We start from the raw sequence: 223968 nt of genomic DNA, 5'->3' as shown, positions 1-223968 counted from the left end.
CCTCGACCACATCACCACGCGTCAGGGCCGAGACGCTTTCTATGGTGCCCTTCCCTTCGGACCCATAGGGGTGATCGCCATAGGCCATGGCCGAGAAATTGCGACCCGCAATGTCATTGGGATCGGTCGCATCCGACCGCAGCGCCGACACAATCTGCGCTTTGACCCGATCCACCGCGTCCTGATCAAACCGGGGCTCGTGGATGGTGGTCCGCAACAGATCCGTCACCTCATCCCGGTTTTCGGTCAGAAACCGGGCCGAGATCGAAACGCTGTCATCCGAGGCGTTGTAACTGAACGATGCGGCCAGAGCCTCCAATTCACGCGCATAGGAGCGCGAATCCATGTCTCCGGCACCTTCTTCAATCAGCCCACTCATCAGGTAAACCGCGCCGCGCTTGTCGGGATCGTCCAGCGATGTTCCGCCGCGAAAGCGCAGTTCCAGCGCTGTAAAGGGGATCGAATGATCCTCGACCAGCCAGGCGGTGATGCCCCCGGGCGAGGTGACCTCTTTGATCTCGATCTCGGCCCAGGCCGGTAAAGCGAACAAAAGCGCGATCAGGGGGGCAAAAAACCGTTTCATTGCGTCACCTCATCTTCGCGCATCAGCCAGCCGGTGACCGACGCCTCGCGTTGCAACACGTCGCGCGCGGCGGCGATGATCTCATCGCCCGTCACCGCTTGCAGAATATCGGGCCAGGCCTGCACGTCCTCGACCGTCAGACCACTGGTCAGGGCCCGGCCATAGCGGTTGCCGATGCCGTCCACATTGTCGCGCGCATAGATCTGGGACGCGCGCAGCTGCATCTTGATCCGGTCCAGATCCTCTTCGTTCACACCCTCGGCGATGAAATCGGCCACGGCCCGATCCATGGCATCCTCGGCCTCTTGCAGGGACACGCCTTCGGCTGGAACCACCAGCAGATCAAAGGTCGTGTCATCCAGCGAAACCCCGCGGTAGAAGGACCCGGCATAGACGGCGATCTGCTGATCCAGTTGCAGCTTTTCATTCAAGTAAGAGGTTGTGCTGCCCCCCAAGAGTTCCGCCAGCAGGAACAGGGCCGCTGCCGTTTCCTGCGCGCCCGGATCGCGTTCAGGGGCCAGATAGCTGCGCTGCACATATGGCTGCGCCACGCGCGGGTCCTTGAAGGTCAGGCGGCGTTCGGCGGTGTGCGGCGGTTCTTGCGACCGCACCCGTTCGGGCAGGTCCGGGTTGGCCGGGATCACGCCATAGTACTTTTCGGCCAGCGCCCGCACCTCATCTGAATCCACATCCCCGGTCACGACCAGAATGGCGTTGTTGGGCGCATAATGGGTTTCGTAGAAGGACAGCGCGTCCTCCATATCCAGCGTCTCCATCTCGCGTTTCCAGCCGATGATCGGTACGCCGTAGCGGTGGTTCAGGTACTGGGCCGCGTTCATCTGCTCGCCGAACAGGGCGCGCGGATTGTTCTCGGTGCGCTGGTTGCGTTCTTCCAAAATCACGTCGCGCTCGGTCAGGATGTCATTTTCCGACAGGCGGATATTGCGCATCCGGTCCGCTTCCATCCGCATCATCAGTTCAAGCCGGTCGGCGGCGACACGCTGGAAATAGGCGGTATAGTCATACGAGGTGAAGGCGTTGTCATTGCCGCCATTGGCCGCCACGGTGGCCGAAAACTCACCCGGGGCCAGCGTGTCCGTGCCCTTAAACAGCAGATGCTCCAGAAAATGCGCAACACCGGACGAGCCGACGGGTTCATCGGCAGACCCCGCGCGATACCAGACCATATGTTGCACGACAGGGGCGCGGTGATCTTCGATCACCACGACGTCCATGCCGTTGTCCAGCGTGAAGGTTGTAACCGCCTCTTCCTTATCCGCAAAAAGGGGCGTCGCGGCGATCAGGGCAGCCGACAGGGCAAGGGCCCGAACCATGGGGCATCCTCCGTTTCGTTATCCGACTAAAACTACGGTGGTGCGCGGCAGGTTCAAGGGAGATGACAGAAAGTTAAGAATTATTCATCCGGCGGTGACGACGGTGTCTCAAACCCTGCGCGGCGGGCGGCTTCGGTTTCAGCCTGCGGGTTGATCGACTGCCGCTCATAGACCTGTGCGTACCGATCCACAGGGAACAGGCGCAGGCCGGTCCAACGGCCGCGGCGTTTGCGGAACGCATCATCTTCGGCCTGAACCACCTGACGCGTATCAGGCGGCACACCGTAACGGCCCGATGCAGCCACCAGCGCGGCATCAGACGAAGGAACCGCCCCGTTCGGGTTCAGCGCGCCAGCGTTTCCGCCCAGCGCCGCAACCACATCAGCCTGCGGGTTCGGATCGGTCAGGTTGCCCCCACCCGGAGTGGGCGCAGGCAGGAACGCATAATCCTGTGGCTGTGTCAGCGGTTTGACCGGCAGGACCGAGAATTCATCGGGCCCCTGCCCCGGCGGTTCCAGCGTGCGCAAACCAGAGTTCGAGCACGCCGCAACAGCGACGGCAAAGATCAAAGCAATTGGGGCGCGCGACAACCGCATCAGAGTCTCCAGCCTGTTTGGGCCGTTTTATCGCATATCCTTGGGCGCGTCACGAGGGCTTTTTTCCATCGAACAAAACCAGCCCGATCGCGCCCGCAAAGACGAAAACATCCGCCAGATTAAAGACATAGGGGTTGTTGATGCCGCAACACGACATGTTCAGGAAATCGAGAACAAAGCCATACAGCACCCGATCCACCACATTCCCCAAGGCCCCGCCGATCAACAGACCGCCGCAGATCAGCATCAGTTTCGACGGCGTGGTACGCCGCAGCCAGACAAAAACGGCAACACAAATGGCAATCGAAATGCCGATCAAAACCCAGCGCGCGGCATCGGAATCGCCCTGAAACAGGCCGAAATTGATGCCGCGGTTTTCGCCGTATTTGAACACCACCAAGGGCGGCAGCACATCGATACCGCCGGGCTGTTCCGCCACGCGCATGACACGAACGACCAGAAACTTGCTGATCTGGTCGATCGCGATGGCCAAAAACGCGGCCCAGTAGAACAGCCGATACGACATCAGTGACGGAAGTGACGCATGCCGGTGAAGACCATGGCCAGACCGGCCTCATCCGCCGCCGCGATCACCTCATCATCCCGCATCGAGCCGCCGGGTTGGATGACGCAGGTTGCACCGGCTTGCGCCGCCTCCATCAGCCCGTCGGGGAAGGGGAAGAACGCGTCAGACGCGACAGCCGAACCGATGGTCAGCGGTTGCGGCAGACCCAGCACGTCTGCCATGCGCTCGGCCTTTTTGGCCGCTATGAGCGCCGAGTCCACACGGCTCATCTGCCCAGCGCCCACGCCCACGGTCGCGCCGTCCTTGACGTAGACAATGGCGTTGGACTTGACGTGTTTAGCCACTTTCCACGCAAACAGCAGATCGCGCATCTGGTCGTCGGTCGGGACCTTCTTGGTGACCACCTTCAGGTCATCCATGCCGACAAAGCCGTTATCCTTGTCCTGCACCAGCAAACCGCCCGCCACCTGACGCACGGTCTTGCCGCCGGTGGTCACATCCGGCAGCGCCTCGGTCGTCAGCAGGCGCAGGTTTTTCTTGGCGGCAAAGATCGCCTTGGCCTCGTCCGAGGCACCGGGGGCAATCACAACCTCGGTGAAGATGCCGGTGATTTCCTGCGCGGTTTCGGCATCCAGCGGCTGGTTCAGCGCCACAATGCCACCGAAGGCCGAGGTGCGGTCACAGTCGAAAGCGGCCTTGTACGCCTCGAGCAGCGTCGCGCCCTTGGCCACGCCACAGGGGTTGGCGTGTTTGATGATTGCGCAGGCGGCGGTGTCGGCGGGATCGAACTCGGCCACCAGTTCAAAGGCGGCGTCGGTGTCGTTGATATTGTTGTAGCTCAGTTCCTTGCCCTGGTGCTGCACGGCGGTCGCCACGCCGGGGCGGTTCGTGCCATCGGTATAAAACGCCGCCTGCTGGTGACTATTCTCGCCATAGCGCAGGGTCTGTTTCAGCTCACCGGCAAAGGCGCGGCGGCGTGGAGCCTCAGCGGCGAGCGCATCGGCAATCCAGTTCGACACGGCCGCGTCATAAGCGGCGGTGCGGGCATAGGCCGTCTGCGCCAGATATTGCCGGAAAGCGTAAGAGGTCTGACCATCATTCGCCTCCAGCTCGGCCAGCAGGGCATCATAGTCCTGCACATCCACCACCACATTGACGAAAGCGTGGTTTTTCGAGGCCGCACGGATCATCGCCGGGCCACCGATATCGATATTCTCGATGCAGGTGTCATAGTCGGCACCTTTGGCCACGGTCGCCTCAAACGGGTAGAGGTTCACCACCAGCAAGTCGATCGCGCCGATACCGTGCTCGTTCATCGCCGCCACATGGCCGTCATTGTCCCGCAGCGCCAGCAGGCCCCCATGCACCATCGGGTGCAGGGTTTTCACGCGGCCATCCATCATCTCGGGGAAACCGGTGATCTCGCTCACGTCCTTCACGTCCAACCCCGCATCGCGCAGCGCCTTGGCGGTGCCGCCGGTCGATAGCAGTTCAACCCCGCGCTCGGCCAGTGCCTTTCCCAGATCAATCAGACCGGTCTTGTCGGATACGGAAAGCAGCGCGCGGCGCACGGGGTGAAGGTCGGTCATGGGTCCAAAGGTCCTTTTGGCGTCAGTCAAACTCGGGCTCGTCCCGGTGAATGTCACGCACGGCATAGGCAGTATCCTGCGCCTTGCTCAACGTCCACTGGATGCGCGTCGCATACTCCATTGCGCGGCCAGATAGAACGATCTGTTTTGTCGCGCGTGGCTTCAGGCGGCCTTTTTCAAGGTAAACGCTTGGCTCGACAGACAATTTTCCAACGCCATCATGGCGGAACACCCAAATCTCACCGCTTTTGAGCGCCATCGACACCGCCGCGCCACCCAGATCAATGGCCGCATCGACATCCGGGTGCAGGTGAAACCGGATGTCAAACCCGATACCCGAAAGCCCCGAGGCATCCAACGCCCTGTCAAACTGCCGCTTGGCCTTGTCGGTCGCGGTCAGCAGAATATCTTCGCCGGTCAGTTCTCGCCCGTCAAAGCGCAGCTCGTATGTGCGGGCATGGGTCAGACCGAAGGTTTTGGCATAGCCGTCATGCCCGGCCATGAAGCGAATACCTTCGAATGCGTCTTCGAACTCAACCGGAACCTCACGCGGGGCGTCCACCAGCGCCTGATGCTCGCTGCCCGGTGTCGGCTTGGCCAATCTTGCGCTGGAATAACCGTCCAGACACAGCGTCGAATGGGACGGGGTCGCCCGACCCGCCCGCCGCCAGTCCAACCCGAAACTGGCCCCGGACCCGCAATTCACGATCAAAGGGCGACGGCCCGAGGTCACCTCGAACGCCAGTGTCGAGGCATGGGCGTTCAGTGACGCGGCCCCAGCGGGCGGAGAGCTTGCATCGACAATCACAGTCGTCCGCGCGGCGGATAGTCTTGCATAGCCCATCGGCAGTTCGGTCGCGGCCTTATGCTTGACCCCGCTTTGCGCAAGCGCCTGTTCCAGCCGACCTTCGACTCCGCGCCCACCGCCGTGGAACCGGGCCAGCGCCCCGTCCGCGTGGCGCAAGCTGCGCAGCGTGGGAGCGATCCGCTTGATGGCAGTGGCCTGAGCCACCGGCGTGCCACGCCCCACATCGTTCAGCGCGGCCGAGGTCCAGCTGAGCAGCGTGAACACCTCAAGCAATTCCTCCGGGTTGCGGGTGGGAATGCCACCCTGGGCGTCCACCTGACGTTCACATTCGCGGGCCAAAGCACGCAGGGCCGGATCGGCCATTGCCTCAAGCCCTTCGAGCACCAGTCCGGATTGCACCAGACCGGCCAGCGCTTCGAATCTTGGCAGGCCCGGCGTGGCGGCCTGCCAGCGTTTCGACAGGAACCAGGTTTGTTGCGCAAGGGATCGGAAGAACAGCTTGCTGTGTTTGTCATCAACGCCGCGCAACAGAAAGATCGCGTGGTTGATCCAGCGCATGACCCGCCGCCCGGTCAGGTCCGGCACCCATCCCGGACCATGGCCACGCCCATGCGCCTCGATCCAGCCCCAGACCCAGCGCTGCGCCTTTTCCCGCGCCCGCATGTCACCCACAGCTGCCAGATCATCCAGCCATGCAAAACCGTGGCGCTCATCGTCAAATCCCACGCTGGGGGCTGCGACCTCCCACAAGCCGGTATCCTGCGCCTCGACCAGATAACCGGCGAACAGCAGGTTCCCGGCGACCAGTTGGCGGCCTCGGGCGAACGACCCGACAGTGCGCGGTTCGGGCTGCGATACAAACCCCGTGACCGCCTTTTGCCGCTGGCTCAGGCGCGCGTAAAAACGGTTCTGAAACCGCATCCACCGGCTGGTCATGGTGTCCGTTTCTGACATGACGCGTGTTACTCTGCCCCTTGCGCTCTGCTGGCGCTTGAGACCCAACGATAGACCGTGCCGATCGTCAAGTCATCGAAAAGCGTGTGCTCAGGCGGATTTGGTGAGGCAGGCGATATAGAACCCGTCCATACCACCGCGATCCGGCCAGTAATCGGGGCGCAGACGCAGGCCACCTTCTTCGGTGATCCAGTCCGGCTCGACCCCGTCGATGTTCAACGCGTCGCGGTTGACGGTCATGCCGGGGAACATGCCCAAGGCTTCCTCAACCTGCACCTCGCCTTCGTCGGGCAACAGCGAACAGGTGCAATAGACCAACCGCCCGCCGGGTTTCAGCAAGGTCCAGGCACGGGCCAGCATCTGCGCCTGCAACTCGATCAACCCGCCGAATTCCGAACCGTCCTTGGCAAAGGGCAGATCGGGATGGCGGCGGATGGTGCCGGTGGCGGAACAGGGCGCGTCCAGCAGGATGGCATCGTATTGGCCTTGGTGGTCCAGCGCATCGCCTGCGATGACATTTGCCTTCAGCCCGGTCCGCGCAAGGTTTTCGCGGACGCGTTCCAGTCGCCCTTCCGAGATATCCAGTGCCGTGACCTCGGCCCCGGCAGCGGCAAGTTGCAGCGTTTTGCCGCCCGGTGCGGCGCAGAGGTCCAGAATTTTCTCACCGGCATTGGGTGCCAGAACACGCACCGGCAAGGCCGCCGCTGCATCCTGAACCCACCAATCGCCCGTGTCGAACCCCGGCAGGGCCGACACCTGCCCCGCAACCCGCACTCGCATCGACCCCGTTGGCAGAGCGTCACCGGGTCCGCTCGCACCGGGTTTCAGCGACAAGTCCAAAGGCGCACCGGCGAAATGGGCCTGCTCCATGCCCGCGACGGCCTCGGCCCCCCAGGCCATAACCAGCGGGTCGCGCAGCCATTCGGGCAAACGCGGCACCCGCATCTTCGGCCAGGCCTCCGGGCCTTCGGCGGCGACTTTGCGCAGCACGGCGTTCACCAGCCCCTTGAGACGCCCGTGCTTGCGCGACCGGCCGACAATCTCGACCATCGAGTTCACAACACCATGCGCGGCCTCGCCGTGACACAGCTCGACCGCGCCCAAACGCAGGGCATTGTGCACCGTCAGGGCCGGGGTCCGGTTCAGGTGATTGTCCAGCAGCCGGTCCGCACGCTCCAACCCGCGCAGGGTTTCCAGCGTCAGGCGCTGCGCCCGCGCGCGATCTTCGGGGTCCAGCCGATCCAGCGCACCTGCGGCCAGACATTCGGACAACAGCCGCCCCTCTCCCAGAATCTGATCCAGCAGATAGATCGCGCTGCGTCGCGCTGCCGTTGCGTTATCGGACATGGAACCGCCTTTGATGTGACCCTCGCCCGCATTGCCAAGGGCGGACGGGGGCGTATATCAAGCCCCTGCACGGAAAGGAACCCGATGTCATGAGTGACGACCGCACAGACCTGCCCCCCGCCGCCCAGCGCGCATTGGCCGAGGCCGAGGAACGCCGCAAACAGGCCGAGGCAAAAGAGATGCCCAAGGAATTGGGCGGGCGCGACGGACCCGACCCGGCCCGCTATGGCGATTGGGAGAAAAAGGGCATCGCCATCGATTTCTAGGCGCTCAACCCCGCAGCGCCTGAAGAAAATCACCAATCAGGGCGCGTTGTTTTTTCGATTTGGCCCGGTCCTCGGGCCATGTCAGCCAATAACCATCCTTGGTCTGCAATTCGGGCAGGTCCAGCCTGCGCAACCGTCCCGCCTGCAAATCCGCCTGCGCCAGAGGCACCGAGCCCAGCACCACACCCATCCCCTGACGGGCCGCTGACAGGGCATGTTCCATCGAATCAAAACTGACCTGAGACGGAGGCAATTCCGCCTGCCCCGTCTTCCGCGCCCAGTCCCGCCAACCGGGCCGTTCGCCGCGCAGATCAATCAGCGGCGCGCCCCAGCCAATACCGGGCGCGGCCATCGGCACCAGCACCTCGGGCGCGATCAATTCGGCATCCCGCCCCGGCCACGCCCCTCGGCCATAGCGGATTTGCAGCCATGTCCGTTCCTCATCCAGCGAGGACCGGCGCGCCACGGAATCGGTCATCACCCGCACCTTGGGCCGCATGTCGTGAAACCGCGCCAGACCGGGCAGAACCAGCGCATGGATGTTCGAGGCCAGCCCGGCCACCCGCAATTCGCGCGGAGATTTGCCGAACAGATCCTCGGTATTGCGTTCCAGCGCCTGCAAACTGTCCTGCACCAGCGGCAGATAGCTTTCGCCCTCCACCGTCAGCGACACGCCGCGCGCCTCGCGCACAAACAGGGTCCGGCCCAACCAGGCCTCAAGATTGCCGATCCGCTGGCTGACTGCCGCCTGAGTCAGTCCGAACTCTTTCGCCGCCGCCGAGAAGCCGCCCAGCCGACCAGCGGCCTCGAACACGCGCAGCCAGTCCAGCGGGGGCAATCCGATCTTTTTCTTACCCATAAGTTTTTCCAAGCCTCAGCCGAAAGAAGGATTAATTGTCGTAATGCCACGGGGCGCGTATTTCCTCAACCAAAGCCGCGCTGAACAGGAGATCCCCCAATGCTGCGCACCGCCACCCATGACGCCTCGGTCGTGACTGTCGCGTTCGACACCGGCACCACGGCCCGTTTCCACGCCATCTGGCTGCGCGACAACGCGCTGGACTCTGAGACCCGCGCGCCGGGCAACGGTCAGCGCCTGATTACCATCGGTGATATTCCCGCCGATATTTCGGTCAGCGCGGCACAGGTTGTGAACGGCGATCTGACCGTGACCTTCCAGCCCGAAGGCAAAACCGTCACCTTCCCCGCCGGTTGGTTGGCCGATCACAGCTATGACCGCGCCCATGCGCAGGACATCGGCCGCACCGCCCCCGGCATCACCACCTGGGAACGCGGCATAGCCGCACCCAGCGGCGATTGGGATCAGGTCCACGCCAACCCGACCGCCAAACGGGATTGGCTGGCTGCTGTGGCCGAATACGGTTTCGCCAAGCTGACCGGCGGCCCGACCGAGCCGGAATCGCTGCTGAAAGTGGCCGATCTGTTCGGCTACGTGCGCGAGACCAATTACGGCCCCTATTTCGAGGTGCGGACCGAGGTGAACCCGACCAACCTCGCCTATACCGGGCTGGGTTTGCAGGCGCACACAGATAATCCATACCGCGACCCGGTGCCGACTCTGCAAATCCTTTATTGCCTTGAGAACTCAGCCGAAGGTGGCGATTCCATCGTGGTTGACGGCTTCCGCGCCGCCGAAAAGCTGCGTGAACAGAACCCCGAAGGCTTTGCCCTGCTGGCAGGCTACCCCGCCCGGTTCGAATACAAGGGCTCGGACGGCGTCTGCCTGCGCTCGCGCCGCCCGATGATCGAGTTGTCGCCGGATGGGGAGTTGATCGGCATCCGCTTCAACAACCGCTCATCCGCGCCGTTCGTGGACATCCCGTTCGACCATGTGGAGGCCTACTACGCCGCCTATCGCCAGTTGGGCGAGATCATCGACGATCCGGCCATGGGCGTGTCGTTCAAACTGGAACCGGGCGAGAGCTTTATCGTCGACAACACCCGCGTCCTGCACGCACGTCTGGGCTATTCCGGCGCAGGCTCGCGCTGGTTGCAGGGCTGCTACGCCGACAAGGACGGATTGCTGTCCACGCTGGCAGCGATGGAGATGGCACAGCCGGAGGCCGCGGAATGAAACCGGATTTTTCGACCCTGAACCGGGACAATATCGTGGCCTTCATCGGCGATATCTTCGAGCGTCGCGGTGGTGAGGAATATCTGGGCGAACCCGTCACCATGGCCGAACATATGCTGCAAGGTGCAACGATTGCCGAGCAGAACGGCCAGCCCGAGGAAATCATCGTCGGTGCCCTGCTGCACGATATTGGTCACTTCACCTCGGAATTCGGCACCTATCACCCCGACGACACCGAAGACCGCCATCACGAGGACGCGGGCGCCGAGGTGCTGGAGCATTTCTTCCCCTCGGTCATCACCGATTGCTGCCGCTATCACGTGGCGGCCAAACGCTATCTCTGCGCCACCAAGCCCGAGTATTTCAACCGCCTGTCTGCCGCCTCGGTCCATACGCTGGAATTGCAGGGCGGCCCGATGAGCACCGAGGAAGTCGCCGCATTCGAGGCCAACCCGAACCTGAAGGAAATCATTCAGGTCCGCTATCTGGACGAGGCTGGCAAACACGCCGATATGGAGACGCCCGATTTCGCCCATTTCGCGCCGATGGTTCAGCGCATGGTCGATAAACATCTGGGGTCGGCATGAGCGCGCCGGAGTATATCTTTGAGGCCAGTTCCAAACCCTCGTTGCCATGGCATGAGGTGCCACTGATCCGCGCGACAGACACATCGGTCAAGGGATACGGCTGTCTGGTCGATGACCCCGACACATTCGAAATCGAGATCACCCGCTGGCCGCAGCAAGGCTGGCGGCCCATCGACGAGGGCACCGGCGACGAAGGCGGCTGGGTCGAGGGGACGTTCAAATGCGACTGGCAGGGCGATGTGCTCTATGGCGAGAACGAGGCAGTCAAGGGCCATTATGTCCTCGGCTGGTCCGCTGACCCTCAGCAGGCACAGACCGACCGGCAAACCGCACCCCGCGACCAGGTCTTGCTGTGGCATATGAACTATCACCCCGATGGCGGGCAGATGTTCTGGCCGCTGGACAACAAACCCTTCATCGTCCCCGCCGCCCTGCCCGGAGACAACCTGACGCCCGACAAAGTGGTGGCGTTCTGGTGCGACGGCTCTCGCGGGCTCTATATCCATCCCGGCATCTGGCACGAGGGGATTTTCCCGGTCGAAGACAATCAGCGATTCCTTGACCGGCAGGGACGGGTTCATGCCCGCGTCAGTGCCGATATCGGCAAAGAGTTCGGCCTCTATCTGGCTTGTCCTCTCAGGGCGGACAAGATCAGGGATGTGTGACCAGCACTCCTTCATGGCCCGAACGCTTACGCATGATCCATATCTGAACGATCAGCAGATAGGGTACAAAGAACGCAAAGTTCTGCACCAGATCGAAAGGGCCCGAGAAATCGGGCTCTGACCCAATCCCTCCGGTCAGCAGATACCAAAGCGTATAATGCACCCGGTAGAGCCACGACCCCAGCGCCAGCCAGAACAGTCGTAATCCCCAGGCCCAATGGCCCGCGCGATCCCGAATGATCGCCATGCGCGCCAACATCAGCGCCGAGGTAAACAGGCACAGGCCGTACAAGAAAAAGCCCGCGGACATATCCGGGCCGCCGATTGTTCCGCGCAAGGGGATATAGGTCATCCCGGCCAGCCCGGTGATCAGAGCCAGCGCAATCAGCATCGTCCCCAATGCACGGTGAAACCCATTGAACCTCTGCCGAAGGGGGCGGATCAATTGCAAGGGCACCAGCGTCACCAACACCGTTCCGGCAAAGATATGCAGAATCATCGCCGCGTTTCCGACGCTCTGACCGTCCGCAAACAAATAGCTTTGCGCGGGCGCATTGTGCGACAGCCCAAGGCCGATCATTCCGAACCCATGCACCACAAACGGCAGCAGCGTCAGATAGAACACTGCCAACAACAATCCGATTGCCAAACGAGATTTCAGGATCCGCATAAGCAGACCTTAGCGCCTTAGGGCGATCCGTCTATGGGCCTACAACCCCAACACATCCACCATGTCATACTGACCCGGCGCTTTGCCCTGCCCCCACAGCGCCGCCTTCAGCGCGCCGCGGGCAAAGATGGCGCGGTCCGAGGCCAGATGGCGCAAGACGATGCGCTCTCCGGGTGCGGCGAACAGGACGTCGTGTTCGCCAACCACATCTCCGCCGCGAATGGCGTGAAAGCCGATATCGCCGCGTTTGCGCGCGCCGGTGATGCCGTCGCGGCCCCGGTCGGACACATCGTTCAGCTTGACGCCGCGCCCCTCGGCGGCGGCCTCGCCTAACATCAGCGCGGTGCCCGAAGGCGCATCGACCTTGTGGTGGTGATGGCCTTCTATGATCTCGATGTCGAAATCCTCATCCAGCGCAGCGGCGACCTTTTTGGTCAGTTGCATCAACAGGTTGACGCCAAGGCTCATGTTGCCCGCCCGCACGATGACCGCATGGCGCGAGGCCGGTTCCAGCGCCGCGATCTGTTCGTCTGTCATGCCGGTGGTGCCGATCACATGCACGCAACGCGCCTGTGCGGCCAGTGCGGCAAAATCCAGCGTCGCCTCGGGCGCGGTGAAATCGATCACGGCCTGCGCCTGCGCGAATGCCTCCAGAGGGTCGTCCGTTACAGTCACGCCCAATGCCTGACCGCCCATCGCTTCACCGACGTCCTGACCGATCCAGTCGTGGCCTTTACGCTCGACCACACCGACCAGACGCGCCTGATCGCTATCAGACACGGTCTTGATCAGCATCTGCCCCATACGGCCCGAAGCCCCTGTGATGACGATCCCCGGAATATGGGTCATTGCGCTGGTCCTTTTCGCTAAGTCGGCTCAAAGCCTCCTACCCCGTTCGCGCCCGCTTGGCAAAGCCCTGCTTTGCGCTTAGATCGGGAATATGGCAAAGAACAAATTCCACGATGGCCCCGGCCCGTCCCAACGGCAACTGCGTGTCGGCGAACTGATCCGCCGCACCCTGTCCGAGGTTCTGGCGCGCGGAGATGTCCACGACCCCGACCTGAACCGCATGTCGATCACAGTGGGTGAGGTGCGCACCTCGCCCGATCTGAAGATCGCCACCGCCTATGTGCTGCCCCTTGGCGGCAAGGGGCAGGAGGACGTGATTGAACTGCTGGCCCGCAACAAAGGTGAACTGCGGCGCGTGATTGGCAAGAAACTGAACCTGAAATTCTCGCCCGATCTGCGGTTCCGTCTGGATGATACATTTGACCGTCTGGACGATACCCGCCGCATGTTCGAACAGGACGCGGTGCGCCGCGATCTGGACGAGTGATCCGTACCCTTGTCACGTTGGGCGCTGCCATGTGGGCGGCGCAGGCGGGCGCGGTGACCTGCGAAAAGCTGACCCATGAGGACAAGCGGTATACCGTCTGCGAAGTGGACACCGCCAATGAAGACCTGCGCCTGTTTCTGAATGATGAAAACGGCGCGGTGCTGGGGCATTTTTCATCCGTGAACGAAGCGCTTGCGCCCAGCGGTAAGCAACTGGCCTTTGCGATGAACGCGGGCATGTACCACGACGACCGCTCGCCCGTCGGGCATTATGTCGAAGAGGGACACGAGCAAATGCGCGTGATCCCGAATGCAGGCCCCGGCAATTTCGGCCTGTTGCCCAACGGCGTATTCTGCATCCGTGACGGTCGCGCCGATGTGTATGAGACATTGACCTATGTCGATCAGGCCCCCGATTGCCGGTTCGCCACCCAGTCCGGCCCGATGCTGGTGATCGACGGAGAACTGCATCCGCGTTTCCTGCCCGATTCGACCTCGCTCTATGTGCGCAACGGGGTGGGCACCAGCGCCGATGGAACGCAGGCGGTGTTTGCGATCTCGGAGGATTACGTGACCTTTCACGAGTTCGGCAGCCTGTTTCGGGATGTGATCGGCACCCCGAATGCGCTGTTCTTCGATGGCAATATCTCGCGCATGTATGATCGGGCGGGCGGGCGTTCGGATCTGGGGTTCTCGCTGGGGCCAATTGTGGGTGTGGTGGAAGATACGCCCACAAATTGACAGCGGCAAAACGATCCGCTAACCCGCGCGCCTCAGCAAAAGGCAAGGTGCAAGATGGGACGCAAACGCAAGGGCCGCGACATTTCCGGTTGGCTGGTGGTGGACAAGCCTGCGGGCATGACCTCGACATCCGTAGTCAACAAGGTGCGTTGGGCGATGGATGCCAAAAAGGCGGGCCACGCGGGCACGCTGGACCCCGAGGCAACCGGCGTTCTGGCCGTGGCTTTGGGTGAGGCGACCAAGACCGTTCCTTACATCACCGACGCCTTGAAAGCCTACACCTTCACCGTGCGTCTGGGTCAGGCCACCAATACCGACGATGCCGAAGGCGAGGTGATTGCGGAAAGCGATGCACGCCCCTCGGATGACGATATCAAACAGGCGCTGGCTCCGTTTCTGGGCGACATCATGCAGGTGCCGCCCAAGTTCTCAGCCGTGAAGATCGACGGACAGCGCGCCTATAAGCTGGCCCGCGATGGCGAGGATGTGGAACTGTCTGCCCGGCCCCTGTGGGTCGAGGAACTGGTGGTGGTCGACCGCCCCGACGAAGACCACGTGGTGCTTGAGATGACCTGCGGCAAAGGCGGCTATGTCCGCTCGATCGCGCGCGATCTGGGTGCAGCGTTGGGATGTTACGGCCACGTCAAGGAACTCCGCCGCATCTGGTCCGGCCCGTTCGAGGCCGAAGACGGCCTGTCCATCGAACAGATCGACGAGATGGCCAAGACCGAGGCACTGGACGAGTACCTGCATCCGCTGGAAACCGGCCTGTCGGACCTGCCCGAGCTGAAATGCACCCCCGAGGGTGCCACCCGCCTGCGCAACGGCAATCCGGGCATGGTGCTGGCGTCGGACGTGGAATATGGCGACGAAGCCTGGGCCTCGCTCGATGGCAAGGCCGTGGCCGTGGGCATCTACAAATCCGGCGAATTGCATCCCAGCCGGGTGTTCGTCGCTTGAACGCTGTGCTAGCCGAAAGACATGATCACACGCACCCATACCAAGGGCGACGCGCCCTCGACCGCCATCTATTCGGATTGCGAGAAGTATCGCTATAGCCTGACCCGCGTTTGGGATGCGTCGGGGCGCAAGGCGCTGTTTGTGATGCTGAACCCCTCAACCGCGACCGAGGTGCAGAACGACCCCACCGTTGAACGCTGCGAACGCCGCGCGCGGGCGCTGGGGTTCGGGGCGTTTCAGGTGACAAATATCTTCGCCTGGCGCGACACTGACCCGCGCAAGATGCGCGCCGCTGCCGATCCGGTGGGGCCCGAGAATGACGCCGCAATTCTGGACGGCGTGCAATGGGCCGATCAGGTCATCGCCGCCTGGGGCACCCATGGCGCGCATCTGGAACGTGGCCCGGCGGTGGAAACCCTGCTGCGCGGCACCGGCCAGCCTCTGTTTCATCTGGGGCTGACCAAGGACGGGCACCCCAAACACCCGCTTTATATCGCATACACCCAGCAGCCCGAGGCGTGGTGACAAAGGGTTAACCACGGACTCAGGCTTGCTTTGACCAAACCGGGAGCCGGATGGGATAGTTCAACCTCGGAGCAGTGTGCTTTCGGAGGGTTCCCATGTTTTTGGCCGGATTGCTTGGATTGGCCGCCGTCGGCGGCGCGGCTTACGCCATGAGCGACGTGTTCGCGACCGAAGAGGAACCCGAAGACGACGAACCGATAAACGACACGCCCGAGGAACCAACCGAAGGCGAATTTCTGGATATTGGCGAGAACGTTGAAGAACCTGAAACACCCGAGGGTCCGGAGATCTCAACCGGCACCGTGATCTCAGAACATCTTGGCGATCTGGTGATCGCAGGCTCTGACGGCACGGATGAAATCACCGGGCAGGAGGGGGACGACCAGATCAACGGCTATGGCGGAGACGACATCATCAATGGCGGTTGCGGCGATGACGTTCTGCACGGGGGCGACGGTCAGGATGTGATGTCCGGCGGGCACGGGTCGGACATTCTGCATGGCGAGGCGGACGACGACCTGCTGTCCGGAAACGAAGGAGACGACAAGCTGTATGGCCATTTCGGCGCCGATGAGCTGGACGGCGGCGAGGGCGCGGATGCGCTCTACGGTGGTCAGGGCGACGACAGGCTGGCAGGCGGCGCAGGCGATGACGCGCTGCACGGTGGCTATGGCAACGACACGCTGTCCGGTGGCGAAGGCGAAGATGTGCTGTTCGGCGGTGATGGCGATGACCTGCTGTTTGGCGGCGAAGACGGCAATACGCCCAGCACCGACTTTCTGAACGGTGGCACCGGCGACGACACGATCCTGGCCCAGGGCGGTGATGTGGCCAATGGCGGCCAGGGGGCCGACCAGATCATCCTCGACACCGAAGGGGATGACGAAAAGGTCACCGTCATGGGTTTCCAGCCCGGTGAGGACAAGTTGCTGATCACATGGGACGCCTCGGACGATCCCGACATTCAGATCCAGCAGGACGAAGAGAACACCAACCTGACCCGCGTTGTCATCGACGGGCAGGAGGTTGCGCATCTTTACGGGGCCGACGGGATGACCAGCGACGACATCCGATTGATTACCGAAGCCCAGCTGGCCAAGTACGGGCAGACGCACTAGCCTCGCAGAATCCCTTTGCCATTGGCAGAAAAAGCGCCTATACGCGCCCATCCGCATCGGAATCGGTGCGGGTTTCTCCATGGGCCTGTGCTGGACGACATCCCGGCCTGCGCCATTAACTCTAACCTTTAAAGGAGACCCCGATGTCGATCACTACTGCTGAAAAAGCACGCGTCATGAAAGAATTCGCAACCAAAGAAGGCGACACCGGTTCGCCTGAAGTTCAGGTTGCGATCCTGACCTCGCGCATCAACACCCTGACCGAGCACTTCAAGACCCACAAGAAAGACAACCACGGTCGTCGCGGTCTGCTGAAAATGGTTGCTCAGCGCCGTAAGCTGCTGGACTACCTGAAGGGCAAGGAAGAAGCGCGCTATCAGGACCTGATCAAAAAGCTGGGCATCCGCCGCTAAGCGTTTGCACGTCTCGTCCCAAGCGCGAGACCCGGTTCAAGAAAACGCGACGCCCGCCAACAGGTGGGCGTTGGTGCATTTGGGCAACCCTTTGCACACCGCAAATCGTCAAGAAATTGCCGATCAAGCGACAGGCTAATGACACGATCATCATTAGTAGTATTATAAATTTGGCAGTTGCGCTTAACCGGTCCTTAAGCGTGCGACTGCAAGTTGGGTAACAAGTTTTGTGAGTAGGCGCGATGGCGACACTGGATCAGGCCATATGGCTGGATGGTACGGGCACGGCCCAGGATGGCAGCACCGTTGTATCGGACGGGGCAAATTCTACAACGATCACGGCAGATTTCACCGGTGATTGGGTGAGCGACAACCCCGGAAATTCGGGCGCAGACATCAACTCCAACTTTGCGACCACTCCGAACACAGCGGATTTCAGCTTTTCAAACCCCGTAAACAATCTGTCGTTTGATCTTGGGGGGGTAAACGCCAGCGGGTCATTCAACGACGGGTATCAGATTCTGATTCTGGATGAAGACGGAAACCCAATCCCATTGTCCGAAATCACGATCACTCAAAGCGCCGGCGGGACGATCAACATCACCCAGGACGCCGCAGGCAACATTCTGATTGACCCGGATACCGCAATCCCTAACGTCCTGTCGTTTTCGACCGCTGGTCCGGTGTCTCAGGTCATCATTACCTCGACCCCGTCGCCTGATGGCTCATCCACAGGCGGCTCGGGGATTGGCGACTTCTCGTTCGACGTTCCCCCGCCGCCACCCTGTTTTGCGCGTGGTACGATGATCGAAACCCCGGACGGGCCAGTTGCTGTGGAAGATATTCAGGCCGGTGATCTGGTGGTCACCAAGGATAACGGCGCGCAGCCGGTCCGATGGATCGGATCACGCCGCGTTCCCGGCAAGGGCAATCGGGTGCCGGTGGTGTTTCAGGCCGGCACAATCGGCAATGACCGTGACCTGACGGTCTCGCAGAACCATCGCGTTTTGCTGTCCGGCTGGAAGGCCGAGATGTTGTTTGGCGAAACCGAATGTCTGGTTGCGGCGAAAAGCCTGATCAACGGCGAAACGATTTACCAACAGCCTTGCGCCGAGGTCGAATACTTCCACATCCTGTTTGACCGGCACGAGATCATTTTCAGCGACGGGGCCGCAACAGAAAGCTTTCTGCCCGGTACCGTTGGCTTGTGCAGTCTGGATCATGACCTGCGCTCGGAAATTCTGGACCTGTTCCCAGAGTTGGGGACATCGGGCAGCAACTCCTACAGCCCGGCCAGACCCCTGTTGAAGTCTTTTGAGGCGGTTGCCCTCTGATCCGGTTGCGACAGACCAAAAGAAAACGCCCGCCGATTGGCGGGCGTTTCTGTGACTAAAGGTGCTTACATCTTGGCGTGCTCTGATTTCAACGCCAACCACAGGCAGTAGCACATCATCAGCACCACCAGCGTGAATGGAATGCCCGTCGACACTGCCGCCCCTTGCAGCGCGGACAATCCGCCGCCCAGCAACAGTGCAATGGCCACCAGACCTTCCAGCGTGCACCAGAACACGCGCTGAACAACAGGCGCATCCATCTTGCCACCCGCCGTGATCGTGTCGATCACCAGCGATCCCGAGTCGGACGAAGTGACAAAGAACACCACGATCAGGATCAGCGCGATCGGAGCCACGATGCCATAAAGCGGCAGTTCTTTCAGGAAACCGAACAGCGCGCCTTCGGGGGCGTAGCTGTCGATCACTGTGGCGCGGACACCTTCTGCGCCGCCCGCGTTCAGCATGTCGATCGCGGCACCACCAAAGGTCGACATCCACAACGCACAGACGGCCGTTGGGGCCAACAGCGCGCAGAGGATAAACTCACGCACCGTGCGACCCTTGGAGATGCGAGCAATGAACATGCCCACAAAGGGCGACCACGCGATCCACCATGCCCAGTAGAAGGTCGTCCAGCCATGGAAGTAACTGGTATCTTCGCGCCCGAACGGGTTGGACAAGGCCGGAAGGTGCGTCACATAATCCACCATGACGTTGAAATAGCGCGCAATGGCTGTACCAACACCGGTGACGACGATCACGAAGATGAAGAGGCCCACGGCCATGATCATATTGATCTCGCTTAGCCGTTTGACGCCCGCATCCATACCCATCAGGACCGAGCCCAGCGCGATCAGCGTGATACCGATGATCAGCAGAACCGTCACGGTCGGGCTGGGTGTGATGCCGAACACCTCGTTCAGGCCAGCCGCAACCTGTTGCGCCCCAAGACCCAAAGAGGTGGTGAGGCCGAACAACGTGGCAAAAACCGCCAGCGTGTCGATAATGTGGCCCCACCAGCCCCAGACCCGCTCGCCCAGCAACGGATAAAAGGCCGACCGCAGGGTCAGTGGCAGGTCCAGATTGTAGGCAAAAATCGCAAGGCTCAGACCCACAGCGGCGTAAACCGCCCAGCCTTCAAGGCCCCAATGATGGATCGTGCCCACGATGCCTGCGTATTCGTTACCCGGCACGGCAATGTCGATGCCCAGGGGCGCGGCGTTGCCGCCTTCGGCGAAGTTGTAATAAACCGGCTCCATCACGCCAAAGAACAGCAGACCGATGCCAATACCGGCGGCGAACATCATCGCGATCCAACCGGCATAGGAATAATCAGGCTCGGCGTCCTTGCCGCCGATCCTCACCTTGCCGACAGGCAGAACGATCAGCACCAGACAGAACAGGGTGATTGCATCGACCGAGAGTACAAGGAACCAGTCAAACGTGCTGGTCAGCCAGGGCCGAAGCCAGCCAAAGAACGAGGCCGCGGCCTCCTGATTGGCCAATGCGATCAGGACGAACGCAAAGATCAGGATACTCGAGATCAGGAAGACCGGATTGTGTATGTCCAGACCGAATGGCCGGACGTTATCCTGCCCCAGCTCATATTCGGTTTCGAAGTCATAAATCCGGGGATCCGGATCAAGCATTTTCTTGGTTTCAGCCATTCGACTTTCCCTCAGTTTGCTACGTGCAAACGCCAAGGTATTCGGTCGAAGACGGCCTTATTTTTGTAGTCCCTTGGCGCGTTCCCGTCCTTGCGACCGCAGGTCTTGTGGGTCGAGCCTACACCGTCATCATAATATGGCAAAATTATTCTTTTTTCGGAATGTGTTGATCACGGAGTCAAGGCAAAGGGCGCAAACCGGTTCAGGGGCCTTCGGCAGGCCCGCCGGATTTCTGCCGAAGCGCCGCGCGTAAACGATCATGCACTGTAAGGAACTCCTGAAAATGCTCATCGCCGCTGCCCAGGGGTTCGGTGTTGTGGACATCCAGACGGAACGTGGCCCGCATCGGAACCTGCCCGTCGATCACAAACATCTCGTATTCCGTCGGCGCAATGGTCAATCGCCCGGTCAGGCGAACACGCTCATAATACAAGGTCGGGGCCCACTGGTCCGAAAGCCGGACACGGATCATCTGATTGGGCGGGGGTGGCGGCAGGTGGCTGCACATACCGGGCTGAGGCACCAGATAAGCCACACCATGCCCCTGTTCATCCGAAGGCGCGGGGATCACATAGCCGGTGATTGTGACAACCTGATCGTTGACCTTGGGGTTCCCGGCGGTATCAGCCATCTCGCGACGCTGAATCACCGCATCACGCTGGGACATGAGCCGGTCGATATCGATCTGATCGGCGGCCAGCGCCTGTTCCGTTTCGGACAAAAGCTCTTGCCATTTGTGTTGTTCGTCCGCGCTGCCGACATCCTGCTGCAAGCGCCCACGCAAGCGCAGCGCAAAGCGCAGGTCATCAAACTGCTCGGCGCTCAGCTCGCGAAACGGGTCTTCAAAGTCCTGCGCGGCAGGGTCCGGCAGATCAGACCACTCGACAGGTTGGGACGCCAGTGCCGCAAAACCCCACAGGGTCAGCAACGCGACGCTCAGCAACCGCAGGCAAAAGGTCATGGCATCCTCGGGTATGTGACATGTGTTTCCATGTAAGCAATCCTGCGTGTTTTGCCACACACGGTTGTTCAGCAACGGTCACACTCCGGGCATGGCGGTCCACCACCGCCTTGTGCGGTTTCGCTTTCCTTCCAACGTTTTCTCCTGTATGCGCGCGGGTATCTGAGACGTTGTGCCCTGACCCCGGCACTCGAATGGAAGATAAAGTGGGGTCGGCGGCAATGGGGCCGCCATGCAAACCGGAGACCCGCAGGGGCGGGAGTGCTCCGTTCTAGGATACGCATATGTTTGATGTAACAAAGAAATCGATTCAGTGGGGCGAAGAGACGCTGACACTGGAAACCGGCAAGGTTGCCCGTCAGGCTGACGGCAGCGTGATTGCCACGCTGGGCGAAACCAGCGTCATGGCGAACGTGACCTTTGCCCGTGCTCAAAAGCCCGGTCAGGATTTTTTCCCGCTGACCGTGCACTATCAGGAAAAATACTATGCCGCCGGTAAGGTTCCGGGTGGCTTCTTCAAGCGCGAAGCGCGCCCGACCGAGAAAGAGACGCTGACCGCGCGTCTGATCGACCGCCCGATCCGCCCGCTGTTCGTTGACGGCTTCAAAAACGAAGTTCTGGTGATGTGCACCGTGCTGAGCCACGATCTGGTCAACGACCCCGACATCGTTGCGATGATCGCTGCTTCGGCTGCCCTGACCATTTCCGGCGCGCCGTTCATGGGGCCGATCGCCGGTGCCCGCGTTGGTTTCGAAGATGGCGAATACGTTCTGAACCCGACCGTGGACGATATGCAGGACCTGCGCCTGAACCCTGAACAGCGTCTGGACCTGGTTGTTGCCGGTACCAAAGACGCCGTGATGATGGTGGAATCGGAAGCGTACGAACTGTCCGAGGCGGAAATGCTGGGTGCGGTTAACTTCGCGCATGAGCAGATTCAGCCCGTGATCGACCTGATCATCTCGCTGGCCGAAGAAGCCGCGAAAGAGCCGTTCGAATTCCAAGCGCCCGACTACTCGGAGCTGTCCGCCGCTGTTTCGGCTGCCGGTGAAGAGCAGATGCGCGCCGCCTTCGCGATCACCGACAAGCAAGAGCGCACCGCCGCTGTTGCCGCTGCCCGTGAAGCGATCAAGGAAGCATTGACCGAGGAACAGCTGGAAGACGGCAACCTTGGTTCCGCGATGAAAAAGCTGGAAGCTGGCATCCTGCGCGGCGACGTCGTCAAAGGCGGCAAGCGCATCGACGGTCGTTCGACCACCGACATCCGTGGGATCGAAGCCGAAACCTCGATGCTGCCCCGAACGCACGGTTCCGCCCTGTTCACCCGTGGTGAAACACAGGCGCTGGCCGTGACCACGCTGGGCACCGGCGATGATGAACAGTTCATCGACGCGCTGCATGGCAATTTCAAATCGAACTTCCTGCTGCATTACAACTTCCCTCCGTATTCGGTCGGTGAAGTTGGCCGCGTGGGTGGCCCGGGCCGTCGTGAGATCGGTCATGGCAAGCTGGCATGGCGCGCCCTACAGGCGGTTCTGCCTGCGGCAACCGACTTCCCCTACACGATCCGCATCGTGTCGGAAATCACCGAATCCAACGGCTCCAGCTCGATGGCGTCGGTCTGCGGCGGCTCGCTGTCGATGATGGATGCGGGCGTTCCGCTGAAAGCACCGGTTGCCGGTGTGGCCATGGGTCTGATCCTGGAAGATGACGGCAACTATGCCATCCTGTCGGACATTCTGGGTGACGAAGACCACCTGGGCGACATGGACTTCAAAGTGGCAGGTACCGAAAACGGCATCACCTCGCTGCAGATGGACATCAAGGTCGCAGGCATCACGCCCGAGATCATGGAGAAAGCCCTGGCCCAAGCCAAGGACGGCCGGATGCACATCCTGGGCGAGATGGGCAAAGCCCTGTCCGAGACCAACGAATTCTCGGTCCACGCTCCGCGCATCGAGACCATGAACATCCCCACCGACAAGATCCGTGAAGTGATCGGTTCCGGCGGCAAGGTCATCCGCGAGATCGTGGAAACCTCGGGTGCCAAGGTCGACATCAACGACGACGGCGTCATCAAGATCGCCTCGCCCGATGGGGAGTCGATCAAGAAGGCCTATGACATGATCTATTCGATCGTGGCCGAGCCGGAAGAGGGTCAGATCTACACCGGTAAAGTGGTCAAGATCGTCGACTTCGGTGCCTTCGTGAACTTCTTTGGCAAGCGCGACGGTCTGGTCCACGTGTCCCAGATCGAAAACCGCCGCCTGAACCATCCGTCGGATGTTCTGAAGGAAGGCCAGGAAGTAAAGGTCAAGCTGCTGGGCTTTGACGATCGCGGCAAGGTGCGCCTGTCGATGAAAGTCGTCGATCAGGAAACCGGCGAAGAAATCGTGCCTGAGAAGAAAGAAAAGAAAGAGGAAGGCGCAGAGTAATCTGCTTCCCTTTTCTAATGACGAAGGCCCCGGTGATCCACCGGGGCCTTTTTTATGCGACTCTGCCACCCGTGGGCTTTGATAAGGCCTGAATGAACACATAAACCTTGGTCCAATTGCGCCCATTTCAACCAAAGCCCAATCGAAACGATCCGGGCACCCTCCCAACTCCATTGCATTGAAACGCGCAAAAACAGGAGATGCGATATGGAAAACCTGAAAATTCTGACCCTTGCCGGTTTGATTGCAGCAGCCCCCGCGCTGGCCCTGGCCAATGTGGGGCTGGGCGAAAAACTGGGGACGGATGAGGCTGACATCCGTGCGGCGCTGGAGGCGCAGGGCTATGTGGTCGAAGAGATCGAATTCGAAGACGGCGAGATCGAGGTTGAACTCAGCAAGGATGGCGTGGAAACTGAACTGGTCCTGAACAATGTCGATGGCACCGTGACCGCCATTGAACTTGAAGAGGATGACGACTGACCGCGCGACCCTGAAGGAGCATCATGAAGATATCGCAAACGTCTTTGTTGTGGCTCCTTTTGGTGGTGCAGGCCCTCTGCGCCACCTTTTTCCTGACCGATGCTCTGCTGGATTGGACCGGGGGCGAAAGCGCCGGCTTCCGGTACTTACACAGTTTTGAACTTTTGATCTCACTAGCGCTTTTGGGTGGATTGGCGGCAGCGATTGCGCTGATCCGCGCCCAGAACCAGCGCGTCCGCGATATCCAACGCCAACTTGGCGTGGCCCAAGGCGCGTTCGCACAGGTTATCGGCACCCAGTTTGACGAATGGCGGCTAAGCAAAGCCGAACGCGATGTTGCGCTGCTCTCGCTCAAGGGCCTGTCGATTGCCCAAATCGCGGAACTGTGGCAAACCAAAGAAGGTACGATCAAGGCCCAAAGCGCTGCAGTATACCGCAAGGCAGGCGTGTCCGGCCGCTTGCAACTGCTCAGCTTCTTTGTCGAGGAACTGCTGTCAGAACCCCTCATGGAACGACCAACATCCCGAGGGTAAGCCCGCCCTGCGACTGCAATTGTTCAATGGGCTACTTATTCACTCACCCACACCCAAAATCCCGTGACGCGAAGTGATGGTCGCGCGCCTTCCTTTTGACCTCCGATTGCCCACATCAGCGCCATGGACCATTCGGAACAAAGGACATGGATTATGGTTTCTCGACTTCTTCTTACCTCGGCGGCGCTGATTTTGGGTGTGACCACCGCGTCGGCGCAAAGCCTGACGGACGGCACCTATATCCACGGCTTCCTGGGCTATAGCGACCTTCAGGATACCGACTTCAGCGGCAGCATCGGCGGCGTTTCCGAATCCGTCGATACCGATTTCGATGGCGGTGTCGGTCTGGGGATCGCAATCGGTAAAGAGATCCCTCAATGGTCCAATGACGCCATTGGCACGCGGATCGAGCTGGAGCTGTCCTATCGCGACAACAACGTGGACGGCGTCAACTTCTCCGGAAATGGCCCGGGGGCCGAGGGTAATATCTCGGGCGATGTGACCCAAACCTCGCTCTTTGCCAATGTGCTGTTCGACTTCAAGGGTAACAGCGCCTTCACCCCCTATGCCGGTTTCGGTCTGGGTGCGACCTATTCTGATATCGATTTCGCCTACGGCCCCGGCGTCACGCTGGATGACAGCGGCACCGATTTCGCGGCACAGCTGATCGCCGGTGTCGCCTATGACATCAACGAAGACACCGCCTTTACCGTTGATGCGCGCTATACCCGTGCCTTCGACGTCTCATCCGCGCGTCTGGCCCCCACCGGCGCTTCGACGGGAACGGTCGAGGATGACTTGGACACGTTCAGCATCAATTTCGGCCTGCGCTACGGGTTCTGAGCCCCACCAAGGGCGGTGTTCGTCTCCAGTTTCGCCGCCCCTGGCGTGCCTCCGCCCAAGTGGCGGGGGCATGTATTTTCAAAACTCCTGTTATCCGTGAAAGCCCGGTTCTCAGGATGCACCCCATCCCGCGTCCATACGGTCGCGCGCTCGGTTTAGTAAACCATATGTTAACACTTATAAGTTGAATTAGCCCAAACTTAAGGAAAACATTTGTAAATTCTGGGAAGACGTTCCGCCGTGGCCTCCATCACCATCTACGAACTCAGCGCGGATCCCTTCAGCACCAATAGCGTTTCAATCGAAGCCGCATATAGCGCGGACATCATCGATGATGACACGTTTCTGCAAGGCTCGGATTCCAGCACTCAACTTGATCTCAGCGGTGTCCCGAACTTCCACAACTCTTCCTCCAGCTTTCAGGTGTTCGAAACCTATCAGGGCGAAATCAACGGGCAGGCTGTGTCCTTTGTCCAGTTACAGTTCACCTCTCCGATCTATGTGGTTGTCACATCGGGTCAGGCCAACGTCGGTGACACGATTGCAGTCACCAGCAGGTCCTCTTCAACGCCCCCAACCGAATACAGCACGCTACCGTCCTTTGTCTGCTTCACCTCCGGATCGATGATCCTGACACCATCAGGCCGCCGCCGGGTCGAGGCTTTGCGCCCCGGAGATCCCGTCATCGTTGCCGGAGGTCAGGTTCGGCCCGTCCGCTGGATCGGCAAACGCAGGCTGTCCCGGCAAGACCTGCGCCAATCCCCGCATCTGTGTCCGATCCGGATCAGGTCGGACCATTTTTCTACCACCTGCACCAATCGCGATCTGGTGGTTTCACCGCAACATCGGATCGCGGTTTCCTCCCCAAATATGGAGCTTTTGTATTCCGCCCCAATGATGCTGGCCCCGGCCAAAAATCTGGTTGATGGCAAATCTGTCCGCCAGTTGCCACCGGACGAAGGCGTCGAATACATCCATATCCTGTTCGATCAGCATGAACTGGTGAATGTCGATGGCATCTGGTCTGAATCCCTTTATCCGGGCGAAACGACGCTCAGCGCGATGACCGTCGAGACCCGAAAAGAACTGCTAAGCCTGTTCCCGACCCTCAGGCAGGGCGCAAAAGGATACGGCCCCACCGTCCTGCCCGTCCTGAAACCCTTCGAAATACGCCTGCTGCGGCACACGCTTATATTAAACTGCGGGCTGGAAAATCCCTGGTCGATAACCCGCCCCGCCGCCCACGCAGCTTGAACCCCTGGAAAACGGCCATTATCTGCCAAATGGAACATTTCAAACAGTCACGGCTCTGTGTTTCGCCATCACCACCCTTCCCCAACACGCCGGGGTGCTCTATGCACATGCCAATGCGCTCGTTCGTCATTCATATGTCTTCCAGCACCGCCCGGCGGGAAAACGCCGAAAGGCTTTGCGCGGACCTGCCCAACGCCGAATTGTTCGAGGCCGTGAACGGGCGCGACCCGGAACAAATTTCGGATGTCTGCCTGCATCCCGGCAATCTGCATCGGCCCCACTACCCTTTTGCGCTGCTGCCCACCGAGATCGGCGTGTTCCAAAGCCACCGCCGCATCTGGCAGAAAATGGTGGACGAAAACATCGATCTGGCACTCATCACCGAAGATGATCTGCGTATCGACCCTGCCCAATTGCAGCAGATCCTGGCGCTTTTGAAGCGCGAGGCGACCCCGGATCACTACATCCGCATACCGGTCAAACAACGCGAGATTCCGGCACAAACCATTGCCGAGGAAAACGGGCTGCGCCTGGTTCTACCTTGGGTGGTCGGGTTGCAATGTGTCTGCCAGATGGTGGGACGTCGCGCCGCCGCGCGCATGTTGGCCGCCACGGATCAGATCGACCGCCCGGTCGATACGTTTCTGCAAATGCACTGGCTGACCGGCCAACCGATCCACACCCTGCTCGGCAGCGGCAACCGGGAAATCGCCGGTGAAATCGGCGGCTCGACAATCCAGAAAAGCCCGCCGTTCAGCGACAAGCTGACCCGCGAATTCAAGCGCGCGGCCTACAGGGCAAAACTCTACAGCTACCCACAGCGCCCGCCTGCTTCATCTGGCCATAAATATCCTCGGGGGGAGTCGCGCCTCTAGGCGCGGCGGGGGGCAGACAGCCCCCCTGACCCGGTCCGTCTTAAGACGGCGCCTTGGTCTTACGCAGATAAGGAAAGATCGTCTCGAACTCGCCAAATTTCTCTTTGGCATCTTCATTCGACACGGCAGGTGGAATGATCACATCCTCGCCCGGCACCCAGTTCGCAGGCGTCGCAACACCTTTGGCGGACATCTGCAACCCGTCCAGCGCGCGCAGGATCTCGGCAAAGTTCCGGCCCACGGTCATCGGATAGGTCATCGACAGTTTCAACTGCTTGTCCGGCCCAATGATAAAGACCGACCGCACGGTGGCGCTGTCGGCGGGGGTGCGCCCGTCGGGCAGGTAGGCTTCGGCAGGCAGCATGTCAAACGCTTTGGACACGGCCAACCCATCATCGGCGATGATCGGAAAACCGGGATTGGCGTTCCCATAAGCCTCGATGTCTTTCTTCCACTTCTTGTGATCTTCCACGCCATCGACCGATACGCCGATCACCTTGGTGTTGCGGGCCGCCCATTCGTTATTCAACTGGGCCACAGCCGAAAATTCGGTGGTGCAAACCGGGGTGAAGTCTTTCGGGTGCGAGAACAGGATCGCCCAGCTGTCACCGATCCAGTCGTGAAACTGAACGGTGCCCTGATCCGTTTCTGCGGTGAAATTGGGAACCGTGTCATTGATGCGCAAACCCATGGTGCATCTCCTTTCCTGTGAAAAACCCGAGTCGGTTGCCGTAAACCTAAACACTCTGCGTCAGAGTTAAACCATTGGCCCGCGCAAGGATACGCCATTCCCGCTGCAAGCGGTAAGAGATTTGATCAAAACACCCTCTTGCCCCGCTATGCCGCCAGTGCCAGAGTGCCCCGAAACCGGCCCCAATGCCGTCTGATCAGGAGGGAGAGCCATGATCGAAAAGCGTGAATTCTACATCAACGGCCAATGGGTTACCCCATCCGCGCCCAATGACTTCGACGTCATCAACCCATCGACAGAAGAGCCCTGCGCAGTGATCTCACTGGGCGGGCAGGCTGATACCGATGCCGCCGTTGCTGCCGCCAGGGCGGCCCTGCCCGGCTGGATGGCCACCCCGGTTGCCGAGCGGATTGCACTGGTCGAGAAACTGGCCGGGATCTACCAGACCCGCAACGAGGATCTGGCACAGGCTATGTCGCTGGAAATGGGAGCCCCGATCGATTTGGCGCGGGCGGCTCAGGCAGGGGCGGGCATGTACCACCTGAACACCTTCATCCGCGCAGCCAAGGCCTTTCCCTTCGAACATCCGCTGGGCGATCATGCCCCAAACGACCGCATCATCCACGAGGCCGTCGGCGTTGCCGGTCTGATCACGCCCTGGAACTGGCCGATGAACCAGATCACGCTCAAAGTTGGGGCCGCCGCGATTGCCGGATGCACGATGGTTCTGAAACCGTCCGAGCAAAGCCCGCTGAACGCGATGATCTTTGCCGAGTTGATGGACGCCGCCGGTTTTCCGCCCGGCGTGTTCAATCTGGTGAATGGCGACGGGGTTGGCGTCGGTTCGCAATTGTCCAGCCATCCGGATGTGGACATGATCAGCTTTACCGGCTCGACCCGTGCGGGAACCGCAATTTCCAAGGCAGCTGCGGAAACATTGAAGAAAGTACATCTGGAACTGGGCGGCAAAGGCGCGAATGTGGTCTTTGCCGATGCGGATGCCAGCGCGGTGAAGCGCGGTGTCTTGCATATGATGAACAACACCGGCCAAAGCTGTAACGCCCCCAGCCGGATGTTGGTCCAGCGCCCGATCTACGATCAGGCCGTCGAAACCGCTGCCGAGGTTGCGAACATGGTCAAGGTTGGCCCCGCTGCCGAGGAAGGCCGCCATATCGGCCCTGTGGTGAACGAGGTGCAGTGGCGCAAAATTCAGGACCTGATCCAGAAAGGCATCGACGAAGGCGCCCGGCTGGTCGCGGGCGGTACTGGTCGACCTGAGGGTCTGAACAAAGGCTATTACGTCCGCCCCACGGTCTTTGCGGATGCCAACAACCAGATGACCATCGCGCGCGAGGAAATCTTTGGCCCGGTCCTGACCATGATCCCCTTCGACACCGAGGAAGAGGCTGTCGAGATCGCCAACGACACGCCTTATGGCCTGACCAACTATGTCCAGACACAGGATGGCGAGCGCGCCAATCGCATGGCGCGGGCATTGCGCTCGGGCATGGTCGAGATGAACGGCAAATCGCGCAGTGCGGGGTCTCCGTTCGGGGGCATGAAGCAATCCGGCAACGGCCGCGAAGGCGGCATTTGGGGGTTGGAGGATTTTCTTGAAGTCAAAGCCGTCGGTGGCTGGGCCGCCGAGTAACGCCTGTTTTCTACTATCAAAATGTGAGGCACCCTAGGGTGCCTCGCTTTATTTTCAGGCTGGTTGGACGACGAGCTGCGGCTCTCCGTCCGACGTATGACGGGTAGACCGCCCGTCCCAGCCAATCTCTCCGGTCACGCGCTGCCGGAAGGCCGAGAAGCTGTCGAACCGCACCACATCCACGGGCGCGTCGAATTGCAGCGTCACACGTCGGTGCCCGCCATCACCCAGCATCGTCAAACCGCGAATGACCGCTGTGAACGGCTGACCCAGGTAGCGTCCTTTGACCCGGTCACCGACCCTGAGATGCAGCCGGTTGCCTGCCATCGCACGCAGCGTGTTCCAGTCTTTGGCCCCTTGTTGATGGGCCACCAGTTCAAGCGCCTCGCTATGCGACAGGATCACATCCGCGCTGCGCAGCCTCTCGCGCAGTCGCTTTGCCTGCGCCTTCAGCTCCGAAACCGGAGCGATGTCTTGATCAATAGTCATGTCTTGCCTCGCTTCCTTATAGGGGCGCGAAATCAGGACGGTGTTCGCATTGCCATCCGTGCGCCAGGAAAGGGCAACAGATATGCATTCAACCGGGTTTCACCAACGCCAAAGGCCGCGAACGGCAGGGGACCCGTACCTGGCGCGCCATATGACAGCGCCGGGACGGTCTGTCAATCAGGCATCCGCCTGCGCGGCTTCATAGGCCAGCATCGCGCGTTTGACGGGCAGGCCCCAGTGATAGCCGCCAAGCCCGCCCGATTTGCGCAGCGCCCGGTGGCAGGGGATCAGCCAACTGACCGGGTTGCGCCCGACCGCCGTTCCGACTGCACGAACGGCCTGTGGCGAGCCCACCCGCTGCGCAATTTCAGAATAGGTGGTGACTTGACCCGAAGGGATGTGCATCAGCGCCTCCCACACCTTGATCTGCAGGGGTGACCCGATCAGGTACAAAGGCGTCGGTTGCAAACGGTCGCTGACAGATCCGAAGGCACTCAGCACCCAGGGCCGCAGGTGCATCGGGTCCTCAACGAACTCGGCCAAGGGCCAGCGCGACAGCATATCCTCCATCGCCTCTTCCTCGCCGGTCTCGGCCCCGAAGGCCATGCCGCAGATGCCCTTGTCTGTGCCCATCACCAACGCGGGGCCAAAGGGGCTTTCGAACCAGCCCCAGTAGATCGTCAGGCCTGCGCCTTTGCGGGCGTATTCGCCGGGGCTCATGGATTCCCATTTCAGAAACAGATCATGCAGGCGGCCACTGCCGGACAGGCCCACGTTATGGGCGGTTTCCAGCGTCGTGAACCGTTCGCGCAGCAGCGCCTTGGCGTGGCCCAGCGTCAGGTATTGCTGGTAGCGTTTCGGCGACACACCGGTCCAGCGCGAGAACAGTCGCTGGAAATGGGCCGGGCTCATATCCATCTGCTGCGCCAATTCCTCAAGGCTGAGGCCCTCGCCGCCCTGATCGATCAGCTCGATCGCGCGGCGCATGACGTTGTAGTGGTATCCGCTTTCCGGGGTCTGGACGTTCATGGCAGTCACCTCATCTGATGCCAAAACCATAGCGCGCGGGTCACGCCCCTGCGACCCGGAACTTGCGCATTGGCTTTGGGCCAGAACCAAGGGGTTGTGTCATGGCCTTGCGGGCGGCATTAAGGCGCGGATGGCAAAGCAACTCGATTACCACACGATCCGCGAGATCTTTACGCGTTTTCAGGCAGCCGACCCCGAACCCAAGGGCGAGTTGGAGCATGTGAACGTCTACACTCTGGTCGTCGCCGTGGCGCTGTCGGCGCAGGCGACCGATGCGGGTGTCAACAAGGCCACACGCGAATTGTTCAAAATCGCCGACACGCCGCAAAAGATGCTGGATCTGGGCGAAGAAGGTCTGACCCAGCATATCAAGACCATCGGCCTGTTCCGCCAGAAGGCCAAGAATGTCATCAAGCTGAGCCGTATTCTGGTCGAGGAATACGGTGGTGAGGTGCCCAATTCCCGCGCCGCGCTGCAATCCCTGCCCGGTGTCGGGCGCAAGACCGCCAATGTGGTGCTGAACATGTGGTGGCGGCAACCGGCGCAGGCGGTGGATACGCATATCTTCCGCGTCGGCAACCGCACGGGTATCTGCCCCGGCAAGGATGTGGACGCGGTCGAGCGCGCCATCGAAGACAACATTCCTGCCGACTTCCAACTCCATGCGCATCACTGGCTGATCCTGCATGGCCGGTACCATTGCAAGGCGCGCAAGCCGCAATGCCCGACCTGCATCATCCGTGATCTCTGTCAATTCGAGGACAAAACCCTATGAAGACCTACCAACTGACCGGCATCGGAAATGCCGTTGTGGACGTGATTTCCCAGGCCGATGACAGTTTCCTGGAACTGATGGGCATCGAAAAAGGCATCATGCAACTGATCGAGCAGGAGCGTGGCGAGGTGCTGTATGCCTCGATGGAAGGCCGGGTGCAGACGCCGGGCGGCTCGGTCGCCAATACGATTGCCGGTGCCGGGGCGCTGGGTCTGGACGCGGCCTTTATCGGACGGGTGCATGATGACGCCTTGGGTCGGTTCTATGCGGATGCGATGAAGGAAGACGGCGTCGATTTCGTGAACCCGCCGGTCCCAGGCGGAGAGCTACCGACCTCGCGTTCGATGATCTTTGTTTCGCCCGATGGCGAGCGGTCGATGAACACCTATCTGGGGATTTCGTCGGAACTGTCGTCCGAGGATGTCTCGGCCGATGTGGCCAATAACAGCCAGATCATGTTCCTTGAGGGCTACCTGTTCGACAAGGAAAAAGGCAAGGCGGCATTCCTTGAGGCCGCGCGCACCTGCCATAAGGGTGGCGGCAAGGCCGGGATCGCGATTTCCGATCCGTTCTGCGTCGAACGGCATCGCGTCGATTTCCTGCTGCTGATCGAGAACGAACTGGATTTTGTGATCGGCAATGAGGCCGAAATCAAATCGCTGTTCGAAACCGATGATCTGGAAGAGGCGCTGGCAAAAACCGCCGGTATCTGCCCTCTGGTCGTGTGCACCCGGTCCGGCGATGGCGTGACTGTTCTGCATGATGGCCAGCGCGTCGATGTGCCGGTCGAAAAGGTGGTGCCGGTGGATGCAACCGGGGCCGGAGATCAGTTCGCCGCAGGCTTCCTGTTTGGCATGGCCACGGGTCGCGATTACGAGACCTGCGCCCGCATCGGCAATGTCTGCGCCCGCGAAGTGATCAGCCATATCGGTCCGCGTCCCGAGGCCAACATGCAGGACCTGCTGCGCAGCGAGGGGTTGCTATAGCCGCGCCTTTATGACCCCGCCGCAGCGTCGTTCAGCGCCCAGTCGTATCTATACGCCTTAACGCGCCGGACTTCTTGCAATCTGGCGCGCAATTCAGGGGCGGCTGCGGTCTGGACATAGGTCAGCACGTCCTGCTCATTCGCTCCGAAATCTTCGCGGAACCAGATAAAGATCTTGGACAGGATCAGCCCTTCGCGATCATCAAAACGCACGCCGCGCGGGTCGTTGATATAGGCCCGCTCGGCTGCGGCGAGGTCCTGTTCCAGGGTTCTGGCCTCCCACGCCCGATCCATCAGGTTCGGGCAGCCCACGGCGGCGCAGTTCAGCGCGTAATGGATGCGCAGCTCATCAAATCCGGGGCGGATGATCCGGTGTTCGATATCGTTCAGCGTCAAACTTTGCCCTGCAACACTGGCCAGGGGGCGATCCCATGGGCCAAAGGAAAGCGGCCCGTCGGTGATGTCGCGGATCGAGTCGACCGGATAAGCCTCAAGGACCACATCCACGGTCAGCGCGTTATAGAGGTTGATCCAGTAGGCCAGTTGCTGATCGCGTGTCAGGCGTGCCGGGTCAACGGATTGCAGTTGCCCCAGATACCCCTCCAAACGATCACGATCAGACTCGGTGACGCTGGCATAGGCCACGCGGTTCACCCCCTGCGCATCGGGCGCGACATAGCGGGACAGGAACGCGCTCCAGTCGCTGTGATCCACGCGCTGCCCCGGCGTCGGGGCACTGCGGGTCAGGGCATTGCCCGGCAAGGCCTCGGCAGGTGGCAGGGCCAGCCGTTCGACACTGGCGCAGGCCGCCAGCAAAGGCAGCAGCAAGACGATCAGCAGCTTTTTCACGAGGCATCCTTTCGGTCCCGGCGGGTCAGACGCATCTGCCCTTTCAATCGTTTCAGCGGCGCATGGGTCGGGTCGCCCAGCGCAGGAATTTCCGGCCGCGACGACAACCCTCGCATCGCCGCGTTCCACCAATAGGTTCCCATCGGGCTGTCGATCCGATCCGGGGCGGCCAGATGCTGATCGCGCTGGGCATTGTGGACGCACATGGACAAGGGTCCGTTCCCGGTCGCCACCATGAACACGCATGAGGCGCAGCGATCCGCCTCTAACGCATCTGCCGCCATGAAGTTGTGGATGAACACCGCCTGCCGCCGCACCCGACCGCGGAGCAAGCCCGGGCCAAGTCGGGCGACCGAGGCCACCAAATGCGCCACCGACCGCATCGCCAAAACCGGATGCCGCAGCACCAACCGACGGACCGTGGACCGGATCACAAGATGGGCCTCGCGCCCCGTGTCCAACCGTTCCAACGCGGCGATCACCTGCTGCACCAGCTTGGCGTTCGACAGCAAGGAGACCGCTCGCCCCCCGGCGGTCAGGACGCTGGCGTAGCGGTTGCAGGCAGAATGACCGACGGAAGCCGCATCAAAATCCAGCGTCGTGCCATATCCACGCTCGATCGCACGCATGACACTGTCCTGCGTGATCGCATCCGGGCGGGCGCGCAGCACGCCGCGCCCTGTATCGGCCTGCATCTGGAACGAGACAAAGGCAACCTCGGGCTGGTCCCGGAAGAACCGCGCCAGATCGGGCAGATCGCCAAAGTTGCCGCCAAACACCGTTGTGTTGAACAGGACCCGCACACCCAAGCCACGGGCGCGGGCAATGTATTTTTCGCGCACAGTGTTCAGCTCAGCCTCTGATCCGAACCCGTTGCGGTCCTGAGTCATATCGACATGGAACGCCACATCATCCAGACCGGCCGCCGCCAGACGGGTCAGAAACGCCCGGCTGGCGCGGATGCCGTTTGTCATCAGGCAGGACCGCATGCCCAACCGCTTGATCTCGCGGCACAGCGCCTCAAGATCTTCAAGTTTGCGCAGGGTCGGGTCGCCGCCGGTCAGTTGTACCGATGCACCCCGGCCATAGTGGCTGTGGATCGTCGCGATCCGCGCAAACAGGACCGACAGCGGCGGATCATAGGTCATCTCGGCCCGGTCCGAGAGGTAACACAGCGTGCAGTCCAGATTGCAGCGCTGCGTCACTTCTAGCGCAACGCAGGCCATCGGATAGAACCGGCCTGCTGTTTGAGTGGCCCCAAACTCACCGCATCCTTTCAAACCGTCGCGCAAGGGCGTGCGTCGGTCTGGGCCTTCAAATCGGCGTCCGGCGGGTTTGGCTGTGATCGGTTCGGGTAAGGTGTCCTTCATGGACCCCAAGCTAAAGGGGGTCTCAGGACGCGACTACGCCCCCTCACGTCAACGTGCGGGGCGGTGATCAACCCAGGTGATCGGAAAACGCAGCCACCACCTGTTCATAGACGTCACGCTTGAAAGGCACGATTTCTTCAATCAGCCGATCCGGGTCCTGCCACTTCCACTTGGTGAACTCAGGATGTTCGGTTTCGATGTTGATCTGATCGTCGCGGCCCGTGAAGCGCAGCAGGAACCATTTCTGCTCTTGCCCGCGATAGCGGCCTTTCCAGATTTTCGGAACGATGTCATGCGGCAAGTCATAGGGCAGCCAGCCGTCGGTTTCGCCCACAACCTCGACCAGATCGGCGGTGACGCCGGTTTCTTCCCACAGCTCGCGCAGCGCCGCGTCGCGGGGGTCTTCGCCCTTGTCCACACCCCCCTGCGGCATCTGCCAGGCGTCCTTGTGGCGGTCATTGCGCTGACCGACAAAGATCTGACCTTTGGCATTTATCAGCATCAGACCAACGCAGGGGCGATAGGGCAGTTTGGCGATCTGATCAGGGGTCATGCACAGCCTCGCAGGGTTGTTTTGCCCACCTCTAACAAGCACCGCCACGGTAGCATAGGGGGTGACGTTAGGTTTCGCGTGACAAAGTTGACGTGCACGTCAATTTAAAACGCGGAGACGGGAGGGAGAGTTTCACCATGACTGCGTACCCAAACATGCTGGCCCCGCTGGATCTGGGCTTTACCACGCTGAAAAACCGCGTGCTGATGGGCTCGATGCATACCGGGCTGGAAGAGACCGGCGACTGGAACCGGGTGGCCGAGTTCTATGCCGACCGGGCGCGCGGTGGCGTGGCGCTGATGGTGACGGGCGGGATCGGTCCGAATCTGGAAGGCTCGGTTTTGCCCGGCGCGTCGATGATGACCAACGACAAAGAGGTGGCGAACCATTCCATCGTGACCGAACGCGTGCATCAGGCGGGCGGCAAGATCGCCATGCAGATTCTGCACGCGGGCCGCTATGCCTATGGTCCGAAATGCGTGGCCCCCAGCCCGGTGAAATCCCCAATCTCGCCCTTCCCGCCCCATGAGTTGGACGAAGAGGGTATCGAGAAACAGATCAGCGACATCGTGAATGCCGCCGTCCTGGCCCAGAAGGCAGGTTATGACGGGGTCGAGATCATGGGGTCCGAGGGCTATTTCCTGAACCAGTTCCTTGTGACCCACACCAACAAGCGCACAGACCGCTGGGGCGGATCTTATGAGAACCGGATGCGCCTGCCTATTGAGGTCGTGCGCCGCACGCGCGAGGCGGCGGGAACCGATTTCATCATCATCTACCGCCTGTCGATGATCGATTTGGTCCCCAACGGCTCGACCCATGACGAGGTGGTGCAACTGGCGCAAGAGATCGAGAAAGCGGGCGCGACGATCCTGAACACCGGCATCGGCTGGCACGAGGCGCGCATTCCGACCATTGCAACCAGCGTTCCCCGCGCGGCCTTTGCCTGGGTGACGAAAAAGCTGATGGGCAAGGTGTCGATCCCGGTGATCACCTCGAACCGGATCAACACGCCCGAGGTCGCCGAAGAGGTTCTGTCCTCGGGCTGCGCTGATATGGTCTCGCTGGCGCGGCCGATGCTGGCGGATGCAGATTTCGTCAACAAAGCCATTGCCGGTCAGTCCGCGCAAATCGCGCCGTGCATCGCCTGTAATCAGGCCTGTCTGGACCACACGTTCAGCGGCAAGCTGACCACCTGTCTGGTCAACCCGCGCGCCTGTAACGAAACCGAATTGGTGATTGCTGCGGCTGATACCGTGAAAAAGGTCGCCATCGTCGGCGCAGGTCCGGCTGGCCTGTCCACCGCAATGACCGCTGCCCAGCGCGGCCATGACGTGACCCTGTTCGACCGCGCGTCCGAGATCGGCGGGCAGTTGAACATGGCCAAACAAGTGCCGGGGAAAGAGGAGTTCTGGGGCCTCGTCGACTGGTACCGCACCATGATGGACGATCTGGGCGTGAACGTGGAACTGAACCGCGAGGTTGGTGCCGACGACCTGACCGGCTTTGACGAGGTGGTTATCGCAACCGGCGTCACCCCGCGCGATCCGCAGATTCCGGGACAGGATGGGGACAATGTCCTCAGCTATATCGACGTGCTGCGCGGCAAGGCCGAGGTTGGCAAATCCGTCGCCGTTGTCGGCGCGGGCGGCATCGGCTTCGACGTTTCGGAGTTTCTGCTGGAAGACGGCCACAGCGCCACCACCGATCTGCCGCTGTGGATGAAGGAATGGGGCGTGACAGACCCGGAAGACCACCGCGCGGGCCTTGCGCCCGAAGGCCCGCAGCCTGCGGCCCCAGCGCGTCAGGTCACCTTGTTGCAGCGCAAGAAACAGGCGCACGGCAAAGGGCTGGGCAAGACGACCGGCTGGATTCACCGCGCGACGCTGAAGATGAAAGATGTCAATTTCGTCGGCGGCGTGAACTACGAACGCATTGACGAAGACGGCCTGCATGTCAGCTTTGGCGAGGAACGCGCGGACCCGACCTTGATCGCAGCCGACAACATCGTGCTGTGTGCCGGTCAGGTCTCCGAGCGCAGTCTGGCAGACGCGCTGATCGAACGGGGCATCACTCCGCACGTGATCGGCGGCGCAGATGTCGCGGCGGAACTGGACGCCAAGCGGGCAATCAATCAGGGCACACGTCTGGCGGCCGGGCTTTAGGCCCGGTCAGTCAGACAGTGCAAGCTTCACCCCAAGCGCGCCAAAAGCCGTTGCAAAGCAGCGTTTGATCCAAGCCATCACAGATGGGCGATGAATGATGTAATCCCGCGCCAGCGCCGCGCAGGCCCCATAGGCGATGAACACAACAAAAGTCATCGCCATGAAGGCAAGCGCCAGTTGCACCAGCGCCAGACCCGCATGCGCCGTGTCCGTGGGCAGGAATTGCGGCAGGAACGCAAGAAAGAACAGCGAAAGCTTGGGGTTCAGCACGTTGATCAGCGTGCCGGTCGTCGCGATCTTAAAGTAGCCTGTGGTCGATTTCTCGGCACTCACTTCCATCGCGCCGCCCTCGCGGACGATGCCCCAGGCCATATAGAACAGGTAGAGTACACCAAGGTATTTGAGCACCAGAAACGCCAGCGCACTGGTGTGCAGCAGCGCGGCCAGCCCGATAATGCTGGCCACAGCGGCGGGCACAATCCCAAGCGTGCAGCCTGCCGCCGCCGCAACGCTGGCGCGAAACCCCCGGCCAAGCCCGATGGCCAGCGTGTAGATCACGCCCGTACCCGGCAACAGCACGACGATCAGCGATGTAAGAAGAAACTCAAGCGACATGGAACCCTCCGATCACACGTCGGAGAGTTCCTTACATCAGCGTGAAAGTAAACAGGCGTATCTGGGCGTCTACTCGACCGTAATCGTAATCACCTCGGACACAATCGGCGGGTTGTGCGGTACATGACCCGCATCGCCCAGCACCAATTGCAGAGTGTGCTGGCCTGCGGGCAGGTCCAGCGTCACCTCGGTCTGGCCGCCGCCGAAATGCATATGATTGTCGTCGGCGGGCAGGCCATAAGCCAGCTCATCCGCGCCGTCCTCGCCTTCGCCAATCGGCGGGCGGTTGATCAGCAGATGGTGATGGCCGGTATTCTCGGCCTCGGTCCCGGCTGGCGCGACGCCCATACCGCTCAGGCCAAAGACCACCGTCACCGGCGATTGAACCGTGTCCCCATCCGCAAGGTTCACGAAATAGACCTTGGCGTCAGGGCTGGATGGGGTCTGCGCTTGGGCCAGGGCCAGACCAGCGGACAGACAAAACGCGACAATGGCAAATAGTGATTTCATGATCTCCTCCCAGGACACAAAAATGCCATTCTCAGCATAGCACAAATGAAAAAATGTCCAGAAATCACCGTTTGACCGGGGTGTTATTGGATCGGAAACCATTGTTTCAACGTTTCTGAACTGCAAACGATCCGATTCAAAACCCTGATATTATCCCATGTCTGCCCCGTTTCCGCCCAGATTGAGCGTCAAAACTGACGTCGAACGTAAGACCTGGGGAACGAGTATGGATCGATTGACCGAAATGGAAGCCTTCGCCAACGTGGTGGACCAGGGTGGCTTCACCGATGCGGCCAAGAAGATGGGCATCTCCAAATCGGCCGTGTCCAAGCACGTCTCGAGCCTTGAGGCGCGTCTGGGTGCGCGGCTGCTGAACCGCACAACGCGCCGGGTGTCCCCAACTGAAATCGGATTGGCCTATTACGACCGCGCGCGCCGCGTTCTGAATGACGCGGGCGAGGCGGATGCACTGGTTACCTCGATGCAATCGGCCCCGTCAGGCCTGTTGCGGATCAGCGTCGCGACGGATTTCGGGGTCAATCACCTGTCCCCTGTTCTGTCCGAATTCCTGTCCGCTTACCCGGATATCACCGTCAACATGGTGCTGAACAACCGCTATGTTGAGTTGATTTCCGAAGGGTTTGACGTGGCCGTGCGCATTGGTGAGCTGGAAGACAGCACCCTGCGCGCGCGCAAACTCACGGAAACCGTCAAACGCATGGTTGCGGCCCCCAGCTATATCGAGAAATTCGGACGTCCGCAGAAGATCGACGACCTGAACGAACACAAGTTGCTGCATTATTCCAGCCAGTCTTCGGGCAATGTCTGGAAACTGACCGCGCCATCGGGCGAAAAGCGTCAGGTGCGCACCGCCGGTTGGCTCAGCGTCAATGACGGGCAATCCCTGCTGAATGCTGCGATCTCGGGCCTCGGGATCGCTTATCTGCCCAGCTTTCTGTATGCGGACGCGTTGAAATCCGGCCAGGTGCTGGACGCGATGCCGTCGCTACCGGATGAGGTTCAGGGCGTTTACGCCGTCTACCCGCCCGGGCGTTTCACGCAGCCGAAAGTGCGGGCTTTCATTGATTTTCTGGTCGAGTCCTTCAACGAAAAGGGCCCGATGGATTGGTAAATTCTCCCGGTGAACTTTAGCGACCCGCGCTTTCTGGTGCGGGTCTTTTTTTGTGCGTCAGTTGACCAGCAACACTGCCTCGACCCGGCGATTGACATCGCGGCCCTCAGCCGTGGCGTTTGAGGTGATGGGGGCCAGATAGCCGACGCCCTGCGCCTCGATCCGGTCGGCGGCCACGCCATGCGCCTCGATCAGACGGGTTCGAACGGCCTCGGCCCGGCGCTTGCTGACTGCGATATTGGCCTGCAAGGCGCCGGTATCGTCGGTATGCCCCACAAGCGCCAGCCGCGTGTCCGGCTTATCCGTCAGGAACCCGGCCAGCAACGCGAGCGAGGCAAAGGGGCCTTCGCCCAGCGCAACCTCGCCGGTGCGAAAGTGCAGGTCGTCCAGAATGACATGACCGGTTTGCTGGAATTCAGCCAGCAAACCGCCGGCCCCATCCACACTCTGATCGATCACGACAGGTGCCGGGGCCGGCGCATCGACAGGAGTAACCCGGATCATCTGCACATAGCCATCCGGCGGATTCCGGCTGACCAGCAGGCTCAGCACCTCGGATCCCTTCTGCGCGGACAGAAACCGATAGTCCTGAATGGCGACATACATATCCGGCGTTGGCACCACTTCGGTGCCGAACCTAAAATCGAAGCCGCCGCAAATGCGGGCCTCGCATTCGTACAGAATGTCATACCCCTGCGCTTCGATCTGGTCGCGCAACGGGGCAAGCAATTGCAGCGTCGTGCTGGACCCGGCCTGCAACCGCCATGTGACCCTTTCAACCTGCCCCTCGACCGTTCGGGCCGGAACCGCTCCATCTGCGAATGGCCCGGTTGGCAGATCATAGCTGTCCAGCGGTGAAATCCGCTGACTGATCTGCTGTGCGGATTGCGGCAGCGTCAGTTCCTGCGCAACCAGCGGGCTGGCCAGGATCACGGTCAAAAGGCTTAGCGTTCGGATCATCTGTACTGTGCGTGATACTCGGGGTTTGGAACCATAGCCGTGGCGCTGGCCACGCGATTGGACATGTTGAAGAACCCGGTCACGTTGGCAATGTCCCAGATATCCCGGTCAGAGAACCCGACATCGCGCAGACGCTGGCGGTCGGGCTCTTCAATTTCGGTACTGGCTTTGGTCATCCGGGCAGCGAAATCCAGCATGGCGCGTTGGCGGTCGTCCAGCGGCGCGACGCGGTAATTCATCACCAGCATCTCACCCAGCTTTGGGTCGCCCGACAACTGCCGCACGGCAGCCCCGTGGGCCACAAGGCAATAGAAGCACTTGTTGATGGATGAGACGACCACTGCAATCATCTCGCGTTCCAGCTTTGACAACCCGCTATCTGCCAGCATCAGGTCGTTATACATGGTGGTAAAGGCGTTCAGCTTGTCGATGTCAAAGGCATAAGCCTTCAGCACATTTGGCACCATGCCCAGTTTCTCGACGCAGATATCAAAGTATTTCTGCGTCTCGGGCGGCAGCGGGTCTACCATGGGCAGGTCCAGCGCGGTAGGCATGTCTTGATGTGTCACGAAAACCTCTGTGTTAGATAAGCTGACGGTAATGGTATTCGCCCGCGATCTCCATCCCGAGCGCTTGGTACAGGCCATTTGCCCCGTCGTTCACCTTGGTGCAGATCACGCTGAAGGTTTTGGCGCCATGGTCACGCGCCCAGAGCGCGGCACCCCGCACCGCCCACTGGCCCATGCCCTGACGGCGGTGTTCGGGCAGAATCTCCAGCGCATGAAGCATGGCAACACCTTCATGTATAGCAACAAAGGCAACCCCGCAGGGCTGATCGCGATGGCGCAGCAGCAAGCCGATCTTGGGGCCTTTGGCACGCTCCATCACGGCGATGCGTTCCGGCCCGATGCCCCCGGTTGCCCAAAGATCCCGCATGATCGCAAGCGGCTCCCATACGGTGAACACCATGACACGCGGGATCGGCTGGTCGGTCAGATGGGATACCGGACAGGAATAGATGTTGACCGGGTCCAGCACCTCGTACCCCCGTGCGGCAAGCTGCGCATCCAGCGCCTCGTCCCCCGGACGCAGGCAAAAGATACGCTTTTGCCCCATCGCCAGCATCGCCTGTTCGGCTGCATCAATATCCGTGCCGCTGACAGGGCCAAGCGCATTGGCCGCCGACACCCGCGAGCCACCGCCCTGCCCTTCGCGCAATTGAAACGGACCCAGCCGTTCATAGCGGGCCGCGGGCCAGGTGCCGTCGACAATGTCGGCCCAGTTGACGCTCACAACTCCAGTTCTTTCGCCAGTTGGGTCATGGCGGCGTCGATCCGGGTGCCCTCGGTGCCGCGAATGACGACATTTGCGCCAAAGACACCGTTGATCTGGAACGGGTAGCACCCGATGGTCAGGTCATCATAGGCTTCGGCCAGCGCGGAGAGGGTCGCTGCGATATCGCCCTCGCCCCGATTCACCCGCAGGGTCTGCGACAATAACGGGCTGCCGCCGGTCAGTTTGGGCAAAACGCTGGCCACCATGGCCTGAAACACCGACGGCACCCCAGCCATCACATGCACGTTTTCGATGGTAAAGCCCGGCGCGGTCGACACCGGGTTATCGATCAAAACCGCCCCGTCCGGGATGCGCGCCATGCGCAGGCGGGCCTCGTTCAGTTCAAGCCCCGATTTGTCGTAATGCGCCTGCAACAGCGCCCGCGCATCATCGCGAATGTCGATATGCGCCCCAAAGGCCCGCGCGATGCAATCGGCGGTAATGTCGTCATGGGTCGGACCAATGCCGCCGCTGGTGAAGACATGATCGTACCGGTCGGACAGTGCCTTTGCGGCCCCTTCGATCTCGGGCGCGTCGTCGCTGACAATACGAACCTCTTTCAGGTCGATGCCCTGTTTGGTCAACTCTCCGGCGAGATAATGCATATTCGCATCGCGGGTCCGGCCCGAGAGAATCTCATCCCCGATCACCAGCATTGCGGCGGTTGGATTGGCCATGGCGCTCTTCCTCTTGATCGACCCCTGGGGCAGGTATAGGCCGTGGGGCATGCGATTTGAAACCCCTCTTGTCCCCGCCCGCCTGATCCGCCGCTACAAACGCTTTCTGGCCGATTGCACGCTTGAGGACGGGCGCCAGGTTACAGCCCATTGCGCCAATCCCGGTTCGATGATGGGGCTGGCCGAACCCGGGCAGAAAATCTGGCTGGAGCCCAATGACGATCCGAAGAAAAAGCTGAAATATGGCTGGCGGCTGGTCGATCACGAAAACGGGCATTTCACCGGGGTCGATACATCGGTCCCGAACAAGGCCCTGCGCGCAGCGCTAAAGGCGCGTGAAATCCCCGAACTGGCCGCCTATGAAACCGTCCGCGCCGAGGTAAAATACGGCGAAAACAGCCGCATCGACTTTCTGCTAAGCGCACCGGGCCTGCCCGACGCCTATGTCGAGGTCAAAAGCGTCACCCTGTCCCGCCAACCCGGTCTGGCCGAGTTCCCCGACAGCGTAACCGCGCGCGGCACTAAACATCTGGGCGAACTGTCGGCGATGGCGGCACAGGGGCACCGGGCAATCATGCTGTATCTGGTGCAACGCACCGATTGCGACCGCTTCACGCTGGCCTCCGATATCGACCCGGCATACGCGGCGGCGTTTGAGGCAGCCGCAGGTGTTGAACGCCTGATTGTCGGCTCTCGCATTACACCCGACGGAGTTTGGGTCGACCCGGACCGACGCTGGCAGATCAGCTAATACACAATGTTAGAACTTTCTTCTTTCGACCCTATCTACTGAGTTAAAGCCGCACCCTCTGGAACTTTCTGCGCAAGCAGCGTAAGTAAGGGGCTGCGCGAAACATTTGGAGCTTAGCGTCGATGAAAGACCATCGTGGCCGTCTGACAAAAGACGGTATCCGCATCTATGAACAGGGTGACTTTGCCGGCATGCATGCGGCAGGGGCCTTGGCTGCGCGGATACTCGACGATATTGCCCAGCATGTGTTTCCCGGTCAGACGACCGGCGCTATTGACGGGCTGATCACGCAGATGGTCGAAGATGCGGGCGCGACCTCGGCGACCATCGGCTACAAGGGCTATCAGCACGCCAGCTGTATCAGCGTGAACCACGTGGTTTGTCACGGCATTCCGGGTGAGAAAAAGCTCAAGGATGGTGACATCCTGAACATCGACGTGACCGTCATCGTTGACGGCTGGTTCGGTGATACCTCGCGCATGTATGTGGCGGGCAAGCTGCCACGCAAGGCTGAACGTCTGATCCAGGTCACTCATGATGCGCTGTTCAAGGGCATCGAGATGGTCAAGCCGGGCAACACCTTTGGCGATATCGGCCACGCGATTCAGGCCTATGTCGAGGCGCACCGGATGAGCGTTGTCCGCGATTTCTGTGGTCACGGGCTGGGCCGGGTGTTCCACGCCCCGCCCAACGTCCTGCACTATGGCCGCCCGGGCACCGGGGCCGTGTTGGAAGAGGGTATGTTCTTCACCATCGAGCCGATGGTCAATCTGGGCCGTCCCGAGACCAAGACGCTAGCCGATGACTGGACCGCCGTGACCCGCGACAAGTCGCTGTCGGCGCAGTTCGAGCATTCGGTGGGTGTAACGGCGGATGGGGTCGAAATCTTTACCCTGTCACCCGGCGGCAAGTTCCACCCGACCTATTCTTCGTGATCGGCGGCCTGGTCGCGCAGCAGTTTCAGCAGCAGGGTTTCGTGACCCCATGGCGTCAGTGCGTCATTGATGAAAACCGGCGCGCGCATTGGCTTGCGCTCGGGGGCCGGGGTGGCGTCGGCATCCTGTGAGAATGCCCAGATCGAAGGGGTCAGTGCGCGGTCCATGCCCGCGACCCTAACACGGATGGATCAAATTCCCAAAAGGCGCGGCACTTCCGCCATGTCGGTGAAGACCTCTGCGCCAATCTCTGCCAGTTTGGCGCCACCCCCTTCGGGCGCAAAGCCAAGACACCGCATGCCCGCGCGCATCGCGGCGGTAACGCCGTTATGGCTGTCTTCGATTACAACCGGAGCGGATGCGCCAAAATGCTGCGCGGCCAGCAGAAACATCTCGGGGTCCGGTTTTGCCGTTCCCAGTTGGTGGGCCGAGAACATGGCACCCTGAAACCGGTCCCAAAGCCCGTTCTGGCCCAGCGTGATCGCCATTTTGTCCGGGCTGCCGTTCGAGGCCACGCAGAACGGGATGCCGTGATGATCAAGCCAATCCAACAGGTCCCGGATACCGGGCATCAATGCCACGCCCTGACGCAAACGCTCGTAGGTTTCCGCATAGACCTCATTGATCCAGTCATCCGGCAAATCGGCCCCCAACGCACGCGCCTTGTCCCGCACGCCAGCCATTGTCCCACCGAGGAAAAACCCGACGCTGTCTTCCAGTGTCAGGTCCAGGCCGTACCGGCCCAGATTGTCCACCAGAACCTTATTGGACAGCGGCTCGCTATCGACCAGAACGCCGTCGCAATCGAAGATGACCAGATCGTGCATGAAGCCTCCGCGGATTTTGCGCCCGGCTTAACCCAGTGCAGGCCCCTGCGCAAATCCACGCTCAGCAGCAATCCGCGCGCGCCGTTTCAATCTGAAACAGTCCGCCTTGTCAGAGTGTTGGGTCAAGTGCACCGAACCGGTCACAACCCGTTCAGGATGCCGAGCATGTGCCCCTGTCAAATTGCTGCCCCGCCCCTTTGACCATCATGTCATATTCCATGCTGTGATAATCGACGACAAAGGTGATCACTCCGGTCTCCTGCATCAGCAGGAATGTCATGCTGTCCAGGCCGGGGTAAATATCCGCCTCGCCCTGCACGTCAGTTGTCATGATGTAGCCCTTGTCGGATCCACCCGAACGCACCAGCGTCACACCCTCGCTGTTGACGTCTGAGATGCAGTTGACGAAGAAATCATCCATGTCGATCTGGGTTTCGGCCACACTGGCCGAGGCGGCGGCACAGCCGATCAGCAGGGCTGGAAGGGTCTTGGAAAACATTCAGGTACTCACTGTCCGGGTTGCTAAACTCAATTTCGGCTACCGGCGATTCTGGCCCAAAATGTGTCCCCAACCTCCGCAAAATAGGGCATTAACCATTCGGCAGGGTCGATCACGGGAATGTGAATCCAGCCTTGCTGCGGATCAGCGTCAGTTTTCCGGGCTGCGCCACATCAGCGAGATATGCGTGTCGCCATACTTGCGGGCGCTGTGCAGATCGAACCCGTCCGGCGCGGCCATGGGGGCGTTTTCCTCCCACACGATCAGCGCGTCCGGGGCGATCCAATTGCCCTCGACCGCCCTGGCGAGGGCCTTTTGACCCATGCCCTTGCCGTATGGCGGGTCCAGAAAGATCAGATCGTAAGGGGCATCCGGGTTGTCGCCCAGCCGCGTTGCATCGCGGCGGATCAGATCGGTACGGTCCGTGCTGCGGGTCAGGTCGATATTCTTGCGGATCAATCCCTGCGCCACCCGCCCGTCATCGACAAAGCTGACATGGGCCGCTCCGCGCGACAGCGCCTCAAGCCCCAGCGCGCCGGTGCCTGCGAACAGGTCCAGCACGCGCAGGCCGTCGAAATCGATCTGATGGGTCAGGACGTTGAACAGGCTCTCGCGCACCCTGTCCGTGGTGGGACGCAGATGCGCGCCTGCGTCCCCCTTGCCGACCGAGGCCAAAGCCCGGCCCCGGAATTCTCCGGCAATGATCCTCACGCCTTGAGCAGCGGTTTCAGGTTCGCATCCGGGTCGGCCACAATGGCCGGATCGGCGGTTTTTCCCATTTCGATCAGCCGTTTGGCGACCATATAGGCGCGCGGATCGTTCATCGCGTCCACGGCAATCAACCGGTCTCCGTCATAATACCAGAAGGACACACTCTGGCCTTCGCCCTGCCGGGTCACCACGCGGTCATAGCCGGTGTTCAGGCCCGCGATCTGCAGTTTGACGTCGAATTGATCCGACCAGAACCACGGTGTTGCCACATAATCCCTGGCCGCGCCCATCATGTTCTGGGCTACGATCTCGGCCTGATCGATCGCGTTGGGCACGCTTTCCAGACGGATGCGCGTGTCGCCATGCGGGAAGGACGCGCAATCCCCGGCGGCCCAGATCGACGGGTCCGAGGTGCGGCCATGGGCATCGGTCTTGATCCCGTTGTCCAGCTCCAGCCCCGCCATCTCGGCCAGTTGGGTCGAGGGGGCGATACCAACGCCCACCACAACAAAATCCACCTCAAGCTCGGTTCCGTCGGTCAGAACAGCGCCAACCACCTTGCCATTGTCACCGACCAGACGATCCAGCCCGACGCCTTCGCGGATATCGGCGCCGTATTCCGTATGCAGCGCACGGAAATAATCGCTGGTCTCGGGGGCCGCGACCCGTTGCAGGATGCGGTCGGCCATTTCGACCAAGGTCACTTTCACACCGCGCTTGGCGCAGACGGCTGCGGCCTCAAGCCCGATATAACCGCCGCCCACGATCAGGGCACGCGCGCCGTCCCTGACGCGAGGCTCCATCTCATCGATATGGGCCAGATCGCGCACCACATGAACGCCCTGCAAATCGCCACCGATGGCAGCGGGCAGGCGACGCGGGTCCGATCCGGTGGTCAGCGCCAGTTCGTCATACGAGATGACATCATCACCCACGGTCACGGTTTTGGCCTGCGGATCAATCGCCGTCACAGGCTGGCCAAGACGCAGGGTGATGTTGTTGTCGGCATAGAAGCTTTCGGGCCGCAGGAACAGGCGCTCCAGCTCCATCTCACCCAGCAGATAGGCCTTGGACAAGGGCGGGCGCTGATAGGGCAGATGCGGCTCGGCCCCGATCAGGGTGATATCCCCGTCAAACCCATCATTGCGCAGACGCGCAACCAAAGATGCCCCGGCCTGCCCGGCACCGATCACGACAATATGGCTCATGTTCCTCCCACCCTGTCGAATTCCCGTGGTCTCATCCACGTGGTCACCTATATTGCGGCTGAACCCGACTCTGCAAATCCAATCAACAGGAGTGCTATAAATGATTTCGACAGGCGACCAGCTACCAGATGCGACTCTCACTCAACTGGGTGCGAACGGCCCGGAAGAGGTGCGGATTTCAGACAAGACCAAAGGCCGCAAAGTTGTGATCTTTGCCGTGCCCGGCGCGTTCACACCGACATGCCATTCAGCGCATGTGCCCAGCTTCATGCGCACCAAGGACCAGTTCGACGCCAAGGGCGTGGATGAGATCATCTGCGTGTCCGTCAACGACCCCTTCGTGATGAAAGCCTGGGGCGAAGCCACCGGCGCGACCGAGGCGGGCCTGACCCTGCTGGGCGACGCAGCGTCCGAGTTCACCAAGGCGATCGGGATGGATTTCGACGCCCCGCCTGCCGGGCTGATCGCACGCTCCAAACGCTATGCCATGCTGGTCGAAGACGGCACCGTCACAGCCCTGAACCTGGAAGAAAACCCCGGCGCGTGCGAGGTTTCCGCGGGCGAGGGGCTGCTGGACGTGATCTGAACCCTGACGGCCCTGGCATCGTCGGGGCCAGATGAACCCAAATTAACTTGATACAACGCCCCGTTGCGCGAATACTTGGCGCATAGAACACGGGAGTTGATTTATGTGCCTCAGATTTATTTCCCTAATTGCCGTCAGCGCAGGCGTTTTGGCCGCCTGCGGTCCGGCCCCCACCCCGCAACAACAAGCCGCGCGCCAGCACGAGATTGCCTGCCTCAGTGGCACGTTGGGCGGCGCGTTGATCGGCGGCGCAATCGGCAACCAGTTCGGCGGCGGGTCTGGCAAGACAATCTTGACGGCGGCGGGCGCTGCTGCGGGCGGTTTTGAAGGCCAGAGATTCGCATGTTGAGGGGATTGAGAATGAAACCACTTATTCTTGCCGCGACTGTCGCCCTGACGGGTGCAGCCAGCGCGGAAACCGTGGCCGAGTTGCACGAAAAAGAACTGAACAACATTGACGCCAACAATGACGGGTTTCTGTCCAAGGACGAGTTCAACGCCTTTTCCGATTACGCCTTTCAAACGATGGACGAGGACAAGAACGGCACGCTGGGTCTGGACGAAGCCAAACCGTTTCTGGACATCAATCAGATCCGGGACGTTGACCACAACGGCGACGGCTTTATCTCAAGATCAGAATACGACGCGCAGATGGGTCGCGATTTCACCTCTGCCGATCAGGACGGAAACGAACGACTGGACTAGGCCAACTCTGAACAGGAGCGTGGGATGAACAAATGGATCGCCTTTGGGGCGCTTGTTGCACTTGCGGCCTGTGATGTACCGCAAGCCCCTGTTGTCACGGGGCCGGACGGACAGCCCCGCATTCAGATCAATCTCAGCGGGCTGACCTGCTACAATACCAAATGCCTTGATATTAATCCGGCTGCACGCAGCGTGCGGCAGGTGGGCAACCGCACAACCCGCATCCCCGGAAATATCAATGTCAGCGACGGCACTGTCACCCCGGCCGAGTTCCAGCAGATGGGCGTTGCAGCCTCATTGGCCGGCGGAATGGGATCGCGCGGGGATCGGGGCTAGATCAGGCTGTCCATCTTGCGCGCCAGTTTGGCGTCCAGCGCGGACAACCCGCCGACGTCATGGGTGGACAGCGTCACCTCGACCGTGCGGTAGACGTTGGACCATTCGGGGTGGTGATTCCATTTCTCGGCCCAGATCGCCACCTGTGTCATCCAGCCAAAGGCGGCAACAAAATTGTCGAAAATAAAGGTCTTGGTGATCGCGTCCCGGCCTTCGACCATGGTCCAGCCATTGTTGAACAGCGGGTCCAGAAGGGGGCCACGGGTCTCGGTCGACAAAAGCTCGGTCATTGCTGTTCCTCCGGGTTCGATTTTCTGAACGGGCCGTAATCCGTCAGAATCTCAATCTCTTCTCCCACCGCGCGGCCTTCGGCGTCCAGATATTTTTTGACGGCATCGGCAAATCCCGGATCGCCGACCCAATGCAGGCTGTAGGTGCGCGTCGGAAGATACCCGCGCGCCAGCTTGTGTTCCCCCTGCGCGCCCGCCTCGACCCGCTTCAAGCCCTGAGCGATGGCAAAGTCGATGGCCCTATAATAGCACAGTTCGAAATGCAGGCAGGCGTGATGTTCGACACAGCCCCAGTAACGACCGAACAGCGTTTCGCGCCCGATAAAGTTCAACGCCCCTGCAATCTGATACCCGCCCCGCTCGGCCAGCACCAAAGCCATATCATCGGCCATTGTATCCTGAGCGATATCGAAGAATTGCCGCGTCAGGTAGGGTGAGCCCCATTTCCGCGCACCGGTGTCCTGATAGAACCGCCAAAACGCATCCCAATGCTCGGGCCGCAGATCATCACCGGTCAGCGTGCGTATCTCACCGCCAAACCCGTTTGCCTGCGCCCGTTCCTTGCGGATATTCTTGCGCTTGCGCGAGGACAGGGCGTTCAGAAACCCGTCGAAATCGGCATATGTGTCGTTCAGCCAGTGGAACTGTTGCGATTGGCGCAGCATCAGGCCCATCTGTTCGCCCGCCAACGCCTCATCCTCGGTACAAAAAGTCGCGTGGATTGATGAGACCCGATTGTCTGCCGCCAACTGCACCGCACCCTGCACCAGCGCCGACATGCCAATCGCTTCATAGCCCGGACGCACCAGAAACCGCCGCCCGGTTGCGGGGGTAAAGGGCACGGCAATCTGCAGTTTCGGGTAATAGCGCCCGCCCGCGTTTTCATAGGCATGTGCCCAGCTATGGTCGAAGATATATTCGCCCTGACTGTGCGACTTGGCATACATCGGTGCCGCCGCAATCAGCATCCCGTCCAGATAGCAGGTCAGATATTGCGGCTGCCAGCCAGTGCCCCGCCCGACCGAGCCGCTGTTTTCCAGCGCCAGCAGAAACCGATGGGTGGTGAACGGATCCAGCGGGCGCCCGCCATCGGCAGCTTCGGGACACGCGCAGGCATCCCACTCGACCGCAGAAATCTGCGAAAGCGTGCCTACGACCTGAACCTCGATTTGCGCCTGATCCATGTGCCCTCCGCGTCTGACCTTTATCTGTGACGGTCGGGGGTGGGTTCAACCCGGATGCGGGGCCAAATACCCTTCGAACGTCACGTTGTCGGCAACCGCGCGGGCCTGTGCCTCTTGCTCGGGCGAGCGCACGGTCCAGCACAGAATCGGAACCCCTTGCGCCTTCAACTCGGCGACACGCGGGCGGTCCAGATCCGCGACCTCATGGCTGATGAAACTGGCACTAACCCTGTCGAAATCCGGAATGCCGCGCAGGTGGTCGCAGATTTCGTCAGACAGCGGCCAGTCCTGCGGATCATAGCTGCTGGTTACGATCCCGCGCGGCAGATGCGGGGCCAACCGGGCCAGTTCGGCCACGCTGTTGGGGTTGAAAGACATCAGCGCCACCGGACCTTCGTAACCTTGCAAGGCCCGCACGGCATCCGCCTCAAGCGGGCCGACATCGGCGCCCATCGCGCCATCCTGATCCTTGAACTCGATCAGCAGCGGCACTTTTCCGGCGACCATCGCAAGAACCTCGTCCAGCGCGGGGATACCGTCATCGCCGTGCAGCAATGGGGTGTCCGCCGCCTGCGCCGAGGTGATCCGCCGGATCGGGCCGGGCTGGCCGGTCAGACGCGCCATGTCATAGTCGTGAAAGACCATCGCACGATTGTCCGCGGTCAATTGCAGATCGATCTCGATCCCGTACCCGGCATCAATCGCCGCCTGAATCGCCGCCCGGCTGTTTTCCGGGCGGTTGTCCGACGTGTCATGCAGGGCCCGATGCGCAATCGGGACCTGCAGGAATTCCGGTGGCAGCCTGGGGGTCATTGGACCTCGAATATTCCTTCAATCTCAACCGCGACACCCAGCGGCAGGGATGCGGCACTGACGGCTGATCGTGAATGACGGCCTGCATCGCCCAGCGCCTCGACCAGAAAATCGGACGCGCCGTTGATCACCTGCGGCTGCGCGGTAAAATCAGCGGTCGAGTTCACAAAACCGGTCAGCTTGATCACGCGCACCAGCTTTTCGATATCGCCGCCACAGGCCGCTTTGACTTGTGCCAACAAGTTGATGGCACAGACCTTTGCCGCCGCCGCACCGGCCTCGACATCCATGTCGTCGCCCAGCTTGCCGGTGATCAGATCATCCGCCTTCGAAATCTGGCCCGACACGTAAACAATGTTGCCCATACGCACGAACGGCACATAGTTTGCCGCAGGCGCGGGGGCGTCGGGCAGGCTGACGCCCAGACTTTCCAGTTTTGCTGTGATACTCATGGGATCGTCCTCACCAATTGTCGACTCGGCCGGACGCTACCCGGTCAAGCGCGGCGGGGAAAGCGATAAACCGGCATTTTGCCGATCGGCTGCGATCTGGGCGTAACTTCTCTTATTCCGAAGTGTTGAAGCTATGTCACTTTACCGCGCAGTAGCAGACGCGCTAAACGCTAGATGTTTCATTTGAGACGCGAAACAACTATGTGACAACGACTTGTGCCAACGCGGCACTATATTATCGATTGAAAGCCCGACCCGCCGGGTCAGGTCACTTTGGAGTAGCTAAGACCGTGTTGAGCAGATTGCGCCTGAAACACCTTATTGTGCTGTCCCTTTTGCCGATCCTGTCGGCCTGCGCCACCCAGCCGCCCGAGCAGGCCGCCCGGGGTGAGGTGTTTGACCCCTACGAAAACACCAACCGGGGCATCCACAGATTCAATCTGGGCGTTGACCGGTTCCTGTTCCGTCCGGCCTCGAAAGGGTACGTGAAGATCGTGCCCGATCCGATGGTGACCAGTTTCAGCACGTTTGCCGAGAACATCTCGCTGCCCGGACAGGCGGTCGACTACCTTTTGCAGGGCAACCCCAAGCAGATGGGCAACGCGTTGCTGCGCTTTGTGGTCAACATGACCGTCGGCGGGTTTGGCCTGTCGGCCCCTGCGGACGAACTGAACCTGCCGCCGGTCGATACGGATTTTGGCGAAACCCTGCATGTCTGGGGGTTTGGTGAGGGGGCTTATGTCGAGCTGCCTTTCTACGGCCCCTCGACAACGCGCGATGCGGTCGGCGTTGTGGTCAACCTGTTCTCGAACCCGATCAATTTCACGCCGACCCGGCCCGTCGACAACCTTGGCGTCTATGCCGAGGTTGTGCGCCGCATGGGCGACCGGGGACGGTTTTCGGACACGGTTGACTCGATCCTCTATGAAAGCGCCGACAGCTATGCCCAGGCCCGCCTGATCTATCTGCAAAATCGCCGGTTCGAACTGGCGCGCGATGATGAGGACGCCTATCTGGACCTGTACTCCGATCCCTACGCCGAAATCGGAACCGACCCTGTCAGGGACCCCTACCTAGACCCTTACGAGGACCCCTATGCCGAGTAATTCTTTGAACCGTCGTCATTTTCTTTCTGCCGGTCTGGCCGGATTGGCACTGACCGCCCTGCCTTTGCCCGCTCTGGCCCAGACCGAAGCCAGCGCCAAAGCGCTTGTCAACAGCGTTGTGGCCGAGATCAACCGCGTGATCGCCTCGGGCAAGTCCGAGAACGCCATGCTGCGCGATTTCGAGAAGATCTTTGTGCAATACGCCGATGTGCCGATCATGGCGCGCTATGCGTTGGGGGCCGATGCCCGCTCGGCCAGCCCGGCACAGTTGAGGCAGTTTACCAAGGCCTTCCAACACTACATCTCGCGCAAATATGGTCGCCGCTTCCGCGAGTTTATCGGTGGTGAGGTCAATGTACGTAACGCCCGCAAAATCCGCGCCGGTTTTGAGGTCCGGACCATGGTCAAACTGCAGGGCTCATCCCCGTTCGAAGTGACGTTTCTGGTGTCCGACAAATCGGGGCGCGACAAGTTTTACAACATGTTCATCGAAGGCGTGAACCTTCTGTTGACCGAACGCACCGAGATCGGAGCGATGCTGGACGCCCGTGGCGGCGACCTGAACCGGTTGATCAAGGATCTGAACCGCACCGCCTGACCTGCTTTTCAGAAACATCTGGGCCGCGTTGTCGAACACAGCGCGGCCTTTTTCGTTCAGATGGTGCTTTGAAGCCGTGATTGACAGTCTGAAAGAGGGGCAGCCCTAAGGCATGTAACTGCGCACCAACGCACTTGCGATCAGGGCCCAGCCATCAGCGATGACGAAAAACGCCAGCTTGAAGGGCAGAGACACAATTGCAGGCGGCACCATCATCATGCCCATCGACATCAGCACCGCCGCGACCACCAGATCGATGATCAGAAACGGCAGGAAGATCAGAAACCCGATCTGAAACGCGCGCGCGATCTCGGACAACATGAAGGACGGCATCAGAACGGACAGCGGGGCATCTGGCGACAGTTCCATCGCCTCACCCCCTGGGCGCAGCGCGGCCATAGCCTGAAACGTATCGGCATCCAGCCGCGCGGCCATAAAGGCGCGAAACGGTTGCAGCGCGCGCTCCAGCGCTGGTTCAACCTCCATCGTTTCGTCGATCATCGGGCGGATTCCGGTCGTCCAGGCCTCGGTAAAGACCGGGTCCATGATGAAATAGGTCAGAAACAGTGCCAGGCTGACGATCAGCATATTCGGCGGCGATTGCTGCAGGCCGATACCCTGCCGCAGGATCGACAGAACCGTGATCAGGAACGGAAAACAGGTGATCATGATCGCCAGCCCCGGCGCGAGGCTGAGGACCGTGATCAGAAGGATCAACTGGATCGTACGCGCCGAGAGTGATCCGCCGTCACCCAAAGACAGCGAGACCTCCTGCGCGGCCACAAGCGACGGCATCAGAACCGCCGCCAAGACCAGCCCGATCAGCAGGCGCATCAACCGATCCCGTTTTGCAGATCGGCAATTTCCGTCAGTCGGACCGCCAGTTGACCTGCCCGGTCGCCCTCCATCTCCTCCAGCAGGCCGCGGGCAACCAACTGATCCCCGACATACAGATCCACCGGGTCCTCGATCCTTTTGTCCAACGTCAGCACAGCGTTTTCGCCCATGTTCAGCAAATCCCGGATCAGGGGGCGCGCGCGACCGACGGATACGGTCACTTCGATGGGCACCGCGTCAAAAGGGTTCGGTTTTTCAGAGTTTTGGGTCTGGGGGTCACTCATTTGACAATGCCTCTTTTGCCTCAAAAACATATGCGTCGAAGGCCCGCGTGACCGAGTCCAGCAGCGCGCTGCAATCCACCTCGCTGCGGGCTATGCCGACCTGCAACCGGGCCTGTCCCTGCTCGAGCGCGGGGTCTTCGATCACTTTCGGCCTCGGTGACAGGGTCGCGGGGATCAGGGCGTCCACCTCGGCCATACATCCGACCGGCACGATGACCTGCATCGGCTGCCCGATCTGTTCACTCGCCATCTCGGACAGGTGTTCGACCAGTTGCGCGGCAAAGCCCCGGTCGATCATGTCCGGTAAGACCAGATTGGTCAGGCTCTGGAACATCGGCTCCAGCGACAGCGACATGCGGGTGATCGCCTCGGTATAGGTAAAGGACATATCCTCAAGCGATTTACCCAACTCGGACGAGATTTGCCCCCGGCTTTGTTCCTGCGCCTGCAAGGCGTCTTCCCACCCCGCCCCATAGCCTTGTTCAAAGGCGGCCAGGCGCTGTTCCTCCAGTGCGTCTTCGTCCAGCAGATGAACCTGCCCGCCGTTGGCCTGAACGGTGAAATCTTCAAGAAGATGAGCAATTGTCATCACACGCGCTCCTCACCTTCTTCCAGCCAACTGCGCAGGATTTCGACCGTCTCCTCCTGTTTGTCGCCAATCATCGCGCGCAACCGGTCAACCGGATCCTGCGACGGGGCCACACCAAGCGCGGGCACTTCGGCCTGCGCGGCCAGCGGCGCGAAGTCCGAACTGCCATCCGGTGCGATTTCGCCGGTCAGCACAGGTGCGCCTTCGGTGACATCCCCGGCGCTTGCGGGCAGCAAGGCCGGTGCCGTCGCGGGTTTCATCAGGATCGGGCGGATGACGAACATGGCCAGAACCAGCGAGACCGCCGCCAATACAGCCATCTGGATCAGCGACATCGCGTCCAGATGAATGGACTGCCACATCGATGCCGACACCAACGTCCCCTGCGGGTCAACCGGCAGCAAATCCAGCGATTTCAGGGTGATCACATCCCCGCGGTCCGCGTCAAATCCAACGGCCGAGGCAACCAGCTCCTCTAATGCATCCAATTCGGTCTGCGGCAAAGGCGCGAAACTTTCGGCCTCACTGGCGTCAACCGTGCGCGTTCCATTGACCAGAACTGCAACGGTCAGACGTTTGATGGCACCCGGCGCTGTGTGAACCTCCAACTCGGTCTCGGAGACTTCGTAATTTATCCGTTCGCGCGTCTGCGTTGCGGTCGAATTCGATTCGTCGCCCCCTGCCCCGTCGCCATCGGGCAGGTTCGAGGCGACCGTCACATCCGCAGATTGGTTGCGGGCGCTGTCCGAACGCTCTTCGACATCGGTACTGATCGCGACGCGTCCTTTGGGATCAAAACGCCGCTCGCGGATCGATTCGGTTTTGGTCACCGTGTCCACGCTGACCTCGACCACAGCGTTGCCGGCCCCAACACGCGCCTCGACCAGACGCAGAACACGCTCGCGCAGCTGGCGGGATTTGTCATCCGCCGTCTCGGCCGCAACCGCAGTGTCCTGCACGCCAATCACGGCCCCGTTCGAATCGACAACCGTTACATTTTCCGGCGCCAGGCCACTGACAGCCGAGGCGACCAGAAACCGGATCGCCTTGGCCTGATCGCCGGTCACATCCGCGCCGGACGGCACCAGATAAACCGAGGCCGTGGGCGCCACGCTGCGCTGAAACGGATTGGCCGATCCATTTGCGATATGCACCCTCGCCTGACTGACATGAGGGCTGCCGACGATCGTCCGGGCAAGCTCGCCTTCTTTCGCGCGCCAATAGGCGGCATCGAACATCTGAGAGGTGGTGCCAAACCCGCTGAGGGAATCCAGCAGCTCGTACCCGCGATTGCCGTTCGCGGGCAGGCCTTCGCTGGCCAGCGTCATCCGCAGCTCATCCCGCTGCCCGCCGGGCACATAAATCGATCCACCCCTGATTTCGTAGGGCACACCGCGCTGATCCAGTGAACGGACGATGTCACCAGCGGCACCGCTTTCCAGCCCCGCATACAGCAAGGTCATCGACGGCGCGGCCGCCAGCCGCGACATGCCAAGGATCCCGAGAAACACCAGCACAACCGCGCCGGCAACGATGATTTGTTTTCGCCTGTCCAAACTTGCCCAGACAGTTCCGATCTGCTGCACGCTCACCTCCGACTCGCCGACATTCTGCCCGGCGCATCCCCTGTTTGGACGATTGCCCTTAACAATCGGTTAGTCCCTGAGGGGTTATGACGGATTCACAGCAGATGAATGAGGACGTCATGGCCGACGCAACAGCAGAACAGGCGGAAACCCCTGAGAAAAAGGGGAAAAAGGGTTTGATGGTCGGGTTGATTCTGGCTGTGGCCGGGGCGGCAGGCGGCTATTTTCTAACGACATCAGGTTTGTTGCCGATTGGCGGCGGGGCTGAAAAATCGGCGACAGATGACGAAACGAAAGAGAGCAAGGCCAAACCCCTTGCGGATGTTGGCTTCGTCGATTTGCCGCCGGTGATTATTTCTCTGACCGAAGGCCAGTCGCGCCATCTGAAATTTCACGCACAGCTCGAAGTTAACGCTCCGTACATCGCTGATGTGGAAAAAATACAACCGCGAATCATGGATGTGCTGAACGGCTATCTGCGGGCGGTCGAGGTGTCGGATCTGGAAGACCCGCTGGCATTGACGCGGATCCGGGGACATCTGCTGCGGCGGATCGGGATTGTTACGGGCGAAGGCCGGGTGCGCGACGTGCTGGTCATGGAATTTGTACTGAATTAGGAGGCGGGATTGGAGCTTATTGCGGATATTTTGCTGGTTGCGGGCGCTTTGGGCGCGGGTCTGTATTGCTTTGTCCTGTCGCGCAGGTTGCGACGATTCACCGACCTTGAAAAAGGTGTGGGCGGCGCGGTGGCTGTGCTGTCGTCACAAGCGGATGAGCTGAAAAAGTCCCTCGACAACGCGCGTGCTGCCTCGGATCAGTCGGGCGATGTGCTGAAAGAGCTGACGCAACGCGCAGAAAGCGTGGCAAAGCGGTTGGAATTGATGATGGCGTCCATGCATGACGTGGTTCCAGCCGAAGAAGAAACGGTTGAACAAGCGGGTCCTGCGGCACCAAAGGTCGAGGCATCAGAATCGCCTGAGGCCGCGGATGAGACCCAGCTTGAAGAGCAGCCGAACCAAGATGCCGAAGATATGGCGGAAGAGACCACAGCCAAGGCCCCGGAAGGCCTGATGTTCTTTCGGCACGGTCGCAAGATGAATGAGGCCACCTGATGGGCAACCGACGGGCGACCAAAAGACGAGACCGCCCTCGCGCCGGGGTGCTGACGGTGATCTCTCTGCTAATGATCGGGTCTGCGGCCATCCGCGTCGGGTTAGAGGCGGGGCCTGCCCTTGCCAAATCTGCCGAGCCTGAACAGATCAAAGCCACCCAAACCCCAACCGATACGCGCGACGTGCAGGTTGTTCTGACCGAACTTCTGCGCCGCGAAAAGCGGGTGAAACAGCGTGAAGATGCGGTGTTGGACAAGGAAAAGGCGCTCCAGATCGCAAGCGAGGCCATCGAAACCCGCTTGGCGGCGTTGCAGGAGGCCGAAGAGTCTCTGCGAGCGACCTTGGCGGTTGCGGACAAGGCGGCAGAGACCGACCTGACGCAGCTGACGGATGTCTACCAGAACATGAAACCCAAAGACGCAGCCGCCTTGTTCGAAACCATGGACCCGACATTTGCATCCGGATTTCTGTCCCGCATGCCGCCCGAGGTTGCCGCGAACATCCTGGCCGGTCTCAGTCCGGATGCGGCCTATACGGTCAGCGTCGTCATGGCGGGCCGTAACGCCACCGCACCGCAAGAGTAGGCGGCCATGCAGACCAAACCTGTCCTGAACACATCTGGGGATCGCAAATGATTGGAATTGTTGGAATTGTCGTCATTTTCGTGATGGTGTTCGGCGGCTATTTGGCCGCCGGGGGCAAGATGACCATCATCCTGAAATCGCTCCCGTTCGAGATGATGATGATCGGCGGTGCGGCGGTTGGAGCCTTTCTGATCAGCAACGATATCGGCGGCGTCAAACACACGATCAAAGACATGGGAAAGGTCTTCAAGGGACCGAAATGGAAGCCCGAAGACTATCGCGATCTGTTGTGCCTGTTGTTTTCGCTGATCCGCATCGCACGGGCCAATCCGGTCGAGGTTGAACAGCATATCGAGGACCCCGAAAACTCCAGCCTGTTTTCCGCCTATCCCAAGATTCAGTCCGATAAAGAGGCCGTCGATCTGATTTGCGACACGATGCGTTCAGCCGCAATGAACTATGACGACCCACATCAGGTCGAGGAGGTGTTGGAAAAACGGATGGAGGCGAACTTCCATCACGCCATGCACTCGAGCCACGCGTTGCAAACCGTCGCGGACGGGCTTCCGGCACTTGGGATTGTTGCTGCCGTTCTGGGTGTGATCAAAACCATGGGCTCGATCGACCAGCCGCCCGAGGTATTGGGCAAGCTGATCGGCGGGGCATTGGTGGGGACATTTCTGGGTGTTTTTCTGGCCTACGGGCTGGTCGGCCCTTTCGCGGGTAAACTCAAGACCGTTGTGGAAGAGGACAACCATTTCTACCAACTCATAAAAGAGGTGCTGGTTGCCAACCTGCACAACCATAACGCAGCCATGTGCATCGAAGTCGGCCGCCAAAACACCCCTACGCATAACCGCCCCGGTTTTTCCGAACTTGAAGAGGCGTTGAAAGAGCTCAAGCAGGCGGCGGCATGACCCGACTTTTTAAGCTGATTGCTGCCCTGATCGCGCTTGCGTCACCTGCATTCGCGCAAGAGGTGACGGTTCGGTCGGGTGAACACGCGGGCTTCACACGACTGGTGTTCAACGTGCCGCCCGACACGGGTTGGGTTTTGACCCATCGCAAGAATGGGGCGCGACTGTCGGTCGATCTGGAGGCTGCGAGTTTTCAAACCAACGCGGTCTTTGGACGGTTGACCACAAATCGTCTGGCCGCAGTGTCGCAAAAGAACCCCGGGGACGGGCTGGATCTGGAATTTGGCTGCGACTGTGTTGCCTCGGCTTTCCTGTATCGGAAGTCGATGATTGTTCTGGACATCGCGCCGGGTACAGCGTTGCCTTCTTTGTTGGCCGAGATCCCCCCGCCCCGGCCTGAACCACAGAAGAAACCCGCACGTCGGGATCCCGTGACATCGTTCGAATTGCCTTTACTGTCGATGAACGGTCAAGCGTTCAAAGATCAGTTGTCGACCAGGCTATTGCAAGGCGCGGACCGAGAGGTGCTGGACCTCAACCTGGCCGGGATCGGCCCAAGGCGGTCCTCCGATTTACCGGCTTTGCCCATGATCGACGGCTTGCAGTCGAATGTGCAGCTGTCGACCGTTCTGGACGACCTGAATGCCATTCTTGGTGCTGAATTCCCGCAAATCGATGCAAAACCGGCGTGTTTCACAACGGTCGAGCTTGGGTTTGAAACATGGTCGGATTCGCGACCGTTTCAGGAGCAGGTCGCGCAGCTGCGCGCTGGCTTGTTCAAAGAGTTCGATGATCTGGATGAGGACCGGGCAATGGCTTTGGCCAGGCTGTATGCGTTCCATGGTTTCGGTGCAGAGGCGGTTCAAATGCTGAAAATGCTGGCGGATCAAAACTCTGACGCGGACCGTGTCCAGGCAATCGCCCATATTGTGGACAATCGGCCGCTGTCGGCAGAATCTCCGTTTCAAGGGCTGCAACGCTGCGACAGCGATGCGGCCCTGTGGGCGGCGTTGGCCGAGCAGGAACTGACACCGGAGGCAAGGGTTGAGGCGATCGAGCAGGGCTTTTCGCGGCTGCCTGATCACCTGAGACGCAGTCTCGGGCCTCGTTTGTCTTCGATTTTGGTCAACGCGGAAGAATTGGAACCCGCCCGGCGAATCTTGCGGTCGGTGGACCGGGTTGAGGATGCAACCACCCCGGCACTCTGGCACGCCAGGGCCAAAGTCGCCGAAGCCGAAGGCGATATGACGGCTGAGGAGGAACATCTGTCCCAGGTCATCACCGCACCGGACGCGCCGGATGAGGCCGCATTGGCTCTGGCCCGGCTGGTCGAGAAACGATGGACCGACCGGGGGGCCGTTTCCCCGCAGGAACTGGAACTGGCGGCGGCTTATGCGACGGAACTCCGCCAGTCAGAGATGGGGCCGATGATGACCAGAACGCATGCGGTTGCTTTGGCACTGACCCAGGAATTCGACGCTGCGTTTGACCTGATCGATACGCTGCCGGACGGTTCTGACGCGCCTGCGTTTTTGGACCGGCATCTGCAATTACTGGCTGAGCGTGCAGATGACGTCACCTTTTTGCGGCAGGTTTTGACTTTGTCGGGTGATCAAGCCGACGGTGTATCAACGCCGACGGCGATAGCTCTGTCTGAACGGTTGATGGGGCTTGGCTTTAGGTCCCGGGCTTTTGCATTTGCCAACCGGGACCAAGACCGCGCACGACGATCCGAACGGGCGCGGTTGCGGGCGCGGGCAGTGTTACAGAATAACCGCCCACATCAGGCGATGCTGGAGCTTGCGGATGACTCCTCGGACGAGGCCAGTGCTTTGAGGGCCCGCGCGCTGGAGGCCAGCCAAGAATTCGCAAAGGCCGCTGAAGTGTTGAGCGAATTGGGTGATATTCATGCGGCCAACAGGTATTTCTGGCTCGCGGACCTGCCGGAAAAGACAGACGCGAATGCGGTAGGTAAATACGCAAAGCTGAGCGAAACCACGCATGCCTTGCGAAACCCGCCCGAGAGGTTGGCGGATAAACCCCTTGCGGATGCGGCCAACCTGTTGAGCGACAGCATCGAAGCGCGGCAGCAGATCAGCGCGTTGTTAAACGCCGTTGAGTCCGAGTGATCCATTGGCGATCCACGCATCTTTGATCTGAGGGTCGCAGCCTATCGCTTTTTGGGCCTGATCCGTTCGTGACAAGGAACTGGTTCGAACAGCAAGGGGTCAGTATTCAGTGAATAAATTGTGCCCCGAGCAGGCCAACCTGCCTTATCCTCCGAGCGGTGGCTGATACAGCAACTCGGCCAGATCCGCGTAGCGAGAATGTGGATTGGTCCAGCCCAGTATTGCCGTGCGGATTTGCTCGGCGCGGGTTGCGCCGATGACCGGAGCGGCAAATTGCGTGTACTTCTCGATCACCTCTCGCCGCGAGATTGGCGATTCCGGCCCGCCTCGGGCATGGATGTCTCCGGAGTGCAGAACGCGCCCGTCGGTGGTTTCGATCTCGACATCCGCCCAGCGCCCTTCGGGGAAACGGGCAGAATGCCGATCACGTTCCGAGATCTTTATGCGCGACATGAACCGGGCGACAACCGGGTCAGACAGTCCGGTGCCCGAGATATGTTCGACGCCGATACGGCCATAAATAGCGTGAACAGCGGCGGCAAATGGCAGAGAGTATTGGGCTTGCGACGTTGTTTGCGGGACGCCTGCAAACAGGCAAGCCGCCTGATGGAAGCTGTTGATCTGCACCGATTTGATCTGGTCATGGGTCAAATCGTGGTCGATCATGACAGCCCTAAGCGCGTCGATAGCAGCATGCGCCCACCGACAAATCGGATAGGGTTTCACATATTGATGCTCGACCTGCCAGAACCTGCCCAAATCGTCCCAATGCGGGGCCGCACTGTCCGCCTCAATCGTGATCGCGGGGGCCCCGGTAAATCCACGCTCGGCCAGAACAGCGGCTGAAACACCGACCATTGCCCCCCAGCCCGAGCCGTCATGCAGCATGGTCGGGTTCGCAATCTCGCGCATCATCTGGCTGCGCGGTCCGTGGTATTCGGCAATGCCCAGCGCCTGCCGCAACTGGTCGGTATCATGCCCGCGCAAACGTGCGGCCATGGCGACCACACCCAAGGCATTCCAGGCGCCGGACGTGTGGTAATCACTGACGCTGTCATGCAGCGAAAGCCCCGCGCGGCCTGCGATTTCGTAGCCGGTGATCACCGCAGCCAGGGCCTCGGGCCCGGTTAGGTTGGGGCAATGTTCAGCCAATGCCGCCAGCGCGGGCAGAACCACAACACCGATATGACCTTTGGTCGGGTTATAGCCGTCATGCCCGTCCAGATTGTCGGTCTGCGTTGCCGCCGCATAAGCCGCGCCCGCCATGCTGACCGAACGGCCATCGAACATCATGCGCGCGCTGAAGGACGGATCGGAACTGGCATACAGCAGCGCTGCGGTGTCGCGCGCGATCACGCCCGCCTCCATCGGTCCCGCGGCGATCAGGATGCCCATCGTGTCCAGCATCATCAGCGCCGCAGCCTCCTGCGCGCTGGTCGGCATGTCGGCAGCCGCCCGCGTCAGCGCAAAATCGGCAACACGGGCGAAGCTGTTGGTCACGCCGCGCCCTCCATCACCGGTTTCACGTCACGCAAACGATGGCCTGCCGGATCGAACGGGGGGTCTGACAGGATCTTGGCCTTGTGGGGTTTGCCAAGAATGTAAATCTCGACCGTATCGCCGGGTTTGGCCACCTTAGGGTCGGCATAGCCGATGGCCAGCGATTTTCCGACCGAATAGCCGTATGCGCCCGAGGTCACGCGGCCCACCGGCGTGCCATCCGGGGCAAAGATCGGCTCACCCCCGCTGGCGTCGGCATCTGCGGCGTCAACCTCGAAGTTCGACAGGACCTCACGCGCGGCATTGTCCTTGATGGACAGATACGCGTCTTTGTGCAGGAAGTCCTTGTCCAGTTTGATCAGGCCCGCAAGGCCAACCTCTTGCGGCCAGTATTCCTGAGAATATTCGCGCCCCCAGGAACCATAGCCCTTTTCGATCCGCAGCGACCCCAGCGCGCGGCCGCCAACCGGGCCGCCGCCTTGGTCCTTCGCGGCCTCCAAAAGTGCTGAATAGAGCCTGATTTGGTCGGGTTCGGCACAATGCAGCTCCCACCCCAGATCGCCCGTAAAGCTGACACGGATCGCCAGACAGGTAACGCCTGCGACTTCGATGGTCTGCGAGCGCATGAAGCGGAACGCCTCGTTCGACAGGTCCGCGTTGGTAAGGCGTTGCAGGACATCGCGGGATTTCGGACCAGCCACGTTGAATCCGGCGATCCGGTCAGTTGCGACGTCCAGCGTGGTCCCTTCGGGCAGGTCGACCATGTTGAAGAAACGCTGGTGATAGCGTTCGGCCATGCCCGAGCCGATCATCATGTATTCGTCTTCGGCAACCTTGGTGATGGTGAAATCCCCGGCCACACCACCGCGCACCGAGATCAGGGGGGTCAGACAAGACCGCCCGACCTCGGTCGGGACGCGGTTGGCGACCAGACGGTCCAGCCAGTCATAGGCACCGGGGCCCTTGATCTCATAGTTGGCGAAGTTCGAGATATCGATCACGCCGACCGTGTCCCGCAACATCTGAACCTCACGCCCAACCGGCTCCCACCAGTTCTGGCGGGTGAAGCCGTTGGTTTCGACCGTGCCGGGCTGGTCGGCAAACCACAGCGGATGTTCCCAGCCGCAGTTCAAGCCGAACACGCAGCCCATATCCTTTTGCATCTCATAGGCCGGGCGCACGCGGGCGGGGCGACCGGCGCTGCGTTCCTCGTTCGGGAAGTGGATGGCGAAGCGATGCGAATACTGATCTTCGACCCGCGCCCTGGTGAATTTCTTGTCGGCCCATTCGCCAAAGCGGGCCAGATCCCAGGCAAACATGTCATATTGCGGCTCACCCTCGATCATCCATTGTGCCGCCAGCAGGCCCAGACCGCCGGATTGCGAAAAGCCCGGGATGATACCGGTGCAGCAGAAATAGTTCTGTAGCTCGGGCACCGGGCCCCAGATCGCGTTGGAATCCGGCGACCAGATCATCGGGCCGTTGATGACGCGTTTGACGCCCGCGGTGGCAGCAACCGGAACACGTTCGGTGGCGCGGATCACGTTTTCCATGATCCGGTCCAGATCGTCAGGGAACAGATCATGCGCGAAATCCAGCGGCGTGCCGTTTTCGGCCCAGAACCGCATGTCTTTCTCATAGGCCCCGATCAGCAGGCCGTTGCCTTCTTGCCGGAAGTAGTATTCGCCATCCCGGTCCGCGATCGACGGCAGACGGCGGCCCATATTGGCCACTTCATCGATGGCCTCGGTCACGAAATACTGATGCTCGGTCGGCTGCAACGGCAGTTCGATCCCGGCCAGCGCCGCAACCTCGCGCCCCCAGAGGCCCCCGGCATTGACCACCCATTGCGCGTGGATGTCACCCTTTTCGGTCCGCACGATCCACGAGCCATCCGGCTGTTGTTCAGTCCCTATTACAGGGCAAAACCGCTCAATCGTGGCACCCATAGCCCGCGCGCCTGCGGCGTAGGCCATGGTCACGCCGGACGGATCGACATTGCCGCCATCGGGTTCGTACATGATGCAGCGGATATCATCGAACTGCGCCAGCGGGTGCAGTTCCTTGGCCTGTTCGCGGCTGATCTCATAGAAGTTCAGGCCGTAAAACCGGGCTTTGGCCTCTTGCAGGCGCAACTGATGCTCGCGGTCTTCGGTTTGAGCCAGATAAAGCGAACCCGGCTGGAAAACGCCGCAGCCCTGACCGGTTTCCTTTTCCAGCTCTTTATACAGGTTCATCGTATAGTGCTGGATCCGCGTGACGTTGTTGTTGTCATGCAGCCCGTGGATGTTAGCCGCCGCGTGCCAGGTCGAGCCTGACGTCAGTTCATCCCGTTCCAGCAGAACAACGTCAGTCCAGCCGAGCTTGGCCAGATGGTAAAGGATTGAACAACCAACAAGGCCCCCTCCGATAACGACGGCCTGTGCGTGGGTTTTCATGGGGTCTCTCCTGTAAAGCGGTCGCGATCAGAGCGGCACGGTTACAGGTAAGTCAGCCATAGGTTGGAAAGGGCATGTGTTCTGTTCCCGACGCGAAATGTCGGGAACAGAATTTATTGGCATGAGCCTATCTCATGCGAAGCTCACTTAGTACGGAGCCTCAACGTCGTTCATGGACACGTAGACCGTCTTCATTTCGCTGAAATGGTTGATCGCCAGCTTTGAATTCTCGCGCCCGACACCTGACATTTTTGATCCGCCAAAGGGCGCTTCGACCGGGGCCAGGTTATATGTATTAATGTAGCAGGTCCCCGCCTCGAACCCGGCGACGATGCGATGGGCGCGGGTCAGGTCATTGGTAAAGACCCCGGCGGCCAGACCAAACTCGGTGTCATTGGCACGGGCCAGAACCTCGGCCTCGGTGTCAAAATCCAGCACCGACATAACCGGGCCAAAAATCTCCTCGCGCGCGATGGTCATATCGTCGGTGACATCGGCGAATACGGTGGGCTGCATGTAGAACCCGTCACCCTCGATCCGCTTGCCGCCATAGACCAGCCGTGCACCTTCCGCTTTGCCCTTTTCGACATAGCTCAGCGCAATGTTCATCTGGTTTTCACTGACCATGGGGCCGAAATTGACCTCTTCATCCAGCGGGTCGCCAATTTTGGCAGTGGCCAGACGTTCAGACAGGCGGGTCAGGAACGCCTCTTTGATGCCCTTTTGCACAAATACACGCGTGCCGTTGGAACAGACCTGCCCCGAGGAATAGAAGTTGCCCAGAATCGCGCCCGAGACAGCGTTTTCGATATCGGCGTCGTCGAACACGATCATCGGGGATTTGCCGCCCAGTTCCATGGTCACGTGCTTCATCCCATCTGCCGCAGCGGCATAGACCTTACGGCCCGTCGGCACCGACCCGGTCAGCGAGACCTTGGCAACGCGCGGATCGGTCACCAGCGCCGCACCCACATCGCCATAGCCCTGCACCACGTTGTAGACCCCCTTGGGCGCGCCCGCTTCGATCAGAATCTCGGCCACTTGCAGCGCCGACAGGGGCGTGGTTTCCGAGGGTTTGAAGATCATCGAATTGCCGCAGGCCAGCGCCGGGGCCCCTTTCCAGCAGGCGATCTGGGTCGGATAGTTCCACGCACCGATGCCAACGCAAACGCCCAGCGCCTCGCGGATAGTATAAACGAAATCGCCCCCACCCAGCGGGATATGCTCGCCGGTCAGCGAGGCCGTCAGACCCCCGAAATACTCCAAAGCGTCGGCTCCGCTGGTTGCATCGGCCACCAGCGTTTCCTGCAGGGGCTTGCCGGTGTCATGCGTTTCCAGGATCGACAATTCGCGGTTCCGCTCGCGCATGATGTCCGCAGCGCGGCGCAGAATGCGGCCCCGCTCGGTTCCGGACATCGCGGCCCAAGACGCCTGAGCGGCTTTTGCGCTGGTCAGAGCCTGTTCAACGATCTCGGGCGTGGCCGAGTGCAGGCGTGCGATGACCTCTCCGGTCGCCGGGTAGATGACGTCAATCGGCGCGCCGTTCGTGTCTTCGACATAGGCACCGTTGATGAAATGACTGGCCTTGGGTTGAAACTTCATACCGGGTTCCTCTTGGTCTGTTGCGCCAATGCACGGCGCGAGGGGCAGTTTATCCCGGCCTATCGGTTGTTGATTGACCAGTCAATAAAAACCGCACAACGGCAAGATGACGCCTGCGCGCCAAGGGCTACCCTTGAAATTTTTGGTTAATGTTCTATTTATGTTCTACATAGTCAGAGGACAAACCGATGGCCCAACAAATGCGCAATTCTGCCCTTGGCGGCCCGAACAACGATTATCACCTGCTTCCGGTCACGGACCGGCAAATGCGCTATGCCCGCGCAATTGCGGAACAGTCGGCATTGGAAATCCCGGTCGAGGCTCAGCGCGACCGCAGGATGCTGTCAGACTGGATTTCGGCGCACAAACCCGTTGCGACCTCGCAATTCGACAATTACCCGACCGGTAAGCAGGTTGCCTTTGCCGAGCGGATTTCACGCAGCAAGCGCCGCCCGATCCCGTCCGAGTGCTTTCGCGACAAGCGGATGATGTCGCGCTGGATCGACCAGAACAAATAGGCTCTAACCCTGGTCATTCTGGCCGTGGTTGCGCGAATAAAGCGCAACCGCAGCGGCGACGAACATGCCCAGAAGGATGTAACCTATCACGGCCTCGGACACCGCAAGGCCCCGGCACAGCCCGGTTGGGGACATGTCGCCATAACCGACCGTGGTGAAGGTCACGTAGGAAAAATACAGAATGTCTGCGGGCCCCTGCGCGCCGATCACGCAATTGTCGTTATAGCCAAACGCGCCATAGACGGCGGCGAACAGGAAGGGCACGACCTGAATGAAGGACACGCCCATCAGGAACAACAGCCGTCGGGGCGATTTCACCTGAGTCAGGTAGTACCAGGATTGCGACGCGATCCACAGCAGCAGCCCGACCGAGGCAACGGTCCCGATGGTGTCCCCGGCGGTGGCTTCGTTCAGACGTGACAGGCCGAACCAGGCCAGAAAACTGGCCAACACCAGACCCAGCGCAGCCAGCAGGGTCGATTTCCATTCTGCAAGGGTTGTGGGTTCGCGGTGCATGGATACTCCGTCAAGCTGGTCTGCCCGTGATCATCCGGTCTAAGCCGCGCACCCGCAAGGTGAATTTAGTCCGATCCCAGATGCTCGGCCCCGCGTTTGCGCGCCAGCAGGATCTGTTTTTGCCGTTCGCGAAAACGGGCCTTGTCGGCCTCAGACGTCTCATCAACACAGCGGTGACAGGTCACGCCATGTTCGTATTCCGGGCGCTTCATATCCTCGGGCAGGATCGGGCGGCGGCAGCCATGGCACAGGCGATGAGGGCCCTCGACCAGCCCATGACCGACTGAGACCCGGTTGTCGAACACAAAGCATTCACCCTGCCAGGTGCTGTCCTGCTTTGGCATCTCTTCCAAATAGCGCAGGATGCCGCCTTTCAGGTGATAGACATCCTCGACCCCCTGCCCCAGCAGGTAGTTGGTCGATTTCTCGCAGCGGATACCGCCGGTGCAGAACATGGCAACGCGCTTGTTGTGGAAGCGGTCCTTGTTTTCTTCCCACCAGGCGGGAAATTCGCGGAAACTGGCGGTTTCAGGGTCTATTGCGCCCTCAAACGTGCCAATCGCCACCTCGTAATCGTTACGCGTGTCGATCACCACCACATCGTCGGACCGGATCAGGTCGTTCCAGTCCTCCGGCTCGACATAGTTGCCGACGCGCGCGCGCGGGTCGACATCGGGCTGGCCCATGGTCACGATCTCTTTCTTCAGGCGCACTTTCATCTTGCCGAATGGCGGATGGTCTGCAGTCGCCTCTTTCCACTCAAGGTCCGCGCAGCCGGGCAGCGCCTTGATATGCGCCAGCACCGCATCGATCCCAGCGCGCGGGCCTGCGATGGTGCCATTGATCCCCTCTTGCGCCAGCAGCAAGGTGCCTTTGACCGACTGGGCGCGGCAAAGCTCCAACAGCGGGTCGCGCAGGGCGGCATGATCCGAAAAGCGGGTGAAGTGATAGAGGGCAGCGATCGTATACATGCGCGCGGTCTAAACCCGCGCGCGCAGAGTCGCAAGTGACCGGATTGACGCCCCCCGCAGCACGCCGTACCGATAGATCAAAGGAGACCGCGATGACCCACGCCCTGATCGTAATCGACGTCCAGAACGATTTCTGCCCCGGTGGCGCGCTGGCCGTGACAGGCGGGGATGAGGTCGTGACCCCGATCAACGCAATGATGGATGATTTCGACGCCGTGATCCTGACGCAGGACTGGCACCCGGCGGGTCATTCCAGCTTTGCCAGCTCACACACCGGCAAATCGCCGTTCGAGGTGATCGAAATGCCCTATGGCCCGCAGGTCCTGTGGCCCGATCACTGTGTTCAGGGCAGTCAGGGCGCCGCGTTTCACCCCGACCTGCGGACCGATGCAGACCTGATCATCCGCAAAGGGTTTCGCAGTGCCATCGACAGCTATTCGGCGTTTTTTGAGAACGATCAGACGACGCCGACGGGCTTGAAAGGGTATCTTGAGACAAGGGGCCTGTCGCGCGTGACTCTGGTTGGGTTGGCCACGGATTTCTGCGTGCATTACTCGGCAGTGGATGCGGCGCGACTGGGTCTGGATGTCACCGTTCGGCTGGATGCCTGCCGGGGCATCGATATGGACGGATCGATGGCGGCAGCCGAACAGGCCATGCGTCAGGCCGGGGTCAAACTGGTTTAACTCCCGGCACCCGCCGCTTCGAGGAATTTGAACAGCACAAACAGGATCACGGCCAAACCAAGGGCGAAGCCGATCCGCCCCGGAATCGTGCGCCGTTTGGACCGGCTGACCGGGGTTGGCATCGGGGGCTGAACAACAGGCTCGGATCGCACAACGCCCTGCACCGGGCGCGCCCGCTGGACGTGATCCAGAAACCGCATGAAATCGAACTCGCCACTGTATTCGCCCTGAACGCCCTGACTTTTGATACTGGCGAACAGCGCCGACAGGATGCGTTCGCGCGCGGGCTGGTCCGCAGGTGGGTAGACGTCAGGCGCAATTCCACTGTCATGCGCCGCCAACCCGAAGCCCGCATCCTGAAACATCTTGCGGATCTTGGGCGACGCCCCGCGCAGCGCGTCAGACGTCTTAACGTCCCGAAACAGCGCAATCACCTGACCCCCGTCCGGACCAGAGGTCGGCGGCGCGTCAGGCGTTTGTTCGTCCAGTGCTTTCCTTACAATATCAAAGTCGTACCGAAGACTCATACACTATTAACAGCCTTATCCTTCCATCCCACACCCTCACTAATCGGTGATAAGACCAAACAATATGCCCGCTTTGTGACGTCAAGCGGGCATTGTCACCAGATCAGCGACTCTTGCCATTCCCCGTGCTGATTGATCTAACAACGGAAATCGCAGGAGTTCCCCATGGTCGATATCGCGACCCGTGTCTACAACCACAAATGGAAAATCGACCCGATTGTTCGGTCTTTGATCGACACAGATTTCTACAAACTGCTGATGTGCCAGTCAGTGTTTCGAAATAAGCCTCAAACAAATGTCGAATTTTCACTGATCAACCGGTCGAATCACGTGCCTTTGGCCCGTCTGATCGATGAAGGAGAGTTGCGGGAACAGTTGGATCACATCCGCTCGCTCAGCCTCAGCCGTGGGGAAAGCACCTGGCTGCGGGGCAATATGTTCTACGGCAAACGGCAGATGTTCCGGTCGGATTTTATGGAGTGGTTCGAGAACACGCGCCTGCCGCCCTATCATCTTGAGCGGAAGGGTGATCAGTATGAGCTGACGTTTGAGGGCAAATGGCACGAGGTCATGTTGTGGGAAATCCCCGCTTTGGCCGTGTTGATGGAACTGCGCTCGCGCGCCGTGCTGAACCAGATGCGCCGGTTTGAATTGCAGGTGCTCTACGCTCAGGCCATGACGCGGTTGTGGGAGAAGATCGCGCAGCTTGGCCCCATCGAAGGGCTGGGGATCGCGGATTTCGGGACAAGGCGGCGGCATTCCTTCCTATGGCAGGATTGGTGCGTTCAGGCGATGATCGAGGGCTTGGGGTCGTCCTTCACCGGCACTTCGAATTGCCTGATCGCCATGCGGCGCGAGGTTGAGGCCATTGGCACGAACGCCCACGAACTGCCCATGGTTTATTCCGCGCTGGCCGACACGGATGAGGAATTGGCGCAGGCCCCCTATGATGTCCTCAGCGACTGGCATGATGAGCATGACGGCAATCTGAGGATTATCCTGCCCGACACCTACGGCACCAAAGGGTTTCTGGATCGCGCACCCGATTGGCTGGCCGGCTGGACCGGGATCCGGGTCGACAGCGGCGATCCCGCTGCCGGGGCCGAAGTGGCCATCGACTGGTGGAAATCCCGCGGTGAGGATCCGACGCAAAAGCGGATCATCTTCTCGGACGGGTTGGACGTGGACAAGATCAAGGAATTGCATGCCCAGTTTGCCGACCGCGCCAATATCTCTTTCGGTTGGGGCACTCTGCTGACAAATGACTTTCGCGGTCTGGTACCGGGCGACGCGCTGGCGCCGTTTTCACTGGTGTGCAAGGCGATCTCGGCCAACGGGCGACCGACGGTCAAATTGTCGGACAACCCGGAAAAGGCGATGGGACCGGCGGATCAGATCGACCGTTACAAACGGGTGTTTGGGGTTGGCGCGCAGAAGGCAATCGAGGTGATCGTCTAGCCGTGATAGGCCGCAACGGTCTTGAGTTGCGAAAAGCCATAGAGCGCCTCGAACCCTTTTTCGCGACCGTGACCGGATTTACCGACCCCACCAAATGGCAATTCGACGCCGCCCCCGGCCCCATAGTTGTTGATAAACACCTGACCCGAGCGCAGACGTTTCGCCAACCGCATCTGCCGCGCGCCATCGCGGGTCCAGATGCTGGCGACAAGGCCATAGTCGTTGCTGTTGGCTATGGTTAGAGCCTCATCTTCCGTGTCGAACGGGATCAGAACCTGAACCGGGCCGAATATCTCATCCTGCGCCAGAACGTGGTCGGCGGGCACGTCAGCGAACAGGGTTGGTCGGACGTAGGCCCCAGCCTCGGGCGCGTTGGCGGTGATCTGCCCCTGCGCGGCGATGGTCAGATCCCCGCCTTTCGCCAGAAACCCCGAGACGATGGTCTTTTGCCGGTCCGAGATCAGCGGGCCGACCCGAAGGTCATCCATAGCGCGACCGACATTCAATTGATCATAGGCCTCGGCCATACGCGCCCTGACCTGATCATAGACGCCACGCTGCACCAGAATGCGGGACGACGCCGAACAGGTCTGCCCTGCATTCTGAATTCCTGCATTGACCAGAAACGGCAGGGCCGCGTCCAGATCGGCATCATCAAAGACCAGTTGCGGTGATTTCCCGCCCAGTTCCAGCGTCACGGGGATCACATTTCGCCCCGCCGCCTGCTGCACCAAAGCGCCCGTCGCAACCGAGCCCGTAAACGAGATATGATCAACGCCCGGATGCCCGGACAGCGCGGCCCCTGCCTCGGCCCCCAATCCGGGCACGACATTCAACGCCCCGGCAGGCAGCCCGGCCTCGGTCGCCAGATGGGCAAAGGCCAGCGCGGTCAGGCAGGCCTCTTCCGCCGGTTTCAGAACACAGGCATTGCCCATGGCCAGCGCCGCCCCGACCGAGCGGCCAATGATTTGCATCGGATAGTTCCAGGGCACGATATGACCCGTCACGCCATGCGGTTCGCGCAGAGTGTAAACCGTGTAGCCGTCCAGATACGGGATCGTCTCGCCCATCACCTTATCCGCTGCACCGCCATAAAACTCGCAATAGCGCGCCAGGGCGACAGCATCCGCCCGCGCCTGAGTCAGCGGTTTACCAACATCCATCGCCTCCAACACGGCCAGATCGTCAACACTCTCTAGAACCAATCGCCCCAGGCGGCTCAGGATGCGCCCCCGCTCGAACGCGGGCATTTGGCCCCAGTCGCCGTCCAATGCAGATCGGGCCGCCGTGACTGCCGCATCCATATCTGCGGCACCGCCCCGCGTGATGCGGCAGATTTCCGATCCATCGGACGGGTTGACCAAGGGCAGCGATTGTCCCCCGTCCGGCGACTGCCATATGCCTCCGATCAGACAGAGGCTGGGATCAAACCAAATCGGGTCGGTCATCGGAAGCTCCTATTTCGGCTCTAATGCTGGAAAACTCATGCGGCACCCTTCCCGATCTCAGGCAATTGCGGCGCGGCCAAGATCAGTTTTTGCGTGTAGGGATGGCGCGGGTTGGTGAAGACCTGCTCGGTCTCACCCTGTTCAACGATCTTCCCGGCCTGCATGACCATCACCCTGTCCGTAATTGTGCGCACGACGCTCAGGTCGTGACTGATGAACAGGTAGGTCAGATCATAGGCCGAGCAAAGTTCGGCCAACAGATCCAGAATCTGCGCCCGGACCGAAACGTCGAGGGCCGAGACAGCTTCGTCAAACAGGATCAGTTCTGGGCGGATGATCAGTGCACGGGCGATGGCAATCCGCTGCCGCTGCCCGCCCGAGAATTCGTGGATGTACTTGTCCGCATCCTCAGGACGCAGCCCCACGGCGGTGAGCATTTCGGCAATCCGATCCTGCCGCTCTGCCCCTTTGGGAGGGGTTTCGAGCAGGTGAAAAGGTTCCGTAATCAGCCGCGCAACGCGGTGGCGCGGGTTGAAACTGCCATAGGGGTCCTGAAACACCACTTGCATCTTGCGGCGCACCGCCGGGTTGGGTTTGTGGCCCGAAAAAACCGGCTGACCGTCCAGCCGGATGTCACCCGATTGAACCTCTTCCAACCCCAGAATAGCCCGTGTTAGGGTCGATTTCCCGCATCCGGACTCTCCGACCAGCCCCAACCGCTCGCCCCGGTTGAGGGTGAAGCTGACGCCATCCACGGCACGGGTATGGCCCGGCGCGTCGAACAGGCCTTTGCGGGGCAGGCGATAGTCACGGATCACCTGGGTGACCTCCAGCAACGGGTGCGGCTGCTGGGCGTCGGGCAGTGTCACCTGATGGTTCGACGCCTCGAACAGCATCCGCGTATAGGGGTGCTGCATATTGCGCAGCAGGTGATCTGTCGCACCGCTTTCGACCACTACGCCATGGCGCATGACCACAATCTGATCCGCCATATCGGCGACAACGGCCAGATCATGGGTAATCATCAGCAGACCCATGCCGTATTCGGTCACCAACCCCTTGAGCAGGTCCAGAATCTGGGCCTGAGTGGTCACATCCAGCGCCGTTGTCGGCTCATCCGCAATCAGCAGTTTGGGACGCAGGGCTATGGCCATGGCGATGACCACGCGCTGACGTTGCCCGCCCGACAGCTCGTGCGGATATCGGGACAAGGGGAAGCGATCCGGTGGCAGGCCGACGCGCGTCAGAACTTCCTCCGCCCGCTCCCGCGCCTGCGCGGGGGGCATCGCTTTGTGGATCAGAATGGTCTCCATCACCTGATCGCCGATGGTCTTGACCGGGTTCAGCGCAGTCATCGGTTCCTGAAACACCATCCCGATCGAGGCACCGCGCAAGGCACACATCTCAGCCTCGGGTCGGTTCAGGATTTCCTGCCCATCCAGCAAAATCGAGCCGCCGCTGTCGGCCCCGTTTGGCAACAACTGCATCACGGCCAGCGCCGTCATCGACTTGCCCGAGCCGCTTTCCCCGGTCACTGCCACGATCTGACCGGGCGCAATCATCAGGCTGACCTGTTTCAGAATCTCGACCCCGTGGATACCCAGGGACAGGTTTTCGATCCGTAGCAAACTCATGCCCGCGCCACCCGGATTCTGGGGTCTAGCCAGTCGCGCAGCCCATCGCCCAGCAGGTTCAGCCCCAGCACGGTGACGATGATCGCCAGACCCGGAATCAGAGCCAAATGCGGGGCGAAACTGACCATTGTCTGCGCGTCGGCCAGCATCCGACCCCAGCTTGGCGTGGGCGGTTGCGCGCCAAGACCAACGTAGCTCAAGCCCGCCTCTGCCAGAATGCCAAGGCTGAACTGAATCGTGCCTTGGACGATCAGCAGATTGGCGACGTTGGGCAGGATATGCTCCACCGATATCCGCGCCGCGCCCTTGCCCGAGACACGGGCGGCGAGAATGAACTCGCGCTCCCACAGCGACAGCGCGGCCCCTCGGGTGATGCGCGCGAAAACGGGGATGTTGAAGATGCCGATGGCGATGATCGCGTTGATGGCTCCGGCCCCGAAAACGGCCGTGATCAGGATTGCTATGACGAGCGAGGGGAAGGCAAAGACCAGATCATTGCCGCGCATAATGACCTCATCCAGCCACGACCCTTTGCGTGCCGCCGCTGTCAGACCCAGCGGCACGCCCAAGCCGATGCCAATCCCAACTGCGACCAGTGCCACCGCAATCGACGTCCGCGCGCCGACCATGATCATCGAGAACATGTCGCGCCCGAAATGATCGGTGCCGAACCAGTGCTGCGCGCTGGGCGGCTGCAATTTCTGCGGAATGTTCAGAGCCGCAAAATCATACGGCGTCCAGACAAAAGACACCAACGCCGCCAGCAGGACCAACGAGGACAGCACCGCGCCAAGGATCAGGTTGCGGCTCATGTCCGGCTCCTTAGCCTTGGGTCAACGGCGGCATAGGCCAGATCGACCAGAAAGTTCACCGTGATGACAGCGAAGACCAGCAGCATGACTACCGATTCCACCACGATCAGGTCACGGGCCGAGATTGCCTGAAACACCAGCCGCCCGAGGCCGGGCAGGTAGAAGACCTGTTCGATGATGATCGACCCGGCCAGCAGGAACGAGAATTGCAGCCCTATAATGGTCAGCACCGGGATCAGCGCATTTCGAACCCCGTGGCGCCACAAGGCTTGGCGACCGGACAGACCTTTGGCGCGGGCGGTGCGCATGAAATCCTCGCCCAGAATGTCCAGCAAGGACGACCGCATCACACGCGCCAGAATGGCCGCCTGCGGCAGGGCCAGGGCAATCGCGGGCAGGGTCAGGGAATGCATACCGGTCCAGAACCCTTTGTCCCAGCCCGCAAACCCGCCCGCATTGAACCAGCGCAGGTTGATGGCGAAGATCAGCACCAGCATCATCGCGAACCAGAAGTTCGGCACGGCGATGCCCAGTTGCGTCGCCCCCATCACCGTCAGATCGCCGGGTTTGCCCCGGCGCGCGGCGGCGTAGATGCCTGCCGGAAAGGCGATCAGGGTCGACAGGGTCAGCGCATACAAAGCCAGCGGCAAGGATACCCAAAGCCGATCCGCAATCATCTGCGAGACCGGCGTGCGATAGGTGTAGGAGGTGCCGAAATCCCCCACCAGCATTCCACCGACCCAGCTGAAATACCGCTGTACTTTGGACCCGTCCAACCCCAATTCGGCCCGCAGCGCAGCCAACGTATCCTCTTGCGCGTTCACACCCAGCATGAACGAGGCCGGATCGCCCGGAGCGATCTCGATCACCGCAAAGATCACCACTGAGGCGACAGCAAGGCTGATCAACAAAGAGATCAGTCGTTTTAGAGCGTATCGAAGCATTTCCGGCCTGTATTAAGGTCATAAGTCTGGCAGGCCGATACGATGAGCCTGCCAGTCAGAAACACCGGTTTACTCGGACCAACTGATCGCCGTCAGATCAATCGCCGCAGTGGGCGCGTTCTGCCACAGCCCCTGCACGCCAGCCTTGGCCACGCCCAGCTTGGCCAGTTGGAACAGGTATCCGTTGACATAGTCGCTGGCGATCAGGCGTTGTGCTTCGCCCATCAACCGGGTGCGTTCGTCCGGGTCCGTTGTGGTGTTCAGCAGATCCATCAGCGCCAGAAAATCGGTGCTGTCATACTGGAAATAATAGTCAGGCCGCGCATAGATACCGATATCCATCGGCTCGGTATGGCTGACGATGGTCAGGCCGAAATCCTTGCCTTTGAACACCGATTCCAGCCATTGCGCCCATTCGACATTGATGATCTCGGCAGTGATCCCAACCTCGGCCAGTTGTGCTGCGATGATTTCGCCACCCCGGCGCGCGTATGAAGGCGGCGGCAGGTGCAAAGTGGTCTCGAACCCCTCCGCATATCCGGCCTCGGCCAGCAAGGATTTGGCCTTTTCCGGGTCATAGGCCGACTGGCCCGTCAGGTCGACGTAGGCCGGGTGATGTGGCGCGAAATGAGTGCCGATGGGCGTGCCATAGCCAAACATCGCCCCGTCGATGATCGCCTGACGGTCAATTGCATGGGCCAGCGCCTGCCGGACGAGGATATCGTCAAACGGGGCCTGCTTGTTGTTGGTGGACAGAATCGTTTCCCCCTCGGTCGAGCCGACAAGGACCTGAAAGCGCGGATCAGCTTCGAACTGAGGCAGATTCTCGGGCGCGGGGAAATTGTCGAACACATCCACATCCTCGGCCATCATGGCGGCGAAGGCGGCAGTGGGGTCAGAGATGAACTTGAATGTAGCAGTCTCTAACGCGGGCTGATCGCCCCAATAATCGGGATTGCGGTTCAGTGTGATACTGTCGCCCTGCACCCATTCGCCAAAGGTAAAGGCTCCGGTGCCGACGGGGTTGGTTTTGATGTCCTCGATGCTTTCGGATGCGACGATCACCGCGTCGCCCCAGGCCATGTTGAACAGGAAATTGCCGTTTGGCTCGGACAGGGTGACCTTGACGGTCAGCGGGTCCACGGCTTCGACGCTTTCAATCCCGGCAAATAAGGCTTTCTGCGCGTTGGCGCTGTCTTCGGCATTGGCGCGGTCCAGACTGAACTTGACGTCCTCGGCATCCATCGTGCTGCCATCGTGGAAGGTCACACCCTCACGCAGCTTGAACGTATAGACGGTGCCGTCATCCGAGATTTCCCAGCTTTCCGCCAGCCCCGGCACGACCGAGCCGTCGCCCATGAACCGGGTCAGCCCTTCGAAGATATTGGTGTAAACCACCGAATCGATTGCCTGCGCGGCAGCACTGGTTGGATCCAGATGCGGCGGTTCCAACTGCATCGCAATCGTAATGTCGGACTTGGCCATCGCGCCCGTTGCCAGCAATCCGGCGCTCAGCGCAAGCACCGAGCCAAAGGTTCGAAACACCTGCTTTGTCATGAAAATCTCTCCCCGTTGAAGTCAACGTAACCGCGTTTGTGCGGGTTATTCCTGGGCCAGTGTTCCTTTAAACCTTGGGTCATTCAAGGAAATGTTCGCGCAACCGGGGTTTCTATGGCCCTGCCTGATCTGTTATGCCGCGCTGCAACATGAACCCCGCGAGGAGCGAGCATGAGCGCCACCGCCCGCAAGAAAGCCCCGAACGCCCAGGATATTCGCGCCCGAAAAGGCGGCGAGCCCCTGGTCAGCCTGACCGCCTATACCACGCCAATGGCCCGGCTGATGGACGCTCATTGCGACTTTGTTCTGGTCGGTGACAGCGTCGGCATGGTGCTGCACGGGTTGGAATCGACCCTTGGCGTGACGATGGAGATGATGATCCTGCACGGTCAGGCCGTCGCGCGCGGCTTGAACAGCGCGATGATGGTCATCGACATGCCCTTTGGCAGCTACGAGGAAAGCCCGGCGCAGGCGTTCCGCAACGCCGCCCGCCTGATGGCGGAAACCGGCGCGGGTGCGGTCAAGCTGGAAGGCGGGATCGAAATGGCCGAGACCATCCGCTTTCTGGTCAAACGCGGCATCCCTGTGATGGCGCATATCGGTTTGACGCCGCAGTCGATCAACACGCTGGGCGGCTACAAGGTGCAGGGCCGGGATGAGCAGGCACAGGCGGTTTTGGCCGATGCCCATGCGGTGACCAACGCGGGCGCATTTTCCGTCGTGTTAGAGAAGGTGCCGCAAGGTCTGGCCGATCAGATCACGGCCGAGGTCGCGATCCCGACCATCGGCATCGGTGCATCCGCCGGGTGTGACGGGCAGATTCTGGTGGTGGATGACATGGTGGGCTTTTTCACAGCGTTCAAACCGAAATTCGTCAAACGCTATGCCGAGCTTGGTCCACTGGCCGAGGCTGCAATCTCCGAATACGCCGCCGAGGTCCGCGCGCGCAGCTTTCCGGCAGCCGAGCATGTCTTTGCCGATCAGGCCTCCGCCAAAGGCCCCAAATCATGACCGCACCGATCCTGCGCCGTCTGGCCGACCTGCGTGCGCTGACCACCGAATGGCACCGCAAGGGCGAAACCATCGGCGTTGTGCCCACCATGGGTGCGCTGCATCAGGGCCACCTGTCACTGGCCGAGGCCGCGCGGGCGGGCACCGACCGGGTGATCGTCACCATCTTTGTGAACCCCAAACAGTTCAACAACCCCGAGGATCTGGCCAATTACCCGCGCACCGAACTTGAGGACGCGGAAAAGCTGGCCCCCTACGGCGTCGATGCAATCTATGTGCCCGAACCCGACGAGATCTATCCGCAAGGCTTTGCCACCAATGTCTCGGTCACCGGCCTGACCGACGTGCTTGAGGGTGAATTCCGCCCCGGCCATTTTGACGGGGTGGCCACCGTGGTCGCCAAGCTGTTCCTGCAAACGCAGGCAGACCGGGCGTATTTCGGGGAAAAAGACTATCAGCAATTGCTGGTCGTACGCCGCATGGCGCGCGATCTGGACATCCCCGTCGAAGTGATCGGCTGCCCTACGGTGCGCGAGCCTTCGGGGCTGGCGATGTCCTCGCGTAACCTGCGCCTGTCGCCCGAGGCGCTTGGGGTGGCCGCACATCTGAACAGGGTGATGCAGGACATCGCTGACGCATTGAAAACCGGCGCAGAGTTTGATCCGCTGGTGAAACAGGCGCAGGCCGATCTGCTGGCCGCGGGGTTTTCGCAGGTCGAGTACCTCAAGCTGCATTGCGCCGAAACGCTTGAGCCTTTGCCCCATCCGGATCGCCCCGCCCGGTTGCTGGCTGCCGCCTGGCTGAACGGAATCCGCCTGATCGACAATATTCCCGTCTGAACGCTCTGGCCCGAGCGTCATTGTTTGCGCTAAAGTCCCGCAAAACAGTTTGGGAGAGGCGTGCAGGCATGACCTATATTCTGGCAATCGATCAGGGCACCACGTCCTCACGCGCGATATTGTTCGATGCGCAGATGAACCGTGTCGGAACGGCGCAGCGCGAATTTCCACAGCATTTCCCGCAAGAAGGCTGGGTCGAGCATGATGTCGAGGATATTTGGGACAGCGTCCTGACCGTCTGCCGCGAGGTGATGGAGGCCAGCAACGTCACCGCCGACCAGATCGCCGGGATCGGCATCACCAACCAGCGCGAAACCACCGTCGTCTGGGACAAGACCACCGGTAAGGCGATCCACAACGCCATCGTCTGGCAAGACCGTCGCACCGCCGAGATCTGCGCCCGCTACAAACAGGCCGGCTGCGAAGATGACGTGACCGCCCAGACCGGCCTGCTGCTGGATCCCTATTTCTCGGGCACCAAGGTCAAATGGCTGCTGGACACCGTCGATGGCGCGCGCGCGCGGGCCGAGGCCGGAGAGCTGCTGTTCGGCACCATCGACAGCTTTCTGATCTGGCGACTGACCGAAGGGCGCAGCCACGTGACCGACGCCACAAACGCCGCCCGCACCCTTTTGTTCGACATTCACAAAGGGGCGTGGAGTGCAGAGATTTGTGAGCTTCTGGATGTGCCGTTGGCGATGCTGCCGCAAGTGCTGGATTGCGCGGCGGATTTCGGTACAACCTCTTTGCTGGGCGGCAATATCCCGATCCTGGGCGTTGCGGGGGATCAGCAGGCCGCCACCATCGGGCAGGCCTGTTTCCAGCCCGGCATGATGAAATCGACCTATGGAACGGGATGTTTCGCGCTGCTGAATACCGGCACGCAACCTGTCGCCTCGAAGAACCGCCTGCTGACCACCATCGGCTATCAGCTGGACGGGCAGAGGACCTATGCGCTGGAAGGGTCAATCTTCATCGCGGGGGCTGCGGTGCAGTGGTTGCGGGACGCGCTGAAAATCATAGATGTCGCCCCACAAAGCGGCGATCTGGCAGCGCAGGCCGATCCGACCCAGCATGTGGTGCTGGTACCCGCCTTCACCGGGCTGGGCGCGCCCTATTGGAAACCCGACTGCCGGGGCGCGATGTTCGGACTGACCCGCAACTCGGGCCGGGCCGAGATTGCCCGCGCCACACTGGACAGCATCGCCTTCCAAACTCGCGATCTGTGGCACGCCATGCAAGGTGACTGGGGCGCCGAGGCCGATGTGATCCTGCGCGTCGATGGCGGGATGAGCGCATCGGACTGGACCATGCAAGGGCTGTCAAACTGCCTGGGCGCGCCGGTTGACCGTCCGGTGATGCAGGAAACAACCGCTCTGGGCGCGGCCTGGCTGGCCGGGATGAGAGCAGGTGTTTATCCCGATCAGGCCGGGTTTGCCGAGACATGGCAACTGGACAAACGCTTTGAACCGGAGATGGCGCAGGATGCCCGCGACGCCGCCTATGCCCGCTGGCAACGCGCGGTGCAGGCGGCGATGGCGTTTTAATGGGATGAGCAAGGGTGGCGGTTGGTTTCTGCGGCTCTATCCTTGTGCTTCGGGCGTTACCGGTGAAGCAAAATCTGAATGACGTTTACCCATAAAACCTGGAGGCCGAATTGACGCGTATTTTTGCAGCATTTTATATCGTGACCGCCCTGTTAGCAGGGCCGTCAGCGGCGCATGAACGGTTTGCATTGGTGATTGGGAATGCCGGATACACAAATGTCCCGGCGCTCGACAACCCCGTGAACGACGCGCAATTGATGAGCTATGAACTGCGCAACGCCGGTTTCTCGGTCACGACGCTGACAGATGCGAACCGTGCAGAGATGATGCGCGAAGTCGAAACCTTTGCCAGCAAAGTACGCGCGGCGGGGTCCGAGGCGCTGGCCGTATTCTATTTCGCGGGGCACGGGGTGCGCAGTGATGGTTTTAACTATCTTCTTCCGCTGGGTGTGAACATTCAGTCCGAGGCTGACATAGCGGGCGAAGCCGTCCCGGCAGAATGGGTTTTGGATCGCTTTCACTCGCCACAGGCTGTAAGCGTTATGATCCTTGACGCCTGCCGCGACAATCCGTTCAGCAGCCAATCGGACGTGGTCCTGGATGTGGGCGACGGGCTGGCGCGTATGACCGCACGCACGAACAACCTGATCGCCTATGCCACAGGACCCGGTGACGTTGCACTTGATGGGACCGGAACCAACAGCCCTTATACAGCAGCGATTGCGCGCGGGATCGGGACCTCTGGCCTGTCCCTCGATCAGCTGTTTGATCAGGTGCGCTCGGACGTTATCAGCGAAACGGATGGCGTCCAGTCCCCCTGGGCGCGGTCGTCGCTGAACCTTAGGATCGGTATGAGAGACCCGACGTCCAACTGATTTAGGCTTTCAGCCCAGGGCTTCGCAGTGGTCGGGGTGTCCCCCACCCTAGCTGTGATCTTTCATCAAACGCTGCTTTTGCCGTGACCAGTCGCGCTTGGCCTGCGTTTCTCGCTTGTCGTGCAGCTTTTTACCCTTGGCGATGCCGATCTTCAGCTTGGCCCGGCCCTTATGGTTAAAATACAGAACCAGCGGCACCAGCGTCATACCCTTGCGCTGGGTCGCATTCCACAGGTTGGACAACTCCTTGCGTGAGACCAGCAGTTTGCGGCGGCGGCGTTCTTCGTGTTTGAACACCTTGGCCTGCTCATACGGTGCAATGTAGCTGTTGATCAGCCACAGCTCTCCGTCATCGACCGAGGCATAGCTTTCGGCAATGTTCGAGCCACCGGCCCGCAGGGATTTGACCTCGGAGCCTTCCAGCACGATGCCGCACTCGATATCCTCTTCGATTGCGTAATCGAAGCGGGCGCGCCGGTTTTCGGCGATCACTTTGTAATTCGGGTCGGTCTTCTGCTTGGCCATGACGCGTTGATTTAGGCCGCTTGCAGCAGCCATGCAAGGCAAGGATATGCCCTGCGCCTCAGGATTTTGCGGAAATGATCAGGTCGGGGCCAAAAATCGTGTCGGCGTGGTTGTGCAGATAGATCTTCAACCACGGCGTAAACCGGTCCGGATGGCGCTGCACTTCGGCCAGCAGGTCGTGATAGTCGATCCAGCGGATCTCCATCACCTCGTCCGGGTTCGGCTCGATCTTCAGCGGGCCGCGCACATGGGCCAGAAAGACATCCACCACCTCATGTTCGACCATGTCGTTGCCGACATCGGCGTGATATTCCAGCCGGTGGCGGTATTCCGGGTAAAGACCGGTGATCCCAAGCTCTTCCCGCAAGCGGCGCACGGCACAAGTCGAGGCGTTTTCGCCCCAGTCGGGATGGGTGCAACAGGTATTCGCCCACAGGCCAGGCGTGTGATATTTGCCCAGCGCGCGCCGCTGCAGCAAAATCTCGGTCCCGCGAATAACGAAAACCGACACCGCCTTGTGCCTGAGGCCTTTTTGATGTGCCTCCAGCTTGTCTACTGGGGTCAGTTCGCCATCAACCCAGGCCGGGATCATGATTCCCATCGGTCGTCTCCTGCTGCCGATCCCTAGGACGGGGGAAGTAAAAAGAAAAGCTAAGGCCGGATCGGCTTGGCGTCGCGGCCCCGTCGGAGTGTTGTTGCGCCACGTGAGGTCAAACTGGCAACGTTAAGGCCAGTTATCAAGCGCACGAAAGGCCGCAGGGGCTGCGGCCTTTCGTCATGTCACCTGTCATGAACGTGTGAATTTATTCGCCAGAGACGCTGACGATATAGGCAAAAACGTCCTCGGCCCCGGATTTCAGCTTGAAGGTCATTTTCGACTTGGCCGCGGTGTCATCCAGATAGCCTTTCAGGAACGCCTTGGGGTCCTGCGAGTAGGCGACAAAGGTTTCCTCGTCCCAGACCAGTCCGTTTTCACCGGCGGCGACGATGCTGTCGCCATATTTGAACCCTTCATAGGTGCCAGCGGTCCGGCCTGCGACGCCGTAGAGGTTGGGCCCGGTCTTGCCGCCTTTCACGATCACTTCGCCCGCAGGGTCAGCGATCAGGTGGCAGGATTTACACTTGTTGAAGGCTTTCTTGCCGGCCTCGGCATCACCTTCTGCATAGGCTGGCAGGGCCAGCAGGCCGACAATTGCGGTAGCGAGGATACGATTCATTGTCTTAGCTCCGATACGAAATTGGCTGCACCGAATGGACCGTCGGTGCAAAAAAGAGTCAACCGGCAGATTGCCGCGTGACGACACTCTGCCACTGCGACATAGAGGCTGTCCTTAACTTAAGTCATGTAACACGGACCAACAGGGCAACAGATCGCCTTGTGCCGGGGTTGCCAGAAAAACCGCGCGCGCAATGGCACGTGCCAGGCAGATCGAAGCCACGTGGCCGATCATCCCAAGCTCGGCGTCAGTGGACAATGCTCTTGCCCCGGTACTGACCCCAAAGACCAGATCCCCGTCGCCCGGCGTATGCGCCGGCAGCACAGCGCGGGCGATGCCGTCATGGGCCGCCACGGCAACGCGCTGGCACTGAGGTTTGGACAAAGCGGCATCGGTGGCGACAATCGCGATCGTGGTGTTTGTTTTCTCGGGATCGCCGCGCATCGCCTGTGCCTTGCGACTGGGGGGCGGGTGACCCAAACCGGCATTGGGATCAGGGCCTAAACCGCCGAATTCATCCCCGATTTCAAACGGCGCCGCCCAGAAATGACGCTCACCCGGCGTGGTGACGCTGCCCAGCGGGTTGGCCGCAACCAGCGCGCCAACGGTGATTCCGCTGTCCAGCACCAGCGAGGCCGAGCCCAGCCCGCCCTTGTGCATCGCCGCCAGAGCACCCGTGCCCGCGCCAGCCGTGCCCAGAGCGAAATCCTCACCGGCGTTTTCGAACGCGCTGCGCCCCAATGCGCGATAGGGGTTTTCCTCCCACTCCTTGTCGCCGCCATTCAGCAGATCAAACAGGATCGCGCCCGGCACGATCGGAACCACAGTGTCCCCGACCGGAAACCCCCGGCCCCGCGCCCGCAGCGCATCGGAGACGCCCGAACACGCATCCAGCCCGAAGGCCGAACCACCGGACAGCGCAATCGCATCAACCCGTGTAACCGATTTGTCCGGCGCAAGCAGATCGGTTTCGCGCGTTCCCGGCGCGCCGCCCATGACATGGACCGAGGCCGCAAAGGCGTCGTCTGCAGTCAGGACAGTTGCGCCGGATTTCAGCGCAACATCCTGTGCGTTGCCGACCTTTAAGCCGGGGACATCGGTAATCAGGTTTCTGGGTCCAGGGGTCATTGATTTTGTTGAGGTTGGGGCCGGGAAGCGCGCAGGCGCGCTGCCTCCGGCGGAGGTATTTTTGAACAGAAGAAGAGCGGATCAGATGCAGCGGCCACCGTCGACCTCCAATGCTGTGCCGGTGATCATGCTGGCCTCGTCCGAGCACAGGAACAGGGCGGCGTTGGCCATGTCCTCGGGGGTGGAGAAGCGGCCGAGCGGGATGGTTGAGAGGAACTTGGCGCGAATCTCGGGCGTGTCTTCGCCCATGAAGGATTTCAGCAGCGGGGTTTCACCCGCCACCGGGCAGATGGCGTTGACGCGCAGGCCGGACGGGGCGAGTTCAACGGCCATGGTCTTGGTCGCGGTGATCATCCAGCCCTTGGAGGCGTTATACCAGTTCAGGTTGGGGCGCGGTGACAGCCCGGCGGTGGAGGCAACGTTGAGGATTGCGCCCGTGCCGCGGGCTTTCATCGCGGGGACAATGGCGCGGGCGGTCAGGTAGACGGATTTCATGTTCACGTTGAAGACGCGGTCAAAGTCGTCTTCGCTTACATCTTCCAGCGGTGTGGGCAGATGCGTGACACCGGCGTTGTTGACCAGAATGTCGAGATGTTCGTATGTGCCATGGGCTGCCTCGGCCATGGCCTGGACCGAGACACTATCACCCACATCCACCTGTTGCGCCAAGGCGTTTGGTCCAAGTTGCGTGGCCATGTCCTGCGCTGCGTCGCCGTTTATATCGGCGATCATCACACGGGCCCCTTCGGCCAGAAACTTCTGTGCGATCCCTGCCCCGAACCCGGACGCCGCGCCGGTCACGATTGCGGTTTTTCCGTCCAGCCTCATGATGTTGCCCTCCTGCCTGTCGGGGGCAGAGTAGCAACGCATCGCAAAGATGCCAGATCATTCTTCCGACACTTTGCCACGCAGCGCCTTGACGTCACCACGCGCCTTTTTCGCTGCCAACCGCCGTTTGACCGACCCATAGGTCGGCTTCGTCGCGACCCGCCGTTTGGGTTTGACCAGCGCGCGGGCGATCAATTCGGCCAGTCGGGCGCGGGCAAGTTCGCGGTTGCGGGCCTGCGACCGGGTTTCTTCGCATTGGATGATGATCGCGCCATCCTTGGTCCAGCGCCGCCCGGCCAGCCGTTTCAGTCTGTTCTTCACCGGGTCGGGCAGTGAAGGCGAGCGCGCGGCTTCGAACCGCAACTCGACGGCGGTGGACACCTTGTTGACGTTCTGCCCGCCGGGGCCAGAGGACCGCACGAAGCTTTCCGTCATTTCCCAGTCCTGCAGGGTGATCTCGTCGGTGATGCGCAACATGAGGCGGACCTTACAGGGGCCGCACAGAAACAGAAAGGGCCGCCCCGGCGGGACGGCCCTTCGAAAGTACAGGAGGTCGGGTCGGTTAGATCAATCGACCAGCCGGAGCGAGCGCTCCGCCAAGGGCTGCCCTAGCAGGCGATCCCCCCGGTTGTTCCGACACCTCTCTCCAATCTCTTTCTCGACACTGGATCACCTCCTTTTCTATCTGTTGCGGTTGAAAAGGATGGTGGCACAAGTTGTGCCATTCTCCAAACGTTTTTTACGCAGGCTGCGCGGTCAGGCGGGAAACAATCACCTTGAACGGAATCAGCGCGATCAGCGCCAGGGACAGTTTCACCAGCCAATCCGCAAAGGCCAGTGTGACCCACAGCGGGGCCATCGGGCCGGACAGCATGAAGGGCACAGGCTCCCACGCCCAGCTGATGGCTGCGTCTGCGCCAGCACCGAAGACCGTGACCGAGGCCGAGAAGGCGAGGGTAAAGAAGATCGCGGTGTCCAATGCCGAGCCCACAAGGGTCGAGACCAGCGGCGCGCGCCACCAGCGACCGCCGCGCAGCGAATTGAAGATGGTCACATCGGTCAGCTGTGCGATCAGGAAGGCGGTACCCGACGCAACTGCGATCCGCAGCGGTACGGCGGTATAGGTGAAGCCGTCCCCTTGCAGCACGATCTGGCTGCCGATCAGCGAGCAGATGATACCGGTGACAAACCCGGCAAACACGACCTTGCGGGCCGGGCCTACGCCATAGACGCGGTTCATGATGTCAGTGACCAGAAAGGCCAGCGGATAGGTGAAGGCACCCCAGGTCAACAGCCCGTCAAGGATCAGGAACTGGACCAGGATGTTCGAGGCCACGACAATGGCGGCCATGGCAAGAATGCCGGGAATAAAGCTGCGTTGCATATTTTGATGCCCGTTTTGACAAGGTAGCGGCGACTTGGCCAAGGGCTCATCCCAAGGCAAGCCGTGCGTTTAGACCTTTGCCTGCGGCCTGTCAATCGGGCAGCAGGTATTCCACCAACTCGGTCCGTTGCAGCGCCAGAAAGTTGTCATCCGAGATCATGGTGGCGCGCAATCGGCCCTGATCATCGCGCCAGACCGACAGCCCTTCGAGGTTGTCATGCGCGCCTTTGCCTGTCTCAATCAGAGTTTCTTCGGCCTTTGGCGTGTCTTCCGAGACATCCCACCGCCGCAGGCGCGACCGAAAGCCGGTTATGGATGCGGTGCGTTCCAGCACATAAAACCGCCCATCCGGGCCGAAATCGGCAGCCACAGGCTGGAAATCCCCGCGTTGCGGCACGACAAAGGGCGTGGACCACGCGCGCCCGTTCCAGCGATAGACAGGGATGTCCCCCTGCGCCGTGCGGCTTTTCTCGGTCAGGGTAAAAAGGCGACCCTGATCGTCGATTGCCAGCCCCTCGAACGAGCCATTGCGATCCAGACCGTCAAACGCCTTGGGCCGGGGCAAGACCTGGGCCCTTGTTCCCGGCGCCGGGTAATAGGCCACCCGATGCACGCCTTCGAACGAAATATAGAACCCGCCATCCGGCGCCATTGCGATGCCTTCGGAATCCCCCGCATAGCCCAGCATGATGCGGCCCGCGCTGGACAGAACAGGCCAATGGCCCAGAATTCGGATGTCGGTGATCTGATCCCCGTCACGGGTGATGCGGGCCGTGACCAGTGTTGCCCGGTCGCTGAGCACGGTGATGTGAGTGCCGTTTTCCGACATATGGATGGCCGAAAACCCGCCGAACCATTCGGCGTTATGCCTCCAGACATAGCTGCCAAGTTGCGTGGCGGTTTTGACCTCGACCGCCCCAACCGACCCTGCAAGGGCAGCCGCTGCTATCAGTTGGACGACAAAACGGCGGCGCATTGCTGGGGTAAATCAGCCAGAACATACTCCCGGCGTTTCTTGGGGGCTGGGGCGTTCGGGTCGGGTGGCGGAGGGTTGAGGATGTTGTTCACCCATTCCTGCGCCTGAGCGCACCCGTCGCCCCGGGGCGGCGGATCCTGATTGACGCAACCACGCGATCCGCGCGGGCATTTCAGACGGACGTGGAAGTGATAGTGATGCCCCCACCACGGCCTGATCTTGCGCAGATAGGCGCGGTTGCCTGTCTCGTTGTTGCACATCTGAACCTTGGCACCAGGAAAGACAAAGATCCGCGCCACACGCTTGTCTTTGGCAGCTTCACGCAGGATCGCGTGGTGCTGAGGGGTCCAGTTGCCGTTCACAAAGGCCCCGCCAGAGCGGCGCAAGGAAATCGACGACAGGTTCTCGCGCGCTGTGCGGCTAAGGCGCATGTCCCCGCCGGGCAGCATCCAGATATCGATGTCCAACCCAAGTTGATGCGAGCGATGGCCCGAGGTCATCGGCCCGCCCCTCGGCTGGCTGATATCCCCGACATAAAGGCCGTTCCACCCCGGTTGTTTGGCGGCAAAGCGACTGAGGTCCTGCACGTAGTCGATTGCCTCTGGATGGCCCCAGTTTCGGTTCCGCGACAGCCGCATTGCCTGCCATGTGGGCCCGGTTTCCGGCAACTGTACTGAACCGGCAGCGCAGCCGCGCGAATAACTGCCGAAAGCGGCCGGTTTTTGCTGTGAACTGGCCCTCTGCGCGCCAAATAACTGTTTGGCCAAAGGCTCGGCCGTTGCTGTGCTTGCCAGGGTAAGCGCAGCCAAAACTATCAAAAAACGTCGTAAAATCATCTGCTCTGATCCCCTTCCGGTTTCACCCAGCGCATTAGGAACAGCCCCAGAATAAACAACAGGACGATGGGTGACACCCCCAGTCGCGCGCTGCCGGTCACGGTTGTGGCAATCCCGATCAGCAGCGGCGCGGCAAAGGCGGTTGCGCGGCCTGACAGACCATAAAGCCCAAAGCTTTCAACCGGGGTGGCGGGATCCGTGTGGCGCACCATCATCGAGCGGCTGGCCGATTGCAGAATCCCCCCCATGCCGCCGATCAGAACGCCGCAGCCAAAGAACACCAGATCCGGCAGGTTGGACCCTTCGGGCAGCGGGATGCCATAAATCTGCGTCCGGTCCATCATCACCACCGTAACGCAGACAAAGATCAGCACCCAGATCGCGGTCAAAATCACCGGTTTAGGGCCGTATTTCCGATCCATCTTGCCGCCGATCCAAGCAAAGATGGCCGAGGCCAGAACGCTGACGATCCCGAACACGCCGATCTTGATCAGGTCCCATTCCAGCACCAGCCGCGCGTAAACGCCGCCAAAGCTGTAAAGCCCGTTCAGCGCGTCGCGGTAGAACATGGACGAACCCAGATAAGCCGCCAGACTGCCCCGATGACGCAAGGCGGCGATCGACTTGCCTAAAAGGCGCAACGCCTCTCCGACGCTGCCCTTCTTTTCGGTTTGCGGATCATCGCGCACCCACAGGAAATAGGGCACCATGAACAGAACGAACCACCCGGCGGTGAACGGACCGACAAAACGCGTGCCCTCGCGCGCGGCGGCGTCCAGCCCGAACAATGGCTCCATTCCGATCAGGGTCTTGCCATTGGGCTGTTCCACAAACAGCGCCAGCATGATCGCGAGCGAGATCAGACCGCCGAAATAGCCGAACGCAAAGCCCGAGCCGGAAATCTCGCCCACTTCGTTATCGTCCCCCAGATCGGGCAGCTGAGAATTGATGAAGATCAGCGCATATTCTGCGCCCACAAAACCCAGGCCAAAGGCCGACAGCATCAGCCACATATTCGAGCCATCGGGCAGCGTGTACCACAGCGCAGCCGAGCCCACCGCGTACATCACCGAAAAGGCAAATATCCAGGGGATGCGCCGCCCCGACACATCCGCCATTGCGCCCAGCAAGGGTGCTCCGAACGCGATGATCAGACCGGTGATGGTCAGGCAGTTTGCCCAGACCGTCTGCGCCTGCGCGGCGGCGGCCTCGGCACCCAGCCCGGTATTGGCGTAATACCCGGCGGCGACCCCTGCGAAATAGGGGCCGAACACAAATGTCACCAGCAGAGTGTGATAGGGCTGGCTGGCCCAGTCGAAAAACCACCATCCCCAGATGCGCTTGCGCTTGGAAATCTCTGCCATGACTGCCCCTGTTCTTCTTTGTCTTCATAAGACGGGGCTTTGTTCCAATTCGCAAGCTTTCAGTTGGGCCGGACTTGCTCTTTACGACAGGGGCGCTTAGGTCTCTGTTCGGTGAAAGAACGGAGTGCCCATGCTGTCGCTGATCCAAATCCTGCTGCTGATCCTGGACATTGTCTGGTTCATCATCCTTGCCCATGTGATCATGAGCTGGCTGATCAACTTTCAGGTGCTGAACCTGCATCAGCAACTGGTCGCGCAAATCTGGTACGGCCTGAACCGCATTCTCGAACCGATTTATGGCCCGATCCGCCGCTTTCTACCCGCGATGGGCGGACTGGACCTGACGCCGTTGGTGGTGCTGGTCGGCGTCTATGCACTGCGGATCATTCTGATCAACAATGCGGTCTATTTCTACTGACCTCTTGTTCACCGAATCTTAGTATGTGATTGTCCTGTCTTAAGAGCAGATAAACCTTAAAACAGGGCAACCCCGCACATGTTCGACGCCGCGCCTTTGCTGCGAGATGTCTTTGGATTCGACGACTTCCGCCCCGGTCAGGAGGAAATCGTCGATGCTGTGACAGTCGGTGAAAACGTGCTGGCCATCATGCCCACCGGCGGCGGTAAATCCCTATGCTATCAACTGCCTGCCTTGCTGCGCGACGGTGTGACGGTGGTGATCTCTCCGCTGATCGCCCTGATGCGCGATCAGGTGCGTGGGCTGCAAGAGGCCGGGGTTGAGGCCGGAGCGCTGACCTCCGGCAATACACCCGAAGAAACCGATGCGGTGTGGGAGGCGCTGGAAGCCGGGCGGCTGAAGCTGCTTTACATGGCCCCCGAACGTCTGGCCGCTGGGTCAGCTTTGGGGATGCTGCGCCGGATCAATGTCAGCCTGATCGCGGTGGACGAGGCGCATTGCGTCAGCCAGTGGGGCCACGATTTCCGCCCTGATTACCTGCGGATCGGAGAGCTGCGGCGCGCGCTGGACGTGCCTTTGGCCGCGTTCACCGCCACGGCGGACGCGGAAACGCAGGATGAAATTGTCGAAAAACTGTTCGACGGCACCGCGCCGCGTAAATTTCTGCGCGGGTTCGACCGGCCCAATATCCATCTGACTTTTGCCGCGAAGGACGGGCCGCGCAAACAGATCTTGGACTTTGCCGAGGCACGCAAAGGTCAATCCGGCATCGTCTATTGCGGTACCCGCAACAAGACCGAAGTGTTGGCCCAAGCCCTGCGCGCCGAGGGCCACACCGCCTGCCACTATCACGGCGGGATGGAGGCCGAGGACCGCCGCATCGTCGAAACCCGTTTCGCGCGCGAGGATGGTCTGATCGTGGTCGCCACCGTTGCGTTCGGCATGGGCATCGACAAACCCGATATCCGCTGGGTTGCACACGCAGACCTGCCGAAGTCCATCGAGGCCTATTATCAAGAGATCGGCCGCGCGGGCCGTGATGGCGGGCCTGCCGAGACGCTGACCTTGTTCGGCCCCGACGACATTCGCCTGCGCCGCTCGCAGATTGACGAAGGGCTCGCACCACCAGAACGACGCATGGCCGACCACGCGCGGCTGAACGCCCTGCTGGGGCTGGCCGAGGCGCTGGTCTGCCGCCGTCAGACCCTGCTGGGATATTTTGGCGAACAGATCGAACCGTGTGGTAAATGCGACCTGTGCGATGCTCCTCCGGAAGTGTTCGACGGCACCACCCCCGTCCGCATGGCGCTGTCCGCCATCCTGCGGACCGAGGAATGGTTCGGCGCGGGGCATCTGATCGACATTCTGCTGGGCAATGAAACGGATAAAGTTCGCGCCCGCCGTCACGACAACCTGTCCACTTGGGGCATCGGCAAAGACTGGTCGCGCCCGCAATGGCAGGCGATTTTCCGGCAGATGATGGGGTACGATCTGGTGCGCCCCGATCCCGAACGCCACGGCGCGCTGCGTATGACCGAGGCCGCCAAACCGATCCTCAAGGGCGAGGCCCAGATCAACCTGCGCAAGGATACGATCCGCAAGGCCACCCGGCGACCCGCCGTCAAGATGATGGTGTCCGAAGAGGACGCGCCATTGCTGAGCGCGTTGAAAGCCAAACGCCGGGCGCTGGCGGAATCCGCGCGGGTGCCGGCCTATGTCATCTTTCCCGACCGCACCCTGATCGAAATGGCCGAAAAGCGCCCCGCCACGCTAGATGATATGGCCCGGATCGGCGGGGTCGGCGCGAAGAAACTGGAACGCTACGGCGATACGTTTCTTGAGGTGATTGCGAGCGAGGTTGAAGCCGTTCACCCCGCGCGCCGCAAACTGGCAGGGCGCGATCAGGGCGAGATTTATGACCGTTTGCTTGAGGTGCAGTCTCAGCTGTCGCGTGGCCCGGACGGGATCGACAAGCCGCTGACCTGCTCCGCCTCGCAATTGGCCAAGGTGGCACAACTGCGCGCCGACGACCCTCGTGGGATCGAGATGGTGCTGGGCGACCGCCGTCACGAAAGGTTTGGCGCGGCCTTTCTGGACGTGCTGCGGGATGCGGGCTAAATACCCGGCATCAGGCAAGGAACGAGGGCGGATATGCTGGTAGTGATTTCCCCGGCCAAACGGCTGGACTGGGCAGAGCGGGATATTGAGGTCACAGCACCCGATTTTCAGGACGACGCGATCCGCCTGTCAAAAACCGCCCGCAACCTGACGCTGGGCGATCTGAAAAAGCTGATGGACCTGAGCGACGATCTGGCCCGCCTGAACCGCGACCGCTATCGCGCCTTTGCCGACGCGCCTGAGGCTGACACCACCCGCCCCGCCGCGCTGGCCTTTGCCGGGGATACCTATCAGGGGCTCGAGGCAGCCTCGCTGGACGCGGACGAGATGGCCTGGGCGCAGGATCATCTGCGCATTCTGTCGGGTCTTTACGGTGTCCTGCGCCCGCTGGATGCGATTCAGCCCTATCGGTTGGAGATGGGCAGCAAACTGAAGACCCGCCGCGGCAAGAACCTTTATGAATACTGGCGCGACCAGTTGAGCAAGGCGCTGAACGCGCAGGCCGAAGAGATTGGCGGCGATGTTCTGGTGAACTGCTCCAGTCAGGAATATTTCGGTGCGGTCGACCTGAAGGCGCTGAAACTGCGCGTGATCACGCCCGTGTTCATGGAAGACAAGGGCGGCACACCCAAGATCGTCAGCTTCTTTGCCAAGAAAGCGCGCGGCGCGATGGCGCGCTATATCATTCAACATCGGTTGACCGATCCCAAAGGGCTGCTCGATTTCGACAGCGGCGGGTATGAATACCGCCCGGAACTGTCTGAGGAAAACAAGCCGGTTTTCCTGCGCCCTTATCAGGCTTGAACCTTACGCATGAAACCGGCCTGTGGTCCTGGTTGTTGATGGCGGAGCGAGGGGCGCTGCCCCTCGCGCTCCCCGGGATATTTTTGGCCAGATGAAGGGGATCCGGTTGCGCGGTTTGAAGCGTGGCGTGTGTGGGGCGAGGGGTTCTAGCCTGTCGGAGCAGGACTGTCCGAGACCGGCTGGGCTTCATCCGGGCGGTGGTCCAGAATCATCTGGTGGATCAGTTTCTTGTGCAGCGGTTTTGTCAGGTAGTGATCAAGCCCGGCGGACAGGATGCCCTGATCGTCACCCGCCATGGCATGCGCAGTCAGGGCAACAATGGGGACATGGCCACCCGTTTCAATCTCGTGCCGCCGGATTTCGGCGGTCGCCTGCTTGCCGTCCATTTTAGGCATGGAAATGTCCATGAAAATCAGGTCAGGGGCGAATTCCTGATAGGTTTCAACCGCCTCTAGCCCATTGCCTGCAAACTGGAGATCGATGTTCAGGTCTTTCACCATCTTCTTCAGGATCAGTTGATTGGTGCGATTGTCCTCGGCCGCAAGGACGCGCATCCGCCTTTGGCTTTCTGGTTTCTGCGCAGAGCCAGCTTCGGCCACATCCGGGATGTCGGGTTTCAACGCGGCGCTGCCCAGCGCCATGAGGCGGCTGTAAAGCTCGGATCGCGGGATTGGCTTTTGCAGAACGCCTTCGATCAGGTGCCGGGCGGGATCGGCGTAGATGACGCCCGGATTTGCCGACATGATCACCACCGGCAGCTCTGACCAGCCGCGATCTTTCACAGTTGTCGCCAGTTCCAGCCCGTCCATATCCGGCAGGTCGTGGTCACACAGGACCAGATCAACGGTTGCATCCAGCTTTGCCAAAGCCTCACCCCCCGAGGCGCACATGGTGACGTCTGCGCCAAGGCGGCCGAGTTGCTTGGCAAGGATGGCGCGGTTCACGGCCATATCCTCGACCACCATCACATGTTTCAGGCGACCATCCAGATCAGGCGGCGCGGGTTGCGGACCTTCGGCGGTGGGCAGCGACACCCGGAACCCAAAGCAAGAGCCCTGCCCCACTTCGCTTTCGACCCAGACTGTGCCGCCCATCATGGTGATCAGGCGCTTGGTGATCGCAAGACCCAGCCCGGTGCCTTCGAATTGGCGATTACGCTCATCCTCGACCTGATTGAACTCGCCAAAGATGTGGCTGATCTTGTCGGGTTCGATCCCGATGCCGGTGTCTTCGATCGCGATATGGATGTCGCATTCCTGCGTGTCCGGATGCGGCACACCGGTGACCCGGATCAGGACATGACCGTCGCTGGTGAATTTGACGGCGTTGCCCACCAAGTTGGTCAGCACCTGCCGCACCCGACCCGGATCGCCCACAAACAGCGTCGGCAGGAACAGGTCGTAATCCACCAGCAACGTCAGCCCCTTGTCCCGCACGCTGGGCTGCAACAGCATCGCCACTTCCAGAATGCAGCGTTCCAGATCGAACTGTTCGGGATGCAGGATCAGCTTGTCGGCTTCGATCTTCGAATAATCCAGCACGTCATTGATGATAACCAGCAGCGCCTCGCCCGAGTTACGGATGGTGTTGACGTAAAGGCGTTGTTCCTCGTCCATCGGGGTTTCGGACAGCAACTCGGTCATGCCGACGATGCCGTTCATCGGTGTGCGAATTTCGTGGCTCATATTCGCGAGGAAAGCCGACTTGGCGCGGTTGGCGGCCTCGGCCCGGTCGCGGGCGGCCTGCAATTCAGCCTCGTGCCGGACCGAGGCGGTAATGTTCAGCGCCAGGCTGACCACATCGCCGCCATTGCCGCGTTGATCGATCAGACGGATGTATTCGCCGTTCCACAATTGAATTACCTCGGACGGCGGATTTGCCAATGCCCATCGATCCTGCATCCGGGCGCGCCATGCGGCGGCTTTCTCATCGCCGATATCCACGATCCCCTCGGTCGTCAGCAGGTCGAGAATCCGGGTGTATGAGATACCCGGCGCGACCTCATCCAACCCCTCAAACACGCTCAGATAAGCGGTGTTGGCGCTGATCAGGCGGCTTTCACCGTCAAAAAATGCGAACCCGTCCTGAATCGTCTGGATCGAATGCCACAGGCGGCGTTCTGCAACCTCGACCTTGGCATGCGCCACTGTCAGATCGGATTTGACCTTTTCGTTTTCATCCCGGACCGTCTCAACCTCGGCCTGAGTCTCACCGATGCGCTTGGTCAGGGCCATGGCGTGGCGACCCAGCTTGCGATTGGCCGCGTAAAGCTCGGCCTGTTTCATTTCCAGCATCCGCTCGGCCGCGAGACGCGCGCGCCGTTCCTGTGCCAGTTTCTGTGCAAGGCTCATGATGTTCAATTCCGGTCTGATCCGCACCCAGCATCCGGCCAACCGATGAAAAAGTGTTTAAGCCGTTGCGTGACCCGCGGGCCGCATGCGAGATTGATGGGGAATAGGAGGCCCCGATGCACCGCTTTGTTTTTATTTCAATTGCTTACATCTTTTCTTTGCTGATCCTGCCCATGGCGTCAGTGGCACAGACAGCGGTGCCGGAATTCCGCTATATCACCACGCGGGATGCGGATTTTTATGGCTCGGATCTGGACGCGCTGTTCGACACGGATCTGCAATCCTGCATTCGGGCGTGCTCGGCCAATCAGCAATGCACAGCGTTCACCTACAACACCCGATCCGATGCCTGTTTTCCCAAAAGCGGCGTGAACCGGCAGGAGCCCTATCAGGGCGCAGTGTCGGCGCAGAAGGTGGCGACGCCGGAACAGACCCTAACACTGGCGAAAACGCGCGCGGAGGCAATGACCTTCATCCGTCAGAAAGACCTCAACGCGGCCGCACGGCAAGCGCGCGACCTTGGATTTTTGCACAATGCCGGGGATCGTGATCTGCAGACTTTGCTGGAGGCGGCGCGGAACGCGGATACCGACAGGTTGGCAATGCTCTGGACCGGGGCGGCTGTGACCCTGAGCGACGCGCCAGAATTGTGGGCGGAATATGCAAGGCTGTTGCTGGGCCTGGACCCCAATGGCTATCGCGAAGGGCGTGAGTTGCGCGAACGTGCCCTGAACGCAGCCGTCAACGGGTATCTACGTTCGGATGCGCCGGGGACTCAGATCGCGGCTTTGATGATCCTGGCGGACGCGCTGGAAGCGGCGGATCGCGGGCGGGACATGGTGTCTGCCCTGCGTCTGGCGGAACAGGTTCAGCCGCGTGCGGATGTGCTGGCCGCGTTGGATGAGGCAATCGGGAAATATGGCTTCCGCGTCATCGACAGCACCGTTGAAAGCAACGCCGCCGCGCCGCGTATCTGTGTTGAGTTCTCGGAACCGCTGGTCAAGGCCGGGGTCGATTATGACCCCTATGTGCAGCGCAGCACCGAGGGGTTGGTGGTGCAGGTTGAAGGCAAAAACCTCTGCGTTGATGGCGTGGCGCACGGCCAACGCTATCGTCTGAGCTTGCGTGAGGGGCTTCCAGCCGCATCGGGCGAGGCTTTGAACCGCACGGTGGAATTGACGCATTACGTGCGGGATCGCGCGCCGTCGGTCCGCTTTCCCGGACGCAGCTATGTGCTGCCGAAATCGGCGGATGCCGCCCTGCCGGTCGAAACGGTAAATACCGCATCTCTGGACCTGACCCTGCGGCGTGTCAGTGACCGCAACCTGATCCGCGCGGTGCAGCAGGATTTCTTTGGCCGCCCGCTAAGCGATTGGCAGGAAGAGACGTTCTCGGAAGAGATCGCCGAGGATATCTGGACCGGCACAGCTGATATTTCGAACGAGTTGAACCAAACCATGACCGCCCGTCTGCCGATGGCCGAGGCGATTGCCGAGCAGCCCGCAGGCATCTACGCGCTGACGGCGCGTGTTCCGGGCGTCGATCCCTATGACGATCCGGGTGCGACGCAATGGTTTGTCCTGACCGATCTGGGGATCAGCACGGCTTTGGGCACTGACGATCTGCATGTGACCGTGCGTGGGCTTCATGATGCCGCGCCTCGGGCGGGGATCGACGTCTCGCTGGTGTCCAACGCCAATGCCGTGATTGCCCAGGCGCAAACCGATGACAGTGGCTACGTGCGGTTTGAACCCGGTTTGACTCGCGGCACGGGCGCAAGCGCGCCTGCTTTGGTGATGGTATCCGACGGGGATACAGATTTCAGCTTTCTGTCTCTGACCGACCCGGCCTTTGACCTTTCGGATCGCGGGGTCGAAGGGCGCGCGCCTGCCGGGCCGGTGGATGTGTTCCTGACCACCGACCGGGGGGCCTATCGCGCGGGCGAGGTGATCCATGTCACCGCGTTGACGCGCGATAGCACAGCACAGGCGATTGACGGCCTGCCGCTGACGGCCATTCTTTCGCGCCCGGATGGGGTCGAGTATCGTCGCGTTGTTTCAGATGGCGGCGTCGCCGGGGGGCATGTCTTTGCCCTGCCCGTCGCTGCCGATGTGCCGCGCGGGGCGTGGAAGATCGAGATCAAGTCCGATCCCAAGGGCGCGGCGCTGGCCCGCCAAACCGTTCTGGTCGAGGATTTCCTGCCCGAACGCATCGACTTTGACCTGACCCTGCCGGACGCCCCGCTGCGCCCCGGCGACACACCGCCCTTGCAGATCGACGCGCGCTATCTGTTCGGCGCGCCGGGGTCGGATCTGGGCATCAACGGTCAGGTCATCGCCCGCGCCGCCGACACCCTTCCCGGCTATGAAACCTATCGCTTTGGCCGCTATGACGCCGAAACCTCGACCAAAAGCACCTATTTCGGAGACGCCCGCACGGATGCCGCCGGGCAAGCCACGATTGCCGTGGAAATCCCTGTGTTGAAGACCGATGGCGCTCCGGTCGAAGCGGTTGTCATCACCCGTCTGTCCGATGGATCCGGTCGTCCGGTGGAACGTCGACTGACGGCCCCGGTGCGGTCCGCGCAAGCGATGATCGGGGTCCGGCCCTTGTTTGAAGATGTGATCCCCGAGGGGACCGAGGCCGCCTTTCAGATCGTCGGCCTGTCGCCCGACCTGACCCCGGAACCCATGCGCCTGCGCTGGACGTTGAACAAGGTGGAAACCCGCTATCAGTGGTACCAGCTATACGGCGACTGGAATTGGGAGCCGACCACCCGCCGCACCCGCATTGCCACGGGTGAGGTCGAAACGACCACAAACCCGCTGACCCTGACGCAGCCCGTAGATTGGGGGCAGTATGAACTGGTCGTCCAGCGCCTTGATGGCGCTTACGCCGAGACGGCGGTTGAGTTCTCGGCAGGTTGGTATCAGGCGGCAGATGCATCCGCCTCGCCCGACCGGTTGGAGATGTCGCTGGACCGCGACAGCTATCGCCCCGGCGACACTGCGCAGTTGCGGGTCCTCCCGCGCAAGGCGGGAATGGCACAGATCGAAGTTCTGTCGAACCGTCTGATCCACCGCCAGATGGTCGAGGTGCCCGAAGGCGAATCCGTGATCCCCATCGAAATCACCGAAGACTGGGGCGCAGGCGCTTATGTCACCGCCACGGTGATCCGCCCGATGGACGTCGCCGCAGGCCAGAACCCGGCGCGGGCGATGGGTGTGGCCCATGCGACGGTCGAACCGGTGGGGCGCAAGCTGGATGTGACCATCGACGTGCCCGAGGTGACCGCGCCACGACAAACGCAAAAAGCCCGTATCAGGGTCGAAAATGCGCGCGAAGGCGACCCGGTCTGGCTGACCTTGGCGGCTGTGGATGTCGGCATCCTCAACCTGACCGGTTTCGAAAGCCCGGACCCGCAGGGGTACTATTTCGGCCAGCGCCGTCTGGGCGTAGACCTGCGCGATGTCTATGGGCGTCTGATCGATGGCATGAACGGCGCGATGGGAACGATCCGCTCGGGCGGTGACAACGCTGGCACACGCCGACAATCTCCGCCACCAACGCAGGACCTGATGGCCGTTTTCAGCGGACCGGTTCAGGTCGATGCGAATGGCGAGGTCGAGATCGACATCCCCCTGCCCGCCTTCAACGGGACCGTGCGCCTGATGGCGGTGGCGTGGTCCAACGCCGCCGTGGGTCAGGCCGAAGCCGAAATGATCGTCCGCAATCCGGTTGTCGTCACCGCCAGCCTGCCACGCTTTCTGGCCCCCGGCGATCAAAGCCGAATGCTGTTGGAGATCGTCCATGCCGACGGTCCAAGCGGGGAAATGGCACTGGGGCTGACATCCTCATCCACGCTTCAACTGGGCTCAGCGCCCAGCAGTTTCGTGCTGGAAGACGGCGGCAAAACCACGTTCGAGATCCCGGTCAGCGCTCTTGCGGTTGGCGACCCTGAAATCAACGTTGCGATCACCACTCCGGATGGCCGCGATCTGTCGCAGACCCTGAGAATGCCTATCCGTGCAAATGACCCCGTTGTGGCTCAAACACGGCGGTTTTCGCTGGGCGAAGGCGACAGTTTCCTGCTCACACAGGATGTGTTTGACGGGTTCCAGCCCGGTTCGGCCAAGGCCATCATGTCCGCCGGAGCGCTGGCGAAATTCGACACGCCCGGCTTACTGGACCAACTGAACCGCTACCCCTATGGCTGCACCGAACAGATCACCAGCAAGGCGCTGCCCCTGCTCTATCTGTCATCTGTCGCGCAAGCCTCGGGGCTTGGCAATGGCCCAGCGGTGGATCAGCGCATCACCGACTCGATCCGCAGCATCCTGACCCGGCAGGCCCCGAACGGAGCCTTTGGCCTGTGGCGTGCGGGCAGCGGGGATTTCTGGCTGGACGCCTATGTCACCGACTTCCTGTCGCGCGCCCGTGCGCAGGGGCACCCGGTGTCCGACCGCGCCTTTGCCCAAGCCATGGACAACCTGCGCAACCGCATCAACTATGCGCCCGACTTCGACAAGGGGGGTCAGGATATTGCCTATGCCCTGATGGTGCTGGCGCGAGAAGGGGCGGCCTCGATGGGCGATTTGCGCTATTACGCAGATGCCAAGGGCGACGCGTTCGACACCCCACTGGCTGCGGCCCAGTTGGGGGCAGCGCTGGCCTCATACGGGGATCAGACCCGCGCTGACGCCATGTTCGCCCGTGCCGCCCAAATGTTGCAACGCCGCCCCGCGCAAGAGAAATACCTGTGGCGCGCGGATTACGGCACCGATCTGCGCGATGCCGCCGGTCTGCTGACGCTGGCCGTGGACGCGGGCAGTCAGGCGGTGGACCGCGACGCCCTGATCCAGCGTGTTAGCGCCGAGCGCGGGTATCTGTCGACGCAAGAGGCGTCATGGTCCCTGCTGGCAGCCCACGCGCTGGTCTCGAACCCGTCCGGGTCGGGGCTGATGGTGAACGGCGCACCGGTCTCTGGCCCCTTCGTTCAGGTGCTGGAAAGCGGATTGACGGATGAGCTGAACATCACCACCACAGACGCGAACCCAACCGACATCACGTTGACCGTCACCGGCATCCCGACCACACCGCCCGAGGCAGCCGGCACCGGCTATGCAATCGAGCGCAGCTATTACTCGATGGATGGTGAGCCGCTGGACCCGACAAACTTCGCCACCGGCGACCGGTTTGTCACGGTCCTGACGGTCACACCCTTTGAGCGCGGTGGCGCGCGGCTGATGGTGGATGACCCTCTGGCAGCGGGGATTGAGATCGACAATCCGAACCTGCTGCGCTCGGGCGATGTGCGCGCACTGGACTGGCTGGACCTGTCCGAGGCGACGCATACCGAGTTCCGCTCGGACCGGTTTCTGGCCGCGGTTGATCTGTCCGGCGGTGAGACCGTGACGCTGGCCTATGTGGCCCGCGCGGTCACGCCGGGCACGTTCCACCACCCGGCGGCCTCGGTCGAGGATATGTACCGCCCGCAAAACCGCGCCCGGACCGGGACCGGGCAGATCGAGGTTCGGTGATCGGTCGCCCGACATATCAACTGGCAGAGCGTCGGGATGCCTAGAAGCGCCGCGATATTGTTGGCACTGGCCTGTGTGCTCTACCTGACCGCCTTTGCGCGGGACCGGGCGGCGGAGTGGGTGGATGCAACCGTCCTGCCCCCTGTTCTGGCGGAAACCTCGGTCGAGATGCGGGACCGGAACGGCACGTTGTTGCGCGCCTTTCCGGTCGAAGACGGGATCTGGCGACTGCGCCCCGGCGCGGTCGATCCCGCCTTTACCGACATGCTGATCCGGTACGAGGATAAACGGTTCTGGTCCCATTCCGGCGTCGATCCAATGGCGATGATCCGCGCTGCGGGGCAGGCGCTGTGGAACGGGCGCACCGTTTCGGGCGGATCAACCCTGACCATGCAGGTCGCGCGGCTGATCGAGGACGGCCCCACCGGACGCTGGAGCGGCAAGATCCGCCAGGTTAGGGTCGCTTTGGCGCTGGAACGACGCCTGAGCAAAGACCAGATTCTGGGCCTGTATCTGACCCATGCGCCCTATGGCGGCAATCTGGAAGGCATTCGCGCGGGTACCCGCGCCTGGTTTGGCAAAGACCCGGTTCGACTGACGCCCGCGCAGGCTGCGTTGCTGGTCGCCCTGCCCCAATCCCCCGAAACGCGGCGACCCGACCGCGCCGCCGAATCCGCCCGAACAGCGCGCGACCGGGTTATGCGGCGGATGCAGCGGCATGGGGTGCTGTCTGACGCCCAGATGCTCAGCGCGCTGACGGAAACGGTTCCCACGCAGATGAAGGCCTTCCCGCGCCTCGCACCTCATCTGACCGACCGGGCCCAGCGCGCAAACCCCGAGGCCGAGGCGCTGGATTTGACATTGGACGCCGGGTTGCAGGCCCGGCTGGAATCGCTGGTGGCTCAGGCCGCCGATCAGGCGGGGCCGCGCATCTCCGGTGCCCTAATCGTGGCGGATCACCGCAGCGGTGAGATTCTGGCTTCGGTCGGATCGGCGGGCTATCAGGACGACCGGCAAGGCTTTGTCGACATGACCCGCGCATTGCGCTCACCGGGCTCCACGCTGAAGCCCATGATCTATGGGCTGGCCTTCGATCAGGGGCTGGCCCATCCCGAAACCCTGATCAGCGACAGCCCGGTGATGTTCGGGCGCTATGCGCCGCGCAATTTCGATGGTGTCTTTCGGGGGGACATCCGGGTGCGTGACGCGCTGCAATTGTCGCTGAATATCCCGGTGGTGCGCCTGACCGACGCGCTCGGCCCCGCGCGGGTGATGGCGGCGCTGCAACAGGCTGGAAGTGATCCGCAACTTGGCGGCGGGACACCGGGACTTGCCATCTCGCTGGGTGGTGTGGGGCTTAGCCTGTACGATCTGGTGCAACTCTACGCCACGCTTGCGGCAGGCGGGCAAGGGCCGGTTCTGCATCATGACGCACTGGCCGAGCGGACCGAAACCGCCCGCGCCCTGTCGGACGTCGCCGCGTGGCAGGTCAGCGATATTCTTGCCGGGCTCGCCCCTCCACCGGGGGCCGCCGCGCAGGTGTTGGCCTACAAGACCGGTACATCCTACGGACACCGGGATGCCTGGGCCATTGGCTTTGACGGCCAGCATGTGATCGGCGTCTGGCTGGGCCGCGCCGACGGAACGCCAGTGCCCGGCGCATTCGGAGGTGAACTGGCCGCGCCCCTGCTGTTCGAGGCGTTTGGACATCTGAAATCCATCCCCGCTCCCTTACGCCCGCCCCCACCCTCAACCCTGATTGTCGGGGCCGCCGAACTGCCGCACCCCCTGCAACGGTTTCAGCCGCGCGGGGCGGCGTTTGAGAATGATCCGAGCGCCCCTGACATGATTTTCCCGCCAAACAATGCCGTGTTAGAGACCGACGGAGCCCCTTTGACCGTCAAACTGCGCGGCGGGGTCGGGCCGTTTTCCCTGCTGGCCGACGGGGTTCCGGTTTTGACCGGACAGCGGCACCGTGAGTTCGAAATACCCAATCCGGGGCCGGGGTTTTCCGCGCTGGTGGTGGTTGACGCCCATGGCGCGTCTGACCGGGTTTCGGTCAGGATCGACTGAAAGGAGATTGATATGCGGTTTTGGCTTGCACTGGCTGTCGCGATGACGGCCTCTTCGGCGTCTGCCGAATGTGCCTCGGACGCGCAGATCGAGGTCTTTGTGCGCGACTACCTCTCCAATACCCCAACAGCCGCCCTGTCGCCGGATGGAACGATGGAGGATGCGCTGTGTACCCAGGCCAAGCTGGCCGAGGCCATGGAACCGCATCTGGGCCCGGTCATCGGCTACAAGGCGGGCCTGACCAGCGCACCGGCGCAGGAACGGTTCGGGGCATCCGAACCGGTTCAGGGCCTTTTGTACCGGGACATGATGCTGGACGATGGGGCCACGGTTCCGGTGAATTGGGGGGCCCGGCCCGTATTCGAGGCCGACCTGATCCTTGTCGTCGGCGACCCCGCAATCAATCAGGCCACAACGCCCGAGGAGGTCATCCGCAACGTCTCGGCCATTCGTCCGTTCATCGAACTGCCCGATCTGACACTGGCCGAGGGGCAGCCGATCACGCCTGTGACCCTTACGGCCATTGGTGTGGGGCCGAAACTGGGCGTGTTAGGCTCGGAAATCGCCGTAACGGACCCATTGGCCATGACAACGGCGCTAAGTGACATGACGGTCACGCTCAGCGCAGTAGATGGCGAAATACTGGCGCAAGCGACGGGGCAGGCAGTGCTGGGGCATCCGGCCAATGCGGTGATTTGGCTGACCTCCAAAGGCATCACCTTTGAGCCCGGCGACATGGTTTCAGTCGGCTCTTTTGGTCCGCTGTTTCCACCGGCCAAAGCCAAAGGCGGCGCGTCTGTCAGCTATGAGGGGCTGCCGGGGAACCCATCGGTCAGCGTTATTTTCAGCGAAGACTAACGACGGCCTTCGCGCAGCCAACCGCCCAGCAGGAACCCACCCGCCAGCAACAGAACCAGCCAGGGCGGCAGCAACCCGGCCTGCGTGACATCGCGGGTCTCATAAGCCTCGCGCGGGGTCAGACCGATCCAGCCGCGTCCCGCCGCAGGACGCCCGGCCCGAACGTTGCGGATCGAAGGCAAGCCATCTTCCAAGCGGATCACCCCGCCACGCATCTGCGCGATTACAGGATCAAGCACATCGCCGGTGGCGATGGTGCGTTCAAATTCCTTGGGTGCAGCGGGTCCAAGGCCGATCACCGCCATCAACTCGCCTTCCTGCAAACGGTAAAGGCCGATCTCAGGCCCGAAATACTGCGCTTCGAACCGACCGGGAGTGACCTCGTCGAACGTGATCTCAAGCGTTTCGCCATTTGGGCGGGTGATTGTGACCGGCCCGACCTCATCCTCAAGCGTCTGGCGGATGATGCGCATGGATTGACCATTGGCCTCGGCCCATAACGCCTCTTCCTCAAGCTCGGGCTCTTTCATCATCCAATGGGCCAACCGGCGGAGCAGCTCTAGCTGCGGGCCGCCACCCTCGTAACCCCGGCTCCACAGCCAGGCATGGTCCGAGGCCAGCATCGCCACGCGCCCTTCGCCCACGCGGTCCAGTACCAGCAGCGGGCGTTCGTCCAAACCGGTCATGAGAACCTGACCCGAGCGCTGGTTCACATCGATCTGGCGCAACCAAGCGCCCCAATCTTCGGAATCGCCCAGATTGGTGGTTACCGGATGCCGATGCCCCAGATCGCTGACCATGGGCACATAGCGTTCCTCGATCACCCTTGCCGTGGGTTGCGCAGGCAGGATGGGCGCAAGCGGAGAACGGAAGATACTGTCTGCACTAGCGAAATCGGGACCCGCCGCGATCAGCACGGCACCGCCGCCGTTGATGTAATCGGTCACGTTATCCAGATAGATCGCGGGCAGGATGCCGCGGCGTTTGTAGCGGTCAAAGATAATCAGATCGAAATCATTGATCTTTTCCAGAAACAGCTCGCGCGTCGGGAAGGCGATCAGTGACAGTTCATCCACCGGCACACCATCCTGCTTTTCCGGCGGGCGCAGAATGGTGAAATGCACCAGATCAACGGAACTGTCTGATTTCAAGAGGTTCCGCCAGGTGCGCCCCCCCGGATGCGGCTCACCCGAGACCAGCAGAACGCGCAGCCGGTCGCGCACGCCGTTCATCTGGATCAGCGCAGTGTTGTTGCGGTCGGTCAATTCGCCTTCGGCCTGCGGGACCGAAAACTGGATCACATTGCGCCCGCCATGGGGCAGCGTGATCGGCAGTTCTACATCCACACCGATCGGAATGCGAAACTCTTCCGCCTCTCCACCGTCGACCGAGATCTGAAGCGGCGCGTTGGGCGCGCCGCCCGGCGCGGCACCGCTGTCTTCGACGCGCAGGGTCAGGGTCACAGGCTCGCCGATGATGGCAAAGGCGGGTGCATTGCGAACGATCAGCCTGCGGTCCCAGTCGCTTTCGCGCCCGGTTTGCAGCAGATGCAGGGGCGCAGGCAGATCCGGGGCCTGATCGACATCGTGCACGATCCCGTCCGAGACGACCAGAACGCCCGCAATCCGTGCGCGCGGTTCCTCGGCCAAAGCGGCGTTGACGGCGGCCATGACCTGCGTGCCCTCATCACCGTCCCCGTCGCCAACGCGAATGCGGCGCAGTTCGGTGTTGTCACGGGATTCGATCTCGGCGGCCAGCGCCTCGGCGGCCTCGGCAGTCTGATCAGCGCGGTCGGAAAGCGTCTGACTGGCGCTTTCATCCTCAATCATCAGGACAATGTCGGTCAGCGGCGCGCGGTCTTCGATCTGGTACACGGGGCCAGCCAGCGCGGCGATCAACACCAAAGCCGCCAGGCCCCGCAGCGCCCAGCCGGACAGGCCGCGCCAGACAGCCAGAATCACCCCGCCAACCGCAAGCGCGGCGACAATCGCCAGAACGGGCCATGGGATCAGCGGATCGAATATGACGGTTCCGGTCATTGTCCCAATCTGTCCAGCAGAGCAGGCACATGCACCTGATCGGATTTGTAATTTCCGGTCAGCACATGCATCACCAGATTAACGCCAAAGCGACTGGCCAGTTCGCGCTGACGCTCACCCGCATAGCCGCGACCCACCGGCAGCAGGGCCTGCCCGTTGCGGTCCACGGCCCAGGCCCCGGCCCAGTCATTGCCGCCGATCACCACCGGCGTCACATTGTCGTTGAGGTTACGGAAGGGCATCCCCTCGATCTGTTCCGCATCCAACGGCGCGGCTTCGACCCAAACCTCGGTGCCTGAATAACGGCCCGGGAAGTCCTGCAACAGATAGAAGGTTCGCGTCAGGACATGGTCGCGGGGAATCGGCTCTAACGCGGGAATATTCAGCGGCCCGGCCAGTTGTTGCAGCTTGCGCCCATTGGGGCTTGAGGCCCCGAACCCTGCGATATCGGCGTCCCGCGTGTCGAACAGGATCATCCCGCCCGAGCGCAGATAGGCGTTCAGCTTGGCATAAGCCTCGGCTGAGGGTTGCGACTGATCGGGCGTGATCGGCCAATAGAGCAGCGGGAAAAAGGCCAGTTCATCGCGTTCCAGATCCACGCCGATGGGTTCCGCCGGTTCCACGGATGTGCGGTAGAACAGCGTTTGCGCCAGCCCGCGCAGGCCCGCCTGCGCGATGTCGTCCACCTGAGAATCCTCGGTCAGGACGTGGGCCAGAACCAATTCATGGGTGGCGGCCAGGGCGAAATCCGTCTCATCCGACGTTTGCGCCTGCGCCTCGGGCACCAGCAGCATGCCCGCAAGGGCCGCTGCGGTCGCCTTGGCCAGACCCAACCGGCCCGACAGCGCGAGTGAAGCGATCACGTCGATGGTCAGCAGGATCAGCGCGAGGCTGAGCAGCAGGCCACCCAACGGCGTCTCGGTCGTGACCTCCTGCCCCCGGATCGGCACGTCCGAGGGCCAGACCACCGGGCTCAGCACCGACTCCTCGGACAGAACGTTGCGCGCCAGCTTCTGCTTGCCGCTTTCATATAGACCCGGGCGAATGTCGGGGCCGATCTGACCCGAGACAAGTTCCACCCCGTCCACACCGGCCAGAGTACCCGCGTCGGACAGCACGCCAAAACCGTCCATGATCTGAACCGGCTCCCACGTGGTGCCTTGCAACTGCTCCACTTGCCGGGATTTGGCCGCCGAGGCGACAGCCAGACGGTCCAGCATTTCCACGAACAGGCCCGACAACGGCAGGCTGGACCATTCCGCATCCGCCGTCACGTGGAACAGCACGACCTGCCCCAAACCCAGCGCCTTGCGCGTGACCAGAGGTGTTCCGTCCGACAGCGACGCAATCACCCGATCCGCCAGATTAGGGTCTGGTTGCGCCATGACCTGTGTTGAAACCACCACGTCATCCGGGATTTGCAGCCCATAGAAGGGCGAGTCTTCGGGGAACGGGGCCAGCGTCTTGGCCTCACCCCAACTCATCGCGCCGCCAACGGTGCGACCGCCGCTGCGCAGCCTTACCGGCAACAGCGTATCTTCCTCATCGCGGCCCAGATCGCTGGCCGCCATACGTGGCCCAGCAAAGCGCAGCAGCAGCCCGCCCTGTTCGACCCATGCGGTCAGATCAGCCTCTTCCATGGCTGACATCTGGGCCACATCCGACAGAACGATGACATCCGGATTCGCAGGCAAAACCTCAAGCAACCCGCCTTCGACAAAATCCGCTGTGGGGACCAGCACCTGAGTCAGGTAGTGCAAGGGTGATAGCAACTCCAACCCTTCGCGGTTGATCGATCCGGCAATCAGCGCGACCTCGCGCCGACGCAGGCTGTCATCGGTCAGGGTGACGGCCCCGGCGGACCGCTGGCCCTGAAGCTCGAACCGGGTGATCCGTGCGCGCAGTTCCGAGGGCAGAGCCAGCTCGATCCGCGCCTCGGTTGCGCCGCTTTCAAAGGTCATTTCTGCGGATTGCAGAACACGCGCCGTCCCTGCCGGGTCACGGCCCTGCGCCAGAACCGTGATGCGCTGTTCCGGACCGGGTTCGGCCCGCAGCGCGGTCAGTTGGATCACCCCGTCCTGATAGGCCGCGGGCAACAAAGCAACTGCGCCAAAATTGGGCTGATACACCGTGACCTCGCCACGGGATTGCAGATCAGAGACTAAATCGGCGTGACCCTCATAGCTCAGCCGGTCGCTGAACCAATGGGTGTCAAAACCACCATCGACCTGCTCCAGCGCCGCAAAGACCTGTGCGATCTGCGTCTCGGTCGGTTGCCACGGGTTCGGGGCCAGTCCCGGCAAACGGTTCCGCCACGCCTCAGCCGCCTGAAACACCGGTGTTTCAGGCTCGGTCAGGCGCAGGATCGAGACAGGTCGCCCTGCACGCCCGGCCTCGGTCAGTTGCGCATCGATCTGATCCAGCGTCGCCGACCAGCGCGTCGCCCCGGCCCAGCTGGCATCCAGCACCAACAGCAACGGCCCGGTGCCCGTCTGATCGCGCGACGGGTTCAGAACCGGACCGGCCAACCCGATGATGATCGCCGCCGCTGCCAGCATCCGCAGCATGAGCAGCCACCACGGGGTGCGGTCCGAGACACTCTCGTCATCCTTCAACCCCAGCAGCAAAGTTACCGCCGGGAACAAACGCCGGATCGGCGCGGGCGGCACGGCGCGCAGGATCAGCCACAGGATCGGCAGGGTCAACAAACCCAGCAGCACCCATGGGGCGGTAAAGCCGATGCCAGCCAGAACCGTCATCGCATGCCCCCGTCCAGCGCCCGGTAGAGCCATAACAGAGCCGCTTGTGCACTGTCTCCGGTGTGGTGCAGGCCCAGTTGCCAGCCAGTTGCGCGGCACAATTGGGTCAACGCGTCCTTGCGCTGTGCCAACCGGTCCAGATAACGATCACGCAGGTCTCCGGCCTTCAGCGTCTCGTGCCGGGTCGTGCCGCGGACACTTTCAAAGATGGTGCGACCGCGATAGGGGAAGCTCTCTTCGGTTGGGTCCAACACCTGCAGGATCACGCCCCGCACGCCCCGGTCGGCGGCTTTGGTCAAGGCCAGTTCGACCTCATCCATCGGGCCGAGGAAATCGGAGATGAAAACAGCCCGCGCATGCGGGATCATCGCCCGGTGTTCGGGCGGGGCATAGTCAGGTTCGGCATCCTCGGACCACGCCTGCGCCAGCCGGATGATCTGCGCATTGCCGCGCCGGGGCGGCAGGGTGGTTCCGGTCAGGCCCACACGCTCGCCCCCGCGCACCAATAGGATCGAGGTTGCCAATCCCAGCAAACGCGCCCGGTCGGCCTTGGTCGGCAACTCTTTGTTCGACGCAAAGCGCATCGAGGCACCCTGATCGACCCACAGCATCACCGATTGCGCAATCTGCCATTCGCGTTCGCGCACAAATTGCTGATCACCGCGCGCTGATCGCCTGTGATCGATCATCCGCCGACTGTCACCAATCTGTGCCGGGCGGTACTGCCAGAAATCATCGCCCAACCCCGAGCGTCGCCGCCCGTGGTCACCCAGCAGGACGGTCCCGGCCAGATGTTCGGCACGCGCCAACAGGGGCGGCAGCCGGGACGCCTCGGCCTCGGATCTTTCGCGAAGGGTCAGCGCGGCATTCACGCCGCGGCCTCGGTCCGGATCAGACCGGCGGCGGTGGATTCGATCAGTTCAGACAAGCTGTCGCCGCGTGCCCGCGCCGCAAAGTTCAGCGCCATACGGTGGCTCAGGACCGGGCGGGCCATATCCAGCACATCCTCGGCATTCGGGGCCAGCCGCCCTTGCAGCATCGCGCGCGCTCGCACGGTCATCATCAATGCCTGCGCCGCACGCGGGCCGGGGCCCCAGGCGACGGTTTCGGCGACACGTTCCGAGGCTCCGGGCTCATCAGGGCGGAAGGCGCGCACCAGATCGAGGATCAATTCGACGACCGAGTCCCCAACCGGCATCCGACGCAGCAGGACCTGCGCGGCCAGCAACTCTTCCTTGGTGAAAATCTGATGCGCCGCGTCCTCTTCGACGCCTGTTGTGGCCAGCAGAATATCCCGCTCGGTCTGGCGATCCGGGTATTCGACGTCGATCTGAACAAGGAACCGGTCCAGTTGCGCCTCGGGCAGCGGATAGGTGCCCTCTTGCTCAATCGGGTTCTGCGTGGCCAGCACGTGGAACGGCACACCTAACGAGCGATCCTCGCCCGCCACTGTCACCGTGCGTTCCTGCATCGCCTGCAGCAGCGCCGACTGGGTGCGTGGGCTGGCGCGGTTGATCTCATCCGCCATCAGCAACTGGCAAAAGATCGGACCCGAGATAAAGCGGAAATGACGGCTGCCATCCTCGGCGGTGTCCAGAACCTCGGACCCCAGAATGTCGGCGGGCATCAGGTCCGGCGTGAACTGGATGCGATTGCCGTGCAGCCCCATGACGGTCGACAACGTCTCGACCAACCGCGTCTTGCCCAGACCCGGCAGACCGATCAGCAGGGCGTGCCCGCCGCACAAAAGCGCGGTCAGGGTCAGGTCCACGACCCGTTCCTGCCCGATGAAGCGGCGAGTGATCGAGGACTTGGCCTCTTGCAGTTTTGTTTCCAGCGCTTCGATCTCGGACACGAGGTCGGCAGGTTCGGTCATGACTTTCCCTTCCGTGGACTATTATAAATGAAGTGTATCGCGCTAAGAGGAAATGGCAAAAGCAATGAGCGGACAAAAACCTGTGAAACCTTCGCCGGATGGTCTGGCTGCATCAGTCAAAGCGGCCAAAACCAGGGGTTTACCGCCCGTTCACCTGTGGAATCCTCCGTTTTGCGGCGATCTGGACATCCGGATCGCACGGGATGGTACCTGGAGTTACTTAGGGTCGCCGATCAACCGGTTCGAGTTGGTGAAGCTATTTTCCTCAATTCTTAAGAAAGAAGTCGACAGATACTACCTCGTCACCCCGGTCGAGAAGGTGGGAATCACCGTCGAGGACGCGCCTTTTGTCGCTGTGGACTTTGACCAAACAGGCGACGACGCGGCGCAGGAGCTGACATTCACGACCCATGTGGGCGATACGGCGGTGGCCGGGCCGGACCATCCCATCCGCATTGTCACCGATCCCGAAACAGAAGAACCCGCGCCCTATATATTGATCCGCGCCAACCTTGAGGCGCGCATCGACCGCAAAAGCTTTTACCGGCTGGTCGACATCGGGACCGAGCACGAGGGGTGGTTCGGCGTCTGGTCCGGCGGGCAGTTTTTCCCGTTGATTGCGGCGGATGCGCTGACCGACGTCTAGGTTGATTGCGGGATCCTGCGGTCCTGCGCGACCACCACCGCCAAAGCAACGATCCCCGCGCCCAGCGCGCGTGTCCAGTCCCATGCCTCGCCCAGCACCAGCATGATGATCATGACGTAGAAGGGCGCGACATTGATGTGGAACGAGGTCAGCGCGACGCCCATTTTGCCAACAGCGGCAATGAAGAACACCTGGCTGATGCCCATTGAGACCAGCGCATAAATCACCAGCATCGCGCCTTGGGCAAAATCAACGGGCCGTGAGGGGCGCAGATCAAACCCAAGCAGATACGCCCCCAACAGCAGCACTGCCGCCATCATCAACGCGCCGACAAAAGTGATCGTCGACCGGCCCATCTGGCTGAGTTCAGGGAAGTCGCGCGCTGTGGCCATGCTGCCCCAGCAGAACAGAAACGTGGATACAACCGCGCAGGCCGCCCCCACACCCAGCTGTGCCGGAGCCAGCGCACTGGTGGCGATGATCCCACCGATGATCGAGACCAGGACGCCGAAGGCAAAGTTCCATCGCAGGCGTCGCGTGCCGGTTGCCATTTCAAGCAAAGTGGCGGCCAAAGGCGCGCAGGATGCGATGATCGCCACCGTCACCGGATCGGTCAGCTTTTGCGCCAGCAGGATCAGGAACATGCCGCCGCCGAACCCCACCGCTCCGATATACAGCGCCCGGCCCCAGCGGGCGTTCAGCACCCGCGCCGGACCGTCAAGCCAGATCCAGATCGGAACCATAACGGCCAAAGCCAACGCCATCCGCGCCGCAAACAGCGCAATCGGAGGCCAGCTGTGCAACAGGACCTCTGCCGCCGGAAACCCTGCCGCCCATGTCAGCATCGACGCGACCGCCAACCCGTTGCCGGACAGCGCAGCATTGCGGTCGGCGGGCAAAGCGAGTGTGGTCCCGCGCGCGGGGTCAGGGCTGTAAGCCATAAAGATCGGGCCTTTTTGTCAAAGCGGCGCCGGACATGATTCGCCGCATTGGGGCGGATGGTCCCTCAGACCCGATCCTTGATCTGGTCGATTTTCGACAATCTGTCGTTTTCAGTCCCTTTCCTGAAAACCGCCCGCTCGCTAAGGTCCGGTGACCAAACACCTGGACCGCTCATGCCCAGATTTGCCGCCAATCTCTCGCTGCTCTTTGCCGAGCTGCCCTACCTGGATCGCTTTGCCGCCGCAGCCGAGGCCGGGTTCAAGGCAGTCGAGATTCTGTTCCCCTATGATCTGGCCGCGAAAGAGATCCGCCGCGCCCTGTTGGCCAATGGGCTGGAACTGGTTCTGATCAACGCCCCACCGCCCAACTACACCGGCGGGCAGCCCGGTTACGCGGCACTTCCTGGCGGCGAGGCGCGGTTTCAATCCGATATCCGCCGGGTTCTGCGCTATGCCGACGCGCTGCGCCCGAAGATCATCCATATCATGTCCGGCTATGCGTCCGGGCCACAGGCGATGGCCAGCTTCGTGCAAAACCTGCAATGGGCGGCCGAGATCGCGCCCACCCAGCAGTTCACCATCGAGCCGCTGAACCCGGTGTCCCAACCGGGCTACTTCCTGAACGACTACGCGCTGGCGGCTGAGGTTCTGGACCAGGTGGATCGCTCCAATATCGGTCTGCAATATGACAGCTTTCACGCCGAAATGATCCATGGCGACGCGTTGACCATCTGGGATCAATTCCATGATCGCGTGGTGCACGCTCAGATCGGGGCCGCGCCGGATCGGTCGGAACCCGGCAGCGGACACACGGATTTCGACAGGCTTTTCAGTGCGATGGACAATAGCGGCTATACTGGGTGGGTCAGCGCGGAATACACGCCCTCAACGCGCCGGACCAAGGAGTCGCTGGGCTGGATGCGGTAGTCCGATGGCAACCACTGGCATTTGCAGTCAAAATACCCCACATGTTGCCAAGGCCAATGAACGGATGATGCCCATGACCGCCGCCCGCCTATCGCATGTCGTGTTTTGCCTGATCATGTCAGGGCTGATGTCCTGCATCGTAACCGGTATTGCGACGGTCAAGGCCGTGGGGCTGGGTCCCACCACCGTCTCGGACTGGATGGCCTCGTGGATGTTCTGCTGGCCCATCGCCTTCGCGGTCATTGTGGTTCTTGGGCCTGCAGTGAAACGGCTGGTGGACCGACTGGTCAGGCCCAAAGCCTGACCCGCTGCGAAGAGGGCCCGCCGGGCCTGATGAGCAGCGCCTTCCTTAATGCGCTTCGGCCCAGTTGGCCCCCTGCCCGGCATCCACTTCCAGCTTCACATCCAGTTTGACGGCCGGGTCCGATGCACCCTCCATCACGTCGCGCGCCACACCGATCACCTGATCCACTGCATCTTCGGCCACTTCAAACAGCAATTCGTCATGCACCTGCAACAGCATCTTGGCAGGCAGCCCGTTGATCGCATCCGGCATCCGCACCATTGCGCGCCGGATCACATCCGCCGCCGTGCCTTGGATCGGCGCATTGATCGCCGCCCGGCGCGAGAACCCGGCATGTGGCCCCTTGGCATTGATCTCGGGCGTATGGATTTTCCGCCCGAACAGGGTCTGGACATAGCCATGTTCCTTGGCGAACGCGACCGTATCGTCCATGTACTGGCGAATGCCCGGAAAGCGCTCGAAATACCGGTCAATGAACCCCTGCGCCTCAGCCCGGGGGATGCGCAGGTTGCGCGCCAGACCAAAGCCCGAGATGCCATAGATCACACCAAAGTTGATCGCCTTGGCCTGACGACGAATATCCGGCGTCATCTCATCCAGCGGCACATCAAACATTTCCGAGGCGGTCATGGCGTGAATGTCCAACCCGTCCGAGAATGCCTGTTTCAGCGCATCAATCCCGGCGATATGCGCCAATATCCGCAGCTCGATCTGGCTGTAGTCGAGGCTGACCAGCACATTGCCCGGCTCGGCAATGAACGCCTCACGAATGCGCCGCCCTTCCTCGGTGCGCACCGGGATGTTTTGCAGGTTCGGATCGGTCGAGGCCAGACGCCCCGTGCTGGCCCCGGTGATCGAATAAGACGTATGCACCCGCCCGGTATCGGGGTTGATATGGGTCTGCAAAGCATCCGTGTAGGTCGATTTCAGCTTGGACAGCTGCCGCCAATCCAGCACCCGGCGCGGCAATTCATGCTCGGTCGCCAGATCCTCAAGCACATCCGCCCCGGTCGAGTATTTCCCGGTCTTGCCCTTCTTGCCGCCTTCCAGCCCCATCTTGTCGAACAGGATCTCTCCCAACTGCGCGGGTGAGCCGACGTTGAAATTCTCACCGGCCAATTCGTGGATTTCAGCCTCTAACCCGGCCATTTTCTGGGCGAATGCGTTGGACATGCGGCTCAGCACATCGCGGTCAACCTTGATGCCATGCATCTCCATCTCGGCCAGCACCGGCACCAGCGGGCGTTCGAGGGTCTCATACACCGTCGTCACCTGCACCTGATGCAGTTGCGGCTTGAACAATTGCCACAGGCGCAGGGTGATATCGGCGTCTTCGGCGGCATAGGCGGTGGCTTCGTCAATCGGCACCTTGTCAAAGGTGATCGCCGACTTGCCCGAGCCCAGCAGCGGTTTGATCGGGATCGGCGTGTGGTTCAGATAGCGTTCGGATAGCGTATCCATACCATGCCCATGCGCGCCGCCATGCATGGCATAAGACATCAGCATCGTGTCATCGATGGGGGCCACGTTGATGCCGTACCGCGCGAAAATCTTGGCATCATACTTCATATTCTGCCCGATCTTCAGGATCGACGGATCCTCGAATACCGGTTTCAGCAGATTCAGAGCCTCATCCAGCGGCATCTGCCCTTCGGCCAGCGCATCGGTTCCAAACAGATCATCGGTCGCGCTTTGCCGGTGGATCAACGGGATGTAACAAGCCTCGCCCGGCTCAATGCACAGCGAAATACCGACCAGATCGGCAATCATCTCGTTCAACCCGGTGGTCTCGGTATCCACCGCAACCCAGCCGCGCTCATAGGCCTGATCGATCCATTTTTGCAGCGCCCCGGCATCGCGCACGCATTCGTATTTCGATGCATCAAATGGAATGGCCTCGGCCTCAACCTCTTCGACCGGCGCGGGCGCATCAGCAATCACCGGGGCCTCGGCCCCCAGCTTGTCGGCGATGCGCTTGGTGAGGGTGCGAAATTCCATCTCGGCCAGAAACCCCAACAGGGTTTCTGGATCGGGGTCTTTCACCTCAAGATCGTCCAGCGTGAAATCCAGCGGCGTTTGCTCATCCAATTGCACCAGCTTCTTCGACAGCTCGATCTGGTCGCGCTTTTCGATCAGGGTCTGGCGGCGCTTGGGCTGTTTGATCTTCTCGGCATTGTCCAACAGCGTTTCCAGATCGCCATATTCATTGATCAGCAAAGCGGCGGTCTTGATTCCGATTCCCGGCGCGCCCGGCACGTTGTCCACCGAATCCCCGGCCAGCGCCTGCACATCAACCACCCGTTCGGGGCCAACGCCGAACTTCTCGAACACCCCATCGCGGTCGATGCGCTTGTTCTTCATCGCATCCAGCATTTCCACGCCGTCGCCGACCAGTTGCATCAGATCCTTGTCGGAACTGACGATGGTCACACGACCCCCGGCCTCACGCGCCTGAACGGCCAGCGTGGCGATGATGTCGTCGGCCTCATAGCCCTCAAGCTCCTTGCAGGCGATGTTGAACGCTTTCGTCGCCTCGCGGGTCAGGGGCATCTGCGGGCGCAGATCCTCGGGCATCGCCTCGCGGTTGGCTTTGTAGAGATCGTACAGATCATTGCGGAACGTGTGCGAGCCCTTGTCGAAAATCACCGCCACATGGGTCGGCGCACCTGGCCCGGCGTTCCCTTCGACATATTTCTGCAGCATGTTGCAGAACCCCGAAACCGCCCCGATCGGCAGCCCATCGGATTTGCGCGTCAGCGGAGGCAGCGCGTGATAGGCCCTGAAAATAAAGGCCGATCCGTCGATCAGATGCAGGTGACACCCTTTTCCGAAATTGCTCATGCGCGCTCTCCCTGTCGGTCAGGGATGGTTCTGCCACAGGGGCAGGCGACTGACCAGTCAGGAACGTGGGTTAACCACCAAAGAGGCCGCTGAAAACGTCCGAGAAGCTGTTCAGAAGCGCCATGATCACCAGCACGCCAAGGAAGGCGAAAAAGGCAAAGGCGAAGAACTGGAACAGGATCGCACCGATGCCAACGCAGACACCCGCGATAGCAGGGCGCATCCGTTCGTGGCGCAGAATGCCAATTACCGAGACAACAATCGCCAGCCCGCCCAGCATGGCCACGCCGATTTGCAGGAAATCGTCCAGATCGCGGGTTTGGGCGACCGGTTCAGGCTGTTCCAGCCCAGCGGCAGCGCGGAGGGTCGATTTTCCAATCTCGGCGGCCAGTTCCCCCAGCGACACGCCGGTTGATTGCTGCGGCGCAAACGGCCCGGCCCAGAACACAAACAGCGCGGCAAACAACGCCATCGCCGCCAGGCAAAATCCGATCCAGCCAAAAACCGGGCTGGCGTTCTGTGTAGCAGTCATGTCGGTCATCGCACTCACCCGCGTTGGTCCCACCAAAGAGTTACCATGAGAAACGCGGCAAGATTTGGGCAGCGACCGAAGCGGCGGACGATCAGCCTTGCTCTGTGCCCCTCAGAACATATTTGCAGTCGCAATAGGGGCATTCGACCCAGCCGGTATCCTCGGGGATCTGCAACCAGACGCGCGGATGACCCAATGCGCCCTCACCCCCGTCGCAGGCGACACGGGTGGTTTCGACGATCCTGGTTTCCGGGGCTTCAATGGTCACGGCTGGCGATCCTTCTGCGGTTGTCGGCCTCGCGGGCATGTACTAGGTGCGTTTATGAGCGATGAGCAAACCGGGGGCAAGAGCCACATGGCCGATGCGGCAATCAGGATCGAAGGGCTGCGCAAGACCTATCGCGGCAGCAAGGGCCAGCCCGAGAAACAGGCGTTGAAAGGTATTGATCTGACCATCCCGCGCGGGTCGGTCTTTGGGCTGCTGGGGCCAAACGGGGCCGGGAAATCGACGCTGATCAATATTCTGGCCGGGCTGGTGGTGAAATCCTCGGGCAATGTGTCGATCTGGGGCTTCGATCAGGATCAGAACCCGCGCCAATCCCGCGCCGCCATCGGCGTGATGCCGCAGGAACTGAACCTCGACCCGTTCTTCACCCCACGCGGCGCGCTGGAAGTTCAGGCCGGGCTGTATGGCGTGCCAAAGGCGCAACGCCGCAGCGATGAGATCCTTGAACTGGTCGGCCTCAGCGACAAGGCCGAGGCTTATGCCCGCACCCTGTCGGGCGGGATGCGCAGGCGGTTGCTGCTGGCCAAGGCGCTGGTGCATCACCCCAAAGTGCTGGTGCTGGACGAACCGACGGCAGGCGTGGATATCGAGCTGCGCCAGATGCTGTGGGCCAATGTGCGCAAGCTGAACGAACAGGGCATGACCATCATCCTGACCACCCACTATCTGGAAGAAGCGCAGGAAATGTGCGACCAGATCGCCATCATCAATCACGGCGAAAAGATCGCGCAGGACAGCACCGCAAACCTGCTGGGCCGCATGGACAGCCGCACCATGGTGATTGTCCCCGACCGTCCTGTCACCGATTTGCCCGCGGCCGAGGGCGTCGAAGCCACGCTGCGTGACGATGGCAATCTGGTGTTGAACTACCGCAGCGCCCAAACCAGCGCCGAGCAGGTTCTGGAATCCGTCCGCGCCGCAGGTATCCGCATTCGCGATGTCCGGACCGAGGAAGCCGACCTCGAGGATGTCTTCCTCGCCCTGACATCCTCGCGCGCGGATGAACCGGCGGACGATCAGGACCAGCCGCGCCGGGGGATGCACCGGGTCAAGCTTTAGGGTCAGGACCCTAGCCCCGGTCGATCCGCGCCTGATAGCAGTTGTTGCGGGCAGAGCGGACGTGGATATAGGCGATATCCGGACGGGCAAAGATGTCCCGGACCTTTGCGCCGATCTGATCCGTGGGCGTGATCGCCCCGGTGCCATAAACGATCCGGTTGTCCGTCCCATAGCCTTTGATCAGATAGTCCGGCGAGGTGGTCAGAATCTCGGGCAGTTCCGCGCCCTCATACCGCTGACAAGGCGCCGCACACAGAAAGATCGGGCCGGTTTCCGCATAGGGATGTGTCTCTAAAAAGGGCCGATGCGACAATATCAGCATCTCTTCGCCTTCGGGAATGTTGCGCAGGCAATGGCGGCAGGGATTGCCGGCGCCGGTCGAAACGGCCCGCTCGGGCGGGACACCATAGGCATCCGGGCCGCCTGCCTGAAGGGCGCGGACATCGTCGGTGGATAATGCGGTGATCTTGAACATATCGGGCCTCCTTTTTCCTGACCCTGCCCGCCTCATCGGCCTCAATCGACCCGTTTCCTGCGCAAAGGACTCGAAAAAGAACAAAACGTGAATATAATGTGGAATCGTCATGTATGCCGAGCTGTCGATCACGTCGAACTTCACCTTCCTCACCGGGGCCTCTCACCCCGAGGAGTATATGGAGCGTGCCGTCACCCTGAACCTGCCCGCCATCGCCATTGCCGATGACAACTCGGTCGCCGGAATCGTGCGCGCCCATACCCAAGGGCGCGAGATCGCCCGCAAGGTCCGCGAGCGGCTGGAGTGGGAGGCGCAGAACACCTCCATCGGCCCGCCCTGCCCGGACCATATCCCCAAACCGCCCTCTTACCCCATCCATGCGGTGCCCCGCCTGATCCCAGCCGCGCGACTGATCTTTACCGATGCACCTACTGTCACCGCCCTGCCCTTGAACCGGCAGGGCTGGGGCAACCTGTGCCGTATCCTGTCGGCGGGCCGCCTGCGCGCCGAGAAAGGCGATTGCATCCTGCACCTGTCCGATCTTTTGGAGTTTTCCGACGGTCTCCACCTGCTGCTCTGGCCACAGGCGGATCGACCCCCGGGCGGCGCGAGCCCTTGGCGGACACAGGCGCAGCAGCTGACGCGCCGCTTTGCCGGGCGGATGCATCTGTTGATGCACCCCCGGTATGATGGCGCAGACAGCATCTATTTCTCTTTATTAGAGACTGAATCCAAACATCTCGGCATCCCCACCCTCGCCAGCGCCACGCCGATGATGCATCACGGTGCGCGCCGCAAACTGGGCGATGTGCTGACCGCCATCCGCCTGCGCCGCAAGGTGGATGATCTGGGCCGGGACGCACTGGCCAATGGCGAACAGCGCCTGCGATCCGAGGCTGAGATGCTGCGCATCTTCAAGGGGCATGAAGGGGCTGTCGCCCGCGCCCATGACCTCAGCGAACGGCTTACCTTCTCGCTGGATGAATTGCGCTATGAATACCCCAGCGAGGGCAGCGCGCAGGAAACCCCAACCGAACGCCTGCACCGTCTGGCCCATGAGGGGCTGAAATGGCGCTACCCGGCGGGCGCATCCGAGAAGGCCAGGAAGATGCTGGCCCATGAGCTCACCCTGATCGGCAAGCTGAAATACGAACCCTACTTTCTGACCGTCCGGGACATCGTCAAATTCGCGCGGTCCCGCGATATCCTGTGTCAGGGGCGCGGCTCGGCGGCCAATTCGGTGGTCTGCTACTGCCTTGGCATCACCGAGGTCAGCCCCGAACTGGGCACGATGGTGTTCGAACGCTTTGTCTCTGAGGCCCGCGACGAACCGCCCGATATCGACGTGGATTTCGAACACGAACGCCGCGAGGAGGTGATTCAGCACATCTACGACCGCTATGGCCGGGACCGCGCGGGCCTCTGCGCCACGGTGGTGCATTACCGTGGTAAACGCGCCATTCGCGAGGTTGGGCGGGCCATGGGTCTGACCGAAGACACGATCTCGGCGCTGTCCTCACAGTTATGGGGTTTCTTCTCAACCGTCGGGCTCGAGGCGCACCGGATGCGCGAGATTGGCCTCGACCCCGAAGATCGCCGCCTGAAACAGACCCTGTCTTTGGTCTATGAGATCGATGGCTTCCCCCGTCACCTGTCCCAACATGTCGGCGGGTTCATCATCACCGAGGGGCGTTTGGACGAACTTGTCCCCATCGAAAATGCCACGATGGAGGACCGCACCGTCATTTGCTGGGACAAGGATGATATCGACTCGCTTGGTATCCTCAAGGTCGATGTGCTGAGCCTTGGTATGCTGACCTGCATTCGCAAGGCGTTCGACCTGATTGGCCAGCACCACCAGACCAGCTACACGCTGGCCACCCTGCCGCCCGAAGATCCCCAAGTATACGATATGCTGTGCAAAGCGGATTCGGTTGGCGTGTTTCAGGTGGAATCACGGGCACAGATGAATTTCCTGCCCCGCATGCGGCCGCGCAATTTCTATGATCTGGTGATCGAGGTCGCCATCATCCGCCCCGGACCCATTCAGGGCGACATGGTCCACCCCTATATCCGCCGCCGGAATGGCGAGGAAGAGGTCAGCTTCCCCTCGGACGAACTGGGCGAGGTGCTGGGTAAAACGCTGGGCGTGCCGTTGTTTCAGGAACAAGCGATGCAGATCGCAATTGTCGGCGCGGGGTTCACCCCGGAACAGGCCGACCGGCTGCGGCGGTCTCTGGCAACCTTCAAGAAGCATGGCAATGTCAGCGAGTTTCGCGCGCTGTTCCTGCGCGGGATGAAGCGCAACGGGTATGAACAGGATTTTGCGGAACGCTGTTTCTCACAGATCGAAGGGTTCGGGTCCTATGGCTTCCCTGAAAGCCACGCGGCCAGCTTTGCGCTGCTGGTCTATGCCTCGGCCTGGATCAAGTGTCACCACCCCGGCATCTTCGCCTGTGCGCTGCTGAATTCGCAGCCGATGGGGTTTTACGCCCCCGCCCAGATCGTGCGGGATGCGCGCGAACACGGGGTTCAGGTGCGCCCGGTCTGCATCAATGCCAGCTTCTGGGACAACGTGATGGAGCCGGATGGCCAGGGCGGCTTGGCCCTGCGGCTGGGGTTCCGTCAGATCAAGGGCCTCAGCGAAGAGGACGCCAGCTGGCTGACCGCCGCGCGCGGCAATGGCTACCATCAGGTGGATGACGTCTGGCGCCGTGCGGGGCTTGGCCCATCGGTGATCGAGCGGCTGGCCGAAGCCGACGCCTTCGCCGCCTGCGATCTGACCCGGCGCGAGGCGTTGTGGCAGGCCAAGGCGATTGCCACCGCCAAGCCCTTGCCGCTGTTCTCGCAGGATCTGGAAGGTGAGGCGCTGGATGAGCCCGAAGCCTATCTGCCGCAGATGACGTTGGGCGAGCAGGTGGTCGAAGATTACGTCGCCACCCGCCTCAGCCTGCGGGCGCATCCGGTCGCCCTGCTGCGGCATCTGCTGACGCCGGATCAGCGCGACAAAACCACGCCTGTCGCGTGACGACAGAACGGGATATTGGCCCGGAACAGAGTCGAATTCGGTGCCCTCATGACCAGACCCGCCCTGCCGCCGCGCTTTCCGGCAACGCCCGATCAGATCAACACTCAGGTCCGCGCCTTCTATGCCCGCGTGCGCGAGGATGCTGTGCTGGGTCCGGTCTTTGGAAACCATGTCACCGACTGGCCCACCCATGAGGAAAAGATCGCCGCCTTCTGGCGCAACGCCATCCTGTTTGAGCGCAGCTATGACGGCAATCCCCAACGCGTTCATATCGAACGGCCCGACGTGAAGCCCGAGATGTTCGCCCATTGGCTGGACCTGTTTGAAGAGGTCGCTACCCAGACCCTGCCGCCGGAAACCGCCACCCCGTGGGTCGCGCTGGCCCGGCGTATCGGGGTCGGGATGAAGGCCGGTGTGCAAACGGCCCGCCAACCCAAGGACGCGCCGCCGATCCTGCGTTGATCTCTGAACATGGCGGCTTTGCGATGTTAGCGGTAAAATAGGGGCTATGCGCCCCGCTAAAATCGGTTTACTCAGGGGCAAGACAGCCCCTTTGCGCTGCGACGGCACAGTGCCACCACACCGACATCACCCGAGGCCATATCGATGAGCACTCAAAACACCACCCTTCGGGGACTTGGTTTCGCGTTTGCGGGATTCGCGGTCTTTGCCAGCCATGACGCGCTGATCAAAGTGCTGGGCGGGACCTATTCGGTTATGCAGATCATCTTCTTCGCCACGCTGTTTTCCTTTGTGCCGATGGCGGTCACAATCCTGACCGACCGGACAACGGGCAACTTCCTGCCACATCACCCGTGGCTGGTGCTGCTGCGCTCGGCACTGATGGTCACGGCCATGTCCTGCGCCTTTTACGCCTTCTCGGTCCTGCCGCTGGCCGAGGTCTATTCGCTGCTGTTTTCCTTCCCGCTGATCGTCACGGTCCTGTCGATCCCGATTCTGGGCGAGGTTGTCCGCGCCCAACGCTGGGCCGCCGTTGGCGTCGGCCTGATCGGCGTTCTGATCGTGCTACGCCCCGGTTCAACGGATATCACTTTGGGCCACCTCGCCGCCCTGACGGCTGCGTTTTGCAGCGCCTTTGCATCCGTTCTGGTGCGCAAGATCGGGAACGAGGAACGCTCGGCCGTGCTGATCCTCTACCCCATGCTGCTGGCGATTGTTGTCATGAGCTTGCTGCAACCCGCCGTCTACCAGCCGCCCTCGCTGCTGCATCTGGCGATGATGGCGCTGGTCGGCGTGTTCTCGGTCATCGCGCAACACCTGATCATCCTGGCCTACCGCGCCGCGCCGGCCGGTGTGGTCGCCCCCAGCCAGTACAGCCAGATCATCTGGGCGACGCTGTTCGGCATGATCTTCTTCGGTGAACGCCCGGACGGCTGGGTCGCGGTCGGGGCCAGTGTCATCATCGCATCCGGCGTTTTTGTGGTCTGGCGCGAGAGTCGGTCGAATACCACATCTGTGAATACTCCGGTTTTGCGCGTGCGCTCACCGCGCTCGGATACGGGGGCGTCGCGGCCGGGGGATTGAACCAAGGCTTCAGGTGTCAATGCACCTGATCTTGAGTCCTCCATTTATGTTGCCTTCTTCAAAGCGATCTATGGCTCGAACCAAATCGCTCAGCCTTTTGTAGCCGTATGAACGGGAATCGAAGTCCGGATACATCTTCCCCAGTTGGCTACCCACAAAGGAAAGGCTGGCCCATCCATCCGCCTCGTTCGTGTTCAGCACAACGTTTCGGATCAATTGGTAAGCATGGTTCAACTCATGCTTCGCCTTTGGTGTCTCTGCACTCTTCGCGCGTGATGCAATGGGTTCGGATTTTTCAATATTCTCTATGTAAATGAAACGATTGCACGCATTGACGAACGCTTTGGGTGCTTTTCGCTCGCCGATTCCATATACATCCAATCCCTGTTCGCGAATGCGGCTTGCCAGGCGGGTGAAGTCGCTGTCTGACGACACAAGTACAAACCCGCCGAAGCGCTCAGAATGCAGGATGTCCATGGCATCAATTACCAAGGCAATATCGCTGGAATTCTTCCCAGATGTATTGGCGAACTGCTGATGGGGAACGATGGCAAATTCAGCCAGCAATGCGGCATCCCATCCTTGGGGTGCGCCGTTGGAAAAGTCTCCGTAAATCCGTCTGAGGCCGGCTTCGCCCAATGTCGCAATTTCTTCGAATATCTCTTTGGCATGTTTCGCGGGCACATTGTCCGCATCTATCAATACTGCCAATCGGTAGGAATTTCCTGTTGTCACTTCAAATCCTCAATTCAAAATAATTCAATCATCAAAAATTAGGTATGAAAAAAGGGCGAGCAAAAGCCCGCCCTTCAAGATCATTTCATTGTATCAGTAAACCACCACCGACCGAATGCTCTCACCTTTATGCATCAGGTCGAAGCCGTGGTTGATGTCGTCCAGACCCATAGTGTGGGTGATCATCGGGTCGATCTCGATTTTGCCTTCCATATACCAGTCGACGATCTTGGGAACGTCGGTCCGGCCCCGCGCGCCGCCAAAGGCAGTACCGCGCCAGGATCGGCCGGTGACCAGCTGGAACGGACGGGTTGAGATTTCGGCACCCGCAGGGGCCACGCCAATGATGATCGATTCACCCCAGCCCTTGTGGGCCGATTCCAGTGCGTCGCGCATGACGCCGACATTGCCGGTGGCGTCGAACGTATAATCCGCGCCGCCCTTGGTGAGGTTGACCAGATAGGGAACCAGATCGCCTTCGACCTCTTTGGGGTTCACAAAATCGGTCATGCCGAATTTCGTCGCCATTTCCACCTTGGACGGGTTCAGGTCGACGCCGACGATCTGATCGGCTCCGGCCAGACGCAGGCCCTGAATGACGTTCAGGCCGATACCACCCAGACCGAATACGATGGCGCGGCTACCGATCTCGACCTTGGCGGTATTGATGACGGCTCCGATACCGGTGGTCACGCCGCAGCCGATATAGCAGATCTTGTCAAACGGCGCGTCCTCGCGCACCTTGGCCAGCGCAATCTCGGGCAGGACCGTGTGGTTCGAAAAGGTCGAGCAGCCCATGTAGTGCAGGATCGGATCACCATCCAGCGTCGAAAAGCGCGAGGTGCCGTCGGGCATCAGGCCTTTACCTTGCGTTTCGCGGATCGCCTGACACAGGTTGGTCTTGGGGTGCAGACAGTATTCACACTCACGACATTCGGGGGTGTAGAGCGGGATCACATGGTCGCCGGGCTTCAGGCTGGTGACACCGGGGCCGACCTCGACCACGACGCCTGCGCCTTCGTGGCCCAGAATGGCGGGAAACAGGCCCTCGGGGTCGGCACCCGACAGGGTGAATTCGTCGGTGTGACAAATGCCGGTCGCTTTGATTTCAACCAGAACCTCGCCCGCTTTGGGGCCTTCCAGGTTCACGTCCATCACTTCCAAAGGTTTGCCCGCCTGAACGGCGACGGCGGCACGGGTGCGCATTGTGCTTGTCTCCCTTTCTTGTTTGCCCCGACCCTGCGCCAATTGCAGGGTGTTTTCAACTGTGCTTTGATGACAGGCAGGTTAAACGCTTGATATTGCAGAAACGACATTGCCGGAATGAGGAGCGCCAATGCACCGATTTATCCCGATCCTGATCCTTCTTGCGGCCTGCGCCGAACCTCCTGCCCCGGAAGAGGCGCGGACCGAGCCCGAAGCCGCGCCGGTCGATCTGGCCTTTTGTCAGGGCGATCCGTTTGCTGACTCGGTCGGTCAGCCCGTGTCTTCCATTCAGGCCGATCTGCCCGAACGGGCGCGGGTTCTGGGACCAAACGACATTGCGACGCAGGATTATCGCATCGACCGGCTGAATGTCTTCGTGAACGGTGCGGGCGTCATTCAGCGTCTGACCTGCGGGTAGGCGTGGACTCGGGCGCTGATTCTCAGGTAAGAACAAAATAAGAACATTTTGATGTCTGCCGATGCCAAAACGCCGAATACTTTCACTGTGGTTTCCCCGTCTGGGGGCTGAACGGCTGATCCGCGCCGCGCGGGGGCTGCATAGCGGACCTTTGGCTGTCGTGGCCGAACAGTCGAACATGCAGGTCGTGACCTCTCTGAACGCCGAAGCTCAGGCTGCCGGGCTGCGCGTGGGTCAGCCGGTGCGCGATGCCCATGCCATGTGTGCCTCGCTGATCACCAGACACCGCAACGCCCCGGCCGAGGCTGCGTTTCTGACCGCGCTGCGCCGCTGGGCGGGCAAGTTCAGCCCGTGGGTGGCCGAGGAAGCGCCGGACGGGCTGATCGTCGATCTGTCGGGCTGCGCCCATCTGTTCGGCGGGGAAGAGGCATTGCTGAGCGTGCTTGAAACCGACTGCGCCGATATGGGCCTCAGCGTGCAGATGGGGATCGCGGATACGCTGGGCGCGGCCTGGGCGCTGGCACGCTATGCAGGGCAAGAGGCCACATCCGACCGCAATGGCGACGCCATCAGTCAGGAGGCCCGTGCCACCCGCGCGCGGGCGGGCAAGCGGCGGCACTGGACCAGAGGCGGGGCCGCGCCGCAGGTGATGGCGCTGGGCGGCGGGGCCCGGATCGCCGCGCCAGGGCAATCCTACGGCGCGCTCAGCCCGCTGCCCATCGCGGCGCTGCGGCTTGAGGATCAGGTGGTCGCACAGCTCAACCGTCTGGGCCTGCGCCGGATCGGCGATCTGCTGGGGCAACCACGCGCCAGTTTGGCGCGGCGGTTCGGACGCGGGCTGGTGCTGCGGCTGGATCAGGCCATGGGCAGCGCGCCCGAGCCCGTCTCGCCCGCCCGCCCGCCACATCAGTTTGCGGTGCGGATGACCCTGCCCAACCCGATCGGGTTGATCGAGGACGTGATGGCTGCTGTTGATCGCGTTCTGCCGACGCTTTGTACCAAGCTGGAAGAGAAAGGGCGCGGCGTCCGGACCCTGCGGTTGGAAGCCCACCGCGCCGATCAGGCGGCTGAGATCATCGAGGTCGGTCTGGCCCGTCCGACCTATGACAAACACCGCATTCGCCCCTTGTTAGAGATGAAAATCGATAAGATCGACGCTGGCTATGGCATCGACATGCTGCGGCTTGAGGCGATCCAGACCGAACCTATCCACGCCCGAACGATGGCAGGACATGCCGAAGCCAGACAGGTGGCCCGCAACCGGCTTGAAGGGAATACAGCCGTGGATGACCTGATCGGCAAGCTGGGCGCGCGGGTCGGGCTTGAGGCGATCACACGGCGACATCCCGCCGCCTCGCACATCCCCGAGAAGACGGCGCAGGTGCTGGCGGCGGCGTGGTCGGAACCGGCTCGCGATTGGCCTGCGCCGGCACGTCCGCGCCCCTTGCAGATGTGGCAGCCCGAGCCGGTGATGGCCCCGGAAACCCCGGATGTGCCCGGCAGCTTTCGCTGGCGCGGGCGCGACTGGCAATTGGCACAGGCCACCGGCCCGGAACGGATCGCGCCCGAATGGTGGCTGGACGATCCCAACTGGCGCAGCGGCGTGCGCGATTACTGGGTGGTGGTGACGGAACAGGGGGAACGGCTGTGGCTGTTCTACGGCCATGGCGGCACCATGTCAGCGGGCTGGTTCTGTCAGGGGCAGTTTGGTTAGGGTCTATTTTCCACGATACACCAGCCAATCCGGCAGGTAATCTACCAACCGGACCACCCAGGAAAACGGTGCAGGAAAATCGGTGCGAAAACGACGGCGCGACATCGCTTTGATGACACGCTCTGCCGCGTCCTCAGGCGTCATCAGCATCGGCATCTTGAAGTCATTCTTCTCGGTCAGGCGGGTCTTGATGAAACCCGGATTGACGATCCGAACCGTGACCCCCGTGCCCGCCAGATCGAACCGCATCGTCTCGGCCAGCGACACCAACGCCGCCTTGCTGGCCGCATAACCCACCGCCGCAGGCAGGCCACGATAGCCGGACAAAGAGCCGATCAGAGTAATGTCCCCCCGACCTGCGCGCATGAAGCCCGGCACCGTCTCACCCAGTACCCGCAACGCGCCAGTGTAGTTCACGTCGGTCATGGCCAGAACCGCCTCGGTGTCCCAATCGGCCGAGCGCATCGGCTCATAGGCTCCGGCGTTGTAGACCAGCCCGTCGATCTCTCCGGTCTCGGCCACGGCGCGGCGTACGGCGTCCAGATCGGTCACGTCGAAGGGCACCGACCGCGCATTGGGCAGCTTGGCGCAGATTTCGGCCAGGCGGTCGGCATTGCGCGCCGACAGGATCAGATGCGCACCGTCGCGGGCCAGCCCCTCGGCCACGGCCCGGCCCAGCCCTTCGCTGGCGCCTACGATCCAATAGGTTTTTCCGTGAAAACTGCTCATCCCCGGGCCATATCTGTTGTGCTGTATCTTCTACGGTTGGGCCAAAGGGCTGGATCACGCAACCACACAGGAAACTCAGCCCAGACGTCACAGTCTAGAGCACGTGGCAAATTAATCTAATCTGATTGATCCGGCGTGAACCCTGCTACGTATCCCTTTGTAAAATGTCGCACTAAGGGGATCACATGTTCGACGAAACACGGGGCGTACGTAAGAAAATCGCAATCGTAGGTGCAGGCATTTCAGGTCTATCCGCAGCTTACTACCTTTCAGAAGACCACGACATCACAGTTTACGAGGCCGAACCCCGACTGGGGGGGCATGCCCGCACGGTCATGGCGGGAAAGAAAGGTGATCAACCGGTGGATACCGGGTTCATCGTGTTCAACTACGCGACCTATCCTTACCTGACCAAACTGTTCGACGAATTGAACGTGCCGGTCACCAAATCCGAGATGAGCTTTGGCGCAACCATCGACAACGGTCGGATCGAGTATGGGCTGAACAACCTGCGCACCCTGACGGCGCAGAAACGCAATCTGGCGCGGCCGTCTTATTACAAGATGATCGCCGACATCCTGCGCTTCAGCAAAGAAGCGCCCGAGGCCGCCAAGGACGACGACACCACGATCGGAGAGCTGGTGGATCAGATGCGTCTGGGTCACTGGTTCCGGCAAAACTATCTGATGCCGATGTGCGGCGCGATCTGGTCGACGCCAGTTGAATTCGTGGATCAGTTCCCAGCGCGCTCGCTGGTGCAGTTCTTCCGCAATCACGCCTTGCTGGCCAGCGGCCGCGCCAACCAGCACCAGTGGTACACGGTCAAAGGCGGCAGCATCGAGTATGTGCGTCGCATCGACGCCGCCCTGCGCGAACGGGGATGTGACATCCGTCTGGGTGCTCCGGTCGATCATGTTCAGCGTGACGACATGGGCGTTTCGGTGACAAGTCAGGGCCACACCGACCGGTTTGACGAGATCATTCTGGCCACCCATTCCGATCAGTCCCGCGCCATTCTGGGCGACAATGCCACCGCCGCCGAAGCTGCAGCATTGGAAGCGATCCGCTATCAGCCCAACAGCGCCATCCTGCATTGCGACCCCGGTCAAATGCCCAAGCGTCGTGCTTGCTGGTCCAGTTGGACCTATCGCTCGCAAGCCGGGAATGTCGGCGTCACCTATTGGATGAACCGTTTGCAGAACATTCCAGACAGCGATCCGCTGTTCGTGACGCTGAACGCGTCGTTAGAAATTCCCGCGGACAAAATCTATGATCAGGTCGAGTTCGCCCATCCGGTGTTCGACAAGGCCGCCCTGAAAGCACAAGGGCAAATCCGCGAGATGCAGGGACAGAACCGGACCTGGTTCGCCGGAGCGTATAACCGGCACGGGTTTCACGAAGACGGGATTGCCAGCGCGATGCATGTCGTGGATCGCATCAAGGGCACCCCGCAAACGATCGGAGCTGACCATGGCACTTTGGAACAAGACCCGGCCATCCCTGCTGTTGCGGCTGAATAGGCGTCTCTGGCGCGCCGGGCTTTTGTCTTTGACGCTGCTGGCCCCGGTTGGGCTGGCAGCGGATCCGCTGTCGCGCGAATTGAAAGACCCCAAGCAGATCGGCAGCGGAACCTTTCGGTTTCTGGGTCTGCCGCTTTACGACGCGAAACTCTACACCCCCGGCGGGGCCGCGTTTAACTGGGCCGAGGATTTCGGCCTGCAATTGACCTACCGCAAGAACCTGAAACAAAAGGCACTTGTGGAATCGACGCTGGAAGAGATGGCCCGTCAGGGCAATCCACAGCCCACACAGGCACAGCTTGAAGCCTGTTTTCAGGCTGTCAGCAAAGGTGACAACTATCTGGCGATCTCGGAAGGGCCCAACAAGGTCGGGTTCTGGCGCAATGGCACCCAAACCTGCACGCTGGCGAGTACCGACATCAAGAAATCCTTTATGTCGATCTTTCTGGGCAACAACACCCGGTCGGCCAGCTTTACGCAGAGTTTGAAGGGTCAGTGATGCTGTATCCCCGTGTCAGCCTCTATGCGCTGATGCTCGCTGCGGCGGGTATTCCGCTTTATATTCACTTGCCGCGCTTTGCGGCGGTGAATCTGGGCATCGGTCTTGGGGTGATCGGTACAGTCTTGCTGGTGATCCGACTGGTCGATCTGGTGCAGGACCCGCTGATCGGCTGGGCCATCGACCGCTGGCCGGGGGGGCAGCTTTTGTTCGCAGCTTTGGCCGCGTTGGGATTGGCCATCGGCTTTCCCTTGCTGTTTGGCCTGCCCGAAGGCGCAAGTGTCACAGCCCTGATCACGGTTCTAATCCTGCTGTTTTCGGCCTACAGCCTCGGCACCATCCTGCTCTATGGCCGCAGCGCGACGCTTGCGAAAAAGGCCGACGCGAAAGAACTGATGACACTCGCCGCCTACCGCGAAGGCGGGCAACTGACGGGCGTGGTCATCGCGGCCAGCGCGCCAGCCCTGTTCGTGGCCTTGGGGGCTTCAGCGCAAGGTTACCCCGCTTTCGGGCTGTTTCTCGGCCTGTTGGCGCTGTTGACCTTGGTTCTGACAATACCGATCTGGCGGCGCACACCGATCACCGGTCAGGGCCTGTCCTTCACAGGTCTCGGGCAGGCCGGAGCGCTGAGACTGCTGGCATTGGCACTGGTCAACAGCCTTCCGGTCGCCATCACCTCAACGCTGTTCCTGTTCTTTGTCGAAGATCGCCTGCAACTGGCCGGCAAGGCGGGGCCGCTGCTGATCCTTTTCTTCCTCAGCGCAGGCGCAAGCGTGCCGCTTTGGGCCAAGCTCAGCAATCGGATCAGCCCGAAAAAGACCCTGATCATCGCCATGCCCCTCTCGATCGCGGGCTTCATCGGTGCCGCAACGCTATCGGCCGGAGACCTCACCGGTTTCGCCATCATCTGCGTCGCATCCGGCGCGGCGCTTGGGGCGGATATGGTGGTGCTGCCTGCCATGTTTTCCGTCGTGCTGACACGCGCGGGGCTGAACGCCTCGGCCGCGTTTGGCATCTGGTCATTCGCTGGCAAGCTGGGCCTTGCGCTCGCTGCCTTTTTCACTCTGCCGCTTCTGGAACGCAGCGGCTTTACACCCGGTCAAACCAATAGTGCCGAGGCGTTGAACACGCTCAACCTCGCCTACGCCGTGCTGCCCTGCATCCTAAAGCTTGGGGCGTTCGGGATGGTTCTGACCCTTCCTACGGAGGTTACAGCCAAATGAATACGCTTATCGTGTTTCTGCTCGCCATCCTCGCTGTTCTTGCGGCCCGGGGCCGGTTTCTGAGCTTTCGCTCCCAATCGCCTACCGATTACACGGGCACCGGCCCGGATTTCTCGCTGAAAAAACACCTGAATGGCGAGATCCTGTCCGAAGGCTTGATCTATGGCCCCAATGGCAAGATGTCGAACAGCTTCGTGGCGCGCATGGTCGGCGAATGGGACGGCAACTCGGGCACATTGGCGGAATGGTTCACCTATTCCAACGGCAAGCAGATGACCCGCAAATGGTATCTGACTATGGGCACCGGCAACACTTTCATCGCCACGGCGGATGACATTGTGGGGGAAGGCAAAGGTGAAATCTCGGGCTCGACCGTCAAGCTGACCTACAGGATCATCCTGCCCGAAGATGCGGGCGGGCATACGCTGGATGTGACCGACTGGATGTATCTGACCGAAAACGGCGCGATCATGAACCGATCCGAAATGCGCAAATTCGGCATCAAAGTGGCCGAGCTGGTCGCCACCATGCGCCCCGCGCCCGAGATCAAGACCACGCATCTGTCCGGCACAAACGGCTATGATGCCGACGCGGACGGCAGGCTGTTGCAATGATCCGTATCCGCGCGCTCATATCCATTGCCGCGATCGCCTGTCTGTTGGTGCTGGCGGCGTGCTCGGCCAAACCGAGGGTTCCCAAATCCTTCCTGTCGGATCGCGACTTGAACCTTGAGGAGTTTTTCGAAGGCAAAACCGTTGCCTACGGTCAGTTTCAGGACATCCTCGGCAACGTCCCGCGCCGCTTTACCGTTGATATCGACGGCACCTGGGACGGAGAAACGCTCACTTTGGTCGAAGATTTCGTCTATGATGACGGCGCGACCGAGCAGCGTATCTGGACCCTGACCAAAACCGACGCCGATACCTGGACCGGCACCGCCCCCGGCGTGCTTGGCACCGCTGAAGGGATCGAACGCGGTGACACCTTCAACTGGAAATACAAGATCGACCTGCCGATCAAGGACGGCACCATGCGCGTGAAGTTCGACGATTGGATGTGGCTGCTGGAGGATGACCGCCTGCTGAACCGCGCCTATGTCTCACGCTTCGGTGTCCGCATCGGAGAGGTCATCCTGTTCTTCGAGAAGAAGTAGTTTCAGGTGTGGGGTGCGCCTACGTCCGACCCCAACGGTCTTTTGCATATTTCTATGCCGTTCCCTACCGCTTGATTGCAGCAGACGCGGGAAAATCCCGCCTGTTCTAGCTTGCCTTGCGGAAAAAGTGGTGAGCCGTGCAGGATTCGAACCTGCGACCCACTGATTAAAAGTCAGTATTACATGGTTTATTATCAGTGTTTTAATGTAAATTTTTCCAAGGTATACCAATGTTCAAATGAGTTACCAGAGATATCAAGGCACATTGCGCTGAGTATTGGGCATCTGGTTAAAAGCTTAAGGTGGTAGCTTTGAACTCAAAGCGGACTCCGAAAAGTTGGCCAATAGCTATTGCGTTTTCCCAACAGCGGCTACTCAATTGCCTTGCGAAACGTTGCGGTCAGCCGTTTGTTCAAACCGTGATGAGGTTCGGCGGAGGAACCGTAGTGCAACTCCGCCAAGGCAGCGATGTCATTGAAAATGACTACGGAGCCGCCTTCTTCATTCGCGTAAACCAGTAGTTTTTGGCAAAAGGCATCCAAACCAATTGCCGGAAAGCCCGCCATAGCCACGCCACCGGGTGCTGGCCCGCCAAATAGTAAGAGAACTGTATCCGGTAGTTCCACCCCCAGTTGGGATGCTTCAGCCGCAAAATCGATCTCCCCAAACCAAACTGTATCGTCCTGCCCCATCACAACTGTCCTGAGACGTTCGACTGCCTCTGGTACGCTGAGCTGTGATCGCAGTTCGATGACCCCATAGTCTGCAAACAACCCGTTGGTCGGCGCTGGTGTTACATCCAAGCCGCTTAGAACTTCGAGCATCTTGCTCTGGAATGCACGCAACGAAGAGGCGTTAGTGAGCCCATGCCGGACTCTAAGAAACTGAGGGTCTGTGTAGGCGATCTGTGGACGCCCATCCTGATCGAAGGAAAGTACGCGAAAAGGAAGGTCCAGACCTGCTCGCACGGTCTCTTCCAGAATTGGCGTGTTTATCTCAGGATCAGAGAAAATGAGTACACGAGACGCTGGCATTTCTACGCCTTCGGCTTTGGCCAGTCGCGCGTGATCTATCGATGCGATTGGAGTAACTCCCGCTTCGGCAACGACAGTCTCAAGCGCTAAGAAGTTTTCGTCCACCGCAGTCTGGAAGGATGACGATTGTGCCTGAGCGGATGTTGACACAGATGAAGTCGCAACCAACGAGAGAACAAAGAAAAACCTCAGCATTTTACCACTTCCTGTTTCATCGTACTTTTTTAAGAGAAACCGCCGCCAGAGCTGCAAAAGCTATCTCGGCTGCAAGATAAAAGAGAAGTAACCCGTTCGGAACTCCATCGATAAGAATGCTTAGAATGCGTCCAACGGCCAGTCCCGACATAAACAAAAATAGAACCCACAGCGCGGGGCGTTGTAATTCTGGTTTCGAAGCGGCCGCCAACCAAAACAACGCGTTTGCCAGGTAAAGACCCATAATCGCTCGGAACACGTGGGTTTGGTTCGTCCCTTCCACCGGAAATCCTAGCAAAACTGGGATCGAACTGCCTGGCATCAGACCGTATGATAACGCAATTGGCACGAGCCCGATGGCAGCAAGCAAAAGGACTAATCTAGCACTCATGGAGGACTCCTTCTTCTAGAGGTTTCGCTTTGTTGCGAAATTCCTAGTCGGTTTTTGGGGCATCCGATGATCCGAGCCGGATGCCTACCCCACTGTCAGAAAAGCGTATTATTTGCCTCGCTTCTTCTACTGAGAGATGCCGCCTTCGGTTGATGTCTGTTCTTCAACATGGTCTTGATTGGCTACCGGCTTCCCCCGCGGAGGAAACTCCTCGAAGGTAGCGAGATGTGCCTGCACTAATCGGGCGGCTGGGCCGAATGCCCACATTTTCTCTCCCATCCAGCGGACGTACATCCCGCTTTCCTCCGCAGCTTTCTCGTAAGGATCGCGGCGAAGGTTGAAAAGCAGCGGGGCGACCAACTCTTCCTTCGGGCCTGACCAGCCGTGGTTTTGAACGACAAAGTGCGCCTTCCAATCGTTGTAACGTACTGCCTGGAGATCCGTACCCTGATAGTAGATTAGCTCGCGGCGGCTACTCTCTTCATCCTCACCGGTCAGATAAGATAGTTGGTTGTAGCCATCGAGGTGTACTTTGTACCCTTCATAACCCTCCAAGAGTTTTTCTCTTAGGTCTGAGGGGCCTCCCGCCGCGGCGACAAAGGTTGGCATCCAGTCCATTCCGCTGAAGATACCGTTCAAGACTTGTCCTTCAGGAATTTTGCCTGGCCAGCGAATAATCGCAGGAACCCTGAAGCCACCTTCCCACGTAGTACCCTTTTCCCCATGAAACGGTGTCGTACCACCATCGGGCCACGTCAGTGTTTCTGGACCATTGTCGGCGGTGAACATCACTATGGTATTATCGGCGACTCCCAGATCCTCAAGGTGGCTGAGAACGTTACCAATGTTGTTGTCCAACTCCTTCATGACAACATCCTGAAGTCCGCGCCCATTGCCCAACATAGCTTCGTATTCTGGGCTAAGGTGGGTCCAAACATGTGCTCGGGCTGGCGCCATCCAAACAAAGAAGGGGGTATCCGACTCTACTGCTCGAGAAATGAAGTCTTTGGTGTAAGATGTCACTTCGTCGTCTAAAGTCTTTTGACGCTCCGGAGGCGCAGGCCCGTCATCAATGATGCGCTGCTTCCCGACTTTTCCAAAACGCGGATCGACCGTTTCGTCCTCTTCGTCTGTTGCGAACGAATGAATGATGTTGCGAGGCGCGAATTGCGCGTTGAATTCTGGGTCGTCTGGCCAATCCGGATCAGAGGTATATTCCATAGCATTCAAGTGATACAGCCAGCCCCAATACTCGTCGAAACCTTTTGTAGTCGGCAGGAATTCGTTGAGATCGCCCAGGTGGTTTTTTCCGAATTGCCCCGTCGTGTACCCCAACTTCTTCAAGAACATCGGAAGCGTTGGGTCATCTGGGTTTAAACCTATCGGATCGCCAGGAAGTCCTACAGTGTGCATCCCAGTCCTAATGGGCAATTGTCCAGTCATGAAAGCTGATCGACCCGCAGTACAACTTGGCTCGGCATAATAATCTGTGAGACGAGCACCCTCAGACGAGAGGCGATCCAAGTTCGGCGTCTCAATGCTTTTGACGCCCCCGTGGTAAACGCCGACGCTCGCCCAACCTACGTCGTCTGCCATGATGACAAGAATGTTGGGCGGGGAATGATCGTCGGCCCAAGCTCCAGTGAAAGCAAAGCAGACCGCGCCCGCTACTGAGACAAGCTTGTTCATTTAGACCTCCCGACACGCTATTTCTCAACAACGATAGGAAAAACATCGGCTTGGGAGAATAGTCTAATCTGTTAATTCTTCAGGTTCATCATCTGAAGCGTAAGAAATTTCTTCGGCCGCAAAGTCTGCAATGCAGCCACCTAAACAAAAATTGGTATCGGCCGCGCGAAGTCCGATGCAGTCCTTCTCGTTCATTGGAATTGCTCAATTGCCACAGAAAATTTTCCACAAGAACAAAATTTCTTAATTGTTCTCATTGAGCTTTAAGGTGGATTCGACCCATTTGACTCATACGGGGACCAAGCACGTGTCAATTTGTAGCGCTGTAAGTCTAAGCCGAGTTTCACGGTGCAAGATTTTGGTGGGCTTCAGCTCAGCGATCTCAACTTATTTGATACTATCCGCCAGCGCACAGGCCCAAAGCGCACAGGGTTGCGTTGAATTGGGCTCTCCTCGGATAGAATATTCATCCGGATCTGAAAGCACTCGCGTTAATCAAACAATTTCAACGACGGAACGCACGTGTCTGCCGATCCCAAACGGACCCATAACAGGACTTACAATTGGAAACTCCTCAATTACGTCCTCAGGTGAAGTTGAGTTGTATGTTCCCGGCCAAAATACCGTTCCAACTAATGCTTCAGTGTTAACTCTTCTGAATGTTGATGTCGCCGCAGGCAGCGGAGACTTTGTATCTAGGGAAGCGTTGGCAACAAACATCAACGGGAAGCTGAGAGTGAACCTCATTGGAACTTCGATTGGTTCCGGCAGATCAATGACGTTCGCTCCCTTCAACGGCGCGAATATCGACCCCACTGAAGTTTACTTCCAGTCAGACCGACCGTTAACCTACGACAACCTGACTGTTATGGGGGCGACCGAAGTCGTTTTCGGGGCGTACTATATCCAAACTCGGGTTGCTGAGGCTTCTGATTTCACGCTGACGAATAGTTCGATTTCTTCAACCAGTGACATGGCGATTGCGGCAGGCACGACTGTTCGGCTTGATGCGGCAAGCAGTTTGAACACCGTAAACTTTGAGAATTTTGGCACGCTGGCCGGAACGGGAACCGTGAACGCATTCAACTTCACAGTTAAGAACGGAGGGGTGCTTTCGCCGGGCTTTTCAATTGGTACGCTTAACAATAGTGGCGGTATCGCATTTGAAACTGGGTCAAGGATCTTAAGTGAAGTCGATCCGACGGCCGGTCAGAAAGCCGATTTGGTGTCATCCAGCGGGCCCGTTACAGGGACTAACCGCGCCACTATACAAGTCGAAGCCGCTCGTCCCGGCCTGACTGCGCAGGACTATGCTGCTGGCAACGACTACACGGTTTTTCAAGCCTCGCGTTTCGATGGAAACTCCCCAACTCTTGTTGCCGGAGGATCTCTGCCAGCCCTATCCAGTCTGAGTATCTCAAACACGCCAACCGCGGACGGTAGAATCGACATAGCGTTTTCGACCCTCCCCGTTTCGAGTTTACCACAACACCCATCAGTTGTAGGATCTCCCAATGCAAGCAACCTTGCTGGTGCGGTGGCTAACACCACAAACACGTCACCTGGAACTAATCTGACCAATGGCTCAACCTTGGGTAATACCGTTAACACGCTTACCAATTCAGGTTTGGCTGGGTTTAATCGTGTGCACGCAGAACCCTATTCCTCCAATTTGACCGTTGGGCTTGAGCAACTTGACCTGATAACCAACACTGTGCTGAGCCATGCTGACTGCCGCAAGTATCAAGCGGTTGGCTTCAGCAATGCGAATCAACCCGTTGCAGAAGGCGACATCGACTCGGCCCAGAGCCCGAGCGGCGCAATAGACTGCTCTGATCGGCGCTGGTGGATCGACACGGCCTATGTGAGCGGGGACGTCGATGGAAGCAATGGCCTTGGGACATTCGACTATTCGCTGGGCACGATTTTGGTCGGAGCGGATGTCGCAAGCACCGATAGAGGTGTGGTCGGCGTGTACGCAGGATTTGGGACATCCTCCATGGATGAACACGATCAAGTCGATCAGGACTTTTCGACCGACAGCTATCATGTGGGCGTCTATGGGCGCACAACAACCGGAACTTGGGAGTTCTCCGGGCTGGTCGGTTACATGTTCGGTGAAACCGACGCCAAGCGAAATAACCCTTCTGTTGATGGCTTTACGGGAGGCGAGGCAAAGTCTGATTTGGACCAAGAGGGCATCCATGCCGGTATCCAGGCACGAAAGCTGTTTAACCTGGACAGCGGTGCAAGGGTTTCTACGGTTTTCGGATTGAACTACGGGCGTATCCAACAAGGTTCAGGCACAGAGACGGGCGGTGGTGATTTCAACTACTCGATTGAAAAAGCGAACGCAGAGTCTCTGGTTGCTTCCATTGGAGTTGACTACCAACGGGACTTCTTGACACAGAGTGGTTTGCTAACCCCAATCGCCTTTGCTCGTTACGAGTATGATTTTTTTGCGAACAAGGACAGTGAACACGAAATCACTGTCACGAGCCCGATATTTGGGACATTCACGCAAGTCGGACAAAACCGAGGCGCCAATGGTTTCGTTCTTGGGCTTGGGCTGGGCTATCAGATTTCTGATCTGGCGAGACTAACGGCAGGATATGGCTATTCAGTTCGCTCCAATGGCCAAGAACATGGCCTGGGTGCAAACTTAAGTGTTCGGTTCTGATTAGGGTGGACCAACGAAGAGGAGTGGTAAGCTAGCTGCAATAACTTGCGGAAGCTATTGTGGCGATGTGGGCTTCATTCTCTAGCGATCAAAATTTGGGGATATTAAAAACATAAAGCCGCGATTTCTTGGCATCGTCTGTCAGGATATAGAGAAGCCCTCTGGTCTCATCGAGAGCGATCCCTTCGGGATGTTTAACTTCCTTTTGTTTGCCATCTTCTGTGAACGTCAAACTGATAGACTCTACGGCCTTGGACTCTGGATTGTAGACGAAGATTTGACGGCCTTTGTCACTCACAATCCAAAGAGAACGTGAGGACGGGGACCATGCTAGGCCACTCAAATCCAGTTCATCATCATCTACACGCTCGGAGATAAAACCTGCATCGCGGGCTAAAGGAATGATCTCAACAATTTCGTCTAGCGCTGGTGATACGACCATTAACAACCTTGGTTGTCCTTCAATGCCAATGAAGACCCTCCCGGATTCCGGGTCGACGGCGATGCCCTCAGGTCCCTTGTTCAAAGGATTGCCGACGAGCAACTCAGCGGCGTCCGAGTAGCCTTTGAGAGATGTGAGAGGGATTGTAGTTAGTTGAATGGGGTCAGTCGGGCGAACGACTAGAATTGATCGATCAGTTTCCTGAAGTACTAAAACAGTCCCATCTTTTCGTGATGCGACGCCCTCCAAATCTGATCCTACCAATGCTGGTAACTTGAAAGAGTTTCCTAATACCCCGTCGACTCCGAGTAGGTGCAGTTTAGGTTCGGCATCACTTACAGACCACAAGAAGCCTTCAGCGTTAGACATTGCCAAACCGGAAGGCTCCGAAAATCCCTCTGATTTGTCTGCCACCTTAAATTTATCGACCAGAACCAAACCAGCACTTTCGGCGTAGGCAAAATCGGTCCAAGGCAAGAAGGCTGCCGCAACCAAGCTGGCCGCAAAAGCGAGTCGTCTAAGTTTGCAGAAACACCGTGAAATTTCAGCTTTTGACGAAAACACTCTGTTTTCTGTCATTGGATTCTCTCGCGCTTGGACCACATCCCTGTTCAGCGTTCGTATCACAGTCCGGATACGATGTCCGAAGAATGCACTGTAATCTCTTTACCTGATCCCGCCTGTTGCGATTGAATTGAATAGGGCACGATGTGCCTTTGGTTAAGCGTAAGCCTTTGGCGTGAGCAGGAAGGAAGACAAGTTGAATACGACCCTCACATTTGTGACCGTGTTGTTGATGCTGCTGTTGCCAGGTGCCGCGGTGTCACAAGTCGACCCTGCGACGATGCTGGCCGGGGCTTCGGGGTCGGAAATCGTTATCGAACGCCGGTGGACGCAGTTTCGTGGCAAACAGGAACTGTATTTCTTTACTCTCGATGTGATCGTCACGATCATTCTGGCTGGCTTGATCGTCTATCATCCGGTGAGACGTAAAGCCCGTAGAAGCGTCCGCGACATAGTTATGCCAAGGCTTTTCTTCCTGTATGCGCTTATCGGCATGGCGGTTGGTTTCCTGGTGGTTCAGCACGGGTCAATGATCGGTTTTGTCATATTTGGAATCGGAGCGTTGCTCAGGTTCCGCTCCAATCTCGATGATCCGGTGGACACTGTCGAAATGATAATCGTGACTGTTCTTGGTCTTGCGGTCGGTTTGGGCTTGCCGCTGATGGCCACACTGGTGGCGGTTGTATGTTGGTGTTTCATTTGGCTTGGTGGAAGAAACAAGGGTGTAGAGATTTCCCTCAAGGCCTCAGACGAAGAGCACTCGTTGAATGTCAGCGGCGCCATTGAAGCTATGGCCGTAGACGCTGGATGGAAGCTGGTCAGAAAACACCACGTCCCCGGAAAATCTCGCGTTTCATTGCTGTTCATCACCTCGGGTGGACTTTCAGAAGCTCGGATAGAAGAGATGATAAACGATCTGGTTCCTGAAAAAGTTGAACTGAAACTCAACCTCTAGTCATTTAACAAGGTCTAAACGTTTCAACACCGCGTTCGGGGATCTGATCTCTTTCGGGAGCGACTTGAAGTTTACCGACCTTTCGAAATCAGGCCCTCGATATACTGCTATCCCAAACTCTCCGTTTGGCTGGAACGTAACATGAGTGAAGCTGTGAGGTGATCTGGCTTTTGAGCCAATAAGCCGTCGCGGGCCACCCCCCAAACAAGCTTGAGAGACGTAAGCTACACCGTCTTTCCAACCGGGATAGAAGGCATGATGGTGGCCTGACAGATGCAGAACGACACCGCTTTCCAAATAGATTTTTTCAAGTGTTGGGTCACCGATGATTTCGCGTTCGCGCTGGATCGCGAACGGCCAAAGTGGGAGGTGACTGAAAGTGACAATCGGGTCTCCGTCTGCACCCAGTTCCTGTAGGCGGTCCTGCTGGTCACCGGACAGGGGTCCTAGGGTTGTTGCATCCAGAGACGCAAACGTAATGCCCTGCATCTCAAATGCGTAGAAGAACGGGTAGTCATTTGAAACCATGAAATCGACGTCTGGTTTTCTCGGAGTCCATTCCTCTGCGTATATTTTTCTTTCACGCTCGAACCCACTGTAGGCGGAGGCATCATGGTTTCCAGGCGTGACCGCAAATGGAATTCCGGCAGCCGCTAGAGGATCTGATACGGCCACGTGAAACGCATTCCACATCTCCCTGACCTGTTTGTCGGACAAGTTGGGAATGCGCTGTCCCGCAACCATATCTCCGGTCGAAATAACCAGATCTGGATCAATCTCGATTATGCGCTCAATCGCCTTGTCGACGCGGGCATCGTATCTTACCGAACCATAGCTTCCATTCAGATCCGATATGACGATGACATCCAATGCCGCCGCCTTGCAGGCGAGCAGAGCGGTCCAAATGAACACCGCAATAAGAGCAGAACACCTACGGTACATAACAGTCCACAGCCTCTACCTCGGTGCCGTTTCTCAAAAAGAATGCGACAGGATCCAAGTCGAACATCAAATCGCCATTTGAACAATTGCTCTGGAGAATGGACGTTGCCAGCGCAGTATTTTTGACAACTTGTGCAATCTGACTGTCTGACAACCCAAAGCTTTGCGATAGCCAGTCATAGACTGGGCCTTGGGATTGGAGGTCACTATTCAATGCAATCAAGAGCCGATACGTGCTTGGAGAGAAGTGGCGAATTTTCTCCAGCATTTGAGTAGATTTCGCGAAGTTGGCATACTCGACACGCCCGCCAGCATCGTTGTCGTTTAGATTGCTGCGACGGATCAATAACGCGTCGGCGGGAACGTCTCCATCGTTTGGCTCATGGTGCTTGGCTTTCTTATGCTTCAGCTTTCCGTCTTCGACCCAATACCAATAGGGTGTGAAGTCTATGTTTCCTACGCGGTCCTGCTGGCTAAAGATGAAATCGAGGAGTACAATCTCGGTAAGTTCTTGCATCCAAAATGCCATCTGTTGGTCGCTGACATCGGGACCGAGATCCTTGTTGATCATCCGGTCTCTTCGACCTTCTCCGACGCCCTCTACAATGGCCTCTGGCAAGGGTTTTGAAGAACGCAAAGCCAAGAAAGCAGGAGTTTCCTGAAAATCGCGGTTCTGACCTTTCCCCCAACCAGATTTACGGGTGCCGTTGATTTCCGAGCCGTATCGATGCCCAGGGCTATCAAGCAGCACACCGTATATTTGCGTTCGATCTGCGGTGAATAGATCATCGGTCGGTTGGTATGAGTTCGGATCGGCGTCCGCAGCTGCAAAGACCCGCCAGCCTTCATGGTTCATGCGCCCGCCATGAGAGCCACCAGAAATCGCAAGGCCAGGCTCTGCAACCTCGGAAAAATGCGCCTGGGCGTCCATGCTACGCCAAACGGCGACTGGAACTTTGACAGTCGTGTCGAAATATCTAGAGAAATGATAGTAAAGCAGCGACGAGGTGGAAAACGTTCCACTGGTACCCTTTTGGTTCATGGTGGACTTGAATTTAGCGACCCTGTCCTTGGCCAGATCCTTCGCCGCCTTCCCCTCTTTGCAAGCGTTTCTCTCGAATTCAGAACGGTTCCCCGTGTAGGGTCCTTCCGAAATATCGTAGACTGCCATTCCTGGGCTGGTGCTCCAGGTTTTTGGGCAAATAGCAATTTCGGAGGCATAGAAATCGATCTCGCAATAGGCCGTTTCTTCCTCAAGATCGCTTTTCTTATACTCGCCCGTTGGAACTTTTTCGATCCGAATGCAGCGTTCAGTAACGCCGTTGGGACTATCAAATGTCGTGGCTTCACCGAGAACATCGTCGTTCGCCCACAAGACAGTGGGTGCAATAAAAGCAAGTGACCCCAGAAGATTGAACTTCATTTGGTTAGTCCTCCCAATATCATTTGGGGCAAATCGCGGCCTGTTGCTCTTTGGAGATCTTCAATTTTGGGTCGACACTGAAGTTGGAAAATTTTGAGTCAATCCACTGGTCGCACCCGCCTGAACAAGGGGCTCCGTTTCGGGCATCATTCCAATATTCCTTGGCTCTTTCTTCTGTCCAACCGCAAAACTGAACGAGCGCCATCGCCGACAATGCACCTGAGGAATGAACGCCCCACATGCAGTGCACCAGAACAGGGCCCTTTCCAGGGTTTTTAATCACCTCGTGTATGGACGCCATGACAGCATCGGGTCGAGAGGATCTGGCGCTCTGATAGTCAAAGGATCCGTTTCCGCAGCTGGTGCGACCGTATTCAGTGTTTTTGCCGAAGTCGGCATAAAACCCGGTTGAAAACCCTTCGCCGCACAGAGTTTCGCGTTGATCTTCACTTAGGCCAGTTCGATCCTTGTCGCCGCCCTTGAAACCGGATCGATACAACACTCCGCTTAAGACTGGGCGAAAGAAAGCGACACCATCAATGCCTCCGTCACCACCCTTTGAAAGCATTTGACTGTTGCTTGGACCGCCATTTCGACTGGTCACGTCAGAATTCGCAGCGGTTGCGAGAACACCAATGAATATGAGGGACGCCAAAAACCGCATGCCAAATCCTTTCTATTCTTGAACCTTTAATGCTCAAACTCTTGCGACCTGATAGTCTCTCGGAAAGGCTAGTTCATGACAACCATTTCAAGTGGGCAAATAGCTTTCCGCTGTGAAACTTTAGATTGGCCACACGAGATTGATGATAACGACGACTACGAAGTAGGCTAGAACAACTTTCCAGTTCCATTGGTGCTTGTTTTCTTCGTTGATCACGCCAGCCGATTTCAATGCCAGGTTAGTGATGATTAAGGCGACAACGATGACCGCCGCGTGTGCCAAGTCGAATTGCAAGTTTGGGCTCCTTCTCTTGGATTTGGGATTGATGGAAATTTGTCAGCAGTCACCTGATGGCAGCATAGCTACATCTGAGTACCTTCCCTCAGACGTCGTGATCTGAGCACATGCACCTGTATCCTTGTTAAACCAGTACGAGGTCAGCCCTTCGCTTCGGATGAGTTCAAATCCGAGACTTTGGATGCCCATTTCAGCTTGGCCCGCTCTTGCCCCTTCAAATGGCGAAAGATCGCTAGAGCTGCCCACAGTTGGTGCACTTGAATCCACCGATCCGCCACTCTCTTCGCATGCTGCAAGTGCAGAAATACATACCGCGCCGATCACCATTAGGACATTGGTTCTCATGTGTTTTTCCTGGCTGTTTTGGGAACGTGTTCAAGGGCTTCTCGTCGATCACCTATTCAATTCCGAAAATTACGTTGTAGCCGACGGAAGAGTTGCTGCGATTGATAACCTCCACAACATGATCACCAGATTGCCAAAGCTGCCCTCGATACTCCTTGTCCGCCGACATTAATCCCAACAGTTCAGAACCATCGGGGTTACGAATAACGTAGTCTAAGGAGCCATTTCGCGGAGCAACGCGGACGTAAAGAAACTGTTCGTTTTTTGCCCCGAGAACATATTGCTGTGACGCTCCGGGCGCGAGTTCACCAACGAGTTCGGCGCCGGTGGAACCAGCATCGAATTTGACACGTTGGCTACCAGTAGACCCGGCGGCGCCTGCCATGGCTCCACCGCCATCATCCATCGCTTCGACAACCGACATCTCGCCGATGCTACCATCCTTGTACGCGATGCAGCGCCAAAGTGTTCCGCCTGCGTCTCGTAGCATGACGAGCGTGCCCGCTTCTGAGAACTCTGAGCTTTCAATCGTACCTGATTGACCGTCTGGTCCTCCAACCTGTCGCAAATGATCGATACACGCGTCGTCTGCTTCAGACATTGCAAAAGAAGCCGTGCCTGCGATTGCGAACATCGGTGCGAGGAATTTGAGTACAGCGAATTTCATCAGATGGTCCCTTGCTGGCTGATCCTTAGAGTTTTGTTCCGTACAAAGCGGAACCTCACTTCGCGTCTCGTAACTTTGACAGAAATTCATCGCATGCCTGCGCGCTGCCGACGATCTCGTCCGTCGTTTCAATTCCTTGCAGTGACGCCATTTCGGAATTTACGCGGTTGAGGATCTGATCCGCTTGCTCGGCGGTGATAAGGTTCTCAGCTTGTGCTCCTTTCAATGTGGTGCAGACACCGGCGGACAAGCCTGTCGCAACGCCGACACCCACCGCGGCCCCGCCACCCAAGGTCATCGCCCCAACCACGCCGAGGACGAGCCCGATCACAATTCCCAAGATTACTTTTCCCATGTTTTCCTCCCTTTTGGTGAGAAAGAGTTCAGCCACCACTACTGGCGCAATCTGCGTGCCCATCTGCAAATCAAAACCAGCGCTAACAGGTTGAGCGCCGGAGCAATCGCCGCGAACCACGGCTTGGCGGAATCCGAAAATAAGTCCGCCACAAGTATCCAAGGTAGTCCCAACGGCAGCAGGAACACTCCGGACAAAGGGTCTCGTTCCTGTCCCAACCAGCCAAATGTGCCCGTCAAGAATGCAACCAACGCCAACAGGTACATGACCGCGAATACGATGATGGTGGTTCTACAAACCAAGTCGAGCCTCAGCAGATCAAGCCAGTGCTGCGCAGCCGTTTTCAGCTACGCAGCAGACAGGTCACAATGCGCCTTCGTCGCCCAGGAACTCGATACCAGCTGTCGCGCCATCACTGTAAGCAATGCAATTCCAAGGAGCACGATCCTCGCCAACGCCGACTGTGACCTGTGTTCCCGCCTCGCTAAACGCGGATGAGAGCACCACGACTTGCGAATTGTTCGTCGTGTTAGCTACATCTCGCAAACACGCCTGCTGAGCCGGCGTGAGCTCGGCGGACGCGCTTGATGTACTCGTATCGTCGCAGGCCGCAAGCAGTGCGAAACATGTCGCGCCTGCAATCATCACCATCTTGTTAGACATTTTCTTCTCCCTCTGGTTCCCTTGAAATTAGTGAAATTGGATGCGCTTGTTTGAAGCTCCCGCGTCTGTGCAGCCAATTGAAAATACCTTGATCCTGTGACTACCATTCCCAAAACTTGCCGCGGGGGGCTTGGTCGGCGGGAAGATATTTCGTTGACTATCGGGGCCGACAATAACGTGTGAAGGCCGAATGACGTCACTAGCAAATGCTAGAGCAAACTCTGGACAGAGGGCGAGTACGTTAAGTCTAAGCATCGCGTCCTCCCAGCGCTCAATCATTGTAAAGTGCCTTCCGACCGCCAGCACTCACTCCAGCAGTCGGAAGGGCTCGGCACAGCGAGCAGCAACGACAACAACGGAGGTAAAATAAAGTTGTGTCGAATTCGCATGTTTGAATCTAATTTTTGATAAATCAATATATTTTCCGCGCGTAAAATTATTTACGCTCTCTTGCGATAGGCTTCTGCTTTCAAACAAAAAGGTAAGAGGGAGCATCCTTAGGGGCGAGTGCGTTCTCCTGAGCGGCAAAGCGTTTGAGACCGCACAGAAAGTAAGAAAGGAGTGAAATATGGGATTTGGTGAAGCAGTTAAAACGTGTTTCTCGAAATACTTCCAGTTCTCCGGTCGGGCTTTACGCTCAGAATACTGGTGGTTCTTCTTGTTCGTGGTTCTCGTGAGTGCTGCTTTAGCTGTGCTGGATACGATCATATTCGGGACCAACCCAGAAACTGGGCAGGGATCTCGCGTCATGTCCTCTGTTTTCCAACTGGCTGTTCTCATACCGATGCTGGCCGCCGGTTGGCGGAGGCTGCATGATACAGGACGACCTGGCTGGTATTTGCTGCTGCCGATGGCGCTCAGCATTACAACGCTTTTTGTTATGCTGGGTGGGGTGGCGTTCTTCTCGGTGTTGGAGCAAGGGACCGAGAACCCTGACGCATTGCGAGGACCTGCGGCAGTCCTGGGCGTGACCGGTATTGTTGTTGTCTCAATTCTTCAATTGGTTCTGTCCATTCTGATGATCTGGTGGTTGACGCGCCCTTCGGAAGAAGGCGCAAACGAATACGGCGAGCCTGTTTCCTGACCTGGTTGTCCAGGCAACAAGCCGGAATTCCTGCTGAATGAAAGTCCGAACCGCAACACCATGGAGATAGAAATGAGTTTCAAAACGATTTCCATTGGAGCGTTGATGATGGCAATGGTGACCACTGCATCGGCGGAGTGGTCGTTCAGTTCCGGGCCTAATCCCAATGCATTTATTCAGACTGAAAGCATGACACTGGAGCTTCAGTGCAACCGTATCCGCTTTGCTCCGGCTGGATACGAGGACAGCCAGGACATTGTGGATAAGCAGGGGCTTTCCATTCGATTTTTGAAGAACGGCACCACCGAAGTTGGCGCATTTCAGGTTGGCGCAGAAAACGCTGCCGTGCAGATCGTCGACAACTATCCCGTCGAGGTCAGTTTCAATAGTCAGCCGGACTATGGTTTTGTTCTGGACCAGCTTGCGGCCAATGCATCGGTTAATCTGTCGATGATTGATCAAGATGTCAGCTACGGAATTTTTGACTTGAAAGGTTCCAGCGCAGCAATTCGGTCCCTTCGTTCTGCGTGCGATTCAGAAGTTAGCCAAGAGACCTCCTACGAAGCGCCCGAAGGCATCGTCTATTGTGGTGGCGGAGCGGTGAAACGCGTGATCGAACCCGTAATTTTGGACAATCCAGAGGGGGAGTGGGACGCGCGAGTAGCGGTTAACGGCGATTCGATCAGAGCCATGACGGCCTACAGTTACTTCGGAAACTCTGAGCCGCCGGCGGGATTTGTTGTCGCCCTGCTTGGGGAAGACAGGTCCGAATTTCTGATTTTTAACGAAGGCGCGGCAAACTGGCTGGAATACGGGGACTACAGGTATGAACAATGCAACTGAAGCCACCTTCCAACCGGCTTCCCAATTGGCAAGCTACTTGAAACGTTTGGTATCTGCGATCCTGCTTGGTTCGGGCCTGGTTTGGACCTCACCAGTTGTCGCGGCTGACGTTTCGCAACTTCCAACCGGTTTGCGAGCAAAGGTTGATCTGGCGGCGCAGGCATGCGCGGAGTTCAACGACGGTCAGTTTGAATTAGATTGGGGTGCGGTTGAAAGGGTCGATCTCGACGGAGATCTACAACGCGACTGGGTTTTGAATGAGTCTGGTTTTGCGTGTTCGAGCGCCGCATCTCTTTACTGCGGAACTGGCGGATGCATGTCGCACTTCTTGATTGAAGAGGAGGTTCAATCCTTGCTCAACCAGGGCTGGACGGTTGTTGATTTTGGTCGTCAACGCGTTGTTATTGCGGATATTCATGGATCCAATTGCGACGGAATAAACCCAACGCCTTGCGTCACGGCCAGTGTTTGGGATGGCGAAGCCAACACTTGGCGTTCGTCTGCTGGCGATTGGGAGTAGACTTGCTTCGGTGTGTGCATGAGAACTCACGAACTTTCCATTCCGCGCGATTCTATGCACACCGGACGCAATTCTGTCTTCAAACAATCTCCGCTGTAGGCGGAAACGGTATCTGCTGAGGAGATCGCAATTCGAGGGTTCTTAGGGAATGGCATGCAAGCCTTCTTAGTGTGGGCAATCTTTGAAAAGATGCCCCAGATGATGCGGGCGCCTCACAAGCATGTAAGAGACTGGCTGAAGGGGTGCCAGGGGGTGGGTCAACACCGCTGAGCCTCACTTGAAGCAAAGCCTGCAAGTGACAATCCGTTACGGGGATAGGGCTCGATTGCGCTCCTCCGACAGACAAATTCTTGCGCAACTGAGTAGAAGTCCGTTGCTTCCGTCAACATTCCGATAGCCGCATGATGTGCTTGCCGTTGGCGAAGTCATCCCTCAGAACGACATTTGCGACCAGGTGCGCTGAATCCTGCGCTCCGGTCTCTTCGCGCACCACCTCCTTCAGTTCCTGATGAAGGACGCGCTTACCCACGCCAGTGGAGCGAGCAATCATTTCTATGCCACGCTGGGGCTGAAGCGGAGAGAGGCTCACGAGACGCCGCAACTCCGCGCGAATTTCATCGGTTGTACTTGCTTCATTCAGCTCGAGCCGCTGCGATTCGTGCATTGTGAAGCGACCGGTCACTGAATTTCCTCCCGGCGTTTTTTTATTAGCGCATCTAGTTCGTCGAGATCAGACACATTCGAGCTCATAATGACGTTGAACACGGTTCCATCCTGGAATCCGCGGATGATCGCGCGGGTCTGATGTTTCCGTTCCTCCCTGGCCTTCGCGGCGTACCACTCGCCAATGCGTGCGACTCGGGCCATATGCTTCCTGTACTGGTTCATATCAATCCTGCCGGTACGCGCCGCGGCTTTGGTGACGCCTTCCAAAAACGCGTGGATCTTCGGCATCGGCTGGCCGAACCAATTGGCCAGAATAAAGGCCATGCGCTGCAAGTTTCTGTGGTATTCGTCTGGATCGATAAGCAGGTTGATCAGCACGTCCCCCATCTGCTCCGCAGCGCTTTCACCATCCTTAGGGGTCCTGAGCCTCATCGTTGCGTAATCCATGCCGTGGCGCATCAAACCGAGTTCACCCGACCCATTGGCGTTGCCGGGTGCGACGGGCCATTCCGCGCGGGGGTGTTGCTGTAAAACAGCGCACCCGTGGGCAGCCCACCAGATGACGTAGCCGCCTTCTCCCCGCCTGTCGACGCCGCGATGGATGCCGCCTTGCGTGTTGCGCTCGCCTTTGTACTGACAGAAGACATGCAACCCGCCGGACTGGGTTTTGACAATGGTCGCGGTCTTGTAGTCGTCTTTGTTTTCGTCCCACCACGACTGCGCCGCCAATCCCTCTTCGCGGACCTTGGGGTCGTCGCTGTACTGCTTGCCGAGATCGACATCGACGACGGTCGCTCCGAGCCTGCTGCCTGTCGGTACACCGATCAGAGCATTCGGGTTCGCGCCCCACCAACCGTCTACGCGCCGCTCGTCTGTTGTGGCATCCTTAAAGCCATTCGCTGTCGCCGGTCGTTTGTGTCTTTCGTTTCCGGGGGCATTTACACAGGGAAAGACCGGCACCTTTCTGCGGATAAGCCTCAGGGCTTCAGGAAAACTACTGGCCGAAGCTTCGTTTTTCATTCGCCCTCCATCCGACGTTGCAGGCATCTGGAGGTTCCCGGCGATCTTCCCGGGAGAGCGGCGAGAAAGGCGATCATTCATCGGAGCCTCCTGAGCTGCTTTTCAACCCCTTTCCTACGGCCCTGGTGGTCTTCCCCATGGAAGAGCGAGTTGCGGCTGCAGAGGTCTCATGATGCGGATTTTTTTGCTCTCCGTGGATGCGGAAGCCCTTAGGAACGGACCCCATGCGTAGCGGCCAAAGCGGGCAGGTCGTGCATATGCATTTTCGAACTTCAGCAGCGCTGTCGTTGCAGCAATCGAGGCACTTGGCTCGGATTGCCTTCATACCGACCAGGTATGGGATGCCGTCCCAAGCATCACAAGATATCTCGCGCGGATCGCGACCGATGAATTGTCCCTCGTCTACCTCGTAAGGCGAGCTTTGTAGGAAGCGACCTTTATTCATGCCGCCACCCTTTCGGGCTTGTAACCGAAAGCTATAGTCGGGTCCGCCGGCTCGCAATTGCGCCAAACAAAGAGGCTATGATTGTGCTTCCCACTTACTGTCGTATTCTCGATCCACCGGAGCCGCCACGTCAGCTTGAGCTCCATGAAGAACCGCTCGTCCGTCACGAGGCTCTGGCGACAGCGAGCGTGGCTCCAGTCAGATCGCAGAAGGGCCACGAGGTATCCCCCCTCCGGCAGGAAATCTAAGCCATGGCCAATGTGCGCATCAGCTTCTGAATACGGCGGGTTCATGACGATATCCCTGAATCCAGGCGGCCCGGCATCCTGCTTCAAGAAATCAACGCCAACCGAGATCGAACAAAGCTTGTCAGGGTGATTGTAAAGATCAGAGGCATGGAGGAGCTTGCCCCTTTTCTTCAATTCTTTGGCGAGATGGCCGCGCCCGCTACTGGGTTCCCAGACGTTCTCCAATTCGATCAGATCGAGAAGGAGTGGCATGACGAACGGTGCATCGAGAGTCGGGTAATAGTCGCTCTCGCGGCGGTCGAAAGTCGAGTTGTGAATTGTCATTTTTCGCCCCCTTCATAGAGGCTGTAGTCGGTGGCGCGTTTGCCGTCATAATCGACTTTCCGCGCACATTTTGTCCCGTGGTAGTCCACGTTACGCGGCTTGTCGCATTGGCTTATCGCCGTGTCGCACGACTTGCGGCTAACGAAATAGCTGCAGTCGAAGCAGCGACGTTCCCGCTGAGAAAGGTTGGGCAGATGCAGCTGGCCAAAGACTAGGTTGGCTAAACGTCTCTCGTATGAAACGCCCGTTAGTTTCAGGCGCAGGGTTATTAACGTGCGCTCAGTCATCGAGAGTGTAGAGGCTGATAACGACACTTTTGGGAGTTTAAACGTTAGCCTTCCATATTTCTCGCAAGCCTCTCGGCTGCGATTAAAGGAAGGCCAAATCCGCTCCTCAAATGCACCTTTCTTTCCCCATTGAACGATGTGCCGCACCTGGAAGTGTTTGAGGTAGGGACAGGGCGTGAAGCCCGTCAATACAACGCCGGCGTCAGCCGTCTCGCCGAAGCGCACCAGAAAGTAGGATGTCTTACACATCCCCGTTGGCACAAAGCAGAAGCAACTCCCGACATCACCGCCGTCGCGCCGCCAACGGTATGAAAACACCTTGCTCATGCCGCGTCTCCGGGGTGAACCATGCGACGTTCCCGAAACGCATTGAGACTCTCACGAGTGACGCGCCTTCCGCGCGGACCGACCCTGTAGGACCGCAATTCGCCCTCTCGGATTAAGTCCCAGATGGTCCGCGGCGACACGGCAATCTCTGCCGCTGCTTCCTTTATCCGCAGATCCGGCTCGCGTGCAGTAATGGTCATGGATGCTCCTTTCGACCCGCGTTAGTGCGGGTTTAGGAGCAGTGATGCTGGAAGGTGATCTACTCGCAACGGGAAAGGGCAAATGGCACCGTTCGTCAGGACGAATGGTACCGTTCGTTCTGGAATAGCACTAAGAGAGCCTGACATTCTTTCTGAAATTTGCTTCAGACCAAGCTCGAATCATCGGATCTTTGTCGGCCACATCCGCCAGTCTCCCTACGGAAATCTTTACCGCCTCGTCGACATCGCCGAACGTTTCAAGAATTGCTTGGTTAAAGATCGCCTGCGCTTTCTTCCCAGTCGCTTCACGCTTTGCTTTCGTCGACTGTACACTCTTGCTCTGACCCGCATTGCGTTGTGCATCTCGTCGGTACAAGTGATACATTTCAACTACATCGACATGCTTGCTTGCAAATCCTGCGAGCGTTTCCAGCGCAACCCTCGTTAATCGTTGGTCGCTAAAGTCGAAAGGAAGCGCATCTGTATCATCTGCTTCGACTATGTCGCAAGAACCGTCATCTTTGAATTGAAGGAACACCCCGTTGAGCTCGTACACCTGCCTCATGCTCGCACCTCGCCGATCGGCGCCACGTTGTCGGCCTCCAAACCGGTCAGATGGTCGACCCATGCTTGTGTAAACCGACGCGCAGCGTCGTTGTATTCCGCGGAAACGTAGATGTGATCAGCACCGTCTGAGGGCGGTGTGTGGTTTGACAAGCGGTCGTGTATATCACGTCCCCCACCATTCTCAGCAACCCAAGTCAGCGCAGCTCTGCGGGTAGCATGGGAGGTGAATTCTTCTGAGATGCCCAGGACCTCGCGTTTCCGAGCGAGCGTCCGGATCACCAAATGCTTGTCTGTAGCGCGGTTGATGTCTTGAGCCGATGGAAAGACCAGATCCGAGGTAGACGCGTCCCGTTTGGCGCGAAGGCACTCAACGGTCTGCTGGGCGAGCATCACAACATGCGCCTTTCCGTTCTTCGATCGAGCGCCAGGCAATGTCCAAGTGCCGGCATCCAGGTCGATCTCATCCCAAGCCATTGATGTAACCTCCCCGATTCGAGCAAAGGTCTCCAATTGGATGCGAAGGATTTCCCCATGCTGACCCAATTGATGGAGGCCGCGAACGTAGTTGCGGAGCTCGCGGGTCCCAGGAATGTGTTGGCGCGGATTGCGTTTAGGTAGTGTTACGGCGCCTACTGGGTTGGGATGATCGGGTGGTAGCCACGTGCCGTCTAGCGTTGAGATCTTGCGCGTACGCCCGCTGGCAACATTGAACAAGGTCGACAACACCGACCGTACTTTCTCTGCTTCGCGAAGCGCACCCGAATTGACGATGTTGGACAAGACAGCCTTGGCAGCGTGATGGTCAAACTCGATTGCGGGCAAGTCTGCGTAGTACGGTACAATGAACTTTCCTAAGAGCCGCTCGTCCTCCTTGGACGATGATGCGGCTTTGGTGACGCGGGCATATTCGGCAATGTAGCGTTTGATCAGATCACCCATACTCAAACTGCTAGGAGAGCCGGAACTGTCGGCGGTAGGTACATTCCCCTCGAGACGCTGGGCGCGAAGGTCTCGCCATATTTCCCGGGCATCAGCAGTGCTCATTGCCGGGTAGCGTCCGAACTGCAGTTCGATCTGCTTCTTGGTGTCGGGGTGCTCGTAGCGGTAGATCCAAACTTTGCCTGTTCGTTTTCCGTGACGCATCAAAAGACCAGGACGGTCCTTGTCGACGAGTTTGCCGCCAATGGCCAACTGCCGGTACTCCAAATCTGACACATCAGTCACGCGCTCACCTGCGGCCAGAGCTGAGGCCTTTTTCAGAACCTCCTGCAGTTCGCCGCGAACGCCCGTGTCAAGCGCCGCTTGGATATGGATTGAGGCGAGTTCGCGCGCCGATAGGTGTTTTGCGGGCATTGCCTGGACTCCTTAAGAGAGGTTGGCGATGTGTAGGCAGCCGTTTCGGCGTCTGATCCCCCCTCGGACCTAAACTTTTTTCCAGGTTTTTTCCAGATTTACCTGCATTGTTGTGCCGAAACCTGCACAAACACGCACTTTCGCATGGCGTGATAACACGCCCACTGGCCCCTATTTTTTGGGGACTATGGCTTTGTTTTCTTGGTATTTGGAGTGGTGAGCCGTGCAGGATTCGAACCTGCGACCCACTGATTAAAAGTCAGTTGCTCTACCAACTGAGCTAACGGCCCACTCTTTCGTTGGATCTTGACGATCCGTGGCGCTCTGTAAGGCAATTACCCGACCGGGTTCAAGCCCTTATTTTGCGCCTCGTTTCGCCGGTTAAATCAGTGTTTCCCGCGACCCGATAGGCGGCCTAATTAGGCAGGTGGCGCGGGGGGGTCAACCCCTTTTTTCAGGAATCTGCGCGACAGGGTGGATTCATGTTCAGAGCAACGTTATATGCCCGCCATGCAACAGATAAGCGATACCGGTTTGCCCTTTATGAAGATGCACGGGCTGGGCAATGACTTTGTCATTGTGGATGCGCGCGCGCATGCCGTTCCGATCAGCGCGGAATTGGCCAGGGGAATCGGGCACCGTCAGTTTGGCGTCGGATTCGACCAGTTGGCCGTGATCGAAACCGGCCCAGCCGACGCACATCTGGTATTTTACAACGCGGACGGATCGACCTCGGCCGCTTGTGGGAACGCCACCCGCTGTATCGCCCGGTACCTGATGGAGGAAAGCGGGAAGTCCGATCTGACGCTGACGACCGAACGGGGCACATTGTTGGCCAAAGAGGCCGGGACCGGCCTGACCTCGGTCAATATGGGGCAACCTCAGCTGGAGTGGCACGACGTCCCGCTGGCGGAAGAGATGGACACTCTGGAACTGCCCATAGAAGGCGCACCAACGGCGACCGGCATGGGCAACCCGCACTGCACGTTTTTCGTGGATGACGCCGAAGCGATTCCCTTGACCGAGTTCGGGTCGCGCTACGAACACCACCCTCTCTACCCCGAACGCACCAATGTTCAGGTTGCTCAGGTGATCGGGCCGGATCATATCCGTATGCGCGTCTGGGAACGCGGCGTGGGCATCACGCTGGCCTCTGGCTCGTCCTCTTGCGCCACAGCGGTTGCGGCTGCTCGGCGGGGCCTGACCGGGCGCAAGGTGCAGATCGAGTTGGACGGCGGCACCATCTGGATCGACTGGCGCGACGATGGCGTCTGGATGACCGGACCAACGGCCCATGTATTCTCGGGCACCCTGACCCCCGAATTCATAAGGTCGCTGGGATGAGCGCCCCGAAATTCACCACTCTGGGCTGTCGCCTGAACGCCTATGAGACCGAGGCGATGAAAGAGCTGTCGCAACAGGCGGGGCTGACCGATGCGGTGGTCGTGAACACCTGTGCCGTGACGGCCGAGGCCGTGCGCAAGGCGCGGCAAGAGATTCGCAAGCTGCGCCGGGAAAACCCAGCCGCCCGCCTGATCGTCACCGGTTGTGCGGCACAGACCGAGCCTGAGACCTTTGCCCAAATGGAAGAGGTCGACGCAGTCATCGGCAATACCGAGAAAATGCGGCCCGATACCTGGAAGGGTATGGCGGCCGATTTCATTGGCGAAACCGAAACAGTGCAGGTCGATGACATCATGTCGGTCACTGAAACCGCTGGCCACCTGATCGACGGTTTCGGAACCCGATCCCGCGCTTATGTGCAGGTCCAGAACGGATGCGACCATCGCTGCACCTTCTGCATTATCCCCTATGGCCGCGGAAACTCGCGCAGTGTCCCTGCGGGCGTGGTTGTCGATCAGATCAAGCGGCTGGTGGACAAAGGCTATAATGAGGTCGTCCTGACAGGCGTAGACCTCACCTCGTGGGGGGCCGACCTGCCGGCGCAGCCCAGGCTGGGCGATCTGGTGATGCGCATCCTCAAGCTGGTGCCAGACCTGCCCCGCTTGCGGATCAGTTCGATCGATTCCATCGAGGTGGACGAAAACCTGATGCAGGCCATCGCGACCGAGCCGCGCCTGATGCCGCATCTGCATCTGTCGCTGCAACATGGCGACGATCTGATCCTGAAGCGCATGAAACGCCGCCACCTGCGCGACGACGCCATCCGCTTTACCGAAGAGGCCCGCAAGCTGCGCCCGCAGATGACCTTTGGCGCAGACATCATCGCTGGCTTCCCGACCGAGTCAGAGGCGCATTTCGAGAACTCGCTGAAACTGGTCACCGATTGCGATCTGACCTGGCTGCACGTCTTCCCCTATTCCAAACGCGAAGGCACCCCGGCAGCCCGCATTCCGCAGCAGATCAACGGCAACATCATCAAGGACCGCGCCGCCCGCCTGCGCGCCGCAGGCGATGCGCAGGTTGCGAAACACCTCGCAACCCAGATCGGCAAAACCCATCACATCCTGATGGAAAACCCCCATATGGGCCGCACTGAACAATTCACCGAGGTCGCCTTCAACGCGCCTCAGCCCGAAGGCCAGATCGTGACGGCAACAATCACCGGGCAGACCTCGGGCCAACTCACGGCCTGATCCTCCCTTCTTCTGTTCAAAAATACCTCGGGGTGAATTGGCCGCAGGCCAAGAGGGGCTGGCCCCTTCTGGCGACCTCAAAAAGAAACCCCCGCAACCTTAGGGCGCGGGGGTTCTAGTTTCAGTATTCCGAAAAGGATCAGTCCTCGTTGCGAAGCTTACCCTTGTGCGGCGCCCACAGACGCTTGTTCACCAGGTACAGCAGCACCGACAGAACGGTCAGGAAGATCACACCGACAAAACCGGCGTTCTTGCGGTCCATCATCTTGGGCTCGGCGGCCCACATCAGGAAGGCGGCAACGTCCTCGGACATGGCTTCGACAGTGGCCGGGTGGCCGTCGGCAAACTCAACCTGATCTTCCGAAATCGGCGGGGCCATCGAAATCCAGCCGCCGGGGAAGGCCTTGTTTTCGTACAGGATGGTGCCTGCTTCTTCCTTCTCTTCACCGGTATAGCCATCCAGCAGCGAGGCGATGTATTCCGCGCCACCCATGCCTTTGACCAGCTGGTTGATGCCCAGACCGTAAGGACCGTGGAAACCCGCACGCGCCTTGGCCATCAGGCTCAGGTCGGGTGCGCCAACCGCGTCATTGACCGGGAAATGGTCGGTCGGGATCGCCGGGCGGAAATCGTCCAGCTCGGGGTCGAAGACCTCGAAATTGTCGGCCGCGTAGGTGATGACCTGCTCTTCCGAATAACCCAGCGCTTCCAGATCGCGCAGGGGCACATATCTCAGCCCGTGACAGGCTGCGCAAACCTCGGTGTAGACCTGAAGGCCGCGCTGCAGCTGGTTCTGATCCCAGGTTCCGAACGGACCCTCGAACGAGAAGTCGAAATCCTCGATATGCTGCTCGCCGCCACCTGCCGCAAAGGATGCAGCAGGGGTCAGAGCGAGGGCAAACGCGGCGCCGATTGCAAGTTTCTTGAACATGTTTCCGGTCCCTCTTCTTACTCGGCCGGCGTGGCTTCGGCGTCAGCCTTGCCATAATGCGCGTTGAAGTCTTCTTCGATGGTCTCGGGCTGCGGCAGCGGCTTCTCGATCACCCCAAGGATTGGCAGGATCACGAAGAAATAAGCAAACCAGTAGGCCGATGCGATCAGCGAGAAGGTTGCATAGGGCTCTTCCGCGGGCATCGCACCCAGCCACATCAGGGCAAAGAAGTCGATGATCAGCAGGTAGAACCACCATTTGAACATCGGACGGTATTTGCCCGAACGCACGGTCGAGGTGTCCAGCCAGGGTGCCAGAGCCATCGCCAGGATCGCACCGAACATCGCGACCACACCAAAGAACTTGGCGTCGACGATGCCGCCGGTGATGAAGCTGGCGAATTGCACAACCCAGACCTCGCCGGTGAAGGCCCGCAGGATCGCGTAGAACGGCAGGAAGTACCATTCGGGCACGATATGCGCAGGTGTAACCAGCGGGTTGGCTTCAATGTAGTTATCCGGGTGGCCCAGGTAGTTCGGCATAAAGCCGACAATGGCCCAGAACACGACCAGAATAACCGCCAGCGCGAACAGGTCCTTGATCACGAAGTAAGGCCAGAAGGGCAGCGTGTCCTTGTCGGCCTCGGCTTTCGAACCACGACGCACTTCAACACCTGTGGGGTTGTTGTTGCCCGTGGTGTGGAACGCCCAGATATGCACGATGACCAGTGCCGCGATGATGAACGGCAGCAGATAGTGCAGCGAGAAGAAGCGGTTCAGCGTGGCGTTATCCACCGCCGGTCCGCCCAGCAGCCAGGTCTGCAGCGCATCACCCACAAACGGGATGGCGCCAAACAGGCCTGTAATCACGGTCGCACCCCAGAAGGACATCTGACCCCAGGGCAGAACATAGCCCATGAAGGCGGTGCCCATCATCATCAGATAGATCAGCATCCCGATGATCCACGTGATCTCACGCGGGGCTTTGTACGAGCCGTAGAACAGGCCGCGGAACATGTGAATATAGACCGCAACAAAGAACAGCGACGCGCCGTTCATGTGCAGGTAGCGGATGAAGTAGCCGCCATTCACGTTACGCATGATGTGCTCGACACTGGCAAAGGCCAGATCGACATGCGGGGTGTAGTGCATCACCAGGATGATGCCGGTGACGATTTGCAGCGCCAGGCAGAACGCCAGAACGATGCCCCAGATCCACCACCAGTTCAGGTTCTTGGGGGTGGGAATCATCAGGGTGTCATACAAAAGGCCGACGATGGGCAGGCGGCTGTGCAGCCACTTTTCGCCGTTTGACTTCGGCTCGTAATGATCGTGGGGAATTCCGGACATAAGTTGGGTCTCCCTTAGCCGAGTTTGAGGGTTGATGCGTCCACCCATTCAACGGGCGGAATCGGCAGGTTCTCAGGCGCGGGGCCTTTGCGGATCCGGCCAGCCAGATCGTAGTGCGAGCCGTGGCAGGGGCAGAACCATCCGCCGAAATCACCGGCGTCGCCCAGCGGAACACAGCCCAGGTGGGTGCAAACGCCCATCTGGACGATCCAGGCACCCGCTGCTTCGCCTTCGGGCGAGGGCAGCACGCGGTTGGCATCGGTTGCGGGCGCATCTGCGTTCAGGTTGAAGTTCCGGGCCAGCGGGTCGGGCAGGTTGCCAACCGCTTCCTCATCCTGTTGCTGCGCTTCGGCAATCTCGGCACCGGTGCGGTGGCGGATGAACACGGGTTTACCCAGCCATTTCACGGTCAACTGTGTGCCCGGCTCAACCCCGCTGACATCTGTACGGATCGAGGAAAGGGCCTGCACATCCGCCGACGGGTTCATCTGGTTGATCAGGGGCCATACGGCTGCACCTGTCGCAACGACTCCTGCGCCGCCAGCGACGTAATAGAGGAAATCTCTGCGGGTGCCTTCGTGGTCTTCTGCGTGGGACACGAGGTTATCTCCGGTTTTCTGGCGCCCGCGGACGGGCAAATAGCTCGCGCACCGCACGAATGCGGTGTCTTAACCGCGCTGTCTATCGACGCAAATAGCGTTCGTCCAGCGGTCATAAACGCGCAATACGCCGCATCTGTGCTATTTGTCACAATGCATCGGGTATTTTTGGTGATTCAAGCCCACATCTTTTCCGATCATCCCGAATCGGCGGGGTTTGATTCGATGGTCAGGGACACATCCCCGCTATGCCTGACCCAAGCGGATTCGGGGCACATCTTCCGGCAGAAGATTGATGCCATGTCATGCAATATCCGCGACGGCAGAGCCGCATTGTTCCGCGACAAATGACACCTCTGAAATAGACCATTTGTTCAGTGGGATAGCGGTCTTTTTGCTGTTGAATCCTGTGCCTGAATGCCGGACATCCCGGTCTGCGCGAACGCCGATCAGGAGACCCCGATGTCAAAAACCCCCTTGGCCGCCGTTCTGTTAACGATTGCACTGTCCACCCAAACCGCCGCCGCTGGCGATCCCGCCAAAGGCAAGCAGCTTTATAACCGCTGTTCTTCGTGCCACGCGATCATCAAAGATGGCGAGGTTCTGGAGAAAGGCGGCATTACCGGACCGAATCTCTATGGCGTCGTGGGCCGCGTCGCCGGGTCCGAGACCGATTATCTGAATGGCAGCGAGCGCCTGCCCATCGGCATGTTCACCGACGATATGATCCGGGCGGGGGAACAGGGGCTTGTCTGGACCGAGGAAAACATCGCGGTCTATTCAAAGGACCCGATCGGTTTCATTCAGGAGTTTCTGCAGGACGATACCGCCCGCCCCAACATGAGCGTCAAGCTCAGGAAAGGGGCCGAAGACATCGCCGCCTATCTGGCGACCTTCAGCGACTAGGGGCGCGGGGCGCCCTCAGCCTTGCGGGCGGGTGGCGACCATACTGGGCCGCTCGCCAAACTCGGCAAACCAGGCCGCAAGCGCATCATTGCCCTTGCGCCAGCCGCGTGCATCGTGGCGTAGGTCAAGATAACCCAGCGCACAGCCGACAGCCACCTGCCCCATATCCAGCGGGCCGGACAGATGCGCCATCCAGCGCTGGTTCAGGGCGGCACAGGCCCGGTCGATCTTGACCCATTGCGACTCGGTCCAGTCGTCCCATTGCTTGTCTTCGGGGCGCAACCGGTCTTCGTAGGTCATCAACAGGGCCGCATCCAGAATACCATCTGCCAGCGCCTCAAGCGTCAGTACATCCCAGCGACCCGCGCCATCGGGATAAAGCCGCCCTCCGGCGCGGGCATCCAGAAACGCGCAGATCACCCGACTGTCGAACAGGGTTGGCCCATCCGGACGTTCCAACGCCGGAACCTTGGTCAGGGGGGCCTTGCTGATCAAAAATGCCGCCGGTGAAATCGGCGTACTGGCCACCGTCTCAAGCTCGACATCCTCCAGCTGATCCGTTTCGTGCAGCAGCACCATGACTTTGCGCACATAAGGCGAGGTCAGACTGTGATAGAGTTTCATTCGCACGCTCCCTGATTGCGCCGACCTTACAACAAGGGCGAAAAAACAAAAGCGGTCAGTCGTCTGACGGCTTGGCCCCGCGCATCAGCGTCTGCAGCGCCTGCAACTCGGACCCAATCCCCGACGCGACATGGTCAGACGCCTGCATCCGCACATCATCGGGTTTGTTCTGGTTCAGCTTCCAGGTACCCTGAATGTCATCGATCCGCATCCGACAGGGCACAATCATCCGCATCATGCGATCCAGCGCCTCATCGGTCATCTTGTCGGTACGCCACGGCGGCTTCGGACGCAGCCGATCTTCGTAGAACGCCGACTGCCGGTCCAACAGATCGCGCAATTCCTGCGGCGGGCGCATCTCAAGAACGCCGGTCAGATGGGCGGCCACATAATTCCAGGTCGGCACCTGATCCGCGATCCCGTACCAATCCGGCGACACATACCCATCCGGCCCCGATACCGCGATTCGCGCCGTCACAGGCTGCTTCAACACCCGCACAATCGGGTTCGAGCGGACAAGATGCAGCTCAGCCACCGCCCCGTCTGCGGACAGCAAAAACGGAACATGGCTTATAATCGGCGCGCCATCGGTCGAGATTGCCAACACGCCAAAGGCCCTGTCACGGGCAAACGCAATATGACGCGCGCGGTCCTCGGCGCGGAAGGCGGGGTTCGGGTGCATAGCGGTCCTCCTGCCAAATCTCTTGCAGAAGGGGCCCGATCCATGCAAGGTCCGTCTCGTTCTCAGGGCGGGGTGAAATTCCCCACCGGCGGTATGCGGGCAATGACCCGTAAGCCCGCGAGCGGCTTCGGATCATCCGGGGTGTCAGCAGATCTGGTGAGAGGCCAGAGCCGACGGTTAAAGTCCGGATGAAAGAGAACGTGCAGCGTGCCCCCTCGGCGCGTCTGCTCGTGATCGCCTTGGGTGACGTGTCTGTCTACTTAAGGAGGTCCAAATGACACACACCCGCTATGCTTTCATCAAGGCCAACTGGCATTCCGATATCGTCGACCGCGCGCTTGACGGCTTCGTTGGGCTCATCCCCGCCGAACAGGTCGACGTCTACGACGCCCCCGGCGCGTTTGAAATGCCCCTGCTGGCGCGCGATCTGGCCCAAACCGGCCAATACGCCGCAATCGCCTGCGCCGCCTTTGTCGTCGATGGCGGCATCTACCGGCATGATTTCGTGGCACAAGCCGTGGTGGACGGCCTGATGCGCGCAGGCCTGGATACCGGCGTCCCGATCCTGTCGGTCTCACTCACCCCGCACCAATATCAGGAAACCGACCACCACAACGCCATCTACCGCGCGCATTTCGTCGAAAAAGGCCGCGAAGCCGCACAAGCCGCGCTCAAGATAACCGCGACGCGCGCGACCATCGCAAAAGCCGCCTGATCCTTCTTCTGTTCAAAAATACCTCGGGGGAGTCGCGCTTGCGCGACGGGGGCAGAGCCCCCTCCCCGACCTCCAGACGCAAATCCGCTTGAGACCAAAGGCCCACAAGGCTAATCACTTCGCTCAAAGGAGCACGCCCCATGTCGATGAACAGCTTTGGACACCTCTTCCGCGTCACCACCTGGGGTGAAAGCCACGGCCCCGCTTTGGGCGCGACCGTTGATGGCTGCCCGCCGGGCGTCACAATCGATGAGGGCATGATCCAGCACTGGCTGGACAAGCGTAAACCGGGGCAGAACAAATTCACCACCCAACGGCGCGAGCCCGATCAGGTCAAGATCCTGTCCGGCGTGTTCGAAGGCCAGACCACCGGCACCCCTGTCCAGCTGATGATCGAGAACACCGATCAACGCTCGAAGGACTACGGCGACATCATGGACAAGTTCCGTCCGGGCCATGCCGATATCACCTATTGGCAGAAATACGGCATCCGCGATTATCGCGGTGGCGGGCGCAGCTCGGCCCGCGAAACCGCGTCGCGAGTTGCCGCCGGTGGCTTGGCGCGCGAAGCCATCAAACAGATCGCCCCAAATGTGCAGATCACCGGCTACATGACCCAGATCGGCCCGCACAGGATCGACCGCGCCAATTTCGACTGGTCGCAGATCGAACAGAACCCGTTCTGGACGCCCGACGCCCAAGCGGCCGAGGACTGGGCCGCCTATCTGGACGACTTGCGCAAGTCCGGCAACTCGGTCGGCGCGGTGGTCGAGGTTGTGGCGCGCGGCGTCCCCGCCGGGCTGGGTGCACCGATTTATGCCAAGTTAGACACTGATCTGGCCGCTGCAATGATGTCGATCAACGCCGTCAAGGGCGTTGAGATCGGTGAAGGCATGGCCGCCGCTGAACTGACCGGCGAGGCCAACGCCGATGAGATCTTCATGGGTCAGAACGGCCCGCAATACAGCTCGAACCACGCGGGCGGCATTCTGGGCGGTATCTCGACCGGGCAGGACATCGTCGTGCGGTTCGCGGTCAAACCGACCTCGTCGATCCTGACCACCCGCAAGACCATTACCAAATCCGGTGAGGAGACCGAGATCATCACCAAAGGCCGTCACGACCCCTGCGTCGGTATCCGCGCGGTTCCCGTGGGTGAGGCGATGATGGCCTGCGTGATCCTCGACCACCTGCTGCTGCATCGCGGTCAGATCGGCGAGAATCGTGGACATATCGGCTGATCTGCGCGTCCGTCTGCGGGGCATCGTCGCGCAGCGCATGCAGGCCGATCCGGCGCATGATCTGGCGCATCTGGATCGCGTCTGGAGCAATGCGCAGGCCATCGCCGGTGAACAGACAGACATGCAGGTCCTTCTGGCCGCCTGCTATCTGCACGATCTGGTCAACCTGCCCAAGAACGATCCGAACCGGCACCTCGCCTCTCGTCAGTCCGCGCAGGAATCAGAGCCTATTCTGGGTGATCTGGGCTTTGATGCCGCGTCGATCCGCGCCACCCAGCACGCGATTGAGGCCCACAGTTTCTCGGCCAACATCCCGCCGCGCACCCCCGAGGCCCGCATCCTGCGCGACGCAGACCGGCTGGATGCGTTGGGGGCGATTGGCATTGCCCGCACCTTTGTTGTTGCAGGGGCGCTGGGCCGCGACCTTTATGATCCCGATGATCCCTTCGCCGAAGCACGCGCGCTGGACGATCTGAAATTCTCGCTCGACCACTGGAAAGTCAAACTGCTGACACTGCCCGCCGATATGCTGACCCCGGCCGGGCTGGCGCTTGCGCAGGAACGGGTGTCACAGATGCTTGGATTTCTGGACGCCTTAGCGGATGAGATCGGCCACCCCGTTCCCGATCACTGGAAATCCACCTGATTGGTACAATCCCGTCGTTGATCTTTCGCCGCCAAAGGCGCAGGGTCCCGGCCAATGGCACAATCCTTAACATCGCATCGACCCATGCTTGCCGTGGGTTTGAAACTGGCTGCGCTGATGCTGTTCACCTCGATGTCGGCACTGGTCAAAGCCCTGTCCGAGGATTTCCCGCCGGGTGAGCTGGTCTTTTTCCGCTCGCTCTTTGCAATTCCGGTCATCATCATCTGGCTGATCTGGCGGGGCGAACTGGCGCAAGGTTTTGTCGTCAAGAAACCCATGGGCCATTTTTGGCGCGGCGTTCTGGGCACCAGCGCCATGGGGCTGACCTTTACCGGCCTCAGCCTTCTGCCCCTGCCCGAGGTCACGGCCATCGGCTATGCCACCCCGATCTTCACCCTGATTCTGGCCGCGCTGATGCTGGGCGAGCGTATCCGCGTGATCCGAATCGGAGCGGTCGCTTTGGGCTTGCTGGGGGTTCTGATCATGATCTGGCCCCGGCTGGGCAGCACTCAGATGGAGATGGCGGCAACCATCGGCGCGCTCTGCGTCCTGGGGGCAACCATCGCCCGCGCCTTTGTTCAGATCCATATCCGGCAATTGGTCAAAGTCGATCACCCAGCCGCCATCGTGTTCTACTTTTCCATGACCGCCACGCTGCTGTCGGCCCTGACCGCGTTCTGGGGCTGGACGATGCCCACGGTGAATCAGGCTCTGATACTGGTCATTATGGGGCTGATTGGCGGGGTCGCGCAGATTCTGGTGACTTCGTCCTATCGGTTCGGGCAGGCCTCGATGCTGGCGCCGTACGATTATTCGACCATGCTGTTTGCGATTTTCATCGGCTATGTCTGGTTCGATGAGTTGCCAACAGTCGCCATCCTGATCGGCGCAGCGCTGGTGATCGCAGGCAATGTCGTCGTGATCTGGCGCGAGCATCAATTGGGGCTAGAGCGCGGCAAGGCGCGATCCGTCACCGACCCCAAAGCGTGACTTTACCTTTCGCAAACTTCGCCTAGGTTGGGCGCGACAGTCAAAGAGGGTTCCCCATGAGCGACGCACAGGATCACAAGGAAAAGATGCAGCAGGTGCAGGCCAAGCACCGCAAGAAAGTGTCCGAGGCGGTTGATCCGGGGCGCGGGCTGGTGCTGATCAACACCGGCAAGGGCAAGGGCAAATCCTCGGCCGCGTTTGGTGTGGTGATCCGGGCGCTGGGCTGGGGTCAGACAGTCGCGGTGGTGCAATTCATCAAGGGTAAGTGGAAGACCGGTGAACGCCGGTTTTTTGAAGACCGCGATCTGGTCACATGGCACACGATGGGCGAAGGTTTCACCTGGGATACGCAGGACCGCGAGCGTGACATTGCCGCCGCCACCGCCGCCTTTGACAAGGCTTGCGATCTGATGGCCAGCGGTGAATATGATCTGGTCGTGCTGGACGAAATCAACATCGCCCTGCGCTATGAATACCTGTCGGTTGAGCGTGTGATCGAGGGGCTGAAGGCACGGTCCGACAAGACCAGCGTCTTCCTGACCGGTCGCGACGCCCCTCAAGCGCTGCGCGACTATGCCGATCTGGTCACCGAAATGACCGAGGAAAAACACCCGTTTCAGGCTGGTATCAAAGCCCAGCGCGGCGTGGACTTTTAGGAATGGTCAAGGTGGGCGTCGCCATACCCGCCTTAACCTGCGCGCTTGCCTGACAGGTTTTCAAATACGTAGCGCACAGACTTGCGGCGGCTTGCGGCGCTCTCTGGCAGAGTGTCGTCTTTTCCCGCCGCATCGCGGGCAGCCTTGCGGTTCTTTTGGTCCACGTAAGCCGTGTAGTCGGTGTCGCAGCAGCTGCACCCACAGGCAGTGGCGGCATCGTGCCGGGCAATGATCTCGTCCATCTTTTCGCGCATACCGAAGCCCTGCGATTGTCTCGTTTCCGAGGCGGCGGCAGGCCCTCACTGTGTCACGCGCTAAGCCCGCAAACCGCCCCGAAACCCTGTGCTGGATAATACATCATCTGGCGTTGAGCTATATCTGATTATTTTAGTCAGACAATTCAAGCCAAAAAAATGCGCCCACGAATTTCTTCGGGGCGCAAGTTACGGGGAAGATAGGATCAGATGGCCCGGTCACGCGGATCCAGCGTTACCGACCATAGCTCGGTATCCGCGCGGTCCATCAGGCGAACGGTCATTTGCTGCGTTGAACCGTCGATATCCACGAGGCCAAAGAACTGCAGACCCGCACTGGGGGGCAGGTTCACCCCTTGATCTTCGGTCGGAGCTTTGACGAATTTCACCTCGGGCCCGAAGGTTCCGTCCAACGCGTTCGGACCAAAGGTCCCAGCGTGCAGGGGGCCCGAAACAAACTCCCAAAACGGTTCAAAATCCTGAAATTGGGCTTTGTTAGGGTCGTAGTAGTGCGCCGCGGTATAGTGAACATCTGCTGTAAACCAGACCGTGTTCGTGATGCCCGCCGTCTTGATAAAACGCAGCAGATCGGCGATCTCCAACTCGCGACCCTTGGCCGGCCCACTGTCACCGTTTGAGATCGCCTCCGCTCCGGCCTGTTCCTTCCAGTTGTCCCACACGATCAACCCGATCGGCATGTCAGAGGCAATCACCTTCCAGGTGGCTTGCGAGGCTGCAAGTTCGCGTTTCAGCCAGGCCAGTTGCGCGGCACCCAGAATGCGGGACTGATCGGTGATTTCATCCTCCATCGCGGGTCCGTTGGGGCCGCGATAGCTGCGCAGATCCAGGAAAAACACATCCAGCATCGGACCGTATGAGATCTTGCGATAGACGCGACCGGGCTCGGCAGGGGTTATGCGCAGCGGTGTCATCTCGTCAAACGCCCGTCCGGCGCGGGCTTGCAGCACATGCACCGATTTCTCGGAATACCGATCATCCGAGATCAGGTCCTTGGCGTCCGACCAGTTGTTGACAACCTCGTGGTCATCCCACTGGAAGAAGGTGGGGCAGACGGCGTTCATGGCGCGTACGTGCTCGTCCATCATGTTGTATTTCCACTGGGCGCGGAATTCGTCCAGCGTCTCGGCAACCTTGCGCTTTTCGTCGATCAGGGTGGCGTTCTTCCAGATCACCTGCCCGTCCTTTTCGACCTAGTCCTGCATCGGGCCGTCGGCATAGACCGTATCGCCGGAATGGATGAAAAAGTCAGGCCGATGCTGCGCCATGGTCGCATAGGTGCGCATCCCGTCATCATCAATCCCCCAACCCTGACCTGCGGTGTCACCGGACCAGGCAAATCGAATGTTGCGGCGCGCGGACGGAGCGGTGCGGAATTGCCCAATAACAGGCTCTGATACGGTATTGATATCGCTTAGATCGGCGGCGACAAAGCGATAGAAGATATCCTGATCCGCTGGCAGCCCGTCGATCAGGCGTTTGACCGCGAAGTCACCGTTCGGGATTGCATCCATTGGCGGCAATCGGCGGGTATCGGCAAAGCCCTCGGTGGTCGAGACCTCCATCATCACGCGCGCAGGCCGGTCGGTGCGAGTCCAGACCATGCCCGAGCTTGCATCCACGTCGCCTGACTGAACACCATGTGTGAAAACGGGTCGCGACGCGGCACGGCTGATGGCAGGCATGGCCAGCGACGCAGCAAATGCAGTGCTGCCAGCCAGAAACGTGCGGCGGGTCGGGCGAATAATCTTGGTCATCTCGGGGCTCTCCTGTCTGGTGATCGTCTCAAAGATCACGCGATTGGTGAACCGATAAGAACCGCCCGTTTGTAAAACGCGCGGCTCAGTTTCTTGACAGTATCACGATGATACTGTGACAGCTGTGGATAATTCTCAGGCGGCAACACCCTGTTCAGGCGCGCTGAGCGAGATCACCAGCACCACCGCAGCCCCGTTCAGCCAGTAAAAGACGGCATCCAGACCCGAAAACCCAAAAAGGCTGGGGGCGAACAGGAAGGTGATGCCGACGATCAGGTCCACGGCCAGATGGAACTTATAGCTCAGGACACGCCAGACCCCCAGGTGATGGTCGGTAAGCACGGTCAGGACAAAGGCCGCGGCCCCGGTGATAACCGACAGCCATAAGGCCATGGGGTTGGACTGACCCAGCCCCAGAACAAAGGGCAGCACGATCAGCGCCAGGGCGACAGGGTAGTCCAGATAGGCGTGGATGTTACGAGTTACAAAACGAAGAGACATCGGAAGATCCTTTTCTTGCTTGGGATAATCCGAAGATAAGGCAGTGAACGCGGACGTATCAGTTCGGTTCGTTCAGGTCTTTTTGCAGATCGTACAAATGCGCCGGTCGATCAGTGCATCGCCCGATAGGCTGCCGGGGAAACGCCGACTTGCTTCTTGAACACCCGCGAAAAAGCCGCCTCGGACGCGTAACCGACCTCGGCCGCCGCATCCGCCACGTTCCAGCGGCTTTCCGTCAACCCGTGGCAGGCGATCTGCATCCGCCACGACGTCAGGTATTGCATCGGTGTCGTTTCCATCTTCTCGGCAAATAACTGGGCAAATGCGGTCCGTGACATCCCGGCTTCGCGGGCCAGAGTCTCGACACTCCATTCCTGTGCGGGGCCGTGGTGAAAGGCGGTCAGAGCGCGGGATATGCGGGGGTCGGCAAATCCGGCCAGCGCCGTATCGGTCGGGCTCTGGCATTCCAGATAGGCGCGGATTGCCTGGGCAAACAGGACCTCGGACAGTTTCAGCGCGATCAGGTCACCGCCGATCCGTGCGCCGCCCACTTCGGACCCGATCATGCGCAGCGTGGCCTCGATCCAGGCCCCGGCTTCTTCGCCATAATTCTCGATCAGAATGTAGGGCGGCAGCCGGTCGATCAGCATATGCCCAGTGCCGCGTCGCCCCGGCGGACCAGTGAACGAGAAATGGCCGCAGATCAATTGCGTATCGCGGCTTTTGTCCTCGCCACCATAAACCAGAACGCCGTCGCCCTGATACCCGGCGTCCTCCAGCACCTGCTCCAGCGGCAGGGCGTCCAGCGGATTGACCTCATTGCACAGCAGCGCATGGGCCGCGCCGTGCGGGATCAGAATCAGATCGCCTTGCTTCAAACGCAAGGTTTCGCCCTTGTTAGAGACAAAAACCTTCAACTCCCCACGCTGCACAAAGTGAAACCGGGCCACGTTTTCGAACGCGGGCACCTGAATACCGAAAGGCGGCGTGAAAGAGGTGCGGAAATAGAACGTCCCCCGCAGGGACAGACGGGTGAGGATATCGCTGAGCAGGTCCAACATGAATGTAACGTAACCCCACCTGCGCTTTCGTCCAGCCATCTGAACGATCTGCACAATGTCTTGAACGGCAGGCAAAGAAAAAACCCCGCGCAAGGCAGGGGTTTGGAGTTCAGGATCTGCGCAGATCAGGCGCGGACAAGCTTTTCGTAATCTTCGGCAATCTCGCGGGTCAGATCGCCCACTTTGAACGTATAGTCACCAATCTGCCCGACCGGAGTGACCTCGGCAGCCGTACCGGTCAGCCAGCATTGTTCGAAATCGGCCATTTCCTCGGGCTTGATGCGGCGTTCGTGGACGGTGATGCCCTTGTCTTTCAGCATCTGGATCACGGTCTGGCGGGTGATGCCGTTCAGGAAGCAATCGGCCAGCGGGGTGTGCACCTCTCCGTCCTTGACGAAGAACACATTCGCGCCGGTCGCCTCGGCCACGTAGCCGCGCCAATCCATGAACAACGCGTCCGAACAGCCCTTGGCCTCGGCCTTGTGCTTGGAGATGGTGCAGATCATGTAAAGACCCGCCGCTTTGGCGTGAACCGGGATGGTTTCCGGGCTGGGGCGTTTCCATTCCGCGATGTCCAGCTTGGCACCCTGCATTTTGGCATCGCCGTAATAGGCACCCCAGGGCCAGACCGCGACGGCCATGCGAACCGGGTTCCTGGCCGAAGCCACGCCCATATCCTCGCCCGAGCCGCGCCAGACCAGCGCGCGGACATAGGCGTCCTGCAAGCCGCTGGCTTTCAGGGCTTCGTCCTTGGCGGCCTCGATCTGGTCGACGTCATAAGGCATCGGCATATCCAGCGCCTCGGCCGAGGCGATCAGACGCTCGGAATGTTCGCGGCTTTTGAAGATCTTGCCGTTATAGGCGCGCTCGCCCTCGAACACAGATGAGGCATAGTGCATCGCGTGGGTCAGCAGGTGCACATTGGCCTCGCGCCAGGGCACCAGTTCACCATCCATCCAGATGACACCGTCACGATCATCGTACCCCGCCATGCGAAACCTCCTGAACCGGGTTGAATTTTCGATTGTTGCGCTATTTAGGTCCGGAGCGGACACATTCTTGCGCAAAAACTGCGATTCGATACCTGTCCGCCCTTGGAATGTCAATAAGGCTGACATAAACTGAGCATTGTGTAACGAATGAGGCAAGATATGTCCGAAATCCGCCCCGCCCCGATGTTTGGGGGCGAAAGCCTGTTGTTTCTTACGGATGAGCAGTTGCGACAGGGGATCGAGGCCATGTTTTTCGCCTATCGCGGCTTTACCGCCGATCCTGACCGCATCCTGTCCGAGATGTCCTATGGCCGCGCGCATCACCGGGCGATTCACTTTGTCAATCGCGCTCCGGGGACCACGGTGAACAACCTGCTGGCCATTCTGGGGGTGACAAAACAATCCCTGAACCGGGTGCTGCGAACGCTGATCGAGGATGGAATGGTCGAAAGCCGGGTGGGTACCGCCGACAAGCGCGAGCGGCACCTGTTTCTGACCGAAAAGGGCCGCGCGCTGGAGGCCACGCTGTCCGACGCCCAGCGCGCCCGGATGCGTGCGGCATATAAGGACGCAGGCCCCGAAGCCGTGGCTGGTTTTCGTAAAGTGCTTGAAGCGATGATGGATGCTGATATGCGTCATGCGTATACGAAGCTGCGGGATACGACCTCATGAGCGATATGGACGCCCATCTGCTGATCGTCGACGATGACGAACGCATTCGCGATCTGTTGAAGAAGTTTTTGATGCGGAACGGGTTTCTGGTAACCGCCGCCCGCGACGCAGCCCATGCGCGCCGGGTGCTGTCGGGGCTGGATTTCGACATGATCGTGCTGGACGTGATGATGCCGGGTGAGGATGGCGTGAGCCTGACAAAGGCACTGCGCGAAACGCATGCGACTCCAATCCTGCTGCTGACCGCGCGGGGTGAAACCGAGCACCGGATTGCGGGGCTTGAGGCCGGGGCGGATGATTATCTGGCCAAACCGTTCGAGCCGAAAGAGCTGCTGCTGCGCATCAATGCCATTCTGCGGCGGATGCCGGAAACGCCAGCCCAAGATACCGCGGCGAAGATCCTGACGCTGGGCCCGATCCGCTATGACATCGAACGTGGTGAGATGTGGCAGGGCGAAGACCCGGTGCGTCTGACCGCAACGGAAAGCCAGTTGATGAAGATCTTCTCGGCCCAGCCGGGCGAGCCGATCAGCCGCGCGAAACTGGTCGAGGATCTGGGCCGCGACAAGGGACAGGCGCAGGAACGCGCGGTGGATGTGCAGATCACCCGGTTGCGTCGGAAGATCGAACAGGATCCGAAGCAGCCCAGATACCTGCAGACGGTTCGGGGTGCTGGTTACATGCTGGCGCCGGATTGATTTAGCCGCTGCGCGGCGATTTTATGCCTTCGGCGAGGATATTTTTAGCCAGATGAAGAAGGGATCCCGATGAAGACTGCCTTGTTGACCCATGCCGATTGTCTGGGGCACGTGACGCCGGACGGGCATCCTGAGCGGGTGGCGCGGTTGGAGCATATTCTTCATGCGCTGGAGGCTTTGGATCTGGATCGCAGGACGGCCCCGATGGCGGCGGATGATGATTTGCTGCGAGTCCATCCCGAAGATTACATCCGGGATATTCGGGCCACGCGGCCTGCGGATGGATTTTCGCAGATCGATGGAGATACGTTTATGTCTCCGGGCTCTGTCGATGCCGCCTATCGCGCGGCGGGGGCCGTGGCGCGGGCAGTGGATCTGGTGCTGGGCGGTGAGGCTGCGAATGCGTTCTGTGCGATCCGACCGCCGGGGCATCATGCGGAAACGGACAAGGCGATGGGGTTCTGCCTGTTCGGCAATGCGGCTTTGGCGGCGAAACATGCGCTGGATCATCATGGGCTAAGCAAGGTCGCTGTCGTTGACTTTGACGTCCATCACGGCAATGGCACGCAGGATTTGCTGTGGGACGAAAAGCGCGCGCTGGTGATTACCAGCCAGCAGATGCCCTTGTGGCCCGGATCGGGACGCCCGGATGAGACCGGCGCTTATGAGACCGTATTGAACATACCTCTGGCCCCCGGCACAGGCGGGACCGAGATGCGGGCAGCTTATGAATCGCAGGCTTTCCCGCGTTTGCGGGCGTTCAGGCCCGAATTGATCATCATCTCAGCCGGCTTTGACGCCCATCAGGACGATCCGCTGGCCAATCTGAACTGGTCCACGGGTGATTTTGCCTGGATCACCGCTGAGCTGTGCAGGATCGCGGATGAGGTTTGTGAGGGCCGTATCGTCTCGACTCTGGAGGGCGGGTATGATCTGAACGCACTGGCCGGGGCGACACGCGCCCATGTGGAAGAACTGATGAAGGCAGTACGATGACCGATACCCCCGTTGATCAGATGACGTTCGAACAGGCGATGAAAGAGCTTGAGGCCGTGGTCGGCCAGCTGGAACGCGGCGATGTGGCGCTGGATCAGTCGATTGCGCTGTATGAACGCGGGGCAGCCCTGAAGAAACGCTGCGAGGATGAGTTGAAGCGGGCCGAGGAAAAGGTGGCCGCGATCACTCTGGACGCGGGGGGCCAACCAACCGGGACGACGCCAGTCGAAGGTCAGTAAATGTTTCGGGACCAATTGGCGCGGGATGCGTCCCGGATTCAGGCGCAGTTTGACCACGTCCTGAGCGCCTTTGACGATTTCGATGTGACGCGGGCCATGGCTTATGCCACCGAAGGCGGTAAGCGGTTGCGCGGGTTTCTGGTGCTGGAAAGCGCCCGTTTGCATGACGTGGACGAGGCCCGCGCGATCTGGCCCGCCACGGCGATTGAGGCGCTGCATGCCTATTCTCTGGTCCATGATGATCTGCCTTGTATGGATGACGACGATCTGCGGCGCGGTCGCCCCACGACCCATGTGAAATGGGATGAGGGCACGGCGGTTCTGGCCGGAGATGCCTTGCAGACATTGGCCTTTGAGCTTTGTGCGCGACCCGAAGTTGGGGCGGCTGATATACGGGCTGAATTGACCCTGACATTGGCCAAAGCCAGCGGCGCGCAAGGTATGGTCATGGGACAGGCGCTGGACGTTGCGGCCGAGACTGCAGCAGAGCCGTTATCTCTGCAGGCAATCACGCATTTGCAGGCCGGAAAAACAGGCGCTTTGATCGAATGGTCCGCCTGTGCCGGAGCCCGGTTGGCGCAGGCCGATCCTGCCCCGCTGCGCCAATACGCCCAAGCGCTTGGGCTTGCTTTTCAAATCGCAGATGACATTTTGGATGTGGAAGGCGACGCCGAAAAGGCCGGTAAGCGCCTGCAAAAGGATGCGGATGCGGGAAAAGCCACGTTTGTCTCTCTGTTGGGGCTGGGCCCTGCCAAAGCCCGCGCGGCAGACCTTATCGACCAAGCCTGCGCCGCGCTGGACGGGTACGGCCCAAGGGCGGATACCTTGAAGGACGCCGCACGCTTCGTTATTGCCCGGGACAGCTAAGTCAGGAACGCGCTAAATGTCTGATCGCCCGAACACGCCTCTGCTGGATCTTGTGAGCCGTCCTGCCGACCTCAAGCAGTTTTCGGACACGCAGTTGCATCAGGTGGCGCAGGAATTGCGGGCCGAGACGATTTCCGCCGTCTCAGTGACAGGCGGGCATCTGGGTGCCGGTCTGGGTGTTGTGGAACTGACCACCGCGCTGCATGCCGTGTTCGACACCCCGCGCGACAAGATCATCTGGGATGTGGGCCATCAGTGCTATCCGCATAAAATCCTGACCGAACGGCGCGACCGTATCCGCACGCTGCGCATGAAGGATGGCCTGAGCGGGTTCACCAAGCGCAGCGAAAGCCCGTATGACCCGTTTGGGGCCGCGCATAGCTCGACCTCGATCAGCGCGGCGCTGGGCTTTGCCGTTGCGCGCGATCTGGGTGGCGTGACGCCCGAAGGGCTGGGTGACGCAATTGCGGTGATCGGCGACGGGTCGATGTCGGCGGGCATGGCCTTTGAGGCGATGAACAATGCGGGTCACTTGAAAAAGCGGCTGATCGTCATTCTGAACGACAATGAGATGAGCATCGCGCCGCCCGTTGGCGCGCTGTCCAACTACCTGTCGCGCATCTATGCCGAGGAACCGTTTCACGATCTGAAAGCCGCCGCCAAAGGCGCGGTGTCGCTGTTGCCCGAACCGTTCCGCGAAGGGGCCAAGCGCGCCAAGGAAATGCTGAAAGGCATGGCAGTGGGCGGCACCTTGTTCGAAGAACTGGGCTTTTCTTATGTCGGTCCCATCGACGGGCATGATCTGGACCAGTTGCTGCCGGTACTGCGCACGGTCAAGGCCCGCGCAACCGGACCGATCCTGATCCACGTGCTGACGAAAAAAGGCAAAGGCTACGCCCCCGCCGAGCAAGCCCGCGACAAGGGCCACGCCACCGCCAAGTTCGACGTTGTGACGGGCGAGCAGAAGAAGGCACCCTCGAACGCGCCGTCCTATACCTCGGTCTTTGGCAAGACGCTGGTGGATGAGGCCGCGCGCGATGACAAGATCGTGGCTGTCACGGCTGCAATGCCGGATGGTACCGGTCTGAATCTGTTTGCGGAACGCTATCCGTCGCGCTGTTTCGATGTGGCGATTGCGGAACAGCATGGGGTGACCTTCTCGGCGGCGCTGGCGGCGGGCGGGATGAAGCCGTTCTGCGCGATGTATTCGACCTTTTTGCAGCGCGGTTACGATCAGGTGGTGCATGATGTGGCGATCCAGCGCCTGCCAGTGCGTTTTGCCATCGACCGGGCGGGGCTGGTCGGCGCAGATGGGGCGACCCATGCCGGGTCGTTTGACATTGCCTATCTGTCGAACCTGCCGGGTATGGTCGTAATGGCTGCCGCAGACGAGGCCGAGTTGATGCATATGATCGCCACAGCCGTTGCCCATGATGACGGCCCCATTGCCTTCCGCTATCCACGTGGCGAAGGCGTAGGCGTGGACCTGCCCGAACGTGGAGAAGCGCTGGAGATCGGCAAGGGCCGCATGATCCAAAAAGGCGCGCGCGTGGCGCTGCTGTCTTTTGGTACTCGTCTGGCCGAGGTTCAGAAGGCGGCAGAAGCGCTTGGCGCGCGGGGGATCACCCCGACCATCGCCGACGCCCGCTTTGCCAAACCGCTGGACCGCGACCTGATCCTGACCCTGGCCGACGACCATGAGGCGCTGATCACCATCGAAGAAGGTGCTGTGGGCGGCTTTGGCAGCCATGTGGCGCAGCTTTTGGCGGATGAAGGCGTGTTTGATCGCGGCCTGAAATTCCGCTCGATGGTATTGCCGGACATCTTCATCGATCAGGCCAGCCCTGCGGATATGTACGCGGTTGCCGGTATGAATGCCGAGCAGATCGAGGCCAAGGTTCTGGATGTTCTGGGCGTTGCCTCGATCGGCGAAAAACGCGCCTAGGGTCAGGACCCATTAATCTTGCACCACTGGTTTGACTGATTTTGGTCCTGACAAGGCACAGTCGCGCAGGAATAGTGGTTCTATTTCAAGCGGCTGTAACGCAGCTCAGGGCCATAATCAGTCAAATCCTGCGGACGCGGGAACCGCTGCAAAGCAGCGGCTTTGACCGCTTGGAATTGACACCGCCAGTCCCGGCGCGCTCAAAACCACTGCTTTTTTGCCGTTCACGCGCCAGTGGTGCAAGATTAATGGGTCCTGACCCTAGGCCGGGCGGTCATGTGGCTTGCAACCCTGATGGGCGAAAGTTAGGCTCGGGTCAGGCTGCTTGAGGCAGCCACCCGGTCCGCGGAAAGCTATCATCGGCACCTCTGTGAGACGACTTGTAAACCAAATCGGTTTCTCAGCCCGGATCAGCGGACCGTCGGGCAGCGGAGGGAAGACCGATGACCAAATCTCTCGACCAACTGCGCCGTGATGCCAAGGCTCTGGGCAAAGCTCTGACTGCGGGCGACAAGGGCGCGATGTTGCGCGTCCATGGTATTGTCAAAACGCCCAGAAACGGGGTCTACAAACATGCCGATTGCCTGCATGTGATCGCGCGCGAAACGGGGTATGCTACATGGCCCGCGCTGAAACTGGCCGTCGAAACACAAGGCATGGACCGGGCGCAGAAACAAGGGCGGCTTCGCTGGGCGCTTTACAACGGCTCGGCGGAAACGGTGGCGTATCTGCTGACGCAGGAGCCTGACCTGGCCGAGGATCAGGTGCCGCTGTTGGTTGCGCTTTACGACGTGAATGCGATGCGCCGGGTTCTGGCGCAGGATCCGGGCGCCGCAACGCGTGAATACCCGCCTCGCCGCCCAATGTGCCATCTGGCGTTTTCGCGGCACATCAAGGCCGCCCCCGAGAAAGAGGGCGACATGCTGGCCATGGCGGATCTGTTACTGGCCCACGGCGCGGATGTGAATGACAGCTTTGGCTTCGACCCGGAGTCAGACCATCGCCTGTCCGCGCTTTATGGCGCTGTCGGCCATGCGGACAACATTCCACTGGCCAAATGGCTGCTGGATCACGGCGCGGACCCCAATGACAACGAATCCCTCTACCATTCCACCGAGCTTGGCCATACCGACGGGCTACAGATGTTGCTGAACCATGGGGCCGATCCCAAGGGTACAAATGCGCTGCCAAGGGCTATTGATTTCAACAGCGCGGAAGCTGTGAGCCTATTGCTGGACCATGGCGCGGACCCCAACGAAGGCATCGCGCCACACCCGTCGGATGAGCCATCTCTGGTGATCCCTGCTTTGCATCAAACCGCCCGGCGCTTGGCGTCGGGTGAGATCGCCCGGCTCTTGCTGGATCACGGCGCGGACCCAAACGCCGTCAGTCGCGGCCATACGCCCTATGCCTTTGCCCGCGTCTTCGGGAACCGGGATGTGGCGGATGTTCTGGAGCAGGCGGGGGTATCCACGCAGCTATCAGAGACCGAGGCACTTTTGGCGCGTGCAGCGGATGGAGTGCCAAGGCCCGGCGACCGGATCGATATGACTGCCCTATCGGAAGAATTGACCTATCTTCTGGGTCGTCTGGTGTGGCGAGAAGGCAGCCTGCCCCATATGCAGCGCCTTGTGGAGATGGGCTTTGACGCCAACCTGCCGGATGAGATGGGGATGCCGCCGCTGCATCTTGCCGGGTGGGAAGGGATGGCCGATGTCACGGCCTTTTTTCTGCACCAGAACCCGGACCTTGACCACACCAACGCTTATGGGGGCACATTGCTGTCGACGATCATTCACGGGTCAGAAAACTGCCCGCAACGCGCGCATCGCGACCATATCGACTGCGCCCGGATGGCGTTAGAGCGGGGCGTACCATTGCCCCGAAAAGCCCCGCAATTTGCAACCCGGCCCGAGATGTCCGAATTTCTTGCCGATTGGGCGGAGGCGCATCCGGATCAGGTTGCGGAACACGGGGTGATTTGACACGCACCGACGAAAGAAAAGCGGCGGCGCAATTCAAGCGCCGCCGCCCGGCTTGCACTACTGGCGTCAGCCGTCCAGGCAGAAGCCTTCGATGTCGCCATTTGTCCAGTTGTTCGGACCACTGTTCAGAATGGTGCGGTCGCTTACATGGATGCGGATGTTGTAGCCGCAGGGATCCATGCCGGTGGTATCAAGCTCCCAATTGCCAGACGCGCCATCGGTACTCAGCGATCCAGCCGCGTAGCTGATCGTGACCGACGAACTGCCGCCCACAAACGGGGGCAGAACCGTCGCCGCAGGTGCGGCGGAAGTGATGACCATGGTGCCGCCCGCAGCCTCGGGCAGCGGGGTCACATGGATGCGCAGGCTTCCGCAGTGATTGCCCGTCATCGAATACGTGCCCGAGATCACTTCGCCAATGCCGAACTTGCCACAATTCCCTGCGCCGCTTGTGATTTCGACATCTGCGCCGGGCCGGGTGTTGTCGACCATAAAGACCGTCGATACGGTTGTGCCCAGAACCGGACCTGCCGGTTGCCGGAACTCGATGAAGACCGAGTGCAACCCGTTCTCCAGCCCCGTCAATGCGCCCAACAGATCGTCGGCGACCGAGACCAGCGGCGAGGCGGCCAGATAGGGGAACCAATCCCCAACCGCGTTGACCGTCTGCTTGACCGAAAACGGGCTTGGGAAGGTGGTAACATCGGCCTCGAACGGGTTTGTGTAGGCCCGTGGTGCGATATCGGAAGGTCCCTGGATCATGATCCGGTACTCCATCGCGCCTGCCGGGATGTTGAAGGCCCGGCCCTTCAGCAGCGTCCGCCCGCCAAACGGCGCATCGTCGGCATTGGGGATGATACCGCCCACGCCCGCGCCATTGGCATATCCCATGGCGTTGATCTGCGGGATCGGCATGTTTCCGATGGATTCCAGGAAGGGCAGGAACTGTCCGGGCACGCCGCCTTTCGGAAGATGTTCGACCTCGATCGTGCAATCGGCCCGGTCGCCCCAATGGGGCACGAAATCCGGATCATTCGGCGCGGGCGGGACGGCCCAGGACAGGATACCGCGAATCCGCGCCTGCCCGGTCTTGCACCATTCTTTGCGATGATCATCCAGATCCACCGGCAGCGAGGCCTGATACCACAGCCCGTCATCCGGGATCTGATCGATATTGTGCACATCGACCCAGGTGATGCCCTGGAATTCCCAGCCCGATCCGAAATCAAGGTAGAAGGCGACATATTCCCGCGACCCTTGCGAACACAGATCGCCCGAATAGCCACTGGCGCGCTTGATCTCGATCACGCCATGCAGTTGCGAGGTGTCGCGATCCAGACCAACGCAGTGAAGCTCTTCATATGTCGTGTTGAAGTCGGGCTTCATGATGAAGTCATTGAAATCCGAAAGGTCGATGTCAAAATCCGGTATCTGGAAGGCCGCCATCGTCTGGCTTGCGGCGATATCCGTGCTGTCGGCCGCAAGTTTGACCATGGTGGGAAAGACATTGCGCAGAACCTGCATCTTGTCCGCCCGGTCGGTCTTTTTCATCAACTGCGCCAGCGAGGCCGCCGGTTTGTTCGCAACCAACTGCGTTTCCAGCAGCGATGTCGCCTGCTGCAGCACTTTCGGGTCGATCTGTTGAACGCCGATATCGGTGATATGATCGATCAGGTTGCACAGGAACGGGCTTCTGGGGTTGATCTGAATGTCGCGCTCCAGCCTGTTGCCCCAGATCGGCAGCCAGTTCGGCATATTGGCCGGCGGGATCACGTTCCAGGACAGAACGGCCCGAACGGTCGGCAAAACCGGGTCGCGGTCGCAACATGTCCGTTTCTTGGGATCGACCTTGATCGACACCGCGTAACACAGGTCATCCTTGAACCCGAGGTCATGGATGTTGAAGCTGTTCACCCCGCTGTCGACCCACACGCCGTCCCCGTAATCGAGGTAAAAGCGCACATATTCCTGCGACCCGTCAGTGCAGGGCCCGCCGCCATAGCCATCGGCCTGCTTGATCCGCACAATCGCGGTCAGGATGCTGCTGTCGGGGTTGTAGCCGATGCAGGTCAGTTCTTCGAAAGCGACGTCCTGAATCTTTTTCAGAACCGGCTTTTGCAGCCCTTTCAGATCCAGTTGGGACAGGTTGCCGAAATAGTTCGGGTTCTGAAGCAGCCTGAAATTGGCAGAGGTTCGAAGTTCAATTTCCTTGCTGACATCCGTCATGGGAATTCTCCAATAAATGCTTAAAATAAATAAAAAATATGCAGTCAAAAATACCTGCACAGGTTGTATTATACACGATTTTGGCTGATTCCGCGACTGCCCGTTGGGGCTTGGCTGCAATTGGCCGGTGCCAGCGCGGCACAACCTGGCGGTGATGCAGGCCTGGCCAATCTGTGCTAGTCTATGGGTAAGCCAAGCGCACGAACACTCCTGATAGTTGCTGACTTTTTTCATGCCGTAGGAGGGCTTTTCATGGTTACCCCGAACGCCGAGGGCGATCTTTATCCGCTGCTCAGGGCCTACAAGAAACAGCATTTGGGCAAGGGCGCGTTTCGACGATATGACGCCCATGCGATTGGGATCGGGCAGAAAATCGTATCGGGCAAACCAACCGATACGCTGTGCCTGCGGTTCTATGTCAGCTGCAAGCACCCGACAGACCGAATAGCGCCGGATCGCCGGGTGCCCGCCGCATTCCGCATCTGGTCGCAGCGCGACGGGCGCGAGGTCGAATTGCCGACCGATGTGATCGAGCAGCCCCCGATGCGCTTTACCGCCGACCCGACAGACAGGTTCCGCCCTGTTCCGGGCGGGGTCAGCGGCGGCTCGGTCTTTACCGGCACAATCGGCGGCTGGGCGTGGGACCGGACCGATGCAAGCTTTGTGATGCTGACGGCATGCCACGTCGTGGGGTTTTTTGACGTCGTGGTCCTGTTGAACGGACCGATGCTGCAGCCGGGCCTGTCAGATGGCGGCGACGTAACGGACGACCGGGTCGGAACCGTAAAGCGGCTGATCGAGTTGCAGGCAGGCGAAACCAGAACCGTCGACGCAGCCATTGCCGAACCCACCAACACCGACATGGTGCAAACCGTTGTGCTGGACGTCGGCTCGGCGATCTATGCGGTGGACACACCCACGCTCGGTATGGCTGTGCAGAAGTCGGGCAAATCCAGCGGGTTGACCCAGGGCCAGGTTGTCGATGCGGATGTGGACACCGCCGTGTTCCTGGCCGACGACATTTTCTTTTTCGAGGATGTCGTGCAGATTCAGGCCTCAGACGGTGGTGTTTGGGCGGAACCGGGCGACTCGGGCTCTGTCGTTTTTTCGCAGGCGGGGTTGCCGACGTCCTCGGCCATCCATCCGGCTGTGGGGCTGCATTTCGCAAGTTCCACGGATGCGGACGGGCTGGCCTGCAAGATGCGAAATGTTTTCGAGCAGCTTGATCTGGCGCCGATTTGCGATGGCCTGTTTGCCGATTTTGTCGAAGAGATGGCGGTTGCGCCGGGCTTCGCCTCACCCGATGCAGATGTGTCACCGGCGGCGGGGCTACATCCGTTCACACCGCGTGAAAGACGCTGGGCAAGGGCTGGGTCGCCGGTCCGTGGTCTTGGGCGCGATCTGCAGGCCCGCGTGGACGGATCGGGCAGCGGGCGTCAGTTGAACACTCTGGTCAGTGCACACCGCGCAGCCCTGACCGAGTTGATGATCCGAAACGGCGATGTGCGCCGCGCCGCGGTCGCCGCCATAGGACCGATCCTATCCGGGGCGGTCACCACAAGTGACGTGCTGTCCCGACGTATCTGTGCCCAGGATGTCAAGCGGCTGCACAAACTGATCCATGAGATCGAACGATCCGGCGATGAAAAGCTGGTGGCGTCGGTGCAGGCCATGGCCAAAATGCTGGAGGTGGTCGAGGGCAAGTCCCTGTCCGACCTGTTCGAACAGGGTGCCGCCTATTGAACGGCTGGGCCGAGGCCAAGATCAGGTCGCCACAGGATTACCGTCCGGCTGCGTTCGGCAGGACCACAGGATCAGCAGCAGGAAGGACAGGTTCAGCACAACGTTGAACGGCGCGCCCACAAGGATGGACCCCGCGCTATCGGTGCAGAACCATGTCCACGTCGCTATCTTTGCAACCTTCGCGGCCACCGTCGCAGACAAAGGCGCAACATGGGTACCCAATGCCCATTGCATAGCGCCCAGCCCGGCTGTCAAACCGCCCGTGATCGCCAGCAACAATGTGGTCGGAGCGGATATATCCGAAGGAACCGTTTGGAACGGCCAATACGCGACCGTCAGAAAAATATGCGCAAGACCGTGCAAAGCCGGAAGCGCGGTGAGTGCGAAAAGAACGCCGGTCACGATCAGAATAATGCCGGACAAGCGCATTGCGGAATGTTGTCGGGTCATGGTCCCCTCCTGTTCAAGACCCGTCCTTGATGCGCCATGGGTCGAACACAAAGCAATTACGTCAGAGGTAAGTGATTTCCGTACCCGCGCTTGCTAGGCTTGTGTCATGACCCCGTATCCCAGATTGCTGAAAGAGTGGCGCAAGCGGCGCAGGATGAGCCAGCTTGATCTGGCGGTTGAGGCTGATGTCAGCGCCCGCCATATCTCGTTCCTTGAAACCGGCAGGTCCCGGCCCAGCCCGGACATGATCCTGCACCTGTCCGAGGTCATGGATGTGCCGGTCGATGCGCGCAATCAGATGATGCGGGCCGAGGGGTTCGCCGCTCGATTTGCGGCGACGCCCTTCGATGATGCCGCCATGGCCCCCATCCGCAGCGCCGTGGAGTGGACGCTGAAACAGCATGAACCGTATCCGGCGATGGCGCTGGACCGGTTGTGGTACCTCGTTCGACTGAACAAACCTGCCGAGAAGCTGTTTGCGCCACTTGGGATCGCGCAAGGTCAAAGCCTTTTGACGCTGATCACCAGCCCACTGATGGCCGAGCTTGTCGAGAACTGGCCCGAGGTTGCCCATCACACAATGCTGCGCCTGCGGTCCGAAAGCGCCAATGCCGGTGGCCTGCCGGAACTGGACGCCGCCGCGCGGGCCCTGGCGGAACAGGCGCAGATTCGCAGTGACGCCGCAATTGGGCCAACCATTCCGACAATCTATCGGTTTGGCGGCCAGCGCGTTTCGATGTTCGGCACCATCGCGCAGTTCAGCACCGTTACGGATGTGACGCTGGATGATCTGAAGATCGAACTGTTCTTTCCGTCCGATGATGCCAGCGCGGATTTCCTGCAAGCCTTGTCCCGCTCGGCGCAGCATTGAGGGTGCCCCGAGCGGCAATTGACCAGTGCCGCTATGCCAGTTGTTTCAACCGGGGCATCAAATCCAGCAGCTCTTTGGTGTAGGCATGCTGAGGGGCCGAAAACAGTGCATCGGTGTCCTGAACCTCGACCAGTTTGCCCTGTCGCATGACGCCCACCCGATCACACATCTGCCGCACGACGGGCAGATCATGGCTGATGAACAGCATGGTCAGGCCAAGGTGATCCTGCAGGTCCTTCAGAATGTTCAGAATCTGTGCCTGAATCGAGACATCCAGCGCGCTTGTCGGCTCATCGCAGATCAGGAACCGGGGCTGCGTGGCCAGCGCGCGGGCGATACAGATGCGCTGGCGCTGCCCGCCCGAGAATTCATGCGGGTATTTGCGCCAGGCATCCTTGGCCAGCCCGACCCAATCCAGCAACTCGCGCACGCGCGGCTCAACGGCGGGTTTTGGCAGGATTTTATGGTGATGGATCGGCTCGGCCACAAGATCCCCGACCCTCATCCGGGGATTGAGGCTGGAGAACGGGTCCTGAAAAATCATCTGGATCTGGCGGCGATAGGCTTGCAGTGCGTCCGCCCCCATGGCCGTCACATCCTGCCCGTCAAAGATCACTTGGCCACCGTCCACCGGATAAAGCGTGCCGATCATTCGTGCGACGGTGGATTTGCCGGACCCGCTTTCGCCAACAAGGCCGAACACCTCACCATCACGAATGTCAAAACTGACCTGATCGACGGCGGTGAAATATTTCCGCTGCGACGGCAGCAGACCGCCCTTTTGCAGGAAGGTCTTGGTGATGTTGTCGACCTCAAGCAGCTTACCCGATTTGGACAGATCGGTCTTGTCCCAATGGGCTGCCAGATCGTCGATCTTGAAGGTTCTCTCCCGCTCGCCATAGCTGACCACCGGAAAACGCTCGACTTTGGTATGCGGGCGCGGCACAGCGGCAATCAGGGATTTGGTGTATTCGTGCGTGGGTGCGCCGAGGATCTGATCAGTCGTGCCGCTTTCAACCACATGGCCGGAATACATCACCGTCACTGTGTCTGTGGTATCGGCAATGACGCCCATGTCATGCGTCACAAGGATGACGCCGACCTGACGTTCTTTGGCCAGTTCCTTGATCAGATCCAGCACCTGCGCCTGCACGGACACGTCCAAAGCGGTCGTCGGTTCATCAGCAATCAGGACGCTGGGTTCAGTACACAGCGCCAGCGCGATCACCACCCGCTGACGCATGCCGCCGGAAAACTGGTGCGGGTATTGATTGAACCGATCCGCCGGGTCGGGGATCGAGACGCGATCCAACAGGGCTATTGCGCGCTTCTTCGCGTCAGACGCGGACAGGCCAAGATGCAGCTGGATTGTCTCGACCAGTTGCTCGCCCACCGTGAACAGCGGGTTCAGCGAGGTCAGCGGGTCCTGAAAGATCATCCCGATCTCTTTGCCCCGGATCCTGCGCTTGTCCTCGGCGTCCAACTCGTCAATCCGGCGGCCGTTCAGCCAGACCTCGCCCTCGGAGACATGGGCCGGAGGGTCGAGCAGGCCGATCACGGCATTGCCGGTCATGGACTTTCCAGCCCCGCTTTCGCCGACAACGCCACGGATTTCGCCGGGATGCAGGTCATAGGTCACATGCTCGACGGGCTTGAATATGCCGTGGCGTGTGGGAATTTCCACCGTCAGGTTGCGGATCGAAAGAACGGGGTCGGTCATTTCAGCCTCGGGTTCAGAACATCACGCAGCCAGTCGCCCAGCAGGTTCACACTCAGCGCCAGCGCCAGCAGGGTGCAGGCCGGGAAGAACAGGATCCACCACTCACCCGAGAACAGGAACCCCTGCCCGATACGGATCAGCGTGCCCAGCGAGGGCTGCGTGGGCGGTGCACCAACGCCAAGGAAACTGAGCGTCGCCTCGGCAATGATCGCCAGCGCCAGCGAGATGGTGGCAATCACCAGCACCGGAGACAGCACGTTGGGCAGGATATGGCGCAGCATGATGGTCAGCGGGCTTTGCCCAATGATGCGCGCGGCGGCGACGTAATCCTTGTTCTTTTCAACCAGCGTGGCACCCCGGACGACGCGTGCGAACTGCACCCAGTCGGACAGGCCAATGGCAAGGATCAGCACCCAGATCGCCATCTGGTCTCGGTATTCAATGGGCGTGATGCCCTTGGCGATGCCAAAGATCAGCATGGCCAGAAGGATTGATGGGAAGGTCAGCTGCACATCCGCCGTACGCATGATGATGGTTTCGGTCCAGCCGCCGAAATAGCCGGACAGCAAGCCCAGAATGATCCCCAGAACCATGGCAAACAGAACCGCCGCCACGCCCACAAACAGCGAGATTCGCATGCCGTAGAGAATGGTTGAGAACACATCCCGGCCCTGATCGTCGGTGCCCATCAGGAAGCTTTCACCGGTAAAGGCATTGGGCTCCATGGGCGGGGTGAAGCCATTCATCAGGTTCAGGCTGGCCGGATCAAACGGGTTCGTCGGCGCGATCAGCGGTGCAAGGATGGTGGCAAGGATCAGGACCAAAGCCACCGTCGCAGAGACTATGGCCACGGGCGAGCGGCGAAAGGCGTAGAACTGGTCGCTGTCCAGAATGCGTCTTACTCGGCTCATGCGCTGACCCTCAGGCGCGGGTCGATGAAGGCGTAAAGGATGTCGACCGCAAGGTTGATGGTGACGAAGATGACCGAGATCATCATCAGGTAAGCTGCCATGACAGGAATATCCACGAACTGGATTGCATTGATGAACAAAAGGCCAAGGCCCGGCCACTGGAACACCGTTTCGGTGATGATGGCGAAGGCGATGATGGCCCCAAGTTGCAGGCCGATGATGGTGATGACGGGAACCATGGTGTTTTTCAGCGCATGGCGGAAGTTTATGGTCCGGTCGCTCAGTCCACGGGCGCGGGCAAAGCGGATGTAGTCCTGCCGCAGCACCTCCAGCATCTCGGATCGCACCAGCCGCATGATCAGGGTCATTTGGTACAATCCCAGCGTGATCGCGGGCAGGATCAGTGCCTTGAGGCCACTGGCGGTCAGGAACCCGGTGTTCCACCAGCCAAGGTCAACGACCTCACCGCGCCCGAAGCTGGGCAGCCAGCCCAGTTCGACCGAGAAGACGTAGATCAACAGAATACCGATCAGGAAGGTGGGCAGAGACACCCCGATCAGCGAGGCCGACATGATGAAATTCGCCGCAAACCCGTCCCGCCGGATCGCGGTAAAGACGCCCAGCGCAATGCCCAGAACGATGGCAAACACGGCTGACACCATTGCCAGTTCCAGCGTGGCGGGGGCGCGTTCGGCCAAAATCTCGGCCACCGGGCGGCCCTGACGGAAGCTGACGCCGAAATTGCCCTGCACCGCCTCTTGCAGGAACTTCACATATTGCACCGGAAACGGCTGATCGAGGCCCAACTGGGTACGCAGACGTTCCACATCTTCCATGGTCCGTTCCTGCCCCAGCATGTTGTCGATTGGATCACCGACAAAGCGGAACATGGAAAAGGCGACAAGGCCCACGACGAACAGAACCAGCGCCGACTGGGCCACGCGCCTGATGATGTATGACAGCATTTAGTTGACCGTGACCCAGCGCAGAAGGAAGAAGTTGTCGGGCCGTTGATTCAGCTCGATATTGCTGCGGGCACCCCAGACCAAAGGCTGAACGTAAAGCGGCACGTAAGCTACCTCGTCCTGCAGGATGCCTGCGACCTCATCCAGCATGGCTTGACGCGTGGGTTCGTCAATCTCGGACTGGATCAGCGGCAGCAATTCATCCACGCGGGCGTTGGAATAGCCGCCGAAGTTCCACGAGCCCAGCTTCTTTTCCTCATTCGGGGTCGAAGCGAGAAAGCGCACGGGATGTTCGGCATCAAACGTGCCAGGCGACCAGCCCAGAAGATACATGTCGAAATTGTCGGCCCGCAGTTCCGGCCAGTAGTTTTGCACCGGCATCGCATCCAGCGTCACATTCAGCCCGGCCTGCGTCAGCATGGCGGTGATCGCCTGACAAACCGCTTCATCATTCAGATAGCGATTGTTGGAGCATTTGAAGCTGACCTCGGCGCCTTCTGCCCCCGCTTCGGCCAACAGTGCCTTGGCTGCTTCGGGATTGTAGGCGTAAGGGTCTGCGTTCGCAGCCGAATAGCCGCGCATCGCCGGGCTGACCAACTGGCTGGCTACCTCGGCATTGCCACGCATGATGGTCTGAAGGATGGCCGGAACGTTAACCGCCTTGGCCACCGCCTCGCGCACGCGCGGATCTCGGAACAGGTCAGAATCACCCTGCCCGGCCTCGCTTGCGCCTTCCTGCTGGTCAAAGCCCAGCATAATCACGCGCGCTTCGATCCCCTGAATGACTTTCACATCCGGGTTGCCCTGCAACCGCGCCACATCCTGAATCGGGACCGGATTGATGAAATCCACATCGCCTGAAAGCAGCGCTGCCAGAGCGGTTGCCGGGTTCTGGATCGGCACCAGTTCAGCACGGGTCAGGTTGTGTTCCGCGTCATCCCACCAACCGTCAAATGGCTCCATAACAGTGCGCAAACCCGGCTCTCGCCCCGTGACGCGGAAGGCACCGGTGCCGTTGGCATTGAGCGTCGCGTAGTTGCCAGCTTCTTTGTCAGGAAGTGCGGCGTCATTCGCCTCGGCCCAGCCGCTGTCCATGATCATCCAGTTGGCGATGCTGTCAGGAAAGATCGGATTTGGCGCGGTGGTCATCACATCGACGGTGTAATCGTCAACCTTCACCACCTCGCTGACCGGCGCGAACCAACTGCGGGTGTCGGAGTTTTCATCGGACGCGCGCTGATACGAGAAAATCACATCATCGGCATTGAATTCGGACCCATCATGAAATGTCACGCCCTCGCGCAGCTTGAACCGCCAGCCTGCACCGTCCCCGATGGTTTCCCAACTGGTGGCCAGCGCCGGTTCGATGGTCATATCCTTGCCCCGACGCACCAGCCCTTCGTAGACATTGTTCAGGAACCCCAGAACAGGGGCGGAATTCACCGCATGAGGATCCATCGTTTGCGGATCGGTGGTGACGGCAAAGGTGAACTCTTCGGCCGCAACCGGCATGGCAAGCGCGCCCAAAAGCGCGGCAGTGGTCAGACGTTTCATGATAGCTCCCACTTTTTTGGTGCCGGGCCCCGTATCCCGAGGCCCGACGACACGGGTTAGTTCAGGCCGAAATGTTTCACCATCGGCTGATCTTCGGGATCGACGTTGATGTCCAGATTCTCGGCCATACCCCAGTTCAGCACCTGATGGTGGATCGGGATGTACAGCTGTTCGTCCTGCACCACACGCCAGATCTCGGCGATATCCTGATCGCGCGCAACGAGGTCCGTGTTCGAGGCCAGCGATTTGATCTTGGCGTCCAACTCATCACTGTCAAAGCCAGTACCATTCCACGTACCAATATCGCTTTCGCGGCCATGGACCAGGAAGTTGAAGATGTACTCCGAATCGTAGGTCGGAACACCCCAGCCCAGCATGTAGAAATCGGTCTTTCCATCCGTGATCAGCGGGAAGTGCTGCGCCTTGGGCTTGGCATCCAGATTCACCGTGATGCCGATCTGACCCAGCATCCCGACAGCGGCCTGACAGATGCCTTCGTCGTTGATGTAACGGTCATTCGGGCAATCCAGCCGGATCGAGAATCCGTCGGGATACCCCGCCTCGGCCAGCAGGGCCTTGGCGCCTTCGACATCCGTGCTGCTTTCACCGTCCATCTCGGCCGTCCAGCCATTCACGAAGGGCGGCGCGATCATCCCGGCGGGTTGCGACTGACCGCGCATGACCACCTGCTTGATGGCGTCGCGGTTGATGGCCTTGGACATGGCCTGACGCACGCGCACATCGGCCAAAGGATTTTTGCCATCAACGTTATCCGCTTCGATGTCATCCCCGCCCTGGTTCATGCCAAAAAAGATCACCCGGTTCTGAGGTGCCTGTTTGACAACCAGACCGTCCACGGCATTGACCCGGTCGAGATCCTGTACCGGCATATCCTGAAGGAAATTCACCTCACCCGACAGCATCGCCGCCACGCGGGTCGCGTCGTTCTGGATCGGCGTATAGATGATTTCGCTGATCGCCATCGGGAACTGATCACGACCCCAGTAATCCTCGTTCCGCTGCATCACGGTTTTCACGTCCGGCTCGCGGCTGACCAGTTTGTAGGGCCCGGTACCGTTTACGTTGGTGGTGGCAAAGGTGATCTCTCCGCCTTCGAAATCCTGCACATCGACCGTGTTGTTTGCCTCGGTCCAGCCCTGATCCATGATGAACAGGTCCGTCAGGTTCGCCGGCAGGATCGGGTTCGGGCCGTCGGTCACAATCTCGACCGTGTGGTCATCGACAGCGCGCACTTCAACGATCGAGTTGATCAGTTCCTTCATGTCCGAGTTCGGCTGTTTGGCACGGTTGATGCTGAAGACCACGTCTTCCGCCGTGAAATCGGCCCCATCATGGAACTTCACGCCCTGACGCAGGTTGAACACCCAGACATTGGGATCACTCTCACTGGGGGCCCAATCCGTGGCAAGCGCAGGCTCAAAAGCGCCGGATGTATCGCGGATAATCAGCGGTTCATACATCTGATGGCGCACGGTATGCGTGGGCCCTTCGTTTTGCGAATGGGGATCCAGCGTCAGCGCATCGCCCGAGCGCGCCCAGCGCAGGGTTTCCGCACTGGCCAACGTCGTCGACGTCATCAGCACCGCAAGTGCAAGCATTGGTTTGTTCATAATTTCCTCCCTTTTTGCAGTCATTTAGCTGCACCGAATTCACGATGCAGTGCCGCAAATTTCTGTGATTGTTATGGGAGTGGATAGCATACCAACTGCGAGAGCATGTCAATCATTCTGGGTCGGGTCCCCTGAAACGATCTGGGCATTGGGCCAGGAGGGCTGGTGTTCGCTCGGATACGCAGGCGTGTTCAATCCCTGTTTTGAGGGTGCTCCGCAGCTGATGGTTATTCGCATAGTGACTGACAACTATTGCGCTGATGATAAAGTAGGGCGCATGCGTGCCTTCGAAATTCTCTGGATCGTTCTGTTTCGCTTCAAGCCAATTGCCAGAGCTTGGGCCATCTGCCTGATACTTGTGAATCTGGCCTCTCTGCTTTTTCTCGATTCCTATTATGCTTGGTTCAACCTTGTCGCGGTCGGGGTCGGTATTTCGCTGATGATCGTGATTTACTTCAGATTGGGTTTTGTCAGGCTGCTTGGCGCAGGTCACTTTCTATGGGTCCCAATGATCGCCTATTTCGTTTCTAATTTGCCGGACAAAGACACGGACCCTGCGCTTTTTTGGTGGGTTTGTGTTCTTGCAGGCTTCAACAGTGTTTCATTGGTCATTGACGCAATTGATGTTGCACGGTTTTTGAAAGGCGAACGCAATCCGCATTACGTATGGCAATAGAGTAAGCCAATGACTGAAGTCAGATCATCAAAGAACCAAACACAGATGCCGCACAAAGATACTCAGGACTGGCTACCGCCCTATTCTCAATCATTGGGGCTAGAGCTGAAATCGGTTGAGCCAGAAAAAGTCATTGCCACTTTGCGTGTCAGACCGGACATGGGCAACCGGAACGGCGTCATGCACGGTGGGGCGATCATGGGGGCAGCGGACTCGATTGGCGGTGTTGCGGCCGCTCTGAACCTCGAAGAAGGGGCCAGCACCACGACACTGGAAAGCAAAACCAACTTTATTCGGCCAATTCGGATCGAAGACCAGATCACACTGACCTGCATTCCGTTGCACCGAGGTCGGAAGACGATGATATGGCAAACCACTGTCGCGCTGCCGGATGGCCGCCCGGCTGCCATTGTGACGCAGACGCAGTTGACGCTGACCTGGTCAGATTGACGGTGCTAAGTCGACTTTAACTGTGCTTTTTTCTTTCGGCGTTTTGGCAAATCGCGGTCCATCTCGACAAACGCGACATGAAAGAGATCCCGCAGCTCGTCCTTCTTCAGTCCGGGAGATCCCTGTTCCTCATCCAATACTATGACGCACCGGTGATCGTGATGATTCACGTCAGCGTTCTCGCTCGTGTGAGCCTTGCGAAGAACAGACAAGACATACGGTATCAAATTCTCTCCTCCCACTTATTTGCCCAAGCTTTGCCGCTGCGGGCCACATCCGAGCGCAACTGGTGAGGCAGGCTCTAGGATCCCCTTCCGTGAGTGCTTCCCGCAGCGACACGGCGGATGTAGGGGTTTCGTTTTGAGACGTAAGGGGGAAGGAATCGACGATTTGCATCAGTTTTTGACCGCGTAGTCAAAATAACCAGCGATAGTTGACGCTTACGTCAACTTGTTAAGGAAAGTGTCAACCAAAGCGACGTTACGTCGTTTTTTCGGGCGTCTCAGATTCAATGCTGAATGATAGGTCCAATTCCGACCATCCAACGGTCATCCGAAGCGATTGAGTCCAAAATCGACGGGTTTTTACTGAGAAGAACTGGTGCCGCTGAAGGGACTCGAACCCCCGACCCCATCATTACGAATGACGTGCTCTACCAGCTGAGCTACAGCGGCACCCTGGGCCACCCGGACCCGGGTGTGAAGGCTCGTTTAAACCGTCGCTCTGGCGCCTGCAAGTCCAGATGCACGGGAACCGGGCATTGATCAAGCCGCGCAGCGGTGGCATCCCGGTTTGTGAAATTTTTGTAACGGCACCAGTCGCGAATTGATCTGCAACTCTTATTTCGATATTTCATGAAATATGATAGAAAGAATCACTGACCAACTGGCCATCCTGGGCCACCCGCAGCGTATCACCGTGTTTCGCATGTTAATGCGACGGTTTCCTGACAGCGTGCCTGCGGGCGAGCTTGCGGGGGAACTGGGCATCAAACCCAGCACCATGTCGAACTACCTGAACGCACTGCAACGGTCGGGGCTGGTCACTCAGGAACGATCCGGAACTTCGCTGCGCTACTCGGTCGACATGAAGAATGTGCAGGGGATGCTGGATTTTCTGATTGTCGATTGCTGCCGGGGCCGCCCGGACATCTGCATGCCTTTCACAAAAGGAAATGACACTATGACAGATCGCAAGTTCAACGTCCTGTTTCTGTGTGTTGGTAACTCTGCCCGCTCGATCTTTGCCGAATCCCTGCTGCGTCAACTCGGTGGGGATCGGTTCAATGTGCACTCCGCCGGAACCCAGCCCGCGTCCGAACTGAACCCGTTCGCCGTTCAGGTGTTGAAGGACAAAGGGCATGACACCTCGGTACTGCGATCAAAGCATATGTCCGAATTCGCAACCGAGGACGCACCGGAAATGGATTTCGTCTTTACCGTCTGCAATCAGGCCGCCAACGAAGAATGCCCGGCCTGGGAAGGTCAGCCCATCAGCGGCCATTGGGGCATGGAAGATCCGGTCAAAGCCACCGGAACCGATGCCGAGAAAAGTCTGGCATTCCAAAGCGCCTATGGCGCGCTGAAGCACCGGATCGAAGCCTTCACATCACTGCCGGTCGAAAGCCTTGACCGGATCGCGCTGCAATCTGCTGTCGATGACATCGGCAGAAACTCGGTCGGGGAATAATATGACCACATATGCTGTAAACGGCCTTGGCCGAATTGGAAAACTGGCGCTGAAGCCGTTGCTGGAGAAAGGTGCAAAGATCGCCTGGATCAATGACGCGGTCGGCGACCCCGAGATGCACGCGCATCTGCTGGAGTTCGACACCGTGCACGGCCGCTGGGATGCAACATTCGATCATGACGCCGACAGCGTCACCATCAACGGCACCCGTCTACCCTTCATCGGCACCAAGGACCTGAACTCGCTGCCATTGGACGGTGTCGATGTGGTGATCGACTGCACCGGCGTCTTCAAGACCGAAGCGAAGCTTGCCCCCTATTTCGACGCGGGCGTGAAGAAGGTTGTCGTCTCGGCCCCGGTGAAGGACGGACCGACCGCCAACATCGTTTTCGGGGTCAATGATGCGATCTACGATCCTGCCGCTCATCAGATCGTGACGGCGGCCTCTTGTACGACCAACTGCCTCGCCCCGGTGGTCAAGGTGATCCACGAGAATCTGGGCATCCGACACGGCTCGATAACGACGATCCATGACGTGACCAATACGCAGACCATCGTCGACCGCCCCGCCAAGGACCTGCGCCGCGCGCGGTCTGCGCTGAACTCGCTGATCCCGACCACAACCGGGTCAGCCACGGCCATCACTCTGATCTACCCCGAACTTCAGGGGCGTCTGAACGGCCATGCAGTGCGGGTGCCGCTGCTAAACGCTTCGCTGACCGATTGCGTGTTCGAGGTCGAGCGCGAGACCACGGTTGAGGAGGTCAACGCCCTGTTCAAAACCGCTGCCGAAGGCGAATTGAAGGGTATTCTGGGCTATGAAACCCGGCCTTTGGTCTCGACTGACTACACCAATGACGAACGCTCCTCGATCGTCGATGCGCCGTCGACCATGGTGGTGAACGGCACGCAGGTGAAAATCTACGCCTGGTATGACAACGAAATGGGCTATGCCCACCGTCTGGTGGATGTGGCGCTGATGGTCGGGGCCTCGCTGTGACCAACCGGCCCGAGGGACTGTCGGCCTATATCGCGGTCACGGCGGCCTATTGGGCCTTTATGCTGACCGACGGGGCCTTGCGGATGCTGGTGCTGCTGCACTTTCATACGTTGGGATTCTCGCCGGTGCAGTTGGCGTATCTGTTTGTTCTCTACGAAATCGCCGGGATGGTGACAAACCTGGCCGCGGGCTGGATTGCGGCGCGGTTCGGGTTGACCTCGACCCTTAATGCCGGGCTGGGGCTACAGGTCGCGGCGCTGCTGACAATGACCTTTCTGGACCCGCACTGGACCGTCGCCACATCGGTTGCCTTTGTCATGGTTGTGCAAGGGGCCAGCGGGGTGGCCAAGGATCTGGCGAAAATGTCCTCGAAATCCGCTGTCAAACTGCTGGCCCCAGCCGAGGGCGGCGGGCTGTTCCGCTGGGTTGCCGTGCTGACCGGGTCCAAGAACGCAGTCAAAGGTTTGGGCTTTCTGCTGGGTGCTGCGATGCTGGCAACGCTGGGCTTCATGACCGCCATCGTGGTCATGGCTGTTGTTCTGGCAGTGATCCTGTTCGCCGTCATCCGGTTCATGCCGCCGGGGCTGCCCAAAGGGCGCAAAGGCGCGAAATTCTCCGAGGTGTTCTCGAAATCCGCCAACGTGAACTGGCTGTCAGCGGCCCGCGTCTTTCTGTTCGGCGCGCGGGATGTCTGGTTCGTGGTCGGCATCCCGATCTATTTCTACGCGGTCCTCTCCGACGGCACCGAGGATGGCAATCGCGCCGCGTTCTTCATGATCGGCACGTTCATGGCGATATGGGTCATCCTCTACGGCGCGGTACAGGCCAGCGCCCCCAAGATCCTGCGCGCCTCGGACCGCAGCGAGGGTGACCTGATCCGCGCCGCCCGCAGCTGGGCGGCAGGTTTGTTCTGCATTCCTGCGGCTCTAACACTGGCTGTTTTGCTGTCCTCGGGGCCCGAGACGTGGCTAACGATCACGTTGGTCATCGGCCTGCTGGTGTTCGGAGCGATCTTCGCCGTCAACTCATCCCTGCATTCCTACCTGATCCTCGCCTTCACCAAATCCGAGCGGGTCACGATGGATGTAGGCTTTTATTACATGGCCAACGCAACGGGCCGGTTGGTCGGCACCGTCCTGTCCGGCCTCACCTATCAGATCGGCGGGCTGTCCCTTGTGCTGGGCACGGCGGCGGTGATGGTTGCGCTGGCTGCGCTGACATCGGGCAAACTGACAGACCAAACATCCGAGGCATATTCATGAGCATCTTCGAACGCTACCTGACCATCTGGGTTGCCCTCGCCATGGTCGCGGGCGTGGTGATCGGGTTGGCCGCGCCCGGCCTCGTCGGGATGGTCGCCTCGGCTGAGGTCGCCAGCGTGAACCTTGTGGTCGCCATCCTGATCTGGGCCATGGTCTATCCGATGATGGTTGGCGTCGATTTCGGGGCGGTCGCGGGCGTGGCGCGCCAACCAAAGGGGCTGATCGTGACGCTGGTCGTCAACTGGCTGATCAAACCGTTCACCATGGCGCTGCTGGCCGTACTGTTCTTCGACTATGTCTTCGCCCCGTGGATCAAACCCGAGGATGCGGCCCAATACACCGCCGGCCTGATCCTGCTGGGCGCGGCCCCTTGCACGGCGATGGTCTTCGTCTGGTCCCAGCTGACCAAGGGGGATGCGACCTATACGCTGGTGCAGGTTTCGGTCAACGACCTGATCATGGTTGTGGCTTTCGCGCCCATCGTGGCGTTTCTGCTCGGCGTCACCGACATCTCGGTCCCGTGGCAGACCTTGGTACTGGCCACTGTTCTGTATGTTGTGCTGCCCCTGATCGCCGGGCTGATCACGCGGCGCAAGCTGGGTTCGCAACAGGCCATCGATGCCTTCTCGGCCCGGGTCAAGCCATGGTCCATCATGGGCCTGATCGCAACGGTCGTGATCCTGTTCGGTCTACAAGGCGAGACGATCCTGTCGAAACCGATGGTCATCGTCCTGATCGCCGTGCCGATCCTGATCCAAAGCTATGGCATCTTTGCCCTGGCCTACGGAACCGCCTACGCCCTGAAAGTCCCCCACCGCATCGCCGCCCCCTGCGCGATGATCGGCACATCGAACTTTTTCGAACTGGCCGTGGCAGTCGCCATCAGCCTGTTCGGCCTGCACTCGGGCGCGGCGCTGGCAACGGTCGTGGGCGTTCTGGTCGAGGTTCCGGTCATGCTGTCCCTGGTCGCCTTCGCCAACCGCACCCGCGCGCGGTTCCCAGAGCCAATAACGCCGTAAACTGGCGACCCCGGCAGGATTCGAACCTGCAACCTGCCCCTTAGGAGGGGGCTGCTCTATCCAGTTGAGCCACGGGGCCGCGCAAGGGTCTCTGTACCTGTGTTTTTTCGGCTTGTCATGGGGTTTACGGCGGGTTTACGGCGGGTTCGTAGAACAGTTGTAAACTGCGCCCTGTTCACGCTACCATCGGGCAAAACAACAACGCAGGTGCCCTCTCGTGAATACTGAAACAAAACGCCCGCTTACCCTTCGCGATGTATCCGAGGCTTCGGGGGTCTCCGAGATGACCGTCAGTCGGGTCCTGCGTAACCGGGGCGACGTGTCCGACGCCACCCGCACCCGCGTTCTGGCTGCGGCCAAAGAACTGGGCTATGTCCCCAACAAGATCGCCGGTGCGCTGGCGTCCAGCCGGGTCAATCTGGTCGCGGTGATCATCCCGTCGCTGTCGAACATGGTGTTCCCCGAGGTTCTGACCGGCATCAATCAGGTGCTGGAAGACACCGAGTTGCAGCCGGTGGTGGGCGTCACCGATTATTTGCCTGAAAAGGAAGAGAAGGTGCTGTACGAGATGCTCTCGTGGCGGCCCTCGGGCGTGATCATTGCGGGGCTGGAACATACCGAAGCGGCGCGGGCCATGCTGGATTCAGCCGGTATTCCGGTGGTCGAGATCATGGATACCGACGGCAAGCCGGTGGACGCAATGGTGGGCATATCCCACCGTCGCGCGGGTCGTGAGATGGCGCAGGCGATCCTGAAAGCGGGCTACGAACATATCGGGTTCATGGGAACCAAGATGCCTTTGGATCACCGGGCACGGAAGCGGTTCGAAGGGTTTACCGAGGTACTGGGCAAGCACGGGATCGAGATCGAGGATCGTGAGTTCTATTCCGGCGGCTCCGCTCTGGCCAAGGGCCGTGAGATGACGCAGACCATGCTGGAACGCTCACCCGAGTTAGATTTTCTGTATTATTCCAACGACATGATCGGTGCGGGCGGGCTGTTGTATCTGCTGGAACAGGGCATCGACATTCCCGGACAAATCGGTCTGGCCGGGTTCAACAACGTGGAATTGCTGCAGGGCCTGCCGCGGAAATTGGCGACGATGGATGCCTGCCGGTTGGAGATTGGTCGCCAGGCGGCCGAGATCATTGCCGAACGGCTTAAAGATCCGAATTCCGAGATCGAAACCCGTGTGACCCTGACCCCCAAGATCAGCTATGGCGATACGCTGAAGCGGCGCTGATCCAATGGCGCTGCGACGGTTGGACAACCGGACGGCGCGGGCGCTGTTTATGGATCGCCACGCGCTGGCCGAACCGCCTGCGGGCGGTGCAAAAGGCACGGAGTTGCTGGATCTGATCCAGCGACTGGGTTTTGTGCAACTGGACAGCATCAACACGGTCGCCCGCGCCCATGACATGATCCTGTTCTCGCGCAGGCCCAGCTATCGCAGCGGCAACCTCAAACGCCTGTACGAGCGGGATCGGGCCTTGTTCGAACACTGGACCCATGATGCCGCCGTCATTCCGATGGACTACTACCCCCATTGGCATCTGCGATTTCAGCGCGATGCAGCGTTGCTTAAGTCGCGCTGGAAGAACTGGCGTCGGGACGGGTTCGAGCAGCAGTTCCAGACCGTTTTGGATCATATCCGCGACCATGGGCCGGTGTCATCCTCGGATGTCGGGAAGGACGAAAAGAAGGGCTCTGGCGGCTGGTGGGATTGGCACCCGTCCAAGACCGCGCTTGAGTTTCTGTGGCGGTCGGGGGCTTTGACCGTTGTGGGGCGCGACGGATTTCAGAAACGCTATGACCTGACCGAGCGGGTGATCGAAACACATCTGTGCCCAGGACAGCGACCTTGTGACGAAGCGGCGACGGTCGATTGGCTATGCAACGCGGCACTAGACCGGCTTGGCTTTGCAACCTCGGGCGAGTTGGCCGCATTCTGGGATACGGTCAGCCCGGCAGAGGCGAAGAATTGGTGCGCCAGGGGGCTGAAATCAGGTGCTCTGGAAGAGATTGAGATCACCTGTGTGGACGGGCGCGCGCGCAAGCTGTTCGCGCGACCCGACCTGATCGACGCTTCGTATGACCTGCCGCAGCCCACGGGCCGCATCCGGGTGCTCAGCCCGTTTGACCCGATGTTGCGCGACCGAAACCGGGCCGAGCGGTTGTTCGGCTTCTACTATCGGATCGAGGTTTTTGTGCCCGAGGCGAAACGGACCTATGGCTACTACGTATTCCCCCTGCTTGAGGGCGACAAGCTGATCGGGCGGATCGACATGAAAGCCCATCGGGATGCGGGCGTTTTGCGGGTCAAAGCCATGTGGCCCGAGCGCAAGGTCCGGTGGTCGGACGCCCGCACCCGTCGATTGGACGCGGAACTGGATCGGGTCCGCCGCTTTGCCGGTCTGGATAGGGTCGAGTTTGCGCAGGATTGGCTGAAAGACCCTAAATAGGGTCTATTCTGCGTCTGTCAGTGTCAGACGAATGGGCTCTAACCCGTCAATCCCGCCTTCGATTTTGTCCCCTGCAACCACTGGCCCGACTCCGGCAGGTGTACCGGTCAGGATCAGATCGCCGGGGCGCAGGTGATAGAAACCGGACAGGTGGCAGATGATCTCATCGATCTTCCAGATCAGCTCTTGCAGGGTCGCGTCCTGACGGACTTCGGAATTGACGCTCAGGTGGATGCGCTTGTCATCATCGGGCGACCAAGCGGCGGCCGGGGTCAGCGGCGCAAAGACCGCACCGTTTTCGACGTCTTTGCCCAGATCCCAAGGTCGTTGCTTGTTGCGCTCGCGGATTTGCAGGTCACGACGGGTCATATCCAGCGCGCAGCCATAGGCGTAAACCGCCTCCCACGCCTGTACGCGGGTGGCCTTGAACACCGGTTTGCCGATGGCAACCGCAAGCTCCATCTCGTGGTGGTAGTTCCCGGTGCCGGGCGGATAGGGCACTGTCGCATCCGTCAAAACGGCGTTTGCGGCGGATTTGGTGAAGTAAAAAGGCGCCTCGCGATCAACCTCATGCCCCATTTCGGCGGCATGAGCGGCATAGTTTCGACCGACGCAAAAGATGCGACCGACCGGGTAAAAAGCCCTTTCCCCGACAACAGGAAGGCCGAGCGTGTCCGGAACCGGAAACAAATAGTGTTGCATGATGACCCCTAATTGCGTGTTCAGAGGCATCTTAGTTAAGACCGCGCTATCGGCAACCAGCGGAAACACGCCTGTTTTTACCAACGCCTTTAGATTGTTTCGGCATGGAACTGCTCAATTCCGGCACACAACCACAGATATGTTCCCTGAATCTGATCAACCCGGTTTGATCAAGTCCAGAGCGTCTATGCTTTTTGACCCCCGGCACAGATCGTTCAAAGGCATGTGTTGCAGGACCACATGCCTGAATTGAAGAATATAGCTTGGAAACCGCGGCTTTCGCACTAGAACACGTGGTATCGAAGCAAAAAAGACATTTGCCGCACGGCACCTGTCGTCGAGACAGGGAAAGACACACATCCGGTCCTATAGAAGACCGGAACAACAGCACGACCAAACTGACTCGAAGAAACCTCTTGCGGACAACCCCACAAGTCTGCAATTGGACGCGACTGTTTCGGAAGGAGCAAGGGCCAAAGGTCTACCCCCTAGACCCCAAACCCCGGTACTGAGCCATTTTCGGTTCTGCACTTTCTGAAACACGGGCCAGGCACAATTCCAGTCCGGGTCTGGCCACCCCGCCGGAGATTTCCCCCTACCATCTCCGGCGGGGTTTTAATGCAAATCGCGAATTTGCCCCTTAGCTTTCCAGATCTTTCAGCTCGTTCAACAGATCCAGCAGCATTTCATGCTTGTCCGGGCCAAGCTGGGTGCGGATGCGCTCGGCCTGTTCGACGCTGACGGCCAGATTGGCATGGATCACCTGAATACCGTCGGCGCTGATCTCGACGATCTGGCGACGTCGGTCCTGAGGGTGGCTGCGCCGGACAATCAGCTTCTTCTGTTCCAGCTTTTGCAGAATCCGCGTGAGGCTGGGCAACAGAAGACAGGCGCGTTCGGCAATATGGGTGGGTTCTTGCGGGCCTTCTTCGTTCAGCACCCGCAGGACCCGCCATTGCTGTTCGGTGACACCAGCGTCCACCAGCAATTTCCGAATGGGTCCCATAACCTTTTCCCGCGCCCGCAACAAAGCAATGGGCAAAGATCGCGACGTTAGGGGAAGTTCGTCGGTCATACTGAATCCTCACCTAAATCCAGAAATTGCGCAAGTTTTTGCAGTTGAAATTCGTGATACCAATCGATCTGGCTTTGTTTTGTTTAATGGGATGAGGCGGCTAATTCGCGGGGAAAAGAAGTAGAACTTGACCCCGGCCAATTGGCGGAATTCACTGACACCGCAAGAGCCTGAAACAGGAGTGTTCCCAATGCCCGCCCCACATAACCCGTTCAAACAGGCTCTGACACAGGGCAAACGGCAGATCGGCTGCTGGATGAGCTTTGCCGAACCAATCACCGCCGAGATCATGGGAACCGCGGGTTTCGATTGGCTGGTCATCGATGGAGAACACGCGCCAAATGACATCCGCTCGATCCGGGATCAGTTGGTGGCTTTGGCGAACAGCCCCTCGCATCCGGTGGTGCGTGTGCCCGTGGGGGAAACCTGGCTGATCAAGATGGTGCTGGATGCAGGCGCGCAGACTATTCTTGTGCCCATCGTGGAAAGCGCTGAACAGGCCCGCGCGCTTGTCCGCGCCTGCACCTATCCGCCCGAAGGGGTGCGCGGTGTCGGGGCAACCTCGGCGCGGGCGACGATGTATGGGTCCGTCAAAGACTATATCCAAACCGCCGATCAGGAAATCTGCCTGCTGGTGCAGGTGGAAAACCGCGCCGGGATCGCGGCGCTGGACGAGATTTTGCAGGTCGAGGGTATCGACGGGGTATTCATCGGCCCCGCCGATCTGTCCACGGATATGGGCCACCAAGGCAACAGCGCCGCGCCCGAGGTTCGCGCGGTGATCGCAGACGCAATGAAACGGATCAGGGCTGCCGGCAAGGCTCCGGGCATTCTGGGCACGAATGACGAGGCGACCTCGGCCTATCTTGAGATGGATCCGGCGTTTCTGGCCGTGGGCATTGACGTGATGCTGTTGGCGCAATCCGCCCGTGCACTGGCGGCACAGTGGAAGCCGGAATAACCGCTTAGCCGCGCATGACCGCTGCGGCCTGCGCATATCCACCTGATGCACCATCGACAAAATGCACATGGTCGTCGCGGGTGGCTGCAGGGACAAAGCAGGTCATCATCGCCTCATCCTGCGCGTGCAGGCCGTATCTGATCTTGCCGCGCCCGCGCGCCTCTTCCAGCATGTGTTCGATCTGGGCCAACGTCGCCGGGTCGCAATCCAGCGTCATTTTCAGCCCGTCATCGAATTTGCGGAAATCGGCGTTGCGGCTGACCATATGCCTGTAATGCCCGGGTTCGAACTGGCCCATGCGTTTGCCGGTCCAGAACAGCATCGCGATCAGCAGGTTCTGCCCCAGCAGCATCAGCTTTTGCGTCAACAGGTTCCGCCCGGCGCGGGACACATGAGCATCCAAGCCCACATCCGGGGGCGGCCAGGTCATGGGCGGGCCGGTCTCGGGCACCGGATGGCCTGCACGGTCCAACCCGTCCGAGGCGCGCAGAACCGATTGAGCCAGATCGGCAAAGTCGCTTTCGGTGGCGCTTGCCGTCGGCTGCACCACGACCGACACGATACGCCCATGTTGCGCCGGACTGTTGGACCAGCGGCAGGACAGGCCGGTCAGATCCGGTTGGCTGCCCGGCTCGGCCATCGGCACTTCATGCACACCTGCTTTCATCTGCGCCTCGGCCCAGGCCAGACCGCCGCCCGTGAACATGGCATAGTCCACCCCGTTCGAGGGCGCATAGCGTGCCACGCGCAAATCCTTGCCCGCCTTGCGCAGCTCGGCGACCGGCACCAAGGCGGCGCGCAAGGGCATCGAGAATTCCTCCTGCGCCCAGCGCCGCAGGTCAGACAGTGTAGTGCGCGCGGTATCCGCTGCGCTGGGTGGCACCGCAAATCCGGCCCCGTCGCCACCAAAGACATAGGGAAACAGCTTGCCGTCCATGGCGTTGATCATGCCCGAGATTACCGCCGCGCCGACCATGTTGACCGTCTTGTAGCGCCCGCGCGCGATCTCTCCGGTCGAATCGACAATATCGGCGACGCCCAGAATCCAGTCATCGGGAACGGGCGTAAAAGTCGACGGGTCTGCCAGCCGGTTAAAATCCCGCAGCAGCGGAAGGTTTTCATAAAACGCAGAATGGAGGTCTTTCATTGTCCCCCTCAAATTGGCTTGACCCAAGAGCTAGCTCAAACGTGATCGAAGTCCGCCCTCTGCAACATTCTACACGCGCTTGTGCGTTTTGCCACGACGTGCCAAGGATTAGTGCCAAGATGTGAAGGGGACGTTACATGAAGTCAGGGCTGGTTGTACTGTGTCTGGCTTACGTCCTCAGCCAGTTCTTTCGTGCGTTTCTGGCCGTGCTCAGCCTGGATCTTGAGAAGGATATAGATGCCACGCCCGAGGATCTGGCCTTTGCCTCGGGCCTTTGGTTTCTGGTCTTTGCCGCCATGCAATTGCCCGTGGGCTGGGCGCTGGACCGGGTTGGGCCGCGCCTGACCGCCGCCGCGCTGCTGCTGGTGGGCGGTGCCGGCGGGGCGGCTGTGTTTGCCACCGCATCCTCGGCCTTTCATATCAGCGTTGCGATGGCGCTGATCGGGGTCGGATGCTCTCCGGTCCTGATGGCATCTTACTTCATCTTTGCGCGCGAATACCCGCCTGCCCGGTTTGCAACCCTTGCGGCGGTGATGCTGGGCGTGGGATCGGTGGGCAATCTGGTCGCCTCTTACCCCACCGCGCTGGCGGTCGAGTTGATGGGCTGGCGCGCCACCCTGCTTGGGCTGGCGGTGATTTCCGCCGTGATCGCCCTTGGCATATGGGTCAGCGTCCGCGACCCCGCCAAGGTCGAGACCGAGCATAAGGGATCAGTTCTGGACCTGCTGAAACAGCCAGCCCTGTGGCTGATCCTGCCCCTGATGCTGGTGGCCTATGCGCCCTCTGCCGCGCTGCGGGGATTGTGGGCCGGACCGTATCTGAATGACGTCTTCGGGCTCAGCACCACTCAGATCGGTACTGCGACGCTGATCATGGGGTCGGCAATGATCGCCGGGACCTTTGCCTACGGGCCGCTGGATCGCATTCTGGGCACGCGGAAATGGGTGATCTTCGGCGGCAACGCGCTGGGCGCTGTGGCACTGGGCCTGCTGTGCCTGTGGATCGACAGCGCGATCTGGGTCTCGGTCCTGCTGCTGGCGGTCATTGGCTTTCTGGGGGCCAGCTTTCCGGTGATCATGGCCCATGGTCGCGCCTTTGTGCCGCCACATCTGGTCGGGCGCGGGGTCACGTTGCTGAACCTGTTTGGGATCGGCGGGGTCGGCATCGCGCAATTCGTGACCGGTCGCATCCATGCGGCCAATACCGCCGCCGGAGCCGCCGCGCCTTATCTGGCCATCTTCGGCTTTTTCGCCGTGACCCTTGCCATTGGCTGCGTGATCTATCTATTCAGCCGGGACAACGTGGATTGATTTAGAACCGGAGGGACGGCCCGTGCAGGATATCGAGGTGATCGCACCCAACCTGAAACACAGCCTGTCCGGGGTCACAACCACGGTCATCCGCCTGCTGCCGATCCAGAAAGAGATGATCGGGATCGTCGCCACCGGCCCCGGCCTGCCGGATGACCTGCCGCATATCCGCCTGATCAAGGTTCCGTTCCTGTCGAACCGCAAACGCCGGGTCTGGCACGCGCGGCGCAACACGGAAATGCTGATGGGCCTGTTTCTGCGCAAGGTCCTGCGGCGCAATCTGAAACTGCTGTTCACCTCTGCGGCGCAACGGGATCATTCGGGTTTTACCAAGAAACTGATCTCGCAAATGGACGCGCTGATCGCGACAACGCCGCAAGCGGCCTCGTTTCTGCAACACCCCGCGACGGTGATCATGCATGGCGTGAACACCGAACTGTTCCACCCGGCCGATGACAAACAAGCCCTGCGCGACAAGCTGGGCCTGCCCAGCGGTACGCTGATCGGCTGTTTCGGACGCATCAGGCCGCAAAAAGGCGTCGATCTGCTGGTCAACGCCGCGCTGAGCGTTCTGCCCAATCACCCCGACGCCCACATCATTTTCACCGGCCGCGCCACCAGCGAATTCGAAGCGTTTCAGGCCGAGCAGGAAGCCAAGCTGCAAGCCGCCGGCTTGGGCGACCGTGTCCATTTCCTGGGCGAACGCCCGTGGGAGGAAATAGTCGAGACCTACCGCGCCCTCGATCTGTTCGTCGCCCCCGCGCGCCACGAAGGGTTTGGCCTGACCCCGCTTGAGGCGATGGCCTCGGGCGTGCCCGCCATCGCCTGCCATGGTGTGGGTGCCTTCAGCGCCCAGATCAAGGACACTGAGACCGGACGGTTGGTTGAAAAAGACAACGCCCCGGCATTGGCTGAGGCGCTGGATCAGATGCTGTCCGACCCGGCCCAACTGGCCACCGCCGGACAAGCCGCCCGCGCCCATGTGGAACAGAATTTTCGAATCGAAGGCGAGGCCGAAGCCATCGTAAAGGTCTACCGCTCTCTGCTGGATGCGGAATAAGCGCAGCGAACCGCCTCAAATCCGCGTCAATCGTTGAAATACCCTGCGAAAGCCCTTTTTTCTTCGCTGCAACGCGGCTATGAACGCGCGTCCTTAACTTTGGAGACATGAAATGGGCTATCGCGTCGTCGTCGTCGGCGCCACGGGTAACGTGGGCCGCGAAATGCTGAACATCCTGGCGGAACGCCAGTTCCCCGTGGACGAACTTGCCGCTCTGGCAAGCCGCCGTTCGCTGGGCACTGAGGTGACTTTTGGCGACAAGACACTCACGACCAAAGACCTGGACACATTTGATTTCACCGGCTGGGACATCGCCCTGTTTGCCGTAGGCTCTGCCGCGACCAAAGATTATGCGCCTAAGGCCGCCGCGGCTGGCTGCGTGGTGATCGACAACTCGTCGCTCTATCGCTACGACCCGGACATTCCGCTGATCGTGCCGGAGTGTAACCCGCAGGCGATCCACGACTACAAGAACAAGAACATCATCGCGAACCCCAACTGCTCGACCGCGCAGATGGTTGTCGCGCTGAAGCCGCTGCATGACCGCGCCAAGATCAAGCGCGTTGTCGTCTCGACCTATCAGTCGGTATCCGGTGCGGGCAAAGAGGGTATGGACGAGCTGTGGGACCAGACCAAAGCCGTCTACAACCCGATCAACGAGGTTGAGCCGAAGAAGTTCCAGAAGCAGATCGCCTTCAACGTCATCCCGCAGATCGACGTCTTCATGGAAGACGGCTCGACCAAGGAAGAGTGGAAGATGGTTGTCGAGACCAAAAAGATCGTCGATTCGTCGATCAAGGTCACAGCCACCTGCGTCCGCGTGCCTGTGTTCGTCGGCCACTCCGAAGCCGTGAACATCGAATTCGAGGAATTCCTGGACGAAGACGAAGCCCGCGACATCCTGCGCGAAGCGCCGGGCATCATGGTGATCGACAAGCGCGAAGCCGGCGGTTACGTCTCGCCCGCCGAATGTGTTGGCGATTTCGCCACATTCATCAGCCGCATCCGTCAGGACTCGACCGTCGAGAACGGCATCAACCTGTGGTGCGTCTCGGACAATCTACGCAAGGGTGCTGCGCTGAACGCGGTGCAAATCGCGGAACTGCTGGGCCGTGAGGTTCTGAAAAAGGGCTGATCCCCAGGTCTTTCAAGACCACTAAAGAAATAAGAGCCCCGTCGTTCTTTCGGCGGGGTTTTTTGCTGATGGTGCTGCCCAATTAACAAGAAGGACAGGCACCCAAATCCATGCTAATTTGTGAATATAGCCTGAAGAAACTCATCTGAAGGATTTCACAATGCGTATTTTATCCCTTCCAGCATTGATCTTAGCCGTGTTTGGGTTTTCACAATCCGCAACCGCGCAAGACATTGCAGATACGATTTATTCCGGCGGTCCTATTCTGACGATCGACGACGATCAGCCGACCGCCGAGGCAGTTGCTGTCAAGGATGGTCGGATACTTGCAGTGGGTTCACTAGAAGATGTGGCCCCGCATCGCGACGAAACGACCGAAGCGTTCGACCTTGCAGGCCGCGCCATGTTACCTGGCTTTGTAGATAGTCATGGCCATGTCGTCATGGGTGGATTGCAAGCGCTTTCGGCCAATCTTCTGGCCCCGCCAGATGGTGAAGTCACGAATATCGCAAGCTTGCAGGCAACGCTATCAGACTGGGCCTCGGTGAATTCCGAGGCTGTAGAACAGGTGAAAATGATCATCGGATTTGGCTATGACAATGCCCAGTTGGCGGAACTTCGACACCCGACTCGTCAGGAGCTTGATGAGGTTTCAACAGACTTACCCGTCGTCATTATCCATCAATCCGGTCATCTGGGTGTGGCGAACTCCAAAGCGCTGGAACTGGCTGGAATAACCGCCGAGACAGAAGCCCCACCCGGCGGTGTCATTCAGCGAGATGAGGCTGGGGAGCCCAATGGCGTTCTGGAAGAATATGCGTTTTTCTCTGTTTTAGTGCCACTTCTGGGTAATCTGGGCGAAGAAGGCCTGACCGAATTTGCTCGTGCAGGCAGCCAACTCTGGGCCTCATTCGGGTACACAACCGGACAAGAAGGCCGATCATCCGGAGAAATCGTTGAAGTCTTGAAAAAGGTCGGTGCAGAGGACGGGCTGCCCATTGATGTTGTTGCGTTCCCAGACGTGCTCGAGTCGCAGGACTATGTCGAGGCGAATGTCTCAAAAGACTATGCAGATCGCGTGCGCGTCGGCGGATGCAAGCTAACCATCGATGGCTCACCGCAAGGCTTCACCGCGTTGCGGGATCGGCCCTACTACGATCCGGTCGGCAATTACCCCGCAGGATATGCGGGCTATTCCGCGATCACAATGGAGCAGCTGCAAAACGCAGTGAACTGGTGCTACGAAAATGGCATCCAAATACTTGTGCACTCGAACGGTGAAGGCGCATCAGATATGCTGATCGCGGCCCTGGAAGAAGCCCAAATGAAATACGGCGACCCCGGAAACCGCCCGGTTCTGATCCATGGCCAATTTCTGCGCGAGGATCAGGTGGTCAGCTTCAAACGCTTGGGCGTGTTTCCGTCGGTTTTCCCAATGCACACCTTCTATTGGGGTGACTGGCATCGCGATCATACGGTTGGCCCGATCAACGGTGAGAATATCTCACCCACGGGATGGATAAACGAACGCGGCATGATGTTCGGCACCCATCACGACGCGCCGGTCGCCCTGCCCGACAGTATGCGCGTGCTTGCCGCCACCGTGACCCGACGCACCCGATCTGGGGACATTCTGGGACCGCATCAGCGTGTCGATGTGATGACTGCGCTCAAGGCGATGACGATTTGGCCCGCATGGCAACATTTCGAAGAGGATCAGAAGGGTTCGATCGAAGTTGGGAAAGTCGCCGATTTCGTGATCCTGTCGGACGACCCAACTGCGGTGAACCCTGAAACTCTGGCCGAGCTACAAGTCCTAACAACAGTGAAAGGTGATGTCGTCGTCTATGAAGCCGAAATCGGCGTCAAGGAAGGGCACCTCAACATCTCTCCATTTTCGAATGACCCGGTTGTCGCGCACAGGTTTCTGCACGCGATCTATCAGGGCATGGAGGTTGAACGACCTTGGTTGACTTTGGGTTCAGCGCAGAACTGAGTGACAAATAACCAAAGGACAGGTCTCACCCCTGCCCCTCAACCAACGCCTTCAGGTTGGTCAATCCACGCTCGTAGTCGCCACCAACCCAAGAATCCATCATCAGCCCCATCCAGCGCGTCATCGGATTGAGGCCAAGATCGGATGTAAAGCCCCAGGTCACCTCGGTCCCCGACCCTTCGGGCTGCAGGACGAACGAGGCCGAGGCGGTACCCATCGGGCCAAAATCCAGCGCTGTCTGGACACTTTGGTTCTCGACGCTCTCAACGATCTCCTGCGAGCCGGTGCCAACCTGAGGATGGTCGGAAGCCCAGTTCAGCGTGTTACCGACACCCGCGTCTGGCCCGGAATAGGTCAGTTGAGTGTTGGGGTCGCGGTGCAGCCAGGGCGACCATTGCTCGGTCTCCTGCATGGAGTTCACGTAAGGAAAGATCGCCTCGGGCGGTGCATCGATTGTGATACTGCGGGACACTTCGGCCTTGCCGGGCAGCAGGTAAGAGACACCGACAAGCGCCAGAACAAGCACGATCAGGCTGAGAACGATGCGTTTAAACCATTTCATAATATGCTCCGGAGATTGCGATCAATGACCTAAGCATACCGGAATACAACTGAAAACCAGACCCTGAACTGCACCTGATGCCTGCGCTGGCGGTTCGGCGCTGTCAGACCGGCACGAATCTCTTCTGGTGCGGATCGAAACACTCCAGCCCGCCCGCACCGATATCCGTCCAGAGCCCGTGCAGGCTGAGCGTGTCGTCTTCGACCGCTGACGCCACAAATGGGAAGGTCATCAGGTTCTCCAGCGACGCCACAACCGCCTGCCGTTCGAACTGGCGGGCCTGGTCGGCGCTGTCTTCGATATCTGCGACCAGATCATATTTGGGCTTCAGGATGTCCATCCAGCGGCCGACAAAGCTCTCCTTGGCCTCAAGTTGCGGGGCCTGCCCCTTGCACATGTCGATACAGCCCTGCACACCGCCGCATTGCGAATGCCCCAACACGATCAGATGCGCCACTTTCAGGGCCGTCACGGCGTATTCGATAGCGGCACTTGTACCATGATGGTCGCCGTCGGGCGCGTAAGGCGGGACAAGATTGGCGATATTGCGGTGAATGAAGAACTCACCCTGATCCGCCCCGAAGATCGAGGTCACATGCACCCGGCTGTCGCAGCAGGAAATCACCATGGCTCGGGGGCGCTGCCCCTCATCCGCCAGACGCCGATACCAGACCTGATTTTCGGAATATGTCGTCGCCTTCCAGCCGTGATACCGTTTCACCAGATAGGTTGGCAAAGGTTTGGCTATATCCATTTCGGTGTTCCTGTCTTCAATTGCTTAGGCCGCTGTAAACTGAATTCAAGGAAAATTCGAGCCATTATCCGAACTCGGCGCAAGGATTTGCAAAGAATTTCCCGCCAAACATCAGGCCTACGCCGTGGGGGCGTCTGAACTAGGGTGAATGTGGTGGATAAGATACTCACACTTGAACATAAGGAAACCGTGCGACTGGACCCGGATCGCCTCAGCGGGCTGTACCGGCAACTGGGCGACAAGAACGCGTTGGATGTGCTGTGCCGCACGGTCGAGGAACTGGCCGTTCGCCTGTCGAATTGCGAACGGTTCTGGCGCCAGCGCGATTGGGAGAACCTGCGCAAATGCTCGAAATCGCTGGTGGCGATCGCCGATCAGGTCGGGATGACCGCACTGGCGCGGGTTGCGGGCGACGTGGCAGGCGCGGTCGATGCCGGGGATGCGGTGGCGGCGGGCGCAACGCTGGGGCGGTTGATCCGTGTAGGTGAGCGGTCGCTGACCGCCGTTTGGGATCAGCAGGACCTTTCCGTCTGACGGGGCTTGCGGGTGGGTCGCAGGTGGCTAGTCTGGGCGCGAATTCAATCAGCCGAGACGCCCATGACCCTAAGCTTTGCCCCGCCCTCTGACGTTTCTGTTCCGCTGCATGTGCTTGGTCAATCCGATCTGGACGGATGGCTTCAGGACCAGCCGGATCATGTTCGTGATTGGGTGGAGGTGAACGGGTTCACCGGTGCAATAGGTCAGGCGCTTTTGGTGCCGGGCAAGGATGGCCGGGCCGGGTTTGCGCTGGCGGGCTATGGAACGCAGGCCAAACGCGCCCGCAAACGGTTCCCTCTGGCCGCCGCTGCCGAGGCGCTGCCCGAAGGCACGTATCACCTCGGGTCCGATGTCCCGCCCGATCAGTTGGAGATGGAGTGTCTGGGCTGGCTGCTGACCGGCTATGCGTTTGACCGCTATGCCAGCCAATCCCCGGCCAAGGCGCGTCTGGTCGCGCCGGATACTGTAGATGCCGCGCGGCTTGAGGCGATGGCCAATGCCGAGGCGCTGACCCGCGATCTGGTCAACACTCCGGCCTCGGACATGGGGCCCGGCCAGTTGCAACAGGCGGCGGAAGCGCTGGCGCAGGAATTCGGGGCGACATGCAGCACCATCACCGGTGATGCGCTGCTGGAGCAGAATTTTCCGATGATCCACGCGGTTGGCCGCGCAACGGATCAGGCCCCGCGCCTGATCGAGATGAGCTGGGGCAGCAAAGGGCCCATGCTGACGCTGGTCGGCAAAGGTGTGTGTTTCGATACGGGCGGTTTGAACCTGAAACCCGGCGCATCGATGGGTCTGATGAAGAAGGATATGGGCGGCGCAGCGAATGTGCTGGGGCTGGCCCGGATGATCATGGCGCTGAATCTGCCGCTGCAACTGCGGGTGCTGATCCCGGCGGTTGAAAATGCGGTGGCAGGCAACGCCTTCCGCCCCGGTGACATCCTGACCTCGCGCAAGGGTCTGACGGTCGAGATCAACAACACCGATGCCGAGGGGCGGCTGGTGCTGGCCGACGCGCTTGCGCTGGCGGATGAGGGGCAGCCGGATCTGGTGATCTCGATGGCAACCCTGACAGGGGCCGCGCGCGTGGCCGTCGGCCCGGATCTGGCCCCGTTCTATACGGATGACGATCAGGCGGCGGCGGCACTGACGCAGGCCGCGCAACGCTCGGCCGATCCGGTCTGGCGGATGCCGTTCCATACACCTTATGAGGCGATGATCGAGCCGGGGATTGCCGATCTGGACAACGCCCCCTCGGGCGGGTTCGCGGGATCCATAACCGCCGCCCTTTTCCTGCGCCGCTTTGTCGAAAACAGCGCCTATATGCATTTCGACATCTATGCGTGGCAGCCCAGCAAGTCGCCCGGCCGCAGCAAAGGCGGTTTGGGCCAAGGCCCGCGCGCCGTCCTGAACGCCCTGCCCGAGATTCTGGGCCTGTGACCCGCCTGCGCGTCATCCAGCCCGTCATTGACCTGCTGCGCAGTCCCGATGGTGCGCGTGACCGGCAATTGTTGTTCGGGGACACCGTGCAGGTTGCCATAGAACAAGACGGGTGGAGCCGGATTACCGCAGACAAGGACACCTATTCCGGCTGGGTTCGTTCAGCCCAATTGGGCCCCGAGGTGCCGCAAACCCACAGGATCACCGCCCCCGCAACCCACGCCTATGAACAGGCGGATATGAAAACCCGCGATCTGGCTTCGCTGAGTTTCGGCAGCACGGTGCAGGCCCTGTCGCAGACGGACGGGTTTCTGGAAACCGAATTGGGGTTCATTCCTGCGGTCCACACCGCGCCGGTTTCGGACATTCAAACCGACCCGGTGACAGTGGCCGAGCTGTTTCTGGGCACGCCCTATCTGTGGGGCGGCAACAGCCGGTTCGGGATCGACTGTTCCGGGCTGGTTCAGGCCGGGTTGCTGGCTTGCGGTATCGCGTGTCCGGGTGACAGTGGCGATCAGGAGCAGGCAGTTGGCACTGCGCTACCTGAGGGCACACCGCCCCAACGCGGCGACCTGCTGTTCTGGAAGGGCCATGTGGCATGGGTTTCAGGGCCGAACATGCTGTTGCATGCGAACGCGTATCACATGGCAGTGGCCTATGAGCCTATGGATCAGGCAATCGCCCGCATTCTGGCCCAAGGCGACGGACCTGTGACAGCCCATAAAAGGCTCTAATCCGGGGAAACCGAGCGGATCAGCTTACGCTCCAGCACCCTCAGCACAGTGCGCAGATCATGGCCGCGTTTCAGGATACGTCCGTCCATACCGACAACCGAGTACATCCCTTGTTTCTGCCGCAGGCGTGGGTGCTTTTCGATGCGATAGATCGGGTGCTCCGCCGTGCGCCGGAAAATCGAGAAAATCGCCATGTCACACAGGTTGGAAATTCCGTAGTCGCGCCATTCTCCGGCGGCGACCATCCGGCCGTATACGGACAGGATATGGGACATCTCGCGCCGGTCGAACGCGACGGGCATCTGGGCCGAGTTTGCAGAAAACCGGCTGGGAGGCTGCATGTTCATACCCCAAGCCTTGCCGGAAATTGCGCCCGAATCAAGCCTGTTGCGCTGCTATGCTTCAATTCGTCAAAAGGTGTTACCGGCGTCCGACCTGTCGGCAAATCAGGATGACGGGCAGCAATCCGACGGCCAGAATGACCAATGAGGGCACCGCCGCGCCCTCAAGCCGTTCGTCCGACGCCAACCGGTACGCCTGCACCGCCAGCGTATCAAAGTTGAAAGGCCGCATGATCAGTGTCGCGGGCAGTTCCTTCATCACATCGACAAAGACGATCAGCAATGCAGTCAGCAGCGATGGCGTCAGAATGGGCAGATGCACCCGCCGCAGAGTGCCCAAGGGCGTTTGCCCCAGGGATCGCGCGGCGGCGTCCATGTTGGCGTGAACCGTGCTCTGCCCGCCTTCATACGCGCTCAGCGCTGCTGCCAGAAACCGCACCATGTAGGCCGCAACCAACAACCAGATCGAGCCGGTGACCAGCAGGCCGGTTGAGATATCAAACGTCTGGCGCATCCACGCATCGAGCGCGTTGTCGAAGGCAGCAAAGGGGACGATCAGCCCAACCGCGATCACCCCACCCGGAACCGCGTAACCAAGACGCGAGATATAAGCCGCACCTGACGAGGCGCGACCGGGGCGAAGGCGCTGAAAAAACCCGACGCTGATGGCGGCAGACACGGTGACAACCGCTGCGGTCCCCGCAAGGATCAGTGAGTTGCGGATGAACCCGAGATAACGCTCCGACAGCAGGTTCTGCTCGGATTCCATTCCCATCTCAACAAGAATGATCACCGGCAGCAGAAACCCGAACAGCACCGGGACAGCGCATAGAACAAAGGCACCGACAGCGCGCCAGCCGGTCAGATGTGCGGCGGGCTGCGCTGCGTGCTGCTTGCCCGCCTGATAGTATTTTGCCTTGCCCCGCTGCGTGCGTTCAGCCACTGCCATGACCAAAGCAAAGGTCAAAAGGCATAAGGCCAGTTGCGCGGCACCCGCGCGATCGGCCAGCGAAAACCAACTGGTATAGATACCCGTCGCAAAGGTCTGGACACCGAAATAGGACACGGTGCCAAAATCCGCGATGGTCTCCATCACCGCCAACAGCACGCCGCCCGCAATCGCCGGGCGCGCCATCGGCAGAGACACGCGCCGAAACGCGAGCCATGGGTTGTTGCCCAACGCACGCGCCGCCAGAAAGGCGGTTGCGCTTTGCTGCAAAAAGGCCGCGCGGGCCAGCAGGTAGACATACGGATACAGCACAAGGATCAGCATCGCCGCCGCACCCTCGGTCGAGCGGATCTCGGGGAACCAGTAATCGCGCGGGCCCCACCCCGTTACATCGCGCAGGGTGGATTGCACGATCCCCGGATGATCCAGAATAAAGGTATAGGCATAGGCCAGCACATATGCCGGAAAGGCCAGCGGCAGAACCAGCGCAATCTCAAGCAAGCGTACGCCGGGAAACCGGGTCATCGTGACCAGCCACGCGGCCCCGGTGCCAATGCTGAACGTACCCGCAGCGACCAAAACAACCAGGATGAGCGTGGTCACCGTGTACCGGGGCAGCACCGTCTCGGCCAGATGCGCAATCGTGTCGGTCCCGCCGGTCAGCGCCGCCAGAACAACGGCCACCATCGGCAACAGGCAGGCCGCTGCAACCACATAGGCCAGCCCGGCCAAAAGCCGGGTGCCGCGTACGCCGCGGTTCCGCGATCCGTTTTCAGAATAGTCGATCTGGGTCATCCGGCGTCTTCAGAATGCTCTGAGTGTCCTTTTCGACTAAAATCGTCGGGATTGCCAGCACCAATACAGCTAACTACCGCTCCCGAGTTTGCTCAATCCCCCATTCGTGACTTGTACGTGATAAGGGATTCCAGACTTGCTGCCGGACAACGCTTCTGTTCGGCTGAGGCATTACGCCAAGATTGGATATGCAATGCCCTGCCGAGTTTTTCTGACCATGTCGATATTAGCGCTGGCGGGCTTTCCAGTGCGGGCAGAAACAATCGTCGACACCGAATTCGCGAAAGCATGCTTGGTAGCAGAGGATGAGACTTTGGAAAATTCGACCCTAAACTGGCAAAAGATCAGATTTCTGGAAGAATTGGACTATTGCTTGATCGCCGTCGCCCAGCACCTGTCGAGCCCAAACAAACTGATCAGTTGGATGAAGGCCAGCGGCTTCCATGTGTCCAATCCTATTGCCTATTCGCGAAAAATTATGTGGGCATCATATAAGTACGACGGAGAGGGAGTTTTGATCAACGGTCGCATTCCAAAGAGGGAATTTCAGTGGAGCATTCACCCTTTGAGAACTTTCGGCGCCTACAGCCTACATTCCGGGATATTGCTTAGGAACAATGGCCATCCGGAATTGGTAACCAGCGTTCTGAACACCAAGTGAGTTCGTCAAACGTAAGGCGAAGAAAACCTCGCCTTACGCGGGTGTCATTCATAAACCCGCTGATCCTCGATCACCAAACCGTCTTTCGGCAGCGATCCGGGGGCGACAACCTCGATGGCGCCTTTCAGTTTCAGCACCTCGGCGACCGATTTGGCATAGGCCGTGTCATCCCCGCCCGGGCTTTCGATCTGGACGGTCATGGTGTCCATCTCACCCTGACGCGCGGCGATCACGCGGGCTTTGACGATCTCGTCGTGTTTTTCGACCAGAGCCGCCACCTGTTCCGGTCGCACGAACATGCCCTTGATCTTGGTGGTCTGATCAGCACGGCCCATCCAGCCCTTGATCCGCATATTGGTCCGACCGCAGGGCGAGACGCCGGGCATTAGCGCCGACAGGTCTCCGGTCGCGAACCGGATCAGGGGATAGTCGGGGTTCAGCGAGGTCACGACAACCTCACCCACTTCACCAATGGCCACTGGAATGCCGGTTCCGGGGGTCACGATCTCGACGATGACATGCTCGTCAATGATCATTCCTTCCATCGCGGCGCTTTCATAAGCGACATTGCCCAGATCAGCCGTGGCATAGCATTGCAGGCAGGAAATCCCGCGATCCGAATATTCCTGCCGCAGTGACGGGAACAGCGCACCGCCCCCCACTGCCGCCTTCGAGAAGTTCAGCGCAACGCCCATCGCGTCCGCCTTGTCCAGAATGACCTTCAGATAGTCCGGCGTGCCGGCATAAGCGGTACATCCGACATCGCGCGCCGCTGTGACCTGCAATTCGGTCTGGCCGGTTCCGGCGGGCAGAACCGCAGCGCCAACCGCGCGTGCGCCGTTTTCAAAGATCATGCCCGCAGGTGTCAGGTGATAGCCGAAACAGTTCTGAACGATATCGCCCGCCCCAACACCCACTGCGTTCAGGAAACGCCCCATGCGCCACCAATCGTGATCGGTGCTGCCCGGCTCGTAAATCGGGCCGGGGGATTGGAACACGTGATGAAAGTGCCGCGCCGGTTTCACCGTGAAGCCGCCAAAGGGCGGACGACTGGCTTGCGCGCGGGTCAGGTCCGATTTGCGCAATACCGGCAACATGGGCAGATCATCCGCCGATTCCACTTTATTAGTGTCTTTTCCTGCCAGATGCGCCGTAAAGCCCGGAGAAGATTTCGCCCGTTCCAGCTGCGCGCGCAAAGCGGCGGCCTGATCCGAGGCGCGTTCGTCGGCTGAGCGCGTTTCGAGTGTGTCGAAATAGGTCATCGCCATATCCTCCATCAGATCACAACCACCGCTTGCGGCGACGGTACGAGCGGACGTCGCGAAAGCTCTTGCGGCCTTCATCCGACATGCCAAGGTAGAATTCTTTCACATCCGGGTTTTCGCGCAACTCGGCGGCGGGGCCGTCCATCACCACGCGGCCCGATTCCAGAATGTAGCCGTAGTGCGCAAAGCGCAGCGCCACATTGGTGTTCTGTTCGGCCAGCAGGAAAGACACGCCCTCTTTCTCGTTCAACTCCTTCACGATGCCGAAAATCTCTTCGACCAGCTGCGGCGCAAGACCCATCGAGGGTTCGTCCAGCAGGATCGTCTCGGGTCGTGACATCAGCGCCCGGCCCATCGCCACCATCTGCTGTTCCCCACCCGAGGTATAACCGGCCTGGGATTTGCGGCGTTCTTTCAGACGGGGGAAATAACTATAGACCAGTTCCAGATCCTGTTGGATCGCGGCATTGCCGTCTTTACGGGTATAGGCCCCGGTCAACAGGTTTTCCTCGACCGTCAGGTGTTCGAAACAGTGGCGGCCTTCCATCACTTGGATGACGCCTTTTTCCACCAAATCGGCGGGGTCGCTTTCATGCACGCTTTGGCCGCGATATTTGATCGAGCCCTTGGTGACCTCGCCCCGTTCCGAATGCAGCAGGTTCGATACAGCTTTCAGCGTTGTTGTCTTACCCGCACCATTGCCACCCAGCAAAGCCGTGATACCGCCCTTGGGTACGGTCAGGCTGACGCCTTTCAGCACAAGGATCACATGGTTGTAGATCACCTCGATATTGTTGACCTCAAGCAGGGTTTCTGCCTGCACTTCGGTGGTGTGTGCCGCATCAAGCATCAGCGCGTGTCCTCGTGCCTGCCCCCGAAGGGGCTGTTCGTGAGGAGCGGCAGTGCAACCGCCGCTCCGGATTTTCAGCGCCCCGGATCAGGACCGGGACAGGGGGTCGCTTATTCGCAACGCCCTTCGATGTTGTTTTCGGCGGCATAAGCGGCCGAGTCTTCCTCGATCAGCGCGTTGATCACCTCGACATCGGTAGGCTTGAAGTCCTGAACCGAATTCCAGGTTCCTGCGGCGGCATCCCACTGCACGACGCCGACCAGGCCGGGGCCACCATGGTTGTCACAGCTGACCGAGAATTCAGGCCCGAAGCCCGACATGCCCAAGCCTTCCATCTTGGCGCTGGTGATTTCCAGTGCCTCCATGCCATCGCGCATCATCGACGCGTCGATTTCAGCAGTTCCGTGCATGTCCTGCGCAGTCTTCACCGCCTCGGCAGCCAGCATCGCAGCATAGAGACCACGGTTGTACTGAACCGTACCAAGCTGATCACCTGCGCCTGCCGCTTTGCCCGCATCGACGACATATTTCTGCAGGTCGTCATAGACCGGATAGTCCATGCCGAGACCGGTGAAGGTCAGCGCCTTGTAGCCAGTGGCTTTATCACCCGCAGGTTCCACGTCGAATTCAGCGCCAGACCACCAGACGCCGATGAAGTTTTCCATCGGGAAGCGGATATTGGCGGCCTCTTGTACGGCAACCTGGTTCATCACGCCCCAGCCCCACATGATCACATAATCGGGCTTTTCACGGCGGATCTGCAGCCACTGCGACTTTTGCTCTTGCCCCGGATGATCCACGGGCAGCAGGGTCAGGTCATAGCCATGCTTTTCGGCCAGTGTTTCCAGCGTGCGGATCGGTTCCTTGCCGTAAGCCGAGTTGTGATAGACCAGCGCAATTTTCTTGCCGTTCAGGTCACCACCATTCTCGTCCAGCAGATAGTTGATCGCGCCCGAGGCACCGTTCCAATAGTTGGCCGGATAGTTGAACACATGGCTGAACACTTTGCCGTTCGCAGCCGAGGTGCGGCCATAGCCCATCGTGTGCAGCGGAATGCCATCTGCGGTCACTTTGGGGATCAGCTGATAGGTAATCCCGGTCGACAGCGGCTGATAGACCAGCGCGCCTTCGCCCTTGGTAGATTCATAGCATTCCACGCCTTTTTCGGTGTTATAGCCGGTTTCGCATTCGATCACGCGGGCTGGGACACCTCCGATGCCACCATCGCGCTCGTTGAGCAGGGTGAAATAGTCGGCATAGCCATCCGCAAACGGAATACCGCCTGCCGCATAGGGTCCGGTCCGATAGCTGAGCGACGGGAACACAAGGTCGGCCATGACCGGACCTGCGGCCATCACAGCGCCCAGCGCCAGGGTTGCCAGTTTCTTGTTCATCGGGTGTCTCCTCCCTTGGTTGATCCGATGTTGGTTTCGGGCTTTCCGCCCGTCTTTTTGATTGGGCCAGCCCCTTAGTGCGGGAACGGCCAGAGTCTGAGTTTCTCTTTCGCCACGCGCCACAGCTGTGCCAGCCCGTGCGGTTCAAGGATCAGGAACATGATGATCAGCGCACCCACGATCACGAGGTTCAGGTGCGCCACGATATCGGTGGGCCAGCCCAGCACATCGACGCCGACCACCTTCAGCACCACCGGCAGCAGCACAAGGAAGGCCGCCCCGGCGAAGGACCCGAAAATCGATCCTAACCCGCCGATAATCACCATGAACAGCACCAGGAATGACTTCTGGATGCCGAACACTTCGCCCACTTCGACCGCGCCCAGATAGACCGCAAAGAACAGCGCACCCGCGATGCCGACAAAGAAAGAGCTGACAGCAAAGGCGCTGATCTTGGCCTTGAGCGGGTTCACCCCGATGATCTCGGCCGCGATGTCCATGTCGCGGATCGCCATCCAGGTGCGCCCCGTGGTGCCGCGCGTCAGGTTGCGGGCGATGATGGCGGACACAGTCAGGAAGATCAGGCAGAACAGATAGGTGGCCCAGGCCGGAGCATTGGGTCCGGTGATGATGATCCCGAACACGTCCCGCTCGGGCGCGTTGATCTGGCCCGAGGCCGAGTAGTTGTAGAACCACGGCACCCGGTTGAACAGCCACACCAGAAAGAACTGCGCCGCCAGTGTGGCCACCGCCAGATAGAACCCCTTGATCCGCAAGCTTGGCAGACCGAACAACACGCCGACAATGGCGGTGATCCCGCCCGCAAGCAGCACATGGACGAACATGCTGACATCGGGAAAGGCGGTCATCAGCTTGTAGCAGGCATAAGCCCCCACAGCCATGAACCCGCCGGTGCCCAATGACACCTGCCCGCAATAGCCCACCAGAATGTTCAGCCCGATGGCCGCGATGGCATAGATCAGGAACGGCAGCAGCAGGGCGTTGGCCCAGTAATCGTTGATGATGAACGGAATGATCCCGAACGCCACCGCCAGCACGACGTAGTACCGATACCGGTCAAACTTGATCGGGAAAGTCTGGCTGTCAGCGACATAGGAGGTTTTGAAATCTCCGGCCTCACGATAGAACATATCTTACTTTCCCCATTCTTCCTGCGCCCGGTTCCGGGTCGCGGCGTCCAGTTGTTTTGATCCCTTGGCGTATCCGCTCGCCTCGGACGAACGCACCAGTTTCATGTAGGCCATGATGCCGGTAACCAGCCCGACAAAGGCCAGGATCGCTGCGACCACCAACTGAGCGTCCGTCAGGCCTTCGGCGGTGATGGCGATATAGCCAAAGGCCCAGAAGCCAGCCCATGCGATCACGTTGATGATGGCGATCAGCTTTTGCACGGCCTACACCCTCTCAATGATCTTCTCGCCGAACAGGCCCTGCGGCCGGAAGACAAGGAAGATCAGCGCCAGCACATAGGCAAACCAGTTCTCGGTCGCGCCGCCCAATGCGGGGCCCAGCGCAAACTCGAACAACTTCTCACCCACGCCGATGATCAGCCCGCCAACGATGGCCCCGGGGATCGAGGTGAACCCGCCCAGCATCAGCACCGGCAACGCCTTGAGCGCGATCAGGCTCAGCGAGAACTGCACGCCCGATTTGGTGCCCCACATGATGCCGGCTACCAGCGCCACGAACCCGGCCACCGACCAGACCATGACCCAGATGAAGTTCAGCGAAATCCCCACCGACAGCGCCGCCTGATGGTCATCGGCCACCGCGCGCATCGCCCGGCCTTGCTTGGTGTACTGGCTGAACGCGACCAGCGCGGCCACCAGCAGCGCGGCAATGACCGTCGCCACAATATCCAGATTGTCGATGAAAAAGCCGTAGTCGAAGATGTTAAAGGTGGTCTCGTCAATCCACAGGTTGATACCCTGCGGCAGCCCCACATCCAGCGTCTTGATCTCGGACCCCCACATCAGGTCGGCCACACCTTCGAGGAAATAGGCCAGACCGATTGTGGCCATGAACAGGATGATCGGTTCCTGCCCGACCAGATGGCGCATGACGAACCGTTGCACCGCCCAGGCCAGCAACACCATCACTGCCATGGTCAGAATAACCGCAAGCAGCGCGGGCACGTTCCAGCCGAAATAATGGATATGCGTGCCGAAAATCGCGTTGATCAGATGCGCAAACGGCACCTGTCCGTTCATGATCCCCACCAGCGTCATCGCCGCAAACAGGGCCATTACCCCTTGGGCATAATTGAAAATCCCCGACGCCTTGTAGATCAGCACAAAGCCCAGCGCGACCAGAGCATAAAGCACCCCGGCCATCAGACCGTTGAGGATGACCTCCATCGCAAAAACGAGTTGTTCAGGCATGCTCGCCTCCCCAAATATCTGCCCGGATATCAGTCATGGCTGACCCCCAGATAAGCGTCGATGACTTCCTGATTGTTGCGCACCTCATCGGGTGTGCCGTCGCCAATCTTCTTGCCGTAATCCATCACGACCACCCGGTCGCTCAGGTCCATCACCACGCCCATATCATGCTCGATCAGGGCGATGGTGGTGCCGAACTCGTCATTCACGTCGAGGATAAAGCGGCTCATGTCCTCTTTCTCTTCGACATTCATCCCCGCCATCGGTTCGTCCAGCAGCAGCAGTTTGGGCTCTGCGGCCAGCGCGCGGGCCAGTTCGACGCGCTTTTTCAAACCGTAAGGCAGGCGCGCGACGGGTGTCTTGCGGATGTGCTGGATTTCCAGAAAATCGATGATCTTCTCGACCGCCTCGCGGTTTTCGGTCTCTTCCGCCTCGGCCTTGCCCTTCCACAGTGCCTGTTGAAGGATGTTGGTTTTCATATAGTTCAACCGCCCGGTCATGACGTTGTCCAGCACGCTCATGCCTTCGAACAGGGCGATGTTCTGGAACGTCCGCGCGATCCCCTGCCGCGCCACTTCATAGGGACGCATCGGCGGGCGTTTCGCGCCGTGAAACCAGACCTCGCCTTCCTGCGGGACATAAAAGCCCGAAATCACGTTCAGCATCGAGGATTTACCCGCCCCGTTCGGCCCGATGATGGCCCGGATTTCACCCTCGCGAATGTCGAACGAGATATCCTTGATCGCCACCACACCGCCGAACCGCAGGGTGATGTTCTTCATCTCCATCACCACACCGCCGATCTTGCGGCCGTCTTCGGTGACATATCCTTCGGAACTATCCAGCATCAGTCACTCCCTGACACAAAAAACGGGACGGCGGGCGGGGCGATGACCGCAGGTCGAGCGGCGCTCGAACGGCCCTCATTCCGCCGCCACCTTATGCTGTGCGACCGGCACAACCGGCGCGTCGACAATCTCCAGCGTGGCGCTGATCGAGCCCTTGCGACCGTCCTCATACGTCACCTCGGTGGTGGTCGAGACCGACTGGGATCCGTCATAAAGCGCATCGATGATGTCCTGGAATTTCTCTTCCACGAACCGACGCCGCACCTTGCGCGTCCGGGTCATCTCACCATCATCCGCGTCCAGTTCCTTGTGCAGCACCACAAAGCGATGCACCTGACAGCCCGACAGCATCTCATCGGCGGCAACGGATTTGTTCACCGCTTCCACATGGGCCTTGATCGTCTCCAATACACGGGGATGACCCGCCAGTTCCTGATAGGACGCATAGGCCACATTGTTGCGCTCTGCCCAGTTGCCCACCGCCGTCAGGTCGATATTGATGAACGCCACGCAGCGATCCTTGCCGTTGCCAAACAGCACGACCTCAAGAATGTCGGGATAGAATTTCAGCTTGTTCTCGACATATTTCGGCGCAAACATCGACCCGTCAGCCATTTTGCCAACGTCCTTGGCGCGGTCGATGATCCGAAGATGGCCGCTGCCTTCCTCGATGAACCCCGCATCCCCGGTCGCAACCCAGCCTTCGGCATCCTTGGTCGAGGCGGTTGAATCCGGGTTGTTGTAATACTCAACAAAAACCCCGGGCGAGCGGTAGTGAATCTCGCCGCTGTCGTCGATTTTCAACTCAACATCCGGCGCAGGCACGCCCACCGTATCCGCACGTACTTCACCATCCGGCTGCACGGTAATGAACACCGTCGCTTCGGTCTGGCCATAAAGCTGCTTTAGATTGATCCCAAGCGAGCGGTAAAAGTCGAAAATCTCCGGCCCGATCGCCTCGCCCGCGGTATAGCCCACGCGGAAACGACCATAGCCCAGCGTGTCCTTGAGCGGTCCATAAACCAGCAGATTGCCCAGCGCGTATTTCAACCGGTCGCCAAAACCCACCGGTTTGCCGTCCAGCAGCAAGCCACCAACCTTCTTGGCATGTGCCATGAAGTGATGGAACATGCGCTGCTTCAGCTTGCCCGCATCCTCCATCCGGATCATCACATTGGTCAGCTGAGTCTCAAAAACGCGCGGCGGGGCAAAGAAATAGGTTGGCCCGAT

General features: G+C 60.0%; 223 protein-coding genes, 3 tRNA genes, 1 pseudogene and 1 riboswitch (2 of these 228 only partly in view). Of the genes and pseudogenes, 101 read left to right on the top strand and 126 right to left on the bottom strand.

Annotation, left to right across the window (positions count from 1 at the left end; genetic code table 11):
* From ACR0E6_RS12600 to ACR0E6_RS12570, 7 genes are all read right to left on the bottom strand, one after another.
* Positions 1-583, bottom strand: the 5' portion of a protein-coding gene (locus ACR0E6_RS12600) for a M16 family metallopeptidase (RefSeq protein WP_480583856.1). It extends 728 nt beyond the left edge of the window; 583 of the gene's 1311 nt are visible here — the first part of the coding sequence; the start codon lies at positions 581-583; its stop codon lies off the left edge, out of view.
* Positions 580-1917, bottom strand: a complete 1338-nt coding sequence (locus ACR0E6_RS12595; RefSeq protein WP_480583853.1) for a M16 family metallopeptidase — start codon at positions 1915-1917, stop codon at positions 580-582. The genes ACR0E6_RS12600 and ACR0E6_RS12595 overlap by 4 nt, the downstream gene beginning before the upstream one ends.
* A gap of 80 nt (positions 1918-1997) precedes the next feature.
* Positions 1998-2513, bottom strand: a complete 516-nt coding sequence (locus ACR0E6_RS12590) for a DUF3035 domain-containing protein (protein WP_170453645.1) — start codon at positions 2511-2513, stop codon at positions 1998-2000.
* A 49-nt stretch (positions 2514-2562) separates the two neighbouring features.
* The gene (lspA, locus tag ACR0E6_RS12585) at positions 2563-3039 is read right to left on the bottom strand and encodes a signal peptidase II (protein ID WP_170453644.1); all 477 of its coding nucleotides are present in this window, start codon (positions 3037-3039) and stop codon (positions 2563-2565) included.
* Positions 3039-4628: a bifunctional phosphoribosylaminoimidazolecarboxamide formyltransferase/IMP cyclohydrolase gene (purH, locus tag ACR0E6_RS12580; protein ID WP_480583850.1), complete on the bottom strand. Its 1590-nt coding sequence runs from the start codon at positions 4626-4628 to the stop codon at positions 3039-3041. Before purH ends, lspA begins: the two co-directional genes overlap by 1 nt.
* A 22-nt stretch (positions 4629-4650) precedes the next feature.
* Positions 4651-6390, bottom strand: a complete 1740-nt coding sequence (locus ACR0E6_RS12575) for a heparinase II/III family protein (protein ID WP_480583847.1) — start codon at positions 6388-6390, stop codon at positions 4651-4653.
* 90 nt (positions 6391-6480) lie between these two features.
* Entirely contained in the window at positions 6481-7737 is a 1257-nt protein-coding gene (locus ACR0E6_RS12570) for an RsmB/NOP family class I SAM-dependent RNA methyltransferase (protein ID WP_480583844.1), read from the bottom strand.
* Positions 7738-7826: 89 nt separating this feature from the next.
* On the opposite strand from ACR0E6_RS12570, the gene ACR0E6_RS12565 reads away from it, so the two are divergent.
* Positions 7827-8003 carry a DUF1674 domain-containing protein gene (locus ACR0E6_RS12565; protein WP_170623213.1) on the top strand — a complete coding sequence of 59 codons (177 nt, stop codon included), beginning with the start codon at positions 7827-7829 and terminating at the stop codon, positions 8001-8003.
* 4 nt (positions 8004-8007) lie between these two features.
* On the opposite strand, the gene ACR0E6_RS12560 is transcribed toward ACR0E6_RS12565, so the two are convergent.
* Positions 8008-8862 (bottom strand): LysR family transcriptional regulator, encoded by an 855-nt coding sequence (locus ACR0E6_RS12560; protein WP_480583841.1) that lies wholly within the window; start codon positions 8860-8862, stop codon positions 8008-8010.
* 99 nt (positions 8863-8961) lie between these two features.
* On the opposite strand from ACR0E6_RS12560, the gene tmpA reads away from it, so the two are divergent.
* Genes tmpA through ACR0E6_RS12545 form a run of 3 tightly spaced genes read left to right on the top strand, consistent with a single transcriptional unit; the run spans position 8962 to position 11350 of the window.
* Positions 8962-10098, top strand: a complete 1137-nt coding sequence (gene tmpA, locus ACR0E6_RS12555) for a 2-trimethylaminoethylphosphonate dioxygenase (RefSeq protein WP_480583838.1) — start codon at positions 8962-8964, stop codon at positions 10096-10098.
* A complete protein-coding gene (gene tmpB, locus ACR0E6_RS12550; RefSeq protein WP_480583835.1) occupies positions 10095-10685 on the top strand; it encodes a (R)-1-hydroxy-2-trimethylaminoethylphosphonate oxygenase in 591 nt (196 codons plus the stop codon). The genes tmpA and tmpB overlap by 4 nt, the downstream gene beginning before the upstream one ends.
* A complete protein-coding gene (locus ACR0E6_RS12545) occupies positions 10682-11350 on the top strand; it encodes an ureidoglycolate lyase (protein ID WP_480583832.1) in 669 nt (222 codons plus the stop codon). Before tmpB ends, ACR0E6_RS12545 begins: the two co-directional genes overlap by 4 nt.
* Here the strand turns inward: ACR0E6_RS12545 and ACR0E6_RS12540 are convergent.
* The gene (locus tag ACR0E6_RS12540; protein WP_480583918.1) at positions 11337-11975 is read right to left on the bottom strand and encodes a DUF2306 domain-containing protein; all 639 of its coding nucleotides are present in this window, start codon (positions 11973-11975) and stop codon (positions 11337-11339) included. The two genes, ACR0E6_RS12545 and ACR0E6_RS12540, sit on opposite strands and share 14 nt — an antisense overlap.
* 84 nt (positions 11976-12059) lie before the next feature.
* Positions 12060-12869 (bottom strand): 4-hydroxy-tetrahydrodipicolinate reductase, encoded by an 810-nt coding sequence (dapB, locus tag ACR0E6_RS12535; RefSeq protein WP_170453634.1) that lies wholly within the window; start codon positions 12867-12869, stop codon positions 12060-12062.
* A 91-nt stretch (positions 12870-12960) separates the two neighbouring features.
* Between dapB and rbfA the strand changes: the two genes are divergently transcribed.
* The 7 genes from rbfA (at position 12961) to ACR0E6_RS12500 (ending at position 18446) form a co-directional block, all read left to right on the top strand.
* Entirely contained in the window at positions 12961-13356 is a 396-nt protein-coding gene (gene rbfA / locus ACR0E6_RS12530; RefSeq protein WP_170453633.1) for a 30S ribosome-binding factor RbfA, read from the top strand.
* Entirely contained in the window at positions 13353-14096 is a 744-nt protein-coding gene (locus ACR0E6_RS12525) for a phosphodiester glycosidase family protein (protein ID WP_480583829.1), read from the top strand. The genes rbfA and ACR0E6_RS12525 overlap by 4 nt, the downstream gene beginning before the upstream one ends.
* A gap of 54 nt (positions 14097-14150) precedes the next feature.
* A complete protein-coding gene (gene truB / locus ACR0E6_RS12520; protein ID WP_480583826.1) occupies positions 14151-15056 on the top strand; it encodes a tRNA pseudouridine(55) synthase TruB in 906 nt (301 codons plus the stop codon).
* A 21-nt stretch (positions 15057-15077) separates the two neighbouring features.
* The gene (locus ACR0E6_RS12515) at positions 15078-15581 is read left to right on the top strand and encodes a DUF1643 domain-containing protein (protein ID WP_480583823.1); all 504 of its coding nucleotides are present in this window, start codon (positions 15078-15080) and stop codon (positions 15579-15581) included.
* 95 nt (positions 15582-15676) lie between these two features.
* Positions 15677-16699: a calcium-binding protein gene (locus tag ACR0E6_RS12510; protein WP_480583819.1), complete on the top strand. Its 1023-nt coding sequence runs from the start codon at positions 15677-15679 to the stop codon at positions 16697-16699.
* 143 nt (positions 16700-16842) lie between these two features.
* Positions 16843-17112 (top strand): 30S ribosomal protein S15, encoded by a 270-nt coding sequence (gene rpsO, locus ACR0E6_RS12505; RefSeq protein ID WP_170453629.1) that lies wholly within the window; start codon positions 16843-16845, stop codon positions 17110-17112.
* A gap of 242 nt (positions 17113-17354) precedes the next feature.
* A complete protein-coding gene (locus tag ACR0E6_RS12500) occupies positions 17355-18446 on the top strand; it encodes a Hint domain-containing protein (protein WP_480583815.1) in 1092 nt (363 codons plus the stop codon).
* 65 nt (positions 18447-18511) lie between these two features.
* On the opposite strand, the gene ACR0E6_RS12495 is transcribed toward ACR0E6_RS12500, so the two are convergent.
* Together ACR0E6_RS12495 and ACR0E6_RS12490 are read right to left on the bottom strand one after the other, a co-directional pair.
* Positions 18512-20113: a BCCT family transporter gene (locus ACR0E6_RS12495; protein WP_170453627.1), complete on the bottom strand. Its 1602-nt coding sequence runs from the start codon at positions 20111-20113 to the stop codon at positions 18512-18514.
* Between the two features lie 202 nt (positions 20114-20315).
* Complete coding sequence (locus ACR0E6_RS12490; RefSeq protein WP_480583812.1) at positions 20316-21074, bottom strand: DUF3299 domain-containing protein; 759 nt, start codon at positions 21072-21074, stop codon at positions 20316-20318.
* 284 nt (positions 21075-21358) lie between these two features.
* On the opposite strand from ACR0E6_RS12490, the gene pnp reads away from it, so the two are divergent.
* The 6 genes from pnp to ACR0E6_RS12460 all read left to right on the top strand — a co-directional run bounded on the left by pnp (position 21359) and on the right by ACR0E6_RS12460 (position 27494).
* Positions 21359-23509, top strand: a complete 2151-nt coding sequence (pnp, locus tag ACR0E6_RS12485) for a polyribonucleotide nucleotidyltransferase (protein ID WP_480583809.1) — start codon at positions 21359-21361, stop codon at positions 23507-23509.
* Positions 23510-23716: 207 nt separating this feature from the next.
* Positions 23717-23989: a PepSY domain-containing protein gene (locus ACR0E6_RS12480; RefSeq protein WP_170735800.1), complete on the top strand. Its 273-nt coding sequence runs from the start codon at positions 23717-23719 to the stop codon at positions 23987-23989.
* Between the two features lie 23 nt (positions 23990-24012).
* Complete coding sequence (locus ACR0E6_RS12475) at positions 24013-24522, top strand: helix-turn-helix transcriptional regulator (protein WP_480583805.1); 510 nt, start codon at positions 24013-24015, stop codon at positions 24520-24522.
* Between the two features lie 153 nt (positions 24523-24675).
* On the top strand, positions 24676-25365 hold the full coding sequence (locus ACR0E6_RS12470; protein WP_480583802.1) for an outer membrane protein: 690 nt from the start codon (positions 24676-24678) through the stop codon (positions 25363-25365).
* A gap of 240 nt (positions 25366-25605) precedes the next feature.
* Positions 25606-26619: a Hint domain-containing protein gene (locus ACR0E6_RS12465; protein WP_480583799.1), complete on the top strand. Its 1014-nt coding sequence runs from the start codon at positions 25606-25608 to the stop codon at positions 26617-26619.
* A gap of 101 nt (positions 26620-26720) precedes the next feature.
* On the top strand, positions 26721-27494 hold the full coding sequence (locus ACR0E6_RS12460; protein ID WP_480583796.1) for a glycosyltransferase family 25 protein: 774 nt from the start codon (positions 26721-26723) through the stop codon (positions 27492-27494).
* A 40-nt stretch (positions 27495-27534) separates the two neighbouring features.
* On the opposite strand, the gene ACR0E6_RS12455 is transcribed toward ACR0E6_RS12460, so the two are convergent.
* Positions 27535-28185 carry a peroxiredoxin gene (locus ACR0E6_RS12455; protein WP_480583794.1) on the bottom strand — a complete coding sequence of 217 codons (651 nt, stop codon included), beginning with the start codon at positions 28183-28185 and terminating at the stop codon, positions 27535-27537.
* Between the two features lie 211 nt (positions 28186-28396).
* On the opposite strand from ACR0E6_RS12455, the gene ACR0E6_RS12450 reads away from it, so the two are divergent.
* Positions 28397-29836 (top strand): aldehyde dehydrogenase family protein, encoded by a 1440-nt coding sequence (locus ACR0E6_RS12450; RefSeq protein WP_480583791.1) that lies wholly within the window; start codon positions 28397-28399, stop codon positions 29834-29836.
* Positions 29837-29890: 54 nt separating this feature from the next.
* Here the strand turns inward: ACR0E6_RS12450 and ACR0E6_RS12445 are convergent, their stop codons facing one another.
* Both ACR0E6_RS12445 and ACR0E6_RS12440 read right to left on the bottom strand, forming a co-directional pair.
* Positions 29891-30325: a glyoxalase superfamily protein gene (locus ACR0E6_RS12445; RefSeq protein ID WP_480583788.1), complete on the bottom strand. Its 435-nt coding sequence runs from the start codon at positions 30323-30325 to the stop codon at positions 29891-29893.
* A gap of 177 nt (positions 30326-30502) precedes the next feature.
* Positions 30503-31354, bottom strand: a complete 852-nt coding sequence (locus ACR0E6_RS12440; RefSeq protein ID WP_170453618.1) for a bifunctional helix-turn-helix domain-containing protein/methylated-DNA--[protein]-cysteine S-methyltransferase — start codon at positions 31352-31354, stop codon at positions 30503-30505.
* Between the two features lie 130 nt (positions 31355-31484).
* On the opposite strand from ACR0E6_RS12440, the gene nth reads away from it, so the two are divergent.
* The gene (nth, locus tag ACR0E6_RS12435) at positions 31485-32129 is read left to right on the top strand and encodes an endonuclease III (RefSeq protein ID WP_480583915.1); all 645 of its coding nucleotides are present in this window, start codon (positions 31485-31487) and stop codon (positions 32127-32129) included.
* Complete coding sequence (locus tag ACR0E6_RS12430; RefSeq protein WP_480583785.1) at positions 32126-33115, top strand: adenosine kinase; 990 nt, start codon at positions 32126-32128, stop codon at positions 33113-33115. Before nth ends, ACR0E6_RS12430 begins: the two co-directional genes overlap by 4 nt.
* 8 nt (positions 33116-33123) lie before the next feature.
* Here the strand turns inward: ACR0E6_RS12430 and ACR0E6_RS12425 are convergent, their stop codons facing one another.
* From ACR0E6_RS12425 to ACR0E6_RS12415, 3 genes are all read right to left on the bottom strand, one after another.
* Positions 33124-33963, bottom strand: a complete 840-nt coding sequence (locus ACR0E6_RS12425) for a DUF547 domain-containing protein (RefSeq protein ID WP_480583782.1) — start codon at positions 33961-33963, stop codon at positions 33124-33126.
* Positions 33960-35333 (bottom strand): radical SAM protein, encoded by a 1374-nt coding sequence (locus tag ACR0E6_RS12420; protein WP_480583779.1) that lies wholly within the window; start codon positions 35331-35333, stop codon positions 33960-33962. Before ACR0E6_RS12420 ends, ACR0E6_RS12425 begins: the two co-directional genes overlap by 4 nt.
* 67 nt (positions 35334-35400) lie before the next feature.
* Entirely contained in the window at positions 35401-35886 is a 486-nt protein-coding gene (locus ACR0E6_RS12415) for an RNA pyrophosphohydrolase (protein WP_480583776.1), read from the bottom strand.
* 137 nt (positions 35887-36023) lie between these two features.
* Between ACR0E6_RS12415 and ACR0E6_RS12410 the strand changes: the two genes are divergently transcribed.
* Positions 36024-38051, top strand: a complete 2028-nt coding sequence (locus ACR0E6_RS12410) for an FAD-dependent oxidoreductase (RefSeq protein ID WP_480583773.1) — start codon at positions 36024-36026, stop codon at positions 38049-38051.
* Between the two features lie 6 nt (positions 38052-38057).
* Here ACR0E6_RS12410 and ACR0E6_RS12405 read toward each other — a convergent pair whose 3' ends face one another.
* Positions 38058-38666, bottom strand: a complete 609-nt coding sequence (locus ACR0E6_RS12405) for a LysE family translocator (RefSeq protein ID WP_170453612.1) — start codon at positions 38664-38666, stop codon at positions 38058-38060.
* Positions 38667-38735: 69 nt separating this feature from the next.
* A complete protein-coding gene (locus ACR0E6_RS12400; RefSeq protein WP_170521267.1) occupies positions 38736-39176 on the bottom strand; it encodes a DUF4399 domain-containing protein in 441 nt (146 codons plus the stop codon).
* A gap of 226 nt (positions 39177-39402) precedes the next feature.
* Here ACR0E6_RS12400 and ACR0E6_RS12395 point away from each other — a divergent pair, with 226 nt between their 5' ends.
* Positions 39403-40308 carry a LysR family transcriptional regulator gene (locus ACR0E6_RS12395; protein WP_480583770.1) on the top strand — a complete coding sequence of 302 codons (906 nt, stop codon included), beginning with the start codon at positions 39403-39405 and terminating at the stop codon, positions 40306-40308.
* 57 nt (positions 40309-40365) lie between these two features.
* Here the strand turns inward: ACR0E6_RS12395 and ACR0E6_RS12390 are convergent, their stop codons facing one another.
* Genes ACR0E6_RS12390 through ACR0E6_RS12375 form a run of 4 tightly spaced genes read right to left on the bottom strand, consistent with a single transcriptional unit; the run spans position 40366 to position 43280 of the window.
* Positions 40366-41268 carry an OmpA family protein gene (locus ACR0E6_RS12390; RefSeq protein ID WP_170623253.1) on the bottom strand — a complete coding sequence of 301 codons (903 nt, stop codon included), beginning with the start codon at positions 41266-41268 and terminating at the stop codon, positions 40366-40368.
* Positions 41265-41822 carry a peroxidase-related enzyme gene (locus tag ACR0E6_RS12385; RefSeq protein WP_480583912.1) on the bottom strand — a complete coding sequence of 186 codons (558 nt, stop codon included), beginning with the start codon at positions 41820-41822 and terminating at the stop codon, positions 41265-41267. Before ACR0E6_RS12385 ends, ACR0E6_RS12390 begins: the two co-directional genes overlap by 4 nt.
* A gap of 28 nt (positions 41823-41850) precedes the next feature.
* Entirely contained in the window at positions 41851-42561 is a 711-nt protein-coding gene (locus ACR0E6_RS12380) for a GNAT family N-acetyltransferase (protein ID WP_480583767.1), read from the bottom strand.
* Positions 42558-43280, bottom strand: coding sequence for a competence/damage-inducible protein A (locus ACR0E6_RS12375; RefSeq protein WP_480583764.1), 723 nt, complete (start codon positions 43278-43280; stop codon positions 42558-42560). Before ACR0E6_RS12375 ends, ACR0E6_RS12380 begins: the two co-directional genes overlap by 4 nt.
* A 49-nt stretch (positions 43281-43329) precedes the next feature.
* On the opposite strand from ACR0E6_RS12375, the gene sfsA reads away from it, so the two are divergent.
* Complete coding sequence (sfsA, locus tag ACR0E6_RS12370) at positions 43330-44031, top strand: DNA/RNA nuclease SfsA (protein WP_170453605.1); 702 nt, start codon at positions 43330-43332, stop codon at positions 44029-44031.
* A 122-nt stretch (positions 44032-44153) separates the two neighbouring features.
* Positions 44154-44966, top strand: coding sequence for a type I methionyl aminopeptidase (gene map / locus ACR0E6_RS12365; protein WP_170521256.1), 813 nt, complete (start codon positions 44154-44156; stop codon positions 44964-44966).
* On the opposite strand, the gene ACR0E6_RS12360 is transcribed toward map, so the two are convergent.
* The 5 genes from ACR0E6_RS12360 to ACR0E6_RS12340 all read right to left on the bottom strand — a co-directional run bounded on the left by ACR0E6_RS12360 (position 44954) and on the right by ACR0E6_RS12340 (position 48211).
* Positions 44954-45133, bottom strand: a complete 180-nt coding sequence (locus ACR0E6_RS12360; RefSeq protein ID WP_480583761.1) for a hypothetical protein — start codon at positions 45131-45133, stop codon at positions 44954-44956. The genes map and ACR0E6_RS12360 overlap by 13 nt on opposite strands.
* Positions 45134-45157: 24 nt before the next feature.
* Positions 45158-45793, bottom strand: a complete 636-nt coding sequence (locus tag ACR0E6_RS12355; RefSeq protein WP_170453602.1) for an HAD family hydrolase — start codon at positions 45791-45793, stop codon at positions 45158-45160.
* Positions 45794-45944: 151 nt separating this feature from the next.
* Entirely contained in the window at positions 45945-46292 is a 348-nt protein-coding gene (locus ACR0E6_RS12350) for a hypothetical protein (RefSeq protein ID WP_170521254.1), read from the bottom strand.
* A 150-nt stretch (positions 46293-46442) separates the two neighbouring features.
* Entirely contained in the window at positions 46443-47003 is a 561-nt protein-coding gene (rsmD, locus tag ACR0E6_RS12345; protein ID WP_170453600.1) for a 16S rRNA (guanine(966)-N(2))-methyltransferase RsmD, read from the bottom strand.
* Positions 47000-48211, bottom strand: a complete 1212-nt coding sequence (locus ACR0E6_RS12340; protein ID WP_170521250.1) for an FAD-dependent oxidoreductase — start codon at positions 48209-48211, stop codon at positions 47000-47002. The genes rsmD and ACR0E6_RS12340 overlap by 4 nt, the downstream gene beginning before the upstream one ends.
* Positions 48212-48311: 100 nt before the next feature.
* Here ACR0E6_RS12340 and ACR0E6_RS12335 point away from each other — a divergent pair, with 100 nt between their 5' ends.
* From ACR0E6_RS12335 to ACR0E6_RS12320, 4 genes are all read left to right on the top strand, one after another.
* The gene (locus tag ACR0E6_RS12335) at positions 48312-48797 is read left to right on the top strand and encodes a peroxiredoxin family protein (RefSeq protein WP_170623267.1); all 486 of its coding nucleotides are present in this window, start codon (positions 48312-48314) and stop codon (positions 48795-48797) included.
* Between the two features lie 103 nt (positions 48798-48900).
* Positions 48901-49146, top strand: a complete 246-nt coding sequence (locus ACR0E6_RS12330; protein WP_170735775.1) for a glycine zipper 2TM domain-containing protein — start codon at positions 48901-48903, stop codon at positions 49144-49146.
* 11 nt (positions 49147-49157) lie between these two features.
* Entirely contained in the window at positions 49158-49502 is a 345-nt protein-coding gene (locus ACR0E6_RS12325) for an EF-hand domain-containing protein (protein ID WP_480583755.1), read from the top strand.
* A gap of 24 nt (positions 49503-49526) precedes the next feature.
* Positions 49527-49838, top strand: coding sequence for a hypothetical protein (locus ACR0E6_RS12320; RefSeq protein ID WP_170453595.1), 312 nt, complete (start codon positions 49527-49529; stop codon positions 49836-49838).
* Here ACR0E6_RS12320 and ACR0E6_RS12315 read toward each other — a convergent pair.
* From ACR0E6_RS12315 to ACR0E6_RS12300, 4 genes are read right to left on the bottom strand one after another with little or no spacing between them, the layout of a single operon-like run.
* Positions 49835-50128, bottom strand: coding sequence for a 4a-hydroxytetrahydrobiopterin dehydratase (locus ACR0E6_RS12315; RefSeq protein ID WP_170453594.1), 294 nt, complete (start codon positions 50126-50128; stop codon positions 49835-49837). The two genes, ACR0E6_RS12320 and ACR0E6_RS12315, sit on opposite strands and share 4 nt — an antisense overlap.
* Positions 50125-51312, bottom strand: a complete 1188-nt coding sequence (locus ACR0E6_RS12310) for a GNAT family N-acetyltransferase (protein WP_480583750.1) — start codon at positions 51310-51312, stop codon at positions 50125-50127. Before ACR0E6_RS12310 ends, ACR0E6_RS12315 begins: the two co-directional genes overlap by 4 nt.
* 45 nt (positions 51313-51357) lie before the next feature.
* Positions 51358-52125 carry a glycerophosphodiester phosphodiesterase family protein gene (locus tag ACR0E6_RS12305; protein ID WP_480583747.1) on the bottom strand — a complete coding sequence of 256 codons (768 nt, stop codon included), beginning with the start codon at positions 52123-52125 and terminating at the stop codon, positions 51358-51360.
* Positions 52122-52577 (bottom strand): RidA family protein, encoded by a 456-nt coding sequence (locus ACR0E6_RS12300; protein ID WP_170521241.1) that lies wholly within the window; start codon positions 52575-52577, stop codon positions 52122-52124. Before ACR0E6_RS12300 ends, ACR0E6_RS12305 begins: the two co-directional genes overlap by 4 nt.
* 290 nt (positions 52578-52867) lie before the next feature.
* Between ACR0E6_RS12300 and ACR0E6_RS12295 the strand changes: the two genes are divergently transcribed.
* Together ACR0E6_RS12295 and ACR0E6_RS12290 are read left to right on the top strand one after the other, a co-directional pair.
* The gene (locus ACR0E6_RS12295; RefSeq protein ID WP_480583744.1) at positions 52868-53683 is read left to right on the top strand and encodes an MlaA family lipoprotein; all 816 of its coding nucleotides are present in this window, start codon (positions 52868-52870) and stop codon (positions 53681-53683) included.
* Positions 53673-54281, top strand: a complete 609-nt coding sequence (locus tag ACR0E6_RS12290) for an ABC transporter substrate-binding protein (protein ID WP_170453589.1) — start codon at positions 53673-53675, stop codon at positions 54279-54281. The genes ACR0E6_RS12295 and ACR0E6_RS12290 overlap by 11 nt, the downstream gene beginning before the upstream one ends.
* A 105-nt stretch (positions 54282-54386) precedes the next feature.
* Here ACR0E6_RS12290 and fliP read toward each other — a convergent pair whose 3' ends face one another.
* From fliP to fliF, 4 genes are read right to left on the bottom strand one after another with little or no spacing between them, the layout of a single operon-like run.
* Positions 54387-55115: a flagellar type III secretion system pore protein FliP gene (fliP, locus tag ACR0E6_RS12285; protein WP_480583740.1), complete on the bottom strand. Its 729-nt coding sequence runs from the start codon at positions 55113-55115 to the stop codon at positions 54387-54389.
* Entirely contained in the window at positions 55115-55402 is a 288-nt protein-coding gene (locus ACR0E6_RS12280; protein WP_170453587.1) for a FliM/FliN family flagellar motor C-terminal domain-containing protein, read from the bottom strand. Before ACR0E6_RS12280 ends, fliP begins: the two co-directional genes overlap by 1 nt.
* Positions 55395-55991 carry an ABC transporter ATP-binding protein gene (locus ACR0E6_RS12275; protein ID WP_480583737.1) on the bottom strand — a complete coding sequence of 199 codons (597 nt, stop codon included), beginning with the start codon at positions 55989-55991 and terminating at the stop codon, positions 55395-55397. The genes ACR0E6_RS12280 and ACR0E6_RS12275 overlap by 8 nt, the downstream gene beginning before the upstream one ends.
* Positions 55991-57577, bottom strand: a complete 1587-nt coding sequence (fliF, locus tag ACR0E6_RS12270) for a flagellar basal-body MS-ring/collar protein FliF (RefSeq protein WP_480583734.1) — start codon at positions 57575-57577, stop codon at positions 55991-55993. Before fliF ends, ACR0E6_RS12275 begins: the two co-directional genes overlap by 1 nt.
* A 119-nt stretch (positions 57578-57696) precedes the next feature.
* Between fliF and ACR0E6_RS12265 the strand changes: the two genes are divergently transcribed.
* Genes ACR0E6_RS12265 through ACR0E6_RS12245 form a run of 5 tightly spaced genes read left to right on the top strand, consistent with a single transcriptional unit; the run spans position 57697 to position 62319 of the window.
* Positions 57697-58194, top strand: a complete 498-nt coding sequence (locus ACR0E6_RS12265) for a flagellar basal body-associated FliL family protein (protein ID WP_480583731.1) — start codon at positions 57697-57699, stop codon at positions 58192-58194.
* Positions 58195-58203: 9 nt separating this feature from the next.
* On the top strand, positions 58204-58689 hold the full coding sequence (locus ACR0E6_RS12260) for a hypothetical protein (RefSeq protein WP_480583728.1): 486 nt from the start codon (positions 58204-58206) through the stop codon (positions 58687-58689).
* Complete coding sequence (locus tag ACR0E6_RS12255; RefSeq protein WP_480583725.1) at positions 58689-59273, top strand: MotE family protein; 585 nt, start codon at positions 58689-58691, stop codon at positions 59271-59273. Before ACR0E6_RS12260 ends, ACR0E6_RS12255 begins: the two co-directional genes overlap by 1 nt.
* A 47-nt stretch (positions 59274-59320) precedes the next feature.
* Positions 59321-60190, top strand: coding sequence for a flagellar motor stator protein MotA (gene motA, locus ACR0E6_RS12250; RefSeq protein WP_170453583.1), 870 nt, complete (start codon positions 59321-59323; stop codon positions 60188-60190).
* Entirely contained in the window at positions 60187-62319 is a 2133-nt protein-coding gene (locus ACR0E6_RS12245) for a hypothetical protein (RefSeq protein WP_480583721.1), read from the top strand. The genes motA and ACR0E6_RS12245 overlap by 4 nt, the downstream gene beginning before the upstream one ends.
* A gap of 144 nt (positions 62320-62463) precedes the next feature.
* Here the strand turns inward: ACR0E6_RS12245 and ACR0E6_RS12240 are convergent, their stop codons facing one another.
* From ACR0E6_RS12240 to betB, 3 genes are all read right to left on the bottom strand, one after another.
* Positions 62464-63819, bottom strand: coding sequence for an MmgE/PrpD family protein (locus tag ACR0E6_RS12240; RefSeq protein WP_480583718.1), 1356 nt, complete (start codon positions 63817-63819; stop codon positions 62464-62466).
* The gene (locus ACR0E6_RS12235; RefSeq protein ID WP_480583715.1) at positions 63816-66257 is read right to left on the bottom strand and encodes a GcvT family protein; all 2442 of its coding nucleotides are present in this window, start codon (positions 66255-66257) and stop codon (positions 63816-63818) included. Before ACR0E6_RS12235 ends, ACR0E6_RS12240 begins: the two co-directional genes overlap by 4 nt.
* A gap of 147 nt (positions 66258-66404) precedes the next feature.
* Positions 66405-67859: a betaine-aldehyde dehydrogenase gene (gene betB / locus ACR0E6_RS12230; RefSeq protein WP_480583712.1), complete on the bottom strand. Its 1455-nt coding sequence runs from the start codon at positions 67857-67859 to the stop codon at positions 66405-66407.
* A gap of 188 nt (positions 67860-68047) precedes the next feature.
* Here betB and ACR0E6_RS12225 point away from each other — a divergent pair, with 188 nt between their 5' ends.
* Positions 68048-68377, top strand: coding sequence for a hypothetical protein (locus tag ACR0E6_RS12225; RefSeq protein ID WP_170521218.1), 330 nt, complete (start codon positions 68048-68050; stop codon positions 68375-68377).
* Between the two features lie 3 nt (positions 68378-68380).
* On the opposite strand, the gene ACR0E6_RS12220 is transcribed toward ACR0E6_RS12225, so the two are convergent.
* Positions 68381-68893 (bottom strand): potassium channel family protein, encoded by a 513-nt coding sequence (locus tag ACR0E6_RS12220; RefSeq protein ID WP_480583709.1) that lies wholly within the window; start codon positions 68891-68893, stop codon positions 68381-68383.
* A 65-nt stretch (positions 68894-68958) separates the two neighbouring features.
* Positions 68959-69864 carry an oxygen-dependent tRNA uridine(34) hydroxylase TrhO gene (trhO, locus tag ACR0E6_RS12215; RefSeq protein WP_480583706.1) on the bottom strand — a complete coding sequence of 302 codons (906 nt, stop codon included), beginning with the start codon at positions 69862-69864 and terminating at the stop codon, positions 68959-68961.
* 92 nt (positions 69865-69956) lie between these two features.
* Here trhO and pncA point away from each other — a divergent pair, with 92 nt between their 5' ends.
* On the top strand, positions 69957-70550 hold the full coding sequence (gene pncA / locus ACR0E6_RS12210) for a bifunctional nicotinamidase/pyrazinamidase (protein WP_480583703.1): 594 nt from the start codon (positions 69957-69959) through the stop codon (positions 70548-70550).
* Here pncA and ACR0E6_RS12205 read toward each other — a convergent pair.
* Positions 70547-71077: a hypothetical protein gene (locus ACR0E6_RS12205; protein ID WP_480583700.1), complete on the bottom strand. Its 531-nt coding sequence runs from the start codon at positions 71075-71077 to the stop codon at positions 70547-70549. The two genes, pncA and ACR0E6_RS12205, sit on opposite strands and share 4 nt — an antisense overlap.
* Before the next feature lie 165 nt (positions 71078-71242).
* On the opposite strand from ACR0E6_RS12205, the gene pncB reads away from it, so the two are divergent.
* A complete protein-coding gene (gene pncB / locus ACR0E6_RS12200; protein ID WP_480583697.1) occupies positions 71243-72535 on the top strand; it encodes a nicotinate phosphoribosyltransferase in 1293 nt (430 codons plus the stop codon).
* Here the strand turns inward: pncB and ACR0E6_RS12195 are convergent.
* The 5 genes from ACR0E6_RS12195 to ACR0E6_RS12175 form a co-directional block, all read right to left on the bottom strand.
* A complete protein-coding gene (locus ACR0E6_RS12195; protein WP_480583694.1) occupies positions 72532-73983 on the bottom strand; it encodes an aldehyde dehydrogenase family protein in 1452 nt (483 codons plus the stop codon). The genes pncB and ACR0E6_RS12195 overlap by 4 nt on opposite strands.
* Before the next feature lie 35 nt (positions 73984-74018).
* Positions 74019-75617, bottom strand: a complete 1599-nt coding sequence (locus ACR0E6_RS12190; protein WP_480583693.1) for an ABC transporter ATP-binding protein — start codon at positions 75615-75617, stop codon at positions 74019-74021.
* Entirely contained in the window at positions 75614-76429 is an 816-nt protein-coding gene (locus ACR0E6_RS12185) for an ABC transporter permease (protein WP_170521202.1), read from the bottom strand. Before ACR0E6_RS12185 ends, ACR0E6_RS12190 begins: the two co-directional genes overlap by 4 nt.
* Positions 76426-77373, bottom strand: coding sequence for an ABC transporter permease (locus ACR0E6_RS12180; RefSeq protein WP_480583690.1), 948 nt, complete (start codon positions 77371-77373; stop codon positions 76426-76428). Before ACR0E6_RS12180 ends, ACR0E6_RS12185 begins: the two co-directional genes overlap by 4 nt.
* 69 nt (positions 77374-77442) lie before the next feature.
* Positions 77443-78930: an ABC transporter substrate-binding protein gene (locus ACR0E6_RS12175; protein WP_480583688.1), complete on the bottom strand. Its 1488-nt coding sequence runs from the start codon at positions 78928-78930 to the stop codon at positions 77443-77445.
* 171 nt (positions 78931-79101) lie between these two features.
* Between ACR0E6_RS12175 and panB the strand changes: the two genes are divergently transcribed.
* The 4 genes from panB (at position 79102) to ACR0E6_RS12155 (ending at position 83202) form a co-directional block, all read left to right on the top strand.
* The gene (panB, locus tag ACR0E6_RS12170) at positions 79102-79941 is read left to right on the top strand and encodes a 3-methyl-2-oxobutanoate hydroxymethyltransferase (protein ID WP_480583685.1); all 840 of its coding nucleotides are present in this window, start codon (positions 79102-79104) and stop codon (positions 79939-79941) included.
* Positions 79938-80780, top strand: a complete 843-nt coding sequence (panC, locus tag ACR0E6_RS12165) for a pantoate--beta-alanine ligase (RefSeq protein WP_170453566.1) — start codon at positions 79938-79940, stop codon at positions 80778-80780. The genes panB and panC overlap by 4 nt, the downstream gene beginning before the upstream one ends.
* A 68-nt stretch (positions 80781-80848) precedes the next feature.
* On the top strand, positions 80849-82327 hold the full coding sequence (gene glpK, locus ACR0E6_RS12160; RefSeq protein ID WP_480583682.1) for a glycerol kinase GlpK: 1479 nt from the start codon (positions 80849-80851) through the stop codon (positions 82325-82327).
* Between the two features lie 110 nt (positions 82328-82437).
* Entirely contained in the window at positions 82438-83202 is a 765-nt protein-coding gene (locus ACR0E6_RS12155) for a caspase family protein (protein ID WP_480583679.1), read from the top strand.
* A 48-nt stretch (positions 83203-83250) separates the two neighbouring features.
* On the opposite strand, the gene smpB is transcribed toward ACR0E6_RS12155, so the two are convergent.
* From smpB to ACR0E6_RS12105, 10 genes are all read right to left on the bottom strand, one after another.
* Complete coding sequence (gene smpB, locus ACR0E6_RS12150) at positions 83251-83727, bottom strand: SsrA-binding protein SmpB (protein ID WP_170453563.1); 477 nt, start codon at positions 83725-83727, stop codon at positions 83251-83253.
* Positions 83728-83785: 58 nt separating this feature from the next.
* Positions 83786-84328, bottom strand: a complete 543-nt coding sequence (gene idi / locus ACR0E6_RS12145) for an isopentenyl-diphosphate Delta-isomerase (RefSeq protein ID WP_170453562.1) — start codon at positions 84326-84328, stop codon at positions 83786-83788.
* 202 nt (positions 84329-84530) lie between these two features.
* The gene (locus tag ACR0E6_RS12140) at positions 84531-84944 is read right to left on the bottom strand and encodes a c-type cytochrome (RefSeq protein WP_480583674.1); all 414 of its coding nucleotides are present in this window, start codon (positions 84942-84944) and stop codon (positions 84531-84533) included.
* A 114-nt stretch (positions 84945-85058) separates the two neighbouring features.
* Complete coding sequence (locus ACR0E6_RS12135) at positions 85059-86072, bottom strand: P1 family peptidase (RefSeq protein WP_480583671.1); 1014 nt, start codon at positions 86070-86072, stop codon at positions 85059-85061.
* An 81-nt stretch (positions 86073-86153) separates the two neighbouring features.
* Positions 86154-86900, bottom strand: a complete 747-nt coding sequence (locus ACR0E6_RS12130; protein ID WP_170735729.1) for an SDR family oxidoreductase — start codon at positions 86898-86900, stop codon at positions 86154-86156.
* Between the two features lie 57 nt (positions 86901-86957).
* Entirely contained in the window at positions 86958-87377 is a 420-nt protein-coding gene (gene arfB, locus ACR0E6_RS12125; protein ID WP_170453558.1) for an alternative ribosome rescue aminoacyl-tRNA hydrolase ArfB, read from the bottom strand.
* A gap of 262 nt (positions 87378-87639) precedes the next feature.
* A complete protein-coding gene (locus ACR0E6_RS12120) occupies positions 87640-88284 on the bottom strand; it encodes a queuosine precursor transporter (RefSeq protein ID WP_170521184.1) in 645 nt (214 codons plus the stop codon).
* 91 nt (positions 88285-88375) lie between these two features.
* Positions 88376-89260, bottom strand: a complete 885-nt coding sequence (locus ACR0E6_RS12115; RefSeq protein ID WP_480583666.1) for an esterase-like activity of phytase family protein — start codon at positions 89258-89260, stop codon at positions 88376-88378.
* Positions 89233-90096 (bottom strand): penicillin-insensitive murein endopeptidase, encoded by an 864-nt coding sequence (gene mepA / locus ACR0E6_RS12110; RefSeq protein ID WP_170631286.1) that lies wholly within the window; start codon positions 90094-90096, stop codon positions 89233-89235. Before mepA ends, ACR0E6_RS12115 begins: the two co-directional genes overlap by 28 nt.
* Entirely contained in the window at positions 90093-91460 is a 1368-nt protein-coding gene (locus tag ACR0E6_RS12105; protein WP_480583663.1) for an MFS transporter, read from the bottom strand. The genes mepA and ACR0E6_RS12105 overlap by 4 nt, the downstream gene beginning before the upstream one ends.
* 130 nt (positions 91461-91590) lie before the next feature.
* On the opposite strand from ACR0E6_RS12105, the gene ACR0E6_RS12100 reads away from it, so the two are divergent.
* The 3 genes from ACR0E6_RS12100 to yaaA all read left to right on the top strand — a co-directional run bounded on the left by ACR0E6_RS12100 (position 91591) and on the right by yaaA (position 94800).
* The gene (locus tag ACR0E6_RS12100; protein WP_170743634.1) at positions 91591-91878 is read left to right on the top strand and encodes a YggT family protein; all 288 of its coding nucleotides are present in this window, start codon (positions 91591-91593) and stop codon (positions 91876-91878) included.
* A 78-nt stretch (positions 91879-91956) separates the two neighbouring features.
* On the top strand, positions 91957-93996 hold the full coding sequence (gene recQ, locus ACR0E6_RS12095; protein ID WP_480583660.1) for a DNA helicase RecQ: 2040 nt from the start codon (positions 91957-91959) through the stop codon (positions 93994-93996).
* A 33-nt stretch (positions 93997-94029) separates the two neighbouring features.
* The gene (yaaA, locus tag ACR0E6_RS12090; protein WP_480583657.1) at positions 94030-94800 is read left to right on the top strand and encodes a peroxide stress protein YaaA; all 771 of its coding nucleotides are present in this window, start codon (positions 94030-94032) and stop codon (positions 94798-94800) included.
* A gap of 146 nt (positions 94801-94946) precedes the next feature.
* On the opposite strand, the gene ACR0E6_RS12085 is transcribed toward yaaA, so the two are convergent.
* Positions 94947-97151: a response regulator gene (locus ACR0E6_RS12085; protein ID WP_480583654.1), complete on the bottom strand. Its 2205-nt coding sequence runs from the start codon at positions 97149-97151 to the stop codon at positions 94947-94949.
* 116 nt (positions 97152-97267) lie between these two features.
* Between ACR0E6_RS12085 and ACR0E6_RS12080 the strand changes: the two genes are divergently transcribed.
* The 3 genes from ACR0E6_RS12080 to ACR0E6_RS12070 are packed head-to-tail and all read left to right on the top strand — an operon-like array spanning position 97268 to position 105622.
* Positions 97268-102691: an alpha-2-macroglobulin family protein gene (locus ACR0E6_RS12080; protein WP_480583651.1), complete on the top strand. Its 5424-nt coding sequence runs from the start codon at positions 97268-97270 to the stop codon at positions 102689-102691.
* Positions 102692-102727: 36 nt separating this feature from the next.
* Positions 102728-104764 (top strand): penicillin-binding protein 1C, encoded by a 2037-nt coding sequence (gene pbpC, locus ACR0E6_RS12075; protein WP_480583648.1) that lies wholly within the window; start codon positions 102728-102730, stop codon positions 104762-104764.
* 12 nt (positions 104765-104776) lie between these two features.
* On the top strand, positions 104777-105622 hold the full coding sequence (locus ACR0E6_RS12070) for a 2-keto-4-pentenoate hydratase (protein ID WP_480583645.1): 846 nt from the start codon (positions 104777-104779) through the stop codon (positions 105620-105622).
* Here the strand turns inward: ACR0E6_RS12070 and ACR0E6_RS12065 are convergent.
* Genes ACR0E6_RS12065 through ACR0E6_RS12050 form a run of 4 tightly spaced genes read right to left on the bottom strand, consistent with a single transcriptional unit; the run spans position 105619 to position 112296 of the window.
* Entirely contained in the window at positions 105619-107661 is a 2043-nt protein-coding gene (locus tag ACR0E6_RS12065) for a hypothetical protein (protein WP_480583642.1), read from the bottom strand. The genes ACR0E6_RS12070 and ACR0E6_RS12065 overlap by 4 nt on opposite strands.
* Positions 107658-110420: a DUF4159 domain-containing protein gene (locus tag ACR0E6_RS12060; RefSeq protein ID WP_480583639.1), complete on the bottom strand. Its 2763-nt coding sequence runs from the start codon at positions 110418-110420 to the stop codon at positions 107658-107660. The genes ACR0E6_RS12065 and ACR0E6_RS12060 overlap by 4 nt, the downstream gene beginning before the upstream one ends.
* Positions 110417-111292, bottom strand: a complete 876-nt coding sequence (locus tag ACR0E6_RS12055) for a DUF58 domain-containing protein (RefSeq protein WP_480583636.1) — start codon at positions 111290-111292, stop codon at positions 110417-110419. Before ACR0E6_RS12055 ends, ACR0E6_RS12060 begins: the two co-directional genes overlap by 4 nt.
* The gene (locus ACR0E6_RS12050) at positions 111289-112296 is read right to left on the bottom strand and encodes an AAA family ATPase (RefSeq protein WP_480583633.1); all 1008 of its coding nucleotides are present in this window, start codon (positions 112294-112296) and stop codon (positions 111289-111291) included. The genes ACR0E6_RS12055 and ACR0E6_RS12050 overlap by 4 nt, the downstream gene beginning before the upstream one ends.
* A 64-nt stretch (positions 112297-112360) precedes the next feature.
* On the opposite strand from ACR0E6_RS12050, the gene ACR0E6_RS12045 reads away from it, so the two are divergent.
* Positions 112361-112942, top strand: coding sequence for a DUF1285 domain-containing protein (locus ACR0E6_RS12045; protein WP_480583630.1), 582 nt, complete (start codon positions 112361-112363; stop codon positions 112940-112942).
* Here ACR0E6_RS12045 and ACR0E6_RS12040 read toward each other — a convergent pair.
* On the bottom strand, positions 112939-113883 hold the full coding sequence (locus tag ACR0E6_RS12040; RefSeq protein WP_480583627.1) for a DMT family transporter: 945 nt from the start codon (positions 113881-113883) through the stop codon (positions 112939-112941). The genes ACR0E6_RS12045 and ACR0E6_RS12040 overlap by 4 nt on opposite strands.
* Positions 113884-114057: 174 nt before the next feature.
* On the opposite strand from ACR0E6_RS12040, the gene ACR0E6_RS12035 reads away from it, so the two are divergent.
* Together ACR0E6_RS12035 and ACR0E6_RS12030 are read left to right on the top strand one after the other, a co-directional pair.
* A complete protein-coding gene (locus ACR0E6_RS12035; protein WP_480583624.1) occupies positions 114058-114810 on the top strand; it encodes a hydroxypyruvate isomerase family protein in 753 nt (250 codons plus the stop codon).
* Positions 114811-114883: 73 nt separating this feature from the next.
* A complete protein-coding gene (locus ACR0E6_RS12030) occupies positions 114884-115114 on the top strand; it encodes a DUF2798 domain-containing protein (RefSeq protein ID WP_170453539.1) in 231 nt (76 codons plus the stop codon).
* A 45-nt stretch (positions 115115-115159) separates the two neighbouring features.
* Here the strand turns inward: ACR0E6_RS12030 and polA are convergent, their stop codons facing one another.
* The 3 genes from polA to ACR0E6_RS12015 all read right to left on the bottom strand — a co-directional run bounded on the left by polA (position 115160) and on the right by ACR0E6_RS12015 (position 118755).
* Positions 115160-117955 carry a DNA polymerase I gene (gene polA, locus ACR0E6_RS12025; protein ID WP_480583621.1) on the bottom strand — a complete coding sequence of 932 codons (2796 nt, stop codon included), beginning with the start codon at positions 117953-117955 and terminating at the stop codon, positions 115160-115162.
* 70 nt (positions 117956-118025) lie between these two features.
* Positions 118026-118496, bottom strand: a complete 471-nt coding sequence (locus tag ACR0E6_RS12020; RefSeq protein WP_480583618.1) for a hypothetical protein — start codon at positions 118494-118496, stop codon at positions 118026-118028.
* 82 nt (positions 118497-118578) lie between these two features.
* Positions 118579-118755: a zinc-finger domain-containing protein gene (locus ACR0E6_RS12015; protein ID WP_480583615.1), complete on the bottom strand. Its 177-nt coding sequence runs from the start codon at positions 118753-118755 to the stop codon at positions 118579-118581.
* A gap of 87 nt (positions 118756-118842) precedes the next feature.
* Here ACR0E6_RS12015 and ACR0E6_RS12010 point away from each other — a divergent pair, with 87 nt between their 5' ends.
* Positions 118843-119832 carry an ABC transporter ATP-binding protein gene (locus ACR0E6_RS12010; RefSeq protein WP_480583909.1) on the top strand — a complete coding sequence of 330 codons (990 nt, stop codon included), beginning with the start codon at positions 118843-118845 and terminating at the stop codon, positions 119830-119832.
* 10 nt (positions 119833-119842) lie between these two features.
* Here the strand turns inward: ACR0E6_RS12010 and ACR0E6_RS12005 are convergent, their stop codons facing one another.
* A complete protein-coding gene (locus tag ACR0E6_RS12005; protein WP_480583612.1) occupies positions 119843-120307 on the bottom strand; it encodes a DUF1203 domain-containing protein in 465 nt (154 codons plus the stop codon).
* Between the two features lie 109 nt (positions 120308-120416).
* On the opposite strand from ACR0E6_RS12005, the gene ACR0E6_RS12000 reads away from it, so the two are divergent.
* The 3 genes from ACR0E6_RS12000 to ACR0E6_RS11990 all read left to right on the top strand — a co-directional run bounded on the left by ACR0E6_RS12000 (position 120417) and on the right by ACR0E6_RS11990 (position 124880).
* Positions 120417-123335, top strand: coding sequence for an error-prone DNA polymerase (locus tag ACR0E6_RS12000; RefSeq protein ID WP_480583609.1), 2919 nt, complete (start codon positions 120417-120419; stop codon positions 123333-123335).
* 48 nt (positions 123336-123383) lie between these two features.
* The gene (locus ACR0E6_RS11995) at positions 123384-123797 is read left to right on the top strand and encodes a group III truncated hemoglobin (RefSeq protein ID WP_480583606.1); all 414 of its coding nucleotides are present in this window, start codon (positions 123384-123386) and stop codon (positions 123795-123797) included.
* Positions 123798-123941: 144 nt separating this feature from the next.
* A complete protein-coding gene (locus ACR0E6_RS11990) occupies positions 123942-124880 on the top strand; it encodes a DMT family transporter (protein ID WP_480583603.1) in 939 nt (312 codons plus the stop codon).
* Positions 124881-124889: 9 nt separating this feature from the next.
* On the opposite strand, the gene ACR0E6_RS11985 is transcribed toward ACR0E6_RS11990, so the two are convergent.
* Both ACR0E6_RS11985 and ACR0E6_RS11980 read right to left on the bottom strand, forming a co-directional pair.
* Complete coding sequence (locus ACR0E6_RS11985) at positions 124890-125591, bottom strand: NYN domain-containing protein (RefSeq protein ID WP_480583600.1); 702 nt, start codon at positions 125589-125591, stop codon at positions 124890-124892.
* Between the two features lie 117 nt (positions 125592-125708).
* Positions 125709-126821, bottom strand: coding sequence for an S-(hydroxymethyl)glutathione dehydrogenase/class III alcohol dehydrogenase (locus tag ACR0E6_RS11980; RefSeq protein WP_170488149.1), 1113 nt, complete (start codon positions 126819-126821; stop codon positions 125709-125711).
* A 130-nt stretch (positions 126822-126951) separates the two neighbouring features.
* Between ACR0E6_RS11980 and ACR0E6_RS11975 the strand changes: the two genes are divergently transcribed.
* Together ACR0E6_RS11975 and ACR0E6_RS11970 are read left to right on the top strand one after the other, a co-directional pair.
* Positions 126952-127239, top strand: coding sequence for an I78 family peptidase inhibitor (locus ACR0E6_RS11975; protein ID WP_170453529.1), 288 nt, complete (start codon positions 126952-126954; stop codon positions 127237-127239).
* A 61-nt stretch (positions 127240-127300) separates the two neighbouring features.
* The gene (locus tag ACR0E6_RS11970) at positions 127301-128953 is read left to right on the top strand and encodes a Y-family DNA polymerase (protein WP_170453528.1); all 1653 of its coding nucleotides are present in this window, start codon (positions 127301-127303) and stop codon (positions 128951-128953) included.
* A gap of 3 nt (positions 128954-128956) precedes the next feature.
* Here ACR0E6_RS11970 and ACR0E6_RS11965 read toward each other — a convergent pair whose 3' ends face one another.
* Positions 128957-129682 carry an SDR family NAD(P)-dependent oxidoreductase gene (locus ACR0E6_RS11965; protein WP_170453527.1) on the bottom strand — a complete coding sequence of 242 codons (726 nt, stop codon included), beginning with the start codon at positions 129680-129682 and terminating at the stop codon, positions 128957-128959.
* Positions 129683-129867: 185 nt separating this feature from the next.
* On the opposite strand from ACR0E6_RS11965, the gene ACR0E6_RS11960 reads away from it, so the two are divergent.
* Genes ACR0E6_RS11960 through ACR0E6_RS11940 form a run of 5 tightly spaced genes read left to right on the top strand, consistent with a single transcriptional unit; the run spans position 129868 to position 134077 of the window.
* Positions 129868-131202 carry an NAD(P)/FAD-dependent oxidoreductase gene (locus tag ACR0E6_RS11960; protein ID WP_480583597.1) on the top strand — a complete coding sequence of 445 codons (1335 nt, stop codon included), beginning with the start codon at positions 129868-129870 and terminating at the stop codon, positions 131200-131202.
* The gene (locus ACR0E6_RS11955) at positions 131153-131701 is read left to right on the top strand and encodes a hypothetical protein (protein WP_480583594.1); all 549 of its coding nucleotides are present in this window, start codon (positions 131153-131155) and stop codon (positions 131699-131701) included. Before ACR0E6_RS11960 ends, ACR0E6_RS11955 begins: the two co-directional genes overlap by 50 nt.
* On the top strand, positions 131701-132924 hold the full coding sequence (locus tag ACR0E6_RS11950; protein WP_480583591.1) for an MFS transporter: 1224 nt from the start codon (positions 131701-131703) through the stop codon (positions 132922-132924). The genes ACR0E6_RS11955 and ACR0E6_RS11950 overlap by 1 nt, the downstream gene beginning before the upstream one ends.
* Positions 132921-133538 (top strand): DUF3833 domain-containing protein, encoded by a 618-nt coding sequence (locus ACR0E6_RS11945; RefSeq protein ID WP_170623352.1) that lies wholly within the window; start codon positions 132921-132923, stop codon positions 133536-133538. The genes ACR0E6_RS11950 and ACR0E6_RS11945 overlap by 4 nt, the downstream gene beginning before the upstream one ends.
* Positions 133535-134077 carry a DUF3833 domain-containing protein gene (locus ACR0E6_RS11940; protein WP_480583588.1) on the top strand — a complete coding sequence of 181 codons (543 nt, stop codon included), beginning with the start codon at positions 133535-133537 and terminating at the stop codon, positions 134075-134077. Before ACR0E6_RS11945 ends, ACR0E6_RS11940 begins: the two co-directional genes overlap by 4 nt.
* 371 nt (positions 134078-134448) lie before the next feature.
* On the opposite strand, the gene ACR0E6_RS11935 is transcribed toward ACR0E6_RS11940, so the two are convergent.
* The 4 genes from ACR0E6_RS11935 to ACR0E6_RS11920 all read right to left on the bottom strand — a co-directional run bounded on the left by ACR0E6_RS11935 (position 134449) and on the right by ACR0E6_RS11920 (position 137581).
* Positions 134449-135306, bottom strand: coding sequence for a DUF302 domain-containing protein (locus ACR0E6_RS11935; RefSeq protein ID WP_480583585.1), 858 nt, complete (start codon positions 135304-135306; stop codon positions 134449-134451).
* 16 nt (positions 135307-135322) lie between these two features.
* Positions 135323-135697 carry a DUF4345 domain-containing protein gene (locus ACR0E6_RS11930; RefSeq protein ID WP_170355758.1) on the bottom strand — a complete coding sequence of 125 codons (375 nt, stop codon included), beginning with the start codon at positions 135695-135697 and terminating at the stop codon, positions 135323-135325.
* Between the two features lie 126 nt (positions 135698-135823).
* A complete protein-coding gene (locus ACR0E6_RS11925; RefSeq protein ID WP_170355757.1) occupies positions 135824-137386 on the bottom strand; it encodes an arylsulfatase in 1563 nt (520 codons plus the stop codon).
* 63 nt (positions 137387-137449) lie between these two features.
* Positions 137450-137581 (bottom strand): hypothetical protein, encoded by a 132-nt coding sequence (locus tag ACR0E6_RS11920; protein WP_480583582.1) that lies wholly within the window; start codon positions 137579-137581, stop codon positions 137450-137452.
* Positions 137582-137987: 406 nt separating this feature from the next.
* Between ACR0E6_RS11920 and ACR0E6_RS11915 the strand changes: the two genes are divergently transcribed.
* Complete coding sequence (locus ACR0E6_RS11915; RefSeq protein ID WP_480583579.1) at positions 137988-140066, top strand: autotransporter family protein; 2079 nt, start codon at positions 137988-137990, stop codon at positions 140064-140066.
* A gap of 88 nt (positions 140067-140154) precedes the next feature.
* On the opposite strand, the gene ACR0E6_RS11910 is transcribed toward ACR0E6_RS11915, so the two are convergent.
* On the bottom strand, positions 140155-141087 hold the full coding sequence (locus tag ACR0E6_RS11910) for an SdiA-regulated domain-containing protein (RefSeq protein WP_480583576.1): 933 nt from the start codon (positions 141085-141087) through the stop codon (positions 140155-140157).
* A 181-nt stretch (positions 141088-141268) separates the two neighbouring features.
* On the opposite strand from ACR0E6_RS11910, the gene ACR0E6_RS11905 reads away from it, so the two are divergent.
* Positions 141269-142027 carry a DUF4956 domain-containing protein gene (locus ACR0E6_RS11905; RefSeq protein WP_480583573.1) on the top strand — a complete coding sequence of 253 codons (759 nt, stop codon included), beginning with the start codon at positions 141269-141271 and terminating at the stop codon, positions 142025-142027.
* Here ACR0E6_RS11905 and ACR0E6_RS11900 read toward each other — a convergent pair whose 3' ends face one another.
* From ACR0E6_RS11900 to ACR0E6_RS11865, 8 genes are all read right to left on the bottom strand, one after another.
* On the bottom strand, positions 142028-142897 hold the full coding sequence (locus tag ACR0E6_RS11900) for a metallophosphoesterase family protein (RefSeq protein WP_480583570.1): 870 nt from the start codon (positions 142895-142897) through the stop codon (positions 142028-142030). It abuts the gene before it with no gap.
* A gap of 61 nt (positions 142898-142958) precedes the next feature.
* Positions 142959-144392: a hypothetical protein gene (locus tag ACR0E6_RS11895; protein ID WP_480583568.1), complete on the bottom strand. Its 1434-nt coding sequence runs from the start codon at positions 144390-144392 to the stop codon at positions 142959-142961.
* A gap of 19 nt (positions 144393-144411) precedes the next feature.
* Positions 144412-145056 carry a protein-tyrosine phosphatase family protein gene (locus tag ACR0E6_RS11890; RefSeq protein ID WP_480583565.1) on the bottom strand — a complete coding sequence of 215 codons (645 nt, stop codon included), beginning with the start codon at positions 145054-145056 and terminating at the stop codon, positions 144412-144414.
* Positions 145057-145176: 120 nt separating this feature from the next.
* On the bottom strand, positions 145177-145350 hold the full coding sequence (locus ACR0E6_RS11885) for a hypothetical protein (RefSeq protein ID WP_157054209.1): 174 nt from the start codon (positions 145348-145350) through the stop codon (positions 145177-145179).
* Positions 145351-145392: 42 nt separating this feature from the next.
* A complete protein-coding gene (locus ACR0E6_RS11880) occupies positions 145393-145698 on the bottom strand; it encodes a hypothetical protein (protein WP_170470487.1) in 306 nt (101 codons plus the stop codon).
* A 52-nt stretch (positions 145699-145750) separates the two neighbouring features.
* Positions 145751-146365: a hypothetical protein gene (locus ACR0E6_RS11875; RefSeq protein WP_170408626.1), complete on the bottom strand. Its 615-nt coding sequence runs from the start codon at positions 146363-146365 to the stop codon at positions 145751-145753.
* Positions 146366-146420: 55 nt separating this feature from the next.
* A complete protein-coding gene (locus tag ACR0E6_RS11870) occupies positions 146421-146840 on the bottom strand; it encodes a hypothetical protein (RefSeq protein ID WP_170408625.1) in 420 nt (139 codons plus the stop codon).
* Positions 146841-147083: 243 nt separating this feature from the next.
* The gene (locus ACR0E6_RS11865) at positions 147084-147383 is read right to left on the bottom strand and encodes a hypothetical protein (RefSeq protein WP_170337109.1); all 300 of its coding nucleotides are present in this window, start codon (positions 147381-147383) and stop codon (positions 147084-147086) included.
* 568 nt (positions 147384-147951) lie between these two features.
* Here ACR0E6_RS11865 and ACR0E6_RS11860 point away from each other — a divergent pair.
* From ACR0E6_RS11860 to ACR0E6_RS11850, 3 genes are all read left to right on the top strand, one after another.
* Positions 147952-148467, top strand: coding sequence for a DUF805 domain-containing protein (locus ACR0E6_RS11860; RefSeq protein ID WP_480583560.1), 516 nt, complete (start codon positions 147952-147954; stop codon positions 148465-148467).
* 72 nt (positions 148468-148539) lie between these two features.
* Positions 148540-149310, top strand: a complete 771-nt coding sequence (locus ACR0E6_RS11855) for a hypothetical protein (RefSeq protein WP_480583556.1) — start codon at positions 148540-148542, stop codon at positions 149308-149310.
* Positions 149294-149830: a hypothetical protein gene (locus tag ACR0E6_RS11850; RefSeq protein ID WP_480583552.1), complete on the top strand. Its 537-nt coding sequence runs from the start codon at positions 149294-149296 to the stop codon at positions 149828-149830. Before ACR0E6_RS11855 ends, ACR0E6_RS11850 begins: the two co-directional genes overlap by 17 nt.
* A 382-nt stretch (positions 149831-150212) precedes the next feature.
* On the opposite strand, the gene ACR0E6_RS11845 is transcribed toward ACR0E6_RS11850, so the two are convergent.
* From ACR0E6_RS11845 to ACR0E6_RS11810, 8 genes are all read right to left on the bottom strand, one after another.
* Positions 150213-150512 (bottom strand): hypothetical protein, encoded by a 300-nt coding sequence (locus ACR0E6_RS11845; RefSeq protein ID WP_480583549.1) that lies wholly within the window; start codon positions 150510-150512, stop codon positions 150213-150215.
* Positions 150509-151597, bottom strand: coding sequence for a bifunctional DNA primase/polymerase (locus tag ACR0E6_RS11840; RefSeq protein WP_480583546.1), 1089 nt, complete (start codon positions 151595-151597; stop codon positions 150509-150511). The genes ACR0E6_RS11845 and ACR0E6_RS11840 overlap by 4 nt, the downstream gene beginning before the upstream one ends.
* Before the next feature lie 360 nt (positions 151598-151957).
* Positions 151958-152533 (bottom strand): hypothetical protein, encoded by a 576-nt coding sequence (locus ACR0E6_RS11835; protein ID WP_480583543.1) that lies wholly within the window; start codon positions 152531-152533, stop codon positions 151958-151960.
* Positions 152530-153147 (bottom strand): hypothetical protein, encoded by a 618-nt coding sequence (locus tag ACR0E6_RS11830; protein WP_480583540.1) that lies wholly within the window; start codon positions 153145-153147, stop codon positions 152530-152532. The genes ACR0E6_RS11835 and ACR0E6_RS11830 overlap by 4 nt, the downstream gene beginning before the upstream one ends.
* Positions 153144-153347 carry a helix-turn-helix domain-containing protein gene (locus ACR0E6_RS11825; RefSeq protein ID WP_170457140.1) on the bottom strand — a complete coding sequence of 68 codons (204 nt, stop codon included), beginning with the start codon at positions 153345-153347 and terminating at the stop codon, positions 153144-153146. The genes ACR0E6_RS11830 and ACR0E6_RS11825 overlap by 4 nt, the downstream gene beginning before the upstream one ends.
* Before the next feature lie 130 nt (positions 153348-153477).
* On the bottom strand, positions 153478-153912 hold the full coding sequence (locus tag ACR0E6_RS11820) for a hypothetical protein (protein ID WP_170457138.1): 435 nt from the start codon (positions 153910-153912) through the stop codon (positions 153478-153480).
* Complete coding sequence (locus ACR0E6_RS11815; protein ID WP_480583535.1) at positions 153909-155267, bottom strand: tyrosine-type recombinase/integrase; 1359 nt, start codon at positions 155265-155267, stop codon at positions 153909-153911. The genes ACR0E6_RS11820 and ACR0E6_RS11815 overlap by 4 nt, the downstream gene beginning before the upstream one ends.
* Positions 155268-155481: 214 nt before the next feature.
* A tRNA-Lys gene (locus ACR0E6_RS11810) sits at positions 155482-155557 on the bottom strand.
* 211 nt (positions 155558-155768) lie between these two features.
* Here ACR0E6_RS11810 and dapF point away from each other — a divergent pair.
* Positions 155769-156611 (top strand): diaminopimelate epimerase, encoded by an 843-nt coding sequence (dapF, locus tag ACR0E6_RS11805; RefSeq protein ID WP_170521106.1) that lies wholly within the window; start codon positions 155769-155771, stop codon positions 156609-156611.
* Positions 156608-157864, top strand: coding sequence for a tRNA (N(6)-L-threonylcarbamoyladenosine(37)-C(2))-methylthiotransferase MtaB (mtaB, locus tag ACR0E6_RS11800; RefSeq protein WP_480583531.1), 1257 nt, complete (start codon positions 156608-156610; stop codon positions 157862-157864). The genes dapF and mtaB overlap by 4 nt, the downstream gene beginning before the upstream one ends.
* Positions 157865-158003: 139 nt before the next feature.
* Here the strand turns inward: mtaB and ACR0E6_RS11795 are convergent, their stop codons facing one another.
* Genes ACR0E6_RS11795 through petA form a run of 3 tightly spaced genes read right to left on the bottom strand, consistent with a single transcriptional unit; the run spans position 158004 to position 160743 of the window.
* Entirely contained in the window at positions 158004-158795 is a 792-nt protein-coding gene (locus ACR0E6_RS11795) for a cytochrome c1 (RefSeq protein ID WP_170453477.1), read from the bottom strand.
* A gap of 17 nt (positions 158796-158812) precedes the next feature.
* Positions 158813-160144, bottom strand: a complete 1332-nt coding sequence (petB, locus tag ACR0E6_RS11790; RefSeq protein ID WP_170453476.1) for a cytochrome b — start codon at positions 160142-160144, stop codon at positions 158813-158815.
* A 14-nt stretch (positions 160145-160158) separates the two neighbouring features.
* Positions 160159-160743: a ubiquinol-cytochrome c reductase iron-sulfur subunit gene (gene petA / locus ACR0E6_RS11785; protein ID WP_170453475.1), complete on the bottom strand. Its 585-nt coding sequence runs from the start codon at positions 160741-160743 to the stop codon at positions 160159-160161.
* Between the two features lie 462 nt (positions 160744-161205).
* On the opposite strand from petA, the gene ACR0E6_RS11780 reads away from it, so the two are divergent.
* A complete protein-coding gene (locus ACR0E6_RS11780) occupies positions 161206-161649 on the top strand; it encodes a c-type cytochrome (RefSeq protein ID WP_170623358.1) in 444 nt (147 codons plus the stop codon).
* Between the two features lie 15 nt (positions 161650-161664).
* On the opposite strand, the gene ACR0E6_RS11775 is transcribed toward ACR0E6_RS11780, so the two are convergent.
* Positions 161665-162273: a glutathione S-transferase gene (locus ACR0E6_RS11775; protein ID WP_480583525.1), complete on the bottom strand. Its 609-nt coding sequence runs from the start codon at positions 162271-162273 to the stop codon at positions 161665-161667.
* A 55-nt stretch (positions 162274-162328) separates the two neighbouring features.
* A complete protein-coding gene (locus ACR0E6_RS11770; RefSeq protein WP_480583518.1) occupies positions 162329-162955 on the bottom strand; it encodes an FMN-binding negative transcriptional regulator in 627 nt (208 codons plus the stop codon).
* 54 nt (positions 162956-163009) lie between these two features.
* Positions 163010-163159, top strand: a riboswitch (FMN riboswitch).
* A gap of 70 nt (positions 163160-163229) precedes the next feature.
* On the opposite strand from ACR0E6_RS11770, the gene ACR0E6_RS11765 reads away from it, so the two are divergent.
* The 5 genes from ACR0E6_RS11765 to cobO all read left to right on the top strand — a co-directional run bounded on the left by ACR0E6_RS11765 (position 163230) and on the right by cobO (position 167203).
* Complete coding sequence (locus tag ACR0E6_RS11765; RefSeq protein ID WP_480583516.1) at positions 163230-163670, top strand: 6,7-dimethyl-8-ribityllumazine synthase; 441 nt, start codon at positions 163230-163232, stop codon at positions 163668-163670.
* Positions 163671-163810: 140 nt separating this feature from the next.
* On the top strand, positions 163811-164911 hold the full coding sequence (gene aroC / locus ACR0E6_RS11760; RefSeq protein WP_480583512.1) for a chorismate synthase: 1101 nt from the start codon (positions 163811-163813) through the stop codon (positions 164909-164911).
* Positions 164895-165557 (top strand): HD domain-containing protein, encoded by a 663-nt coding sequence (locus ACR0E6_RS11755; protein WP_480583509.1) that lies wholly within the window; start codon positions 164895-164897, stop codon positions 165555-165557. Before aroC ends, ACR0E6_RS11755 begins: the two co-directional genes overlap by 17 nt.
* Before the next feature lie 54 nt (positions 165558-165611).
* Positions 165612-166547 (top strand): DMT family transporter, encoded by a 936-nt coding sequence (locus tag ACR0E6_RS11750; protein ID WP_170631397.1) that lies wholly within the window; start codon positions 165612-165614, stop codon positions 166545-166547.
* Between the two features lie 56 nt (positions 166548-166603).
* Positions 166604-167203, top strand: coding sequence for a cob(I)yrinic acid a,c-diamide adenosyltransferase (gene cobO / locus ACR0E6_RS11745; protein WP_170453467.1), 600 nt, complete (start codon positions 166604-166606; stop codon positions 167201-167203).
* 32 nt (positions 167204-167235) lie between these two features.
* On the opposite strand, the gene ACR0E6_RS11740 is transcribed toward cobO, so the two are convergent.
* From ACR0E6_RS11740 to ACR0E6_RS11720, 5 genes and pseudogenes are all read right to left on the bottom strand, one after another.
* Positions 167236-167457 carry a hypothetical protein gene (locus ACR0E6_RS11740; RefSeq protein WP_170453466.1) on the bottom strand — a complete coding sequence of 74 codons (222 nt, stop codon included), beginning with the start codon at positions 167455-167457 and terminating at the stop codon, positions 167236-167238.
* Positions 167458-167663: 206 nt separating this feature from the next.
* Positions 167664-169160, bottom strand: a pseudogene (locus ACR0E6_RS11735) (alkaline phosphatase D family protein).
* A 207-nt stretch (positions 169161-169367) separates the two neighbouring features.
* The gene (locus ACR0E6_RS11730; protein WP_480583504.1) at positions 169368-169733 is read right to left on the bottom strand and encodes an SPW repeat domain-containing protein; all 366 of its coding nucleotides are present in this window, start codon (positions 169731-169733) and stop codon (positions 169368-169370) included.
* A gap of 110 nt (positions 169734-169843) precedes the next feature.
* On the bottom strand, positions 169844-170794 hold the full coding sequence (locus ACR0E6_RS11725) for an AraC family transcriptional regulator (RefSeq protein ID WP_170453464.1): 951 nt from the start codon (positions 170792-170794) through the stop codon (positions 169844-169846).
* A 125-nt stretch (positions 170795-170919) separates the two neighbouring features.
* On the bottom strand, positions 170920-171786 hold the full coding sequence (locus ACR0E6_RS11720) for a branched-chain amino acid aminotransferase (RefSeq protein ID WP_170623370.1): 867 nt from the start codon (positions 171784-171786) through the stop codon (positions 170920-170922).
* Between the two features lie 159 nt (positions 171787-171945).
* Here ACR0E6_RS11720 and ACR0E6_RS11715 point away from each other — a divergent pair, with 159 nt between their 5' ends.
* The 7 genes from ACR0E6_RS11715 to ACR0E6_RS11685 all read left to right on the top strand — a co-directional run bounded on the left by ACR0E6_RS11715 (position 171946) and on the right by ACR0E6_RS11685 (position 179188).
* Positions 171946-172458 (top strand): MarR family transcriptional regulator, encoded by a 513-nt coding sequence (locus ACR0E6_RS11715; protein ID WP_170623372.1) that lies wholly within the window; start codon positions 171946-171948, stop codon positions 172456-172458.
* Positions 172455-173156 carry a response regulator gene (locus ACR0E6_RS11710; RefSeq protein ID WP_170453461.1) on the top strand — a complete coding sequence of 234 codons (702 nt, stop codon included), beginning with the start codon at positions 172455-172457 and terminating at the stop codon, positions 173154-173156. Before ACR0E6_RS11715 ends, ACR0E6_RS11710 begins: the two co-directional genes overlap by 4 nt.
* A gap of 69 nt (positions 173157-173225) precedes the next feature.
* Positions 173226-174152 (top strand): histone deacetylase family protein, encoded by a 927-nt coding sequence (locus ACR0E6_RS11705; RefSeq protein ID WP_480583500.1) that lies wholly within the window; start codon positions 173226-173228, stop codon positions 174150-174152.
* The gene (locus ACR0E6_RS11700) at positions 174149-174391 is read left to right on the top strand and encodes an exodeoxyribonuclease VII small subunit (RefSeq protein ID WP_170521075.1); all 243 of its coding nucleotides are present in this window, start codon (positions 174149-174151) and stop codon (positions 174389-174391) included. The genes ACR0E6_RS11705 and ACR0E6_RS11700 overlap by 4 nt, the downstream gene beginning before the upstream one ends.
* The gene (locus ACR0E6_RS11695) at positions 174392-175258 is read left to right on the top strand and encodes a polyprenyl synthetase family protein (RefSeq protein ID WP_480583496.1); all 867 of its coding nucleotides are present in this window, start codon (positions 174392-174394) and stop codon (positions 175256-175258) included.
* A 16-nt stretch (positions 175259-175274) separates the two neighbouring features.
* Positions 175275-177203 carry a 1-deoxy-D-xylulose-5-phosphate synthase gene (gene dxs, locus ACR0E6_RS11690; protein WP_480583493.1) on the top strand — a complete coding sequence of 643 codons (1929 nt, stop codon included), beginning with the start codon at positions 175275-175277 and terminating at the stop codon, positions 177201-177203.
* 443 nt (positions 177204-177646) lie between these two features.
* Entirely contained in the window at positions 177647-179188 is a 1542-nt protein-coding gene (locus tag ACR0E6_RS11685) for an ankyrin repeat domain-containing protein (RefSeq protein ID WP_480583490.1), read from the top strand.
* A gap of 66 nt (positions 179189-179254) precedes the next feature.
* Here ACR0E6_RS11685 and ACR0E6_RS11680 read toward each other — a convergent pair whose 3' ends face one another.
* On the bottom strand, positions 179255-181414 hold the full coding sequence (locus ACR0E6_RS11680; protein ID WP_480583487.1) for a hypothetical protein: 2160 nt from the start codon (positions 181412-181414) through the stop codon (positions 179255-179257).
* A 252-nt stretch (positions 181415-181666) separates the two neighbouring features.
* Here ACR0E6_RS11680 and ACR0E6_RS11675 point away from each other — a divergent pair, with 252 nt between their 5' ends.
* Positions 181667-183157, top strand: coding sequence for a chymotrypsin family serine protease (locus tag ACR0E6_RS11675; protein ID WP_480583484.1), 1491 nt, complete (start codon positions 181667-181669; stop codon positions 183155-183157).
* A 21-nt stretch (positions 183158-183178) separates the two neighbouring features.
* Here the strand turns inward: ACR0E6_RS11675 and ACR0E6_RS11670 are convergent, their stop codons facing one another.
* The gene (locus ACR0E6_RS11670; protein WP_480583481.1) at positions 183179-183607 is read right to left on the bottom strand and encodes a hypothetical protein; all 429 of its coding nucleotides are present in this window, start codon (positions 183605-183607) and stop codon (positions 183179-183181) included.
* Between the two features lie 106 nt (positions 183608-183713).
* On the opposite strand from ACR0E6_RS11670, the gene ACR0E6_RS11665 reads away from it, so the two are divergent.
* Positions 183714-184478 (top strand): helix-turn-helix domain-containing protein, encoded by a 765-nt coding sequence (locus ACR0E6_RS11665; protein ID WP_480583479.1) that lies wholly within the window; start codon positions 183714-183716, stop codon positions 184476-184478.
* Between the two features lie 31 nt (positions 184479-184509).
* Here ACR0E6_RS11665 and ACR0E6_RS11660 read toward each other — a convergent pair whose 3' ends face one another.
* The 5 genes from ACR0E6_RS11660 to ACR0E6_RS11640 are packed head-to-tail and all read right to left on the bottom strand — an operon-like array spanning position 184510 to position 191259.
* A complete protein-coding gene (locus ACR0E6_RS11660) occupies positions 184510-186198 on the bottom strand; it encodes an ABC transporter ATP-binding protein (RefSeq protein ID WP_480583476.1) in 1689 nt (562 codons plus the stop codon).
* Positions 186195-187109 carry an ABC transporter permease gene (locus ACR0E6_RS11655; protein ID WP_170521057.1) on the bottom strand — a complete coding sequence of 305 codons (915 nt, stop codon included), beginning with the start codon at positions 187107-187109 and terminating at the stop codon, positions 186195-186197. Before ACR0E6_RS11655 ends, ACR0E6_RS11660 begins: the two co-directional genes overlap by 4 nt.
* A complete protein-coding gene (locus tag ACR0E6_RS11650) occupies positions 187106-188074 on the bottom strand; it encodes an ABC transporter permease (RefSeq protein ID WP_170623388.1) in 969 nt (322 codons plus the stop codon). Before ACR0E6_RS11650 ends, ACR0E6_RS11655 begins: the two co-directional genes overlap by 4 nt.
* The gene (locus tag ACR0E6_RS11645) at positions 188075-189628 is read right to left on the bottom strand and encodes an ABC transporter substrate-binding protein (RefSeq protein ID WP_480583473.1); all 1554 of its coding nucleotides are present in this window, start codon (positions 189626-189628) and stop codon (positions 188075-188077) included. It abuts the gene before it with no gap.
* 56 nt (positions 189629-189684) lie between these two features.
* A complete protein-coding gene (locus ACR0E6_RS11640) occupies positions 189685-191259 on the bottom strand; it encodes an ABC transporter substrate-binding protein (RefSeq protein WP_480583470.1) in 1575 nt (524 codons plus the stop codon).
* A gap of 238 nt (positions 191260-191497) precedes the next feature.
* Between ACR0E6_RS11640 and ACR0E6_RS11635 the strand changes: the two genes are divergently transcribed.
* A complete protein-coding gene (locus tag ACR0E6_RS11635; RefSeq protein ID WP_480583467.1) occupies positions 191498-191935 on the top strand; it encodes a hypothetical protein in 438 nt (145 codons plus the stop codon).
* A gap of 45 nt (positions 191936-191980) precedes the next feature.
* Positions 191981-192385 carry a PaaI family thioesterase gene (locus tag ACR0E6_RS11630; RefSeq protein WP_480583464.1) on the top strand — a complete coding sequence of 135 codons (405 nt, stop codon included), beginning with the start codon at positions 191981-191983 and terminating at the stop codon, positions 192383-192385.
* Positions 192386-192983: 598 nt separating this feature from the next.
* On the opposite strand, the gene ACR0E6_RS11625 is transcribed toward ACR0E6_RS11630, so the two are convergent.
* A tRNA-Thr gene (locus tag ACR0E6_RS11625) sits at positions 192984-193059 on the bottom strand.
* Between the two features lie 187 nt (positions 193060-193246).
* Here ACR0E6_RS11625 and ACR0E6_RS11620 point away from each other — a divergent pair.
* From ACR0E6_RS11620 to arsB, 4 genes are read left to right on the top strand one after another with little or no spacing between them, the layout of a single operon-like run.
* Positions 193247-194074 carry an arsenate reductase/protein-tyrosine-phosphatase family protein gene (locus ACR0E6_RS11620; protein ID WP_170735616.1) on the top strand — a complete coding sequence of 276 codons (828 nt, stop codon included), beginning with the start codon at positions 193247-193249 and terminating at the stop codon, positions 194072-194074.
* Position 194075: 1 nt separating this feature from the next.
* Positions 194076-195074 carry an ArsJ-associated glyceraldehyde-3-phosphate dehydrogenase gene (locus ACR0E6_RS11615; protein ID WP_480583461.1) on the top strand — a complete coding sequence of 333 codons (999 nt, stop codon included), beginning with the start codon at positions 194076-194078 and terminating at the stop codon, positions 195072-195074.
* A complete protein-coding gene (gene arsJ, locus ACR0E6_RS11610; RefSeq protein ID WP_480583458.1) occupies positions 195071-196336 on the top strand; it encodes an organoarsenical effux MFS transporter ArsJ in 1266 nt (421 codons plus the stop codon). The genes ACR0E6_RS11615 and arsJ overlap by 4 nt, the downstream gene beginning before the upstream one ends.
* Complete coding sequence (gene arsB, locus ACR0E6_RS11605; protein ID WP_480583455.1) at positions 196333-197355, top strand: ACR3 family arsenite efflux transporter; 1023 nt, start codon at positions 196333-196335, stop codon at positions 197353-197355. The genes arsJ and arsB overlap by 4 nt, the downstream gene beginning before the upstream one ends.
* Before the next feature lie 2 nt (positions 197356-197357).
* Here the strand turns inward: arsB and ACR0E6_RS11600 are convergent.
* Positions 197358-197434: transfer RNA gene (locus ACR0E6_RS11600), tRNA-Arg, on the bottom strand.
* A 138-nt stretch (positions 197435-197572) separates the two neighbouring features.
* On the opposite strand from ACR0E6_RS11600, the gene ACR0E6_RS11595 reads away from it, so the two are divergent.
* On the top strand, positions 197573-198598 hold the full coding sequence (locus ACR0E6_RS11595) for a LacI family DNA-binding transcriptional regulator (protein ID WP_170521041.1): 1026 nt from the start codon (positions 197573-197575) through the stop codon (positions 198596-198598).
* A gap of 4 nt (positions 198599-198602) precedes the next feature.
* Positions 198603-199817: a winged helix-turn-helix domain-containing protein gene (locus ACR0E6_RS11590; RefSeq protein ID WP_480583450.1), complete on the top strand. Its 1215-nt coding sequence runs from the start codon at positions 198603-198605 to the stop codon at positions 199815-199817.
* A gap of 3 nt (positions 199818-199820) precedes the next feature.
* Here ACR0E6_RS11590 and ACR0E6_RS11585 read toward each other — a convergent pair whose 3' ends face one another.
* Both ACR0E6_RS11585 and hpaR read right to left on the bottom strand, forming a co-directional pair.
* Complete coding sequence (locus ACR0E6_RS11585) at positions 199821-200519, bottom strand: fumarylacetoacetate hydrolase family protein (RefSeq protein ID WP_480583447.1); 699 nt, start codon at positions 200517-200519, stop codon at positions 199821-199823.
* A 640-nt stretch (positions 200520-201159) separates the two neighbouring features.
* On the bottom strand, positions 201160-201594 hold the full coding sequence (gene hpaR / locus ACR0E6_RS11580) for a homoprotocatechuate degradation operon regulator HpaR (RefSeq protein WP_170453436.1): 435 nt from the start codon (positions 201592-201594) through the stop codon (positions 201160-201162).
* 190 nt (positions 201595-201784) lie between these two features.
* Between hpaR and ACR0E6_RS11575 the strand changes: the two genes are divergently transcribed.
* The gene (locus ACR0E6_RS11575) at positions 201785-202555 is read left to right on the top strand and encodes an HpcH/HpaI aldolase family protein (protein WP_170623416.1); all 771 of its coding nucleotides are present in this window, start codon (positions 201785-201787) and stop codon (positions 202553-202555) included.
* 4 nt (positions 202556-202559) lie between these two features.
* Here ACR0E6_RS11575 and ACR0E6_RS11570 read toward each other — a convergent pair whose 3' ends face one another.
* Positions 202560-203702, bottom strand: coding sequence for a DUF3095 domain-containing protein (locus ACR0E6_RS11570; protein ID WP_480583444.1), 1143 nt, complete (start codon positions 203700-203702; stop codon positions 202560-202562).
* A 137-nt stretch (positions 203703-203839) separates the two neighbouring features.
* Here ACR0E6_RS11570 and ACR0E6_RS11565 point away from each other — a divergent pair, with 137 nt between their 5' ends.
* The 4 genes from ACR0E6_RS11565 to ACR0E6_RS11550 all read left to right on the top strand — a co-directional run bounded on the left by ACR0E6_RS11565 (position 203840) and on the right by ACR0E6_RS11550 (position 209203).
* A complete protein-coding gene (locus ACR0E6_RS11565) occupies positions 203840-205012 on the top strand; it encodes an MFS transporter (RefSeq protein WP_170623420.1) in 1173 nt (390 codons plus the stop codon).
* A gap of 22 nt (positions 205013-205034) precedes the next feature.
* On the top strand, positions 205035-206072 hold the full coding sequence (locus tag ACR0E6_RS11560) for a glycosyltransferase family 4 protein (RefSeq protein WP_480583441.1): 1038 nt from the start codon (positions 205035-205037) through the stop codon (positions 206070-206072).
* Positions 206073-206184: 112 nt separating this feature from the next.
* Positions 206185-207207: an aspartate-semialdehyde dehydrogenase gene (locus tag ACR0E6_RS11555; RefSeq protein ID WP_480583438.1), complete on the top strand. Its 1023-nt coding sequence runs from the start codon at positions 206185-206187 to the stop codon at positions 207205-207207.
* A gap of 160 nt (positions 207208-207367) precedes the next feature.
* Positions 207368-209203, top strand: a complete 1836-nt coding sequence (locus tag ACR0E6_RS11550) for an amidohydrolase (RefSeq protein ID WP_480583435.1) — start codon at positions 207368-207370, stop codon at positions 209201-209203.
* Between the two features lie 25 nt (positions 209204-209228).
* On the opposite strand, the gene ACR0E6_RS11545 is transcribed toward ACR0E6_RS11550, so the two are convergent.
* Complete coding sequence (locus tag ACR0E6_RS11545; RefSeq protein ID WP_480583432.1) at positions 209229-209765, bottom strand: SRPBCC family protein; 537 nt, start codon at positions 209763-209765, stop codon at positions 209229-209231.
* 103 nt (positions 209766-209868) lie between these two features.
* On the bottom strand, positions 209869-210519 hold the full coding sequence (locus tag ACR0E6_RS11540; protein WP_170453429.1) for a carbonic anhydrase: 651 nt from the start codon (positions 210517-210519) through the stop codon (positions 209869-209871).
* Between the two features lie 144 nt (positions 210520-210663).
* On the opposite strand from ACR0E6_RS11540, the gene ACR0E6_RS11535 reads away from it, so the two are divergent.
* From ACR0E6_RS11535 to ACR0E6_RS11525, 3 genes are all read left to right on the top strand, one after another.
* A complete protein-coding gene (locus tag ACR0E6_RS11535; RefSeq protein ID WP_170735601.1) occupies positions 210664-211053 on the top strand; it encodes a hypothetical protein in 390 nt (129 codons plus the stop codon).
* Positions 211054-211116: 63 nt separating this feature from the next.
* Positions 211117-212499 carry a leucyl aminopeptidase family protein gene (locus ACR0E6_RS11530; RefSeq protein ID WP_480583428.1) on the top strand — a complete coding sequence of 461 codons (1383 nt, stop codon included), beginning with the start codon at positions 211117-211119 and terminating at the stop codon, positions 212497-212499.
* Positions 212496-213233, top strand: coding sequence for a C40 family peptidase (locus ACR0E6_RS11525; RefSeq protein ID WP_480583424.1), 738 nt, complete (start codon positions 212496-212498; stop codon positions 213231-213233). Before ACR0E6_RS11530 ends, ACR0E6_RS11525 begins: the two co-directional genes overlap by 4 nt.
* On the opposite strand, the gene ACR0E6_RS11520 is transcribed toward ACR0E6_RS11525, so the two are convergent.
* Both ACR0E6_RS11520 and ACR0E6_RS11515 read right to left on the bottom strand, forming a co-directional pair.
* Entirely contained in the window at positions 213230-213580 is a 351-nt protein-coding gene (locus ACR0E6_RS11520) for a DUF2794 domain-containing protein (RefSeq protein WP_170521016.1), read from the bottom strand. The genes ACR0E6_RS11525 and ACR0E6_RS11520 overlap by 4 nt on opposite strands.
* 73 nt (positions 213581-213653) lie before the next feature.
* Positions 213654-215318 carry an ABC transporter permease gene (locus tag ACR0E6_RS11515; RefSeq protein WP_480583421.1) on the bottom strand — a complete coding sequence of 555 codons (1665 nt, stop codon included), beginning with the start codon at positions 215316-215318 and terminating at the stop codon, positions 213654-213656.
* Positions 215319-215454: 136 nt separating this feature from the next.
* On the opposite strand from ACR0E6_RS11515, the gene ACR0E6_RS11510 reads away from it, so the two are divergent.
* Entirely contained in the window at positions 215455-215979 is a 525-nt protein-coding gene (locus ACR0E6_RS11510) for a hypothetical protein (protein ID WP_480583418.1), read from the top strand.
* A 44-nt stretch (positions 215980-216023) separates the two neighbouring features.
* Here the strand turns inward: ACR0E6_RS11510 and ACR0E6_RS11505 are convergent, their stop codons facing one another.
* The 8 genes from ACR0E6_RS11505 to ACR0E6_RS11470 form a co-directional block, all read right to left on the bottom strand.
* Positions 216024-217241 (bottom strand): phenylacetate--CoA ligase family protein, encoded by a 1218-nt coding sequence (locus ACR0E6_RS11505; protein ID WP_480583414.1) that lies wholly within the window; start codon positions 217239-217241, stop codon positions 216024-216026.
* Between the two features lie 19 nt (positions 217242-217260).
* Entirely contained in the window at positions 217261-218094 is an 834-nt protein-coding gene (locus ACR0E6_RS11500; protein ID WP_480583411.1) for an ABC transporter ATP-binding protein, read from the bottom strand.
* 110 nt (positions 218095-218204) lie between these two features.
* Positions 218205-219488 carry an ABC transporter substrate-binding protein gene (locus tag ACR0E6_RS11495; RefSeq protein WP_170453421.1) on the bottom strand — a complete coding sequence of 428 codons (1284 nt, stop codon included), beginning with the start codon at positions 219486-219488 and terminating at the stop codon, positions 218205-218207.
* 74 nt (positions 219489-219562) lie between these two features.
* On the bottom strand, positions 219563-220639 hold the full coding sequence (locus tag ACR0E6_RS11490; protein ID WP_170521009.1) for a branched-chain amino acid ABC transporter permease: 1077 nt from the start codon (positions 220637-220639) through the stop codon (positions 219563-219565).
* 3 nt (positions 220640-220642) lie between these two features.
* Positions 220643-220900 carry a hypothetical protein gene (locus ACR0E6_RS11485; RefSeq protein WP_170521007.1) on the bottom strand — a complete coding sequence of 86 codons (258 nt, stop codon included), beginning with the start codon at positions 220898-220900 and terminating at the stop codon, positions 220643-220645.
* A gap of 3 nt (positions 220901-220903) precedes the next feature.
* The gene (locus tag ACR0E6_RS11480; RefSeq protein ID WP_170453418.1) at positions 220904-221890 is read right to left on the bottom strand and encodes a branched-chain amino acid ABC transporter permease; all 987 of its coding nucleotides are present in this window, start codon (positions 221888-221890) and stop codon (positions 220904-220906) included.
* 29 nt (positions 221891-221919) lie between these two features.
* Positions 221920-222738, bottom strand: a complete 819-nt coding sequence (locus ACR0E6_RS11475) for an ABC transporter ATP-binding protein (RefSeq protein WP_170453417.1) — start codon at positions 222736-222738, stop codon at positions 221920-221922.
* 75 nt (positions 222739-222813) lie between these two features.
* Positions 222814-223968, bottom strand: the 3' portion of a protein-coding gene (locus tag ACR0E6_RS11470; protein WP_480583905.1) for an AMP-binding protein. The gene runs 789 nt beyond the window's last position; only the last 1155 of its 1944 coding nucleotides appear in the window; its start codon lies off the right edge, out of view — the gene reads right to left on this strand; its stop codon occupies positions 222814-222816.

It is taken from the genome of Ruegeria sp. AP12 (genome assembly GCF_056540025.1).
Note: the sequence above shows the minus strand (reverse complement) of the source record. Positions and strands in the feature narration are given on the sequence as shown.

Bases quoted from the DNA above. Each gene is read 5' to 3' on its own strand.
- sfsA (WP_170453605.1), top strand. From the start codon at position 43,330: ATGCGATTTGAAACCCCTCTTGTCCCCGCCCGCCTGATCCGCCGCTAC.
- ACR0E6_RS11765 (WP_480583516.1), top strand. From the start codon at position 163,230: ATGACACACACCCGCTATGCTTTCATCAAGGCCAACTGGCATTCCGAT.
- ACR0E6_RS11660 (WP_480583476.1), bottom strand. From the start codon at position 186,198: ATGACCGACCCCGTTCTTTCGATCCGCAACCTGACGGTGGAAATTCCC.
- ACR0E6_RS12385 (WP_480583912.1), bottom strand. From the start codon at position 41,822: ATGCCTACCGCGCTGGACCTGCCCATGGTAGACCCGCTGCCGCCCGAG.
- ACR0E6_RS11880 (WP_170470487.1), bottom strand. From the start codon at position 145,698: ATGAGAACCAATGTCCTAATGGTGATCGGCGCGGTATGTATTTCTGCA.
- ACR0E6_RS12275 (WP_480583737.1), bottom strand. From the start codon at position 55,991: ATGACAATTGCTCATCTTCTTGAAGATTTCACCGTTCAGGCCAACGGC.
- hpaR (WP_170453436.1), bottom strand. From the start codon at position 201,594: ATGACCGACGAACTTCCCCTAACGTCGCGATCTTTGCCCATTGCTTTG.
- ACR0E6_RS11710 (WP_170453461.1), top strand. From the start codon at position 172,455: ATGAGCGATATGGACGCCCATCTGCTGATCGTCGACGATGACGAACGC.
- ACR0E6_RS12035 (WP_480583624.1), top strand. From the start codon at position 114,058: ATGCCCAGATTTGCCGCCAATCTCTCGCTGCTCTTTGCCGAGCTGCCC.
- ACR0E6_RS12355 (WP_170453602.1), bottom strand. From the start codon at position 45,793: ATGCACGATCTGGTCATCTTCGATTGCGACGGCGTTCTGGTCGATAGC.
- ACR0E6_RS12255 (WP_480583725.1), top strand. From the start codon at position 58,689: ATGGGCAACCGACGGGCGACCAAAAGACGAGACCGCCCTCGCGCCGGG.
- ACR0E6_RS11955 (WP_480583594.1), top strand. From the start codon at position 131,153: ATGGCACTTTGGAACAAGACCCGGCCATCCCTGCTGTTGCGGCTGAAT.
- ACR0E6_RS12460 (WP_480583796.1), top strand. From the start codon at position 26,721: ATGCACATGCCAATGCGCTCGTTCGTCATTCATATGTCTTCCAGCACC.
- ACR0E6_RS12050 (WP_480583633.1), bottom strand. From the start codon at position 112,296: ATGACCGAACCTGCCGACCTCGTGTCCGAGATCGAAGCGCTGGAAACA.
- ACR0E6_RS11570 (WP_480583444.1), bottom strand. From the start codon at position 203,702: ATGAAAGACCTCCATTCTGCGTTTTATGAAAACCTTCCGCTGCTGCGG.
- arsB (WP_480583455.1), top strand. From the start codon at position 196,333: ATGAGCATCTTCGAACGCTACCTGACCATCTGGGTTGCCCTCGCCATG.
- ACR0E6_RS11515 (WP_480583421.1), bottom strand. From the start codon at position 215,318: ATGACCCAGATCGACTATTCTGAAAACGGATCGCGGAACCGCGGCGTA.
- ACR0E6_RS11675 (WP_480583484.1), top strand. From the start codon at position 181,667: ATGGTTACCCCGAACGCCGAGGGCGATCTTTATCCGCTGCTCAGGGCC.
- ACR0E6_RS12335 (WP_170623267.1), top strand. From the start codon at position 48,312: ATGATTTCGACAGGCGACCAGCTACCAGATGCGACTCTCACTCAACTG.
- ACR0E6_RS12560 (WP_480583841.1), bottom strand. From the start codon at position 8,862: ATGGGTAAGAAAAAGATCGGATTGCCCCCGCTGGACTGGCTGCGCGTG.
- ACR0E6_RS11795 (WP_170453477.1), bottom strand. From the start codon at position 158,795: ATGTTCAAGAAACTTGCAATCGGCGCCGCGTTTGCCCTCGCTCTGACC.
- ACR0E6_RS12315 (WP_170453594.1), bottom strand. From the start codon at position 50,128: ATGACCGAGCTTTTGTCGACCGAGACCCGTGGCCCCCTTCTGGACCCG.
- ACR0E6_RS12085 (WP_480583654.1), bottom strand. From the start codon at position 97,151: ATGAGCCTTGCACAGAAACTGGCACAGGAACGGCGCGCGCGTCTCGCG.
- rpsO (WP_170453629.1), top strand. From the start codon at position 16,843: ATGTCGATCACTACTGCTGAAAAAGCACGCGTCATGAAAGAATTCGCA.
- ACR0E6_RS12455 (WP_480583794.1), bottom strand. From the start codon at position 28,185: ATGGGTTTGCGCATCAATGACACGGTTCCCAATTTCACCGCAGAAACG.
- ACR0E6_RS11490 (WP_170521009.1), bottom strand. From the start codon at position 220,639: ATGTTCTATCGTGAGGCCGGAGATTTCAAAACCTCCTATGTCGCTGAC.
- ACR0E6_RS12420 (WP_480583779.1), bottom strand. From the start codon at position 35,333: ATGAAGGACACCTTACCCGAACCGATCACAGCCAAACCCGCCGGACGC.
- ACR0E6_RS11890 (WP_480583565.1), bottom strand. From the start codon at position 145,056: ATGCGGTTTTTGGCGTCCCTCATATTCATTGGTGTTCTCGCAACCGCT.
- ACR0E6_RS11650 (WP_170623388.1), bottom strand. From the start codon at position 188,074: ATGCTGTCATACATCATCAGGCGCGTGGCCCAGTCGGCGCTGGTTCTG.
- ACR0E6_RS12495 (WP_170453627.1), bottom strand. From the start codon at position 20,113: ATGGCTGAAACCAAGAAAATGCTTGATCCGGATCCCCGGATTTATGAC.
- ACR0E6_RS12305 (WP_480583747.1), bottom strand. From the start codon at position 52,125: ATGACCCCCAGGCTGCCACCGGAATTCCTGCAGGTCCCGATTGCGCAT.
- ACR0E6_RS12510 (WP_480583819.1), top strand. From the start codon at position 15,677: ATGTTTTTGGCCGGATTGCTTGGATTGGCCGCCGTCGGCGGCGCGGCT.
- ACR0E6_RS11715 (WP_170623372.1), top strand. From the start codon at position 171,946: ATGTCCGAAATCCGCCCCGCCCCGATGTTTGGGGGCGAAAGCCTGTTG.
- ACR0E6_RS12000 (WP_480583609.1), top strand. From the start codon at position 120,417: ATGTATGCCGAGCTGTCGATCACGTCGAACTTCACCTTCCTCACCGGG.
- ACR0E6_RS11665 (WP_480583479.1), top strand. From the start codon at position 183,714: ATGACCCCGTATCCCAGATTGCTGAAAGAGTGGCGCAAGCGGCGCAGG.
- ACR0E6_RS12030 (WP_170453539.1), top strand. From the start codon at position 114,884: ATGACCGCCGCCCGCCTATCGCATGTCGTGTTTTGCCTGATCATGTCA.
- ACR0E6_RS11775 (WP_480583525.1), bottom strand. From the start codon at position 162,273: ATGAAACTCTATCACAGTCTGACCTCGCCTTATGTGCGCAAAGTCATG.
- ACR0E6_RS11990 (WP_480583603.1), top strand. From the start codon at position 123,942: ATGAGCACTCAAAACACCACCCTTCGGGGACTTGGTTTCGCGTTTGCG.
- ACR0E6_RS12235 (WP_480583715.1), bottom strand. From the start codon at position 66,257: ATGAAAACCCACGCACAGGCCGTCGTTATCGGAGGGGGCCTTGTTGGT.
- ACR0E6_RS12325 (WP_480583755.1), top strand. From the start codon at position 49,158: ATGAAACCACTTATTCTTGCCGCGACTGTCGCCCTGACGGGTGCAGCC.
- ACR0E6_RS11550 (WP_480583435.1), top strand. From the start codon at position 207,368: ATGCGTATTTTATCCCTTCCAGCATTGATCTTAGCCGTGTTTGGGTTT.
- ACR0E6_RS11840 (WP_480583546.1), bottom strand. From the start codon at position 151,597: ATGAATGATCGCCTTTCTCGCCGCTCTCCCGGGAAGATCGCCGGGAAC.
- fliP (WP_480583740.1), bottom strand. From the start codon at position 55,115: ATGCGCCTGCTGATCGGGCTGGTCTTGGCGGCGGTTCTGATGCCGTCG.
- ACR0E6_RS12290 (WP_170453589.1), top strand. From the start codon at position 53,673: ATGCCGAGTAATTCTTTGAACCGTCGTCATTTTCTTTCTGCCGGTCTG.
- ACR0E6_RS12020 (WP_480583618.1), bottom strand. From the start codon at position 118,496: ATGACCGACATGACTGCTACACAGAACGCCAGCCCGGTTTTTGGCTGG.
- ACR0E6_RS12130 (WP_170735729.1), bottom strand. From the start codon at position 86,900: ATGAGGCTGGACGGAAAAACCGCAATCGTGACCGGCGCGGCGTCCGGG.
- ACR0E6_RS12100 (WP_170743634.1), top strand. From the start codon at position 91,591: ATGCTGTCGCTGATCCAAATCCTGCTGCTGATCCTGGACATTGTCTGG.
- ACR0E6_RS12445 (WP_480583788.1), bottom strand. From the start codon at position 30,325: ATGACTATTGATCAAGACATCGCTCCGGTTTCGGAGCTGAAGGCGCAG.
- ACR0E6_RS12575 (WP_480583847.1), bottom strand. From the start codon at position 6,390: ATGTCAGAAACGGACACCATGACCAGCCGGTGGATGCGGTTTCAGAAC.
- ACR0E6_RS11740 (WP_170453466.1), bottom strand. From the start codon at position 167,457: ATGCGCGAAAAGATGGACGAGATCATTGCCCGGCACGATGCCGCCACT.
- map (WP_170521256.1), top strand. From the start codon at position 44,154: ATGAAAGACCATCGTGGCCGTCTGACAAAAGACGGTATCCGCATCTAT.
- ACR0E6_RS11655 (WP_170521057.1), bottom strand. From the start codon at position 187,109: ATGAGCCGAGTAAGACGCATTCTGGACAGCGACCAGTTCTACGCCTTT.
- smpB (WP_170453563.1), bottom strand. From the start codon at position 83,727: ATGGCCAAGCAGAAGACCGACCCGAATTACAAAGTGATCGCCGAAAAC.
- ACR0E6_RS11575 (WP_170623416.1), top strand. From the start codon at position 201,785: ATGCCCGCCCCACATAACCCGTTCAAACAGGCTCTGACACAGGGCAAA.
- ACR0E6_RS11780 (WP_170623358.1), top strand. From the start codon at position 161,206: ATGTCAAAAACCCCCTTGGCCGCCGTTCTGTTAACGATTGCACTGTCC.
- pncB (WP_480583697.1), top strand. From the start codon at position 71,243: ATGGTCGATATCGCGACCCGTGTCTACAACCACAAATGGAAAATCGAC.
- ACR0E6_RS11590 (WP_480583450.1), top strand. From the start codon at position 198,603: ATGGCGCTGCGACGGTTGGACAACCGGACGGCGCGGGCGCTGTTTATG.
- ACR0E6_RS11875 (WP_170408626.1), bottom strand. From the start codon at position 146,365: ATGAAATTCGCTGTACTCAAATTCCTCGCACCGATGTTCGCAATCGCA.
- pnp (WP_480583809.1), top strand. From the start codon at position 21,359: ATGTTTGATGTAACAAAGAAATCGATTCAGTGGGGCGAAGAGACGCTG.
- ACR0E6_RS11680 (WP_480583487.1), bottom strand. From the start codon at position 181,414: ATGACGGATGTCAGCAAGGAAATTGAACTTCGAACCTCTGCCAATTTC.
- cobO (WP_170453467.1), top strand. From the start codon at position 166,604: ATGAGCGACGCACAGGATCACAAGGAAAAGATGCAGCAGGTGCAGGCC.
- glpK (WP_480583682.1), top strand. From the start codon at position 80,849: ATGACCTATATTCTGGCAATCGATCAGGGCACCACGTCCTCACGCGCG.
- ACR0E6_RS11505 (WP_480583414.1), bottom strand. From the start codon at position 217,241: ATGACCTATTTCGACACACTCGAAACGCGCTCAGCCGACGAACGCGCC.
- ACR0E6_RS11565 (WP_170623420.1), top strand. From the start codon at position 203,840: ATGAAGTCAGGGCTGGTTGTACTGTGTCTGGCTTACGTCCTCAGCCAG.
- ACR0E6_RS11720 (WP_170623370.1), bottom strand. From the start codon at position 171,786: ATGGCGGGGTACGATGATCGTGACGGTGTCATCTGGATGGATGGTGAA.
- ACR0E6_RS12195 (WP_480583694.1), bottom strand. From the start codon at position 73,983: ATGACCGACCCGATTTGGTTTGATCCCAGCCTCTGTCTGATCGGAGGC.
- petB (WP_170453476.1), bottom strand. From the start codon at position 160,144: ATGTCCGGAATTCCCCACGATCATTACGAGCCGAAGTCAAACGGCGAA.
- ACR0E6_RS11950 (WP_480583591.1), top strand. From the start codon at position 131,701: ATGCTGTATCCCCGTGTCAGCCTCTATGCGCTGATGCTCGCTGCGGCG.
- ACR0E6_RS11585 (WP_480583447.1), bottom strand. From the start codon at position 200,519: ATGCAACACTATTTGTTTCCGGTTCCGGACACGCTCGGCCTTCCTGTT.
- ACR0E6_RS11615 (WP_480583461.1), top strand. From the start codon at position 194,076: ATGACCACATATGCTGTAAACGGCCTTGGCCGAATTGGAAAACTGGCG.
- ACR0E6_RS11850 (WP_480583552.1), top strand. From the start codon at position 149,294: ATGAACAATGCAACTGAAGCCACCTTCCAACCGGCTTCCCAATTGGCA.
- ACR0E6_RS11820 (WP_170457138.1), bottom strand. From the start codon at position 153,912: ATGAGGCAGGTGTACGAGCTCAACGGGGTGTTCCTTCAATTCAAAGAT.
- ACR0E6_RS11815 (WP_480583535.1), bottom strand. From the start codon at position 155,267: ATGCCCGCAAAACACCTATCGGCGCGCGAACTCGCCTCAATCCATATC.
- ACR0E6_RS12105 (WP_480583663.1), bottom strand. From the start codon at position 91,460: ATGGCAGAGATTTCCAAGCGCAAGCGCATCTGGGGATGGTGGTTTTTC.
- ACR0E6_RS12115 (WP_480583666.1), bottom strand. From the start codon at position 89,260: ATGCGCCGCCGTTTTGTCGTCCAACTGATAGCAGCGGCTGCCCTTGCA.
- lspA (WP_170453644.1), bottom strand. From the start codon at position 3,039: ATGTCGTATCGGCTGTTCTACTGGGCCGCGTTTTTGGCCATCGCGATC.
- ACR0E6_RS11925 (WP_170355757.1), bottom strand. From the start codon at position 137,386: ATGAACAAGCTTGTCTCAGTAGCGGGCGCGGTCTGCTTTGCTTTCACT.
- idi (WP_170453562.1), bottom strand. From the start codon at position 84,328: ATGGGAATCATGATCCCGGCCTGGGTTGATGGCGAACTGACCCCAGTA.
- ACR0E6_RS12010 (WP_480583909.1), top strand. From the start codon at position 118,843: ATGGCCGATGCGGCAATCAGGATCGAAGGGCTGCGCAAGACCTATCGC.
- panB (WP_480583685.1), top strand. From the start codon at position 79,102: ATGAGCGCCACCGCCCGCAAGAAAGCCCCGAACGCCCAGGATATTCGC.
- betB (WP_480583712.1), bottom strand. From the start codon at position 67,859: ATGAAGTTTCAACCCAAGGCCAGTCATTTCATCAACGGTGCCTATGTC.
- ACR0E6_RS11640 (WP_480583470.1), bottom strand. From the start codon at position 191,259: ATGAACAAACCAATGCTTGCACTTGCGGTGCTGATGACGTCGACGACG.
- ACR0E6_RS12320 (WP_170453595.1), top strand. From the start codon at position 49,527: ATGAACAAATGGATCGCCTTTGGGGCGCTTGTTGCACTTGCGGCCTGT.
- ACR0E6_RS11770 (WP_480583518.1), bottom strand. From the start codon at position 162,955: ATGCACCCGAACCCCGCCTTCCGCGCCGAGGACCGCGCGCGTCATATT.
- pbpC (WP_480583648.1), top strand. From the start codon at position 102,728: ATGCCTAGAAGCGCCGCGATATTGTTGGCACTGGCCTGTGTGCTCTAC.
- ACR0E6_RS12405 (WP_170453612.1), bottom strand. From the start codon at position 38,666: ATGTCGCTTGAGTTTCTTCTTACATCGCTGATCGTCGTGCTGTTGCCG.
- ACR0E6_RS12340 (WP_170521250.1), bottom strand. From the start codon at position 48,211: ATGAGCCATATTGTCGTGATCGGTGCCGGGCAGGCCGGGGCATCTTTG.
- ACR0E6_RS12310 (WP_480583750.1), bottom strand. From the start codon at position 51,312: ATGGATCAGGCGCAAATCGAGGTTCAGGTCGTAGGCACGCTTTCGCAG.
- ACR0E6_RS11860 (WP_480583560.1), top strand. From the start codon at position 147,952: ATGGGATTTGGTGAAGCAGTTAAAACGTGTTTCTCGAAATACTTCCAG.
- ACR0E6_RS11930 (WP_170355758.1), bottom strand. From the start codon at position 135,697: ATGAGTGCTAGATTAGTCCTTTTGCTTGCTGCCATCGGGCTCGTGCCA.
- ACR0E6_RS12300 (WP_170521241.1), bottom strand. From the start codon at position 52,577: ATGAGTATCACAGCAAAACTGGAAAGTCTGGGCGTCAGCCTGCCCGAC.
- ACR0E6_RS12545 (WP_480583832.1), top strand. From the start codon at position 10,682: ATGAGCGCGCCGGAGTATATCTTTGAGGCCAGTTCCAAACCCTCGTTG.
- ACR0E6_RS11480 (WP_170453418.1), bottom strand. From the start codon at position 221,890: ATGCCTGAACAACTCGTTTTTGCGATGGAGGTCATCCTCAACGGTCTG.
- dapB (WP_170453634.1), bottom strand. From the start codon at position 12,869: ATGACCCATATTCCGGGGATCGTCATCACAGGGGCTTCGGGCCGTATG.
- ACR0E6_RS12060 (WP_480583639.1), bottom strand. From the start codon at position 110,420: ATGACGGTTCTGGCTGGCATCGGCTTTACCGCCCCATGGGTGCTGCTG.
- mepA (WP_170631286.1), bottom strand. From the start codon at position 90,096: ATGATTTTACGACGTTTTTTGATAGTTTTGGCTGCGCTTACCCTGGCA.
- ACR0E6_RS11555 (WP_480583438.1), top strand. From the start codon at position 206,185: ATGGGCTATCGCGTCGTCGTCGTCGGCGCCACGGGTAACGTGGGCCGC.
- ACR0E6_RS11730 (WP_480583504.1), bottom strand. From the start codon at position 169,733: ATGTCTCTTCGTTTTGTAACTCGTAACATCCACGCCTATCTGGACTAC.
- ACR0E6_RS12185 (WP_170521202.1), bottom strand. From the start codon at position 76,429: ATGAGCCGCAACCTGATCCTTGGCGCGGTGCTGTCCTCGTTGGTCCTG.
- aroC (WP_480583512.1), top strand. From the start codon at position 163,811: ATGTCGATGAACAGCTTTGGACACCTCTTCCGCGTCACCACCTGGGGT.
- ACR0E6_RS12500 (WP_480583815.1), top strand. From the start codon at position 17,355: ATGGCGACACTGGATCAGGCCATATGGCTGGATGGTACGGGCACGGCC.
- ACR0E6_RS11705 (WP_480583500.1), top strand. From the start codon at position 173,226: ATGAAGACTGCCTTGTTGACCCATGCCGATTGTCTGGGGCACGTGACG.
- ACR0E6_RS11830 (WP_480583540.1), bottom strand. From the start codon at position 153,147: ATGAGCAAGGTGTTTTCATACCGTTGGCGGCGCGACGGCGGTGATGTC.
- ACR0E6_RS12120 (WP_170521184.1), bottom strand. From the start codon at position 88,284: ATGCAACGCAGCTTTATTCCCGGCATTCTTGCCATGGCCGCCATTGTC.
- polA (WP_480583621.1), bottom strand. From the start codon at position 117,955: ATGAGCAATTTCGGAAAAGGGTGTCACCTGCATCTGATCGACGGATCG.
- ACR0E6_RS12135 (WP_480583671.1), bottom strand. From the start codon at position 86,072: ATGACCCCTGGACCCAGAAACCTGATTACCGATGTCCCCGGCTTAAAG.
- ACR0E6_RS12475 (WP_480583805.1), top strand. From the start codon at position 24,013: ATGAAGATATCGCAAACGTCTTTGTTGTGGCTCCTTTTGGTGGTGCAG.
- ACR0E6_RS12390 (WP_170623253.1), bottom strand. From the start codon at position 41,268: ATGATCCGAACGCTAAGCCTTTTGACCGTGATCCTGGCCAGCCCGCTG.
- ACR0E6_RS12220 (WP_480583709.1), bottom strand. From the start codon at position 68,893: ATGCACCGCGAACCCACAACCCTTGCAGAATGGAAATCGACCCTGCTG.
- rbfA (WP_170453633.1), top strand. From the start codon at position 12,961: ATGGCAAAGAACAAATTCCACGATGGCCCCGGCCCGTCCCAACGGCAA.
- ACR0E6_RS12410 (WP_480583773.1), top strand. From the start codon at position 36,024: ATGACTGCGTACCCAAACATGCTGGCCCCGCTGGATCTGGGCTTTACC.
- yaaA (WP_480583657.1), top strand. From the start codon at position 94,030: ATGCTGGTAGTGATTTCCCCGGCCAAACGGCTGGACTGGGCAGAGCGG.
- ACR0E6_RS12180 (WP_480583690.1), bottom strand. From the start codon at position 77,373: ATGCTTCGATACGCTCTAAAACGACTGATCTCTTTGTTGATCAGCCTT.
- pncA (WP_480583703.1), top strand. From the start codon at position 69,957: ATGACCCACGCCCTGATCGTAATCGACGTCCAGAACGATTTCTGCCCC.
- ACR0E6_RS11980 (WP_170488149.1), bottom strand. From the start codon at position 126,821: ATGCGCACCCGTGCCGCCGTCGCCGTTCAGGCGGGCAAACCTTTGGAA.
- ACR0E6_RS11540 (WP_170453429.1), bottom strand. From the start codon at position 210,519: ATGGATATAGCCAAACCTTTGCCAACCTATCTGGTGAAACGGTATCAC.
- ACR0E6_RS12490 (WP_480583812.1), bottom strand. From the start codon at position 21,074: ATGACCTTTTGCCTGCGGTTGCTGAGCGTCGCGTTGCTGACCCTGTGG.
- ACR0E6_RS12040 (WP_480583627.1), bottom strand. From the start codon at position 113,883: ATGGCTTACAGCCCTGACCCCGCGCGCGGGACCACACTCGCTTTGCCC.
- arfB (WP_170453558.1), bottom strand. From the start codon at position 87,377: ATGTTGCGCATCACCGACGAGATCACCCTGCAGGACTGGGAAATGACG.
- trhO (WP_480583706.1), bottom strand. From the start codon at position 69,864: ATGTATACGATCGCTGCCCTCTATCACTTCACCCGCTTTTCGGATCAT.
- ACR0E6_RS12190 (WP_480583693.1), bottom strand. From the start codon at position 75,617: ATGAGTTTGCTACGGATCGAAAACCTGTCCCTGGGTATCCACGGGGTC.
- ACR0E6_RS11475 (WP_170453417.1), bottom strand. From the start codon at position 222,738: ATGCTGGATAGTTCCGAAGGATATGTCACCGAAGACGGCCGCAAGATC.
- purH (WP_480583850.1), bottom strand. From the start codon at position 4,628: ATGACCGACCTTCACCCCGTGCGCCGCGCGCTGCTTTCCGTATCCGAC.
- ACR0E6_RS11935 (WP_480583585.1), bottom strand. From the start codon at position 135,306: ATGCTGAGGTTTTTCTTTGTTCTCTCGTTGGTTGCGACTTCATCTGTG.
- ACR0E6_RS12330 (WP_170735775.1), top strand. From the start codon at position 48,901: ATGTGCCTCAGATTTATTTCCCTAATTGCCGTCAGCGCAGGCGTTTTG.
- ACR0E6_RS12175 (WP_480583688.1), bottom strand. From the start codon at position 78,930: ATGACAAAGCAGGTGTTTCGAACCTTTGGCTCGGTGCTTGCGCTGAGC.
- nth (WP_480583915.1), top strand. From the start codon at position 31,485: ATGGCAAAGCAACTCGATTACCACACGATCCGCGAGATCTTTACGCGT.
- ACR0E6_RS12225 (WP_170521218.1), top strand. From the start codon at position 68,048: ATGGCCCAACAAATGCGCAATTCTGCCCTTGGCGGCCCGAACAACGAT.
- panC (WP_170453566.1), top strand. From the start codon at position 79,938: ATGACCGCACCGATCCTGCGCCGTCTGGCCGACCTGCGTGCGCTGACC.
- ACR0E6_RS11910 (WP_480583576.1), bottom strand. From the start codon at position 141,087: ATGACAGAAAACAGAGTGTTTTCGTCAAAAGCTGAAATTTCACGGTGT.
- ACR0E6_RS11970 (WP_170453528.1), top strand. From the start codon at position 127,301: ATGCCAAAACGCCGAATACTTTCACTGTGGTTTCCCCGTCTGGGGGCT.
- ACR0E6_RS12515 (WP_480583823.1), top strand. From the start codon at position 15,078: ATGATCACACGCACCCATACCAAGGGCGACGCGCCCTCGACCGCCATC.
- ACR0E6_RS12045 (WP_480583630.1), top strand. From the start codon at position 112,361: ATGAGCGGACAAAAACCTGTGAAACCTTCGCCGGATGGTCTGGCTGCA.
- ACR0E6_RS12470 (WP_480583802.1), top strand. From the start codon at position 24,676: ATGGTTTCTCGACTTCTTCTTACCTCGGCGGCGCTGATTTTGGGTGTG.
- ACR0E6_RS12595 (WP_480583853.1), bottom strand. From the start codon at position 1,917: ATGGTTCGGGCCCTTGCCCTGTCGGCTGCCCTGATCGCCGCGACGCCC.
- mtaB (WP_480583531.1), top strand. From the start codon at position 156,608: ATGAGCGCCCCGAAATTCACCACTCTGGGCTGTCGCCTGAACGCCTAT.
- ACR0E6_RS11965 (WP_170453527.1), bottom strand. From the start codon at position 129,682: ATGAGCAGTTTTCACGGAAAAACCTATTGGATCGTAGGCGCCAGCGAA.
- ACR0E6_RS11825 (WP_170457140.1), bottom strand. From the start codon at position 153,347: ATGACCATTACTGCACGCGAGCCGGATCTGCGGATAAAGGAAGCAGCG.
- ACR0E6_RS12360 (WP_480583761.1), bottom strand. From the start codon at position 45,133: ATGGACCGCGCACTGACCCCTTCGATCTGGGCATTCTCACAGGATGCC.
- ACR0E6_RS12080 (WP_480583651.1), top strand. From the start codon at position 97,268: ATGCACCGCTTTGTTTTTATTTCAATTGCTTACATCTTTTCTTTGCTG.
- ACR0E6_RS11920 (WP_480583582.1), bottom strand. From the start codon at position 137,581: ATGAACGAGAAGGACTGCATCGGACTTCGCGCGGCCGATACCAATTTT.
- ACR0E6_RS11530 (WP_480583428.1), top strand. From the start codon at position 211,117: ATGACCCTAAGCTTTGCCCCGCCCTCTGACGTTTCTGTTCCGCTGCAT.
- ACR0E6_RS12565 (WP_170623213.1), top strand. From the start codon at position 7,827: ATGAGTGACGACCGCACAGACCTGCCCCCCGCCGCCCAGCGCGCATTG.
- ACR0E6_RS11750 (WP_170631397.1), top strand. From the start codon at position 165,612: ATGGCACAATCCTTAACATCGCATCGACCCATGCTTGCCGTGGGTTTG.
- ACR0E6_RS11630 (WP_480583464.1), top strand. From the start codon at position 191,981: ATGCCGCACAAAGATACTCAGGACTGGCTACCGCCCTATTCTCAATCA.
- ACR0E6_RS12570 (WP_480583844.1), bottom strand. From the start codon at position 7,737: ATGTCCGATAACGCAACGGCAGCGCGACGCAGCGCGATCTATCTGCTG.
- tmpB (WP_480583835.1), top strand. From the start codon at position 10,095: ATGAAACCGGATTTTTCGACCCTGAACCGGGACAATATCGTGGCCTTC.
- ACR0E6_RS12350 (WP_170521254.1), bottom strand. From the start codon at position 46,292: ATGTTTTCCAAGACCCTTCCAGCCCTGCTGATCGGCTGTGCCGCCGCC.
- ACR0E6_RS12590 (WP_170453645.1), bottom strand. From the start codon at position 2,513: ATGCGGTTGTCGCGCGCCCCAATTGCTTTGATCTTTGCCGTCGCTGTT.
- ACR0E6_RS12440 (WP_170453618.1), bottom strand. From the start codon at position 31,354: ATGAACGTCCAGACCCCGGAAAGCGGATACCACTACAACGTCATGCGC.
- ACR0E6_RS12280 (WP_170453587.1), bottom strand. From the start codon at position 55,402: ATGAGTGACCCCCAGACCCAAAACTCTGAAAAACCGAACCCTTTTGAC.
- ACR0E6_RS12395 (WP_480583770.1), top strand. From the start codon at position 39,403: ATGGATCGATTGACCGAAATGGAAGCCTTCGCCAACGTGGTGGACCAG.
- ACR0E6_RS12480 (WP_170735800.1), top strand. From the start codon at position 23,717: ATGGAAAACCTGAAAATTCTGACCCTTGCCGGTTTGATTGCAGCAGCC.
- ACR0E6_RS12005 (WP_480583612.1), bottom strand. From the start codon at position 120,307: ATGTTCAAGATCACCGCATTATCCACCGACGATGTCCGCGCCCTTCAG.
- ACR0E6_RS12205 (WP_480583700.1), bottom strand. From the start codon at position 71,077: ATGAGTCTTCGGTACGACTTTGATATTGTAAGGAAAGCACTGGACGAA.
- ACR0E6_RS12140 (WP_480583674.1), bottom strand. From the start codon at position 84,944: ATGAATCGTATCCTCGCTACCGCAATTGTCGGCCTGCTGGCCCTGCCA.
- motA (WP_170453583.1), top strand. From the start codon at position 59,321: ATGATTGGAATTGTTGGAATTGTCGTCATTTTCGTGATGGTGTTCGGC.
- ACR0E6_RS12415 (WP_480583776.1), bottom strand. From the start codon at position 35,886: ATGACCCCTGATCAGATCGCCAAACTGCCCTATCGCCCCTGCGTTGGT.
- ACR0E6_RS12265 (WP_480583731.1), top strand. From the start codon at position 57,697: ATGGCCGACGCAACAGCAGAACAGGCGGAAACCCCTGAGAAAAAGGGG.
- ACR0E6_RS11700 (WP_170521075.1), top strand. From the start codon at position 174,149: ATGACCGATACCCCCGTTGATCAGATGACGTTCGAACAGGCGATGAAA.
- ACR0E6_RS11835 (WP_480583543.1), bottom strand. From the start codon at position 152,533: ATGACAATTCACAACTCGACTTTCGACCGCCGCGAGAGCGACTATTAC.
- ACR0E6_RS11685 (WP_480583490.1), top strand. From the start codon at position 177,647: ATGACCAAATCTCTCGACCAACTGCGCCGTGATGCCAAGGCTCTGGGC.
- ACR0E6_RS11620 (WP_170735616.1), top strand. From the start codon at position 193,247: ATGATAGAAAGAATCACTGACCAACTGGCCATCCTGGGCCACCCGCAG.
- ACR0E6_RS12400 (WP_170521267.1), bottom strand. From the start codon at position 39,176: ATGAAATCACTATTTGCCATTGTCGCGTTTTGTCTGTCCGCTGGTCTG.
- ACR0E6_RS12070 (WP_480583645.1), top strand. From the start codon at position 104,777: ATGCGGTTTTGGCTTGCACTGGCTGTCGCGATGACGGCCTCTTCGGCG.
- ACR0E6_RS11645 (WP_480583473.1), bottom strand. From the start codon at position 189,628: ATGAAACGTCTGACCACTGCCGCGCTTTTGGGCGCGCTTGCCATGCCG.
- ACR0E6_RS11500 (WP_480583411.1), bottom strand. From the start codon at position 218,094: ATGCTTGATGCGGCACACACCACCGAAGTGCAGGCAGAAACCCTGCTT.
- ACR0E6_RS11960 (WP_480583597.1), top strand. From the start codon at position 129,868: ATGTTCGACGAAACACGGGGCGTACGTAAGAAAATCGCAATCGTAGGT.
- ACR0E6_RS11995 (WP_480583606.1), top strand. From the start codon at position 123,384: ATGACCAGACCCGCCCTGCCGCCGCGCTTTCCGGCAACGCCCGATCAG.
- ACR0E6_RS12430 (WP_480583785.1), top strand. From the start codon at position 32,126: ATGAAGACCTACCAACTGACCGGCATCGGAAATGCCGTTGTGGACGTG.
- dapF (WP_170521106.1), top strand. From the start codon at position 155,769: ATGCCCGCCATGCAACAGATAAGCGATACCGGTTTGCCCTTTATGAAG.
- ACR0E6_RS11520 (WP_170521016.1), bottom strand. From the start codon at position 213,580: ATGAACATGCAGCCTCCCAGCCGGTTTTCTGCAAACTCGGCCCAGATG.
- ACR0E6_RS11695 (WP_480583496.1), top strand. From the start codon at position 174,392: ATGTTTCGGGACCAATTGGCGCGGGATGCGTCCCGGATTCAGGCGCAG.
- ACR0E6_RS11945 (WP_170623352.1), top strand. From the start codon at position 132,921: ATGAATACGCTTATCGTGTTTCTGCTCGCCATCCTCGCTGTTCTTGCG.
- ACR0E6_RS11670 (WP_480583481.1), bottom strand. From the start codon at position 183,607: ATGACCCGACAACATTCCGCAATGCGCTTGTCCGGCATTATTCTGATC.
- ACR0E6_RS12450 (WP_480583791.1), top strand. From the start codon at position 28,397: ATGATCGAAAAGCGTGAATTCTACATCAACGGCCAATGGGTTACCCCA.
- ACR0E6_RS11895 (WP_480583568.1), bottom strand. From the start codon at position 144,392: ATGAAGTTCAATCTTCTGGGGTCACTTGCTTTTATTGCACCCACTGTC.
- ACR0E6_RS12375 (WP_480583764.1), bottom strand. From the start codon at position 43,280: ATGGCCAATCCAACCGCCGCAATGCTGGTGATCGGGGATGAGATTCTC.
- ACR0E6_RS11725 (WP_170453464.1), bottom strand. From the start codon at position 170,794: ATGTTGGACCTGCTCAGCGATATCCTCACCCGTCTGTCCCTGCGGGGG.
- truB (WP_480583826.1), top strand. From the start codon at position 14,151: ATGGGACGCAAACGCAAGGGCCGCGACATTTCCGGTTGGCTGGTGGTG.
- ACR0E6_RS11495 (WP_170453421.1), bottom strand. From the start codon at position 219,488: ATGAACAAGAAACTGGCAACCCTGGCGCTGGGCGCTGTGATGGCCGCA.
- tmpA (WP_480583838.1), top strand. From the start codon at position 8,962: ATGCTGCGCACCGCCACCCATGACGCCTCGGTCGTGACTGTCGCGTTC.
- ACR0E6_RS11545 (WP_480583432.1), bottom strand. From the start codon at position 209,765: ATGAAATGGTTTAAACGCATCGTTCTCAGCCTGATCGTGCTTGTTCTG.
- ACR0E6_RS12245 (WP_480583721.1), top strand. From the start codon at position 60,187: ATGACCCGACTTTTTAAGCTGATTGCTGCCCTGATCGCGCTTGCGTCA.
- ACR0E6_RS11940 (WP_480583588.1), top strand. From the start codon at position 133,535: ATGATCCGTATCCGCGCGCTCATATCCATTGCCGCGATCGCCTGTCTG.
- dxs (WP_480583493.1), top strand. From the start codon at position 175,275: ATGTCTGATCGCCCGAACACGCCTCTGCTGGATCTTGTGAGCCGTCCT.
- ACR0E6_RS12065 (WP_480583642.1), bottom strand. From the start codon at position 107,661: ATGACCGGAACCGTCATATTCGATCCGCTGATCCCATGGCCCGTTCTG.
- ACR0E6_RS11975 (WP_170453529.1), top strand. From the start codon at position 126,952: ATGCACCGATTTATCCCGATCCTGATCCTTCTTGCGGCCTGCGCCGAA.
- recQ (WP_480583660.1), top strand. From the start codon at position 91,957: ATGTTCGACGCCGCGCCTTTGCTGCGAGATGTCTTTGGATTCGACGAC.
- ACR0E6_RS11855 (WP_480583556.1), top strand. From the start codon at position 148,540: ATGAGTTTCAAAACGATTTCCATTGGAGCGTTGATGATGGCAATGGTG.
- ACR0E6_RS11865 (WP_170337109.1), bottom strand. From the start codon at position 147,383: ATGTCTAACAAGATGGTGATGATTGCAGGCGCGACATGTTTCGCACTG.